We start from the raw sequence: 230,686 nt of genomic DNA on the forward strand, positions 1-230,686 counted from the left end.
GAGGTACCCACCTGCTCATAGGAGAGTTGCCGGAACAGCTCGCCATAACCGTCTACCTCCTTGTCAAAAATGGGGAGTAAGGCTTCCGGTGTACTGTCACGACCTGAAAAACCTGTACCGCCAGTCACCAGAACGACCTGAACATGATCCGAGGCGATCCAGCGGGATACGACTTCACGAATCTTGTAGATGTCGTCTTTGACAATGGCTTTGTCAGCCAGTTTATGACCGGTGGCGGTCAGATTATCCACCAACAGTTGGCCGGAGGTATCTGTTTCCTCTGTGCGGGTATCAGAAACAGTCAGAACCGCAATATTCAGGGGTACTAATTCAGTTGCTTGCTTATGAGCCATCATGTCTCCGTTAATACCGTTAATCATTTCTCAAGCTTTTCCCCGCTCATGGCTTTCAGGGCACGATGCCACTCATCGGGGGTGTTGGTGTTCTGGAAATACGCTGCCATTGGGGCAGGAAGCGGGACAGCCACACCCTGCAGACGATCAAACAGCCGTCCAAGTGAATAGTCTTGGTGATCCTGACTGCTCAGCGCACTATTGACGGCACTTCGTAGCTGGCTGTCGACAGGCAGGATAAGTGGCAGGGAAAAGGTTTCAAAGATAACCGCCCTGCCCAGCTCAGCTGCAGATAATACCAGCTTCCTGCAGGCTTCCGGTGGCAATAGAGGCATATCCACTGGTACCACTAAAAGGTTCACACCATCGGGTAGAGTGTCAATGGCCGCATGAACACCGCCAAGAGGTCCCCGGCCAGGTATTTTATCCACCAGCGCCCTGCTGCCAAACTGGTCACCACTGAGCAGTACTTTATCGATACCCGACTCATGCAGCAGATTTTGCATATGTTGAAACAGGGGAATGTTCTGCCAGAGCAGACGAGCCTTGTCCTGCCCCATCCGGGAAGACTGGCCACCCGCCAGCACCAGTCCGATAGTTTGGGTCATATTCAGGCACCCTGACCATAAAACGTTTTGCCAGATGAACGGGTTGAGGATTCTACCAGTCTGTCCTGTAGAGGTTAAGGCTAAAAAGTTGCATAGCCCAAACCGGTAACCAAAAATGACTGGTCGTTTAAATCTGCTCTTTACCGAACCGATTCCGTGCCGCTAATTAAATTGATGGATTCCATCCTGCAGACTCCCGGGAGCGAAAAAAGACTTTCCCGGTCAATCAGGGAAGCATCAGAGACTGACATGCCCAGCATAGAAGAACACATAAGCCATCATCTGGGGCTCATCGACCAGGCTACTCAGGAAGGGCGGGCCTGCCGTGTCGCTATGGGCAGGGATGGTCGGCCAGTTGTAGAGACCTCCCCAAAAGAGTTTCTGAAGCAAGGCTCCTGGAAACTGTTACACCGGAGAAACGCAGAGGCTGAAAGAACGCTCAGGGAAATGATCATCGACGTTATTCGCAAGCCTGAGACTAGCTTATCTCTGCGAAAACAGGTCTTTGAAGGCGCCAAAGCCGGTCGATACGTCTTTTTTTCGGAAAGGGAAGCCAAAGTAATAGAAGAAAACGAAGCACTGATGTTACGCCCTGACCAAAAAAAAGAACCCGTTACCAGCAAACCTCTGCCAAAAAGAAAAGTCAAACTGCAGGATGCCATGAACTTCAAAGGACGGATCAGAGAGGTGTCCGGCAACCCGAAGAGGCACCAGTTTCCCGATGCCATGAAAAGCAGTGGCCCTGCCAGAGAGGTTAAAAAAAGGACACCTCCGGAAATCCCTGCTATTCCCTTTACGCCACCGACCATTACTGTTACTCCACCCGCTGAAGAGGCCCAACAGCCGGGTGAATCAACACCGATAGACTTCGAAGCAACGCCTGTGCTTCAGCAGCCGTCAGAAACCACAGACTCTCCGCCCATCAACGGCGGCATCCCCTACATACCGACACCGGTGGAAGTGCCGGAAGACCCGCCTGAGGCCCCGGTTTCTCCAATATCAAGACCTATCACTCTGGTCCCAATGGATTCGCTTGAACGCCCGGTGATTTTTCCGAAAGTGCCCCGGCTTATGCTCGAAGAGGCTCGAAAAGAGCTGGAGACAAAGCTGCCTGCAATCAATCTTGCCGACGCAGATCAGTTTCTCTGGTTGTACTACACCTGTGTGTTTCTCGAAGAACACACATCCGACGACTCGGATGAATTAAAAGCGCAGCTGGAGCAAAGCTTTGCCGCTGCCGGTCTGTCTAATCAATACAGAAAACGGCAAACCGAACAAATGTGGCAGGCGGTTCGCATGCTGAAAGCCGACTTGTCGCCCGAAGCGTTCACTGAATGCACAGATGGAATCAGTCAAATCAGCAGCCCCATGCGTTTCAGCCTTACCCAACACCTGGTCAGGGATATCAATCAACTCGGTTTTCGAAAACTGCCCTACCCCAACGGCGATCCGGCTAAAAGAATCGATGCATTTCAGCTGGAGTTTCTCGAGCAGGTTAAAGATACCGACGAATTAATGGAAGAGCTGGGCTTTGAAATCGAAGATCCCGATGAAAGTGACCACCCCCTGGAAGCCAGGGCAAAGCTGGTGGATGTCAGGGCACAGTTAGAGAACGAATTATTAACCTACAGCACCGAGCATGAGTCCTTTGCTCAGTTGGTTGACCAGCTGGAAGAGGTTGATCCTGCTGCAATCAGAAAGAAAATCGAAGATGAAATAACACTCACCGGGGAAGAATTACAGGCCATTATCGCAGCCAAAAAGCAGAAACTGGAAATAGCGCAGCGGCTGGGAAAAAAGTGGGGAGACTCCCTGCTGCTGGACGGACGTAACTGGCCAGACAGCTATTCCAGGCAAACGTTATCGAAACTTTATGATCTTGCCAGTCTGGACTGCCCGGCCATTAACTCCAACCTTAATAGCTGGATTCTGGATAAACATCAGCAGGCGGAATACCACCCACAAGTTATCATTGATGGTTCCGGCATCCATGGACTGCTGGCGGCGTTGACACAGGTTGAAGCTGGCGCCAATGTTACCCTGTTATTGAACCCGGAACCCGTCTTTGCTGCCAACGAGACAGTCCGGCTCGACCCGCAATGGATGGAAGCATTACGCTTTCATCTCGGTGCACAGTTTGACCTGCTGTTTACAAGCCTGCCAGACCCTGAACAACATTCTCCACAAAACACTGACAGCAGCTCAGGTCTGCTGCACCCGGACGGTTTTGGAGAAATTTCAGCGGGCACCCTGCATCAGGCTCTCTGGAACCAGGTCCTTGAGATGGCCGGGCCTGATGCGTCGCCCCTTAAAATGGTCGCCAATGCCCGGGTCGTCGATATTGAAGCGCCTGATCAGCAAAATACAAAACATCTTGTTCATCTGGAACATCAGAGCGAGCAGAGCAGCCACAGGAACAAAGTCCCTGTGGACCTCCTGATCAATGCCCGGGCAGAGCCTGACGCGCCCAGCGCCGAATATCTGGCAACAAAAACCGTCGATGATAAAGCCCATAAGGCCGAGACTGACGGGCAAGCCAGGCCGCCAAAGCGTTTAGCCTGTCGGTGTGCATTTTCATTGCCCCTGGCTTCCGCTCTCAATGAACCTGCGCTAAGGAGCCCTTTCTACACGACGGTTACCGACTCGTCATTCAGCCAGTCTTTGGCCAAAAACATGCAGGAGAGACTGGGTCATATGGCGCCTGTCCTTCCTGGTATCAGAGAGAACATGCTCAACAGAATCCAGCTCAACCTGATCGAAAGGAAGGAAGATTTCGACAACAACAGCCAATATACAATCACTGGCGAATTGGAAAAGCTCTGCCTCTCACTTAAGAATGAACCGGTACCGTTGAAAATCTTTCACACTGAAAACCGGCACGTCATCCAGATTGACATGGAGCTACCTGCCCAACTGTGCCAGTTTCTTGAAATTGCCGATGCTTACCTGCAACACCATGACGCAACTACCCAAGAGGCAGCAGCCATTCGTCAGCAGATTATGGCGGCATGGTTTGAAACGGTGGTGGTGCATACAGAATTGCCTGAACGGGGCATCCAACCGGAACACCTGAGACTGGATTCCCTGTCTACTTTTGCACCGAAAAAGACAGCTCTTGATCCCGCCGTTGAGACCCTTGAGGCTGATAACAGCATGCTCACCATAACGGCCATTGGCCCTGCAGCCGTCAAAAACCCAATGTCTCCCGAAGCTAACCAGACCTCGGCCAGAGAACATATCTTCCAGTGTCAGGCGTTGACTGAAAAGCTGTCGGAGCACTACAGCCCGGAGGGTCATCTTAAGGACGCTGAAAACCTGCTGGAAGACGCAGAAGATATGGCACAAAAGTACTTATTACTGCAAAAATTCGTTTTTGAAGACGATTAATCCTGCAAGAACTTCATCCTTTATTAGACTTTAAGGTTCCTCTCCTACGAACACTAATAATTGAATGAGGTTGTATCATGTCCAGCCATCTGGAAAACACTACAGCATTGAAACAATGGACTGCAAGACTGGCTGTTCCCCTGTCGTTCTGTGCACTCCTTCTGGTGATCTCTTTGCCTCTTGAAGGTTTGACCGCTTATGGCCAGATTATGCTGGGCATTCTGGTTTTGGCGGTCATTCTCTGGGTAACAGAAGCTTTGGCTTACCCTATCAGCGCCCTGCTTATTGCTGCACTGGTTACCCTCCTGACAGGCATTGTCCCCAGCAGTGAAACCGGTGCAGTACTGGGTACCAGTAAAGCACTGGGACTGGCGATGAAAGGCTTTTCATCGCCCAGCATCATTGTTATAGCCGGAGCACTGATCATGGCTGCCGCAATGCAGTCCACAGAGCTGGACAAACGTATCGCCCTGACCATTCTGTCACGCATTCGCCCCAGCCCCGGCGCTATTATTGCCGGCTGCCTTCTGGTCGGCGTGGTGTTTTCGTTTATGATTCCTTCACCCACTGGACGTACGGCCGTTCAGGTTCCTATTCTGGCAGGGGTGATCGCAACACTGGGCCTGGACCCCAAAAGCCGTCTGGCAGCGGTATTGATTATGGGGGCCGCCCAGGTCAGCACAATATGGAACGTTGGTGTCATGACAGCCACCGGCCACAATGTGGCGGGCCTTGAGTTGATGCATGAACACACGGGCTTCACCATGACCTGGATTCAATGGTTGATCCATGCCGGTCCCTGGTCGGCCCTGATGACGGTAATCCTGTATTTTATTTTGAAAATGGAGGTCAAGGGACACGCTTTGAAAGACGACATCGGCCAATGCCTGGACACCTCTTCCGACCCCTGGACCTCCCAACAGAAAAAGCTGGCACTTTTTACCGTTCTCCTGATCAGCCTCTGGGTGACCGAGGGCACGTTTCACCACATTACTGTTCCAGCCACCATGTTATTGATGTCCGTTTGTCTGCTGCTGCCCGGAATTGGGGTCTTTGAAAGCTGGAAAGATATTGAGAAGCGCATTCCCTGGGGCGTCATCGTCATGTTTGGCGTCAGCATCAGTCTCGGTCAGCAACTGGTGAGTACAGGCGCTGCTGCCTGGCTGGCAGAACGCTGTTTTTCATCCATGGAAATTCACACCATGTCGTTGGCCCTGCTGGTGTTCGTCATGACATTGTTTACTGTGGTCATGCATTTGGGCTTTGCTTCGGCAATGAGCCTGACCGTAGCATTACTGCCGGTATTCCTGGCTTTTGCCGACACCCTGCCAGACAGCATGATACATAACGCCATGGGGCTGGTGCTCATACAACTGTTTGCCGTGAGCTTTGGTATGATTCTGCCGGTGAACTCACCCCAGAACATGGTGGCCTATTCAACAGGCACCTTCCAGGCAAAAACATTTGCCCGGATCGGTTTGCTGCTGACTCTGGCTAGTCTGTTGACCTTTGTACTCTTCTCAATGACCTGGTGGCAGTGGACCGGACTCTTGTCTCCGACCCATTAACCAAAACAGGATAGAGTGTGAAGCCACCTATATCTTAAGTCGAAGATTTGCGGTAAGTTTCACACTCTCATACCAGCCGATTTCCAGCCTATGTCTTCACCAGCCCAAGAACCTTTCTGGCGCACCAAAAGCCTGAAAGCCATGACCCGTAATGAATGGGAGTCTCTTTGTGACGGCTGCGGGCGCTGTTGTCTGAACAAACTCATTGATGACAACACCGGCGAGATTCATGCCGTCGCGGTTTCCTGTAAATTACTGGATCCCACAACGGGTCGATGTCAAAACTACAAACATCGCCGCAAGTTTGTGCCCGACTGTATTATGCTCACCCCCGGAACCATGCAGGAACATCTCCCATGGCTGCCCGACAGCTGTGCATATCGGTTATTGCATGAGGGCTATGATCTACCTGAATGGCACCCTTTGATTACGGGTGATCCGGACTCAGTTCACAAGGCTGGTTTTTCAGTAAAAGGAAAACCTGTCGCATCCGAAGAAGACGTGCCAGACCCTTCGGATTGGTTTGATTACATTATTCGCACCGGATGACAGATAACTCCTGACTATCAGGCTTTCCCCATAAAGGCACCCATAATCTCGCGAGCCTCGTCCGACTGAAGTCGTTCAGCAAAAAGAGCGCCTTCATCGGTCAGTCTTTTCTCGACATCACTGCGGTAGGACTGTTTAAGCAGTTTTTTGGTGTATCTCAGTGCTTCTTTTGGCTTGGCGGCCAACTCTTCAGCCCTGGCCAGGGCATGTTCAAAGATATGATCAGTATCAACCGCTTCGTTGGCTATACCGTAATCCCGGGCCGTTTCTGCATCAAAAAAGTCCCCCAGCATAAGCAGTTCTGCGGCGCGCTGATGACCCATCACCTGAGGCAGCAGAAGGCTGGAAGCCGCCTCCGGGACCAGGGCCAGGTTGACAAACGGTAATCTCAGCTTGGCGTTTTTAGCAATATAAACCAGGTCGCTGTGCAACAGCATCGTAACACCAACACCGACAGCGACACCGCTGACCGCTGCCACCAAGGGCTTTTCCAAAGCAACCAGTTGACGAAGGAACGTCATTACAGGGGAGTCGAGACCCAGACCCTGTTTCAGAAAGTCACCCAGATCATTGCCTGCCGTAAAGGCATCGGTGTATCCCTGAATCAGAACAACACGAACAGCATCATTCTTATCTGCATCGGCCAGTGCTTTAGCCATATCGGCATACATAGCACTGGTCAGGGCATTCTTTTTTTCCGGCCTGTTCATGGTCACAATCAAGACCGAACCATTTTGCTCAAGCACTACATTATTTTCAGACAAATTCATCACCTTTGAGAGTTGTTTTCTTATTTTCCTGAGTTCACTAATTTGAACACTAACCGCAGCCAGTCTCGGTAAATTGAGACCCGTATCTCGACCCAATTATTCTTTCCCAAGCTCCGCAAGGGAATGTATACCCCCTGAAAATCCGGGCTCTAAAATCTGTGGTAAGGTATGGGTTCCCACGCTTGGGTCCAGAGAGTTAAAAGCATGGGAGCCAGAGAAACTATAGACCAACGCCTCGACCCATCCTTAATAATGGTAAGGAAAACGAGAAAAGTCCCTGGATCTCTTTTCCAGAAAAGCATCACGTCCTTCCCTGGCTTCTTCCGTGCCATAGGCCAGCCGGGTCGCTTCGCCGGCAAACAGCTGCTGGCCAACCATACCATCATCAGTCATGTTTAAGCCAAATTTCATCATGCGAACAGCTGTTGGTGATTTCTCGCCGATCATGCCTGCCCATTGCAGAGCCACTTCTTCCAGCGTTGCGTGAGGCACTACTTTATTGACCATGCCCATTTCAAAGGCCTCCTGAGCGGAGTAATCCAATCCCAGGAAAAAGATTTCGCGGGCCCGTTTTTGTCCGACCATTTTGGCCAGATAGGCTGAGCCATACCCCGAATCAAAGCTGGCTACATCCAGATCAGTCTGTTTGAAAATGGCGTGTTCTGCCGAAGCCAGTGTCAGGTCGCAGACAACATGCAGACTGTGTCCACCTCCTGCGGCCCATCCGGGCACTACCGCCATCACCACCTTGGGCATAAACCGGATCAGTCGCTGCACTTCAAGAATGTGCAAACGCCCCAGACGGGCATGATCCAGCGCATCCTGAGGTATTCCCTCATACTTGTAGCCGTCTTTGCCACGCATACGCTGGTCGCCTCCGGAGCAGAAAGCCCAACCTCCATCTTTCGGGGATGGACCGTTGCCCGTCAGAATCACAACGCCTATATTGCTGGAGGTTCTCGCATGTTCGAGCGCCCGGAACAGTTCATCCACTGTCCGGGGTCGAAAAGCATTTCGACACTCGGGCCGGTTAAAAGCAATTCTCACGGTTCCCTGATGTCTGGCTCTGTGATAAGTAATGTCCTCAAATTCAAAGCCATCCACTTCCTGCCAATGTTCCGGATTAAAAATTTCAGAAACCATAGGACCTCCCGAGACACACAGGCCGTAGCGACAAAAGATTTTAGCGAACAATTGTCGTATAACAGCCAGGCAGTGCCATTAAATAATCCATAAAAAAGCCGTGATTCAGAAGCCTTGCGGATTGACTGAAGCATAGCCCTGTCTAAAAGTTATGAAAAACCTTTACCATGGGTTGGTGTCTGTCAATAAGGCAATATCCAGGAGAGTTTTTCATAAAAATCGGATATGATCTGCGAATATTTCACAATACATAAAAGCCTGACCCACTTAAGAGCCTCAGGATATAACAGAAAAAATACTCATGGAGTTATAACAATGGCCACGGTGCAAGAAATCTTTGATGAAATGCCCAACCGTTTTGATGCCATTGCCGCAGTAGGGCAAAAACTGATTTTTCAGTTTGATATTACGGACGGGGATAGCTATCACATTACCATCAATGACGGCACTTGTCGTGTGGTCAAGGGTGCCAGTAATGACCCCAGTGTCACCTTAATCACAGACACTGAATCTTTTGTCGGTATCATGACCGGTAAACTGGATGGCATGCAGGCCTTCATGGCTGGCAAGGTTCGCACTGAAGGCAATATGATGCTGGCTACCAGGCTCAACGACTTTTTTCGCAACGAATGACCTTCTCCGGAGTTAATGGCCTCTCGACCTGTTGGAAATCAGCAGGTCTTTCCCTCTCTATCGGCACTTCTGTTTGATTGGTATCATAGTACCCAATTTCGCATAAGTAGCTATTTTCAATTCCCTAGCAATCGTGAGTGCAGTTTATGAGTGATCAGTCTCTGGTTTCGGACTTTAAACAGGCCATGCAGGAACTGGCAGCCTCCGTCAACGTCATTACTTCACAACATGACGGATCAAGAAACGGTCTTACGGCCACAGCCGTATGCTCTTTATCCATGGAACCGGCTTCCATGCTGGCTTGTATCCATGAAGACGTACAGACACTGGCAGAAATCAGAGCCAGCGGTTATTTCTGTATAAATGTTCTGAGCGCAGACCAGCAAAATGTATCTGATGTATTTGCCGGCAGTTCAGGTGCCAGAGGCGAGCAGCGATTCCTGGAAGCAGGAGACTGGACAACGTCTCAATACGGAGCACCCATGCTGGATGAAGCTTTGGCCAGCGTCGTCTGTGAACTGCAGGAAATCAATAAGTCCGGTACCCATCATATTTGTATTGGCCATGTTCGCGAAGTTCGCCTGAACCGGGGCTCATTGCCACTGGTTTATGCCCGGCAACAATACGGCACTCTGACCGATCTGTCTGAAGCAGAAAGAGCTGCCTGAATATGAGAATTCTCACGATAGCAACGCCATCTATCCTGATAGAAATCCACCCACAAAAACATAAAAGTCCATGAGCCGTATTCAACATACTCTCGCAGCGATCGACAAGCTGCATGAACAAGACCCTGAAACCTTCGAAGGTAAAGCCAAAGAACTGATCTATGCAGAGAATATGTCTGCATGGCTCCATAAGTTAAGCCCGGATGCTTCTGAAGAATTGCAGATTGCTGTTCGCAGCCAGCATCTCTGCCGTTGGGAAATTCCGCGCTCAGAATTCCCGATGGATCGCCCCGGATACCTTAAATGGCGAACCGAACTGGGCAAGCTGCACGCCCGAAAAGCAATAGCGGTCATGCAGGAGAATGGTTACAGTGAAGAGAGTTGCAAGCAGACCGAAAGTATCATTCGCAAACTTGGTATCAAACGCAATGCCGAAGCACAGACCCTTGAAGACTGCGCCTGTCTGGTATTTATTGAAACCGACTTTCTGAACTTTGCCGGGAAGCACCCGGAAGATAAAGTTATTCGAATTGTCCAGAAGACCTGGGCCAAAATGTCAGAACAGGCTCACCGGGAAGCCCTTGCACTGGATCTGCCTGCTGAAGCAGTGAGCCTGATTCAGAAAGCTCTGACTTAGAAAGGATTTCAATGAGCATACGTCTTGGCAAGTTTATTCGGGAAGCCTTCTTCACGCTGCTAATCGGTGTTGCAGTCATGACGGCATACAACGTCTATCTACAAAAAGATATGCCTTCAGGCAAGGCTCCAGAGCTGCGTGCAATCCCCATAAACGGAGAAGCAGTCGACCTTTACACACTGTCTGAGGAAAAGCCCGTCCTGCTTTATTTCTGGGCCAGCTGGTGCCGGGTCTGTCACTGGGTCAGCCCTGCGGTGAGTGATTTGTCAGAAGAGTATCAGGTCGTTAGCGTGGCCCTGGCCTCGGGCAACAATGAGAGAGTAGCGCGATACCTTAATGCTAAAGATTTGCACTTTTCCGTCATTAATGATCCGCAGGGCTCTGTCAGCAGAGCCTGGAATGTCAGCGTGACGCCGTCTATTTTCATCATCAGAAACGGTGAAATCAAAACCATTACAACAGGCTACACCAGCAAGGCAGGATTGCTGGCAAGGTTGTGGATAAATCAATAGCTTATCTAAGCATTTGGTAATTACCTTTGATCCAAAATCACGGTTTCAGGATAATGGCTGTTTAGAATGACTCGTTTCTCAGCCATGAAATACCTACGATACCTGACAATAGGAACCTTGCTCCTCCTGATGTCGGGTTGTACCACGCAGAACAACTTATCGTCACCAGAAGTTTCTCTGCCAGCGGCCTTTTCTCAATCCGGCAATGAAGCCAGGTACAGCCTCTGGTGGCAAAGCTTCAATGACCCCCAGCTCAATACTCTAATTGAAAAAGCACTGACCGATAATTTCAGTCTGAAAGCGGCAACGGACAGGCTTCGTCAGGCTGAAGCCGCTGCCAGACAATCTGGAGCAGCGTCACTTCCCAATGTTGATGCGACCTTCGCAGGCAGCCGAACCCATCAGTCTTCCAATAATATGGAGCAATTTCAGATCGGATTGATGGCCAGTTATGAAATTGATCTCTGGTCACGCCTGACAGCCAATGAAGCCTCTGCAGAATTCGATTTTCTCGCCAGCCGAGAAGCACTGGCCATTGCAACAATAACATTGTCGTCTGAAGTAGCCCGTCACTGGTATGAATTGGTCACCCAGCAAACTCTGATCAAACTCTATCACCAGCAGATTGAAAATCTGACCCGTCAGCTGTCAGTGATTGAACTGCGATTCCGATACGGTCAGACACAGGCAGAAGACCTGCTGCAACAGCAACAGCTTCTGGAAAATCTTAAGGCTAAAAAACTCGCCGCCGGGCATCAGAAGCAACTGACTTCCCGACAGTTGGCGCTTCTGATTGGGACAAGCACTCTGCCCTCAATCGATATTCCGGAAACCCCGGAGCTGAAACCTCTTCCTGCTACCGGCTTGCCAGCTGACCTACTGAGTCGTCGCCCGGATCTGAAACAGGCCTGGTTTAATGTCGAGCGTCAAAACCAGCAATTAATAATGGCCGAAGCCAACCGGCTACCTCAGATCAATCTCACGGCCTCAGTGTTATCCACCAGCTCAAACTTCTCTTCTCTGATGAATGATTGGGCAGCCAATCTGGCGGCCGGACTGATAGGCCCACTCTTTGACGGCGGGATGCGTAAAGCTGAAGTCGATCGTCGACAAGCTGCTTTAAGCGAATCTCTGAACACTTACTCTCAAGCAGTTCTCGAAGCCTTTACGGAAGTAGAAACCACACTGACTCGCGAACAGTCCGTGCACCAGCACCTAGAGAGTATTGACAAACAATTGTCGTTAGCTTTGAAGGCAGAACAGTTCAAACTCACCCGATATCAGAATGGTGACAGCACTTTTCTTGAAGTGTTAACCGCACAAAACAGCAGACTGGATCTGGAACAACAGAAACTGATTAGCAAGGGCAATCTTCTGGCCGCGCGAATTCAACTTTACCGAGCTCTGGCAGCTGATCTGAACATAGAAAAGCTCGTCCGGCATGGAAGCATGGCAAGCACTGAACAAGACAAGGCTCTGCTCACACACTGATATGAAAATGAATCCCCCCATCCAACACCTGAAAAAACCTGCTGCTCCTCTATTGATCCTTGTTATCTCGGTTATTGCAGCATGGTTGCTGATGACGACCTCCCCCAAAGCCGGTCGTGCCGAACCCGGGAAAAAAGCTCAAATGGTGGAAACGGTTACCGTTGAACAACAAACCGTCAACATTCGTGTCAGGGGTCTGGGTACCGTTATCCCCAGTCAGCGGGTCACTCTTTATCCTGAGATCAGTGGCAGGGTCGACGGTATCCTTGATGGTCTGGTGCCCGGCTCCCGTGTCAGGAAAGGTGAGCTGCTTGTGGCTCTGGATCAGGATGAATATCAGATTCTTGTTCGGGAACAGGAAGCCGCTGTCGCTCAGGCATGGTCGGAATTGAAGCTGGAGCAGGGACAGCAGAATATCGCCCGGCAGGAGTACGAACTGACAGGCAATACGCTCTCTCCGGAAGAAGAAGCCCTGGTCCTTCGGCAACCTCAACTGGAAGCCGCCAAAGCAGCCTTAAGTCAGGCTCAGGCGAATCTGGATCAGGCAAAACTGAACCTTGGAAGAACACACATAACAGCTCCGTTTGATAGCCAGATCATCAGCAACACTATTCACCCCGGCAGTCAGGTTAACAACAGCACCGCTTTGATGGTGCTGATCTCTACTGACCGCTTCTGGATCGAAATGGAAGTGCCTGCCGGTCAATTGCAATGGCTGAATTTTGCCAACGAAGACCCTGCCGGTAGTGCGGTGAAAATCACCAGCCCGGATTGGGGTACGGAGTCCCGTCAGGGAACACTGATCTCCGTATCTCCGGAACTGAACGACGGTTCTCTGATGGCAAAAGTCATTATTGAGATTGAGGACCCGCTGGCTCAACGAGAAGAGAATAACGATAAACCTCCCGTCATGATTAATGACCTGCTCCGAGCAGAGATCCTGGGCAAAAAAGTGGACAATGCCTTTGTCGTGCCTGAAGCACTGATAAGAAACAGCCATCAGGTCTGGCTGTTAACCCGGGATAACAGTCTTGAGATTCGTACCCTCTCACCTGTATACCGTGATTCCGAAAAAGCGATCCTGCTTTCTGGTCTTGAAGATGGTGACCAACTGGTCAGCTCCTCGCTGATTGCCCCTGTCGATGGCCTGCCCTTGCGAAGAACTGAAAAGCCTTTTGATGCAGGTAAGCAGCCATGAACGAAAATAAAGGCGCTATCGCGTGGATGGCCCGTGACAAAATCACTCCGAATCTCCTGATGCTCTTTCTGATTATCGGCGGCCTGTTTGTCACCTGGGGCATCAAGAAAGAAATTATGCCGGAATTCAATGTTGATCGGATCGAGGTCGCTGTCAGTTATTCGGGAGCAACACCCGAAGAGATCGATCTGAGTATTGTACTGCCTGTTGAAAATGCCATCCGGGGCATTGAAGGCATTGATGAGATCAACTCAACTTCGGTTTCAGGCTCAGCCTCAATCACCATCAAAGTAATGGAAGGGTATGATGCCAACCAGATGCTTCAGGAAATTGATCAGGCAGTAAACCGGCTCACCACGCTGCCGGAAGAATCTGAAAAACCAAGGATATCCGTCAAGAGTCGTAAAAGAGAAGTCATGGAAATCATGATCTACGGTGATGTCGACAAGCGGATTTTGCGTACTCTGGCAGAAAACGTTCGCGACCGTTTACTGCAAGACCCCGGACTCACCCAGATTGAGCTGGATATGGAACCAGGGCATGAGATTCAGATCAGTATCGATCAAGATCAGCTTCAACGTTATGAATTGACTCTGGGAGAGGTCTCCGAAGCTATCAGTCAACAGGCATTCGATCAAACTTCCGGAGAAATTAACGCTATCGGGGGCGACATCAGTGTAAGGGTTCAGGAACGTCGTGAACAGGTTGACACTTTTCGTGATGTTCCGATCAAATCAATGACCAGTGGCAGCACCCTGAAACTGGGAGACATTGCCACACTCAGCCATGAATTCGACGATGACGGAATGGAAGCACGTTATAACGGTCAGCTGGCAGCCGGACTGACTGTTTACCGTGTAGGAGAACAAACGCCCATCGGTGTATCCGATACCGTAAGAAATATTCTGCCTGAGATAAGGGCGGAACTGCCTCCCGGAGTGAGCATCGATATCACCGATGATGACTCGGTAAACTTCAGAAACCAGATGAACCTGCTTTTGAAAAATGCATTCCTGGGGCTGCTACTGGTGCTGGTTCTTCTAAGCCTGTTTCTGGAGTACCGCCTGGCCTTCTGGGTCACCATGGGGATTCCGACATCCTTTCTTGGAGCAATGCTATTACTGCCCGGAATGGATGTTTCCATCAACATTATTTCCATGTTTGCCTTTATCATCGCCCTTGGAATTGTGGTGGATGATGCCATTATTGCCGGTGAAAACATCTATCATCGTCGTCAGGAAGGAATGAGTTTTTCCAGAGCAGCTATTCTTGGCGCCAGAGACGTCGCCGTACCACTGACGTTCAGTATCCTGACCAATATGGTAGCCTTTCTCCCGATTCTGACCCTGCCCGGAATGCTGGGTAAGCTACAGCAGGCCACTCCGCTGGTGGTCATCAGCGTATTCGCTATTTCATGGATCGAGGCCCTTTTTATTCTCCCTGCCCATCTGGGGCAAACGAAAGACAGGCCAAAAGGTAAAGCAGGTCAATGGCTGGACAGCGTTCAACAAAGTACAAACAAACGTCTAATGTCGTTTATAAACACAAGATACAAGCCAGCACTAAACAGCATTCTTAATCATAAATACCTGTCACTTTCCGTTGCCCTGGCTATTGTAGTGCTGGTTGGAGCATGGCAAGCCAGCGGCAGGCTGGGCTTTTATCTGATGCCCAGAACCGATGCCAGCTTTGTCAGGGTCATCGCGACCCTCCCATACGGTAGTCCAGACAGTAAAATCAGGGAAACTCTGGCAATCATTGAAGCTGGCGCTCAGAAGCTGGCCCGGGAAAATGGCGGCGATAAACTGGTTAGCGGCCTTACAACCATCATTGAGAACGAGGTGATCAGAGTTTCTCTGAACCTGACGGCTCCTGATGTACGTCCAATCAATACGGCTGAAGTTGCCAGACTCTGGAGGAGAGCCAATGGTGAAATGAACGGCCTGCTGAGTATCACTTACACAACGACGGGTCATGGACCGGGAGGTGATCCTGCCCTGACCGTTGAACTGAGCCACAGCGACACTGAAGTTCTTAGTCAGGCCAGTGAATTCCTCTCACGGCAACTGCAACAGTTTAGCGGAGTCACAGATATCTCCAGTAGTTTTGCCAGTGGTAATCCTCAGCTGGATATCCGTATCAGTCAGGAAGGCATGGCAATGGGACTCACTGCTGATGATATTTCAAAGCAGTTGCGCAATGCTCTCTTTGGAGTCACTGCTATAAAACAACAGGAAGGAAGAAACGAAGTTTCGGTAAAAGTCATGTTGAACGAAGCACTGAGACAGAGTGAAGCCGACCTTCTCAACATGATGATTCGTACTGACGACGGCAACTATATTCCTCTGACTCGTGTCGCAACCGTAGACCATAGCATTGCACCATCAACTGTCATCCGCAGGGATGGTAACAGAACCGTTGATATTACCGCAGAAGTGAACCCCAGAGGCTCTACACCTCAGATCATCAGCTCTTTGCAAAAAAATGTGTTTGACGAGCTTTTGGCAAAGTATCCGGGACTGCAAATCGACCTGGGAGGAGACCAGAAACGTGCGGCAAAAAGCATGAGCGCACTGCTGAAGTCGAGCCTGCTGGCCATGCTTCTGATCTACGCTCTGCTGGCTATACCTTTTCAGAGCTTTACCCAGCCGCTGCTGGTCATGGCAGCTATTCCCTTTGGACTGGTAGGTGCTTTCCTGGGTCATATGATACTGGGTTACACCCTGAGTATGATCAGTTTTATGGGCGTTATAGCACTCTGTGGTGTTGTAGTGAACGACAGCCTTATTCTACTCACTACTTACAACAAGCACAGAAAAGATGGTAAAGATTGGCGAGAAGCGATTAATAAGGCCGCAACCCGACGATTCCGCCCCATTATCCTGACGACACTGACCACTTTTGGCGGCTTAGCTCCGATGATTTTCGAAACATCCCGTGAAGCTCAAATGCTCATCCCCATGGCGATCTCCCTGGGCTTTGGTATTCTCTTTGCCACATTTATCACTCTGGCCATCATTCCCTGTCTGATTGGCGTTGGGCATGATATCAAAAGCCGGTTTAAGTGGGAGGCAGGGCAAGCTTATTGATGTGAACCGGAACAATGCCTTAGCAGCCTGTCGGACTTAAGCGTCCGTAGCGAGGATTGCAAGAAATTGAGGATAAAAATCTCTGTTTCTGAGGAGAATAGCGAGCTATTTGACGAAGAAACAGGGATTTTTAGACCAATTTATTGCAACCGCACGACTGCATGGATGCAGGAGCTAGAGCAACGCAGGAGCAGTTGCCGCGTAGGACAGTCTTAAGTCCGACAGGCTGCTTAGGTCTCTGAACCAAAAATCGCCATTTCTTGTGGCTTTCCTGGTCTATCCTTCCTCCCTGTAAACCAGAAGGCAAGGATAGGATGATTAAACATTCACGCTTTGCAACGCTGCTGTTGCTTTCGCTGACTGTCATCGGTCAGGCCGAGGCGTTGACAAGACGTTTTATTGTCGAGCTTCAACCTGACTCAGATTCTCCATACCAGAGCTTTTCTTTGAAGCCAGACCACCACCATACATTGTCAGGCAACCCATCCAATGTTGCTGACGCAAGCCACTTTGCAGGTTCAGACTCGCTCCCTGATGAAAAACGACACTATCCTTATGATTACGGGATAAAAACAACCATCATTGAGTCAATTTCGTGGCAATGGCTTTACGCCACGAAGCTGCTGATTGCTTATGAAATGATCCTGCACACCCAGGACAGTCCTCTATACTCCAACCCTTATTCATGGCCACCTATAGAAGCGTTTATCACTGTCGGCCTGCTTCTGAAAAGCTATTGGAACCCCGATTCACCCTTGTTTAACCCGATGGGACAACAAGAGGCAGCATTGATGTTGACACAGGAGGAGTATCCATTTGTGATCAACACCATGGCCTCTGGCTCAGGAGCTGACCAACAACATGACCAACAACATGACCAAAAACATGGCCAGCCAGCAGCATCATCCGACCAACAAGCTTCAGGGACAACCACCCGGCTTAGAGGCACTATTACCAGTCACCCGCCTTCTGACTCTGGCGACGGTAATGGAGACCCTGAACACCAGCAGCACACTTTCGGTTTAAATTGTTTGGCAGATAGCTGTAATGGCGTTTGTAAATTCCGACAATCAGGAGCAAGACCGAAACAATGGTCAAGGCTCAATGAAGATTCCGATCGACAGAGCGTCCCTTCCAGAAAAGTCAGGCTCTCCTCTTCGCTTACCCGGTTGCCACCCACCTCCCTCCCGGCAACGACAGCACAGGCGCTGCCGGTTTACCAAAACAGAGACAACACCGGGCAACAAACCTGTCACAGAATAGTGGTCGGGCCCAATGGCCGTCTGATGCTGTGCGGGACAATCTGCCAAAATGCTCAAATTCTGATGGATCACAAAAGAAGATTTCACCAAAATACCTGTTACGAAACAATGATCGGGCCGAACGGTCAGCTGCGGCGATGCGGATCGGTCTTCCAAGATGCCAGAACCATGATGCATCACAAAGCAAGGTGTCACCCCGGGCAAAGATTCTGTGACATAACAGTGGTCAGGCAGGATGGTCAGCAGAGGCCATGCGCAAAGCTCTTCCCCAATAGCCAGAGTCTGTCGGTTCACAAAAGCAGATGCCACCGACATACCTGCGAAGTAATAGTGGCCTGGCCTGATAATCAACGGAGGCCATGCGGGCGTCACTTTAGAAGCGCCCAAGACCTGATGACCCACAAAAGAACCCATCAAAGACTCGGGCCTGTAGCCTTAAAAAGGCTAAGAGCCATAAAGCAAGCTTTTTTTATCTTCAGGCAAAAATGACTAAAAAATACTTTCATAAAACAGAGCAATCATGATCTTTGGGAAGCTGTGTCTCAAACAAATTTTGGTATTTCTCACGCAAATGATTATTGCGTTTTGAAAAATGATCCATAACAGTATTGCCTTGGTTGTCTTTGATGTGCATTAGCTTAAAAAATGTTTCAAGACCAAGTTTTTGAATTAAAAGATCACCGATTTTGTTATTGATATATTTACAGGAAAAGAAATTGTGCAGCGGTGTGCAGCCGTTATTGTCTTTAAGCTCAAATAACTCAACCAGCAGGAGAGCATCTGCATTTGGTTGACATAGCCGATTCATAATATGCTCTTGTAATGTTTGTGAATCAATACAACCAGATAGTAATGTTGAATTGTCGGCTGCCAAGAATAGTAAATGTAAAGGAGTTGAGCCATCGTTTTTCATACGACCTTGCAAAAACAGGCTTAATTCATAGTTTTCATCCAGCCAATTGACGGTATTAATGATATCATTCAGTTCTGTATCTTCAGATTCAATAAGCCTGGGCTCAAACAGAATATGCAATAGATTTCCACCGGTCGCAGGATTTATTTGTTCAAGAAAGGCTTTGCCCGAATCACCCAGGGCATAAACTATGTTTTTCAGGATTTCTTTATAGACAAACAGATGTAAAACATTATAATGACCATCCTGTAAAGAGAAGAAAAACCCCTTTACTTTCTCCTCACTCATCATGCTTACTATTCCCTGGAATATCTGCATATTCAAACAGGCTAGCATTTCCCGCTGTTCACTGCTATCAGGATAGAACTTGAATTTCTCAGGACATTTCCATTTGCGGTAAGCTATGACGTATCGACTCAGGGCTGTGGTTATTGGGCATTGTTCACCTTGCTGTGGACTTGTAGCCCATTTGGAAAAAGTATCTTTATTGACTGCATTCTTCTGCAATGTAATCACGTGAAGAAGGTTTTCCGGCAAGGATTTTTTATTATAGAGAGTTTGTTCAAGTATATAGATTAAAGATTCTGTGCATTGGGATGGAGTTTTCTGACTGAAAAAATGTTCAATATCCGCCTCTGTTTTCCTAGAGATACTCACAAAAAAACATTTGGGATCGTTCGATAGATCGTGTTTTAATTTTGTATCACTTATTTGGCTGAAATAATATTCTGCATCAACAAAACGTTTGGCAGCTAAGGCATGATAGTACAATTCAGCAGCAAATGAATTTTGCAAGGCCTTGTTACTGGTGTTCATGATCCCGTATTTGAAGTAATCCCACTGCTCCCTGACATCAAGCATATGCTGCAACAGGGTTGCCTGATGTCTGGTTTTGTAAAGCAGCAGTTTAATTCTTAATTCTGGATCCGCAATCTGCTTCCAGAGAAATTCAGCCAATTTCATTTTACTCCTGTTCATGGCCTCTACAATTGGAGTTTGCTCTTGCTGCCGTGTGATGTCCTGATGATCAGTACCGTCGATTGTCTGATCCCAAATACGTCGATCACCAGCAATGATCAGAATCCGGTGGTAAGCGATCATATCCTGCAGCATGTACTCTATACCTTTTTCAATTTCTCTATGAGAATCATTAGAGTTGAGAAGCCACTGTTTAAAGAAGGAATGGCCTTCCAATGTGCAGATCGACAGCACCTTAAACCTCAGTGATTGATCGTGGATAGTCATGCAGAGAGAGGCAGCTTTATCAAGCTTGTTAAGCTCAAGGCACTTTTGTATCAGTGAATGGCCCGTTTCCGATTGCACGGTACAAAGCCTGGCTTTTTGAACATCATCCAATTCTTCAGTCAGTATCAATACCAATTCATCAGAATGGAGTCGTGTGCCTGTGCAGGCCCATAGCAAAGCAGACTCATTGGATTTACCGGTAAATTGGATAGCGTCAAAGCGTTCCTGCGGGTTCAGCTTACATAACAGTTGTTGAATACGGTGAAAGTATTTTTCAGTCCTTAGCTGGAGGGCTCCACCGGGCCTTGCTCTGTCATTGCACATGAACTGTAGTATGCTTTGATCAAGGTCGGGACTCCCCTTCAGGAGTTTTACAATCAATTCCCTGTTTTCATCAAAGACGGTGTCAAACAGATGGGTACTTTTATTATAGAGACAGGCAAATGCAAGGGGAGAAGCAAGGTCATTTATGGGTTGGGTGAGCATCTCCAAAAGGGTTTGTCTATCTATTTTCTCTTCCAGCTTCTTGAGTAATGGTTTATCCATAACACAGCATATCAGATGTAAAAACGTTTTGTTGTCATCGTATGGTTCTAACAGTGCATGCTGTAGTTCTTCCGAAGACAGTCGGTCAAATAAAACCTGGAAAAAAATATGGCCTGCCTTTTCGGTAACGACGGCCAATTCAATAAGTGAATTCGTAGGTTCAGATCTTACCCAGTTTTGAGAGGGTCGAGTAACAGTGAACAGACTTTGAATCTGAGCATCACTGAGAGCATTTACCTGGGCTTCGATCTCCTGATCTTTTTCTTGCTCCAGGGATTGATAAATACGCTCGAATTCAGCGCCCCATGGAATCATTTTGCAGGGTTTATCGGCATCTGAGTTGATAAAGGGTTCAAGTGTAGTGACCGATCGAGCATTAATGTTACTTTCAGGGGGGAATGCTGCAACCAGGGTTAAAGATGGCAGCTTGGAGGAGTGCGGATCATCTGGGTCCAAAACATCCAGTTGCCTTTTAAAGCTTTTAGATAAACTGCTCCCTTTGGGTTCAGTGTCTGAATTAACGGGTAGTGGGCTTGGGTTCGGGCGAATATTCATTAAAAATTTACCTCCTGATTGTTACACATACTTTAATCTGGAGATCGTAAACTTAAGTCTCCCTCAGTATCGCTGTGCAGCATGAAATTATAATTTTTCGGTTGATTGGTTCGTAATCTTTTACTTTGACTCTTGACAATAAGAAAGGTTCAATGACAAGAACAAAAAAATATCTCCATAAACGTTTGGGGAGTCACTTATCGTTCAACGGATTCTTGTTAGTCTGGCTATCATCAATGTCTTGAACTTTCATGCTAAAACCGAATCTAACTCTCAGAAACAATTTTGGGTATCCCTGCCAACCAAAGTTAAAATTATGGAGAAACGAGCCATGAATTTCATAAGAAGCCTTTCCTGTTTTGGTGGCTCACTGACATCAACTCCGGATCAAACTCGATCAGGTACATCATCTGGTACCACTCTGGGCAGGAACGTTATTCAAGGTAACAAGAACAAGCCTTTAATGTTGCTCGATCTGCCCCCGGACATACAATCCGAAATTTCTACTTATTTGAAGGATTATGACGTTGCCAAATTAACACGGACACATTCCTACATTAACAACACACTCAAAAATGATACAGCAATGGCAAAGGCATGGTATCGCCAGTTTCCTTCATCCCATCAGGCTCTGCTGAAGAGAATCGTCGCTGCAAAAGATAAAAATCAACTTGAGGCTTGGTTGGGGCGCTTTACAAAAGACAAGGCATTAATCAAGTCAGTCATGGATCGCCAGAAGAGTATTTGTTTTCCTGCTGTGTTTTTTTCCACTCTCACTAAACTGATGTCTGAATGTAAAACATTTAAATTAGAGAGAAGAGCCACCCTCCCCGATAGTGCTGGTGTGAAATCGGCCAGTTTCAGCCCCGATGGTCGCCATGTGATCACCTGCAGTAGAGATAACAGGGTGAAAGTTTATGGCCGTAAGGACGATGGCTCATTGGAAAAAAAAGTTACTATCACTCACGAAGACACCGTCAACTCAGCCACCTTCAGCCCCGATAGTCGCCATGTGTTGACCATAAGTGACGATAAAACTGTGAAAATCTGTGGTCAGAAGGACGATGGATCATGGGAAGAAAAAATCACTATTTCCCATGAAGAAAGGGTCAGGTCAGCCAGCTTCAGCCCTGATAGCCGACAGATGGTGACTGCCAGTGATGATTGCAAGGCGATCATTTATGGCCCCAAAGACGATGGCTCATGGGAAGAAAAAGTCATTATTCAACACGATGATAAAGTCTTGTCAGCCAGCTTCAGCCCCGATAGCCGCCACCTGGTGACCCGCAGTGACGATGAGGAGGCGAAAATCTATTACCAGAAGGATGATGGGTCATGGGTAGAAAAATTCACTGTTTCCCACGACAACTATATCTTCTCAGCCAACTTCAGTGCCGATGGCCGCTATTTGGTGACTGCTGGTATCGATGACAGGGTGAAAATCCATGGCCTGGTGGCCGATGGTTCCTGGGAAAAAAAAATCGCCATCCGTAATAAAGGCATCAAATCAGCAACACTGAGCGCAGACAATCGCCATTTGGTGATCAACTGTCACGATGGTAGGGCGATAATCTATGGCCATAAGGAGGATGGATCATGGGAACGAAAAGGCTTCATTGCCCATAAACATGTCAATTCAGTCACCTTCAGCCCCGATAGCCGACATTTGCTGACCTACTGTAAAAATGGTAAGGCGAAAATTTATGGCCAGAAGGACAATGGATCCTGGGAAAAAAAAGCCGTCATTCGCGATAAAGATACTTTCTTCTCAGCCAAATTCAGCGCCGATAGCCGCCATGTAATCACCTGCAGTGAAGATAACACGGTGAAACTCTATGGCCGAAAGGTCAATGGATCGTGGAAAGAAAAAACCACCATTTCCCATGTTGGTCTTGTCACATCAGCAAGCTTTAGCGTCAATGGCCGCCACCTGGTCACTGTCAGTATCAATGGAACGGCGAAGATTTATGGCCAGGGGAACTATGGATCATGGCAAGAAAAAGGCATCATTCACCGTCGTGATCCGATCGGGGCAGCCACCTTCAGCATCGATGGCCATGTGTTGACCGCAAGTGACAGCGTACAAATCACTGAATTACAGATGAATAGCTAAATGTTTGCGAACACTCATTAGCTCAGAGCCACATTATTTTGCTGCAACACATGTTAAATGACACGGCAAAAATCACTGAACTTCAGATGAATAAATGATTGTTTGCTGTCACTGGTAAATTGCTCTACAGGTGACGACCATTATCGATCTCGGTATAAAAATCCATGGCCTGGAAGCCGGTGGAGCATGGGAACAAAAAGCCATCTTTTCCGATATGCATATCCTTTTCCAGGAAGGCGTTTTTATTGAGGCTGTGTTTTTCACTATAACCAGCAAAATCTTTGTTCAGCGTGCCAATCACGTCCCCTTCCTGAGTTAATTTCAGTGTGAGGATATCCCCGGAGTGACTGTCTTCCTCGGTATTTGCGCCCTTGCCTGTGCCTGTTATCTAAATATAGTGTTATATTTAGTCTAAATAATGATTTAATTTGAATCTAAATAAGGTGATTTTATGTTGCAGAGAGTGCTTTGTGGGTTCACGACTTCTATTAGTAAGTTCAAAACCAATCCGGGCAATGCCATAGCGGAAGCCCAGGGAGAGGCAATCGCAGTGACCTCGAATAATGAGGTTCAGTTCTATGCTGTACCGGCTGAGCTGTTTGAGGAAATGACCGCATTTTGCGAGTATGCTCAACATGGCACTTCTGAGTTGAGGAGTGTTCCTGGTCGTTTTACTACAACCGATGAGATGGTTGAGCAGATGACTGAAAAGCTGAGAACCAGGTCAGATGATGACTTGGGGGAATTTGTTGAATGCGAAAACAAAACATAAAAGCCAGCGATAACCAACTGATTTGAAATCCTGGAAGATGATCAGAATCATCGAGGAAAGACAGAAAGAAGGGATGGGAAAGGACGTTTTAATCCCTCCGAGGCTCAATTCGATCGATTGAGTGAAAAAACAAAAAAAAGTACTAACTACCAATAAAAAGTAGGGTTGTAATGGCTAAGTTGGAAAAAATTGCTGAAGGGTTTCGCGAAAAATTTTGAGAGGGAAGAACGACATTTTACAGGCTAGAGATTAAGTACCTGGCCAGTTGGTTTCGCATATTCTGGCAAGTGGATTTTTTCATCCTTCAAGGCGCAACGACGGGCGCGTAGCCATAGCTACGCAACCAGAGTTGGAACGCAGAAGGGTGGAAAAAGCCGCCGCCCAGAATATGCGAAACCAACTGGTTAGGTACTTAATGACTGATTGTTTGCCATCAATCCTGTGATTAGAAGTTGTCCAGAGAGCATGAGAACAATGTGAACTTTCACACTAAAACCGACTCTAAGCTGCAGAATCAATTTTGAATCTCCTTGACAACCAGGGATAAAAAAATAACCACGAAAAACGAATTATGGATTGCATAAATAACCATTCCGGTATTGGTGATAAACTTCCATCAAGACCAGATCAATCTCCACCAGAGACGCCAAGTGGTAGCACTGCGGGTAGGAAAGTCACTGTACACGACAAGAATGAGTTTTCATTATTGCTGTATTTGCCCCCGGGAATACAGTCCAAAATTTTCACCTATTTGCGAGTTCATGATATTACCCAATTAACACGGGCAAATTCACGCATTAACAACAGGCTCAAAAATGATGCAGCAATGGCGAGGGCATGGTATCGCCGGTTTGCTTCATCACACCAGACTCTTTTAAAGACAATCGTCGCTAAAAAAGATAAAGATGAACTCCAGAAATGGTTGCAGCGCTTTACAAAGGATGAGGCATTAGTCAAGTCAGTCACGGATCGCCAAGAAAGTATTTATTTTCCTGCGCTGTTCTTTTTCACTCTCACTAAACTGATGTCTCAATGCAAAACATTTAAATCAGAGACAGCCATCCTCCCCGGTAATAACAAGTTGTGCACGTCTACTATCAGCCCCGATGGCCGCCACGTGGTGACCGCCATTGACAATAAAACGCTAAAAATCTATGGCCAGAAGGACGATGGATCATGGAAAGAAAAAAGCACTGTCTCCCATAATAACAATGTATTCACAGTCTCTTTCAGCCCCAATAGTTGCCATGTGGTGACCGCCAGTGTTGGTGGTGAGGTGAAAATTTATGGTCAGAATAACGATGGCTCATGGGTAGAAAAAGCCACTGTTTCCCATGACAAATTTGTTTTCTCAGCTATCTTCAGCACCGATGGTCGCCATCTGGTGACCGCCAGTAGTGATAACAAGGCAAAAATTTATAGCCACAAGGACGATGGATCATGGTCAGAAAAAGCCATTATTCGCTACGATGAGCCAGTCATATCAGCCACCTTCAGCAATGATAACTGCCATGTGGTGACCACCAGTTTATTCGGCCAGTGGAAAATCTATAGCCAGCAGAACGATGGATCATGGACAGAAAAAGCCGTTAACCACGATGATTCAGTCAGATCAACCACCTTCAGCGCCGATGGCTGCTATTTGGTGACGACCACTATCCATCACGGTGCAAAAATCCATGGCCTGGAGGCCAATGGAGCATGGAAACAAAAAGCCATCTTTTCCGATATGCATAGGGTCAACTCAGCCATACTCAGCGACGATAGTCGCCATTTGGTGACCTCCAGTTACGATGGCAGGGCGATAATCTACAGCAAGAAAGACGATGGATTATGGAGAAAAAAAGCCATTATTTACCATGATCATCGTGTCGATTCAGCCACCTTCAGCCCCGATAGCCGCCATATGGTGACCGCCAGTTGGGATTGCACGGCGAAAATCTACGGCCTGAAGGGCAATGAATCATGGGAAGAAAAAGCCATCATTTCCCATAACAATTTTGTCTACTCAGCCACCTTCAGCCCCGATAGTCGCCATGTGATTACCCGCAGTCAAGATAACACGGTGAAAATCTATGACCAGAGTATCAATGGTTCCTGGGAAGAAAAAGCTACCATTTCCCATCTCGGGAGAGTCACATCAGCCACCTTTAGCATCGATAGCCGCCTTGTGATCACCGGCAGTGACGATGGCACGACAAAAATTTTTGGCCAGCAGAGTGATGGAACCTGGGAAGAAAAAGCCACCATTTCCCTCAATATTCCCATCGGATCAGCCACCTACAGCATCGATGGCCATGTGTTGACCGTCCATGGCTTTAACACAGTGAAAATCACTGAGCTACAGATGAATGACTCTTGATTAAATCGGCAACGAGCGCAACACTCGCTGTTATGGACAAGGTTCAAGCTACCTTGTCAATGATAAATTCTGCATCAGGGTGCTCTTTGAGTAAGATACGCTTTTGCGTGTCAATGCTGGATTTTTGCTTTCCAGAACTCACTCTTGTATAGCATATCTTCCTCTGCTGGTTAATGAATATGCGGAAGTGACCACCACTGGTTTGCTTCACTTTTTCGTAGTGACCGCTTTCGATCTTGCGCCTTATAGTTTGGCTGGTTACGCCTTCAATCTTGGCTAGCTTTGTAGTTGAACCCCACAAGATAAATTCACCTTTTGACGATTTATCTTGTGTCTAGCAGCCTGTCGGACTTAAGACTGTCCTACTGCGGTTGCAATAAATTGGTCTAAAAATCTCTGTTTCTTGCAATCCTCGCTACGGACGCTTAAGTCCGACAGGCTGCTAGCGTAATTGATTTTGCGATTGTTGCAATTTTATTTGACTGTCACTCATTAGCCCAAACCCTCATATTCTTCTGCAACATCTGACCAATAAGCCAGATATATTCGATTCCATATGGCTGAGTACTTATTGATCATTTTTCCCAGATCAAAACCCTGCTTTTTTGTTAGTCAGGCTTACAACAATGTCTTGAACTCTCACAATAAAACCGACTCTAAATTGCACAGTCAATTTTAAATACCAACCCAATTTAAATAATAACTATGGGGAAACGAGCCATGAACTTCATAAAAAGCCTTTCCTGTTTTGGTGGCTCACTTTCATCAACAGCGGATCAGTCTCGATCAGAAAGAAGAAGTGGTACCACCATGAATAGGAACGTCTTTATACATAAAAGGAAAAAGCCTTCACCATTGCTCAGATTGCCCGAGGAACTTCAATCCAAAATCTGTACTTATTTGCAGGCTCATGATATTGCCAAATTAGCGCAGGTAAATTCACACATTAACATCACTATCAAAAATGCTGATTTAATAGCAAAGGCATGGTATCGCCAGTTTGCTTTATCACACCAGACGCTACTAAAGACACCCCTCACTTCAAAAGACAAAAATCAACTCGAGGGTTGGTTGAGGCGCTTTACAAAGGATGAGGCATTAATCAAATCAATCATGGATCGCCAAGAGAGCAAGTATTTTCCTGTTTTGTTCGTTTCCACTGTCACTAAACTGATGTCTGAATGTGAAACATTTAAATTAGAGACAAAAGCCACATTCCCCGCTTTTGGTAAATCGGACTTGTTTAAGTTCAGCCCCGATGGCCACCATGTCATAATCCCTATTGACAAAGGGAAAGTGAAAATCTACGGCAAGAAGGACGGTGGATCATGGGAAGAAAAAATCACTATCTCTCATGATGACTGGGTCAGGTCGGTCACTTTCAGCGCCAATAGCCGCCATGTGGTGACCACAAGTGACGATAAAACCGCAAAAATTTATGACCTGAGTACCGATGGATCATGGGTAGAAAAAGCCACTATTTCCCATGTTAAATCTATCTTTGAAGCCACCTTCAGCCCCGCTGACCGCTATATCGTGACTGCCAGTAAAGATGGCAAGGCGAAAATTTATGGCAAGCAGGACGATGGTTCATGGGTAGAAAAAGCCATCATTTCCCATGACGACTTTGAAAACTCAGCCGAATTCAGCGCCGATGGCCTCTATGTGGTGGCCATTGAACATCGCAGAGCAATAATCTATGGCAAGCAGGACGATGGGTCATGGGTAAAAAAAGCTATTATTTCCCATTACAAACCTGTCAGGTCAGCCAAATTCAGCGCCGATAGCCGCCATCTGGTGACCTGCAGTAACGATGGCACCGTAGCAATCTGTGGCAAGAAGGACGATGGATCATGGCGGATAGAAATCATCTTGACCGTCCATGAAGATAACACGGCAAAAATAACTGAACTTCGTATGAATGAATGACTGATTGTTTGCTGTCACTCATTAGCCCGGGTCCACATTTTTCTTCTGCAATTCCTGCCCGGCAGCTTATACCAATCGTGCTTTCCCGTGTTGAGCGTGGAGATTTGAGCCTTATGACAAGGCGACAATCGCCAACCCAAAGCTGACGGGCGCACAGTATGTGCGTCCCTGTTGAGCGTGTTGTTAGGTGGCATGGCTATTGGCGCGAGAGTAAGACTTGGAGCATTTCTTTGATAGCGGCAATATCAGAACCTTGCTGGTCAAAACGCTTATCTTGCTGGTCAAAACGCTTATCTTGCTGGTCAAATCTCTGGTGCATCTCACCACGGATTTGACCAAGGCCGTCAATTACGTCAGCCAGGGTGTTACGGATATTATTAATCTCTGTCGTCTGAGGTTTGGGTTTGGGTTTGGGTTTCACACTCATCGGTTACTCCTTGATAAAATGTCGAAGAAGATCAGCATAGCAGAGACTGGCACAAAGACACCTAACACAGGATTAAGGCTCAGATCTTCAGCGCACCAGGGAGTTAGAAAGTTCGATTAGTATTAAGCCCCTTTGAGTTATCAGAAGCCGAGACAGCTCCGGGCTCTGAGTCGCCTTTGACTCTCTCTGAGACTTCTCCTGCTTCTTCAACCGGGCAAAGAAAAGCTTTATAGGTGGCCCTCACCATATGTTTGAACAAATCATTGTCAGGCAAATTAACTGGATAAAGCCTACCTCCCTCATTATTCAGGTAACAGTTGATCACAGAAATAACGTGACTTTCCTGATCACTGGCATAAGCCATCACTTCGCCATCTTGATTCAGAAGAAAAACAAAGATCATATTGTCTTCTTTGATAAGAACAGCAAGGAAACAGCCTCCCTTAGGATTAGGAAGCGTCAGAACGTATTCATTCTTTTCCAAAGTCCGGATACTGTACCGTGGCCAAGTGTACGCTCTCATCCAGCCAAAAAAGATCAACCCTAACACGACATCCTGTCGAATGGCAGACTGTGCCTGAGTTAATAGCTGCCGAAATTTATCTATCCTGCTATCATCTGGATCGTCGGGGACGAACGTGTCCATGTTGCTTTCAAAATAACAGTCATTGAAGGATGTAGTTGTTGTGACTGGTTGCTCGCCGGCAGGTTCATCAACCACTGAAGTCTGCTGCTGGACAAGGCTAGAATCGTCCTGCTGATTAACCCGTTCACAATCAGACTGATTTCCCCCATCTGGAGCAGGTGCAATAACCACTTCATTAAAAAAGCCACTCGTGGAAGACTCTAACAAAGCCATTTTGCTTGTTGAAGGTCCATCAAAAGCAACAGCCTTTATCCTGGGACCCAGCTTCAGACTGGAAGCCGGTGGTAGCTCTTCACACTGGCAAGTATTCTCAGTGGATAAATACACCATTTTGGGCTTGGGGTCCTTACCTCTGGAACTTGGGGTATTAGCCGCCAGCCCTCTTTTTCTTATTCTTGCCTGGGCGATCTCCCTTTTTTCCCTGAACTGCCTGTGACATCGATAACATCGACAATCACAGTCATCGAGATGACGGTTACACTGCTTACACCTTTGACGACCCGATTCATCCGTTACTATTTTATCTTTCCCGTCGCCGTTACATCCATGACTGTAGAAGACTCCAGGCAACAAAAATACAAACAACAGCACACTCAAACCCGATCTAAGCATAAACCCTCCTGAACCAAACCGTTCAGGCAGACTAGTTAATTAATTCAGATTCGTCATCTTGAATGCCATTGCTTTTAGCCTTTCTGTAGCCGGAACTGTTCAATAAAGAACCCTGACCCGATTCCCCTCTGAATCACGCTCTGTAATATCTCTGTTGGTCGCTTTCCAGCATCCTCCCTCATAAGGGAATTTTGTTCCTTTCCACCATCACCAAACTGATGTCTGAATGTAAAACGTTTGAATCAGAGGCAAAAGTCACCCTCCCCCTTAGAGGCTGTCGCAAAAGCCCAACAACTCGTTCCCACGCTCTGCGTGGGAATGCATACCTCTCCTGAAAAGCGGACTCTGCAGCTCGAGATAAGTATGGATTCCCACGCTGGGACCCACAGGGCCTAAAAGCATGGGAACCAGAGTTTTGCGACAGCCTCCTTAATGCTGGGTTAGACTTCTGAGCCTTAAGACAGGGCGACAATCGCCAACGCAGGATTAAGTACCTAACCAGTTGGTTTCGCATATTCTGGACGGCGGCTTTTTCCATCCTTCTGCGTTCCAACTCTGCTTGCGTAGCTATGGCTACGCGCCCGTCGTTGCGCCTTGAAGGATGAAAAAATCCACTCACCAGAATATGCGAAACCAACTGGCCAGGTACTTAAGGCTCAAATTTTCAGCGCACCAGGGAGTTAGAAAGTTCGATGGGTATTAGCCCCGTTGAGTTATCAGAAGCCAAAACAACTCCAGGCTCTGAGTCGCCTTTGACTCCCTCTGAGACTTCTCCTGCTTTTTCATCAATGTAACGAAAAGCTTTAAAGGTGGCCCTCACCATATGTTTGAACAAATCATTGTCAGGCAAATCAACTGGATAAAGCTTACCTCTCTCCTTATTCAGATAGCAGTTGATCGCAAAAATAACGTGACTTTCTTCATTACTGGCATAGCCCATCACTTCGTCATCTTGATTCAGAAGAAAAACAAAGATCATACTGTCTTCTTTGATAAGAACAGCAAGGAAAAAGCCTCCCTGAGGATTAGGAAGCGTCAGAACGTATTCATTCTCTTCCAAAGTCCGGATATTGCGCCGGGGCCAAGTGTACTCTCTCATCCAGCCAAAAAGGATCAACCCTAACACGACATTCTGTCGAATGGCAGACTGTACCTGAGTTAATAGCTGCCGAAATTGATGTACCTTGCTATCTGGATCGTCGAAGACGAACGCTTCCATGCTGCTTTCCAAATAACAGTCATTGAAGGATGAAGTTGTTGTGTCTGGTTGCTCGTTGGCAGGTTCATCAACCAATGAAGTCTGCTGCTGGACAAGGCTAAAATCATACTGCTGATTAACCCATTCATAATCAAACTGATTTCTCCCATCTGGAGCAGGCGCAATAAGCACTTCATTGAAAAAGCCACTCGCGGACGACTCTAACAAAGCCATTTTGCTTGTTGAAGGTCCATCAAAAGCAACAGACTTTATCCTGGGACCCAGCTTCAGACTGGAAGCGGGTGGTAGCTCTTCACACTGGCAAGTATTCTCAGTGGATAAATACACCACTTTGGGCTTGGGGTCCTTACCTCTGGAACTTGGGGTATTAGCCGTCTGCCCTCTTTTTCTTATTCTTGCCTGGGCAATTTCCCTTTTTTCCCTGAACTGCCTGTGACATCGATAACATCGACAATCGCAGTCATCAAGATTACGGTCACACTGCTTACACCTTTGACGACCCGATTCATCCGTTACTATTTTATCTTTCCCGTGGCCGTTACATCCATGACTATAGAAGACTCCAGACAACAAAAATACAAACAACAGCACACTCAAACCCGCTCTGAGCATAAACCCTCCTGAACCAGACCGTTCAGGCAGACTAGTTAATTAACTGAGATTCGTCATGGTGAATTCCATTGCTTTTAGCCTTTCTGTAGCCGGAACTGTTCAATAAAGAACCCCGACCCGATTCCCTCTGAATCACGCTCTGCAACATCTTTGTTGGTCGCATTCCAGCGTCCTCCCTCATAAGGGAATTTTGTTCCTTTCCGCCATCACCAAACTGATGTTTGAATGTAAAACGTTTGAATTAGAGGCAAAAGTCACCCTCCCGCTTGATGCTGGGTTAGACTTCTGTAAATTCAGCCCCGATGACCACCATGTGATGGTCCCTGATGACAATATCTGGTTCGTACAAGCCAGATTTACGAGTTTCCAGTTAAACGCTATTTTTTTCGAAACATGAATCAATGAATTCTGAGGTCGTCTAATGAAGAATTATCTCTTTGTAATAATGCTCGGATATGCATGTGTTTTCTCGGACATTGTTCATTCCAATGACCACTCCGATCAGGAGTACTATAGCTATATTTGGGGTTCATATAACGCTGATGGTTTTGTGGCAAATATAATTGCATTGTACGGAACTGGACTTGTAGTTATTGCGATAACCCCAGTCATATGCGTAAGTGCTCTTGCGGGATGTTGTTTTTGCTCTGGTTCACTTCATGTCAGAGCGTTGAAAGGCGCTGCAATACCGGGAGCCCTCGCAGCATTGGTATATTCAGCCTTGGGGGCTGACGCGTGGTATAACTGGCGTATGGGTAATGTAGTCGGGGGGTCTGGGCCGTGAAATTCTATGGCAAGAAGGACGGTGGATTATGGTAAGAAAAAGCCACTATTTGCCATGATAAATACACCCTGGTTCCCATGCTTTCAGGCCCTGTGGGTCCCAGCGTGGGAACGAGTTGATACTGTGCAAATCACTCAACTAAAGATGAAAGACAAAAACCCGCTTGCTACTGATTGATCACTTTCACAGATCAAAGCCCCGTTTTCTTGTTGGTTACGATTAGATAATCTTGTGAACTTTCACACTAAGACCGAGTCCAAGCTGCAGAATCAATTTTGAATATCCTTGCCTGCCGGGGATAAATAATAGCAGCGGAAAAACAAACTATGGATTGCATAAATAGCAATGCTCGCACTGGTGGTCCACTTTCATCAACAACAGATGAATCTCGACCAGGAACGCCAAGTGGCACCTCTGCGAGTAGAGACGTCATTGAATGTGACAAGAATGAGTTTTCATTATTGCTCGATTTGCCCGAGAATATACAATCCAAAATTTTCACTTATTTGCAGGTTCGTGATATTACCCAGTTAACACGGGCTAATTCAAACATTAACAACAGGCTCAAAAATGATGATGCCATGGCAAGGGCATGGTATCGCCAGTTTGCTTCATCACACCAGGCTCTGCTGGAGACAATTGTCGCGACAAAAGATAAACAGGAACTCCAGAAATGGTTGCTGCGTTTTACAAAGGATGGGGCTTTAGTCAAGTCAATCATGGATCGCCAAACGAGTGTTTATTTTCCTGCTCTGTTCTTTTTCACTCTCAACAAACTGATGTCTGAATGTAAAACATTTAAATTAGAGACAAAAGCCAGCCTTCCCTGTCATGGCAGGACAAACTCCGCTACCTTCAGTGCCGATGGCCGTCATCTGCTGAGCGTCAGGAATGATAAAAAAACGGTGGATATTTATGGCCACAAGAACGATGGATCATGGGAAACAAAAGGCACTATCTCCCATTATATGAGTGTCGTATCGATCACCTTCAGTGCCAATAGCCACTATGCAGTCACCACTGGAATGGATGGCAAGGCGAAAATTTATGGCAAGAAGGACGAACGATCATGGGAAGAAAAAGCCACTGTTTCCCATGATCAGTGGGTCATATCAGCCACCTTCAGCACCGATAGCCGCCATGTGGCGACCTGTAGTAATGACGGCAGGGCGAAAATCTACGGCAGAAAGGACGAACGATCTTGGGAAGAGAAGGTCACTATTTGCCATGATAAATTCGTCAACTCAGCCACCTTCAGCGTCGATGGTCGCTATGTAGTGACCACCAGTGGAGATCACAGGGCGAAAATCTATGGCCAGAGGGACGATGGGTCATGGGTAGAAAAAGCCACTATTTTCCATGACAACCGAGTCTGCTCAGCCACCTTCAGCCCCGATGGTCGTTATCTGGTGACCACCAGTTTTGATGGCAAAGTGAAAATTTGCGGTCAGGAGGACGATGGGTCATGGCTGGAAAAAACCATTATTTCCTATGACGACTTTGTTGACTCAGCCCCCTTCAGCTCCACCTTCAGCTCCGATAGTCGCCATCTGGTGACCATCGCAGGTAGCAAGGCAAGTATTTATAGCCTGGAGGCCGATGGATCATGGGAAGAAAAAGTCACTATTTCCCATGATAAGTGGATCAACTCAGCCACCTTCAGCTCCGATAGCCGCCATATGGTAATCGCCAGTGATGATGGCAGAGCGATAATCTATGGCCAGAACCAAGAAGGATCATGGGAAGAAAAAGTCACCATTTCCCATAACCTGAGTGTCTGCTCAGCGACATTCAGCGCCGATGGCCGCCATGTGGTGACCGCCAGTTTAGATCGCAAAGCGAAAATCTATGGCCAGAAGGACGATGGATCATGGGAAGAAAAAGCCATCATTTCCCATGACGGTTTTGTCGACTCAGCCATATTCAGCCCCGATAGCCGCCATGTGATCACCCTCGGTCAGGATAACACGGTGAAAATCTATGGTCGGAAGATCGATGGATGCTGGGGAGAAAAAGCGACCATATCCCACCTTAGGAAAGTTAATTCAGCAACCTTTAGCATCGATGGCCACCATGTGATCACCGCCAGTGCCGATGGAACCGCGAGAATTTATGGTCGGCAGAGTGATGGTTCCTGGGAACAAAAAGCCATCATTTCCCATCATAGTGCGATCGTGTCAGCCAGCTTCAGCACCGGTGGCCATGTGTTGACCATTCATGGCGATAACACGCTGAAAATCACTGAACTGCAGATGAATAAATGACTGATTGCTGTCAACCCTGTGGTGAGAAGTTGTCGTATAATGCCAACAACTCGTTCCCACGCGAAGCGAGGCTGCCGCAAAACTCTGGTTCCTATGCTTTCAGGCCCTGTGGGTCCCTGCGTGGGAACTGAAGTCGTCATTCCCGCGAAGGCGGGAATCCAGCGCCAACGGTGGATCTCTGCCTTCTCGGGGATGACAAGGCCAGGGGGACACCGGGCAGTATGGTTCTGGTGGAGAGTCAGTGTGGATTCCCGCCTTCGCGGGAATGACGAGAATGAAGCCGGGAATGACGAGAATGAAGCCGACAATGACGGGAGTCAACGCGTTCCCACGCCGGAGAGAGTTTTGCGACACCCTCAGAGCGTGGGAACGAGTTGTTAAAGGCAGAACCCCCCTTTCTAATTGTTGATCATTTTCCCGAATCGAAGTCTTGTTTTCTTGTTAGTCAGGCTTACATCAATGCCTTGAACTTTCATACTAAATCCGACTCTAAGTAGCACAATCGATTTTAAATACCCCCACAAACCAAATTTAAATAATAACCATGGAGAAACGAGCCATGAATTTCATAAAAAGCCTTTCCTGTTTTTGTGGTTCACTTTCATCAACAGCGAACCCATCCCGATCAGAAAGAGCAAGTGGTACCGCTAAGGGTAGGAAGATCATCGTACGTAACAAGAAAAAGCCTTCACCATTGCTCAGTTTGCCCGAGGAAATGCAATCCGAAATTTTTACTTATTTGAAGGCCCACGATATTGCCAAATTGGCACAGGTAAATTCATACATTAACGACACTCTCAAAAATGATACTGCAATAGCAAGGGCGTGGTTTCGCCGGTTTCCTTCATCACACCAGACGCTATTAAAGACAATCGTCACTGAAAAAAATAAAAATCAACTCGAGGGTTGGTTGACGTGCTTTACCAAGGATAAGGCATTAATCAAGTCAGTCATGGATCGCCAACCGAGTATTTATTTTCCTGCTCTGTTCTTGTGCACTCTCACTAAACTGATGTCTCAATGTAAAAAATTTAACCTGGAAACCAAAGCCACCTTCTCTGGTAGCGATGCCGCCTTCAGCCCCGATGACCACCATATGATGATCGCCATTGACAATGAAACGTTGAAAATCTATCGCCAGGAGGACAATGGATCATGGACAGAAAAAGCCACTGTTTCCCATGATGACGGGGTCAAATCCGCCACCTTCAGCCCCGATGGTCGCTATGCAATAACCGCCAGTAAAGATGGCGCGGCGAAAATTTATGGCCAGCAGGCCGATGGATCATGGGTAGAAAAAGCCACTATTTCCCATGACGACTGTGTCAACTCAGCCACCTTCAGCGCCGATGGCCATGTGCTGACCATCCATGGCAACAATACTGTGCAAATCACTCAACTAAAGATGAAAGACAAAAACCCATTTTCTACTGATTGATCATTTCCCCGGATCAAAGCCCCGTTTTCCAAGTTGGTTACGATTAGATCAATCTTTTGAACTTTCACACTAAAACCGACTCTAAGCTGCACAATCAATTTTGAATATCCTTGCCTGCCGAGGATAAATAATTGCAGCGGAAAAACAAACTATGTATCGCATAAATAGCAATGCCTGTATGGGTGGTTCATCTTTATCAACAACAGATGAATCTCGACCAGGAACGCCAAGTGGTATCTCTGCGGGCAGAGACGTCATTGAATGTGACAAGAATGAGTTTTCATTATTGCTCCATTTGCCCCCGGGAATAGAATCCAGAATTTTTACCTATTTGCGGGCTCATGATATTACCCAGTTAACACGGGTAAATTTACACATTAACAACGAGCTCAAAAATGATGCTGCAATAGCAAGGGCATGGTATCGCCAGTTTGCCTCATCGCACCAGGCTCTGCTAAAGACAATCGTTACTACAAAAGATAAAGATGAACTCCAGAAATGGTTAAAGCGTTTCACAGAGGATGAGGCATTAATCAAGTCAATCATGGATCGCCAGGCAAGTATTCACTTTCCTGCTTTGTTCTTTTCCACTCTCACCAAACTGATGTCTGAATGTAAAACATTCAAATTAGAGACAAAAGCCAGCCTCCCCTGTAATGGTGGGACCGATTCCTCTACCCTCAGTGCCGATGGCTGCTACCTGGTGAACACCATGTATAAAACGGTGGAAATCTATGGCCGGGAGAGCGATGGATCCTGGGAAGCAAAAGGTACTATTAGCCACTGTGGCCAAGTCATGTCAGTCACCTTCAGTACCGATAGTCGTTATGTGCTGACTGCCACCGATGAGGGCGAGGCGAAAATCTATGGCAGGAAGGACGAACGATCATGGGAAGAAAAAGCCACTATTTCCCATGATGATTGGGTCACATCAGCTACCTTCAGTACCGATGGCCGCTGTGTGGTGACCGCCAGCGCAGATGGCAGGGCGAAAATTTATGGTCAGAGGGATGATGAGACATGGGCAGAAAAAGCCATCATTCGCCACGATTATTTAGTCACTACGGCCACCTTCAGCGCTGATGGTCGCTATGTGGTGACCGCCAGCATGGACAACAAAGCGAAAATCTATGGCATCAAGAATGATGGTTCGTGGGAAGAAAAGGCCATTATTACCCACGAAGACTCTGTTGAATCAGCCATCTTCAGTGCCGATGGTCGCTATGTGGTGACGACCAGTGAAGATCACAAGGTAAAAATCTATGGTCTGGAGGCCGATGGATCATGGGAAGAAAAAGCTATCATTACCCACAATGGAGAGGTCAACTCAGCCACATTCAGCTCCGATAGCCGCTATTTGGTGACCGCCGGAGATGATGGCAGGGCAGTAATCTATGGCCTGAATAAAGACGGATCATGGACAGAAAAAACCACCATTTCTCATGATGGTTGGGTCTACTCAGCCCTCTTCAGCCCCGATAGCCGCCAGGTGGTGACCTGCAGTGAAGATTCCACGGCGAAAATCTATGACTTGAAGGACGATGGATCATGGGAAGAAAAAGCCATCCTTCCCCATGAGGATAAGGTCTACTCAGCCACATTCAGCCCCGATAGCCGCTATGTGGTCACCCACGATGAAGATTACACGGCGAAAATCTATGGCCAGAAGCTCAATGGATCCTGGGAAGAAAAAACCACCATTTCCCATGATGGGAGTATTATGTCAACAACTTTTAGCGTCGATGGCCGCCACGTGATCACCGCCAGTGGAGATGGCACGGCGAGAATTTATGGCCAGACAAGCGATGGGGCATGGCAAGAAAAAGCCATCATTTCCCATAATGCCGGGATCCTGTCAGCCACCTTCAGCGCCGATAATCTGGTGTTGACCATCCATCCCGATGGAATGATGAAAATCACTGAACTGCAGATGAATAATCAACAGCTGTCACTCATTATCCCAGATCCACATTATTCTTCTGCAACTCCTGCCCAGCAGGATAGACCCCTGCTTCAAGTTGGATGTTGCCTCTTTTGATTCATGACGCTCAATAACTGAGAGCATTTAGCAAGAGGCTGTTATGGCTCACTATTCCAAAGAAATGAAAGAGCCCGTTATCCAGAAACGGGAAGATCAGCGTCAATAGGCAGACCGGACAATGCCTGCCAGCCAACTAACCGAAATTGAACAAATATCGTGAACTTTCACACTGAAACCCACTCTAAGCTGCAGAATCAATTTTAAATATCCTTGCCAACCAGGGATAAATAACAACCATGGAAAACGAACTATGGATTGCTCAAATAGCAGCTCCTGCAATATTACCCCACGCTCAACACCACCACGTCAGTCACCATCTGATACACCAAGTGCTACCACTATGGGCAAGAACGTCATTGTACGTCACAAGAATGAGTTTTCATTATTGCTCGATTTGCCAGAGAATATACAATCCAAAATTTTCACTTATTTGCAGGTTCGTGATATTGCCCTGTTAACACGGGCTAATTCAAACATTAACAACAGGCTCAAAAATGATGATGCCATGGCAAGGGCATGGTATCGCCAGTTTGCTTCATCACACCAGGCTCTGCTGGAGACAATTGTCGCGACAAAAGATAAACAGGAACTCCAGAAATGGTTGCTGCGTTTTACAAAGGATGGGGCTTTAGTCAAGTCAATCATGGATCGCCAAACGAGTGTTTATTTTCCTGCTCTGTTCTTTTTCACTCTCAACAAACTGATGTCTGAATGTAAAACATTTAAATTAGAGACAAAAGCCAGCCTTCCCTGTCATGGCAGGACAAACTCCGCTACCTTCAGTGCCGATGGCCGTCATCTGCTGAGCGTCAGGAATGATAAAAAAACGGTGGATATTTATGGCCACAAGAACGATGGATCATGGGAAACAAAAGGCACTATCTCCCATTATATGAGTGTCGTATCGATCACCTTCAGTGCCAATAGCCACTATGCAGTCACCACTGGAATGGATGGCAAGGCGAAAATTTATGGCAAGAAGGACGAACGATCATGGGAAGAAAAAGCCACTGTTTCCCATGATCAGTGGGTCATATCAGCCACCTTCAGCACCGATAGCCGCCATGTGGCGACCTGTAGTAATGACGGCAGGGCGAAAATCTACGGCAGAAAGGACGAACGATCTTGGGAAGAGAAGGTCACTATTTGCCATGATAAATTCGTCAACTCAGCCACCTTCAGCGTCGATGGTCGCTATGTAGTGACCACCAGTGGAGATCACAGGGCGAAAATCTATGGCCAGAGGGACGATGGGTCATGGGTAGAAAAAGCCACTATTTTCCATGACAACCGAGTCTGCTCAGCCACCTTCAGCCCCGATGGTCGTTATCTGGTGACCACCAGTTTTGATGGCAAAGTGAAAATTTGCGATCAGGAGGACGATGGGTCATGGCTGGAAAAAACCATTATTTCCTATGACGACTTTGTTGACTCAGCCCCCTTCAGCTCCACCTTCAGCTCCGATAGTCGCCATCTGGTGACCATCGCAGGTAGCAAGGCAAGTATTTATAGCCTGGAGGCCGATGGATCATGGGAAGAAAAAGTCACTATTTCCCACGATAAGTGGATCAACTCAGCCACCTTCAGCTCCGATAGCCGCCATATGGTAATCGCCAGTGATGATGGCAGAGCGATAATCTATGGCCAGAACCAAGAAGGATCATGGGAAGAAAAAGTCACCATTTCCCATAACCTGAGTGTCTGCTCAGCGACATTCAGCGCCGATGGCCGCCATGTGGTGACCGTCAGTTTAGATCGCAAAGCGAAAATTTATGGCCAGAAGGACGATGGATCATGGGAAGAAAAAGCCATCATTTCCCATGACGGTTTTGTCGACTCAGCCATATTCAGCCCCGATAGCCGCCATGTGATCACCCTCGGTCAGGATAACACGGTGAAAATCTATGGTCGGAAGATCGATGGATGCTGGGGAGAAAAAGCGACCATATCCCACCTTAGGAAAGTTAATTCAGCAACCTTTAGCATCGATGGCCACCATGTGATCACCGCCAGTGCCGATGGAACCGCGAGAATTTATGGTCGGCAGAGTGATGGTTCCTGGGAACAAAAAGCCATCATTTCCCATCATAGTGCGATCGTGTCAGCCAGCTTCAGCACCGGTGGCCATGTGTTGACCATTCATGGCGATAACACGCTGAAAATCACTGAACTGCAGATGAATAAATGACTGATTGCTGTCAACCCTGTGGTGAGAAGTTGTCGTATAATGCCAACAACTCGTTCCCACGCGAAGCGAGGCTGCCGCAAAACTCTGGTTCCTATGCTTTCAGGCCCTGTGGGTCCCTGCGTGGGAACTGAAGTCGTCATTCCCGCGAAGGCGGGAATCCAGCGCCAACGGTGGATCTCTGCCTTCTCGGGGATGACAAGGCCAGGGGGACACCGGGCAGTATGGTTCTGGTGGAGAGTCAGTGTGGATTCCCGCCTTCGCGGGAATGACGAGAATGAAGCCGGGAATGACGAGAATGAAGCCGACAATGACGGGAGTCAACGCGTTCCCACGCCGGAGAGAGTTTTGCGACACCCTCAGAGCGTGGGAACGAGTTGTTAAAGGCAGAACCCCCCTTTCTAATTGTTGATCATTTTCCCGAATCGAAGTCTTGTTTTCTTGTTAGTCAGGCTTACATCAATGCCTTGAACTTTCATACTAAATCCGACTCTAAGTAGCACAATCGATTTTAAATACCCCCACAAACCAAATTTAAATAATAACCATGGAGAAACGAGCCATGAATTTCATAAAAAGCCTTTCCTGTTTTTGTGGTTCACTTTCATCAACAGCGAACCCATCCCGATCAGAAAGAGCAAGTGGTACCGCTAAGGGTAGGAAGATCATCGTACGTAACAAGAAAAAGCCTTCACCATTGCTCAGTTTGCCCGAGGAAATGCAATCCGAAATTTTTACTTATTTGAAGGCCCACGATATTGCCAAATTGGCACAGGTAAATTCATACATTAACGACACTCTCAAAAATGATACTGCAATAGCAAGGGCGTGGTTTCGCCGGTTTCCTTCATCACACCAGACGCTATTAAAGACAATCGTCACTGAAAAAAATAAAAATCAACTCGAGGGTTGGTTGACGTGCTTTACCAAGGATAAGGCATTAATCAAGTCAGTCATGGATCGCCAACCGAGTATTTATTTTCCTGCTCTGTTCTTGTGCACTCTCACTAAACTGATGTCTCAATGTAAAAAATTTAACCTGGAAACCAAAGCCACCTTCTCTGGTAGCGATGCCGCCTTCAGCCCCGATGACCACCATATGATGATCGCCATTGACAATGAAACGTTGAAAATCTATCGCCAGGAGGACAATGGATCATGGACAGAAAAAGCCACTGTTTCCCATGATGACGGGGTCAAATCCGCCACCTTCAGCCCCGATGGTCGCTATGCAATAACCGCCAGTAAAGATGGCGCGGCGAAAATTTATGGCCAGCAGGCCGATGGATCATGGGTAGAAAAAGCCACTATTTCCCATGACGACTGTGTCAACTCAGCCACCTTCAGCGCCGATGGCCGCTGTGTCGTGACTGCCAGTAAAGATGGCAAGGCGAAAATTTACAGCAAACAGGACGATGGTTCATGGGTAGAAAAAGCCACTATTTCCCATGACGGCTGTGTCGACTCAGCCACCTTCAGCGCCGATAACCGCCATGTGGTGACCGCCAGCGTAGATGGCAAGGCAAAAATCTATGGCAAGCAGGACGATGGGTCATGGGTAGAAAAAGCCATCATTTCCCATGATAATCGTCTCAAGTCAGCCGACTTCAGCACCGATGGCCACTATGTGCTGACAGTCAGCACTGATCAGGAGCTGAAAATCCATCGCCTGAAGGCCGATGGATCATGGGAACAAATAACGATTATTCATATGAATAATGTCAATTCAGCCCTATTCAGCGACGATAACCGCCACTTGGTGATCTCCAGTGACGATGGTACGGCGACAATCTACGGCAAGAAGGACAATGGATCATGGAGAGTAAGAACCATCATTTCCCATGGTGATAGTGTCAGCTCAGCCACTTTCAGCCCCGATAGCCGCCATCTTGTAACCTGCAGTCGCGATGGCGAAGCGAAAATCTATAGCCAGAAGGCCATCAATGGATCATGGAAAAGAGAAGCCATCATTGCCAATATCGATAAGGCCTTCCCAGTTATATTCAGCCCCGATAGCCGCCATCTAATCATCTGCAGTAGAAATAATGACAGGATGAGAATCTATGGCCAGAAGGTCAATGGATCCTGGGAAGAAAAAGCCATCATTTCCCATAATCAGTATGTTAATTCATTCGGCTTTAGTGACGATGGCCGCCATGTGCTTACCTCCGGTTCTTATGGCAAGGCGAAAATTTATGGCCAGTTAAGCGACGGATCATGGAAAGAAAAAGCCACCATTTCTGATCAAAGTGGGATCGTATCAGCCACCATCAACGCCGATGGCCATGTGCTGACCATCCATGGCAACAATACTGTGCAAATCACTCAACTAAAGATGAAAGACAAAAACCCATTTTCTACTGATTGATCATTTCCCCGGATCAAAGCCCCGTTTTCCTGGTTGGTTACGATTAGATCAATCTTTTGAACTTTCACACTAAAACCGACTCTAAGCTGCACAATCAATTTTGAATATCCTTGCCTGCCGGGGATAAATAATAGCAGCGGAAAAACAAACTATGGATTGCATAAATAGCGATGCCCTTACTGGTGGTCCACTTTCATCAACAACAGATGAATCTCGACCAGGAACGCCAAGTGGTATCTCTGCGGGCAGAGACGTCATTGAATGTGACAAGAATGAGTTTTCATTATTGCTCCATTTGCCCCCGGGAATAGAATCCAGAATTTTTACCTATTTGCGGGCTCATGATATTACCCAGTTAACACGGGTAAATTTACACATTAACAACAGGCTCAAAAATGATGCTGCAATGGCAAGGGCGTGGTATCGCCAGTTTGCTTCATCGCACCAGGCTCTGCTAAAGACAATCGTTACTACAAAAGATAAAGATGAACTCCAGAAATGGTTAAAGCGTTTCACAGAAGATGAGGCATTAATCAAGTCAATCATGGATCGCCAGGCAAGTATTCACTTTCCTGCTTTGTTCTTTTCCACGCTCACCAAACTGATGTCTGAATGTAAAACATTTAAATTAGAGACAAAAGCCAGCCTCCCCTGTAATGGTGGGATCGATTCCTCTACCTTCAGTGCCGATGGCTGCTACCTGGCGAACAACAGGAATTATAAAACGGTGGAAATCTATGGCCGGGAGAGCAATGGATCCTGGGAGGCAAAAGGCACCATCTGCCACTATGATCGTGTCACATCGGTCACCTTCAGTGTTGACGACCGCTTTGTGGTGACCGCCAGCTTCGATGGCAAGGCGAAAATCTACGGCAGGAAGGATGAACAATCATGGGAAGAAAAAGCCACTATTTCCCATGATGAGTGCGTCACATCAGCCACCTTCAGCGCTGATAGTCGCAATGTAGTGACCGCCGGCGTGGACAACAAAGTGAAAATCTATGGCATCAAGAATGATGGTTCGTGGGAAGAAAAGGCCATTATTACCCACGAAGACTCTGTTGAATCAGCCAGCTTCAGTGCCGATGGTCGCTATGTGGTGACGACCAGTGACGATCGCAAGGTAAAAATCTACGGCCTGGAGGCCGATGGATCGTGGGAAGAAAAAGCTGTCATTACCCACAACAAAGAAGTCAACTCAGCCACATTCAGCTCCGATAGCCGCTATTTGGTGACCGCTGGTGATGATGGCAGGGCAGTAATCTATGGCCTGAATAAAGACGGATCATGGACAGAAAAAACCACCATTTCTCATGATGGTTGGGTCTACTCAGCCCTGTTCAGCCCCGATAACCGCCAGGTGGTGACCTGCAGTGAAGATTTCACGGCGAAAATCTATGACTTGAAGGACGATGGATCATGGGAAGAAAAAGCCATCCTTCCCCATGAGAATACAGTCTACTCAGCCACATTCAGCCCCGATAGCCGCTATGTGGTCGCCCACGATGAAGATTACACGGTGAAAATCTATGGCCAGAAGCTCAATGGATCCTGGGAAGAAAAAACCACCATTTCCCATGATGGGAATATTATGTCAACAACTTTTAGCATCGATGGCCGCCACTTGATCACCGCCAGTGCAGATGGCACGGCGAGAATTTATGGACAGACAAGCGATGGGTCATGGCAAGAAAAAGCCATCATTTCCCATAATGCCGGGATCCTGTCAGCCGCCTTCAGCGCCGATAATCTGGTGTTGACGATCCATCCCGATGGAATGGTGAAAATCACTGAACTAAAGATGAATGAATGAGTCTTTGCTGTCACTCATTAACCGAGATCTGCATTATTCTTCTGCAACACCTGCCCGACAGGATAGCCCCCTGCTTCAAGATAGATGTTGCCTCCTTTGATTCATGACTCTCAATAACTGAGAGCATTTAGCAAGAGGCTGTTATGGCTCACTATTCCAAAGAAATGAAAGAGCCCGTTATCCAGAAACGGGAAGATCAGCGTCAATATGCAGACCGGACAATGCCTGCCAGCCAACTAACCGAAATTGAACAAATATCGTGAACTTTCACACTGAAACCCACTCTAAGCTGCAGAATCAATTTTAAATATCCTTGCCAACCAGGGATAAATAACAACCATGGAAAACGAACTATGGATTGCTCAAATAGCAGCTCCTGCAATATTACCCCACGCTCAACACCACCACGTCAGTCACCATCTGATACACCAAGTGGTACCACTATGGGCAAGAACGTCATTGTACGTCACAAGAATGAGTTTTCATTATTGCTCGATTTACCCGAGAATCTACAATCCAAAATTTTCACTTATTTGCAGGTTCGTGATATTGCCCTGTTAACACGGGCAAATTCAAACATTAACAACAGGCTCAAAAATGATGATGCCATGGCAAGGGCATGGTATCGCCAGTTTGCTTCATCACACCAAACTCTGCTGGAGACAATTGTCGCAACAAAAGATAAAGAGGAACTCCAGAAATGGTTGCTGCGTTTTACAAAGGATGAGGCATTAGTCAAGTCAATCACGGATCGCCAACCAAGTGTTTATTTTCCTGCTCTGTTCTTTTTCACTCTCAACAAACTGATGTCTCAATGTAAAACATTTAAATTAGAGACAAAAGCCAGCCTCCCCTGTGATGGTAGGTCCAACTCCGCTGCCTTCAGTGCCGATGGCCGCCACCTGCTGAGCTTCAGGAATGATAAAACGATGGATATATATGGCCACAACAGCGATGGATCATGGGAAGCAAAAGGCTCTATCTCCCATTATGACCGTATCAGATTGGTCACCTTCAGTGACGATAGCTGCTATGTAGTTACCGCTGGAGTGGATGGCAAGGCGAAAATTTATGGCATTAAGGACGAACAATCATGGGAAGAAAAAGCCACTGTTTCCCATGATCAGTGGGTCATATCAGCTACCTTCAGCACCGATAGCCTCCATGTGGCGACCTGTAGTAAAGACGGCAAGGCGAAAATCTATGGCAAGAAAGACGATGGATCATGGGAAGAAAAAGCCATTATTTCCCATGATAAATGGGTCAGCTCAGTCACCTTCAGCGTCGACGGTCGCTATCTGGCGACCACCAGTGGAGATTACAGGGCGAAAATCTATGGCCAGAGGGACGATGGGTCATGGGCAGAAAAAGCCATCATTCCCCACGATTTTATAGTCCATTCGGCCACCTTCAGCGCCGATGGTTACTCTCTGGTGACCACCACCCTGAAAGGCAAAGCGATAATTTGCGGCAAGAATAACGATGGATCGTGGGTAGAAAAAGCCATTATTTCCCACGACAAGTTTGTGCACTCAGTCACCTTCAGCATCGATAGCCGCTGTCTGGTGACGACCGGTTACGATAGCAAGGTGAAAATCCATGGTCTGGAGGACGATGGATCATGGGAAGAAAAAGCCATCATTTCCCATGATAAAGAGGTCAAATCAGTTACCTTCAGCTCCGATAGCCGCAATTTGGTGACCGCCAGTGATGATGGCAGAGCGATAATCTATGGCCAGAACGAAGAAAGATCATGGGAAGAAAAAGTCACCATTTTCCATTACCTGGGTGTATGCTCAGCCACATTCAGCGCCGATAACCGCCATGTGGTGACCGCCAGTTTAGATGGCAAAGCGAAAATCTATGGCAAGAAAGACGATGGATCATGGGAAGAAAAAGCCATCATTTCCCATAACGAAAGTGTCGACTCAGCCACATTCAGCCCCGATAGCCGCCATGTGATCACCCTCAGTAATGATAACACCGTGAAAATCTATGGCAGGAAGATCGATGGGTGCTGGGGAGAAAAAGCTATCATATCCCACCTTATGAAAATTAAATCAGCAACCTTTAGCATCGATGGCCACCATGTGATCACCGCCAGTACCGATGGAACGGCGAAAATTTATGGTCGGCAGAGTGATGGATCCTGGGAAGAAAAAGCCATCATTTCCCATCATAGTGCGATCGTGTCAGCCAGATTTAGCACTGATGGCTACCTATTGACCACTCATGGCGATAAAACAGTGAAAATCACTGAACTGCAGATGAATGACTGATTGTTTGCTGTCAACCCTGTGGTGAGAAGTTGTCGCATAATGCCTACAACTCGTTCCTACGCGAAGCGTGGGTGTCGCAAAACTCTGGCATGAAAGTTCATAACATTGATGTCAGTGAAACTAACAGTTCAACAGGACTTTGATTCGGGACAATGTTTCGTCCCCTTGCTCCCACCAAAACCATTTGCCGATTAAACGTTAATTGAAGCCGGAAGAGTTTGAGAAGTATCAGTCATTCATCCATCCTTAGTTCAGTGATTTTCGCCGACTGATCTTCATGGATGGTTAACACATAGCCATCGACGCTGAAGGTGGCTGACACGATCCCTCTAGGATAGGAAATGGTGGCTTTTTTTTTCCATGACCCATCGCTTACCTGACCGTAAACAATAGCAAGATGAAAATCTAACGGCGCCAATAAACTAAAAAATGTATTTCTAAACTGGTGATAAATAGATTCCGACGCATTATCGTTATTGGCAGTGACCAAATGGCTGCCATCGGCGCTGAAGGATGCTGATCTAATATACATACCATTGGAAACGGTGGTTTTTTCTTCCCAGGACCCATTAAACTTGCGGCCATAGATTTTCACCTTCCTGTCTTCACCGTGGGTCATCACATGACGGCTGTCGGCGCTAAAGGTTGCTGATATGATTGGCATACGATGGGAAATGGTAGCTCTCTCTTCCCATGATCCATTATCGTTCAGGCCGTAGATTTTCGCCTTATTATCTGCACTGCGGGTGATCACACAGCGGTTATCGGGGCTGAAGGTGGTTGAGTAGACCCGATCATCATGAGAAATGGTGGCTTTTTCGTTCCATGATCCGTCTTCCTGACCATAGATTATCGCCCTGCCATCTTGACCGGAGGTTACCATATGACGGCTATCGGCGCTGAATGTGGCAGAGTAGAAACGATCCTCATTGGAAAAGATGGTTTTTTCTTCCCATGTCCCATCGTCCTCCAGGCCACAGATTTTCATCCTGTTACCTTCACAGCAGGTGATTATATGTCGGGTATCGGCGCTGAATTTGGCTGACCAGACTGAATTGTCATGGGAAATGATGGCTTTTACTATCCATGACCCATCGTTCATTTTGCCATAGATTTTCGCTGTGTGATCCAGACTGGTGGTCACCACATAGCGACTATCGTCGCTGAAGGTGGCTGATGTTAAAAAATCGTGGCTAATGATGGCTTTTTCTGCCCATGACTCATCGTCTTCCAGGCCATAGACTTTCGCCTTGCCATCGTGACTGGCGGTCACTAAATAGCGATCTTTGGCGCTGAAGGTGGCTGACATGACAGGTTTATCATGAGAAATGATGGCTTTTTCTTCCCATGATCGTTCGTCCTTCTTGCCATAGATTCTCGCCTTGCAATCTTCACTGGTGGTCACTACATAGTGGCCATCGTTACTGAGCATGAATGATGTGACACGACCATCATGGGTGATAGTACCTTTTGCTTGCCATGAACCATCGGTCTCCCGACCAAAGATTATCACCGTTTTACTATCACTGACGCTCACCAGATAGTGGCCATCGGCACTTAATGTAGCAGAGTTCATCCTGCCGTTATTGAGGAGGGAGGCTTTTGTCTCAAATATAAATGTTTTGCATTCAATCATCAGTTTAGTGAGAGTGAAAGAGAACAGAGCAGGAAAGTCAATACTCCCGTGACGATCCATGACTGACTTGACTAATGCCTTATCCATTGTAAACCGGCTCAACCAATTCCAGAATTGATCCTTATCTTTTTCAGTGACGATTGTTTTTATCAGAGCCTGGCGTGATGAAGCAAACCGGCGATACCATGCCCTTGCCATTGAATTATCATTTTTGAGCGTCTTGTTCATGTATGAATTTGCCCGTATTAAATTGGCAATATCACGGGTCTGCAAATGACTATAAATTTTGGATTGTATTTCAAAGGGCAAATTGAGCAATAATGAAAGCTTATTCTTGTCACGTACAATGACGTCCCTACCCATAGTGTTAGCAATGGGTGTCTCTGATTGAATCTCTGATTGAGAGTGATCGGGGGTTGGTGAGAGTGGCCCACCAAGGCAAGAATGGTTACTTATGCGGTCCATAGTTCGTTTCTTAAAAGTTGTTATTTCCGCTGGTTGCAGTGATATCCAAAATTGATTCTGCAGATTAGAGTCGTTTGTAACATGAAAGTTCATAACATTGATGTCAGTGAAACTAACAGGAAAACAGGACTTTGATTCGGGAAAATGATCAATAAGTAGAAGTCAGTTTTCTGATAAGTACCGCTCAGAGAACTTACCATCATTGCAGATTGCTTAACTCAACTTAAGTTATGCGCCTTGCCAACTGGCCGTGATTACAGGATCGATTTGATTTCGAGTATCCTGTGACAGCTGAGCGTTACCCGCAGGTGGGGCACTGAAACCAGCCATTGCAGTTACAAGGCTGTCAACCTTGTTTGCAAGAAGCACTGCATCATTGGTACGAATCTCATCCTACGCAAAGCGTGGGTGTCGCAAAACTCTGGTTCCCATACTTTTAGCCCCTCTGGGTCACAACGTAGGAACCCATACCCATCTCGCGCTGCAGAGTCTGCTTTTCAGAGGAGGTATGCATTCCCACGCAGAGCGAGGCTGTCGCAAAAGTGCTGTTGGCATCAATGGCCGAATTAACCAGCCCAAAACCACGGCCCCCCCCGGCAAAGGCATCTGTGCTCTGGTAATTCATTTTGCTTCCCTTCTGTTATTTGCCTACAGTGGTAGGTCAATGGAGGTATTTTTATGAATAGCTTATATAACACTGATTATCATCAATGGCTGAGTCAGCAAGTAACCCTGTTGAAAACTCAAAACTTTAATCAGTTGGATTTAGAAAACCTGATTGAGGATTTAGAGTTGAGCCTTAAGCAAGACCTTCGCGAGTTGGAGAACCGCCTGTCAACTTTGATAACTCATCTTCTTAAATGTAATTACCAGACCAGTGCACTAAGGGAGTCTACAGCGACAGATAGAGTCCTTAAAGGTTGGATGGAAACCATAGTTAGATCAAGAATTAAGATTAATAAACTGGTGAAAGAGAATCCTAGTTTAACGTCAAGGATCAAAGACTCCCTTAAACAAGCGTATGTTGATGGTAAAAAAGGAGCCATCAAAGAAATGAATATTTATGTCCATAAAAAACTCGACAACAATAGCTTTCCTGACGAATGCCCCTGGAGCTATGAGCAAATAATGACTGAAGACTGGTATCCACTCAACGGTGTCTGAGTGGTAGGGCAATGGAGGTGATTTATGGAAAACTTGTACGACACTGATTACCACCAATGGCTGAGCCAACAGCAGGATCTGCTTGCCAAATGACATTTTGACGGGCTTGACACAGAGAAATTGTTGGGGGAGCTAGAGCTGGGCAATGAACAACCCCGCCAGGGGGCGGGGTATCCTTGGTGCAAACTCAAAACATTGCAAGCTGATGATCTGAGTGAAGTTTGTCGTACTCATTTCCCTGATTCTTCACATAATTCGCTATCATCTGCTCATCACCATGCTTTCCGACAGTGCTTGCAAAGTACCCATCAGTCCAAAATTCGCCGCCCATAATGGTTTTGCAACACCCTCAAAGCGTAGGAACGAGTTGTTAGAGTTTTGCGACACCCTCGAAGCGAGTTGTTATTGTGAACTTTCTCAAGAAATCCGACTCAAAGCTACAGAATCAATTTTGAATATCCCTGCCAGTGAGGGATAAATAATAACTATGGAAAACGAGTTATGGATTGCCTAAAGAGTCATTCCAGTATTGGTGACGCACTTTCATCAACACCCGTTCAATCTCAATCAGGGACACCAAGTGGAATCAGCACGCGCAGGGACGTATTTGTTCGTGACAAGAATGAGCTTTCTTTATTGCTCGATTTACCCTTTGAAATACAATCCAAAATTTATACTTATTTGCAGACTCGTGATATTGCCCGTTTAACACAGGTGAATTCATGCATTTACAACACGCTCAAAAAAGATGCATCAATGATAAAGGCGTGGTATCGCCAGATTGCTCCATCACACCAGGCTCTGATAAAGACAATCGTTATGGCAAAAGATAAAAATCAACTCGAAGGTTGGTTAAGCCGTTTCACAGAGGATAAGGCATTAGTCAAGTCGATCATGGATCGCCAAACGAGTATTTATTTTCCTGCTCTGTTCTATTCCACTCTCACTAAACTGATGTCTCAATGTAAAACATTCGAATTAGAGACAAAAGCCAACCTCCCAGGTAATGGTAAGCTGAACTCAGCCAGCTTCAGCGCCGATGGCCGCTGTATGGCGATCGCCAGTGATAATGATACGCTGGAAATCTATGGCCGGGAGAGCGATGGATCCTGGACAGAAAAAGGCACTGTCCTCCATTATGGCAGTATCATTTCGTCCACCTTCAGCGCCAATGGCCGCTATGTAGTGACCGCCAGTAAGGATGGCGAGGCGAAAATCTATGGCAAGAAGGACGATGGATCATGGGAAGAAAAAGCCACTATTTCCCATAATAACTGGGTCAACTCAGCAACCTTCAGCAACGATAGTCGTTATGTAGTAACCGCCAGTGGCGATGGCAAGGCGAAAATTTACGGCCAGAGGGACGATGGGTCATGGGTAGAAAAAGCCATTATTTTCCATGATCAAGATGTCAAATCAGCCACCTTCAGCCCCGATAGCCGCCATGTGTTGACCCGCAGCAGTGATGGCGAAGCGAAAATCTATAGCCAGAGGGTCGATGGATCATGGGAAGAAAAAGCCATTATTTCCCACGACGACTGGGCCTTCTCAGCTGGCTTCTGCGCTGATAGTCGCCATGTGATCACCTGCGGCGAAAATAACAAGGTAAAAATCTTTAGCATCGAGGCCGACGGGTCATGGCAAGAAAAAGCCACTATTTCCCATGATTGCTGGGTCCTCTCAGCCGCTATCAGCGCCAGTGGCCGCTATGTGGTGACCACCCGTCGCGATCACTCTGTGAAAATCCATAGCCTGGAGGACGATGGATCATCGGAAGAAAAAGCCATCTTTTCCCATGAGAATCGTGTCAATTCAGCCTGCTTCAGCCCCGATAGCCGCCATGTGGTGAGCCACAGTTACGATGGCAAGGCGAAAATCTATGGCCAGAAAGACAATGGATCATGGGAAGTAAAAGCCATCATTTCCCATGATGACAGAGTCTGGTTAGCCACATTCAGCGCCGATAGTTGCTATCTAATCACCTGCGGTGAAGATAACAAGGCGAAAATCTATGGCCGGAAGGGCGATGGATCATGGCAAGAAAAAGCCATCATCTCTCATGACAAGGATATAAGATCAGCAACCTTTAGCGTCGATAGCCACCATGTGGTCACCGCCAGTATTGATAAAACGGCGAAAATTTATGGCCAGGTAAGCGATGGATCCTGGCAAGAAAAAGCCACCATTTCCCATCCTAGTAGTATCAGATCAGCTATCTTCAGCGCCGATGGCCTTGTGTTGACCATCCATGGCATTAACACAGCAAAAATCACTGAACTACGGATGGATGTATGACTGATTATTTGCTGTCAATCTTGTGGTTAGAAGTTGTCACATAATTACAACTCGTTCCTACACGAAGCGAGTTGTTATTGTGAACTTTCATACTAAAACCAACTCTAGCAGCCTGTCGGACTTAAGCGTCCGTAGCGAGGATTGCAAGAAATTGAGGATAAAAATCTCTGTTTCTGAGGAGAATAGCGAGCTATTTGACGAAGAAACAGAGATTTTTAGACCAATTTATTGCAACCGCACGACTGCATGGATGCAGGAGCTAGAGCAACGCAGGAGCAGTTGCCGTGTAGGACAGTCTTAAGTCCGACAGGCTGCTAGGAGCCTGACCGAGAATAGCGCCCGTAGCGAGGACGGCAGAAAATTGAGGATGAAAATTCGGTTTTGTGAGGAGAATAGCGAGCTATTTGACGAACAAAAGCGGATTTTCAGACCAATTTGCTGCCGCCGCAGTAGGGCAGTCTATTCTCGGTCAGGCTCCTAGGCTGCGGAATCAATTTTAAATATCCTTGCGGGATAAACAATAACAATGGAAAACGAGTTATGGATTGCATAAAGAGTAATTCTGGTATTAGTGATGCACTTGCAACAACACCCGTTCAATCTCAATCAGGGACACAAATTGGAATCAGCACGCGCAGGGAGGTATTTGTTCGTGACAAGAATGAGCTCTCATTATTGCTTGATTTACCCATTGAAATACAATCCAAAATTTATAGCTATTTGCAGACTCGTGATATTGCCCGTTTAACACAGGTGAATTCATGCATTTACAACACGCTTAAAAAAGATGCATCAATGATAAGGGCGTGGTATCGCCAGATTGCTTCATCACGCCAGGCCATTACGGGAATAATCCTCACTGCAAAAAATAAAGATCAACTCGAGAATTGGTTGAGCCGATTTACAAAGGATAAGGCATTAATCAAGTCAATCATGGATCGTCAGGCGTGTTTTTATTTTCCTGCTTTGTTCTTTTCCAATCTCACTAAACTGATGTGTCAATGTAAAGCATTTAAATTAGAGACTAAAGCCACCATCCCCTGCCATAGTTCAGAGGACTTAGCTTCCTTCAGCGCCGATGGACGCCACCTGGTGATCGCCTTTGACTCTGAAACCTGTAAAATCTATGGCCAGCAGAGCGATGAATCATGGGTAGCAAAAGGCACTATCTCCCATGATAGGCAAGTCAAATTTGTCACCTTCAGTGCCAATAGCCACTATGTAGTGACCGCTGGCATGGATGGCAAGGCGAAAATTTATGGCAAGAAGGACGAACAATCATGGGAAGAAAAAGCCACTATTTCCCACAGTTACTGGGTCCGCTCAGCCACCTTCAGCCCCGATAGCCGCCATGTGTTGACCTACAGTAACGACGGCAAAGCAAAAATCTACGGCAAGAAGGACGAACGATCATGGGAAGAAAAAGCCACTATTTCCCATGATAATTGGGTCGATTTTGCCACCTTCAGCAAAGATGGTCGCTATGTAGTAACCACCAGTTGGGATCACAGTGCAAAAATCTATGGCCAGAGTGACGATGGGTCATGGGCAGAAAAAGCCGTCATTCCACATGATGACATTTACTCAGCCACCTTTAGCCCCGATAGCCGCTATGTGGTGACTGAAGGCCTGGGCAGCAAAGCGAAAATCTATGATAAGAAGAACGATGGGTCATGGCTGGAAAAAGCCATTATTTCCCATTGTGTCTCAGTCACTTTCAGCTCCGATAGTTGCCATGTGGTGATCACCAGAAGAAATGGCAGTGCAAAAATCTGTAGACTGGATGCCGATGGATCATGGCAAGAAAAAGCCATCATTTCCCACAATGCAGAGGTCAATTCAGTCACATTCAGCCCCGATAGTCGCTGTTTAATAACCTCCAGTGACGATGGCAAGGCGATAATCTCTGGCCAGGATGAAGACGGATCATGGCAAGAAAAAGCCATCATTTCCGATTACCTGAGTGACTGCTCAGCCAAATTCAGCGCCGATAGCCACCATCTGGTGACCGCCAGTCTAGATTTCAAAGCGAAAATCTATGGTAAGAAGGACGATGGATCATGGGAAGAAAAAGCTATCATTTCCCATAACGAAAGTGTCTACTATGTCTCATTCAGCCCCGATTGCCGCCATGCCATCAGCTGCAGTGAAGATTTAACGGTAAAAATCCATGGCCTGGAGATCGATGGATCATGGAGAGAAAAAGCCAACATTTCCTATGATAGGGGCATTACAATAGCAACCTTTAGTGCCGATGGCCGCCATGTGGTCACTGTCAGTCTCGAAGGGACAGTGAACATTTATGGTCAGAACAGCGATGGATCATGGGAAGAAAAAGCCAGTATTTCCCATCCTGGTACTATCCGATCAGCCACCCTTAGCGCCGATGACCATTTGTTGACCATCCATGGCACGGACACGGCGAACATCACTGAACTAAGTATGAATGATTGCCGTTACTAGCCCAGCCATACCAATCGAACTTTCTAACTCCCTGTTGCGCTAAAGATTATTGTGAACTTTCCTACTAAAACCGACTCTAAGCTGCAGAATCAATTTTGAATATCCTCGCCAACCAGGGATAAATAACAACAATGGAATAACAAACAATGGATTGCATAAATAACAATTCCTGTATTGATGATCGACTTTCATCAAAACCAGATCAATCTCAAACAGAGCCGCCAAGTGCTACCTATGCAGGCAGGGAAGTCATTGAACGTGACAAGAATGAGTTTTCATTATTGCTCGATTTACCCGAGGATATACAATCCAGAATTTTTACTTATTTGCAGGCTCGTGATATTGCCCAGTTAACACAGGTAAATTCATCCATTAACAACAGGCTCAAAAATGATGATGCAATGCCAAGGGCATGGTATCGCCGGTTGGCTTCATCACACCAGACTCTTCTAAAGACAATTGTCGCTACAAAAGATAAAGATGAACTCCGGAAATGGTTGCAGCGTTTTACAAAGGATGAGGCATTAATCAAGTCAATCATGAACCGCCAGGCAAGTATTCACTTTCCTGCTTTGTTCTTTTCCACTCTCACTAAACGGATGTATCAATGTAAAGCATTTAAATTAGAGACTAAAGCCACCATCCCCTGTGAAAGTTCAAAGCACTATGCTGCCTTCAGCGCCGATGGACGCCACCTGGTGATCTCCCGTGTCCCCAAAACCTGTACAATCTATGGCCAGGAGAGCGATGGATCATGGGTAGCAAAAGGCACTATCTCCCATAATAACTATGTCAGATCAGTCACCTTCAGTGCCAATAGCCACTATGTAGTGACCGCTGGTATGGATGGCGAGGCGAAAATTTATGGCAAGAAAGACAATCGATCATGGGAAGAAAAAGCCACTATTTCCCATAATCGCTGGGTCCGCTCAGCCACCTTCAGCCCCGATAGCCGCCATGTGTTGACCTGCAGTAACGACGCCAAGGCGAAAATCTATGGCCTGACGGACGATGGTTCATGGGAAGTAGAAGCCATCATTTCCCATAACGAAGAGATCTACTTAGCCACCTTCAGCATCGATAGTCACTATGTAGTAACCGCCAGTGCAGACGGCAAGTCGAAGATCTATGGCAGGAAAGACGAACGATCATGGCAAGAAGAAGCCACTATTTCCCACGATGACTGGGCCAAATCAGCCAACTTCAGCACCGATGGCCGCTATGTGGTATCCGTCTGTGGAAATGACACTGCGAAAATTTATGGCAAGAAGGACGATGGATCATGGGAAGAAAAAGCCATTATTTCCCATTTTGTCTCAGCCATCTTCAGCTCCGATAATCGCCATTTGGTGACCACCAGAAGAAATGGCAGTGCAAAAATCCATAGACTTGATGCCGATGGATCATGGAAAGAAAAAGCCATCATTTCCCACAATGGAGAGGTCAACTCAGCCACATTCAGCCCCGATAGTCGCTATTTAATGACCACCAGTGACGATGGCAAGGCGATAATCTATGGCCAGGATAAAGACGGATCATGGAAAGAAAAGGCTACTATTTCCCATTACCTAAGTGTCTGTTCAGCCAAATTCAGCGCCGATAGCCGACATGTGATGACCGCCAGTTTAGATGGCATAGCGAAAATCTATGGCAAAAAGGACGATGGACCATGGGAAGAGAAAGCCAGCATTTCCCATAAAGAAAGTGTCTACTCTGCCACATTCAGCCCCGATAGCCGTCATCTCATCACCTGCAGTCCTGATTACACGGTGAAAATCCATGGCTTGGAGATTGATGGATCATGGAGAGAAAAAGCCATCATCTCCCATCGAAGGGTTATTACATTAGCAACCTTCACTGTCGATGGCCGCCATGTGGTCACTGTCAGTTACGTTGGAACAGTGAAAATTTTTGGCCAGAACAGCGATGGATCATGGAAAGAAAAAGCTACCATTTCCCATCTTGGTGTTATCCAATCAGCCACCCTCAGCACTGATGACCATTTGTTGACCATCCACAACGCAACGGCGAGCATCACTGAACTAAGTTTGAATGAATGATTGCTGTTACCAGCCCAGCCTCACATTATTATTCTGCAACACCTGCCAGGCATGATAGTTCGAACGCACCGGAAAACCGGCCACGACTTCAACAATTTCCTGGATCAAAGTCCTGTTTTAAGCACCTAACCAGTTACTTATTATTGGTTACGCTTACATCAATATTGTGAACTTTCCTACTAAAACCGACTCTAAGCTGCAGAATCAATTTTCAATATCCTTGCCAAACAGGGATAAATAACAACCATGGAAAAGGAACTATGCATTGCTCAAATAGCAGCTCCTGCAATATTACTCTACGCTCATCAACAGCAGAGCAATCTCAAACAGGGCCGCCAAGTGGTACCTATGCAGGCAGGGAAGTCATTGAACGTGACAAGAATGAGTTTTCATTATTGCTCGATTTACCCGAGGATATACAATCCAAAATTTTTACTTATTTGCAGGCTCGTGATATTGCCCATTTAGCACGGGCAAATTCATGCATTAACAACAGGCTCAAAAATGATGATGCCATGGCAAGGGCATGGTATCGCCAGTTGGCTTCATCAAACCAGACTTGTCTAAAGACAATCGTCGCTACAAAAGATAAAGATGAACTCCGGAAATGGTTGCAGCGTTTTACAAAAGATGAGGCATTAATCAAGTCCATCATGGATCGCCAGGCAAGTATTCACTTCCCTGCTTTGTTCTTTTCCACTCTCACTAAACTGATGTGTCAATGTAAAACATTTAAATTAGAGACTAAAGCCAGCATCCCCTGTAGCAGTTCAAAGGACTTAGCTGCCTTCAGCGCCGATGGCCGCCACCTGGTGATCGCCTGTGACTCCAAAATCTTTAAAATCTATGGTCGGGAGAGCGATGGAACATGGCAAGCAAAAGGCACTATCTGCCATGATTCCGCTGTCGAATCGATCACCTTTAGTGCCGATGACCGTTACGTAGTGACAACCAGTAGAAAGTGCAAGACGAAAATTTATGGTAAGAAGGACGAACGATCATGGGAAGAAGCGACTATTTCCCGAGACAACTCCTTATACTCAGCCAAGATCAGCGCCGATGGCTGCCATGTATTGAACCGAAGTACCAATAACAAGGTGAAAATCTATGGCCTGGAGGCCGGTGGTTCATGGGAAGAAAAAGCCACTCTCTGTCATAATGATTGGGTCCGGTCAGCCACCTTCAGCCCCGATAGCTGCCATGTGGTGACCTGCAGTGAAGATTGTAAGACGAAAATCTATGGTCTGGAGGCCGATGGATCATGGAAAGAAAAAGCCAGCAAATACCATGGGTATAGCATCAGATCAGCCACCTTCAGCCCCGATAGCCGACGTATGATGACCTGCACCTGTGATGGCAGGGTGAAAATCTATGGCCAGAAGGACGATGGATCGTGGAAAAGACAAGCCACCACTTCTAATGATGATCAGTTCAATTCAGCTACCTTCAGCCCCGATAGCCGCCATCTAATCACCTCCTGTTTCCCTGGCAAAGCGAAAATCTATAGCCAGAAGGACGATGTATCATGGAAACAAAAAAAGACCATTTCCCACTATTTGGAAATTAGATCAACAGCCTTTAGTGTCGATAGCCGCCATGTGATGACCTGCAGTTATGATAGAAAGGTGAAAATCAACGGCCTGAAGGACGATGGATCATGGCAAGAAAAAACGGCCATTTCCCACGGTTTGGGAATCAGATCAGCAGTCTTTAGCTTTGATGGCCGCCATGTGGTCACTGCCAGTGACGAAAAAACATCGGAAATTTATGGTCAGGTAAGTGATGGATCATGGCAAAAAAAAGCCACCATTTCCCATGGTTGCAGGATCAGGTCAGCCATCTTCAGCGCCGATGGCCATGTGTTGACCATCCATACCGATAACACGGCGAAAATCACGGAACTAAAGATGGATGGATGGGTGGATGAATGAATGAATATTTCGCGGATCAAAGCCCTGTTTTCTTATTGGTTACGCATACATCAATAGTGTGAACTTTCAGACTAAAACCAACTCTAAGCTGCAGAATCAATTTTGAATATCCTTGCCAACCAGGGATAAATAACAACCATGGAAAAGGAACTATGGATTGCTCAAATAGCAGCTTCTGCAATATTACTCCACGCCCATCAACACCAGGTCAATCTCCATCAGATACACCAAGAGGTACCATTACGGGCAAGAACGTTATTGTACGTGACAAGAATGAGTTTTCATTATTGCTCGATTTACCCGAGGATATACAATCCAAAATTTTTACTTATTTGCAGGCTCGTGATATTGCCCATTTAAGACGGGTAAATTCATCCATTAACAACAGGCTCGAAAATGATGATGCCATGGCAAGGGCGTGGTATCGCCAGTTGGCTCCATCACACCGGACTCGTCTAGAGACAATTGTCGCTACAAAAGATAAAGATGAACTCCAGAAATGGTTAAAGCGTTTTACAAAGGATGAAGCATTAATCAAGTCAATCATGGACCGCCAGGAAAGTATTCACTTTCCTGCTTTGTTCTTTTCCACTCTCACTAAACTGACGTGTCAATGTAAAACATTTAAATTAGAGACTAAAGCCAGCATCCCCTGTAACACTTTAGAGGACTTAGCTGCCTTCAGCGCCGATGGACGCCACCTGGTGATCGCCTGTGACTCCAGAACCTGTAAAATCTATGGCAAGGAGAGCGATGAATCGTGGGTAGCAAAAGGCACTATCTCCCATGACAGACAAGTCAGATTTGTCACCTTCAGTGCCAATAGCCGCTATGTAGTGACCGCTGGCATGGATGGCAAGGCGAAAATTTATGGCAAGAAGGACGAACGATCATGGGAAGAAAAAGCCACTATTTGCCACAGTCACTGGGTCCGCTCAGCCACCTTCAGCCCCGATAGCCGCCATGTGTTGACCTACAGTGACGACGGCAAAGCGAGAATCTATGGCAAGAAGGACGAACGTTCATGGGAAGAAAAAGCCACTATTTCCCATAATGATGAGGTCCATTTTGCCACCTTCAGCAAAGATGGTCGCTGTGTAGTAACCACCAGTTGCGATCACAGGGCAAAAATCTATGGCCAGAGTGACGATGGGTCATGGGCAGAGAAAGCCATCATTCCACATGATGACACTGTCTACACAGCCACCTTCAGCCCCGATAGCCACTATGTGATAACCACCAGCCTGGATAGCAAAGCGAAAATCTATGGCAAGAAGAACAACGGGGCATGGCTGGAAAAAGCCATTATTCCCCATTTTGTCTCAGTCCAATTCAGCTCCGATAGTCGCCATGTGGTGATCACCAGAAGAAATGGCAGTGCAAAAATCTATAGACTTGATGCTGATGGATCATGGCAAGAAAAAGCCATCATTTCCCACAATGCAGAGGTCAACTCAGTCAAATTCAGCCTCGATAATCGCTGTTTAATAACCTCCAGTGACGATGGCAAGGTGATAATCTCTGGCCAGGATAAAGACGGATCATGGCAAGAAAAAGCCAGCATCTCCGATTACCTGAGTGACTGCTCAGCCAAATTCAGCGCCGATAGCCGCCATCTGGTGATCGCCAGTTTAAATTACAAAGCGAAAATCTATGGCAAGAAGGACGATGGATCATGGGAAGAAAAAGCCATCATTTCCCATAGCAAAAGTGTCTACTTTGCCGAATTCAGCCCGGATTGCCGTCATGCCATCACCTGCAGTGAAGATTTAACGGTGAAAATCCATGGCCTGAAGATTGATGGATCATGGAGAGAAAAAGCCATCATCTCCCATGATAAGGGTATTAGCTTAGCAACCTTTAGTGCCGATGGCCGCTATGTGGTCACTGTCGGTTACGATGGAACAGTGAACATTTATGGTCAAAATAGCGATGGATCATGGGAAGAAAAAGCCACCAGTTCCCATCCTGGTTTTGTCGGATCAGCCATCCTCTGCACCGATGACCGTTTGTTGACCACCCATAGCGCGTGCACGGCGATAATCACTGAACTAGGAATGAATGAATACTCCCTGTTTCAGGCTATTATGTGTCGCCTCTTTTGATTCATGACTCTCAATAACTTATTGTGAACTTTCCTACTAAAACAGACTCTAAGCTGCAGACTCAATTTTGAATATCCTTGCTAACCAGGGATAAATATCAACCATGGAAAACGAACTATGCATTGCTCAAATAGCAGCTCCTGCAATATTACTCCACGCTCATCAACAACAGACCAACCTCCATCAGATACACCAAGTGGAACCAACGCAGGCAGGGAAGTCATTGCGCATGACAAGAAAGAGTTTTCATTATTGCTCGATTTACCCGAGGATATACAATCCAAAATTTTTACTTATTTGCAGGCTCGTGATATTGCCCATTTAAGACGGGTAAATTCATCCATTAACAACAGGCTCGAAAATGATGATGCAATGGCAAGGGCGTGGTATCGCCAGTTGGCTCCATCACACCGGACTCGTCTAGAGACAATTGTCGCTACAAAAGATAAAGATGAACTCCAGAAATGGTTAAAGCGTTTTACAAAGGATGAAGCATTAATCAATTCAATCATGGACCGCCAGGAAAGTATTCACTTTCCTGCTTTATTCTTTTCCACTCTCACTAAACTGATGTGTCAATGTAAAGCATTTCAATTAGAGACTAAAGCCACAATCCCCTGTAATACTTTAAAGGACTTAGCTTCCTTCAGCGCCGATGGACGCCACCTGGTGATCGCCTGTGACTCTAAAACCTGTAAAATCTATGATCAGGAGAGCAATGAATCATGGCTGCCAAAAGGCACTATCTCCCATGATGAGAAAGTCAGATCAGTCACCTTCAGCGCCAATAGCCGCTATATAGTGACCGCTGGCATGGATGGCAAGGCGAAAATTTATGGCAAGAAGGACGAACAATCATGGGAAGAAAAAGCCACTATTTCCCATGATCAGCGGGTCAAATCAGCCACCTTCAGCCCCGATAGCCGCCATGTGTTGACCTACAGTGACGACGGCAAAGCGAAAATCTATGGCAAGAAGGACGAACGTTCATGGGAAGAAAAAGCCACTATTTCCCATGATGATGAGGTCCATTTTGCCACCTTCAGCAAAGATGGTCGCTGTGTAGTAACCACCGGTCGCGATCACAGGGCAAAAATCTATGGCCAGAGTGACGATGGGTCATGGGCAGAGAAAGCCATCATTCCACATGATGACACTGTCTACACAGCCACCTTCAGCCCCGATAGCCACTATGTGATAACCACCAGCCTGGATAGCAAAGCGAAAATCTATGGCAAGAAGAACGACGGGTCATGGTTGGAAAAAGCCATTATTCCCCATTTTGTCTCAGTCCAATTCAGCTCCGATAGTAGCCATGTGTTGATCACCAGAAAAAATGGCAGTGCAAAAATCTATAGACTGGATGCCGATGGATCATGGGAAGAAAAAGCCATCATTCCCCACAATGGAAAGGTTAACTTAGACAAATTCAGCCCCGATAGTCGCTATTTAATGATCTTCACTGACAATGTCAAGGTGATAATCTCTGGCCAGGATAAAGACGGATCATGGAAAGAAAAAGCCGTCATTACCCATGACAATAGCATCTGGTCAGCCAAATTCAGCGCCGATAGCCGCCATGTGGTGACCGCCAGTTTAGATGGCAAAGCGAAAATCTATGGCGAGAAGGACGATGGATCATGGGAAGAAAAAGCCATCATTTCCCATAACATGGGTGTTTACTATGCCACATTCAGCCCCGATAGCCGTCATGTCATCACCTGCGGTATAGATAACACGGTGAAAATCCATGGCCTGACGATCAATGGATCATGGAAAGAAAAAGCCATCATCTCCAATGATGACGATATTAGATTAGCCACCTTTAGTCTCGATGGCCGCCATGTGGTCACTGCCAGTTTCGATAGAACAGTGAAAATTTATGGTCAGAACAGCGATGGATCATGGGGAGAAAAAGCCACCAGCTCCCATCCTGGTGGACTCGTATCAGCCACCTTCAGCATCAATGGCCATGTGTTGACCATCCATGGCGATAACACAGCGAAAATCACTGAACTACGGATTGATGACTGATTGTTTGCTGTCAATCCTGTGGTTAGAAGTTGTCGCATAATTACAACTCGTTCCTAAACGAAGCGTGTTGTTAAGTACCTGGCCAGTTGGTTTCGCATATTCTGGCGAGTGGATTTTTTCATCCTTCAAGGCGCAACGACGGGCGCGTAGCCATAGCTACGCAACCAGAGTTGGAACGCAGAAGGGTGGAAAAAGCCGCCGTCCAGAATATGCGAAACCAACTGGTTAGGTACTTATTGTGAACTTTCCTACTAAAACCGACTCTAAGCTGCAGAATCAATTTTGAATATCCGTGCCAACCAGGGATAAATAACAACCATGGAAAAGGAACTATGGATTGCTCAAATAGCAGCTCCTGCAATATTACTCCACGCCCATCAACACCTGTTCAATCATCATCAGATACACCAAGTGGTAACACTATGGGCAAGAACGTCATTGAACGTGACAAGCATGAGTTTTCATTATTGCTCTATTTACCCGAGGATATTCAATCCAAAATTTTTACTTATTTGCAGGCTCGTGATATTGCCCATTTAAGACGGGTAAATTCATCCATTAACAACAGGCTCGAAAATGATGATGCCATGGCAAGGGCATGGTATCGTCGGCTGCCTTCATCACACCAGACTCGTCTAAAGAGAATCGTCGCTACAAAAGATAAAGATGAACTCCAGAAATGGTTAAAGCGTTTTACAAAGGATGAAGCATTAATCAAGTCAATCATGGACCGCCAGGAAAGTATTCACTTTCCCGCTTTGTTCTTTTCCACTCTCACTAAACTGACGTGTCAATGTAAAACATTTAAATTAGAGACTAAAGCCAGCATCCCCTGTAACACTTTAGAGGACTTAGCTGCCTTCAGCGCCGATGGACGCCACCTGGTGATCGCCTGTGACTCCAGAACCTGTAAAATCTATGGCAAGGAGAGCGATGAATCGTGGGTAGCAAAAGGCACTATCTCCCATGACAGACAAGTCAGATTTGTCACCTTCAGTGCCAATAGCCGCTATGTAGTGACCGCTGGCATGGATGGCAAGGCGAAAATTTATGGCAAGAAGGACGAACGATCATGGGAAGAAAAAGCCACTATTTGCCACAGATACTGGGTCTGCTCAGCCACCTTCAGCCCCGATAGCTGCCATGTGTTGACCTACGGTAATAGCGACGGCAAAGCGAAAATCTATGGCAAGAAGGACGAACGATCATGGGAAGAAAAAGCCACTATTTCTCATGATGATGAGGTCCATTTTGCCACCTTCAGCAAAGATGGTCGCTATGTTCTGACCGCCAGTGAAGATCACAGGGCGAAAATCTATGGCCAAATGGACGATGGGTCATGGGCAGAAAAAGCCATCATTCAACATGATGGCATTCTCTGCACAGCCAAATTCAGCCCCGATAGCCGCCATGTGGTGACCACCAGCATGCGTGGAAAAGCGAAAATCTATGGTAAGAAGAACGACGGGTCATGGCTGGAAAGAGCCATTATTTCCCATTTTGACTTAGTCACCTTCAGCTCCGATAGTCGCCATATGGTGATGACCAGAAGCACCAGAAGAAATGACAGTGCAAAAATCTATAGCCTGGATGCCGATGGATCATGGGAGGAAACAGCCATCATTCCCCACACCGCAGAGGTCAACTCAGCCACATTCAGCCCCGATAGTTGCTGTTTAATAACCTCCAGTGACGATGGCGAGGCGATAATCTCTGGCCAGGATAAAGACGGATCATGGCAAGAGAAAGCCATCATTTCCGATTACCTGAGTGAATGCTCAGCCAAATTCAGCGCCGATAGCCGCCATCTGGTGATCGCCAGTTTAAATTACAAAGCGAAAATCTATGGCAAGAAGGACGATGGATCATGGGAAGAAGAAGCCATCATTTCCCATAGCAAAATTGTCTACTATGCCACATTCAGCCCCGATTGCCGTCATGCCATCACCTGCAGTGAAGATTTAACGGTGAAAATCCATGGCCTGAAGATCGATGGATCATGGCAAGAAAAAGCCATCATCTCCCATGATAAGGGTATTAGCTTAGCAACCTTTAGTGTTGATGGCCGCTATGTGGTCACTGTCGGTCGCGATGGAACAGTGAACATTTATGGTCAGAACAGCGATGGATCATGGGAAGAAAAAGCCACCAGTTCACATTCTGGTCATATCGAATCAGCCATCCTCAGCGCCGATGACCGTTTGTTGACCACCCATGACACGGACAAGGCGAGAATCACTGAACTAAATATGAATGAATGATTGATTGATTGCTGTTACTGGTCCAGCCGTACCAATCGAACTTTCTAACTCCCTGTTGCGCTAAAGATTATTGTGAACTTTCTTACTAAAACCGACTCTAAGCTGCAGAATCAATTATGAATATCCTTGCCAACCAGGGATAAATAACAACCATGGAAAAGGAACTATGGATTGCTCAAATAGCAGCTCCTGCAATATTACTCCACGCTCATCTGCACCGGGTCAATCACCATCAGATACACCAAGTGGAACCACTATGGGCAAGAACGTCATTGAACGTGACAAGCATGAGTTTTCATTATTGCTCGATTTACACGAGGATATACAATCCAAAATTTTTACTTATTTGCGGGCTCGTGATATTGCCCAGTTAACACGGGCAAATTCATCCATTAACAACAGGCTCAAAAATGATGATGCCATGGCAAGGGCGTGGTATCGCCAGTTGGCTTCATCACACCAGACTCGTCTAGAGACAATTGTCGCGACAAAAGATAAAGATGAACTCCAGAAATGGTTGCAGCGTTTCACAAAGGATGAAGCATTAATCAAGTCCATCATGGATCGCCAGGCAAGTATTCACTTCCCTGCTTTGTTCTTTTCCACTCTCACTAAACTGATGTGTCAATGTAAAGCATTTCAATTAGAGACTAAAGCCACCATCCCCTGTAATACTTTAAAGGACTTAGCTTCCTTCAGCGCCGATGGACGCCACCTGGTGATCGCCTTTGACTCCAGAACCTGTAAAATCTATGGTCAGGAGAGCGATGAATCATGGGTAGCAAAAGGCACTATCTCCCATGATGAGCAGGTCAGATCAGTCACCTTCAGTGCCAATAGCCGCTATGTAGTGACCGCTGGTATGGATGGCAAGGCGAAAATTTATGGCAAGAAGGACGAACAATCATGGGAAGAAAAAGCCACTATTTCCCATGATCTGAGGGTCAAGTCAGCCACCTTCAGCCCCGATAGCCGCCATGTGTTGACCTACAGTAACGACGGCAAAGCGAAAATCTATGGCAAGAAGGACGAACGATCATGGGAAGAAAAAGCTACTATTTCTCATGATGATGAGGTCAATTTTGCCACCTTCAGCAAAGATGGTCGCCATGTAGTAACTACCAGTCTGGATCAAAGGGCAAAAATCTATGGCCAGAGTGACGATGGGTCATGGGCAGAAAAAGCCATCATTCCACATGATGACAATGTCTACACAGCCACCTTCAGCCCCGATAGCCGTTATGTGGTGACCGCCAGTCTGGATAGGAAAGCGAAAATCTATGGCCAGACAGACGATGGGTCATGGCTGGAAAAGGCCATTGTTTCCCATTTTGCCTCAGTCACCTTCAGCTCCGATAGTGGCCATGTGGTGATCACCAGAGATAATGGCAGTGCAAAGATCTATAGACTGGATGCCGATGGATCATGGGAAGAAGAAGCCATCATTTCCCATAATGGAAAGGTCAAGTCAGTCAAATTCAGTCCCGATAGTCGCTGTTTAATGACCTCCAGTGACGATGACAAGGCGATAATCTCTGGCCAGGATAAAAACGGATCATGGAAAGAAAAAGCCACCATTTCCGATTACCTGAGTAACTGCTCAGCGGGTACATCAGCCTGGGAGTTTCTTAAATCAATTTCCGGTTACCTAAGAGAGTGCTCAGCCAAATTCAGCGCCGATAGCCGCCATCTGGTGACCGCCAATTTAGATCACAAAGCGAAAATCTATGGCGAGAAGGACGATGGATCATGGGAAGAAAAAGCCATCATTTCCCATAACAGAAATGTCTACTTTGCCAAATTCAGCCCCGATAGCCGTCATGTCATCACCTGCAGTAATGATCTCATGATGAAAATCTATGGCCTGAAGATCGATGGATCATGGAGAGTAAAAGCCATCATCTCCCATGATAGTTTTATTACATTAGCAACCTTTAGTGTCGATGGCCGCCATTTGGTCACTGTCAGTTTCGCTGGAACAGTGAAAATTTTTGGTCAGAACAGCGATGGATCATGGGAAGAAAAAGCCAGCATTTCCGATCCTGATATTATCCGATCAGCCACCCTCAGCGCCGATGACCATTTGTTGACCATCCATGGCATGGGCAAGGCGAGAATCACTGAACTAAGTATGAATGAATGATTGCTGTTACTGGCCCAGCCATACCAATCGAACTTTCTAACTCCCTATTGCGCTAAAGATTATTGTGAACTTTTCTACTAAAACCGACTCTAAGCTGCAGAATCAATTTTGAATATCCTTGCCAACCAGGGATAAACAATAACTATGGAAAACGAACAATGGATTGCATAAATAACAATTCCTGTATTGATGATCGACTTTCATCAAAACCAGATCAATCTCAAACAGGGCCGCCAAGTGGTACCTATGCAGGTAGAGAAGTCATTGAACGCGACAAGAAAGAGTTTTCATTATTGCTCGATTTACCCGAGGATATACAATCCAAAATTTTTACTTATTTGCAGGCTCGTGATATTGCCCATTTAAGACGGGTAAATTCATGCATTAACAACAGGCTCGAAAATGATGATGCAATGGCAAGGGCGTGGTATCGTCGGCTGGCTTCATCACAACAGACTCGTCTACAGAGAATCGTCACTACAAAAGATAAAGATGAACTCCGGAAATGGTTGCAGCGTTTTACAAAAGATGAGGCATTAATCAAGTCCATCATGGATCGCCAGGCAAGTATTCACTTCCCTGCTTTGTTCTTTTCCACTCTCACTAAACTGATGTGTCAATGTAAAGCATTTAAATTAGAGACTAAAGCCACCATCCCCTGTAATAGTTCACGGGACTTAGCTTCCTTCAGCGCGGATGGACGCCACCTGGTGATCGCCTGTGACTCCAGAACCTATAAAATCTATGACAAGCAGAGCGATGAATCATGGGTAGCAAAAAGCACTATCTCCCATGATAGGTTTGTCAGATCAGCCACCTTCAGTGCAGATAGCCGCCATGTGTTGACCTACAGTGACGACGGCAAAGCGAAAATCTATGGCAAGAAGGACGAACGATCATGGGAAGAAAAAGCCACTATTTCCCATGATAATTCGGTCAAGTTTGCCACTTTCAGCAAAGATGGTCGCTATGTAGTAACCACCGGTCTCGATTGCAGGGTAAAAATCTATGGCCAGAGTGACGATGGGTCATGGGCAGAAAAAGCCATCATTCCACATAATGAAGCTCTCTACCCAGCCACCTTCAGCCCCGATAGCCGCTGTGTAGTGACCGCCACTATGAATTGCAAAGCGAAAATCTATAGCAGGAAGAACGATGGTTCATGGCTGGAAAAGGCGATTATTTCCCATTTTGTCTCAGTCAAATTCAGCTCCGATAGTCGCCATGTGGTGATCGCCAGAAAAAATGGCAGTGCAAAAATCTATAAACTGAATGCCGATGGATCATGGCAAGAAAAAACCATCATTTCCCACAATGGAGAGATCATCTCAGCCGAATTCAGCCCCGATAGTCGCTGTTTAATGACCTCCAGTAACGATGGCAAGGCGATAATCTGTGGTCAGGATAAAGACGGATCATGGAAAGAAAAAGCCACTCTTTCCCATTACCTGGGTGTCTTCTCAGCCAAATTCAGCGCCGATAGCCGCCATCTGGTGACCGCCAGTTTAGATAGCAAAGCGAAAATCTATGGCAAGAAAGACGATGGATCATGGGAAGAAAAAGCCATCATTTCCCATAACATAGGTGTCTACTTTGCCACATTCAGCCCCGATAGCCGTCATGTCATCACCTGCGGTATAGATAACACGGTGAAAATCCGTGGCCTGACGATCAATGGATCATGGAAAGAAAAAGCCATCATCTCCCATGATAGAGGTATTAGCTTAGCAACCTTTAGTGTTGATGGCCGCTATGTGGTCACTGTCGATCGCGATGGAACAGTGAACATTTATGGTCAGAACAGCGATGGATCATGGGAAGAAAAAGCCACCAGTTCACATTCTGGTCGTATCGAATCAGCCATCCTCAGCGCCGATGACCGTTTGTTGACCACCCATGACACGGGCAAGGCGAGAATCACTGAACTAAGTATGAATGAATGATTGCTGTTACTGGCCCAGACCCACATTATACCAATCAAACTTTCTAACTCCCTGTTGCGCTAAAGATTATTGTGAACTTTCCCACTAAAACCGACTCTAAGCTGCAGACTCAATTTTGAATATCCTTGCCAACCAGGGATAAATAACAACCATGGAAAACGAACTATGGATTGCTCAATTAGCAGCTCCTGCAATATTACTCCACGCCCATCTGCACCAGGTCAATCACCATCAGATACTCCAAGTGGTACCGCTATGGGCAAGAACGTCATTGAACGCGACAAGAAAGAGTTTTCATTATTGCTCGATTTACCCGATGATATACAATCCAAAATTTTTACTTATTTGCAAGCTCGTGATATTGCCCATTTAAGACGGGTAAATTCATCCATTAACAACAGGCTCAAAAATGATGATGGAATGGCAATAGCGTGGTATCGCCAGTTGGCTTCATCATACCAGACTTGTCTAAAGACAATCGTCGCTACAAAAGATAAAGATGAACTCCAGAAATGGTTGCAGCGTTTTACAAAGGATGAGGCATTAATCGAGTCAATCATGGATCGCCAGGCAAGTATTCACTTTCCTGCTTTGTTCTTTTCCACTCTTAATAAACTAACGTGTCAATGTAAAACATTTAAATTAGAGTCTAAAACCACCATCCCCTACACTTCAAAGGACTTAGCTTCCTTCAGCGCCGATGGACGCCACCTGGTGATCGCCTGTGACTCCAAAACCTGTAAAATCTATGGCAAGGAGAGCGATGAATCATGGGTAGCAAAAGGCACTATCTCCCATGACAGGGAAGTCATATCAGTCACCTTCAGTGCCAATAGCCACTATGTAGTGACCGCTGGCATGGATGGCAAGGCGAAAATTTATGGCAAGAAAAACGAACAATCATGGGAAGAAAAAGCCACTATTTCCCATGATCAGTGGGTCAAATCAGCCACCTTCAGCCCTGATAGCCGCCATGTGTTGACCTACAGTGACGACGGCAAAGCGAAAATCTATGGCAAGAAGGACGAACGATCATGGGAAGAAAAAGCCACTATTTCCCATGACTATAGAGTCAGTTTTGCCACCTTCAGCAAAGATGGTCGCTATGTAGTAACCACCAGTTGGGATGAAATGGCAAAAATCTATGGCCAGAGTGACGATGGGTCATGGGCAGAAAAAGCCATCATTCCTCATGATGACAATGTCTGCACAGCCACCTTCAGCCCCGATAGCCGCTATGTGGTGACCGCCAGCCTGGACAGGAAAGCGAAAATCTATGGCCAGATAGACGATGGGTCATGGCTGGAAAAGGCCATTGTTTCCCATTTTGTCTCAGTTACCTTCAGCTCCGATAGTCGCCATATGGTGATCACCAGAGATAATGGCAGTGCAAGGATCTATAGACTGGATACCGACGGATCATGGGAAGAAGAAGCCATCATTTCCCATAATGGAAAGGTCAAGTCAGTCAAATTCAGTCCCGATAGTGGCTGTTTAATGACCTCCAGTGACGATAACAAGGCGATAATCTCTGGCCAGGATAAAAACGGATCATGGCAAGAAAAAGCCATCATTTCCGATTACCTGAGTCACTGCTCAACTGGTACAACAGCCTGGGAGTTTCTTGAATCAATTTCCGGTTACCTAAGGGAGTGCTCAGCCAAATTCAGCGCCGATAGCCGCCATCTGGTGACCGCCACTTTAGATGACAAAGCGAAAATCTATGGTAAGAGGGACGATGGATCATGGGAAGAAAAAGCCATCATTTCCCATAACAAAAATGTCTACTTTGCCAAATTCAGCCCCGATAGCCGTCATGTCATCACCTGCAGTAATGATCTCATGATGAAAATCTATGGCCTGAAGATCGATGGATCATGGGGAGAAAAAGCCATCATCTCCCATGATGAGCTTATTAGATTAGCAACCTTTAGTGTCGATGGCCGCCATGTAGTCACTGTCAGTTTCGCTGGGACAGTGAAAATTGTTGGTCAGAACAGCCATGGATCATGGGAAGAAAAAGCCAGCATTTCCCTTCCTGATGTTATCCGATCAGCCACCCTCAGTGCCGATGACCATTTGTTGGCCATCCATAGCAAGAACACGGCGAGCATCACTGAACTAAGTATGAATCCGCCTTTCACCACCCCTATCAGGAATACATGGACTCGTAAAAAATGCCCAAAATTTGAATGATCGTCCACTGCCTTTCCTTCAAGCCAATCACATGTTCCTCCTGATTATTGACCGTTAATACACTAAGCCCCTGGAAACAGAAAAATACCCACCTTGCTGTTGGGTTCTGGCAGGGCTTTTTTTTCTGGTCTGGAAATACACGACTTTGCTTTTTCAGTTCCTGCCTGATTCTTTGCTGGATAGCAGCATAGACCATCAGGCATAGAGTCATCACCATTAACAGGTCTTCAATACGTTCCGCTTTCTTCAGATAGAGCGAAGAGACCAGAAAGTCCGGGCTCTTCAGGAACCGAAAGCCGCCTTCAACTTTTTGTTGCGACTTATAAGTAGACAGCAGCTCAGAGGCATTCAAACTATTTTTATCCAGTTCATTGGTGCTTAGGATAAAACAACCCAATGAGGCTTCTCCATGCTCCCTTTTCTCGCAGGAAACAAAGCACTCAGCCTGCACAAAGTACTCGAAGTGATCAGGCTTGCTATCCGGCGATGGTCTTCCTTTGCCCGAATAGCAGGGTTTACGGATAACCTCTGGCTCTGTTTCGCTTTAGCAAAGTTTCGATTGTTTCTGCCACAAGGCAAAAGCCTTCAATGCATCGTCCCGGCACAAAAAGGCCTTTTTGCTCAGCTTCTCCAGATCACGGGCCTCTTTCAGTGACTGCTTTTGCATCTTTCGGGTCAATGTTTTCCGTTCACTAAGCCCGCGCTTTTTGTTGAGAAACAGGAACCATCGTTGCTGAACCCCTCCGTAGCAGGAAGGCACTTCAGCTGAGTAGTAATCTTCATAGCCTTCAACAGGCACCAGCGACATGGTTGGCGCTTTGCAGACCAGCTCCTTTGCCTCCTTGATGTTCAGGGGCACCCGGGAGATAAACAGCTGCTTTTGCTCATCAAGCAACTGAAGGGTTTCTGCAACATACATGGCAGCATCAGCAACCAGATAGCGGCTATTCAAAGCGGCCTTAAAACATGACAGATGATTTTTGATAATTTCCTGAAAACAGGTTTTGTCGTTTACATTACCGCTGGCAGGGGCCATAAACACAGGGATGCCCGCCTGATTTTCAGTCATTAACTGCAAGACTACCTGATTCAGGTCAGGCCGGTGGTCACGGCTGTAACCTTGGCAGATATGAATACAATTTAAGTCGTCTGGATTGTCATGACTGTTATAGACTCCATCCACATGAAAGCTGGTGCCATCCAGATTTAATGCCTTGCAAGGAAGTTTCAGATGATTGACGACCTTGACGGCCAGATTGAGATACAAGTCGCTAACACCAGCGTCGTACAAACTGTCGAGAGCCCGACCAAGTACCTTGTCGTTCAAGTGTTCAGCCTGAATACCTTCCCCGATAAGGCGGTCAATCGGCTTATCCTCAAAAAACTCAGGGAGCATGTACAGAGTTTGCCCCGTAAAGCCCAAGCCATTGATGATCATTGCAACTACAGCTTGTCCAATAGTGACATTACGAACATCGGAGTCATTTGTGATACGGGCATCAATGTATTCGGCTATCTTTAACTCCCGACACATAGCGGCAACCAAGCCAAGGTGGTTGAGGTTCTTAGACTGGTATTGAGCTTGAGGCATGTTGGTGCACCTGAATGTCTGTTTATTTCTTTGACAACAGATTTTAGGCAAATATCAATCGGGGTGGTGAAAGGCAGATTGAACGTGAGAAAATATGATTTCGTATGGTTGAGTACTTAATAGCTGTTATCTGCTAAGAGGAGTGTCGTCTATTATAAATGACGACTAAGTACATAATAAAGTTTAAAGTAACATGGGATGCTGTAGCGCTTAGTAAACCATAATCTTTAGTAAGTTGTCCTCTTCTGTATGAGTTTATCGTTGATATCACAGCTTGTGCCATTAATGGGTTCGGGTTGGTAAGATGTAAAAGTCCAAATGATGTGGATTTGATAATGTTACTTAAAATAAATATTTTTTCATCATGACTGTTGCTACTATTAGTTGCGAATTCTATAGAGTAATTGATTAGACGGAGCAAGAGGCCATTAAATATCACCTCTTCAATGGCAGCTCCTGTAATAGCCTCTTCGAATGTTATTTTTCCATTGTATGGGTCATGAATTAATGATAGAGGACGTAAAACGAAAATAGCCACAATTTGAACTTGTGTAAAATGTATTACACCTGATAATAAACCATAATAAAGTTGATTATTAACATCAAACTTCTTTAAAAGAGCGACTATTCTGTAGGATTCTTTATCTTTAATATTCACTGATTCTAATTCTGATTCTGAATTTGTGAGCGTCATATTTATGATTGTATGCAAAGAGTTAAACTCATCCTCTGTTTTTGGTAGAGGTGTATCTGAATTTATAAGAATGATCTTCTTGTTAGGTTCTTCATCTTCAATATTCACTGAATCTGAATCTGTGAGGGTCATGTTTATTACTGTTTGCAAAGAGTTAAATTGATCCTCTGTTTTTATGAGAGGAGCAGACTTTGCATGTTGAGTTACTAATGAAAAACATATTACGATTATTAAAGTATATTTTTTCACTGTACTTCCCCCCTAAAAAAACAAGCATGGTAGATGCTAAACGATTTCAGTCTGTTCCGAGACTTCGTCTATCGATAATTCTCGCCGTCAGTAGTTGGCTGAAGCAGGCTTTATGAAGTTCGATTAATGTGTTCAACTGTCTTAAAATTATCCGTGTTTAAAAGTAACCCTTTTCCATATCATTGCATTCAGGGTTTTGTATAACGCTACTGTCTTTAAAAGTGAGTTCATTGATACCAGGTGTTTCTCTGAGTGCCTTGTGTTTGCATTTTGTTCTCCTTAAGAATCGATTTGATCTTTTATTATTTGACTATGCTGTTGCCAAAAAGTTCTATGAATAGAAACGACTGTGTTAGGAATGCTAACTATTCGAGACCAGTACAAAATAAAAATACCAGCAGGGTGATAGAAGTGCTTACCGCTTCTCTCTGTTGAGACAACTGTTTAAGTATCGCATAAAATGTCATGCAAAGGGCATGGAACCAGGTTGTATTCAATACTGCTCCAAAGACTCAAAGAATGTGGATTCGTATAGCGATAGGTGGGATTCTTAGGGTAGACATTAAGCTCAAAAAAGATTCACTTCTAGCGGCAGAACTCACCTTGAACAGCCACAACAAAGCTTCGAAAAAATTATCAAGGCTGAACAAGATGAGTACTGCAAATAGTAGACTAGTTGAAAAAAACTGCTGACGTGTTTCGACCGGTCTGAACTCCTCAGTATGGCTGACTACTTACAAGGAAGCTGCTCAACTTCTGGGCAGATAATGCGAAACGTGAACACCCTGCACGAGATGGTTGTTCAGGGCGTACAAGATTAGGTCTTTGTGCTGTGGGTGGGGCTTAATGTCTACCCTAAGATAAGTACCTAACTAATCGAACTTTCTAACTCTCTATCGCGCTAAAGATTATTTTGAACTTTCCCACTAAAACCGACTCTAAGCTGCAGACTCAATTTTGAATATCCTTGCCAACCAGGGATAAATAACAACCATGGAAAACGAACTATGGATTGCTCAATTAGCAGCTCCTGCAGTATTACTCCACGCCCATCTGCACCAGGTCAATCACCGTCAGATACTCCAAGTGGTACCGCTATGGGCAAGAACGTCATTGAACGCGACAAGAAAGAGTTTTCATTATTGCTCGATTTACCCGATGATATACAATCCAAAATTTTTACTTATTTGCAGGCTCGTGATATTGCCCATTTAAGACGGGTAAATTCATCCATTAACAACAGGCTCAAAAATGATGATGGAATGGCAATAGCGTGGTATCGCCAGTTGGCTTCATCATACCAGACTTGTCTAAAGACAATCGTCGCTACAAAAGATAAAGATGAACTCCAGAAATGGTTGCAGCGTTTTACAAAGGATGAGGCATTAATCGAGTCAATCATGGATCGCCAGGCAAGTATTCACTTTCCTGCTTTGTTCTTTTCCACTCTTAATAAACTAACGTGTCAATGTAAAACATTTAAATTAGAGTCTAAAACCACCATCCCCTACACTTCAGAGGACTTAGCTTCCTTCAGCGCCGATGGACGCCACCTGGTGACCGCCTGTGACTCCAAAACCTGTAAAATCTATGGCAAGGAGAGCGATGAATCATGGGTAGCAAAAGGCACTATCTCCCATGACAGGGAAGTCATATCAGTCACCTTCAGTGCCAATAGCCGCTATGTAGTGACCGCTGGCATGGATGGCAAGGCGAAAATTTATGGCAAGAAAAACGAACAATCATGGGAAGAAAAAGCCACTATTTCCCACAGATACTGGGTCCGCTCAGCCACCTTCAGCCCCGATAGCTGCCATGTGTTGACCTACAGTAACGACGGCAAAGCGAAAATCTATGGCAAGAAGGACGAACGATCATGGGAAGAAAAAGCCACTATTTCCCATGATGGTAGAGTCAATTTTGCCACTTTCAGCAAAGATAGTCGCTATGTAGTAACCATCAGTTGGGATCACAGGGCAAAAATCTACGGCCAGAGTGACGATGGGTCTTGGGCAGAAAAAGCCATCATTCCCCATAATGACATTCTCTACACAGCCAGATTCAGCCCCGATAGCCGCTACGTGGTAAGCGCCAGCCTGGATAGCAAAGCGAAAATCTATGGCAGGAAGAACGATGGGTCATGGCTGGAAATAGCCATTATTCCCCATTTTGCCTCAGCCACCTTCAGCTCCGATAGCCGCCATGTGGTGATCACCAGAAAAAATGGCAGTACAAAAATCCATAGACTGGATGCCGATGGATCATGGGAAGAAACAGCCATCATTTCCCACAATGCAAAGGTCAAGACAGTCACATTCAGCCCCGATAGTCGCTGTTTAATAACCTCCAGTAAAGATAGCAAGGCGATAATCTCTGGCCAGAATAAAGACGGACCATGGCAAGAAAAAGCCACCATTTCCCATATAAAAAGCGGCTTCTTACCCAAATTCAGCGCCGATAACCGCCATCTGGTGATCGCCAGTTTGGATAACAAAGCGAAAATCTATGGCAAGAAGGACGATGGATCATGGGAAGAAAAGGCCATCATTTCCCATAGCGAAAGTGTCTACTATGCCGCATTCAGCCCCGATTGCCGTCATGTCATCACCTGCAGCGAAGATTTAACGGTGAAAATCCATGGCCTGGAGATCGATGGATCATGGAGAGAAAAAGCCATCATCTCCCATGATAGGGGTATCAAATTAGCAGCCTTTAGTGCCGATGGCCGCTATATGGTCACTGTCGGTTACGATGGAACAGTGAACATTTATGGTCATAACAGCGATGGATCATGGGAAGAAAAAGCCAGCATTTCCGATCCTGGTATTATCCTATCAGCCACCCTCAACGCCGATGACCGTTTGTTGTTCATCCATAGCGCGGGCAACTCAAGAGTCAATGAATACTCTCTGTTTCACACTAAATGTCGCCTCTTTTGATTCATGATTCTCAATAACTGAGAGCATTGGGTCATTAAGTAACGATTTGGTCTGTAATGCCTTAAATTCAGTTTTTGCAGATTGATAACCGGGGGCACCAGGAGCATAATAGAGTTCATCAAATAAGGGTGTGGTTCCAGTAGCCAGAGACCAACTTGCACCAGAAAAGCCATCATCTCGATTATCTTTAAGAGTATTGGTAACAGAAAATAGCACCTCACCCTCATAACTAACATGATAATAAGAATTAAATAGTTGAGAACGGCACGTCCCATCATTAATTTTTTGACTTTTTGAAATATTGCGAGGTTCAAGATATCCAAGTAATTGGATGACATTCTCAAGTACTTGGATATCCTGAGCAGTAGCTGTATTTCTCCTACACCTATCTTTATTAATTAGATATTCTTGTTTCAAATTATCTAAGTAATTTATGATTTTTTTCACAGTTTCCCGGGCTTTTTTGTTTGCTGCGTCTATTTCGGTGCTCTCCTGGCTAGACACTATTCTCTGTTCAAGTGATTTGCTGGTGCTGGCAACCGCTCCCAACCTCTGACTTGAGTGATCAGGATCACCTCCGTTGACGGCACGCCTCGATGAAGAATCAATTTTTCCAGATGCCGTTGTAGTTCTTCCGAAGCAGACAGCCTCTGATGATTCCTTCTCAGGCTTTGGTGAAAATAAAGCAACAATGCCGGAATTGTTATCTACATTATCCATTTTTAATATCTCTTTAGTTAGCTTCGTTCTCACCTAGGAGCCTGACCGAGAATAGCGCCCGTAGCGAGGACGGCAGAAAATTGAGGATGAAAATTCGGTTTTGTGAGGAGAATAGCGAGCTATTTGACGAACAAAAGCGGATTTTCAGACCAATTTGCTGCCGCCGCAGTAGGGCAGTCTATTCTCGGTCAGGCTCCTAGCAGCCTGTCGGACTTAAGCGTCCGTAGCGAGGATTGCAAGAAATTGAGGATAAAAATCTCTGTTTCTGAGGAGAATAGCGAGCTATTTGACGAAGAAACAGAGATTTTTAGACCAATTTATTGCAACCGCAGTAGGACAGTCTTAAGTCCGACAGGCTGCTAGCAAGAATATTTAAAATTGATTCAATAGTTTTGAGTCGGTTTTGGAAAGTAAGTTCATAACATTGAAGTCAGTGCGATTAACAAACCTGTGAACAAGACGGGAACATAGCAAGCTATGTGACCAGAGTTGCAACGCATCACGACTGCATGGATGCAGGAGCTAGAGCAACGCAGGAGCAGTTGCCGCGAGTGCCTGAACAAGAAGTCAGAAAATATGATTTCGTATGGTTGAGTACTTATGTGAACTTTCCTACTAAAACCAACTCTAACCTGCAGAATCAATTTTGAATACCCTTGCCAACCAGGGATAAATAACAACTATGGAAAACGAACAATGGATCACATAGATAAAAAATCCCTTGGAAGCACGCCAACCTCATCGACACTTGAACAACCTCCATCAGTTGCACCAATGGGTACCATTATGGGCAAGAACGTCATTGAACGTGACAAGAATGAGTTTTCATTATTGCTCGATCTACCTGAGGATATGCAATCCAAAATTTTTACTTATTTGCAGGCTCGTGATATTGCCCATTTAACACGGGCAAATTCATGCATTAACAACAGGCTCAAAAATGATGCTGCAATGGCAAGGGCGTGGTATCGCCGGTTTGCCTCATCACACCAGACTCTACTAAAAACTATCGTCACCACAAAAGATAAAGATGAACTCCAGAAATGGTTAAAGCGTTTTACAAAGGATGAAGCATTGGTGGAGTCAGTCATGGATCGCCAAGCCAGTATTCACTTTCCCGCTCTGTTCTTTTTCAGTCTCACTAATCTGATGTCTCAATGTAAAACATTTAAATTAGAGACAAAAGCCAGCCTCCTTAGTAATGGGATGAACTCAGCTGCCTTCAGCCCCGATGGCGACCATCTGGTGATAAGAGAAGGTGAGAAGAACACTTTGAGAATCTTCGGCCAGAAGGACGATGGATCATGGCAACGCAAAGGCAATATCTTCCATGATGACCATATCCGATCCTTCACCTTCAGCGCTGATAGCCGCTTCATGGTGACCGCCGGTAAAGATGGCGAGGCGAAAATCTATGGCAAGAAGGACGATGGATCATGGGAAGAAAAAGCGACTATTACCCATGATAACTGGGTCAACTCAGCCACCTTCAGTGCCGACAATCGCTACGTAGTGACCGCCAGTTTCGATCATAAGGCGAAAATTTATGGCCTGATTGACGATGGATCATGGGTAGAAAAAGCCATCATTCATCACGATTGTCACGTCGATTCGGCAACCTTCAGCGCCGATAGCCGCTATGTAGTGACTGCCAGTAAAGATGGCAAGGCGAAAATTTATGGCCGGGAGGACGATGGGTCATGGACAGAAAAAACCATTATTTCCCATGACGACCGAGTCCTCTCGGTTACCTTCAGCGCAAGTGGCCGCTATGTGTTCACCAACGGCAGAGATAAAAAGCTGAAAATCTATGGCCTGAAGGCCGATGGGTTATGGGAAGAAAAAGCCACTATTTTCCATGATTGCCACTTCCGCTCAGCAGCCATCAGCGCCAATGACCGCTATATATTGACTGCCAGTTGCGATCACAAGGTCAGAATCCATGACCTGACTGACAATGGATCATGGGAAGTAAAAGCAACTATTTCCCATGATTACCGGGTCAACTCAGCCACCTTCAGCCCGGATAGCCGTCATGTGTTGACTGGCAGTCACGATGGCAAGGCGAAAATCTATGGCCAGAAAGACAATGGATCATGGGAAGAAAAAACCATCATTTCTCATGAACACTGGATCGTATCAGCTAACTTCAGCGCTGATAGCCGCCATGTGATCACCCTCAGTGAAGATAACAAGGTGAAAATCTACGGCCTGAAGAACGATGGATCATGGCAAGAAAAAGCCATCATCTCCCATGGCAGGGATATCAGATCAGCAACCTTTAGCATCGATGGCCGCCATGTAGTCACTGCCAGTTTCGATCAAAAGGCGAAAGTTTATGGTCAGAACTGCGATGGATCATGGCAAGAAAAAGCCACCATTTCCCATCAAAGTACTGTCCAATCAGCCACCTTCAGCGCCGATGGACTTGTGTTAAGCATCGATTTCACGACTAACATCACTGAACTGAGTATGAATGATTGATGGTTTGCTATAAGTACCTAACCAGTTGGTTTCGCATATTCTGGACGGCGGCTTTTTCCACCCTTCTGCGTTCCAACTCTGGTTGCGTAGCTTCGGCTACGCGCCCGTCGTTGCGCCTTGAAGGATGAAAAAATCCACTCGCCAGAATATGCGAAACCAACTGGCCAGGTACTTACGATTAGATCAATTGTGTGAACTTTCCTGCTAAAACCGACTCTAAGCTGCAGAATCAATCTTGAATACCCTTGCCAATCAGGGATAAATAACAACTATGGAAAACACACAATGGATCGCATAGATAACAAATCCTTTAGAAGTGCGCCATCCTCATCAACACCTGAACAACCGCCATCAGTGACCCCAATGGGTACCATTATGGGCAAGGACGTCATTGTACGTGATGACAATGAGTTTTCATTATTGCTCGATTTACCCGAGCATATGCAATCCAAAATTTTTACTTATTTACAGGCTCGTGATATTGCCCATTTAACACAGACAAATTCATCCATTAACAACAGGCTCAAAAATGATGCCACAATGGCAAGGGCGTGGTATCGCCGGTTTGCTTCATCACATCAGGCTCTACTAAAGACAATCGTCACTGCAAAAGATAAAGATGAACTCCAGAAATGGTTGCAGCGCTTTACAAAGGATGAGGCATTAGTGAAGTCAATCATGGATCGCCAGGCGAGTATTCATTTTCCTGCTCTGTTCTTTTTCAGCCTCACTAATCTGATGTCTCAATGTAAAACATTTAAACTAGAGACAAAAGCCAGCCTCATCTGTAATGGTGGGTTAAAATCAGCTGTCATCAGCGCCGATGGCCGCCATGTATTGGCTCATACTGAAGACACATGGATGAAAATCTTCAGCCGAAAGGACGATGGGTCATGGCAACCAAAAGGCACTATCTCCTATGATGACTACGTCATATCGTCCACCTTCAGCGCCAATAGCCGCTACCTGTTGACCGTCAATGACGATTACAAGGCGATAATCTGTGGCAAGAATGACGATGGATTATGGGAAGAAAAAACGACTATTAACCATCATCGCTTTATCAACTCAGCCGTCTTCAGCGCCGACGATCGCTATGTAGTGACCGCCAGTTACGATAAGAAGGCGAAAATTTATGGCCAGAAGGACGATGGATCATGGGAAGAAAAAGCTATTATTCACCACGATTATTGGGTCAATTCGGCAACCTTTAACGCTGATAGCCGCTATCTAGTGACGGCCAGTGAAGATGGCAAGGCGAAAATCTATGGTCTGAGGGACGATGGGTCATGGGCAGAAGAAGTCATTATTTCTCACGATGACCAGGTCCACTCTGCTAACTTCAGCGCAAGTGGCCGCTACGTGTTCACCCGCTCCGGAGATAAAAAGGTGAAAATCTATGGCCTGGATGATGGGTCATGGAAAGAAAAAGCCACTATTTTCCATAATAGCTGGTTCTACTCAGCAGCCTTCAGCGCCAATGACGGCTTCATATTGACTGCCAGTAGCGATCACAAGGTGAGAATCCATGGCCTGACTGACAATGGATCATGGGAAGTAAAAGCCACTATTTCCCATGATAAATGGGTCAACTCAGCCACCTTCAGCCCGGATAGCCGCCATGTGTTGACTGGCAGTTTCGATGGCAAAGCGAAAATCTATAGCCAGAAAGACAATGATTCATGGGAAGAAGAAGCCATCATTTCTCATGAAAACCGGATCGTATCAGCTAACTTCAGCGCTGATAGCCGCCATGTGATCACCCGCAGTGAAGATCACAAGTTGAAAATCTACGGTCTGAAGTACGATGGAACATGGCAACAAAAAGCCATCATCTCCCATGGCAATAGTATTAGATCAGCCACTTTTAGCGTCGATGGCCGCCATGTGGTTACTGCCTGTTTCGATGGCAAGGCGAAAATTTATGGTCAGAACAGCGATGGATCATGGGTAGAAAAAGCCACCCTTTCCCATCAAGGTACTGTCCTAATATCCACTTTTAGCAACGATGGTCTGGTATTGACCATCGACCGAAAATCCACCCCCAGCGTCAATAATGCCCTGATGGTGATCTACGATCGTGCGGCGAATATCACTGAACTAAGTATGAATGAATGATGGTTCGCTGTTCCATTCAGCCGTGTACCGAAGGTGCATCAGCTGGAAGATTTCGTTGGCCATACCAAAATTTCTGATTAGCTTCGATCTTGCTTTGTGCGGCTAATGCCTGCTGATATCAGATGGCTAGGAGCCTGACCGAGAATAGCGCCCGTAGCGAGGACGGCAGAAAATTGAGGATGAAAATTCGGTTTTGTGAGGAGAATAGCGAGCTATTTGACGAACAAAAGCGGATTTTCAGACCAATTTGCTGCCGCCGCAGTAGGGCAGTCTATTCTCGGTCAGGCTCCTAGCAGCCTGTCGGACTTAAGACTGTCCTACTGCGGTTGCAATAAATTGGTCTAAAAATCTCTGTTTCTTCGTCAAATAGCTCGCTATTCTCCTCAGAAACAGAGATTTTCATCCTCAATTTCTTGCAATCCTCGCTACGGACGCTTAAGTCCAACAGGCTGCTAGAAAAACTCACATTTCAGTAGTCCCGACTTTTAAATCAAACTTCACATTGCATGTTCAGAGATAGATAGTGAACTTTAATACTAAAACCGAGTCAAAATCACAGAATCAATATTAAATATCCTTGCTATTCAAGGTTAAACACTATCTACGGAGAAAGAGAAACGAACAATGGATTGCATAAATAAAAATTCCTGTGATGTTACTCTACCCTCATCAGCATCAGGTCAACCTCCGTCAGATACATCAAGTGGTACCATTATGGGCAAGAACGTCATTGTACGTGACAAGAGTGAGTTTTCATTATTGCTCGATTTGCCCCCGGGAATACAATCCAGAATTTTCACCTATTTGCGCGCTCATGATATTACCCAATTAACACGGGCAAATTCACAAACTAACAACGGGCTCAAAAATGATGCTGCAATGGCAAAGGCATGGTATCGCCATTTTGCTTCATCACACCAGACTCTACTAAAGACAATTGTCGCTGCAAAAGATAAAGATGAACTCCAGAAATGGTTAAAGCGTTTTACAAAGGATGAGGCATTAGTGAAGTCAATCATGGATCACCAGGCGAGTATTCACTTTCCTGTCCTGCTCTATTTCACTCTCACAAAACTGATGACTCAATGTAAAACATTTGCATTAGAGACAAAAGCCACACTCCCCTGTGATGGCGAGACCGGCTCAGCTACCTTCAGTGCCGATGGTCGCCATCTGGTGAGCGTCAATTGTAAAACAGTGGAAATCTATGGCCAGAAGAGCGATGGATCATGGGAAGCAAAAGGCACTATCTGCCATGATAACCGTGTCTGTACGGTCACCTTCAGTGCCAATGGCCGCTATGTAGTGACCGCTGCTGACGATTTCAAGACGAAAATTTATGGCCAGAAGGACGAACAATCATGGGAAGAAAAAGCCACTATTTCCCATGATAACTGGATCAATTCAGCCACCTTCAGCGCCGATAGCCGCCATCTGGTGAGCTGGAGTAAAGACGGCAAGGCGAAAATCTATGGCAAGAATGACGAAGGATCATGGGAAAAAAAAGCCACTATTTACCATGATGAATGGGTCTGCTCAGCCACCTTCAGCGTCGATAGTTGCTATGTAGTGACCGCCGACGGAGACGGCAAGGCGAAAATCTATGGCAAGACAGACGAAGGATCATGGGAAGAAAAAGCCATTATTTCCCATAATAAATGGGTCAAATCAGCCACCTTCAGCACCGATGGCCGCTATGTGGTGACCGCCAGTGGAGATGGCACGGCGAAAATTTATGGCCAGGGGGAAGATGGCTTGTGGACAGAAAAAGCCGTCATTACCCACGATATGTTAGTAGCATCGGCCACCTTCAGCACCGATGGCCGCCATGTGGTGACCGCCAGTTTTGATGGCAATGCGAAAATCTATGGCAGGAATAACGATGGGTCGTGGATAGAGAAAGCTATTATTCCCCATGACGATTGTGTCAGGTCAGCCACCTTCAGCCCCGATGGTCGCTATGTGAGGACGATCAGTGACGATCACATTGTGACAATCTATGGCCTGGAGGACGATGGTTCATGGGAAGAAAAAGCCATCTTTTCCCATGATGAAGAGGTCAACTCAGCCACCTTCAGCCCCGATAGCCGCTATTTGGTGACCTCCAGTGACGATGGCATAGCGATAATTTACGGCAAGAAGGACGATGGAACATGGGAAGAAAAAGATGCTATTTGCCATGATGATTGGGTCTTCTCAGCCACCTTCAGCCCCGATAGCCAACATGTGATCACCGCCAGTAGAGATGGCACTGCGATAATTTATGGCCGACAGAGTGATGGGACCTGGGAACAAAAAGCCATCATTTCCCATCATAGTTCCATCGAATCAGCCACCTTCAGCACGGACGGCCATGTGTTGACCATCCATGGTGATGGAACGTTGAAAATCACTGAACTACAGATGAACGACTAATTGTTTGCTGTCACTCATTAGCCAAGATCCGCATTATTCTTCTGCAACACCAGCTCAGCACGATAACTTGAGCGCAAAAGGGTACCCGCAACGAATTCTACAAACCCTCTTTCCAGACCCCGCTGAGGATTAGATCAATAAGCGCTCAGCCATACGGAATCGAATATTTCTGGCTTATTGGGCAGGTGCTCTGCAAGGCGCAACGACGGGAACATAGCAAGCTATGTGACCAGAGTTGCAACGCATCACGACTGCATGGATGCAGGAGCTAGAGCAACGCAGGAGCAGTTGCCGCGTGTGCCTGAACAATAAGTCAGAAAATATGATTTCGTATGGTTGAGTACTTAGTGTGAACTTTCCTGCTAAAACCGACTCTAAGCTGCAGAATCAATTTTGAATGTCCTTGCCAATCAGGGATAAATAATGGAAAACAAACTATGGATTGCCTGAATAACAATTCCGGTAGAAGTACTCCACCCTCATCAAGACCAGGTCTACCACCATCAGATACACCAAGTGGTAACACTATGGGCAGGAACGTCTTTGTACGTGACAAGAATGAGTTTTCATTATTGCTCGATTTGCCCCCGGGAATACAATCCAAAATTTTCACCTGTTTGCGGGCTCATGACATTACCCAATTAACACGGGCAAATTCAGACATTAACAACAGACTCAAAAATGATGCTGCAATGGCAAGAGCATGGTATCGCCGGTTGGCTTCATCACACCAGACTCTATTAAAGACAATTGTCGCTGCAAAAGATAAAGATGAACTCCAGAAATGGTTAAAGCGTTTTACAAAAGATGAGGCATTAGTTAAGTCAATCATGGATCGCCAGGCGAGTATTTATTTTCCTGCTCTGTTTTTTTCCACTCTCACTAAACTGATGTGTCAATGTAAGACATTTAAATTAGAGACTAAAGCCAACATCCGCTGTAGTAGTCAACAGAACTCAGCTATCTTCAGTGACGATGGCCGCCACTTAGTGATCACCTGTGACTTTAAAACATGGAAAATCTATGGTCAGGAGAGCAATGGATCATGGGAAGCAAAAGGCACTATCTCCCATGATGACGATGTAAGATCTGCCACCTTCAGTGCCGATGGCCGCTATGTAGTGACCACCACTATATTTGGCAAGGCGAAAATTTATGGCAAGAAGAACGAACAATCATGGGAAGAAGAAACTATTTCCAACGACGATTCGTTACGCTTAGCCACCTTCAGCGCCGATGGTCACTATGCAGTGACCGCCAGTAAAGATGGCAAGGCAACAATTTATGGCCGGTTAACCGATGGGTCATGGGTAGAAAAAGCCATCATTCGCCACAATAATTTTTTAAGCTCAATCACCTTCAGCGCCGATGGCAGCCACGTGGTGACAGCCAGTTTTGATGGCAGAGCGAAAATCTATGGCAAGCAGAATGATGGGTCATGGGCAGAAAAAGCCATTATTTTCCATGATAACCGGGTCGACTCAGCCACCTTCAGCGCCGATGGCCGCCATGTGGTGACACGCAGTGCCGATAACAAGGTGAAAATCTATGGCCTGGAGGCCGATGGTTCATGGGAAGAAAAAGCCATCATTTATCATGATGATGGAGTCTGTTCAGCCAGCTTCAGCCCCAATAGCCGCTGTGTGGTCACCGCCAGTAAGGATGGCAGGGCGATCATCTTTGGCAAGAAGGACGATGGATCATGGGAAGAAAAAGCCACTATTAACCATGATGATTGTGTCTGGTCAGCCACCTTCAGCCCTGATAGCCGCTCTGTGGTCACCCGCAGTAAAGATGAAAAGGCGAAAATCTATGGTCTGAAAGACGATGGCTTATGGGAAGAAAAAACGACAATCCCCCATTATTTGTATATTTGTTCAGCAACCTTTACCTTCGATAGCCGCCATGTGATCACCCGCGGTGGAGATAGCAAAGTGAAAATCTATGGCCATCAGGACAATGGCTCCTGGGCAGAAAAAGCTATCATTACCCACGATGATGTCATATCAGCAAACTTGAGCGTCGATGGCCGCCATTTGGTCACTGCCGGTAGCGATAAAATGGCGAACATTTATGGCCAGGTAAGCGATGGACCATGGCAAAAAAAAGCCACCATTTATCATCGCAGAGGGATCAGACGAGCCATCTTTAGCGCCGAAGGTCATGTGTTGACCATCCATGGCAATAACATGGCGAAAATCAGTGAGCTATGGATGGATGAATGACTGATCATTTTCCCAAAACAAAGTCCTGTTTTCTTATTGGTAACGATTAGATCAATCCTGTGAACTTTCCTACTAAAACCGACTCTAAGCTGCAGAATCAATTGTGAATATCCTCGCCAATCAGGGATAAATAACAACGATGGAAAACAAATTATGGATTGCCTGAATAACAATTACGTTAGAATTACTCCACCCTCATCAAAACCAGGTCAACCACCATCAGATAGACCAGGTTGTACCACTATGGGCAGGAACGTCATTGCACGTGACAAGAATGAGTTTTCATTATTGCTCGATTTACCCGAGGATATACAATCCAAAATTTTTACTTATTTGCAGGCTCGTGATATTGCCCTGTTAACACGGGTAAATTCATCCATTAACAACAGGCTCAAAAATGATGATGCAATGGCAAGGGCATGTTATCGCCGGTTGGCTTCATCACACCAGGCTCGACTAAAGAAAATTGTCACTACAAAAGATAAAGATGAACTCCAGAAATGGTTGCAGCGTTTTACAAAGGATGAGGCATTAGTTAAGTCAATCATGGATCGCCAGGCGAGTATTTATTTTCCTGCTCTGTTTTTTTCCACTCTCACTAAACTGATGTGTCAATGTAAGGCATTTAAATTAGAGACTAAAGCGAGCATCCCCTGTAGCAGTCGAGAGAACTCAGCTACCTTCAGCGACGATGGACGCCACCTGGTGATCGCCTGTGACTTCGGAACATGGAAAATCTATGGCCAGGAGAGCGATGGATCATGGGAAGAAAAAGGCACTATCTTCCATGAATACTGTTTCAAATCGGTCACCTTCAGTGCCGATGGCCGCTATGTGGTGGCTGTCTACAGAGATGACAAGGCGATAATTTATGGCCAGAAGGACGAACGATCATGGGAAGAAGTGACTATTTCCCACGACGACTCGCTCTGCTCAGCCAGCTTCAGCACCGATGGCCGCTTTGTAGTGATCACCACTAAAAATAACAAGGCGAAAATTTGTGGCAAGAGGGACGATGGCTCATGGGTAAAAGAAGTCACTATTTCCCATGATAAATCGCTCCAATCAGCCACCTTCAGCACCGATGGCAGCCATGTTGTGACCGCCAGTTTTGATGGCAAGGCGAAAATCTATAGCAAGAAGAACGATGGTTCATGGATAGAAAAAGCCATTATTTCCCATGATAAATGGGTCCAATCCGCCGCCTTCAGCGACGATGATCGCCATGTGGTGACCCGCAGTATCGATCACAAGGTGAAAATCTATGGCCTCAAGGCCGATGGTTCGTGGGAAGAAAAAGCCATCATTTCCCATAATAAAGACATCAACTCAGCGACATTCAGCGCCGATAACCGCCACTTGGTGACCTCCAGTGACGATCGCAGAGCGATAATCTACGGCAAGAAGGACGATGGATCATGGGAAGAAAAAGCCACTATTTACCACGATGATTGGGTCTTCTCAGCCACCTTCAACTCCGATAGCCGCTCTGTGGTCACCCGCAGTGTAGACAGAGTGGCAAAAATCTATGGCCAGAAGGACGATGGATCGTGGGAAGAAAAAATGATCATCTCCCACTATTTGAAAATTATATCAGCAACCTTTAGCGTCGATGGCCGCCATGTGATCACCAGAGGTGAAGATAGCAAGGTAAAAATATATGGCCATAAGGACAATGGATCCTGGGAAGAAAAAGCCATTATTTCACATGCCTATGGTGATGTCATATTAGCAACCTTTAGCCTCGATGACCGCCATCTGGTCGCTGCCGGTAACCATAAAACGGTGAAAATTTGTGGCCTGGTAAGCGATGGATCATGGAAAATAAAAGCCGCCATTTCTCATCGCGAAGGGATCAGGACAGCCATCTTCAGCGCCGATGGCCATGTGTTGACCATCCATGACGATGACACGGCGAAAATCACTGAACTATCAATGAAGGACTGATCGTTTACTGTCACTCATTAGCCCAGACCTACATTATTCTTCAACAACGCTTTTTCCAGACCCCGCTGATGCTGCTTCCCAAACGCTTGGGGAGTCTCATGCAAGGTTCAGCAGGTAAATGTTTTTTGGTGGGTTACAGGTGCTGACCCAGAGTGCCATTCTGCATGTTCTGAAAGATAGAAACCCGCTTTCTGGTTATTGATCATTTTCCCGGATCAAAGCCCTGTTTTCTTGTTCGTTACGATTAGATCCATATTGTGAACTTTCCTACTAAAACCGACTCTAAGCTGCAGAATGAATTTTGAATATCCTTACCAATCAGGGATAAATAACAACGATGGAAAACGAACTATGGATTGCCTGAATAACAATTCCGGTAGAAGTATTCCACCCTCATCAAAACCAGGTCAACCACCATCAGATACACCAGGTTGTACCACTATGGGCAGGAACGTCATTGTACGTGACAAGAATGAGTTTTCATTATTGCTCGATTTGCCCCCGGGAGTTCAATCCAAAATTTTCACCTATTTGCGGGCTCATGACATTATTCAATTAACACGGGCAAATTCAGACATTAATAAGAGGCTCAAAAATGATGCTGCATTGGCAAGGGCGTGGTATCGCCGGTTGGCTTCATCACACCAGACTTTACTAAAGACAATTGTCGCTACAAAAGATAAAGATGAACTCCAGAAATGGTTGCAGCGTTTTACAAAGGATGAGGCATTAGTTAAGTCAATTATGGATCGCCAGGCGAGTATTTATTTTCCTGCTCTGTTCTTTTCCACTCTGACTAAACTGATGTCTCAATGTAAAACATTTAAATTAGAGACTAAAGCCAGCATCCTCTGCGATAGTTCAGAGCACTTAGCTGCCTTCAGCGGCGATGGCAGCAACTTGGTGATCGCCTGTGACTCTAAAACATGGAAAATCTATGGCCAGGAGAGCGATGGATCCTGGGAAGCAAAAGGCACTATCCCCAATAACTACTGTGTCAAATCGGTCACCTTCAGTGTCGATGGCCGCTATTTAGTGGCTACCAGTATAGGTGGCAGGGCGAAAATTTATGGCAAGAAGGACGACCGATCCTGGGAAGAAGCAACGATTCCCCATGACGACTCTGTCCACTCAGCCACCTTCAGTGCCGATAGTCACTATGCAGTGACCGCCAGTAGAGATGGCAAGGCAAAAATTTATGCTAAGGTGGCCGATGGGTCATGGGTAGAGAAAGCCATCATTCGCCACAATAATTTTTTACGCTCAGTCACCTTCAGCGCCGATGGCCGATATGTGGTGACCGCCAGTTTTGATGGCAAAGCGAAAATCTATGGCAGGAAGAACGATGGGTCATGGGCAGAAAAAGCCATTATTTCCCATGATAACGGGCTCAACTCAGGCACCTTCAGCGCCGATGGTCGCCATGTGATAATCCGCAGTGCAGATAACAAAGTGAAAATCTATGGCCTGGAGGCCGATGGTTCATGGGAAGAAAAAGCCATCATTTCTCATGATGATGGAGTCTGGTCAGCCACCTTCAGCCTCAATAGCCGCTGTGTGGTGACCGCCAGTATGGACGGCAGGGCGATCATCTTCGGCAAGAACTACGATGGCTCATGGGAAAAAAAAGCTATCATTACCCACGATGATTGGGTCTTCTCAGCCACCTTCAGCTCCGATAGCCGCTGTGTGGTCACCCACGGTATAGATAAAGTGGCGAAAATCTATGGCCAGAAGGACGATGGATCATGGGAAGAAAAAATGATCATTTCCCATAACCTTAAGATCCGCTCAGCCAAATTCAGCGCCGATAGCCGCCATGTGATCACCTGCAGTGAGGATCACACGGTGAAAGTCTATAGCCGGAAGGACAATGGATCCTGGGAGAAGAAAGCTACCATTTCCCATGATATTAGTGTCGGACCGGCAACCTTCAGCATCGGTGGCAACCATGTGGTCACCTGCAGTACCGAGGGTAAGGCGATAATTTACGGCCTGGGGAGCGATGGATTATGGAAAGAAAAAGCAGTCATTTGCGATAATACTGAGATCAAATCGGCCATCTTCAGCTTGGATGGTCATGTGTTGACTATACATGGAGGTAACAGGGCGAAAATCACAAAACTATGCATGATTGACCGATCGTTTACTGTTACTCATTAACCCAAACCCTCATTATACTTCTGCAACACCTCTTTCCAGACCCAGCTGATGCTACTTCCCAAACGCTTGGGGAATCTCATGTAAGGTTCAACGTTACGCTTGCATCAATCTCAAAAACTTTCGTGCTAGAGCTGACTCTAACTTACTGAATTAACGTTTGAATATCCCTGTCAACCGCAGGTAAATAACAGCTTGTCACAGGATAAGTCATAAAATTTGGTGAACTTTTCTCCCGGTTTTTTATCTAATCATTAACCAATCAACAAAAATGGAGTTTATTTTATGAAGATGAATGTTACGGATGTATGTCAAATCTGTTTCGGGACTTTTAATGAAAATGATCATGAAAATCTTCGATGTCATGATAAAGTATTTCTCTCGTGTCATGAGACTCATGCCTTTGGAAGAAAATGCATTGCTCAATGGTTTGACCAATCTAAGAAATGTCCTATTTGTAGATTTGAAGAGCCGTCATTTATTCTTGAGAATATGCCTCCTGCTCGTCCATTGCATGAACGGGTAATCAGAAAAATTTCTCAAATTGCTAATTATACTTTTATTAGTGCTGCTAGCTCTGCTCTTACTGCAGCAACCTTTATTGGTGCCTTCGGCGCTATTAGCCTCGGCACTGGTTTGGCTGGGACTGTTGCTGTTGACTCTGCTTTGGCTGCTGGTGTAAGTACAGCTATTGTAACTGGATCTGCTTTTGGAGCGGGAAATAGCTTGGCTGACTTACGACCTTTCGGGTTGGCAGGTGCGGCTATTGGCTTTGCCTGTTGTCCTGTAGCTTTTGGAAGTTATAGCTACCTTGCTGCTTCTCATTTTGCTGGTTTTACTGTTGGTGCACTCGTTGGCGGAACTTGGCCCTTAACTAATCTACACCCATAAAGAAACGCGAAGACTGGTCACACCCAACAAAGTCGTCATGACTTTTATAACCGCTGATGAAGTGGAGGTCAGGCTCCTGGAAGGACGAATTGACTGTCAGGCAGATTGATTAGTTAAAGTAGAATTGACCCTCGAAGTTGGTCAGTCCACTTAAAGCACTGGATGTGGAATTCTCGATGGGTGTCCAGATATTTGAACAGAGATGGAGTTTATTTTCGATGAATGTTGCGGATGTATGTCAAATCTGTTTCGAGTCTTTTAATGAAAATGATAATGAAGATCTTCGATGTGATGATAAAGTAGTTCTCCCGTGTCATGAGACTCATGTCTTTGGAAGAAAATGCATTGCTCAATGGTTTGACCGATCTAAGAAATGTCCTATTTGTAGGTCTGAAGTGCCGTCATTTATCCTTGAGAGTATGCCTCTTACTCGTTCATTGCGTGAACGGGTAATCAGAAAAGTTTCTCAAATTGCTACTGATGTTTTTATTTGTGCTGCTAGCTCTGCTATCACTTCGGCAATCTTTATTGGTGCCTCCGGCATTATTGACCTTGAGACTGGTGATGTTGAGTCTGCCCTGGCTGCTGGTGTAAGTACAGCCATTGCAACTGGATCTGTTTTTGGAGCGGCAAATAGCCTGGCTGACTTAAAACTTTTCGCGTTTACGGGTGCGGTTATTGGCGTTGCCGGTTGTCCTATAGCTTTTGCAATTTATGGCTACCTTTCTGCTTCTCATTTTGCTGGTTTTGCTACTGGTGCATACGTTTGCGGAGTTTGGTCCAGTATTAGTTCTCATCTGGATCCATAAGGCTCCTGGAATATTGATTTTCAATTCACGCAAACCCCTCACCAGGCTGAGCTTGTTGCAAAAGTAGCGAGAAAAGCACAGCACTTTTTCGACAGCCTTTTTACGTCGGAGGTATGTTCAGGTACAGGCTCAAAATCAGGGTCAGACTGGTCATGACATCCAACACAGTACTCGTGACTTTGGTACCCTCTGATGAAATCGAGGACTGGTTAAAAGGAGCAACAGCGGACGAATCGACTGTCAGGTCGGTCATAGCACCCAACATAGTTGTCATGACTTTTGTACCTGCTGATGAAGTGGATGTATTGTCAAAAGGAGAAACAGAGGACGAATTGACTGTCAGACTGGTCATGGCATCCAACAAAGTCGTCATGACACCTGCTGATGAAGTGGAGGCCTGCCCAGAAGGAGTAACAGAGGACGAATAGACTGTCGGGCAGGCTGATGAGTTAAAGTAGAATTGACCCTCGAAGTTGGCCATTCCAATTAAAGCAGTGGCTGTGGAATTCTCGATGGGTGTCGGGAAATACAGGCAGTCTGATGAGTTAAAGAAGAATTGACCCTCGTAGTTGGTCAGTCCACTTAAAGCACTGGTTGTGGAATTCTCGATGGGTGTCCAGGTATTCAATGCGATATTCACATGCTGGGAAAATGTAAGTGGGCCGGTAGTTGCATTGCCTGGATTCACGAAGCTTTCGCAATTATATGCCCAAACCAGTGGATCTGTGCTTTTAATGCTGTATTCATGCTGCTCTTGTCGCCAGAGTTTGACTGCCTGAAAGTGGTTGCAAGTGAGGGCTAGGTCAACGATTCCTTTGATATCTAAAGCTGTATTTTTTACCCGGATCTGATTGCCCACGAGTACATAAAAAGGAGGTTCTTCACTGGTATCCGAATGACCGACAAGAGAGAAACCAAATTTTTCTTTTTTATATCCCGGCGACACAGTTTCGAACAAAATTTCACCTGCATTGTCAATGTCGATCTCGTTTCCAGAGATATCGATACTGCTTCCCGGTCCAATATGTAACTCAGCCACCCACCCCATCTTGCCCTGGAATTTGTTCCCATAAACACCGATCGCCATGAACCGTTTATTGATGGCGGGAAGTTTAACAAATAGCCCTCCATTGGGAATACAGTCGCGGCGCCATGATTCGATGGTATCACCAGTCACCATGTTATTGGCAAAAATCAGGCTCGGACCCTGGTGCCTAAAATCGACAGATGCATCCAGAGGAAGTCTGCAATCAATTCTAACTCCGTTCTGGCAATTGAGATTGAATACGTTGTCTTCTACAAACAGTCTCCGGTTAATACAACGTACTGTAATAATGCCAATTGGATTGCGGCCATTAGGTGCAGTTGGCTGGAAAGTAATGTGTCTTATACGGCTGTCCATTGTTTCATCGAAACTAAAGTACTTAAGGGACCCGAACGTGATCATATATGAATCTGTATAACTTTCATCAGGCGAGATGACGATTTCGTAACCTTCATTTGGAGCCCCGATGATGTCCTGACCATCCTTCAAAACTATTTCACTGTCAATTAGATACACAACCGGAATTTTACCTGATGAGGGGGTAATAACGGATGGAGAAAGCGTTGCGCCAGAAGCAGTTTCGGAAGAGAGCAATATAACGGTGTTCTTTGGAACCTCATTTATAAACTTACCTAAATTCTCTGAAGAGTTGGTACTGAGAACGATACACTGTCGTCCGCTAACAAGGTCTTTATAATCGTTTAGCCGCTGATGAACCCCTGTCGTCTGACCTTTAAGAGAATCGCATGGTACCCTTAGAGGAGGGCTTGCAGGAGAATAGGTTGTAGGAACATCGGTTGTAGGAGCAGCAGTTGTAGGAACATCGGTTGCAGGAACAGCGGTTGTAGGAACAGCGGTTATAGGAACATCGGTTGTAGGAACAGCGGTTGTAGGAGCAGCGGTTATAGAAACAGCGGTTGTAGGAACATCGGTTATAGGAACAGCGGTTGTAGGAGCAGCGGTTGTAGGAACAGCGGTTGTAGGAACAGCGGTTGTAGGAACAGCGGTTGTAGGAACATCGGTTGAGGCAACAGCGGTTGAGGCAACAGCGGTTGAAGGAACATCGGTTGTAGGAGCACCGGTTGTAGGAACAGCGGTTATAGGAACAGCGGTTATAGGAACATCGGTTGTAGGAGCAGCGGTTGTAGGAACATCGGTTGTAGGAACAGCGGTTATAGGAACATCGGTTGAAGGAACATCGGTTGAAGGAACATCGGTTGTAGGAGCACCGGTTGTAGGAACAGCGGTTATAGGAACATCGGTTGTAGAAACAGCGGTTGTAGGAACAGCGGTTGTAGGAACAGCGGTTGCAGGAGCAGCGGTTGTAGGAACAGCGGTTGTAGGAACAGCGGTTGTAGGAACATCGGTTGTAGGAGCAGCGATTGTAGGAGTAGGAACATCGGTTGTAGGAACAGCGGTTGTAGCAACATCGGTTGAAGGAACAGCGGTTGTAGGAACATCGGTTGTAGGAGCACCGGTTGTAGGCAGACTGGTCATGACATCCAACACAGTGCTCGTGACTTTGGTACCCTCTGATGAAGTCGAGGACTGGTAAAAAGGAGTAACAGAGGACGAATTGACGGTCAGGTTGGTCATAACACCCAACATAGTTGTCATGACTTTTGTACCTGCTGATGAAGTGGAGGCATTGTTAAAAGGAGAAACAGAGGACGAATTGACTGTCAGACTGGTCATAGCATCCAACAAAGTCGTCATGACACCTGCAGATGAAGTGGAGCCCTGCCCAGAAGGAGTAACAGAGGACAAATCGACTGTCAGACTGGTCATGGCACCCAACAGAGTCGTCATGACTTTTGTATCTGCTGATGAAGTGGAGGCCTGCCCGGAAGGAGTAACAGGGGACAAATTGACTGTCAGGCAGACTGATGAGTTAAAGTAGAATTGACCCTCGAGGTTGGTGAGTCCACTTAAAGCACTGGCTGTGGAATTCTCGATGGGTGTCCAGATATTCACAATCTCGGAAAGTGTGGTTGGGCCGACAGTTGCCATGCTTGAATTCGTGAATCTTTCGCAATTACCCACCAATGATAATGGATCTGTGGTTTTAATGCTGTATTCATGCTGCTCTTGTCGCCAGAGTTTGACCGCTTGAAAGTGGTTGCAAGCGAGGGCCAGCTGAACGATTCCTTTGATATCTAAAGCTGTATTTTTTACCCTGATCTGATTGCCCACAAGATTATAAACAGGAGGTTCTTCATTGGTATCCGAATGACCGACAAGAGAGAAACCAAATTTTTCTTTTTTAAATACCGGCGACACAATTTCCCACAAAATCTCACCAGCATTGTCAATGTCAACCATGTTTCTAAAGATATCGATACTGCTTCCCGGTCCAATATGTAACTCAGCCACCCACCCCATATTGCCCTGGAATGTGTTCCCGTTAACAGCAATCCTTTTTGACTGGTTTTTGATGGCGGGAAGTTTAATAAATAGCCCTCCATCGGGAATATAGTCGCCGCCCCATGATTCGATGGTATCAGCAGTAACCCTGTTATTGGTGAACATCAGGGCCGGACCCTGGTGCAAATCATTAACAGATGCATTCAGAGGAAGTCTGCAATCAATTCTAACTCCGGTCTGGCAATTAAGATTGAATACGTTGTTTTCTACAATCAGTCTCCGGTTAATACAACGTGCTGTAATAATAGGACCAATTGGTTTGCGGCCATTAGGTGCAGTTGGCTGGAAAGTAATGTGTCTTATATGGCTGTCTTTTGTTTCATTGAAACTAAAGTAGTTAAAGGACCCAAACTTGATCATATATAAATCTGTATAAGTTGCATCAGGCGAGATGACGATTTCGTAACCTTCATTTGGAGCCCCGATAATGTCCTGACCATCCTTCAAAACTATTTCACTGTCAATTAGATACACAACCGGGATTTTACCTGATGAGGGGGTAATAACGGATGGAGAAAGCGTTGCGCCAGAAGCAGTTTCGGAAGAGAGCAATATAACGGTGTTCTTTGGAACCTCATTTAGCAACTTACTTAAATTCTCTGAAGAGTTGGTACTGAGAACAATGCACTGTCGTCCCCTAACAAGGTTTGAATATTGGTTTAGCCGTTGATAAACCCCTGTCGTCTGACCTTTAAGAGAATCGCATGGTACCCTTAGAGGAGGGCTTGCAGGAGAATAGGTTGTAGGAACATCGGTTGTAGGAACATCGGTTGTAGGAGCACCGGTTGTAGGAACAGCGGTTGTAGGAGCAGCGGTTGTAGGAACAGCGGTTATAGGAACATCGGTTGAAGGAACATCGGTTGTAGGAACATCGGTTGTAGGAACATCGGTTGTAGGAACATCGGTTGTAGGAACATCGGTTGTAGGAACATCGGTTGTAGGAACATCGGTTGTGGGAACAGCGGTTGAAGGAACATCGGTTGTAGGAACAGCGGTTATAGGAACATCGGTTGAAGGAACATCGGTTGTGGGAACAGCGGTTGAAGGAACAGCGGTTGAAGGAACATCGGTTGTAGGAACATCGGTTGAAGGAACATCGGTTGTAGGAACATCGGTTGTAGGAACATCGGTTGTAGGAGCAGCGGTTGTAGCAACAGCGGTTATAGGAACAGCGGTTGTAGGAGCAGCGGTTGTAGGAACAGCGGTTATAGGAACATCGGTTGAAGGAACAGCGGTTGAAGGAACATCGGTTGTAGGAACATCGGTTGTAGGAACATCGGTTGTAGGAACATCGGTTGAAGGAACATCGGTTGTAGGAACATCGGTTGTAGGAGCAGCGGTTGTAGCAACAGCGGTTATAGGAACAGCGGTTGTAGGAACATCGGTTGTAGGAGCATCGGTTGTAGGAGCATCGGTTGTAGGAGCATCGGTTGTAGGAGCATCGGTTGTAGGAACATCGGTTGTAGGAACAGCGGTTATAGGAACAGCGGTTGTAGATTGAGTGGTGATCTGAGCTTGCAGGCTAAGAGTCTTTAAGAGAAATAGAGGAGGGATTAAAAAAGCAAAACAGCGCTGAAAATCAATCATTTCCATGGTTCCTTATAAGACGTCTATAGGGAACCTAGTGTAGTGCATCATTGTGTTTTGAGATTAATCGAAATCGACGGTTCACACGAACCACATTATCCAATGAAACGGAAGAATACCCATCTTGGGGTTTTACGCTCATTCGATAACGTGTTGACCATCCGTGGCGATAGCACGTTGAAAATCACTGAACCAGGAAATGAATAAGTGATTATTTGCTGTCACTCATGAGCCCAGACCCACATTATTCTTCTGCAACACCTGCTCAGCACGATAGCTCGAACGCACCAGGGCACCGGCTACGACTTCAACAAAACCTCTTTCCAGGCCCCACTGACGATACTTCTCAAACTCTTGAGGGGTCACGTAACGCTCAATAGGTAAATGGTTTTTGGTAGGCTGAAGATACTGCCCCAGGGTCAGGATATCGCAATCAATGGCCCTGAGATCATCCATGGTCTCAATTATCTCTTCCTCGGTTTCACCCAGACCCAGCATCAGACTGGTTTTAGTGAGTACGTCTGGACGATATTTTTTGGAGTGGGCCAGAACATTGAGCGTCTGCTCGTAGCTGGCACGCGGGTCACGAACAGGATGTGTCAGTCGTTTAACGGTTTCAACATTTTGGGCAAAAACGGCAATACCACTGTCGACCACCGTTTCAACATCGACCAGAACACCGAGAAAATCCGGTGTCAGTGCTTCAACGTCGGTTTCAGGATTAACTTCCTTTACACGTTTTACGACGGCGGCATAGTGACCGGCACCGCCATCTTCCAGATCATCACGGTTAACAGAGGTCAGAACCAGGTATTTCAGGTTCATCAGTTTTACGCTGTTGGCCGTATGGTCTGGCTCATCTTTATCCAGCCAGCCTTTGGGGTTACCAGTATTCACCGCACAGAAGCGACAGGCACGGGTACAAACATCACCCATCAGCATGATAGTGGCGGTACCCGAACTCCAGCATTCATTAATGTTGGGGCACATGGCTTCTTCACAAACGGTACTCAGCTTGTGCTCATGAACCGTCCCTTTGACTTCTTTGAACTTACTGCCGTACCTGGGCTTGATTCTCAACCACTCCGGCTTGCGCATAAAAGGCTGAACCGCTTCATCGGAGCGATTGCTGGCCTTGATGCCATTCTTGATGGCGGTAATGCCTTTTTCATTGACGAATTTCTCGCCACTCTGAATAGTAACAGCCGGAATCTGGACGGTTGGAATCAGGTTGCTATCGGTCATAGAGTCCCAGTCATGTTGGTCGGTTGTACCGGTTTGTGAAGCCGTTCGTTCACTCACTCGAATTTGAAGAGAGATTGCTCAGGCCTCCTGAACCAGATCAAACTCTGTTGCTTCCTTTACTGTCTGAGCCTCATTATACCCAAGTTCCTCCATAAGGCACTCAAGTAAGCGATTGCTCACTTCATTCCATTGCACAGGATTTTGAAATTCCCTGAGCTGGGCGACCTGCAGATCCTTGTAACCGCAGGGGTTGATACGGGTAAAGGGTTCCAGATCCATATCCAGATTGAAACTCAGTCCATGATAACTTTTCATCTGTCTGAATCGCAGCCCCAGGGCGGCAATTTTTGCTCCATCAATGTAAACGCCGGGAGCGTCAGGTCTGGCACAGGATTCAATACCATAGCTTGACAGTACTTTGATGATGGCACTCTCAATAGCTGACACCACCTGCCTGGGACCACTGCCTGAGCGGCGAACATCCATCAGCAGGTAGACCACCAGCTGACCCGGACCGTGATAAGTGACCTGACCTCCACGGTCCACCTGGACCACAGGAATATCTCCGGGTGCCAGGACATGTTCAGGCTTGCCGGCCTGACCCTGAGTAAAGACAGGGTCGTGCTCGACAAACCAGAACTCATCATCCGTCTGCTCATCTCTGCGTTCGGTGAATGCTTTCATGGCCTCAAAAACAGGCTCATAAGGCTGCCTGCCCAAGTAGCGGATGTTCAGTTTCATCAAAGTACCATTTGCACCCGGCCGGTCGCTTTCAAATCTTCGAAGATCGCTTTCAGCTGAGATTCTCCGGTGGCCCGAATAGTCACCATAACCGAGGTGTATTTGCCAGTTCGACTCTCTTTCAGCCGGAAGTTGCCATCGTAATCCGGTGCATGCTGCTTGACGATAGCGCAGACAACCTTCTGAAAATCGACAGCGGCATTACCCACAATACGGATCTCGTAATCGCAGGGAAATTCAATTTTTGGCGCTTCTTGATCGGTCATTTTTTACACTGATGATAAATGAAATACCTTCAGATTCTGCGAGCCTGAAGGTATGGGCATTTCACTCACTGCTGCCACTGAATGTTCAGGACAGTCCTTTAAAGAACAGCACGATACTATCCCACAGACGTTTGAAGAAGCCACCACGCTCTATCGCAGTCTCTGCTCTGAGAGGGACTTCTTTGATAATTTCATCATCGATAGTCACTTTCAGTGTACCCAGCTGCTGGCCAGCTTCAACAGGGGCTTCAACAATTGGATCAATATTCAGAGTCGCTTTCAGCTTCTTACCCGTATGCCTGGGCACTGTGACAATCAGATCCTTGTCAATGGCGACGTCTACCTGATCTTGTGTGCCTTTCCAGACCTTCACAGTTTCAAGCGTTACGCCACCTTTTTTAACATCAACATTTTCGAAGAAACGGAAACCATAGGTCAGCAGTTTCTGTGCCTCCGCAGCACGCTGCTTCTCACCTCTGGCACCCAGAATAACAGTAATCAGACGACGCCCATCGCGCTTTGCGGTAGCTGCCAGACCAAAACCACTGGCCTCAATGTGCCCTGTTTTCAGACCATCAACATTAGGGTTAGTCCATAACAGACGGTTTCGGTTGGGCTGACGACGCAGTGGCTTACCGGTTTTTTTGTTGGTACCGTATTGATAATACTTCTGAGCATAAAGCTCGTAATACTCAGGGTAATCCTTGACGATATGGCGAGACAGTATCGCAAGATCCCTTGCAGAGGAATAGTGATCAGGCGCAGGCCAGCCCGATGCATTGACAAAATTGGAGTTAATCATCCCCAGTCGCTCGGCGGTACTGTTCATCAGCTCGGCAAAGGCGTCTTCACTGCCGGCAACATGTTCAGCGATGGCGACACTGGCGTCGTTACCGGAGACGATAATAATACCTTTCAACAGCTCCTGTACCGGAACCCGCTCACCCACCTCAATGAACATGGTTGAGCCGCCCATTTTCCAGGCTTTTTCGCTGATCAGCACTTCATCATCACGATGAATATTGCCTGACGCCAGCTCAACCTCGGCAATGTAAGCAGTCATCATTTTGGTCAGGCTGGCAGGGTGAACAGGGTCATCCGCATTCTCGGAGGCCAGAATCTCACCGCTGTCGGCATCCATCAATATAAAACTGTTGGCAGCAATCTTGGGTGCCGCAGGAATCAGGGCAGCGGCTTCAGCATAAACTGCGCCGGTTGCCAGAATAAATAGCATGGACACCCATCCGGCTAACCTTTTCAATCGCTCATGGTTGGCCCGGACAGGATTTAATCGTTTGATCATTATAGAAATTAGCTCTGAAATTCACTGTTGCTGGCCATTATAATGTTACCGACTAAGGAGTTTAAGAGAAGCATTGAAAATAGAATGTAATATGCTCATTGCCTGATCAGTGAAAGTCTGTCAGGCCACACTGGAATATCGGTCTGGCCGACTAAAAAGACTGACTCAAACTACTTCCCGGAAGCCTCAGTAACCTCTTCGTAAATCAGGTAAGGCACGTCAAAATCGCCTTCATCCAGCTTCTCAAGGAGTTCTTCAAGATGCTCAATCGTTTGCACCGGCCCAATCCTGACTCGGTAAAAAGGATCAGGCTCCTCTTCCCCTTTCACCACTCTGATATCACTGCCTATGGTCTCAGCCACCTGTCGACGCAATATCTGGGCATAGTGATAATTCTTCAGCGCAGCCAGTTGTACAAAGAGCAGTTGATTATTACCGCTCCCGCTAACCGCTTCATTGCCTTTGGCGGCAGCAAGAGACCTGACATCTATCCCCTCTACCAACACATCAGTCACTCCTTTCTTAGCGAACCCCAGCTTAACGGCAGCAGCATAAGAGAGGTCTATAATCCGATCGCCGTGGAATGGTCCGCGATCATTGACCCGAAGTACAACCGACTTGCCATTGTGACTGTTAGTGACCTTGACATAGGAAGGCAGGGGCAAAGTCTTGTGTGCCGCAGTCATACCGTAGAGATCGTAAACTTCACCGTTAGCCGTCTGCTTGCCATGAAACTTGGTGCCATACCATGAGGCCTTGCCCTTTTCCTGATAGCCTTTGGCACTCTTCATAGGGGTATAGGTCACATCATTGAGTTCATAGGGAGAATCCTTGAACTGACCATCATGGGTGACAGGAATCGCATCAGGAATCTGACTGACATCCCTTTTCTCAGTGGGAGGCCCGTCCTCAACGGTGACACAACCGTTCAAGAGGAAAAAGGTCAGTCCCACAAGGCTTCCTGCTATAGATCTTGCTCTGATTATCGATTTCATAGGATATGGTGCTTTAACGTTATTCTGCCTGAGATCGGGAGCCTGAAGGAATACCCGCGAGACAAAGAAGAAAACCGCTTTTATGACTCAGGCATAAAAACGGTACCTTCACTGATGAACCGGGAGGCTCAGACTATTCAGACTGCTTTCCTGCTAGTGTCTTCGCAGACTTTGACGCCGATGTTATATAGCCTGTTTTTACATCACTTGCCAGCTGATAAACGGCCATTGCATAAAGCTTGCTGCGGTTGTAAGTCGTAATGACATAAAAATTATGCATCCCCAGCCAGTACTCCGGCCCCTTATCACCTTCAAGCTTGATGGCAGCAGCCTTGGCGGTCTCTGGCAAAAGGGCTTCAGGATGCCAGCCAGAACCTTCCAGCTGCTTCAGGGTTTTTTGCGGTCTGACAGAATCAGACACAGCTTTCTCATATTTGGTTCCGGTAACCTTCGCTTTACTGACAATAGGCTTGCCAGCTTTCCAGCCATTTTCCCGGAGATAGTTAGCAACGCTGGCAATTGCATCTTCTTCATGCTTCCAGATGTTGGACTGACCATCACCGGTATAATCTACCGCATAAGCCCTGTAACTGGAGGGCATAAACTGAGGTATACCCATGGCTCCGGCATAAGAGCCGGTCAGATCTGAAGCATCCAGCTCCTGTTCACGGGTCAGAATCAGAAACTCCTTCAGCTGCTGTGTGAAAAACTTGCTTCGCGGAGGGTAATCAAAACTCAGGGTAGAAAGAGCATCAAGAACCTTAAACCCACCGGTCTGTCGACCATAGTATGTCTCTACTCCGATAATGGCGACTATAACATCTGCAGGCACACCATACTCTTTTTCAACTCTTGAGAGTGTTTTCTCGTGAGCCTCCCAGAAGTCCACGCCAAGGTCTACTCGCTCCGGGGTCATGAAAATTTTCCGGTAGTCTTTCCACTCCAGACGTTTCTCGGCAGGTCTGCTGATCAACTCAAGCACTCTTTCAGACTTGTTTGCCTTACCCAGAATGTCTTGCAGTTCCTTACGGGAAAACTGTTCGTTCTTCACCAGATCATCAATGAACGCCTTCACCTCCGGTTGAAGTGCATAGTCAGGCTGATTATCGACCACCTTTTCAGCACCGGCCGTTACCGATCCTGAAAGAAGACAGCCGCTGAATAATATGCCCGCCGTCATGAGTCGAAATGTCGGCAGTCCTAAAAATTCTTTTACCATTCTTAAGGCCATAAACCCTCCCTGCTACTACTCAAGTGAATGTCGTTAGCTGATATAACTTCATACGGGATAATGTCTACTCTACAGCAGTCATGAAGAGACAACTAGCATACCGGCGCAGTTTAAGTTAAATGTCGTTTTCTCAGTGCAGAAAAACCGATCTAAGGAACTCTCCCGTGAGATTGAAAGGATCTTAAGATATCGCTCCCTGCGGCAGGGACTCACCGGAGAGTCTTCCTGCCTGTCAGAGTCTGATAAGGGAGAAAGAGTTTTGTGAAGGACATTGACCTGACCGGCAATAGTCGTTGCCCGCAGGACGCCCTTAGACTGAAGTGGTCGCATGACGAACATTCCAGACCCTACAAAAAACGGGTCGATTCTCATTATAGCTCATGCAAACAGCATCTAACGTAAAACAGAGCCAGCAAGCCTGCATAATAATCTCCATGCTCATCACGGGAGTTAGAAAGCACAACTGGCATAACTTATGGAAAAAAGCTTTCTCTGTGATTATCGACTTTGCCCCAGAAACGTTTTATGAGTGTGTATCGACATCAACAGACCAAAGCCAGCCATCAGAGTAGCCAGCGAGGTCCCTCCCCGGCTGACCAGAGGCAGAGGTACCCCGACCACGGGGAGCAGGCCGCTCACCATACCAATATTAACGAAGATGTAGACAAAAAACGTCAGTGTAATACTACCTGCGAGCAGTCTGCCAAACAGAGTCTGAGCCTTGAGCGTTATAAACAGGCCTCGACCAATAATCAGTGCGTATAATGCCAGAAGAACCAGACACCCCATCAGGCCGAACTCTTCTGCCAGCACTGCAATAATAAAATCAGTATGACTTTCCGGCAGAAAATCCAGATGCGACTGAGTTCCCAAAAGCCAGCCCTTGCCGTATAGCCCACCCGATCCTATGGCAATTTTTGACTGGATAATATTCCAGCCCGCACCCCAGGGATCACTCTGGGGATTGAGAAAGGTTAATACCCGCTGCTTCTGATAATTGAGCATGACAAAGTGCCAGAAGCCCCAAACAGAAGGAACAGCCAGCATAATGGCAGAAAAAATCAGCCGTTTCCTCAACCCGGCCAGCAATAATATAAACAGACCTGAAGCACCAATCAGCAGGGAGGTCCCCAGGTCGGGCTGCCTGGCAATCAACACGACCGGAATACCAATCAGAATCAGTACCAGCGCAATATCTTTTAGAGAAGGTGGCAACTGTCGTTTCGAAAGATAACTCGCCACCACAATCGGCATAATCAGCTTGATGATTTCTGAGGGCTGAAACCGTATGAAAGGCAATTGAATCCAACGCTGTGCGCCCTTGGAATGAATGCCCAGAAACAGCACAGCGACCAAGAGAATGACACCGCCAACATATATCCATGGTGACAACCGCATCAGCAGTCGGGGTGAAACCTGGGCAATGATGATCATTCCAACAAAACCAATGAGCATATAGACGGCCTGTCGAATAACAATGCTCATATCCTGTCCACTGGCACTGTATAGAACGAACAGACCGGCTCCACAAACAATGACCACAAACCCTGTCAGCATAAAGTCGATATGCAGACGCTCTGACCAGTCCGGTGCCCTGTGAAAGCCCTGTCCTTCATTCAGCTGACGAACAAAATCCTGGCCGGTCATTGTGCGGTCCCCTTGTTTTCAGCACTGGTTTTCTCCTGTTCGGCCCTGGCGAGTTTGGGAAGGAGATAAAAGTCCATCACCTCCCGGGCTATGTTGGCAGCACCATTATTGTTCTCCAATACCACAGCCATCGCTATCTGGGGATCTTCAACAGGCGCAAAGGCCACAAAAAGACTATGGTCCCGCTCGAATTCCTTGAGTTTCTCAGCATCATATTCTTCACCCTGAGGAATACTGACCACTTGGGCAGTACCTGTTTTTCCTGCCATTCGATACTTCAGGCCACGACCAATTCGCCAGTAAGCCGTGCCCCGATTGTAACTGACCACTTTTTCCATAGCATTGATGACCAACCCCCAATGCTGGTCATCCAGCTCAATGTCGTCCCCCCATTCGGGGCTTTGCAATTCCGGAATGTCTTCTTTCACCAGACGAGGCTCAACATGTTTCCCCCGGTTGGCAATCAGGGTAACCAGTTCTGCTAATTGCATGGGAGTCGTCAGCATGTAGCCCTGGCCAATGATGGCAATCACAGTTTCCCCGGGATACCAGGGCTGACCATAAGCGCCTTGTTTCCACTCTGTTGAAGGCAGCAAACCTGCTCTTTCTTCATGAATGTCAATACCGCTACTGCGCCCCATCCCGAACTGGCTGAGAAAATCATGGAGACGGTCAATCCCCATTTTTTCAGCCACCTTGTAGAAAAAAGTATCGTTGGAACGCAGGATTGCCCGATTCAGATCAATCCAGCCGTCACCCTTTCGGTTCCAGTTACGGAAACGGTGCTCACTGCCCGGAAGTTGGAACCAACCTTTGTCATAGATTTTGTCATTCTTATCCACCACGTTATTGTCCAGCAGACCCAGAGCTACCAGAGGCTTGATCGTGGAAGCCGGCGGGTACTCACCCAATGTCGCACGATTATAGAGCGGCTTTTCGATGTCCGTATTCAGATCATTGAAAGTAGCGTAATCGATTCCGGTCACAAACAGATTGGGATCGAACGCCGGATTACTGACCATAGCCATGACACCACCAGTTTTGGGATCCAGAGCCACCACGGACCCCCTTCTTCCCTGCATTGCCTGAATAGCTGCATTTTGCAGATCGGTATCAATAAACAGCTGCAAATCTTTGCCAGGGATGGGATTAACCCGGTTCAGAACCCTGGTCACCCGACCACGGGCATTGACTTCAACTTCCTGGTAGCCCGGCTTACCTAAGAGTACAGGCTCATAAAAACGTTCCAGACCGATCTTACCGACAGTGTATGTGCCGTTATAAAGAGCCGGATCGAGGTTTTTTAACTCACGCTCGTTGATTCGCCCCACATAACCGACACTATGGGCGAAAGCGTCGCTTTCAGGGTATTCACGAACCAGTTCGGCATTAATCTCGACACCCGGCAGGCGAAACTGGTTTACAGCAATCAGCGCAACCTGCTCGTCGTTCAGCCGAAACTTGAGGGGGACCGATTCAAAAGGCCTGCGTCGTTTTATCTGCTGCAGGAAACGATTGCGCTCAGTCTCGGTAACAGTAATTAACCGGGCAATCTCGTCGAGCAGCTGATCAAGATCTTCTACGCGCTCCCGAACAATAGCCAGTGTCTGACTGGAGCGGTTGGTTGCCAGCAATCGGTTATTTCGGTCATAGATCAGTCCCCGAACCGGAGGCACTGTCTGCAAAAGAACACGGTTTTCTTCCGACTGGGTGGCCAGTTCATCGTATTGAACCACCTGCAGATAGAAAAGTCTGGAAATCAGCACCATGACTAAAAGGATCGTGAAGACCAGTGCTAACCAGACTCGAATGCTGACAATCCGTTGCTCTGCTTTGTGGTCCTTTAAGGTATTCACCGGCATCTGTATAACTGTCTATTTATGATAGGGGTGATTCTTGAGGATACTCCAGGCACGATAGACCTGTTCAGCAACAACGACCCTGACCAGGGGGTGAGGTAACGTCAATGGCGATAACGACCATCTGAGATCGGCCCGGGCCATCACACTGGGATGAAGCCCTTCTGGCCCTCCGACCATGAGGCTGACATTACGGCCAGAATGCATCCACCCTCCCATATTGTCTGCCAGTTTATCCGTCGACCAGGGCTTCCCTGTGATTTCCATGGTCACTATCAGGTCACCCTGGCCGACTGTACTCAGCATTTGTCCAGCTTCTTTTTCCTGCAGGCGACTGATGTCAGCCCCCTTGCCGCGCCGGTTCAACGGAATCTCAATCAGATCCAGTTTGAGGTCAGAACCCAGGCGACGACTGTATTCCCTGTAGCCCTCATCAACCCAGGGTGGCATTTTCGAGCCAACGGAGATCAGACGAACACGCATCAGGACTGCTCTGTAGCCCGCTGCTCCTCGCTGGCCTCCCAGAGGCGTTCAAGATCATAGAATGCACGGGTAGCTGGCATCATAACATGCACTACAACGTCACCCATGTCGACCAAAACCCATTCGGATTTCTCCTGACCTTCTGTACCCAGTGGACGAACACCATTTTGCTTGCACTTATCGATTACATTGTCTGCTACAGACTTCACATGACGGTTGGAAGTACCGCTGGCGATAATCATGTAATCGGTCACGCTGGTCAGCCCGGAAACATCAAGAGAGGTAATGTCGTTACCTTTCATTTCTTCAATAGCATCAATGACCAGTTGCTTCAGTTGTTCAGATTGCATATATCTCTTTAGAACTCGATAAAAAACCAAAAGCCTGACCATGAATTGTACAGGCTTTTGTCATAATTGTTTGCTGATTAAGTACCTAAGTACCTAACCAGTGATTATTATGTACCATAATTAACCGCCACCTTGAGTGATGGCAATTCGTTATTTCCGGATATGACCATCGCCTAATACTACATATTTCCGGGATGTCAGCCCCTCCAGCCCCACAGGACCACGGGCATGAATTTTGTCCGTTGAAATACCAATCTCAGCACCCAGCCCATACTCAAAGCCGTCCGCAAACCGGGTAGAGGCATTGATCATAACAGAGCTGGAGTCTACTTCTCTCAGGAAGTCCCGGCCCCGGGTATAACTCTCGGTGATGATCGCATCGGTATGATGAGAGCCATAGCGATTAATATGCTCGATAGCTTCATTCATATCAGCGACCAACTTAATGGATAGCACCGGTGCCAGATACTCTGTCTGCCAGTCTTCTTCGGTGGCGGCCAAAGCATCCGGAACCTCGTCACAAACCTCTGCACAGCCTCTGAGCTCAACCCCCAATTTCCGCAAGCGCTGAGCCAGTTCCGGCAGTATATCGACCGCAACAGCCCTGTTTATCAGCAGGGTCTCCATAGCATTGCATACACCATAGCGGTGGGTTTTGGCATTCACAGCAATGGCCAGTGCTTTCTCCCGATCTGCCAGATCATCAATATAAACATGGCAAATGCCATCCAGATGTTTGATAACAGGGACCCTGGCATCACGACTGATACGTTCGATCAGACCTTTGCCCCCCCTTGGAACGATGACATCTACATATTCGGGCATACTGATCAGAGTTCCCACTGCTTCACGGTCAGTGGTCTCTACCACCTGAACCGCTGCTTCTGGCAAGCCAGCCGATACCAGGCCCTTCTGAATGCATTGGGCAATCGCCTTGTTAGAAGCAATTGACTCACTGCCTCCACGCAGAATCACAGCATTACCGGATTTCAGACAGAGACTGGCAGCCTCAATGGTTACGTTGGGTCGAGACTCATAGATAATGCCTATAACCCCCAAAGGGACTCGCATTTTACCCACCTGAATACCACTGGGTACATATTTGAGGTCATCAATCGTACCCACTGGATCAGGCAACGAAGCCACCTGATTCAGGTTCTCGATCATGGTATCAATGCGGGCATCTGTCAGTTCCAGGCGATCCAGCAATGCTGCATCCAGCCCTCGCCCCCGCCCGTTTTCCAGGTCCACAGCGTTAGCTTCACGCAGTAGCGGTCGAGTTGCTTCCAGCTCAGTGGCGATCGCCAGCAGAGCTCTGTTTTTCAGGCCAGTATCCGCTTTGGCTACTTGTGCACTGGCTTCCCGGGCCTTTTTGCCCAGTTCATGCATGTACTCTGTTACCTGTTCAGTCACTGCGTGCTCCTTGTTCAGCCGGGCATTATAACCTGCCGACGGTTATACAGGAATGCTGCTATGCCTGCATAGTTCCTCTGGACAGCAAAGTACCTCTGGACAGCAAAGTACCCCTGGACAGCAAACTTTCTGAATTTTACCCAGCGTCGCCCGATAGCATAGCCTTTGCTGCTAAGTGCGATCGAAGCAGCTTTAATCCTGAATGCAAATTGATTGGAATCAGGATGCTACGTGATCCCATAGCCTGAGGTGTGGGAAAAGCAGAGTTGTGAAGCTCTCCCAACGAGTTGTCGCAGTGCAAATGTCTGCTATCTTGATGGCTTCAGACAGAGGGAGTATGAAGTATCAAAACTATTCTCATATTATTTGCACTATTTATACAGCCTGCTTTACCAGATACAGTCTTATGTGAACTGAGGGTCTTTCATCAAGTGAGGGAAAAACACTATATCCTTCGACATATTCAGAAAGAAACGGGTAAATATCTATGGACCCGGTCATATCCCGATGGCCGACACTATTGCATACCATCGTATGTTTCCCCCTTGATCGGAGGTTATATTTTTGTATGTTTCGATGATAACTGCATTTATTATGAAGTCCTCTCGCATAATTGCCCGACCGAAGGCTCATATTCTCCTCCTGCTCACCCATCATTTGGTTGCCATTTAAGAGATGGAGCGAGGGGAGTCAGGCAATCGGCATTGTAAACTCAAAAATAGTGCCGCCCTCAGGGTGACGATTGAACGTCAGTCGTCCACCATGTGATTGAATAATCGAGTGGCAAACGGTCAGACCGATCCCCATACCATCTGACTTGGTGGTGTAGAAAGGCGTGAACAGTTTTTCTTCTGCATCAGCAGCCAGTCCATAACCCCGGTCAATGACGGATACCTTGACGAACCGATCATCGATCTGCTCTGCCTTAACCCAGACACCTATGTCCCGGGTGTCCTGATCTCTCATGGCTTCCATACCATTGCGAATCAGGTTCAAAGCCACCTGCTGAATCTGCACCGGGTCCACTTTCACCTCAGGCAGGTTCTGAGCCACCTCAGTATGAATTTCCATACTGTTATTTCGAGCATCCACCTCAGCCAGCTTGACGGTATCGCTAATCAGCTTGATCGGATCGACACAACCCAGAACGTGATCAGGCTTTTTAACAAATGAGCGAATGCGGGCAATGATCTCACCGGCACGACGGGCCTGAATATTAATTTTGTCCATAGCCTCATAAAGCGAATCGTAAACATCGTCGTCTTTATGTTCCAGCCTGACCATCATGCGCTTGGCTACCTGAGCGTAGTTGGAAATTGCGGTCAGAGGCTGGTTCACTTCATGGGCAAAACCTGCGGCCATCTCTCCCATGATACTCAAACGGGAAACATGGGTCAGTTTTTCCTTCTGGGTCTCCAGTTCGTCCAGAGCCTTCTGCAACGCTGCCTGTCCACGCTTTTTGCTGCTGATGTCAGTAAAGACCACCACTGCACCGCTGGGCTGTCCCTCTTCCATAATGGGAGTGCATGAATAACTGACCGGGAATGATGAGCCCTCTTTATGCCAGAAGAGTGCATCGTCCACCCTTATGCTGACCCCTTTACTCAATGCCTCCTGAATAGGAGCCAGATGCAGACTGCGTGCTTCCTCTCCGGCTTCATCCAGCATCAGTTCAATCAGGCTACGACCGATGAGGGTGTCCATGGGCCAGCCCGTCATAATGGAAGCGGCTGCATTGGCAAAGGTGATTCGCCCCCTGCTGTCCAGCCCAAAGATACCTTCGTTCATGCTTTCCAGAATACGGGCCTTGTCAGCTTCAAGCTGTCGATTGCGGGCAGAAAGCGCCTGCTCCAGTCGATGTATCTTGAGCTGGGTTTCTACCCGGGCAATCACTTCTTCGGCCTGAAAAGGTTTGGAGATAAAGTCAACGGCACCCGTTTCCAAACCTCGAACCTTGTCCTTGGTGTCATCAAGGGCTGATAGAAAAATCACGGTAATATTGCTGGTAGCCGGATCTTCTTTCAGCTGACGGCACACTTCATAGCCGTCCATGCCTGGCATCATGATATCCAGCAAAACCAGCGCTGGCTTGGCCTTGTGAGCAATCCTCACAGCACTTTCACCGTTTTTCGCAATAAGAAGCTTGTAGCCTCGTCCACTGAGGGTCTGCAGCAGCACCTGCAAGTTGGTAGGGTTGTCATCCACCAGGAGAATGCGTTCTACATCATCAACCGTTTCCGGAGGAGTGTCTGCCACGTACATAGTTTTCGCCAATTCGTTAGTCACAGCTGGAAAAAGCATAGTCGAAGAAGTGCGCCATTCTGACAGAATTTGCCCTGCAGGGCATGGGATCTTTACATACTTAACGATGTGTTTTTTTGCGTTTTTACGGCGCTCAACCAGGAGACCGACAGAGAATAGCGCGTCCGGGCGACCCCCTAGGAGCCTAAGTTCGATAAGCCCCCGGGGCCTTGATAGGTATCAGTCCGTCAGCTTCTCCTGATAATCACATTTATTCACTTTATCTGCTGCAGGAATGAGTTCACCATCCTCGTCGAGATCAGCAGGCTTGCGTTTTCGATCTCTTCTGTTGTGATCCGACAGGTCTTGAGGTTTTTTGCGGACTATCACGGACGCTCGTTGCTGGCCATCCTCGATTACGCCTGGGTTAGGGTCTTGTTGCTTCTTGTGGGCACTTCTTTTGTGAGACCACAGGCTTTGAGCATTCTTATAGACTTTCCCGCATGGCTGCTGCTGACCATCAGCGCAGACCACAGTCACGTCACAGTTTTTCTGTCCGGTGTGGCATTTATTTTTGTGACTCGTCAGGGCTATCGCACTCTTAAAGACCTTCCTGCATGACTGCTGCTGGCCATCCTCCCCGGTCACGGTTGAGTCACAGATTTTTTCGCCGCTGTGGCATGTGCTTTTGTGTATCGACAGAGCTTTAGCATTCTTGCTGAGCTGCCCGCATAGCCGCTGCTGACCATCCTCTCCGACCAGGATCAATGCACAGATTCGCTGCTCGCTGTGGCATTTGCTTTTGTGATATATAAGGGCCCTGTGATTCTTGCAGAACGTCCCGCATGGCCGCAGCTGACCATCCTCCCCGAACACAATCAACTCACAGACTTGCCCGCTGTGGTAGTTTCTTTTATGGTCTGACAGAGCTCCGGCACTCTTACAGACCTTCCCGCATCGTCGCTGCCCGTCATCCTCCTCAAACATGATTATCTCACAAGTTTTTTGCCCGGAGTGTTTTCCTCTTTTATGGTTCACCAAGGCTCTGGCATTGTTGCAGAGCTTCCCGCATGGCCGCTGCCGACCATCCTCCCCGACCACGAGCACTTCACAGGTTTGTTGCCCGCTGTGGTAACTTCTTTTGTGCTTTGACACGGCTACAGCATTCTTGCAGTGATTGCTGCATGGCCGCAACTGACCCTCCTCCCCGACCACGACCACTTTACAGGCTCGTTTTCTGGAGTGTTCTTGTCTTTTGTGATACTTCAGTTTTTTTGTATTTGTGAAGAGCCTCCCACATGACCGCTGCTGGCCGTCCTCCGCAACCACAACCACATCACAGGTTCGTTCCCCGGAGTGTTCTTCTCTTTTGTGATATTCCAGGCAGTTAGTATTCATGAAGAGCTTCCCGCATGGCCGCTGCTGACCGTCCTCCCCGAATACGATCACTTCACAGTTTTTTTGCCCTTTGTGGTATTTACTTTTGTGATCCGACAGGGCGCCAGCATTCTTGCAAATCTTTCCGCATCGCCGCTGCTGGCCGTCCTCCCCGACTTCGATCTGATCACAGGTTTTTTGCCCGGTGTGGAATGTGCGTTTGTGATTCACCAGGGATCCAGCATTCTTGTAGACCATCCCGCATGGCCCCTGCTGGCCGTCCTCCCTCATTACGGTCAAGTCACAGACTTTTGGCCCGGTGTGGCATCGTCTTTTGTGACTCGACAGGCTTATGGCATTCTTAAAGACCTTACCACATGGCTGCTGCTCGCCGCCCTTCAGGACCACGGTCAACTCACAGATTTTTTGACCACTGTCGGCTTTAGCTTGTAGTGCGCCTGTCAGGGAAAGATGAGCTTGACTTTGATCCAACTGGGATGACTTAAAGGTGGTTTGCTGTGTTTCTGAAGAATTAAGCGTAAAGGCAAGTTCGTGTTCTCCAAGAAGACGCTGCAGATCAAGTGACCCATTAGTGGCCGTTAAATCATCGGCAATGGAAGACAAATACCCGAGCATTTGCACATCATCATCGAGTGACTCAGTAGCGTCAATGGCATTCTGGATTAAGTCTGCAAAATGACCATCAATGTCATCAAATTGTGGATCAGAATCGAATGGAAACTGAATGTCAGAAAAATCATTGAATGTTCTGAAAAGAGGGTTTTGACGGGACTCCATAGCTTTTGCAGGATCAAAATGCCCCATGCAACCTGAGCAGTGTCCGGTAGCCAAGTGAGGGCATGAGCTTTTCAGGGTATTCAGGGGCCATTCAGCAGGCTCACTGCTACCAGATAAGGGGTGCAATTGACAAAAGCCATAACAGGGATGGACGAAACAATTTAAACCCAAGGTGTGCAGGTGTTGCTGGTCGCCTCCGTTTCCGCCGTTATAGTCATTATTCAGAGGGCTGATAAAAGAGCTCATAAGTGGCAGAGTGGCTTTTGGGGCTGGCTGGCTGGATGATTCTGACGACTGATATTGCGGTGAGTTCTCTCCGGAGCCAAACGCTGCAGTGATGGTTGCAAACCGGTGATCACCCTCTGTCATTACAGATGTCACCTGTTGTTCAATCATGCCAAACAGTCGTGTATCGGGATTCCAATAGTTTTTTAAAAACCAGGCAACAGCGACAAGCACTTCTGAAGGAAGCGATAAATAAGGAGTGGTGATTCTGGTTGCCACTTTTGTGGTCACGCTCATTTCGTAAGCAATAAGCAGATTTGTAGCGTAAAGCCATTGCCACGAAATCGACTCAATGATGGTTTTTTCTATTCCACAACCAGGTGACCTATTTCGCTTTTTACAAGGCGGCAAATATGATTGTCCGTAGTCGTTTATATGGGCAATATCTGATGGGTTGCCCGACAACGTATGCCAGTCAGATTTTATAGAAAAGTTTTGTTTTGGGGAACCTGCATTCTGTTCAAGCTCGACAATAAAACGTCTTGTCAACGATCCGGCCTGACAGATGACAGACAACGACAGCAGCAGTAACAGCAGTGCCACAAAGAGTGAGTGTTTAATAATTCTATCCTTGCATTCCGGTTTACAGAGAGGAAGGATAGATCAAGAAAACAAGCCTGTTTTCTGTCAAAACGCTCAAAAATCATACTCCTGGCGGCAGAAGGTAAAACTGATAATGCCACTCGTTGGAGTACTCGTTCTATGACTGCTGTCAGCGATGGCGGTGAAGCCAGCGTTCGACCAATCTGGAAGGCAAATGACCTCTTGAAGAGACGTTCAAAGTCTCTTTCTTACCTGATCAACTTGTCAGGTCGCTGATAACCTGACCAAAAAGACGGCTGCCAGGACGTTGAAAGGTATTAGTCCGCCAGCTTCTCCTGGTAATCACACTTATTCACTTTATTTCCCGGAGGACTGAGTTCCTCGTCCAGATCAGCAGGCTTGCGTTTTCGATCTCTTCTTTTGTGATCCGACAGGGCTTTAGCGTTCTTGCAGACTTTCCTGCATGGCCGCTGCTGACTATCCGCCCCTAACACAGTCACTTCACAGGTTTGTTGCCCTCTGTGGTTTTTACTTTTGTGATTCGACAGGGCTTTAGCATTCTTGCAGACCTTCCCGCATGGTCGCTGCTGGCCATCCTCAGCAAACATGATCACTGTACAGGTTTGTTGCCCTCTGTGGTATTTACTTTTGTGATCCGACAGGGCTTTAGCACTCTTGACGAGCTTCCCGCATGACCGCTGCTGGCCATCCTCGCCGATCAGGATCACTCCACAGGTTCGTTGCCCGGAGTGTTCTCTACTTTTGTGATTCGATAAGGCTCCAGGACTCTTGAAGACCTTCTCGCATGGCCGCTGCTGGCCGTCCTCCCCGACCACTCTCAGGTAACAGGTTTTTTGACCGCGGTGGTATTTGCTTTTGTGATTCGACAGGGCTCTGGCACTCTTAAAGACCTTCTCGCATGGCCGCTGCTGGCCTTCCTCCCCGACCACGGTCAACTGACAGACTTTTTGCCCGGTGTGGCATTTGCTTTTGTGATTCGCCAGGGATCTGGCGTTCTTGTAGACTGTCCCACACGGTCGTTGCTGGCCGTTCTGCCCGACCACGGTCAACTCACAGGTTTTTTGACTAGTGTCGGTTTTAGCTTGTACTGCGCCTGTTCGGGAAAGATGAGGTTGGCGATCCAATTGGGATGATCTGGAGATGCTTTGCTCTGTCTCTGAAGGGTTAAGCGTAAAGGTAGGCTCGTCTTCTTTGAGAAGACGCTGTAGATCAAGTGACCCATTAACGACCGAAAAATCATCAGCAATAGAAAACAGATGCCCGGGCATTGGCACATCATCATTGAGTGACCGGTTAGCGTCAATGGTATTCTGGATCAAGTCTATAAGGTGACCATCAATGCCATCAGAGGGTAGCTCAGACTCGAACGGGAACTGAATGTCAGAAAGATCATGCAATGTATTGAAAAAAGGGTTTTGATGGGACTCCAAAGCATATGCAGGATCAAAATGCCTCATGCAACTTGAGCAGTGTCCGGTAGCCAGGTGAACGCATGAGCTTGCCAGAGTATTCAGGGGCCATTCAGCGGGCTCACTGCTCTCGGACAAGGGGAGCAATTGACAAAATCCATGACAAGGATGAATGAAACAATTTAAACCCAAAGTGTGCAGGTGTTGCTGATCGCCTCCGTTGCCACCGCTGTAGTCATTATTCAGGGGTCTAATAAAAGAGCTTATAGACGGCAGGGTGGCTTTTGAGGCTGGCTGGCCGGATGGTTCTGACGACTGATATTGCGGTGAGCTCTCTCCGGAGCCAAACACTGCAGTGATGGTTACAAACGGATGATCCCCCACTGTCATTATAGATGTCACTTGTTGTTCAATCTTGCTAAACAGCCGTGTATCGGGCTTGCAATAGTTTTTTAAAAACCAGGCAACAGCGACAAGTACTTCTAAAGGAAGCCATAAATAAGGAGTTGCGATCTTGGGTCCCACTTTTGTGGTCACGAACAGTTCGTAAGCAATCAGCAGATTCGAAGCGTAAAGCCACTGCCACGAAATTGACTCGATGATGGTCTTTTCTATTCCATAATCAGGTGATCTATGTCGTTTTTTATCAGGTAGAAAATCTGGTTGTTCATAGTCGTTTATGTGGGCAATATCTGATGGGTTGCCCAACAACGTATGCCCGCCAGGTTTTATAGAAAAGTTTTGTTTTGGTGAACCTCCATCCTGTTCAAGCTCGACAATAAAACGTCTTGTCAACGATCCTGCCGGACAGATGACAGACAACGACAGTAGCAGTAACAGCAATGCCGCAAAGAGTGAGTGTTTAATAATTCTATCTCTGCATTACGGTTTACAGAGAGGAAGAATAGATCAGGAAAATAAACCTGGTTTCTGCATAAACGCTCAGACATCATACTCCTGTGCCCATTGGAAATCTTACTCGGAATAGCGCGTCTAGGCGACCCCGTCTAGGCGACCCCGTCCAGGCGACCCCGTCCAGGCCGACCCCGCATAGGTGACGCTTAAAGCTGATAAGCTCCCGGGGCGCTGACAGGTATCAGTCCGTCAGCTTCCTCTGGTAATCACACTTATTCACTTTATCTACAGAAGGACTGAGATCATCGTCCTAGTCCAGATCAGCAGACTTGCGTTTTCGACCTCTCCTTTTGTAATCCGACAGACATCGTGGATAGTAGCAGACCGTCGCGTATGGTCGTTGCTGGCCAACAGTTACTTTAGGGTTTTGTTGCTCGCTCTGGTCGTTTCTTTTGTGATTCAACAGAGCTTTAGCATTCTTGCAGTCTCTCCCCCATGGCTGCTGCTAACCATCCGCCCCGACTACGATCACATTGCTGGTTCGTTGTCGGCTGTGGTATGTTTTTTTGTGATATATCAGGGCCTTAGCATTCTTGCAGAGCTTCCCGCATGGCCGCCTCTGACCATCCACCCCGAACACGATCACTTTACAGGTTTGTTGCCCGCTGTGGTATTTACTTTTGTGGTCCGAGAGGGCGTTAATACTCTTAAGGACCTTACCGCATGGTCGCTGCTGGCCACCCTTCGCAAACAAGATCACTTCACAGGTTTGTTGCCCGGTGTGTTGGCCTCTTCTATGAGTCACCAGGGCTTTAGCATTCTTGCAGAGCTTCCCGCATGGCCGTTGCTGACCATCCTCCCCGACCACCATCACTTTGCAGGCTTGTTGCCCGCTGTGGTATTTGCTTTTGTGATCCGACAGGGCAGCAGCGCTCTTGAAGACCCTTCCGCATGGCCGCTGCTGACCACCCTCCCCACCCACGATCACTGTACAGGTTCGTTGCCCGGAGTGTTCTCTTCTTTTGTGATTTGCCAGGATTATAGCATTCTTGCAGATTTTCCCGCATGGCCCCTGGCGACCATCCTTCCCGAACACAATCACTTCACAGGTTTGTTGCCCTCTGTGGTATTTACTTTTGTGATCTATCAGGGCTTTAGCATTCTTGCAAAGCTTTCCGCATGGCCGCTGCTGACTGCCCTCCCCGAAAACGATCTCTTCACAGGTTCGTTGCCCAGTGTGGTATTTACTTTTGTGATCCGTCAGGGCTTTAGCATTCTTGCAAAGCTTTCCGCATGGCCGCTGCTGGCCGCCCTCCCCAACTTCGGTCAGGTCACAGACTTTTTGCCCGGTGTGGTATGAGCTTTTGTGATTTGCCAGGGCTCCAGTACTCTTCAAGACCTTCCCGCATGGCCGCTGCTGGCCGTCCTCCCCGACCACAGTCAGGCTACAGATTCTTTGACTGGTGTGGTATTTGCGTTTGTGATCCGACAGAGCTCTGGCACTCTTAAAGCCCCTCCGGCATGGCCGCTGTTGGCCGTCCTTACCGACCACGACCACCTCACAGGTTTCTTGACCGCTGTCGGCTTTAGCTTCTGCTGTACCTGTCCGGAAAAGATGAAATGGTTTCTGATTCAATAGGGACGACTTAGAGGTGGTTTGTTGTGTTTCTGAAGGGCTAAGCGTAAAGGCAACCTCGTCTTCTTTGAGAAAACGCTGTAGATCGAGTGACTTATTAATGACCGCAAAATCATCAGCAATAGAAGACAAGTGCCCGACCATTGGCACATCACCATTGAGTGACCCGGTAGCGTCAATGGTATTCTGGATTAAGCCTGTAAGTTGACCATCAAATAGTGGATCAGAATCGAATGGGAGCTGAATGTCAGAAAGATCATTCAATGTTTTGAAAAGAGGGTTTTGACTGGAATCCCCAGCATATGCTTTATCAAAATGCCTCATGCAACTTGAACAGTATCCAATAGCGACGTGAACGCATGCGCTTTCCAGGGTATTACGGGGCCATTCAGCAGGCTCACTGCTACCGGATACGGTGTACAATTGACAAAAGCCATGACAGGGATAGACGAAACAATTTAAACCCAAAGTGTGCAGCTGTTGCTGATGGCCTCCGTTTCCCCCGTTATAGTCATTATTCAGGGGGCTAATAAAAGAGCTCATAAGCGACAGGGTGGCTTTTGAGGCTGGCTGACTGGATGATTCTGACGACTGGTATCCTGGTGAGTTCTCTGTGGAGCCAAACACTGCGGTGATGGTTGCAAACCGGTGATCCACCCGTGTCATCATAGATGTTGCCTGTTGTTCGATCGGGCCAGACAGCCGCATATCAGGCCTCCAATAGTTTTTTAAAAGCCAGGCAACCGCGACAAGCGCTTCCAAAGGCAGCCATAAATAAGGGTCGGTGTTCATGGGAGCCACTTTTGTGATAACGAACAGTTCGTAAGCAATCAGCAGATTCGAAGCATAAAGCCATTGCCAGGAAATCGACTCAATGATGGTCTTTTCTGTTCCATAACCAGATGAACTATGTCGTTTTTTATCAGGTGGCAAATCTGCTTCTGCATAGTCGTTTGTGTGGGTAATATCTGATGGGTTGGCCGACAACGTATGCCAGTCGGGTTTTATAGAAAAGTTTTGTTTTGGAGAGCCTGCATCTCGTTCAAACTCGACAATAAAGCGTCTTGTCAACGAACCGGCCTGACAGATAACAGACAACGACAGTAGCAGTGACAGCAGTGCTGCAAAGAGTGAGGGCTTAATAATTCTATCTCTGTATTCCTGTTTACAGAGAGCAAGCATAGATCAAGAAAATAAACCTGTTTTCTGCTGAAACGCTCAAAAAATCATACTCCTGTGCCCCCCGGGAGTCTGACTGGGAATAGTGCATCCAGGCAACCCCATCCAGGCGACCACAGAGGACGCTTAAGCCCGATAAGCTCCAGGGGCGTTCAGGTATCAATCCGTCAGCTTCCCCTGATAATCACGCTTACTCACTTTACCTCCCGGAGGACTGAGTTCAGCGTCCTCGCCCAAAGCAGGCTGGCGTTTTCGATCTCTTCTTTTGTGATACGACAGGGTTTGAGGTTTTTTGCAGGCGGACCCGGACGACCGTTGCTGGCCATCCTCGATTAAGGTCAGGTTACGGTTTTGTTTCTCTTTGTGGGCCTTTCTTTTGTGATGCCACATGACTCTGGCATTCTTGCAGAGTTTCCCGCATGGCTGCTGCTGACCATCCGCACCGACCACGATCACTTTACAGCTTCGTTGCCCGCTGTGGTATTTGCTTTTGTGCTCTGACAAGGCTAGAGCACTCTTATAGACCTTCCCGCATGATCGCTGCTGGCCATCCTCCCCGAATACCATCACTTTGCAGCTTTGTTGCCCGCTGTGGTATTTTCTTTTGTGATCCGACAGGGCTCCAGCGCTCTTGAAGACCTTCCCGCATGGTCGCTGCTGACCATCCTCAGCAAACATGATCACTTCACAGGTTTGTTGCCCTCTGTGGTATTTACTTTTGTGATCCGACAGGGCTTTAGCATTCTTGTAGAGCTTCCCGCATGGCCGCTGTTGACCATCCTCCCCGAACACGATCACTTTACAAGTTTGTTGCCCGGAGTGTTTTCCTCTTCTGTGGTTTGCCAGGACTATAGAATTCTTGCAGAGTTTCCCACATGGCTGCAGCTGACCATCCTCCCCGGCCACCATCACCTCACAGGTTTGTAGCACGGAGTGTTCTTCTCTTTTGTGATCTATCAGGGTTCTGGCATTCTCGAAGAGCTCACCGCACGGCCGCTGCTGGCCATCCTCTCCGAACACGATCACTTCGCAGGTTCGTTGCCCTCTGTGGTATTTATTTTTGTGATCCGACAGAGCTCTAAAACTCTTGGCGGGCTTCCCGCATGGCCGCTGCTGGCCATCCTCCCCGACCAGGATCACTTCACAGATTCGTTGCCCTGAGTGTTCTCCACTTTTTTTGTGATTCGATAAGGCTCCTGCGTTCTTGAAGATCTTCCCGCATGGCCGCTGCTGGCCGTCCTCCCCGACCACTTCCAGGTAACAGTTTTTTTGACCGCGGTGGTATTTGCTTTTGTGATTCGACAGGGCTCCGGCACTCTTAAAGACCTTCCTGCATGGCCGCTGCTGGCCGTCCTCCCCAACCAGGGTCAGCTCACAGACTTTTTGCCCGGTGTGGCATTTGCTTTTGTGATTCGCCAGGTATCTGGCATTCTTGTAGACCATGCCACACGGCCGTTGCAGGCCGTCCTGTCCGACCACGGTCAACTCACAGGTTTTTTGACTAGTGTCGGCTTTGGCTTGTACTGCACCTGTTCGGGAAAGATGAGGTTGGCGATCCAATTGGGACGACTTGGAGGTGGTTTGTTGTGTCTCTAAAGGGTTAAGCGTAAAGGCAACCTCGTCTTCTTTCAGAAGACGCTGTTGATCGAGCGACTTATTAATGACCGCAAAATCATCAGCAATAGAAGACAAGTGCCCGACCATTGGCACATCATCATTGAGTGACCCGGTAGCGTCAATGGTATTCTGGATTAAGCCTGTAAGGTGACCATCAAATAGTGGATCAGAATCGAATGGGAGCTGAATGTCAGAAAGATCATTCAATGTTTTGAAAAGAGGGTTTTGACGGGACTCCCCAGCATATGCTGGATCAAAATGCCTCATGCAACTTGAACAGTATCCAATAGCCACGTGAACGCATGCGCTTTCCAGGGTATTCCGGGGCCATTCAGCAGGCTCACTGCTACCGGATACGGTGTACAATCGACAAAAGCCATGACAGGGATGGACGAAACAATTTAAACCCAAAGTGTGCAGCTGTTGCTGATGGCCTCCGTTTCCCCCGTTATAGTCATTATTCAGGGGGCTAATAAAAGAGCTCATAAGCGACAGTGTGGCTTTTGGGGCTGGCTGACTGGATGATTCTGACGACTGGTATCCTGGTGAGTTCTCTGTGGAGCCAAACACTGCGGTGATGGTTGCAAACCGGTGATCCCCCCGTGTCAACATAGATGTCGCCTGTTGTTCAATGGGGCTAAACAGCTGTGTATCGGGCTTCCAATAGTTTTTTAAAAGCCAGCCAACAGCGAAGGGCACTTCCGAAGGCAGCCATAAATAAGGCTCGCCACTCATGGGGGTCACTTTTGTGGTAACAAACAGTTCGTAAGCAATCAGCAGATTCGAAGCGTAAAGCCATTGCCACGAAATCGACTCAAAGATGGTCTTTTCTATTCCATAACCAGATGAACTATGTCGTTTTTTATCAGGTGGCAAATCTGGTTCTGCATTGTCGGTTATGTTGGCAATATCTGATGGGGTGGCCGAAAACGTACGCCAGTCACGTGTTATAGAAAAGTTTTGTTTTGGGGAGTCAGCACCCCATTCAAGCTCGACAATAAAAAGTCTTGTCAATGATCCGGCCTGACAGATGACAGATATTGACAATAGCAGTAAGAGCAGTGCCGCAAAGGGTGAGTGCTTAATAATTCTATCTCTGCATTCCGGTTTACAGAAAGGAAGGATAGATCAAGAAAATAAACATGTTTTCTGCCAAAACGCTCAAAAATCATACTCCTGTGCCCCCTGGGAGTATGACTGGGAATAGCGCATCCAGGCGACCCCATCCAGGCGACCCCATCCAGGCGACCACAGAGGACGCTTAAGCCCGATAAGCTCCAGAGGCGTTCAGGTATCAGTCCGTCATCTTCCCCTGATAATCACGCTTATTCACTTTACCTCCCGGAGGACTGAGTTCATCGTCCTCACCCAAAGCAGGCTTGCGTTTTCGATCTCTTCTTTTGTTGTAGGAAAGGGTTTGAGGTTTTTTGCAGGCCGTCCCAGACGACAGCTGCTGGCCATCCTCCCCGAACACGATCACTTCACAGGTTCGTTGCCCGGAGTGTTCTCTTCTTTTGTGATATAACAGGCTGTTAGCATTCATGAAGGGTTTCCCGCATTGTCGCCGCTGACCATCCTCCCCGACCACGATCATTGCACAAGCTTTTTGCCCTCTGTGGTATTTACCTTTGTGATCCGCCAGGGCTTTAGCATTCTGGCAAAGCTTTCCACATGGCCGCTGCTGGCCGTCCTTCGCGACTTTGGTCAGATCACAGACTTTTTGCCCGGTGTGGCATTTGATTTTGTGATTCGCCAGGGCGCCAGCATTCTTGTTAACCATCCCGCACGGCCGCTGCTGGCCGTCCTCCCCGACAACGGTCAGGTCACAGGTTTTTTGCCCCGTGTGGTATCTGCTTTTGTGATTCTCCAGTGATCCAGCATTCTTGAAGACCATCCCGCATGGCCTCTGCTGGCCGTCCTTGCGGACTTCGATCAGATCACAGACTTTTTGCCCGGTGTGGCATTTGCTTTTGTGACTCCACAGGGCTCGAGCATTCTTATAGACCTTCTCGCATGGCCGCTGCTGGCCGTCCTCCCCGAACACGGTCAGGTCACAGGTTTTTTGCCCCGTGTGGTATCTGCTTTTGTGATTCTCCAGTGATCCAACATTCTTGAAGACCATCCCGCATGGCCGCTGCTCACCGTCTTTCCCGACCACGCTCAGACCGCAGACTTTTTGCCCTGTGTGGCACTTGCTTTTGTGATTCCCCAGAGCTCGAACACTCTTAAAGACCTTCCCGCATGGCCGCTGCTGGCCGTCCTTCCCTGACACGATCACTTCACAGGTTTTCTGGGCGCTGTCAGCTTTAGCTTGCGCTGCGTCTGTCCGGGAAAGATGAGGTAGGCTCTGATCCAATCGGGATGACTTAGAGGTGGTTTGTTGTGTTTCTGAATGTTTAAGCTTAAAGGCAGGCTCATCTTCTTTAGGAAGACGCTGTAGATCGAGTGACCTATTAATGATCGCAAAATCATCAGCACTGGAAGACAGATGCCCGGGCGCTGGCACATCATCATTGAGTAACCCGTTAGCGTCAATGGTATTCTGGACTAAGCCTGTAAGGTGATCATCAATGCCTTCAAATGTTGGCTCAAACTCGAACGGGAGGTGAATATCAGAAAGATCATGCAATGTATTGAAAAAAGGATTTTGACAGGACTCCTCAACATATGCAGGATCAAAATGCTTCATGCAACCTGGGCAGTGTCCAGTAGCCAGGTGGACGCATGAGCTTTTCAGGGTATTCAGGGGCCATTCAGCGGGCTTACCGAAGGATAAGGGTTGCAATTGACAAAAGCCATAACAGGGATGAATGAAACAATTTAAACCCAAAGTGTGCAGGTGTTGCTGATCGCCTCCGTTTCCGCCGCTATAGTCATCATTCAGAGGGTTAATAAAAGAGCTTATAAGCGTTAGGGTGGCTTTTGGGGCTTGCTGACTGGATGATTCTGACGACTGGTATTGTAGTGAGTTCTCTCCAGAGCCAAACACTGCGGTGATGGTTGCAAACCGGTACTCCCAACGTGTCAGCATAATAGATGCCGCCTGTTGTTCAATCGGGCTAAAAAGCCGTATATCGCGCCTCCAATAGTTTTTTAAAAGCCAGGCAACAGCGACAGACACTTCCAAAGACAGCCATAAATAAAGGGCGGCGCTCATGGGAGCCACCTTTGTGGTAACGAACAGTTCGTAAGCAATCAACAGATTCGAAGCGTAAAGCCATTGCCACGAAATCGACTCAATGATGGTCTTTTCTATGAGATAACCATATAAACTGTGTCGTTTTTTAACAGATGGCAAATCTGGTTCTGAATAGTCGTTTATGAGGGCAACATCTGGTGGGTTGCCCGACAACGTACGCCAGTCACGTTTTATAGAAAAGTTTTGTTTCGGCGAGTCTGCATCCCGTTCCAGCTCGACAATTAAGCGTCTTGTCAACGATCCGGCCTGACAGATGACAGACAACGACAGTAGCAGTGCCAACAGTGCCGCAAAGGGTGAGTGTTTAATAATTCTATCTCTGCATTCCGGTTTACAGAGAGGAAGGATAGATCAAGAAAATAAATATGTTTTCTGTCAAAAGCCTCAAAAATCCTGCTCCTATGCTTACTGGCAGTCTGACAAAAAATAGCGCATCCAGGCGACCCCGTCTAGGCGACCCCGTCCAGGCGACCCCGTCCAGGCGACCCCGTCCAGGCGACCCCGTCTAGGCGACCCCGTGCAGAGGACACTTAAGTCCGATAAGCTCCCGGAGCGTTGATAGATATCAGTCCGTCAGCTTCCCCTGGTAACCACAATTATTCACTTTATCTGCAGGAGGACTGAGTTCATCGTCCTCGCCCACAGGATGCTTGCGTTTTCGATCTCTTCTTTTGTGATTTGATAGAACTTGAGGTTTTTTGCAGACCGTCTGTCGACCATCCTCGATTACGGTTAGCTGGCAGTGTTGTTGCTTGCTGTGGACTTTTGTTTTGTGATTCGACAGGGCTTTAGCATTCTTGCAGACTTTCCTGCATGGTCGCTGCTGGCCATCCTTCCCTATCACGGTTGAGTCACAGGTTTGTTCCCCGGTGTGGCATATGCTTTTGTGTATCGACAGGGCATGAGCATTGATGCAGAGCTGCCCGCATGGTCGCTGCTGACCATCCTCGCTGAACACGTTCACCGTACAGGATTCTTGCCTGCTGTGGTGTTTAATTTTGTGATATCTCAGTGCTCTGGCATTCTTGCAGAGCCGCCCGCATGGCCGCTGCTGACCATCATCCCCGAGCAGGTTCACTTTACAGGCTTCTTGCCCGCTGTGGTAATTACTTTTGTGGTCTAACAGGGCTACGGTATTCTTACAGACCTTCCCGCATGGTCGCTGCTGACCATCCTCCCCGACCATAATCAAGACACAGGTTTTTTGCCCGGTGTGCCATGTGTTTTTGTGATTCGACAGGGTCTTAACATTCTTGCAGAGCTTCCCGCATGGCCGCTGTTGACCATCCTCCCCGACCACGGTCACTTTACAGATTTGTTGCCCTCTGTGGTATTCACTTTTATGGCTCGACAGGACTCCAGCATTCTTACAGACCTTCCCGCATGGTCGCTGCTGACCATCTTCCCCGACTACAGTCACTTCACAGGTTTGTTGCACGCTGTGGTATTTAGTTTTGTGATAAGTCAGTGCACTGGCATTCTTGCAGAGCCACCCGCATGGCCGCTGCTGACCACCCTCCACGAACACGATCACTTTACAGGTTTGTTGCCCGCTGTGGCATTTACTTTTGTGGCCCCAGAGGGCTTTAATGTTCTTAAGGACCTTACCGCATGGTCGCTGCTGGCCATCCTCCCCGACCACGCTCTGACCACAGACTTTTTGCCCGGTATGGTATTTGCTCTTGTGATTCGCCAGGGCTCCATCACTCTTAAAGAACTTCCCGCATGGCCGCTGCTGGCCGTCCTCCCCGACCACGGTCAACTCACAGGCTTTTTGAGCTCTTTCGGCTTTAGCCTTTACTGCGCCTGTCCGGGAAAGATGAGGTTGGCTTTGCGCCAATTGGGATGACTCAGCGGTGGTTTGTTGTATTTCTGAAGGGCTAAGCGTAAAGGCCTGCTCATCTTCTTTGAAAAGATGCTCTAGATCGAGTGACCCATTAATGACCGCAATATCATCGGCAATGGAAGACAGATGCCCGAGCATTGGCACATCATCATTGAGTGACCCGGGAGCGTCAATGGCATCATGGATTAAGTCTGTGAGGTTACCATCACTGCCACCAAATAGTGGATCAGAATCCAATAGGAGCTGAATGTCAGAAAGTTCATGCAATGTATTGATAAGAGGGTTTTGACGGAACTCCGCAGCATATTCAGGATCAAAATGCCTCATACAACTTGAGCAGTGTCCAGTAGTCTGGTGAACGCATGAGCTTTCCATGGTATTCAGGGGCCATTCAGCGGGCCTGCTGCTACCGGACAAGGGCTGCAATTGACAAAAGCCATGACAGGGATGAATAAAACAATTTAAACCCAGGGTGTGCTGGTGTTGCTGATTGCCTCCGTTTCCGCCGCTATAGTCATTATTCAGGGGTCCATTAAAAGAGCTTATAGGCGACAGGGTGGCTTTTGGGGCTGGCTGGCTGGATGATTCTGACGACTGGTATTGAGGTGAGTTCCCTGTAGAGCCAAACACTGCGGTGATGGTTGCAAACAGGTGATCCTCTCGTATCAACATAGATGTCGCCTGTTGCTCAATTTGGCTAAACAGCTGTGTATTGGGCTTCCAATAGATTTTTAAAAGCCAGGCAACAGCGAAAGGCACTTCCAAAGGCAGCCATAAATAAGGCTCGTCACTCATGAGGGTCACTTTTGTGATAACAAACAGTTCATAAGCAATCAGCAGATTCGAAGCGTAAAGCCATTGCCACGAAATCGACTCAATGACGGTCTTTTCTATTCCATAACCAGATGAACTATGTCGTTTTTTATCAGGTGACAAATCGGGTTCTGCATAGTCGTTTATGTGGACAATATCTGATGGGTTACCTGGCAACGTATGCCAGTCACGTTTTATAGAAAAGTTTTGTTCTGGGGAGCCTGCATCCCGTTCAAGCTCAACAACAAAACGTCTTGTCAACGATCCGGCCTGACAGATAACAGACAACGACAGTAGCAGTGACAGCAGTGTCGCAAAGGGTGAGTGTTTAATAATTCTATCCCTGCATTCCGGTTTACAGAGAGGAAGGATAGATCAGGAAAACAAACATGTTTTCTGACAAAACACTCAAACGCCTGTGCCCCTGGACAGCTATTCGTGCTTCAATAGCCTTTTAATCATTAAGCCTGTGATATTGGAATCCAAGTATGAAAGTACTGGTCATCGGTCAAACCGGTCAGGTCGGCCATGAAGTCTGCAAAAGACTGACAGAGAAAGGTATTCCCTGGCACGCGCCGGACAGAACGGAACTGGACTTATCCAGGCCCGATCAGATTCAGAGCTGTCTCAACCACCACCAGCCAGATCTGGTCATCAATGCTGCGGCCTATAACAATCCGGTCAAGGCCGAGAATGAGCCTTCCCGCTGTTTCAGTATCAACAGAGACGCCGTTGCAGAATTGGCAGACTGCTGCCAGCGTCAAGGCATTATTCTGTTTCAGCTGTCAAGTTACAGGGTATTTGACGGTACCAAGCAGGAACCTTATAACGAAAAAGATCCTACCAACCCCATCGGTGTTCTCGGTAACAGCAGGCTTCAGGCGGAGCAACAAATCCGTGAACGCTGTGAGCGGCATATCATTCTGCGTCTGTCGTGGATCATCAGTGCGCGTCGTCCCAACATGCTTAGAAGACTGGCGGAACAGATGCTGGTTAACAAGGAAGTCTATGTAACTCCGGACCAGCTGGGTTGCCCGACACCGGCTGACGATGCTGCCCGGATTATTATCGCCATGGTTCAACAACTCGATTGTGGCGCCCAGACCTGGGGCACTTACCACTACTCCACCACAGAGTCGGTTTCTGAAAGCAACTTCGCCGAAATTCTTATTGCTGAGGCTTCCCAGCATCGCGACCTGAGCGTCCGAAAGCTGATCATGGCCAACATCGAATCCAGGGAAGGCATCAAACCTCCCGCCAATGGCACCCTATCTTCCAATAAGGTGCTGAACACTTTTGGCGTACATGCCCGCCCATGGAGAAGTGCTGTGGCCCGTATTGTCCGTGAAGTATGTGAGCTGACATCTTATCCACCGTAAACGACGGGGGATTGAAAAATAGCACAAGAGGCTTGCCCTGCAAGCCGGGCTTGCTGGTTTCAAAGTTGTTAGGTCGTTAAAGGTAATCGGGCCTTTCATTCTTTTCCATTTTTTCATCATCGCCTTTACCTTATCATCAAACCCGACGTTTTCAGCATCAATATCTCTTAGCTGTTTTTCACTAAGAACACCGGTATTTTTGGCAAATTTTTGTCAATCAATGCCTGGCTTAGAACCAATACTCAGGAGTTCATCCTCTGCAACGGTAGAATCCAAAGTTAGATGTGCGGTGGCGTATGCAACGGCTTGGGTTGACGGAACAGTTTCGGGATCTGATAGCTCATTAGATAGTTCTCTGGGAACCATACCAAAGATCAAAAACATACTATGTATAAATTTGTCTTTTTTTTCTGGCTCAGCAGCTTCCAGAAGCTTAACAAGCTGTTCGTTGGCTTTAATGCTAAAGTTTTCTAAAAGCTCAAGTTGCTCACTGGGTACACCTTCAGCAAAACTGACATGCTCAGGAAACATATCTCTTAAACGCTGTCCGTGCATTGATCTTATAAGAACCATTGCAGTATACATAGCTTCAACATCTATAAAATCATCATTTTCATCGCTAGTAACTCTTAACCCCGTAAAATGAAGTGTTTCACTGGCATGTCTACCTAAATATTTCCTGTTATATCGAGTAATAAAAGAATATCGTCCAAAACTCGCACAGCCCCACATAATAATTCCTGATAAGTTCTCATAATCCATATCCGTATCCGGAAGACCAAAACCATACTTGGCATAAACATCTCTAGCTAATTTATTTAGCATTGCTATTGTTACAAACCTTGATGGGACTTTTTCATCGTTTAGCCACAAACTCGCTTCAGAAAATATTTCAAAGATAAAATTAATTAATTCTGATTTCTCTCTCTGATCTAATCCGGAATAAAAAACTTTGCCCGGGTCATCAGAAGCCAAAAGATTATTAGTCGTCAAGTAGTCCAGCAATTCGTTTCTGAATTGTTTCCAACTGGTTTCGTTCTCAAACACATCCCTGTGAATAGCAAGTGCTTTGACAATTCTTGTCACCTCTACATAATCTTCAATTCCCTGGGATTTTGCCAATTCACCGACTTCTGAAACAAGGTGGTAAAGACACATACTGCCATTTAAAAATTTAACCCATTTCGAATGAAATTTACTTAGCGCATTTTTATCTGATACAAAACTTTGCGTTAAAAGTCTATAAAGTTCCGGGAGCTTATAGTTATCATTAATGCGAAAACAATCATCTCTCTGCCTTCCATCTGAATCCAACGTTTTGAACCATTCAAATACGTGGATTGCTGAAGGATCAGCCTCTTCTGTGCCTGACACAGGTTCTTCACTGTCTTGTCCTGTTGCAGCAGACAGCTCTTCCGTCGATTCCTGCTCAGCGAAAATGTTTCCTGACCCAGGTACTTCCTTATCCTGCCCTGTTGCAGGGAGCTGTTCTTTAGTCGGTTCCTGCTCAAGTTCACTGGATTCACGATCCAGACATTCTTTGCATTTATCGAAGGCAAGTACAGGTTTATTACAAATCAGGCATAAACCATTGTCTGATGACCCACCTGACCCATCATCTCCATCACTCTCACTGCCACTGCGGCTGCCTCGATTTTGACGACCATACTCTCGTTGATACTGGGCGTAAGAGGGTGGTCCAACGTTGGCCGTTTGCTTTCCAGCCTGAGTGGTTCCTCCAGAATGGCCGATCCCTGTAGGGACGTAGCCCGGAAAAACGGACACGCTGAGTAATTGTTTGGGACTGAAAATGAACTCTTGCTGCGCATAACGACGGTAGTCTGCTGTTTGTAACGGTTGTGACAGGTTACTGTTCTGGTAATGATCAAATACGGCCTCCGGATTATCGGGATTTCTGGACAATGCCAGAAAAAGCCCTGAACTCCTTTCAAGATTTGCACCTCTTATTTTATCCCAAAGTTCCTGCGAAATAATGATTGCCTGCTCATTCCAACCCTGCTTTATTTTGAGCACAATCCGGGTATCCCAAATCTGTTTTTTTACGGTCTGGCCGTCAGTGCCCGGTATCAGGGTCATTCTGCTGACATGCTCACTGGTCCATTCAAAGGAGTAAAGAGGGCCCATCCCACTGCCCGGCCTTTTTTTGAATAAATCGTCTAAATCATCGTTGCCGCCAACACCGCCACCACCACCAGAGCTTGTATAGGGTTTGCTGTTATCGGCAGTATCAGCGGCTCCGGGTATACCACTGAAACGGCTGCTGACGTCAGAATGACCAGGCCCATTTTTTACAGCTTGTTTATTGCGGTAAAAAATATCGACAAATGATGTTTTTTTGTTAGCTGACGTATTAATGCCTGATGACGAAGGTAAAGCAGCGCTTTCTGAAAAAAGACCGCTGCATTGCGGTTCTATAACCCATCCATTCTCGTTATCTTCAATGGTCAAAACCAACGATTGATGACCAGCCGGTAAACGCCATCTGACCGAGTACTCATGCTGCCAGCGAACACTGTCAGGTGTCGATGGAACCCGTATCACGCTCCCATTTTGTATATCTGGCATACCCTGACCCGTTACAGGCTTTTTAATGACCGGCGGGGTGGGATAATTTCCTGTCGACAATACGGGGGGCGTCCTGAAACAAAAATTAAATTGATCGCCCGGTTGACTATCAAGGATGACATAAAGCTGATTGTTCGCCAATTCAGAAACTGTTTTAGCGTTCTCGTCAACCGCCTTGCGATCATAAGTAAGAAGGAGGGGCGGTTTGTTATCTCTAAACGATAGTTTATTAATCTCACCCGATGTGTCAGTGACTTTGGAGAAGCTTCCCCAATCCGACCAGCTCAACAGGCTGGTATAAAAAGCACAGTGACCAGAAAGCGGCAAAATGACAGACAAGATGAACAAAAAAAACAGGCGAACCATAGTCAGAGGCCCTGCATTTTTCATGATCGGATTTTCCTGAAGATTTGTGATTGATAAGGCATAAAAGTAGACCTTAAATTTGAAAATTTTTTATTTATTTCTGAAGCTCTGATGTGTGATGAGGCTAATCTGTATTTGCCTCGTGGAGAGGTGAATCCTGTTGAAAAGTCACTCTCAGGGCATTAACCTTGACGAGGGTACTCCCTTTTGCGCCGGGAAAGAGTTTGAACCTTATGAAGCTGTTTCTTCAAGAAACAAAAACTTTCATTTGATATTAAAACATTAATGGAAATCCCCGAGACAGATTAATGAGTTCCTATTTAATACGCTCAAGGAGTTCGAAATGCCACGCCCACTCTATCCAGCAACCCTGACAGCCAAACACCAGCTCAGTCAGAACTCCGTACAACTGGACTTCAGGTTAGAGGCCGGTTTTGACTATCAGCCCGGACAATTTGTGCAGTTGCACTTCTCCTTCCAGGGACAGGACTACAAAAGAAGTTACAGCATTGCCAATTCACCCGAGTCTTTCCAAAACTCTCAACAGCTTGAGATAGCCATTAGCTTTGTTAAAGGGGGGGTTGCCTCTTCTCTGTTCAGTGAAGCAGAAGCGGGTCTGGAACTGTCCATCGGCGGGCCTTTCGGTGTGCTCACCGTACCGAAACAACACGACGGACGCATCATACTGGCAGGTACCGGAACAGGTCTTGCACCTTACCGGGCCATGGTACCTGAACTGAAAAAACTGGCCAGTGAAGGTACTCGGATTCTTGTTTTGATGGGTGTAAGAGACAGGGCCGATATGATTTACGAGCAGGATTTTCGTGACCTTGCTGCTTTATCCGAATCCATAGAATACAGGGCCTGTTATAGCAGGGAAAAGTCACTGAACTCCTCCGCCAACGAATACCCTGGTTACCTTCAGAATCAGTTTCCACAACTGAATCTTTCACCCGAAAAAGACCTGGTTTACCTGTGTGGCAACCCTGCCATGATTGACGATGCTTCCGCAGAACTGAAAGAGCTGGGCTTTGGACCAAGGCAGGTCAAGCGGGAAAAGTATGTCTTTTCCAGTTAATCCTTCTTGCGACTGAAACCATAGGCGCCCATTGCAGTTTTTAGATAGCACCAATAAGTTAATACACACCCACTTAAAACCTGTGTATGATGAGTTACACCCCGTTGAAACGAAACGGTAATCGTCGAGATTCAATTGCGGGTGAAAAAAATATAAAAACAACAAAAAACAATATAAAAATAATAAAAAAGGTAACTCCATGTCGAAACGGCTACTCAAGCTGCTGGTTCTTCACCTGGCATTGTCTCTCCTCCCTCTCCATTCCTTCGCATCCATACAGCCACTGTTTCAGTTCGCTGCCGGATTGCTGAACAATGGACAGTTTCCAGAGTCTGATCGCTATACAACCGATGATGATATTGTCATTCTGACCAATGATGGCGTAGAACTGACCGCTAATATCTTTGTGCCCACCCAACTCACCGGGTCTGCACCCGCTGTCGTTTTTATTAACAGTTGGGGGATGAATGAGTACCAGTACCTGCAACAGGCTGCAGCTCTGGCTGAACGAGGATATGTTGTTCTTAGCTATTCTACCCGGGGCTTTGGTGAGTCTACCGGACAAATTGACACGGCTGGTCCTAAAGACATTGCCGACTACAGTCAGGTCATTGACTTTCTACTGAATAACTACCCTGTAAACCCCAATGCGGTTGGTACTGCGGGTATCTCTTATGGCTCAGGAATCAGCCTGATCGGAGCTGCTCAGGATGAACGGGTCAAAGCCGTTGCCGCCATGAGCAGCTGGGGAAGCTTGCTGGACGCACTCTACGGCAATCAAACCCCCAGACTGGCCTGGGGAGAATTACTGATTTTGTTATCTGACCTCCAAGGCAGTCCCGATCCGATCATTGCTGAAAACTGGAACATCATTAAAAACCAGAAGCTGGATCAGTTACCTGCCGTTATCGAGTGGGCAGATGAAAGGTCTCCGATCAGCTACGTCGAGCAACTGAATCAGAATAATACTGCCGTCTATTTTGCCAAAGCTTATGGCGATAACCTTTTCCAGGCAAACTCTCTGCTTGAGATGTACAGTCAGCTGAGTACCCCCAAATATATAGATCTGCTGACCGGAACCCATGCAACGGCAGAGCTGTTGCCTCCGCTGTTGGGCATTGGTGAAGACAGAATCTGGAACAATGTCTACCAATGGTTCGACATTCACCTGAAGGGTGAAAGTAACGAACTGAGTCAGGCCAGTCCGTTTCAGATGAAAGTAAAGTTCCAGGACCGGTATGAAGGGTTCGACGGTTTTCCAATAAAAGAAGCTGCAGAGCAGAAGTACTATCTTCATCCAAGGTCTGCATTTGATAACGGCGATTTGGAAACCTTTCCCTATGAACCACCGTTCTGGATGTCAAAAGACAACACTATCAACTCCTGGACGGGTAGTTTATTCAGTACCCAGATTCCTGTTCTTTCACAACTTCTGGAACAGCTTGAAGTCCCGGTCGTCACTAACATTTACGCCGCATCCGATTTCAGAGGCATTTATTTCAACACCGATAAGCTGCAGAACGTCATGAAAATAAGGGGTAATCCGACCGTTAACCTTGTCGTACAACCACACTATGACAAGGCACAACTGGTGGGCTATCTCTATGACATGGACAGTTTGGGTAATGCAAGATTGATCACCCACGGTGTATCAACCTTGCCTCAGGCCGAACCCGGACAAAAAATTGAAATGTCCTTCGAGCTGGTCACCACAGCTTACGATGTACCGGAAGGGCACCGGGTTGTGTTGGCTATAGATACTAAGGACCCTCAGTATAAGAGACCTACAAGCAACAATTACTTTATTGATTTCGAGTTCAGTCGCCAGAAGCAATCAACATTCACGATTCCAACCCTTCAGGCAAACTGAGCCTACACAGTTTCTTCTTCTGAACATCACCGCCCGGAACCATTCCGGGCGGTTTCTATCAGGATATTCGGGGCTTGGGGATTTTCTCGTTAAAGTAAACTCTCTCTGCAGTCACCGCCACACTGAACCAGATACTTCCTAACAGCAAACCTGCCAGAACATCTCCAAACCAGTGGGCTTCAAGCACAAGTCTCGAGAGTGCCACCATCAGGGCAATCATCATGGCACAACTGTAGGCACTGAACTTAACAACGCCTCTCTTGGCGGCCACCAGGTATAAGGTCACCAGCAGCCAGACAAAGGTAGCCTGAGTGGTATGCCCGGAAGGGAAAGAAAACTGATCCAGACCATCAAAGTCAGCTGGTCTGGGTTTATCAATCCCCCATTTCATCAACCAGAGAGTTGCCTCCATACCCGCCAGGCAAGTCGACATAATCAACAATTTTTTATAGCGCCTGCACCAGAGAAAGTAGACAGCAAACAACACCAGGGGTAACCAGAGAATAAGGGCACTTCCCAGCCAGGTCACCAGACCGGACAGGTACTCAACTATCGGTACAGAAATACTGGCAATAAACGAGTGCATTCTGGGATTGTGGTCATCAAACTGACCACTGACGTCCATCACTGTCAGAAGTAACAGGCTGATATGCGCTATCACAATGAAGCTGACCGGTAACAGCAGCATCAACTTTTTCCTGTAGAACCTGCGATCCAGAATCAGCCCCAGATAAGCAATCAACAACGAAACAACGGTCAAACCGGTTAAAAGATAGTAAAAGGATTGCGGCACATCCAGCTTCAGGGCAGCACCGGTCAGATAGCCCGGCATGGTGTAGGCTATCGCCCAGGGCGCCGTGGAGAGCAGGTTGATAATATAAAAACGCAGGGGAGGCATATCCATCATCCCGGCAACGGCTGGAATCACCGGACGGATAGGGCCTATAAAACGCCCCAGGGCAACACTGAAGCCACCGTACCGTTCAAAAAAGCGTTCGCCTTTTTCCAGCCAACCGGGATGCCTTGAAAATGGCCAGCAGTTGCGAATTCGACCATGTAAATGATAACCCACCTGAAAGCTGACACCATCTCCCAGGGCCGCGCCCACAAAAGCCCAGGCCAACATGGGTAAGGGTTCCATCAACCCACTGCCAGCCAGAGCCCCAAGAGCAAACAGCAGTGCAACACCAGGAATGAGAAAACCGATGGCCACCAGCGACTCCACAAAAGCAGCCAATGCTATAATCGGGCCCAGCCAGTACCCGTGATGTTGAAGCCATTCATGCACTGCAACAAAGCTATCTGATTCCACAAAAAGCCTCTTTCAGAGTCATCATTTTTGGCCAGAAGCCAGTGTTCTCCTGCAAAGCAAGAAGGCTTATAACCCTGGGTGAATTCATTGATGTAAAATACTCCTATCATACCTACGAGAAATGCCACGCAATACAATATTGAGAGCAGAGCCATGACACCGGAACGTTACAAGAAATTTAAACACCTTCTGGATCGACGCCAGCCCGACCTGACGGTAATCACCGATCAGGTTCATAAACCCCATAACCTTTCAGCTATTATCCGAACCTGCGATGCAGTAGGCATTCCCGATATTCATCTCAGCCAGCCAAAGATGGGCTATCGAAATTTCCGCGGCAGGACTGTTGGCAGCCACAAATATGTCAATGTTCATCATCACAGCAGTGTAGAGGAAGGTATATCACAACTGAAAGCCAGCGGCTTTAAAGTTTATGCTGCGCATTTTTCCAACACTGCAATCCCCTATTCAGAAGTTGATTACACTTCACCTGTAGCCGTAATGATGGGCGCTGAGAAAAAAGGGATCAGCACCGAGGCAGCAGAGCTTGCTGACCAGCACATTATTATTCCCATGCAAGGTATTGTGGCTTCTTTCAACGTCTCGGTAGCAGCAGCGGTCATCCTGGTTGAAGCTCAAAGACAGCGTCTGTTAAAGGGAATGTATGATAAACCAAGCCTGCCTCCCGAGATCTACCCCCCAACCCTGTTTCGCTGGGGATACCCCGAACTGGCTCGGTATTGTGACCAGCGGGGGCTGAAATACCCGCAAATGGATGACAACGGGCAGCTTATAGACCCATCTTCCTGGTATGCCCAGGTCCGGACTGATACCTGAGTCCTATGGCAGTTTCTGCTCATTGAAGCCAGTCCCTTGTCATGAGCTGACAATGCTTGCCAAACATACCGTAAATGTCTTAGTTTCAAACATTGAAACTCTTCATAAGCAGTCCTTGTACTCATTACTCACTCTTACTTTAAAAACAGAGGCTACATGATCCCCCGTATAGTATCCCGCATCAGGCAACTCAACCGCACTGCCTCTTTGCCCTTGAGAGGATTACTGGCTGCAGCTGCATTCATACCTTCACTGGCTATGGCAGCAGATAGCGCGGTTTTCCTGCAATATCATCATGTCAGTGACAAGACCCCGGCTATCACCAGTATTACGCCAGAGATGTTCAGACAACATCTGGATTACCTGGATAAGAATGACTTTAACGTAGCGCCCATAGAGGCCATCACCAAAGCCATACAAAATGGCGACTCGGTGCCTGATAAAACGGTAGTGATCACTTTCGATGATGCTTATAAGAACATCTACGAGAATGCTTTCCCAATGCTGAAAGAAAAGGGCTGGCCCTTTACCATTTTTGTCAGCACTCAGCCAGTAGACAGTGGCTTTGGCAACTTCCTGACCTGGCAGCAGATTCAGGAGATGACCCGCTCAGGCGCGACCATCGCCAACCACACCCTCAACCACCCTCATATGCCGGAAAAGCAACCCGGAGAATCCAATCAGGCCTGGCTCGAGCGTTCCAGAAAAGAGATCACCGAAACCGAACAACGCATCAGGAAAGAAACCGGTCAGAATGTGAAAATGCTGGCCTGGCCTTTCGGTGAGACAGCCCCGGAACTGAGAAAGATGATCAAAGAGATGGGCTATATTGGATTTGGACAGCAGTCTGGTGCCGTTGGCCCATTATCAGACTTTACCCGTCTGCCCCGCTTCCCTATGTCCGGAAGTTATTCCGATATGAGTGGTTTCAGAACCAAAGTTAACAGCAGACCCCTGCCAGTGATGCAGCAGGAACCCGATACCGCCATCATCGATCCAAAAAACCTGACACCCTCTTTAACCCTTACTCTGGCCGATGGCAGCTATCAGAAACAGCAACTCAATTGTTATGTCTCCGGACAGGGCAAAGTTGAAGTGAAATGGTTCGATAAAGAGAAAACCCGATTCACAACTCAGGCAAAATCGCCACTGCCAGTTGGTCGCAGTCGCTATAACTGCACGGCCCCTTCGATGGATGGACGTCATTATTACTGGTTTTCTCACCAATGGCTTCGCCTTACGGAAGATGGAAAAGCCATTGATTAGAGTCACCTGACCAGGGCTTGCTGTCTTTTGACAGAGAGTGATACAAACGCTTAATCCGTTTCAGCCACTCTGATTTAACTGAATGGCTGAAACAGGATTAAATGAATATTAAAGTGAGTCTCTTGGCAATAGCAGTCTTTGAGGTGTTTTTTCTAAAAACTCGTAATGTACTCTATATTTCATCATTCAAAGAAATGAATGACTAGTTTATATAGGATAGTGTGAGAAACTCTGAAACAAGTGTTTTTTGAAGCTTACACTGGCGAATAATCTCTTGAATTTCTTTTTGCTTACCACTAATTATTTCACATAAGATACTCATCACAATTCTTGAAATATCAGATGTCGAGCTTATACAAGAAACAATTAAAAGTCGCATATCCTGGGAAATTTTACATCCATTGAAAAGACATATTGCATCGTAAAGATCCAAATTTTTAATAAGCTCCAGCCACGACGGAGCTAATAGAATTGTACCTTCTGTGTCGTAAGTTGTTGAGTCAACAACCCCTCCCTCAATAAAAAACACAACTCCATCTTTCCTTTGACCTGCAATAGACCACTGTTCTCCTACCCATGATTTAATTTCACAATCATAAAGTACTACAGACTGAACAAGTTTTACTTCAAATTTATCAATTGGAGAATATGAAAGCAAACCAGGCAATGGTACCCCCTTTATAGTAAAACTTTGGTCATCGAGGCGAATTATATCTTCCTGCAAACAATTTTTTAACCCATTGACCCAGATTGTTTCTGAAACAAAAGAAAAATCAATATGGCTAACTTTATCGGCCACATCATTAGTTACCAGCACTATAGCTCTTTCCATACCCTCTACATCTTGAATTGCCTCAATAAGGTTTACTTCTTCTGGACAGCTTAAATAGTTTAAAATAATTAAAAGCGGCACGTCATATTTGAAAACATCTTTTAAGTTAATTGCTACAGCACCTTGCACGTTTAAAAGAAAAGTAGCTATTACCGCAACCAATATTTTTTCAATTAAGTTCATAGCATGACACTTATACAAATATCTTAATTTTAAGACTGCCCAGACTATAACATGTCATATTCTCAATAATATCTATATGAGGCCTTACATTGATCCTCATTCCACTGGTAATGGTTCAAGTAAATAATCTGTGCATTCCCGGTAGTATCAAAGCAGCTATTTTATTCAGCACCTAACTCTTCAAAAGTTTTCAAAAATTTCCATTTTGAGGCCACAGGTATAGCAGATTAGGTATGACACATCTCCTTATTTAAAAATTATTTACATTTCATTCGTAAAAGGAGTGGCACCCATGGAGAAGTGGCGAATAAGCAAAAAAAGCTGGAACCCATGATTGCCAACCTGTTGACGATTTTTGGAGGTCGCTCAGCCTGCGGTGCAGCAACTGAAATCAGCATTATGCTTTCCCAGAAATTTCAACTATACATACTGCAGAACCACCACTCGGTTGGACGACAATGATGAAGATCATAAGGTGTTTGTTGGTTTTAATAGCTACATGTTCCGTAGAGCTTCATGCTGACCTACTATCTGAAACGAAAAAAGTATTGGATTTTTTTGATCGGGGCATGGAGAAAACTCTTCCATCAAACTCAGAGGAGTTTGGAAAACATGAAGACTTAAAAAGTTCTTCAGGGCTTAGCATTACTCTTGATGAACTCAGGGCATGTTTTTCAGTGCTTCACTCTAAACTGGAAGTTTCTGCAACATCTGCCAAAGACGTGTTTGTGCAGAATCTTCAAAAATCAATGAGCCAAGTCTTCCATAAGCATATACCTCAGGAGTTTGCTACAAAGGCGGCAGAGTTCGGTACAACCACTCTGCATGGTGTAAGCTTGAGTGATTTCCTGCGTCCGTATGAATCAATGGGGGTAGGAGATTTGAAAGCCAGAACCAAATTTTTACTGGAACAAATATTAAGTACTTTTCTCAATAACCAAGGTTTTCATGACTTTTACAAGTCTATTGGAATCGACACCAATTTCTATGAAACCATAGTCTTGTTACAGTCTATTTCATCTGAAAAGTAATTTATCCACCTTAACAACAAACATAACAATTGATCAGGTTCGTTCCGAGGCGTCGCCCTGCGATGCGCAGCTGAAGCAGGCGATAGCCGTACAAAACAAGATCAAAACCACTCAGAAATTTTGGTGTAGATTCTCATTCCTTTGTGTAATGCAAAAAATCGACATTTAATACTCCTCCTTTTTAAAGTTTTGTGAATTAGACAAAAATGTAAGTTCATTGTTTAATGTTTTGTCATACAGATTCACATTCTTGTCATTAATACTAACGTCATCGCAAGGCACGGCTAAACCGGGTAGCCGGAGGTCTCTAACCTTCAACACACACCGCCTCAGCTAGGAGCCTGACCCATTAGAGAGGTATCTTGGGGAACATTATGAACATTAAGCCCTGGCTGCCCATCAGCCTCTTCTCTGCGGTCCTGCTGGCCGGATGCGACCTGTCCGGGCACAAAAGCTCTGAATTTCGTCCGGTTGAAATGACTCCGAGACTGGAAGCTGCGAAAAATAAGGCCCTGGTTCTGTGTTCCGGATGCCATGGCCCCGACGGCATAGGCACTGCTGACATTAATCCTAATCTGGCCTGTCAGAAGAAAGTCTATATGGTGAAGCAGCTGAATGATTATCGGAATGGACTGCGAGGCAACCATATCCCCATGGTCAATATCGCCAGGATGCTGACCGGGGAAGAGATAGACGCCATCAGTGAATGGTACTCACTGCAAAGGTGTCCCATTGATACTTTTTAGGGAGCCTCTGAGAGCCTGATGTTAGCCACACTGACCGAACCGTCAGTGACCTCTCTTTTCACCCCATGTCATACTGCCTGTCGTGAAAAAACCAACCCGCTCATGGATTATCAAGGAGGTATGCCATGGCTTACGGAACAGAAGCAACGCATTCAACGCCAGTGTTTCAGGATCATAAGATCATTAATGGGACGCATGATCAGCTGGCGATAGACACTGCTAATACTCTGGTTAGAGCTGGAGGTAGAGCTCTTGAGCAATTGGGCGCCAGAGCCAAAAGAACCTTTATGGGGCTGTCTGTGGACAGTATCAAAGTACCGACCTTTATAAAGGACAAGATCAAATCCATTGGAACGTCCAGAGCCTGGAAAAGCATCAAGCAGTATTGTGTACGCATCAATGAAGCCTGGGGAACCTTCGCCCGATGGGGAATGGGTGGTGCATTGGCGGGAGGCTTCCTCTTTGGATCAACGGTAGGTGCTGCTTTCAGCATGGGCCTGGGTGGTGCGGTCGGGCTTTATTACGCCACCAGCACCTGGTCAAACGTTGCCAGACAACAGGAACAGACCAACCAGGATGCCGCCAAACTGCAAAGGTATCAAGATCTGTATGGAGATATTAAACCTGATGAGCCTTATAAGCTGACAGCAGAAAATTTTCATAATTAAGTATCAATAAACTGCTTTTGGTATAGCGTGGCATTTTGCCAATGCCACGCTTTGTGCTTCAAGAGTGAGGTCTCAAAAGGCAATCATGAGGTTTTTCCCCATTGACTTTCAAAACCATAAATTCAATTACCCGATCTATAAGAACCCGCTTTACTTTGACCGAATTCAACCGATCTACACTGAAGATAGGAAAACACACAAGCTGAGGAAGTCCCATGAATGATGATACCGTCAAAAAACTGGCCCTGATGATTGCTGCTAACTGTACCCGCAACTCTGTTCTGGAGGAGGCTGAAAAAACCAGGGCTATCTCAGAAGAACAGATGACACAGTTTAATCATCAGATGTCCAACCGCATCTATACCTTTCTGACCTACCTTCTTAATAAACCGGCAGAAGAATACTCGATCATGATTGCAGAACTCTCAAAAAACTACCCTGAAGCCTGGGCGCTCCCCGATCTGGATCAGAGCCTGATTAATGCGGTAGCGAAATCTTCTTTGCCATCTTTACCACATTGAATCAAAAACTGATCTATGCTGAGGTGTTTTAACCGGGTCCATCAATGGTCATGAACTTCAGCTCCTATCAACGCTATAAGCTCCAGCTATCAGGGCTTTTACTGACGCTCTTCCTGACAGCCAAGACTCTGGCTGCTGATCCTGCATTAAGCCAGCAGCAACTTGATACACTGTCAGCACTGCTCTCTGAAACGGGCACTCCTCACAAGAAAGATTTTAACTCCATGGTCGAAGCAACTCAGCAGTGGCGGAGAAAACCCGGCCAGGAGCGCTGGGAAGTGGCAGACCTGAATTTTTCTGCCAAACAGAAAAAAAAGGTGAGGAAGTATCTGGCAGCCCTGGGCTTAATCAATCAACAGAAACCCAATAAGAAACAGTTTGATTACGCTCTGGTGCTAGGTGCAACAGCACCACGGATGAAAAGTCGTTTTCAGCATCTGGTCACACTCTGGAAGGAAGGCGTTCGCTTCGACCGGATCATTTTTTTATCCGGAGAGCGCCCCATTCACGACGACATCGACATGACAGAATTACTGGTTTCTGACGTGATTGGTAAAGAGGCTTCCAGGGATAAAAAACAAAAGGCACGCCCTGCAACAGAAAAAGAAGCCGCCAGGATGGTCTATATGTCCACTGAAATGCCTGATGACATGCAAAATATTCCTGTTGAACTCTTCTCATCGAGCCGAACCTGGCTGGTCGATCGATGGCAACGGGGCAACACAAGAGACAGTTTCAAAAGCTGGGTAAAGAGCAACCCCAAACCCGGCTCTGCCCTGATCGTATCAAACCAGCCGCATCTTCTTTATCAGCAAGAGGTCATCCGGCAGGAATTACCCCAAGGCTTCATCACCGAGGGAACGGCCCAGCAAGCAGATCCTGACAGTCAAATCATCATGATCCTCGATGCTTTGGCCCTCTGGCTTCACAACCTGCAGATCAGAATCGCTCAGAAAGCAGGCCAGGAGGCTGACAGGCAATAGTCTAAATCACTCTTCTGCCCGGCCGAAAAATTCTATTACGGCTTTAGTAAGTACCTGGCCAGTTGGTTTTGCATATTCTGGCGAGTGGATTTTTTCATCCTTCAAGGCGCAACGACGGGCGCGTAGCCATAGCTACGCAACCAGAGTTGGAACGCAGAAGGATGGAAAAAGCCGCCGTCCAGAATATGCGAAACCAACTGGTTAGGTACTTAATGTTTTAACACCTGCCTTTTCCCATTCTGACTGATTCCATGGAAGGACTCTATGCACCGACATGCCCCCGCCTCTGACAGCTCGATTCTGGACCACAGCACAGTCATTAACCCTCTGAAACTGTCGGGCTTAGCCACTTTAATGGACGAAGTCGGTATCTCTCACACAAACTCCCTCGACTCTCTGATCATTGCTTCTCAACAGTGGCGCAGACAACCCGGTCAGGAGCGCTGGGAGATGAAGGATCTGCCCCTGACACCGGACCAGCATCTGGCGGTTATGGGTCACCTTAAGGCGCTCAACTTCGTTCAGGAGTTACTCCCATCCTCTACAAACTATGAGTACTCCTTAGTCCTGGGGGCAACGGTTCCCGGAATGGAGCGAAGACTTGACCACCTCGCCAAACTCTGGCAGGAGGGTGTCCGGTTTAACAAAATTGTTTTTCTGGTAGGACAACGTCCACTGAAAGAGGGTATCGATAATATTGACAGTCTTGTTGCCAACAGTATTGGTGAACAGGCCCGGGGAAAGGGCGCCAGAACTGCCCGCCCCATCACAGAGACAGAAGGTGCCATGCAACTGTTTGCCACCATGAAACTTCCCGGGGAGATGAAAAAGCTGCCGACAGAGTTTGTTGACTCTCCCAGAGTCTGGAAACAGAATCACTGGCAGAGAGCCAACACGCGGGACACCCTGATTCAGTGGATGAAAGCAGCACCGACTCCCGGCAGAACACTGGTAATTTCTGACCAACCCCATGCCCACTATCAACTGGAAGTGGTGAAACAGGAGCTTCCTGACGCTTTCCAGCCTGAAGTAACCGCTCAGACTGCGGATGAAGGGACCCGGATAATACTTTATCTGGACGCACTGGCTCTCTGGCTTCACAACCTGCAGTCGCGAATTAACTAATTAACTAATTAACGTACGACTGCCCCCACCCGGGCATCAGTGTCTGCTCGATGTCCAGCTGGCTTAATATCCTGGCCACCACAAAATCCACCAGATCTTCCATAGTTTCAGGTTTGTTATAAAATCCGGGTGAGGCAGGCAAAATCACTGCCCCCATTCGGGTCAACTTGAGCATATTCTCAAGGTGAATCTCCGAATATGGTGCTTCTCTGGGCACCAGAACCAGCTTTCTGCGCTCTTTTAAAGCCACATCCGCAGCTCTCTCAATCAGATTATTACTGGCTCCATAGGTTATAGACGACAATGTGCCCGAACTGCAGGGACAGACGACCATCTTACTGGCAGCACCACTGCCAGAGGCAACGGGCGACATCCATTCTTCATGGCCCAATAGTTTGATCTGCCCGGCTCTGGCTTTGCAGTAATCAATCAAGACAGCCTCTGCTTCCCGGTCGCCGTCAGGCAGATGAAGAGACGTTTCCGTTTCAATCACCACTTTTGCGGCTCTTGAAATCATGCAAAAAATCTCTGCCCCCGAAGCGACAAGACACTGCATCAACCTGAGTCCATACTGGGCCCCGGAAGCCCCGGTAATAGCAAGAGTAATTCTCTCAGCCAATGTATTAACCTTTTTCTGACGCTGCCGCGTTATTAAGTTTCACCAGCAGACGCTGATGAATTCCCTCAAAGCCACCATTACTCATAATGACCAGATGATCACCCTTCTCAGAAGTTTCAATCAGGTAATCGATGATCTCTTCAGTAGACGACATTACACGGGTAGGAACGGGGCTTTTGTCAATAAACTCACCCTGTAACCACTCAATATTTGTGGGCTGAAACCAGATGACTTCAGACGCATTCCTGACACAACCCGACAAAGCATCACCATGAACGCCCATTTTCATGGTATTGGAGCGCGGCTCGATAACAGCCCGAATACGGTCATTCTGATGTCGGGCACGTAAGCCATTCAAAGTGGTTTCAATCGCCGTCGGATGATGGGCGAAGTCATCATACACTTTGATGCCACCTATATCAGCCAGCAATTCCATTCTGCGTTTGACCCCCTTGAAGAGGCTGAGTGCTTCACAAGCCAGAGCAGGCAACACCCCGACGTGCCGGGCAGCGGCTATAGCCGCCAGGCCGTTGGCAACGTTGTGATCACCCGTATGCGACCAGTTGACCTGGCCAACCACCTTGCCCTGATAGATGACATCAAAACCACTGCCATCCGTTGCAGTCAGGTGGGTCGTCCACTCAACTCCCAACTGCTCCTGTTCCGACCAGCACCCCATCGCCAGAACCTGGTTCAGGGCTTCGCAGTTCGCCGGAGATATAATTCGGCCATCACCCGGTATTGTTCTGACCAGATGGTGAAACTGCTTCTGGATAGCGGCAAGATTTTCGAAGATATCCGCGTGATCAAATTCAAGATTATTCAGTATGGCTGTACGGGGATGGTAGTGAACAAACTTAGAACGTTTATCGAAGAAGGCGGTATCGTACTCATCCGCTTCGACCACAAAAAACGGAGTCTTCCCCATTCTAGCCGAAATACCAAAGTTAGCCGGGATGCCACCAATCAGAAAACCCGGCGACATGCCTGCATATTCCAGAATCCACGCCAACATGCTGCCGGTTGTGGTTTTGCCATGAGTACCAGCGGCGGCCATCACCCATTTGTCTTTCAGAATGTGCTCGGCAAAAAACTGGGGACCCGAGGTATAAGCAAGTCCCTTGTTCAGGACGTGCTCTACAATCGGGTTCCCCCGGCTCATGGCATTCCCTATCACGACCAGATCAGGCTCATGGTCAAGATGTTCGATATGATAGCCCTGCATCAGCTGAATACCTTCAGCTTCCAGCTGTGTGCTCATGGGCGGATAGACATGTTCATCGGAACCACTGACCCTGATGCCAATATCCCTGGCCAGAAGGGCGAGGCTTCCCATAAATGTGCCGCAGATTCCCAGAATATGTATGCGCATACCATCCTTACTCATCGTCAGTCGCTGGCGGCTCTTCAAGGGCCGCAAACGGTTCTGAAAACATATGGCCAATGCGAAGTCGTTCTGGCCGTGGATTTAAGACTCTTTCCTTACCTTTTTACAGAAAAAATTCCGCTAAATAAACGGACAAACAGGCTTGTTTTAAGTATTATGCGGATCGAAACCCGCTAAACCATAGAACAACAGAAACATTCAAAGCCAAGATTACTATTCAGCGAGAGCCACTCAGGATGTCAATCAAACATGCATTTTATGCACAGTCAGGGGGCGTAACAGCAGTTATCAATGCCAGTGCCTGCGCCGTTATCGAGACCGCACGTCGCTATCCGGACCAAATTGGTAAGGTCTATGCGGGTTATAACGGTATTCTGGGAGCGCTCAGAGAAGAACTGATTGACACCAGTCAGGAATCCCATGAAACCATCGGAGCACTTCACCGAACCCCCGGAGGCGCATTTGGATCATGCCGTTACAAGCTCAAATCCTTCGAAGAGAGTGAAGCAGAATACCGCCGACTGATCGAAGTGTTTCAGACACACAATATCGGCTACTTCTTCTACAACGGCGGTAACGATTCCATGGATACGGCGCTGAAGGTGTCTCAGCTCAGTGAAAAAATGGGCTACCCTATCACCTGCATTGGCATTCCCAAAACCATCGATAATGATCTGGCGGTAACCGACAACTGCCCCGGGTTTGGTTCAGCCGCCAAATACCTTGCCGTTTCCACCAAAGAGGCCAGCCACGATATTGCCTCTATGTGCGATACCTCTACGAAGGTGTTTGTCATGGAAGTGATGGGCCGCCATGCCGGCTGGCTGGCAGCCGCCGCCGGACTGGCAGCCCGTCAGAATGGAGACCCTCCTCATATTATTGTGTTCCCGGAAACGCCGCTGAATAAAGAAAAGTTTCTGGCCAAGGTCAAGAAAACCGTGGATGAAGAAGGTTACTGTGTCATTGTCGCCTCTGAAGGCGCCAAATACGCCGATGGCAGTTTTGTATCTGCTTCAACCACGGTCATCGACTCTTTTGGTCATCAGCAGCTCGGTGGTGTGGCACCGGCACTGTGCACCATGATCAAGCGGGAGCACGGCTTCAAATACCACTATGCGGTGGCAGACTACCTGCAGCGTTCAGCCAGACATATTGCCTCCAGAGTGGATGTTGAACAGGCTTATGCCGTGGGTAAAGCAGCAGTTGAACTGGCGGTCACTGGCAAAAATGCCGTAATGCCCTGTATCACCCGTGAGTCCAATGCGCCCTATCGCTGGTCTATCGGTGAAGTGCAGTTGGAAGAAGTGGCCAACTTCGAAAAGAAAATGCCCATGGAGTTCATTGATGAGGAAGGCTTTGGCATTACTCCGGTCTGCCGGGAATACCTTGAGCCGCTGATTGAAGGTGAAGAATACCCGCCTTATCTCAATGGTCTGCCAAGATTCGCCAAGCTGAGAAAAGTGATGGTTGAGAAAAAACTCAACAACACTTTTGATAGCTGAATCGAACACGCCCGGACAGGAAATCATGCTATGTAGTGACCTCTTCCGGGCGTGCTTTATTAAAAAAACACTCTTACTTTCCTGATCTAAACTCAGTCTCGCAAGATTACTTGCAGAAACTTTAAATCAGGATGTAAGAATAAATGTTCAAACACTCACTCCTTGCGGCACTGCTGTTGTTGCTGTCGTCATCTGTCACCTGCCAGGCTCAATGGTTGACAGAGCGTTATATTGTCGAGCTGCAACAAAATGTGGATTCTTCTGAAAAAATCTTTTCTATCAAGCGGCATGACCGGCATACATTGCCGGATAACCCTTCAATCACTGGCAAAACAAACAGCTATGCATTATTAGACTCCCCGACAAATAACCTGGCATTCGGACCCGACGGTTACTGGCTAAAAAAGACCATTATTGAGTCGATTTCCTGGAATTTGCTTTTCGCTACTCATCTGCTGGTTGCCTTCGAACTGATCCTGACCACTCATGACACTTCTCCAGACGCCAAAACCTATTCTCAACTACCCCTTGCATTTATCGCTGTCGGCTCTCTTTTAAGCAGCTATTGGATCAGCGACTTACCGATGTTTAACCCGATAGGACAACCAGAGGCGAGTAAGGACCACCCGTTTGCAATCAACACTATGATGCTCAGCCCCGAAGATAATTCTCAACAAGGCCAGCTATCAACAGCATCCACCCAGCAAGCCTCAGGAACAACCATACGACTGAGAGGCACTATCACCAGCCACCCGCATTCTGACTCTGGCGAAGGTAACGGAGACCCTAAACAACAGCAACACACTTTCGATCTAAACTGTCACGCAGATAACTGTAATGGCGTTTGTAAATTCAGAAAATCAGAAGCAACAACGGAACAAGGCTCAGGGCTCGATGGGGAATTCGATCCACAAAGCTCTCCTTCAGAAGCCGTTGGGTTCTCACTTTCGCTTGCCCAGTCGCCGTCAACCTCCATAGCTGAGACTCCAGAAACACAGCCAATAAAAACAGAATCGAGGGAGTTATCATATTTGCGTCAGACCCAACACGCGACTCTTGCCCAAATAGCCACTGCAAGAGACCCGGAGGTTTTCCGAAACGGGTACATTTACCTACTCTGTGAAGAGGCAGTTTGTGGCGAACGCGTGAAAAGCCCGAATGGCACGCTGCAACCATGCGGGACGATCTGCGGGAGTCGTCAAGCCCTGGTGGATCACTTTGACAAGTTTCACAACGGCTGGGAAAAACAGCAGGGAGCCGGAACGGGTCTGAAGGACAATCTATCGAAGTTTTGGCAAAGGTTCTGTGCTGCGTTGAGTCGGAGCCAACCCACCCCTGAAGCCCCATCGGGTAACCAAAACAGACACGACCTGCTAGTCTGTGGCATTGAGGTTGAGGGCCCGGGGTGGCCGTGGTGCACGCGGATTTGCATGAATCCTCAGCGTCTGATGCAGCACAGAATGATGTATCATGGTCGTAGGCCTGCCAGTGTGAACCAGCATAACCCAGCCTCAGAAAAGCAAAAAGAAGTCAGTAGCGATTAAATCTGACGCTCGCCTTTTGCTCTCAACTCGTTCCCGCTTTGCCCTCGTTCTCACGCTTTCAGGCCCTGTGGGTCAAAGCGTGGGAATGCATAAGCCCCTTCAGTAAAAGACAATAATCGTTTTGATAGGTACACAAAGCCACCCATCCACCACCGAATGGCTCGTGATTACCCTCTTCGGCCTCGCCAAAGGATACCGCAGCGCTTCAAAGAATTTTCCTGGGCTACACTTGGCCTCGCAAGATTGATTGCAGAATATTTAAATCAGGATGCAAGAATAAATGATCAAACACCCACTCCCCGCAGTGCTGCTGTTGCTGCTATCATTACCGGTCACCTGCCAGGCTCAAATGCTGACAAAACGTTATATTGTCGAGCTGCGACAGAATACAGGTTCTCCAGACAAAAGCTTTCCTATCCAACAGCATTATCCACATACATTGCCTGACGACCCTACAATCATTGCCAAAACAAACGACTATGCAGAGTCAAATTACCCGGCAAATAACATACCATTTGGACCCGACGGTTACGGGCTAAAAACAACCATTATTGAGTCGATTTCGTGGCATGTGCTTTATGCTACCCGTCTGCTGGTTGCCTTTGAACTTACCCTGACGACCAAAGACGTCTATATAAATTCCAACACCTATTCATGGCTAGCGTTTATCGTTGTCGAATCACTTTTAAACAGCTATTGGAATCCCGATTCACCCATGTTTGGCACCATTGGACAACAAGAATTGAGTCAGGATTATCCGTTTGCGATCAACACCATGACGCCCAACCCCGGAGATAACCCACAACAAGGCCAGCCACCAGCATCATCCGGACAGCAGGCCACAGCAGTAACAACCACCCAACTGACAGGCTCTCCCACCAGCTCTCTGGATTCCGGCGCTGGCGATGGTAACGGAGACCCTGAACAACACCAGCATACTTACGGTTTAAATTGTTTCGTCGATTCCTGTAATGGTGTTTGTCGATTTCGACCACCATCCGATAGCAGTGAGCGAGCTGAAGCAGATGAGGAGTGTCCTATATGCTATGAAAAGTTTAGCAACACAATGATTACTCCCTGTTGTTCGCAGAAAATTGATAACCACTGTTTAAAAAGGACGTTTCAGAATGCTCCACGACGGTCAATGAAAACCTGCCCACTTTGCAGAGCAGACATGAATTTGTTAGCACAATCACCGGATTTTGCAGTAAGCGAAGAGGGACAGCAGGACCGACCAAATCCTTATAACGAACCCTGGGGTTTTCGTTTGGCCCCTTTCGTTTTCACCGGGAGAGCAGACAGTCTGACATGTGACAATGTCATAATCGGCCAGGATCGCCAGCCACGGCCATGCGGGAGGCACTGCAGGAATAGAAGAGCCTTGGCAGCACACGTAACACAGTACCACTCTGGGCAACAAACCTGTGAACTGACCGTGATCGGCGAGAATGGCCAGCAAAGGCCATGCAGCAGGATCTTCCGGAATGCCAGAACCCTGAGTTTTCACAAGATGATGCACCACCGACGGCAATGAACCTGTGACATGACCACGCCCCGGGGGCTCAGCAGCCAGCGATAGAGTTTTTTTAACAAATGGTCTTTATTAGAAAACACACCTGTTTTTCTGGTCTACACTTCTTCGCTTTAAATCAAAATGTAAGAAAAAAGTGATTGTAAAACCAATTTTTACGGCCCTGCTGTTACTCTTGTTATTATCTGTCACCTGCCGGGCTCAAGCATTAACAGAACGTTATATTGTCGAGCTTCAACAAAATACAGACTCTCCAGACAAAAGCTTTTCTATCCAACAGCACTACCCGCATACATTGCCGAAAAACCCTTCAATCATTACCAAAATAAACAACTATGAAGGATCAGATTCCCCGGCAAATAACATACCACCCGGACCCCGCAGATACGGACTACATACGGCCATCATTGAGTCGATTTCGTGGCATGTGCTCTACGCTACCCATGCACTGGTTGCCTACGATCTGACCCTGACGACCAAAGACGTCTATATAAATTCCAACACCTATTCATGGCTACCGTTTATCGTTGTCGGCTTGCTGTTAAGCAGCTATTGGAATCCCGATTCCCCCATGTTTAATCGGATTGGACAACATGAATTGAGTCAGGATTATCCGTTTGTAATCACCACCATGGCGCCCAGCCCCGGAGATAACCCACAACAAAGCCAGCTATCCGCATCATCCGGTCAGCAGGCATCAGGAACAACCACCCAATTAACAAGTTCTTTCACCAGCCCTCTGGATTCAGGTTATGGCGACGGTAACGGAGACCCTGAACAACATCAACATACTTACGGTTTGGATTGTTACGTCGATTCCTGTAATGGCGTTTGTCGATTCCGACCACCATCTGATAGCAGTGAGCTGGCTGAAACAGACGAGAATTGCCCTATATGCTACGAAAAGTTTAGCGATATAATTGTCACTCCCTGTTGTTCGCAGAAAATTGACACATACTGTTTGCGAAGGGTGTTTCTGGCCACTCCACGATGGACCACGAAAACCTGCCCATTTTGCAGAGCAGACATGGATTTTTTAGCACGATCGCCGGATTTAGCAGTAACTGAAGAAACACAGCAGGACTTGCCTGATTCTTATAACGAGCCCCGGGGTGTCCGTTCGGACCCTCTCGTTTTCATCAGGAGAACAGACGATCTAATATGTGACAGGCCAGTAGTCGGCGAGGATGGCCGGGTTCGGCAGTGCAGGAAAATCTGCAGGAATCCCATATCCCTGTCATACCACAAACGCCGCTATCACAACGAGCAACCAACCTGTTATGTGACCGTCACCTCCAAAGATGGCCAGTCAGGTCCATGTGGAAAAAAATTCAAAAATGTTCAAGCTCTGGCGCATCACAAAAGTAAATTCCACATAGTGCAAAAAACCTGCGTAATGACCGTGATCGGCAAGAATGGCCAACAAAGGCCATGCGGAAAGATCTGCAGAAATGCCAGTGCCCTGGCGGACCACGAAAGAAAAAGACACTGACGGCAATGAAGCTGTGACATAACCGTGGGACTGAGGAGGACCAGCAGCGTCCACGTTGACTCGTTCCCACACTCTCAGGCACTCCGGGCTCCCATCTTGGGAATTCATCGGCTCCTCCTAAAAGAGACTATTGAGGAGATGCACGAGCCAAATGGCTCGTGACTACCCTCTCATGGCTCGCCAACGGGTACTGCTGCAACGCAATCAATTTTCCTGGTCTACACTTGGTCTCGCAAAATTACTTGCAGAACATTTAAACCAGGATGTAAGAATAAATGACCAAACAGTCAATCTATGTACCACTGCTGTTACTGCTGTCTTTGTCTGCCACCTGCCATGCTCAACGATCGACACAACATTTTGTTGTCGAACTTGAACAGAATACAGATTTCCCTGAAACCCAGAGCTTCTCTATCACGCAGCATGACCTGCGCACATTGCCGAACAACCCTTCAAGCATTGCCAAAACAAACAACTTTATGGGGTCAGATTCCCAGTCACCCGGACCCGGCAGTGACGGGCTAAAAACAGGCATTAGTGAGTCGATTTCGTGGCATCTGCTCTACGCTACCCATTTGCTGGTTGCCTGCAAACTGACCCTGACTACCAAAGACGCCCATCTAAACTCCAACATTTATTCATGGCTACCGTTTATTGTTGCCGACTCGTTGTTAAACACCTATTGGAGCCCGGATTCACCCATGTTTGGTACGATCGGACAACAAGAATTGAGCCAGTATTATCCGTTTGTGATCAATACAATGATGCTTAGCCCCGAAGATAACCCACAACAAAGCCAGCCATCAGAATCATCCGGTCAGCAGGTCTCAGGAACAACCACCCAACTTACAGGTTCTTTCACCAGCTCACTGGACTCAGGCTCTGGCGAAGGTAACGGAAACCCTGAACAACACCAGCACACTTACGGTTTGGATTGTTACGTCGATTCCTGTAATGGCGTCTGTCGATTCCGACCACCATCCGATAGCCAAGAGCTGGCTGAAGCAGGTGAGAACTGCCCTATATGTTTTGATAAATTTAACAATGCAATGGTTACTCCCTGTTGTTCACAGAAAATTGACACACACTGTTTACGAAGGGTGTTTCTGAACGCTCCGCGACGGTCAATGAAAACCTGCCCACTTTGCAGAGCAGATATGAATTTATTAGCACAATCACCTGATTTTGCAGTAACCGAAGAGGCACAACAGAACTTACCAGGTACTCATAACGAGCCCCGGGATTTCCGTTCGTTGCCTTTCGTTTTCACAAGGAGAACAGACAATCTGACATGTCTCATACCCTTTGTCGACGAGGATGGCCTGCTGCGGTCATGCCAGAGAACCTGCTTAAATAGACGAGCCTTGGCAGAGCACAAACGCCGCTGCCACAGAGGGCGATGAGTCTGTGAGGTCTAAATCAGCGAATATGGCCAATAGCGTCGATGTGGAAAGGTCTTCAAGACTGCCAATCCCTGAGTTTTCACAAAATGAGAAGCCACAGACGACAATGAACCTGTGACGTGACCACAGCCCGGGGGCTCAGCAGCCAGCGATAGAGTTTTTTTAACAAATGGTCTTTATTAGAAAAAACACCTGTTTTTCTGGTCTACACTTCTTCGCTTTAAATCAAAATGTAAGAAAAAAGTGATTGTAAACCCAATTTTTACGGCCCTGCTGTTACTCTTGTTATTATCCGTCACCTGCCGGGCTCAAGCATTAACAGAACGTTATATTGTCGAGCTTCAACAAAATACAGATTCTCCAGACAAAAGCTTTTCTAACCAACAGCACTACCCGCGTACATTGCCGAAAAACCCTTCAATCATTACCAAAATAAACAACTATGAAGGATCAGATTCCCCGGCAAATAACATACCACCCGGACCCTGCGGATACGGACTACATACGGCCATCATTGAGTCGATTTCGTGGCATGTGCTCTACGCTACCCATGCACTGGTTGCCTACGATCTGACCCTGACGACCAAAGACGTCTATATAAATTCCAACACCTATTCATGGCTACCGTTTATCGTTGTCGGCTTGCTGTTAAGCAGCTATTGGAATCCCGATTCCCCCATGTTTAATCCGGTTGGACAACAAGAATTGAGTCAGGATTATCCGTTTGTGATCAATACAATGATGCTTAGCCCCGGAGATAACCAACAACAAGGCCAACTGTCAGAATCATCCACCCAGCAAGCCTCAGGGACAACGACACGGCTTAGAGGCATTATCAGCAGCCGCCAGCATTCTGACTCTGGTGGCGGTGACGGAGAACCTCAACAAAACCAGCATACTCTGGGTTTAAATTGTTTCGCGAATAACTGTAATGGCGTTTGTAAATTCCGACAATCTGGAGCAAGACCGAAAACAAGGTCAAGGCTCTACAGGAACTCAGAGCCACAGAGCTTACCTTCTGAAAAAGTCGGGTTCTCCTTTTCGCTAACCCAGACACTTTCACCATCCCCGGGAGCGTCTTCAGAAACACAACCAATAACAACACAAACGACGGAGTTATCCCGACTGGATCACAGCCGCAGGGAAAGCCCGCAGGAAGCCCGAGCCAGTATAACGCCCCCTCCCGTATCGAGGCTGTGGAAAAGATTCTGCGCTGCTTTGGGTCGGAACCAACCTGACTTTTCCCAAACGGGCACCGTAAAAGCTGCGTCGGGTAACCAGAAAAGATACAGGACCGAACCGGAAACCTGTGACTTGCCCGTAGATCAACGCCCGAGGCCATGCAGACGTCTTTGCAAGAATGCTCGTCAGCTGAGCAAGCAAACAAGAATAGTGCATCTTCGAATACCTGTTGGTGCAAACCGGGGACTTAGGCCTCCTGATGTAAATCAAAATCATCCAACCCCAAAAAGAGCAAGAGGATAAGTTTTGCAACACCCTCTTTCATGAGGGTAATATGTTTTGCTTGGCAGTCCGGAAACACCAAAGGACACAAGACTTCTAACTAAGTGACCGAAGTCATCCATCTAACCATCGAATGGCTCATGATCACACTCTCAGGGCCCAGCAATCGATACAGCTGCATTTTAATGAGTTTTTAGCAATTTTTTTTGTCAGAAAACACGCTTATTTTCTTGGTCTATACTTCTTCCCTTCAAACCAGGATGTAAGAATAAAGTGATTAAGAACCCTCTATTTGCGGCACTGCTGTTGCTGTCTGTCACCTGCCGGGCTCAGGTATTAACAGAACGTTATATTGTCGAGATTAAACAAAATACTGGCTCTCCAGACGGAAGTTTTTCTATCAAACAGCATGACCTGCACAAATTACCGCTCCCCCCTTCAACCACTACTAACATCAACGTTCATCCAGTCCGGGACTCTCAGGCAAATGACACAGCATTCGGGCTCAGCGTTTACGGGCTGAAAACGGTTATTATTGAGTCGATTTCGTGGCATTTGCTTTACACCACTCCTCTGCTGGTTGCTTACGAACTGTTCCTGACCACCCGTGACGCCCCTCAAAGCCCCAAAACTTATTCGCGACTACCTGTGGAAGCGTTTATCGCTGTCGGCTGGCTTTTAAACAGTTATTCGAACTTCGACTCACCGATGTTTAACACGATTGGACAACAGCAGGCGAGTCAGGATTACCCGTTCGTGATCAACACTATGATGCTCAGCCCGACAGATAACCAACAGCATGACCAGCGGTCAAAATCATCCAGCCAGCCAGCTTCAGGAACAAGCACCCGGCTTATGGGCACTTTCTCCAGTCACGAGCATTATGTCTCTAGCGGCCGCAAAAGAGACCCTGAACTGGACCAACACACTTTTGGTTTAAATTGTTTCGCAAATGACTGTAATGGCGTTTGTCAATTCCGACAAGCAGAAGCAAGACCGGGAAAAAGGTCAAGGCTCAATGAGGACTTCGATCGACAGTCCACCCCTTGCAATGAGTTAACGCCCCCCTTCCCGCCAGGAACTTCAGAAACACAACAAATAACAACAGATACTACAAAATCATCCCCATTGGGTCAGAGCCAACCTCATTTTTCCAAAACAGGCACAATACAAACCCTGTCAGAAGACGAAGGTCTAGCGGATGACGATCCCCTTTCGGATGACGGTCCACTTTCAGATGAAGAACCTCTGTCGGATGATGAACCCCTGTCGGATGACGACAGCGATTACTACATTGAGCCACCAACCTGTGAGGTAATGGTGCGCGGGAGCGACGGCCAGTGGGAGATATGCGGGAAGGTCTGCGAGCCTTTTGAATTCCTGTCGGAACACAAAGGAACTCACCGAAGACGCCAGCCTTTTGATATGGACGACTAAGGTAACCTCGGGCCTAATCTGCCCCTCTCTGTCGAGACTGTCGCAAAAGTACTGCGCTGATGCCGGTTAAAAAGGTAGCCCAGGCTTGCTCGCTTATCTTTTGCGACTTTCTTCAGCCTGGGAACCTATAGTCTATCTGAAGTTGTAGAGCGAGATTTTCTTAGGGGTATGCATTCCTACTCGGAATAAGTGAACGAGATGCTGGAGTTTTAGGATACCCTCTTTTTTCATAAGGTGGTCTAACCTTCTTCTCTATAGACAGGAATGCAAGTACAGAATCATTAACCAGTCACTCGTTACAGCACAGCTATTGCTGCTACTGTTGTCTGTAATCTGTCAGCCCGAACTGTGGACAGGATGTTTTACCGTTGAGCCTGAACAGAATGAAAACTTTCCAAACCACAGCTTTTCTATAAAGTGTGATCAGCCTGCAGTGCCTGGAAAGCGATCAGGCATTGCCAGTGCAGACACCTGTTCGGGATCAGCTTCACCGTCTAATGACAAGCGGCACAGACATGACGGTAACGAAGCAACAATGATCCTTATCGATTCGATTTCGTCGCAAAGATTTTATTCTACTAACCTGCTGGTTGCTTACGAACTGACCCTGGCCTCTGAGGACGCCGCTCTGAGTGCCAGCCCCTATTCATGGCTACCTTTAGACGTGGTTGTCGCTGTCGGCTGGCTTTTAAAAAGTTATTGGAGCCCCGGTTCACCCCTGTTAAACACGATGGAACAACAGGGGGCATCTATGTTGTCACAGGTAGATCACGCTTTTTCAGTCATTACTGTGATGTTTAACTCTGGACATAACCAACAAGAAGGCCAACCATCAGAATCATCCTGCCAACAAGCCCCTGAAGCCAACAACCGGCCTACTGGCTCTCTCGCCAAGCCACTGCATTCTGACTTTGGTGACGGTAGCCAGAGCCCTGGACAAAACCAGCATACTTTAAGCCTGAATTGTTTCGTTCATCCCTGTTATGGCGTTTGTAAACTCCGACAAGCATCCGAAAACGCAGAGGCTGCTGAATGGCTGCTGGACATCGAAGAAAATTTGACAAACTACACTGAAAAAACACCCAAACAAAGCTCATGCACTCATTTAGCCGATGGATACTGCTTTAGTTGCATGGATTATTTTGATCCTGTAGAACCGGGACAAACCATGCCTTTAAAAACATTTAATAATCTCGCTGACATCCAATTCCAATGCAACTCTGGTCAACTGTTTCAAACGTCTGGCTCTGATAGCAACCCAGACAATAGCTGCAATCCTATAGAATCAATGAATACAGTAGCACCTGAGAACACTCTATCCGGAATAACACATTGCCATCAAGCCCTCTCCTGTGACGTCAAAGTGGTCGGGGAAGATGGGATGCAGTCGTGCGGGAAGATTTTCAAGAATGTTCGAACCCTTTCAATTCACAAAAAGAGATACCACACCGGACAAAAACGCTGTAATACAACTGTCGTCAGTAAAGATGGCCTGCAGCAGCCATGCGGGAGGCTATTGAAGAATGTTCAAGCTCTGTCAACTCACAAACAGAGATACCATACCGGACAAAAAAACTGTAATAGAACTGTCGTCGGGAATGATGGCCATCAAAAGCCATGCGGGATAGCTTTCAAGAATGCTCAAGCCCTGGCAGATCACAAAAGAAAAGTACATACCGGACAACAAATCTGCAACTTAATCGTGGTCAGGGAGGATGGCCTGCAGCAGCCATGCGGAAGGGTCTGCAAGAGTTCCAGAGCCCTGTCGGATCACAGAAGCATGCACCACACCAGCCACAGAACATGTAGTGTCATTGTGTTCAGGGAAGATGGCCTTCAGCGGCCATGCGGAAAGATCTGCAGGAGTAAAAAATCTCTGTCAGATCACAAAAGAAGTGTCCATAGCGGGCAAAAAACCTGTGACGTGATAGAAGTCGGAGAAGATGAACGTTCGTCGCCATGCGGAAAAATTTGCAGGAGTACCATAACCCTGGAGCATCATAAAAGAAAACATCGAAAACGCCAGCCTGCCAGTGTGGTCCGGAACAAACCTGAGCCCTCAAAAAGTCACATTGAATAAGTAAAAATCTAATCTGTCTCCCGCCGTTACCGGGCTGTCACAAAACTCTGGTTCCCATGCTCAGGAGGGTGGTCTACTCTTCCTCTCTGTACACCAGAAAGCAAGGATAGAATTATTACACACTCACTCTTTGCGACACCTCTGCTACTTATGCTGATGTTGCCTGTCGTCTGCCAGGCCGAAGCGTTAACAAGACGTTTCATTTTTGAGCTTGCACAGGATGCAAGCTCTTCAAACGCGATTTTTTCTATACAGCGTGACCTGCCTGTATTACCGGTCAAAACGTTAGACATTGTCGACACAAATGACTACGCAGGGTCAGATTCACCATCGAATAAAAAACGACAGGGACTACTCTTTACGACACTGATGTTGGCGCTGTTGTTGTCTGTTACCTGTCAGGCAGATGCGTTGGCAAGACGTTTTGTTGTCAAACCCGGACAGGTTGCAGGCTTGCCAAATAAGAGCTTTTCTATAAATCCTGACCGACAGACATTGTCCGACAACCCGACAGAGATCGATCTTGAAAACGGCTATGCAGCCTCAGATTCTCCACCTGATGACAAACGACACAGAGCTGATGGTTACAGAGTAAAAACGCCCCTTATTGAGTTGATTTCGTGGCAATTGCCTGACCTCAGGCATCTTCTGGTTGCTTACGAACTGATCCTGACAATTAACACCACAACTCTCAGACCCAAACATTATTCCGGACTACCTGTCGAAGTGGGTGTCGCTCTCGGCTGGCTTTTCAAAAGCTATTGGAACCCCGATTCACTACTTTTTAATCCTATCAGACAACATTTTTTATCTATATTGAAACGGGGGGAAAACCTGTTCCAGATCATCACTGTGATGTATGGCTCTGGATATGACCCAGCAAAAAACCCGTCATCAGGATCATCCAGACAGCAAACCCTGAAAACCCATACCCACACTACAGGCACTTTCACTAGCCTCTTGAATCATGGGTATAGTGACGGTGACGAAGGCCCTGAACAAGACCAACATACATTGGGTTTAAATTGTTTCATCTACCCCTGCCATGGCGTTTGTAGATTCAGACCATCATTTGATAGCAGAGAGCCCGCTGAAAAGGCTTTGAATCCCGAAGAAAGATCGACAGACTACAAAGGAGAAACACCCAGACAAAGCTCATGCTCTCATTTAGCCAATGGATACTGTTTTAGTTGTCTGGATCACACTAATTCTCTAAACATTTCATGTTCACAACAAAACACATTTCCAGAAACAAGGGATTATTTCCCTGGCATTCAAAGCCAATACACTTGCAGCCAGCTATCAGAGCCAGTGACCCATGACATTGATAACAACTGTTCAAACGATGTCGCTATAGGCGAGGCCGACTTTACTTTGATCAGTGCAGTAGCCGACTTTAAAAATGTCGCTAACGAGCCACTCGGTGACGAAGTATCAATGCTCAGTAATTTGTCTTTCACCACTGATAATTTTGCGGTCATGAATGAGTCAGTCAGTTTTGAAAGTCGTCTCGAAGAAATCGGGATTTCCTTTACACAAACCCAGACGGGCACAGTACAAACTTCTTCAGTATCTGACAATGTCCAGATAGAAACGGCATATTCTCAAGAAACTCAGTCGGTTCAAAAAAGCAAATACCACAACGGGCTAGTCTGTGACTACAAAATAGCTGGAGAGGATGGCCAGCCGCGACTCTGCGGAAGAGTCTACAAGAATACCAAGGCCCTGACGTGTCACAGAAGCAAATACCACAGCGGGAAAAAATTCTGTGACATGATCGTGGTCGGGGAAGATGGCCAGCAAAGACCATGCTGGAAAGCCTTTATGAATGCTCAAGCTCTGTCGAATCACAAGAACAGAGAGCACACCGGACCACAAATCTGTGACGTGACTGTCGTCGGCGAGGATGGCCAGCTGCGGCCATGCGGGAAGGCCAGTAAGAATATTCATGCCCTGTCGAGTCACAAAAACGAATACCACAACGGCCAGCAACAAATCTGTGACATTATCGTGGTCGGGGAGGATGGCCAGCAGAGGCCATGCAGGAAAGCCTGCAAGAATGCTAAAGCCCTGTCGAGTCACAGGAACAGATACCACACCGGACCACAAATCTGTAAGGTGACTATCGTCGGGGAGGATGGCCAGCAGCGGCAATGCGGGAAGGCCTGCAAGAATATTCTTGCCCTGTTGACGCACAAAAGCGGATACCATACCGGCCAGCAAACCTGCGATGTATCCGTGTTCGGTGAAGATGGCCAGCGACAGCCATGCGGGAAGGTCTGCAATAGTGCTGTGGCCCTGACACGCCACAAAAACAAATGCCACACCAGGACAAGAACCTGTGACATGCCCGTGATCGGGGAAGATGGCCAACAAAGGCCATGCGGAAAGTTCTGTGTGAATAATCTTGTATTTGCGTATCACAAAACCGCATACCACTCCGGGCAGTCAACCTGTGAAGAAATCGTAATCGGGGAAGATAGACAGCAGCGGCCATGCGGGAAGGTCTTTAGCAATGTTAAATGCCTGTCATCTCACAAAATCAGATATCACGGCAGGGAACAAACCTGTGATGTGGTAGTCGTCTCAGAGGCTGGTCAGACGCAGCGCTGTGGGAAGGTCTGCCCCCATCCTATAGCCCTGCGGTATCACAAACAAAATCACGGCAAACAAAAAAGCTGTAACCTGACCGTGATCGGGAAAGATGGCCAGCAGCGGCCATGCGGGAAGGTCTGTAAGAATGCTAAATGTCTGTCATCTCACAAAAGCAGATACCACAAAGGGGAAAAAACCTGTGACGTGCCAGTCGTCTCAAAGGATGGCCAGGCGCAGCCGTGTGGGAGGGTCTGCATCAATAATCAAGCTCTGAAGAATCACAAAAGAAGAGACCACGGAGAGAAACAAACCTGTTACCTGACATTGGTCGGGGAAGATGGCCAGAAAAGGCCATGCGGTGTGGTCTGCAAGAATGCTTCATCCATGTATGAACACATGAGAAGGCATCGAAAACGCAAACATGTTGATGTGGACCAGAACAATGAACTCCGTCCCTGAACTGACAACCACCCTTTCATGAAGTGATCTATCATTCATTCTTTAAACCATCAGGCAAGGATAGAATTATTAAACATTCACTCTTTGCGGTAACGCTTCTACTGCTACTGTCATTATCTGTCTTCAGTCAGACCGAGCCTGGAACAGGACGTTTTATTGTCAGGATTGAACGGACAGCAGGTTATCAAAAACAAAACTTTTCTATAAAGCCTGACCGTCGCGCATTGTCGGGCACACCGTCAGACATTGCCGACACAATCAGCTTCGCAGGATCAGATTCGCTGCTTGATGACAAAGGAGACAGATTGGGTACTCACGGAGTAAAAACGCCCCATATCGAATCAATTTCCTGGCAACTGCTTTACGTCACGAATCTGCTGGCTTCTTTCGAGCCGATCCAGACCACCAAAGACGTCCTTCAAAGCCCTTATTCTCATCTATGTCTACCTGTAGAAATAGTTATCGCTGTCAGCTGGCTTTTAAAAGGCTGTTGGCCCCCTGATTCATCATTGTTTAACCCGATTGAACCACTGATCGAACAACAAGAAGCGAGTCAAAACCAGCCGTTTATGATCACCACTGTGATGATTGGCCCCGAACATCAGCAACAACAAAGTCAGCCATCAGATTCAACCCGCCAACAGTCTTCGGGTACGACCATTCCTTATAAAGGCTCTTTCACTCCTCCCATGAATTCTGGCTCTGGTGATGGTGAAGAAAATCCTCAACAACACTCACATACTTTCGGTTTCAATTGTTTCACCAATCCCTGTCATGGTATTTGTCTATTCCGACCATCATCCGATAATGGAGAACCCGATGAATGGCTAGTGAATTCCATAGCAAAATCATGCCCCCATTTGGCTGGTGGAAATTGCTTTAGTTGCATAGATCATTTTCATTCTCAAAACACCAAAGACTCCCGGGAAAGTTCGCATTTCGGAACACTGGATGATCTTTTTGACATTCAGCGTCATTACGACTTTGATCTGCTATTTGAGCTACCTACTCATGACACTGGCAGCCACTTTGCCAATAGCTGCAACCCTGAACAATCAGCAATTGCAGGGGACAATCATACAACGGCCCCTGACAGGCAAAAAATCTGCGACGCGATCGTGACTGGGAAAGATGGTCGGCAGCAGCCATGCCAGAAGGTCTGCAAGAATGCTCGAATTCTGTCATCTCACAAAGCCAGGGCGCACAATGGGCAAAGAACCTGCGAGGTAACAGTGTTCGGGAAAGATGGCCAGCCGCAGCCATGCGGGAAAGTCCTCAAAAATACTCAATCTCTTTCATCCCACAAAAACAGATACCACTCAGGGCAGAAGACCTGTGACGTATACGTGATCGGCGAGGATGGCCAGAAGCGGCCATGCGGGACGAACTGCAAGAACGCTCAAGTCCTGACGATTCACAAAAAACAACATCACACCGGACAACAAACCTGTAGCGTGTTGGTGGAGGGGATGAATAAGCAGCTGCAACAATGCGGGACGATCTGCTTGAATGCTCAGGCCCTGCAGATGCACAAAAGCAATCATCACTCCGAGCAAAAAACATGTAGGGTATTCATGGTTGGGGAGGACGGTCAGACGCGGTCATGCGGTAAGATCTTCAAGAATAATCGAGACCTGTGTAATCACAAAAAAAAAGATCACTCCAAGCAACAAACCTGTGACTTGACAGTGCAAGGGAAGAATGGCCAGCCGCAGCCATGCGGAAAAGTCTGTAAGAATGCCAAAGCCCTGACGGATCACAAAAGCAGAGGCCACAGCGGGCAACAAACCTGTGCCACAAAAGTGATCGGGAAAGATGGTCAAGCTCATCCATGTGGGAAGATCTGCAAGAATGCTCGTGTCCTCAGATATCACAAATTAAGCGCCCACACCAGCCAACAAACCTGTGAAGTAAAGGTAGTTGGGGAGAATGGTGAGCCGCAGCCATGCGGAAAAGTCTGCAAAAATGCCAAAGCTCTGACGGATCACAAAAGAAGACACCGTAAACGCAAACGTGCTGATGTCGATCAGGAGGATAAACTCGATCCCCGAACTGATACCCATATTTTCGTAAAATGATTTATCCTCTCTGTCTAATGAGTCGATTTCTCGGCAGTTGTTTTAAACCCTCTGTACTCTGGCTCTGGTGGCAGTAATGGAGGTCCTCAGGAACTCCTGCATGCAATGGGTTTATTGCTAATGTCCGGGAGTTTGCTCTCCAGCATAGATGATTTTGCAGACGTTAATCAGCTGCACGATTTAAATAGTCTTCTTGAAGAAATCTGGATTTCCATTACGCTTAACCATTCAGAAGCACAACCGAATCGTCACATTTGGGTCAGAGCCAACCTCATCTTTCTTGGGCTGACGCATTAAAGGTTTCGATAGGTGACAGTAATTGGAAAGGATGGCAGGCTGCGGCCATGGGGGACGATCGGTAAGAACCCTCGTGGTCCGGGGTGGTAGCTTTAATCCCTGGTCTGACCACCGCACCTTCATGAGGAAGACACAAAAAAATACTTATTTTCCTGACCTATCCTTCCTCTCTTTAAACCAGAAGACAAGGACGGAGTTATCAGACACTCACTCTCTGCGGCGCCGATTTTGCTGCTAATGTTGTCTGTCACTTCCCAGACCGAAATGTTGACAGACCGTTATAGTGTTGAACTTCAACAGCATGCAAGTTCTCCAAATCAGGGCTTTTCTATAAACTCTGTTACTAGTACACTGTCGTATTATATGTCAGACTTAGTCGATTTCAACGGCTATTCAACCTCAAGTTCGCCACCTGATGAAAAACGACACATATACACCACAAACCTGCTGGCTGCATGCAAACTGATCCTGACCATCAAAGAAGCTCCACAATACTCACCCTCTTATTCACGGTTTTCTGTAGAAGTGATTGTCGCTGTCGATTGGCTTTTAAAAAGCTATTGGAACTCCGACTCATCACTGTTTAAACCGATTGAGCACATGGCGTCTTTGACAATCATCACTGCAATGTTTGGCTCTGGACATAACACACCGCAATACCAGCCATCAGGATCATCTGGCCAGAGAGCCTCAAAGGCTGCTCGCCAGGACACAGATTATTCCACAAGTCTCTTATATTCTGGCTCTGGCAGCGGTAACGGCGGCCCTCAACAACACCTGCATACCATGGGTTTAAATTGTTACGTTTATCCTTGTCATGGTGTTTGTAGCTACCGACTCTCTGCTGATAGCAGAGAGTCAATTGAATGGCTGCCGAATTCTGATGTAAGTGCGACAGGCCACATGTGGGCAACTCCCCGACAGAGCTCATGTCCTCATATGCCCAGTGGCTACTGCCATCACTGTGTAAGCCATTTTAACCCTGTTAACGCTAAAGATTCCGCACAAAGATCGCTTATCGAACTATGGAATGATTTTTCTGACGTTCAACCCACCCTCTATTCTGGCCAACCATTTGAGTCTAATTCGCATGGCATTGGTTTCAACCCAGACGGGTCACTGAATAATGAAGTACCAATGCACAGGAATTTGCTCTCCAGCGTTGATAATTATGCGGCCATTGACAGACTTCCCGAGACAGATAGTTTTCTTGAAGAAGCCGGAATGTCCATTACGCTTAACCATTCGGCAACAGAACAAAAAAACACCGGATCACCCCAATTGAGTCAGAACCAACCTCACCTTTCTCAGACAGATGCATTACGAGTCCAGGTAGCAGAGAACGACTGCACTGGGCAGACAACTTGTGACGAGATCGTGTTCGAGGAGGATGGCCAGCAGCGACTATGCGGGAGGGCCTACAAGAATTACAAGTCTCTGGCATCTCACAAAAGCAGAATCCACACCGGGCAAAAAAACTGTTACATGGTTGTGGTCAATAAAGATGGCCAAACACAACCATGTGGGAAGGTCTTTAAGAATGCCGGCGCCCTGGCATGTCACAAAAACAGATACCACAACACGAAGCAAACCAGTATTGTTACTGTGATCGGGGAGGATGGCCAGCACCAGCTATGCGGCAAGCTCTACCCAACTGCCCACGCCATTTCGATTCACAAAAGAAGAGTCGAAAGGAAAAGAAATACCTGTAATGTGGCCCTGGTTTCAGAAGATGGCCTGCAGCGGCCGTGCGGGATGCTCTTCAAGAATGTTCAATCTCTGTCGGTTCACAAAAATAGATACCATACCGGGCAACAAGCCTGTGACGTGATCGTGGTCGGAGAGGGTGGCCTGCAGCGGCCATGCGGGATAGTCTGCAAAAATACTCTATCCCTGTCAGTTCACAAAAGTAGATACCACACCGGGCAAAAAACCTGTGACGTGACCATGATTGGAAAGAATGGCCTACAGCAACCGTGTGGGATGATCTTCAAGAATGCTCAATCTCTGTCGTCTCATAAAGGCAGAGCCCACAGTAAGCAAAAAAAAATTTGTGACGCGACCCTGGTCGGGGAAAATGGACTACAACGACAATGCGGGGTAGTCTGCAAAAATGCTCCATCTCTATCAGTACACAAAAGCAAATATCATCGCAGACAACAAACCTGTAACGAAATCGTGGTCGGGAAAAATGGCCAGCTGCGACCATACGGGAAATTATGCAAGAATGCTGGTGTCCTCCGGGATCACAAAAAAACACATCGAAAGCGCCAGTCTGTTGATGCGAATCAGGACAATGACTCCGATTCTCAAGAAGGCAAAGTAAACAAAGCAAAATGAATTAAATAACGATCTGATACTCATCCTCTCAAACACATTTATTTTCTTGATCTATCCTTCATCTCTGTGAACCATAATACAATGATAGAATTATTAAACACTCACTCTTTAAAACACTGCTGTTGTTACTTTCGCTATCTATCGTCTGTCAGGCAAAACCGTTGACAAGACGTACTGTTGTCGAGCTTGGACAAGATGCAGACTTTCCAAACCAGAGCTTTTCTATAAAGCTTAAGCTGAACACGTTGCCGGGTAGCCCTTCAGTCATTGCTGACAATAACAGCTATGAAAGACCAGATTCGCCGCCTGATAATAATCGACAAGAATCGTTCGGTTACGAAATAAAAACGGCCATCATTAACTTGAGTTCCTGGCAGTTGCTTTACGCTACTCACCTTCTGGTTGCGTTCGAACCGATCCTTACCACCAAAGACGCCCCTCCATGCGCCACCCCTTATTCATGGCTACTTGTAGAAGTGGTCATCACTGTCAACTGGCTTCTAAAGAACTATTGGAATCGCGACTTATTGCAGTTTAAGCCGATTAAACACCCAGCGACGTCTGCAGCCATCACTGCGATGTTTAGCCCAGGACACAATCCATCACAAACTCAACAATCAGAATCGTCCTGCCGGAAGCCCTCAAAGGCAGCTACCCACGCCAAAGGCTATTTCAATAGACTGCTATATTTTGGCTCTGCCGACGGTAACGGAGACCCAAAACAACAACTGCATACTATGGCTTTCAGTTGCTACGTCTATCCTTGTCATGGTGTTTGTAAATACAATCCATCTTACGCAACGACACTCGAACAAAGCTCATGCCCTCATCTGACCAGTGAATACTGCTATAGTTGCGTAAGTCATGTTAAACCTGTTAACGCTACAAATATCGAACAAGAATCGCTTTTCGAACTATGGAATGATCATTCTTACATTCAGCCCCTATTCGATTTTGACCAACTATCCGAGCCAAATCTGCATGACATTGATGTCAACCCGACCGAACCACCCGACCACGAATTACCAATGCCCGGGAGTCTGCTCTCCGGCATCGATAATTTCGCAAACAATAATCGGCCATTCTGTGTAAATAGTTTTCTCAAAGGTATAAGTATTCCCGTTAGGGTTAACCATTCAGAAACACAACAAAAAACCACCGAATCATCCCAATCGGATCAGAACCATCCTCATCTTTCTCAGACAGACGCAATCCAGTTGCAGCCAGCAATTAACGACCACACCAGGCAGATAGCTTGTAACGTGACCGTGGTTGAGGAGGGTAACCAGCCGCGACCATGCGGTGTAGTCTGCAAGAATGTCAAAGCTCTGAGATGTCACAAAAGCAAGTACCACACCGGGCAAAAAACCTGTGACATAACAGAGGTTGGGCAGGATGGCCTGAAGCGGCATTGCGGGACGGTCTGCAAGAATGCTCAATCCTTGTCGTCTCATAAAAGGAGAGCCCACAACCAGCAAAAACAAACCTGTGAAATGGGCGTGATTGGGGAGGATGGTCTGACACGGCCATGCGGGAGAGTCTGCAAAAATGCGCCGTCTCTGGCGGTTCACAAAAGCAGATACCATACCGGGCAACAAATTTGTGATGCAGCCGTGGTCGGGGGGGATGGCCAACAGTGGCCATGCGCGATGATCTGCAAGAATGCTCAAACCCTGTCGGATCACAAAAGAAGAGACCATAGCAGGCAAAAAGCCTGTGGCATAATAATGGTTGGGGACAATGGCCAGTGGAATATATGCGGCAAAATCTACAACAATCCTTATGCTCTGTCGGCTCACAAAAGAAAATATCACCCCAGGCAAAAAACCTGTTACGTGAAAGTATTCGGGCAGGATGGCCTGTCGCAGAGATGCGGGTTGGTCTGCAGCAGTGCTCTGGCCCTGTCATATCACAAAAAAACACATCGAAAACGCAGCACTTTTAATATCAGTGACGACAAGTAACTCAGCCCCTGATCTGACACTCCCCATTCCATAAAGTTGTGCCCCTTACAGCCTTAGTTTTTTAATAGAGTTTTTTAACATAAGGTCTTTGACAGATAAACACTCTTATTTTCTTGATCTATCCTTCCTCTCTGTAACCCGTAACACTAGGATAAAATTATTAAACACGCATCCCTTGTAACCCTGCACTTGCTGGTATTTTTCTTATCTGTCTTCTGTCAGGCTGAAACATTGACAAGACGTTTTATTGCCTTGCCTGAACAGGATACAGGTTTTCCAAATCAGAACTTTTCTATGAAAAATAACCGGCGTACTTTGTCAGGCAGCCCATCAGACATTGACGACACACCCAGCTACGCAGGATCTGATTCGCCGCAAGATCAAAAACGACACGAACCTGGCGGTTATAGAGTAAAAACGATAATCATTGAGTCGACTTCGTGGCAATGGTATTACGTCACTCATCTGCTGGTTGCTTTCGAACTGATCCAGACCAACAGAAACATCCCTCTAAGCTCTCACAGTTATTCATGGGTACCTGTAGAAGCGTTTTTCACGGTTGGTTGGCTTTTAAAAAGCTATTGGAACCACGGTTCACCGCTATTTAAACCAATTGAACAACAGGAGGCGACATCTGTGCTGACACAGGGGGATCAGTCGTTTGCGATCACCACCATGATGTCTGGCTCTGGACATCAACAACAAGGCCAGTCATCAGAATCATCTGTCCAGCAAGCTTCACATTTCTCCACCCTGCCTACAGACTATTTCACAGGTCTCATGTATTTTGACTCAAGCGGAGGCAGGGGGGGCTCTGGACTATACTCACACACCTTTGATCTAAATTGTTTCGTCCATCCATGTCGTGGCGTTTGTCACTTGCGATCATTACCCTTTCACCACTTATATTCTTTATACGGTTTTTTTGGTTTATCCGATTCATCTGACTCATCTGACTCATCTGACTCATCCGATTCATCTGACTCATCTGACTCATCTGACTCATCTGACTCATCTGACTCATCTGACTCATCTGACTCATCTGACTCATCTGACTCATCCGATTCATCTGACTTATCCGATAGCGAAGAGCTGAATTCCGAAGAAAGTTCGACAGGGCACGCAGAATATAATTGCAACTATATGGACGGGGTCGCATCACAGTCAGTAGATGCAGAGAAGAACGATAGAATTGGCCCTGCCGGGCAGGTCATCTGCAACCTGATAGTGGTTGGGGAGGACGGCCGACAGAAGCTATGCAGGAAAGTCTGTGAGAATACTCGATCCCTGTCGTCTCACAAAAGCATATACCACTCCGGGAATAAAATCTGTAACTTTACAGTGACCGGGAAGGATGGTCAGAAGCAGCCATGCGGGTCAGTCTTCAAGAATGCTAAATCTTTATCATCACACAAAAGCAGATATCACTCCGGACAGAAAATCTGTAAAGCGATCATTGTCGGGAAGGACAGTCAGAAGCGGCCATGCGGGGTTGTCCTAAAAAATGCTCAATCACTGTCTGTACACAAAAGCAGATACCACAGCGGCCAAAAAATCTGTAGGTTCACCGTGTTTGAGGCGAACAAGCAGCCGCGACCCTGTGGAAAACTCTGCAAGAATGCTAAGGCCCTCTGGGATCACAAAGGAAAATACCACTCCGGGCAAAAAACCTGTAACTCTAAATTGATCGGGGAGGATGGTCAGCAGAAACTGTGCCTGATGACCTTCAGAAATTCCAGAGTCCTGTTGGATCACAAAAACAGATACCACTCAGAGCAAAAAAGCTGTGACTTCACTGTGTTCGCAGAGGATGGCCAGCCACAGCCATGCGGGAAGATCTGCAAGAATACCAGAGTCCTGCTTGATCACAAAAGAAAAGAGCACACTGGACAAAAAACCTGCGACTTGACATGGGTCGGGGAGGATGGCCAGCCGCGTTCATGCGGGAAGCTATGCAAGAATGCTAAAGCCCTGTCGGATCACAAAAGCAAACAACACAGCAGGCAAAAAATCTGTGGCGTAACCATTTTCCCAGAGCACAGCCGACCTCGGGCATGCGGGAAGATCTGCAAGAGTTCTCAGGCCCTGTCAGCTCACAAAACCAGAGCCCACAGCGGGCAACGAACCTGTGACCGGACCGTGATCGGTGAAGATGCTCGTCCACGCCCGTGCGGAGAGGTCTGCAAGAGTTCCAGAGCCCTGTCAGATCACAAAAGAGACAAGCACACAGGGCAACAAACCTGTTACGCGACCGTGGTCGGAGAGGATGGTCGGCAGCGACCATGCGGGAAGGTATTCAAGAATGCTCGAACCCTTTCGAATCACAAAAGAATACACCGTAAACGCATGCCTGTTAATGTGAACCTGGACAATGACCTCATTCCTTGAACTGATAACCCCCCTCTTAGAGGGAAAGACAAAACAATAAACTTATTTCTTGATCTATCCTTCCTCTCTGTAAATCAGAAGACAGGGATAGAATTATTAAACACTCACTTTTTTTGGTACTGCTATTGCTGTCGTTGTCTGTCATCTGCCAGGCTAAGCCGTTAACAAGGTGCTTTGTTATCGAACTTGAACAGAATGCAGATTTTTCAAACCAGAACTTTTTTATAAAGCTTGACCGACGAACATTGTCAGACAACCCGTCTGACATTGCCGAGACTAATGGCTGTATAGAACCCGGTTCACCGCCTGATAAAAAACGACACAAACCTGACATTTACGGTATAAAGACGCCCCTGATTGAGTCGATTTCCTGGCAATGGCTATACGCTACGAATCTGCTGGTTGTTTATGAACTGATCCTGAACACCAAAGACACCTTTCAATGCCCAACCCTGTATTCATCGCTACCTCTGGAAGCGGCCATCACTGTCGGCTGGCTTTTAAAAAACTATTGGAACCTCGACTCACTGCGGTTTAACCCAATTGAACAACAAGAGGCGAATCAAAATCACCCGTTTGCCATTACCACTATGATGGCTGGCTCTAAACAGAATCAACCTCAATATCAGCCATCACAATTATCCGGTCAGCATACCCCAAAGGCCAGTACTCATATTACAGGCTATTTCACCAGCCTTCTGTATTCTGACTCTGGCAGTGGTAATGAAGACCCTCAACAATACCTGCACACTCTGGGTTTAAATTGTTTTATCTATCCCTGTAACGGTGTTTGTCGATTCCGACAATCTTCCGATCCGTCCAATAGCGTAAACGGGGTCGACTCAGAATCAATGGTTGCAGGCGCAGCCGATACAACTCCCCCCGTCAGAAAGACAACCTGCAATGTGATCCTGATCGGAAACGATGGCCAGTTGCGACAATGTGGGAAGTTTTTAAAGAATAAAAAATCACTTTGGACTCACAAAAAAAAATGCCATACCGGGCAAGAAACCTGTGACGTAACATTATCAGGAGAAGATGACCAGCCGCGCCCCTGTGGAATGGTCTGCAGTAATGCCAAAAAATTGGCATCTCACAAAAAGAGATTCCATAGTGGGCAACAAACCTGTAACTTGACCGTGCTCGGGGAGAATGACCAGCTGCAGCCTTGCGGGAGGGTCTTCAAGAATACACAAACACTCTTATCTCACAGAAGGAACATCCATTCCGGGCGACAAACTTGTGAAATAACCATGGTCGGGGAGGATGGCCAGCCACAGCCTTGCGGGAAAGTCTACAAGAATATTCAAGCCCTGTCGTATCATAAAAGAAGCATACACAGCGGGCAACACATCTGTAATGAAAAGGTTGTCGGGAAGGATGGCCAGCCATGGCCGTGCGGGGAGATCTGCAAGAGTGCTCAAGCCCTGTCGAATCACAAAGCCAGATCCCACACCGGGCAAAAAACCTGTAACGTGGCCGTGGTCGGGGTGAATGGCCAGCTACAGCCTTGCGGGAAGGTCTTCAAGAATGGACGATCACTGTCATGTCACAGAAGGTGCATCCACAGCGGGCAAAAAACCTGTGACTTGACCGTGCCCGGGGAAAATGACCGACCACAACCATGCGGGACGCCCTGCAAGAATGCTCAGGCCCTTCGGGATCACAAAAGAAAAGCTCACACCGGACAACAAACCTGTGACTTGACCGTGCTCGGGGAGAATGACCAGCTGCAGCCTTGCGGGAAGGTCTTCAAGAATACACAATCACTGTCATCTCACAGAAGATGCCACCATTCCGGGCGACAAACTTGTGGAATAACCATGGTCGGGGATGATGGCAAGCCACGGCCTTGCGGGAAAGTCTACAAGAATATTCAAGCCCTGTCGTATCACAAAAGAAGCATGCACAGCGGGCAACTCATCTGTAATAAAAGCGTTGTCGGGGAGGATCGCCAGCCATGGCCGTGCGGGAAGACCTGCAAGAGTGCTCAAGCTCTGTCGGATCACAAAGCCAGATACCACACCGGGCAAAAAACCTGTAATGAGGCCGTGATCGGGGTGGATGGCCAAACATGGTCGTGCGGGAAAATCTGCAAGAGCGTCAGAGCACTGTCGGATCACAAAAGAATACATCGAAAACGCAAGCCCGTTGCTAATTACCGGAACAATGACCCCACTCATTGAACTGCCCCCTCTTTGATGAGGAAATCAACACACTTATTTTCTTGATCTATCCTTCCTCTCTGTAAATCAGAAGACAGGGATAGAATTATTAAACGTTCACTCTTTTCGGTATTGCTGTTGCTGTTGCTGTTGTTGTCTGTCATCTGCCAAGCTAAGACGTTAACAAGGTGCTTTGTTATCGAGCTTGAGCAGAATTCAGATTTTTCAAACCAGAACTTTTGTATAAAACTTGACCGACGAGCATTGTCAGACAACCCGTCTGACATTGCCGTTACTAGTGGCTGTATAGAACCCGGTTCACCGCCTGATAAAAAACGACAAAAACCTGACATTTACGGTATAAAAACGGTCCTGATTGAGCCGATTTCCTGGCAATGGCTATACGCTATGAATCTGCTGGTTGCTTATGAACTGATCTTGATCACCAAAGACACCTTTCAATGCCCAACCCTTTATTCATTGCTACCTCTGGAAGCGGCCGTCACCGTCGGCTGGCTTTTAACAAGCTATAGGATCGGCTCATCGCTGTTTAACCCAATTGAACAACAAGAGGCGAATCAAAATCACCCGGTTGCGATCACCACTATCATGGCTGGCGCTGAACATAATCAACCTCAATTTCAGCCATCACAATCATCCAGTCAGCATACCCCACAGGCCAGTACTCATATTACAGGCTATTTCACCAGCCTTCTGTATTCTGACTCTGGCGGCGGTAATGAAGACCCTCGACAATATCAGCATACTCTGGGTTTAAATTGTTTTATCTATCCCTGTAACGGTGTTTGTCGATTGCGACAATCTTCCGATCCGTCCAATAGCGTAAACGGGGTCGCCTCAGACGAGGTCGCCTCAGACGAGGTCGCCTCAGACGGGGTCGCCTCAGACGGGGTCGCCTCAGACTCGATGGCTGCAGGGGCAGTCGATACGACTCCCCTGGTCGGACAAACAACCTGCAACATAATCCTGATCGGAGATGATGGCCAGCTGCGACAATGTGGAAAGTTATTAAAGAATAAAAAAGTACTTTGGTCTCACAGAAGCAAATACCATACTGGGCAAAAAACCTGTGACCTAACATTATTCGGTGAAGATGGCCAGCCGCGCCGCTGCGGGAAGGTCTACAAAAGTGCTCAAGCCTTTTCTGAACATAAAAGCAGAATCCACAGTGGAAAAAAAACCTGTGATGTGACAGAAGTGTCGAAGGATGGTCAGCATCGACCATGCGGTAAGGTCTGCAAAAATTCCACAGCCCTGTCGAATCACAAAAGAATAGCTCACTCGGGACAACAAACCTGTGATGCCAACCTGGTTGGGGAGGATGGCCAGCTATACCCATGCGGGAAGCTCTGCAAGAATGCTAAAACCCTGTCGAATCACAGAAACCAATATCACACCGGGCAAAAAACCTGTGACGTAAAAGTCGTCGGAGACGATGGTCAGCCTCAGCCATGTGGAATGGTCTGTCAGAATGCTAAAGTTCTGTCGGATCACAAAAACAACTTCCACACCAGTCAACAAAGTTGTGATGCGAGCGTGGTTGGGGACGACGGCCAGCAACGGCTCTGCGGGAGGGTCTACGGGAGTGTTCGATCTCTGTCGGTTCATAAAAGCAACAGCCACACCGGACAAAAAACCTGTGCCGTAACAGTAATTGGTGAGGATGGCCAGCCAGGGCCGTGCGGATTGGTCTGCAAGAATCTTAAAGCCCTGTCGAATCACAAAGCCAGATATCACAGCAAGGAAAAAACCTGCAAGGAGACCGTGTTCGGGTTAGATAGTCAACCGCGGCCGTGCGGGAAAGCCTGCAAGAATGTCAAAGCCCTGTCGGACCACAAAAGACAACACCGTAAACGCAAGCCTGTTAGAGTGAACCGGGACAATGACCTCAGTCCTTGAACTGATAACCGCCCCCTTAATGGGAAAGACAAACAAACACACTTATTTTCTTGATCTATCCTTCCTCTCTGTAAACCAGAAGACAGAGACAGAATTATTAAACACTCACTCTTTGCGGCACTTCTGTTACTGTCGTTGTCTGTCATCTGCCAGGCTAAACCGTTAACAAGGTGCTTTGTTATCGAGCTTGAACAGAATGCAGATGTTTCAAACCAGAACTTTTTTATAAAGATTGACCGAGGGACATTGTCAGGCAACCCGTCTGACATTACCGATACAAACGGCTTTAAAGAACCCGGTTCACCACCTGATAAAAAACGACACAAACTTTACATTTACGGTATGAAAACGACCCTGATTGAGTCGATTTCGTGGCAATGGCTACAGGCTACGATTATGCTGATTGCTCATGAACTGACCCTGACCACCAAAGACACCTTTCAATGCCCAACCCTTTGTTCATGGCTACCTCTGGAAGCGGTTATCGCTGTTGGCTGGCTTTTAAAAAACTATTGGAACCCCGATTCACCGCTGTTTAACTCAATTGAACAACAAGAGGAGAATCAAAATCACCCGTTTGCCATTGCCACTATGATGCCTGGCTCTGAACAGAACCAACCCCAATATCGGCCATCACAATCATTGGATCAGCATACCCCACAGGCGACTGCTCATATTACAGGCTATTTCACCAGCCTCCTGTATTCTGACTCTGGCAGCGGTAATGAAGACCCTGAACAACACCTGCACACTTTGGGTTTATATTGTTTTATCTATCCTTGTAACGGTGTTTGTCGATTTCGACAATCTTCTGATCCATCCAATAGCGTAAACGGGGTCGCCTCACACGGGGTCGCCTCAGACCCAATGGTTGCATGGGCAGCCGATACAACTCCCCCTGTCGGACAAGTAACCTGCAACGTGATCCTGATCGGAGATGATGGTCAGCCGCGCCAATGTGGGAAGGTGGTAAAGAATAAAAAAGTATTTTGGTCTCACAAATACAAATACCATACCGGGCGAAAAACCTGTGGTTTAACATTATTAGGAGAAGATGACCAGCCGCGCCGCTGTGGGAAAGTCTGCAAAAGTGCTCAAGCCTTGTCTGAACATAAAAGCAAAGTCCACAGTGGGAAAAAAACCTGTGACTTAATAGAAGTAGCGGAGGATGGCCAGCTGCGACCATGCGGCAAGATCTACAAAAGTGCACAACTCCTCTCGACTCACAAAACCAAATACCACACCGGGCAAAAAGCCTGTGACGTGGCAGTAGTCGGCGAGGATGACCAGGTGCGGCCATGCGGGGTGGTCTGCAGTAATGCCAAAAAATTGGCCTCTCACAAAAAGAGAGTCCATATCGTGCAACAGATTTGTAATGCGACAGTGGTCAGAAAGGATGGCCAGCCGCGACCATGTGGGAGAATCTGCAAAAATCCTAAAGCCATGTCGGAGCACAAAAGCAAATTCCACAGTGGGCAACGAACCTGTACTGCGACCGTTATCGGGGAAGATGGCCAGCAACGACCGTGTGGGGAGATCTGCAAGAGTGCGCGGAGCCTGTCGTATCACAGAAGCAAATACCACACCGGGCAAAAAACCTGTGACCTGACAATAATCAGTGAGGATGGCCAGCTAAGGCTATGCGGATTGGTTTGCAAGAATATTCAAACCCTCTGGACTCACAAAAGGTATGTCCATAACACACAGAAAACCTGTGATGCCATGGTGGTTGGGAAGGATGGCCAGCTGCAGCCTTGCGGAAAGATCTTCAAGAACGCAGATTCACTGCCATCTCATAAAAGCGCCTACCATTCCGGGCAACGAACCTGTGAAATAACCATGATCGGAGAGGATGGCCAGCCAAGGCCATGCGGGAAAGTCTGCAAGAATATTCCAGCCCTGTCGTATCACAAAAGAAGCGTGCACAGCGAACAACAAGTCTGTAATGAAACCGTGGTCGGCGAGGGCGGCCAACTGCGGCCATGCGGGAAGGTCTTCAAGAATGCAAATTCACTGTCATCTCACAGAAGCGCGATCCATAACGGGCAAAGAACCTGTGAAATAACCATGATCAGAGAGGATGGCCAGCCACGGCCATGCGGGAAAGTCTGCAAGAATATTCCAGCCCTGTCGTATCACAGAAGAAGCGTGCACAGCGAGCATCAAGCCTGTAATGAGACCGTGGTCGACGAGGGCAGCCAGCCGCGGCCCTGCGGGAAGACCTGCAAGAATGCTCAAGCCCTGTCGAATCACAAAAACCAATATCATACCGGGCAAAAAACCTGTGATGTAAGAGTCGTCGGGGAGGATGGCCAGCCACGGCCATGTGGAGTGTTCTGTCAGAATGCTAAAACTCTGTCGAATCACAAAGCCAGATACCACAGCGAGGAAAAAACCTGCAAGGAGACCGTGGTCGGGTTAGATGGTCAACTGCGGTCGTGCGGGCAGATCTGCAAGAGTGGCAGAGCCCTGTCGGACCACAAAAGAAAACACCGAAAACGCAAGGCTGTTAATGTGAACCGAGACAATGTCCTCACTCCCTGAACTGTGCCGCCTTTCATGAGGAAGCCACAAAAACACACTTATTTTCTTGATCTATCCTTCCTCTCTGTAAACCAGAAGACAGGGACAGAATTATTAAACACTCACTCTTTGCAGCACTTCTGTTACTATCGTTGTCTGTCATTTGCCTGGCTAAACCGTTAACAAGACGCTTTGTTATTGAACTTGAACAGAATGCAGATTTTTCAAACCAGAACTTTTTTATACAGCTTGACCGAATAACATTGTCAGGCAACCCGTCTGATATTGCCGATACAAACAGCTATGCGGAACCTGATTCAGCGCCTGATAAAAAACGACACAAACCTGACAATGACGGGATGAAAACCACCTTTCAATACCCAACCCTTTATTCATGGCTACCTCTGGAAGCGGCCATCACTGTCGGCTGGCTTTTAAAAAGCTACTGGAGCCTCGAATCACCGCTGTTTGACCCAATTGAACAACAAGAGGCGAATCAAGATTACCCGTTTGCCATTACCACTATGATGCCTGGCTCTGAACAGAGCCAACCTCAATATCAGCCATCACAATCATCGGGGCAGCATACCTCACAGGCCACTCATCCTATTACAGGCTATTACACCAGGCTTCTGCATTCTAACTCTGGCAGAAGAGATGAAGACCCTGAACCAGACCTGCATACTTTGGGTTTAAATTGTTTTATCTATCCCTGTAACGGTGTTTGTCGATTTCGACAATTTTCCGATCCATCCGATAACGTGAACGGGGTCGCCTCAGACGGGGTCGCCTCAGAGTCAATGGTCACAGGGGCAGCCTATACAACTCCCCCTGTCGGACAGGTAATCTGTAACGTGATCCTGATCGGAGATGATGGCCAGCTGCGACAATGTGGGAAAGCTTTAAAGAATAAAAAAATACTTAGGTCTCACAAAAGCAAATACCACACTGGGCAAAAAACCTGTGACGTGACATTATCAGGAGAAGATGACCAGCGACGCCCCTGTGGGAAGGTCTACAAAAGTGCTCAGGCTTTGTCTGAACATAAAAGCAAAGTCCACGCCAGAAAAAAAACCTGTGACTTAACAGAAGTAGGGGAGGATGGCCAGCCGCGAACATGCGGGAAGACCTACAACGGTGCACAAGCCCTCTCAATTCACCAAACCAAATACCACACCGGGCAAAAAACCTGTGAAGTAACCGTGGTCGGGAAAGATGGCCAGCCGCAGCCGTGCGGGAAGGTCTGCAGTAATGCAAAAAAATTGGCATCTCACAAAAAAAGAGTCCACAGCGGGGAACAAACCTGCAATACGACCGTGATCAGTGAGGATGGCCAGCCGCGAACATGTGGGAAAATCTGCAAGAGTCCTAAAGCCCTGTCAGAGCACAAAAGCAAGTTCCACAGTGGACAAAGAACCTGTAACGTGACAGAGACAGGAGAAGATGGCCAGTCACGACCCTGCGGAATGGTCTGCCCGAATGCTATAACCCTCTTGAGACACAAAAAAAGAACCCACGGTGGGCAACGAACCTGTGCTGCGACCGTTACAGGGGAAGATGGCGAGCAGCGACCGTGTGGGAAAATCTACAAGAGTGCGCAGAGCCTGTTAAATCACAAAGGCAAATGCCACACAGGGCAAAAAACCTGTGTCTTTAAAGTCGTCGGGGAGGATGGCCAGTTATGGCCATGTGGATTGGTCTGCAAGAATGCTCAAGCCCTTTGGACTCACAGAAGGTACGTCCACACCAGAGAGCAAACCTGTGATGCCAACGTAGTTGGGGAGGATGGCCAGCTGCACCGATGCGGAAGGGTCTGCAAGAGTGTGCAGAGCCTGTCGAATCACAAAAACGCATACCACACCGGGCAAAAAACCTGTAACGTAAAAGTCATCGGGGAAGACGGCCGGCCACGGCCATGTGGAATGGTTTGTCAGAATGCTAAAGTCCTGTCGAATCACAAAGGCAACTTCCACACCAGTCAACGAATTTGTGAAGCGAGCGTGTTTGGAGAGGACGGCAAGCAGCGGCGATGCGGGAAGGTCTTCAGAAGTGCTCAATCTCTGTCGGTTCATAAAAGCAACAACCACACCGGGCAAAAAACCTGCCACTTAACCGTGCTCGGGGAAGATGGACTGCCACAACCATGCGGGGCTATCTGTAAGACTGCTCAGGTCCTGTTGAAGCACAAAAAAATGGCTCACACTAGCCAACAAACCTGTGACCTGGCTATGCCGGGGAAGAATGGCCAGCTGCAGTCTTGTGGGAAGGTCTTCAAGAATGCACAATCACTGTCATCTCACAGAATCACCATCCATTCCGGGCGAAAAACCTGTGAAATAACCATGATCAGTGAGGATGGTCAGTCAAGGCTATGCGGGAAAGTCTGCAAGAATATTCAAGCCCTGTCGTATCACAGAAGAAGCGTGCACAGCAAGCAACAAGTCTGTAATGAAACCGCAGTCGCCGAGGACGGCCAGCCGCAGCACTGCGGGGAGGTCTGCAAAGATGTCAAAGCCCTGTCGGACCACAAAAGAAAACACCGTAAACGCAAGCCTGTTAATGTGAACCGGGACAATGACCTCGCTCCTTGAACTGATAACCGCCCTCTCAGTGAGAAAAGCAAAAAATACAGTTATTTCTTGATCTATCCTTCCTCTCTGTAAATCAGAAGACAGGGATAGAATCATTAAACACTCACTCTTTGCGGCACTGCTGTTACTGTCGTTGTCTGTCGTCTGCCAGGCTAAACCGTTAACGAGACGCTTTGTTATCGAGTTTGAACAGAATGCAGATTTTTCAAACCAGAACTTTTTTATAAAGCCTGACCGACAAATATTGTCAGACAACCCCTCTGACTTTGACAATACAAACGGCTATACAAAATCCGGTTCACCGCCTCATAACAAACGCCACAAAACTGACATATACGGGATCAAAACAACCCTGATTGAGTCTATTTCCCGGCAATGGCTAGACATTACCAATCTGCTGGTTGCTTATGAGCTGATCCTGACCACCAAAGACACCTTTCAATGCCCAACCCTTTATTCATGGCTACCTCTGGAAGCGGTTATCACTGTCGGCTGGCTTTTAAAAAACTATTGGAACCCCTTCTCACCGTTGTTTAATCCAATTGAACACCAGGAGGCGAATCAAAATCACCCGTTTGCAATCACCACTCTGATGCCCGGCTCTGAACAGAACCAACCTCAATATCAGCCAACACAATCATCGGGTCAGCATGCCCCACAGGCCACTACCTGTGTTACAGGCTATTACACTAGCCCTCTGCATCCCGACTCTGGCAGCGGTAATCAAGACCCTGAACAAGACCTGCATACTTTGAATTTAAATTGTTTTGTCCATCCCTGTAACGGTGTCTGTCGATTTCGACAATCTTCCGATCCATCCAATGAGGTAAATGAGGTCGCCTCAGAACCAATGGCTGCAGGGGCAGCCAATACAACTCCCCCGGTCGGACAAGCAACCTGTAACGTGATCCTGATCGCAGATGATGGCCAGCTGCGACAATGTGGAAAGGTCTTCAAGAATAAAAAAGTACTTTGGTCTCACAAAAGCAAATACCATACCGGGCAAAAAACCTGCGACATAACATTAGTCATCAAGAATGGCCAGCCGCGCCTCTGTGGGAAGGTCTGCGAGAACGCTCAAGCCCTGTCGAATCACAAAATCTCTTGCCACTCCGGGCAAAAAACCTGTGTCGTGATTGTGTTCGGGGAGGATGGTCAGTCAAGGCCATGCGGAATGGTCTTCATGAATGCCGCAGCCCTGTCGAGTCATAAAAGGAGCGTCCACTGCAGCTTAAAAACCTGCGATGCCAACCTGGTTGGTGAGGATGACCAGCTTTACCCATGTGGGAAGGTCTGCAAGAGTGCACAAGCCCTGTCGTGTCACAAATACAGATACCACAGCGGGCAAAAAACCTGTCGCGTAAGAGTCTTCGGGGAAGATGGTCAGCCAAGGCCATGCGGATTGCTCTGCAAGAATTCCGGAGCCCTGCTCAATCACAAAAACAGCGTTCATGCTGAGCATAAAACCTGTGATGCGGCGGTGATCGGCGAGGATGGTCAGCTAAAGCCTTGCGGGAAGGTCTTCAAGAATCCACAATCACTGTCATCTCACAGAAGGTGTATCCACAGCGGGCAAAAAACCTGTGACTTGACCGTATTTGGGGAGGATGAGCAACCACAACCATGCGGGACGCTCTGCAAGAATGCTCAGGCCCTTCGGGATCACAAAAGGCTCGTTCACACCAGACCACAAACCTGTTATGCCAACGTGGTTGGGGAAGATGGCCAGCTGTACCCATGCGGGAAGCTCTGCAAGAATACTCAAGCCCTGTCGACTCACAGAAACCAATACCACAGCGGGCAAAAAACTTGTAACGTGACAATCGTCGGGGAGGATGGACAGCTGCGGCCATGTGGAGTGGTCTGCAATAACGCCAAAAAATTGTCCTCTCATAAAAGCAGAGTCCACAGCGGGCAACAAATCTGTTATACGACCATGGTAGGAGAAGATGGCGAGCTGCGTTCATGCAGGAAGGTCTGCAAAAGCACTCAAGACCTGTACGTGCACAAAAGCACAGTTCACACCGGACAGAAAATCTGTAACCTGACACTAGTCGGGGAGGATCGACAGCCACGGCCATGCGGAGTGGTCTGCCAGAATGCCAGGGCCCTTTCGAATCACAAAAGAATACATCGAAAACGCAAGCCTGTTGATTGGGACCGGAACGGTGACCTCACTCCTTGAACTGCCCCCCTTTCATGAGGAAGCCACAAAAGCACACTTATTTTCTTGATCTATCCTTCCTCTCTGTAAATCAGAAGACAGGGATAGAATTATTAAACACTCACTCTTTGCGGCACTTCTGTTACTATCGTTGTCTGTCATCTGCCAAGCTAAACCCTTGACAAGATGCTTTGTTATCGAGCTTGAACAGAATGCAGATTTTTCAAACCAGAACTTTTTTATAAAGCTTGACCAAGGAACATTGTCAGGCAACCCGTCTGACATTTCCGGTACAAACGGCTATAAGGAACCCGATTTACCTCCGGATAAAATACGACATATACCTGACAATTACGGGATGAAAACCACCTTTCAATACCCAACCCCTTATTCATGGCTACCTCTGGAAGCAGTTCTCACTGTCAGCTGGCTTTTAAAAAACTATCGCAACACCTACTCACAGTTATTTAATCCCGGTAAACAACAAGAGGCGAATCCTGACCACCCGTTTGCCATCACCTCTCTGAGGCCCGGCTCTGAACAGGACCAAACGCAATATCAGCCAACACAATACCAGCCAACACAATCATCGGGTCAGCTTCCCCCGCAGGCTACTACTCATGTTACAGGCTATTTCACCAGCCTCCTGTATTCTGACTCTGGCAGCGGTAATGAAGACCCTGAACAACAACTGCATACTTTGAATTTAAATTGTTTTATCCATCCCTGTAACGGTGTCTGTCGATTTCGACAATCTTCAGATTCATCCAATAGCGGAACGCCTGTTTGTGAAAAAAGTTCAACAGACAACACTGGATCACCCCCCGTATCAGACTCATACCCTCATTGGGCCGATACAACGGCCCCTACCGGAGAGGCAACCTGCAGCGTGATCCAGGTCGGAGATGATGGTCAGGTGCGGCAATGCAGCAAGGTATTTCAGAATAAACACAAGCTGTCGCTTCACAAAGGCAAATACCATACCGGGCAAAAAACCTGTGTCGAAACATTATTCGGAAAAGATGGCCAGCTACGACCCTGTGGTAAGGTCTTCAAAAGCGGTCAAGCCTTGTCTGGACATAAAAGCAAAGTCCACAGTGGAAAAAAAACCTGTGATGTAACAAAAATCGGTGAGGATTGCCAGCCTGGGCCATGCGGATTGGTCTTCAAAAATTCCAGAGCCCTGTCAAGTCACAAAAGGTGCGCTCACACCAGGCAAAAAACCTGTGATGCCAACCTGATTGGGGAGTATGGCCTGCTGCATCCATGCGGGAAGGTCTGCAAGAATGCTCAAGCCCTGTCGAGTCACAAATACAAATACCACAGCGGGCAAAAAATCTGTAACCTGAGAGTCGTCGGGGAGTATGGCCAGCCACGGCCATGCGGGATGATTTGCCAGAATGCCGGAGTCCTGTCGACTCACAAAAGCAACTTCCACAAGGGGCAACGTAGTAGCTGTGATGTGAACGTGCCTGGGCAGGACGGCCAGCTGCGACCATGTGGGAAGGTCTTCAGGAATGTTCAATCTCTGTCGGCCCATAAAAGCAGCATCCACAGCGGGCAAAAAACCTGTCACTTGACCGTACCCGGGGAGGACGAGAAACCACAACCATGCGGGACGATCTGCAAGAATGCCCAGGCCCTGTCGGATCACAAAAGAAGAGCTCACACCGGACAACAAAGCTGTGACTTGCCCATGCTCTGTGAGGATGGCCAGCTGAGGCCGTGCGGGAAGAGCTACAAGAGTGCAAAAAGCCTCCTGGATCACAAACACAAGTATCACAGCGGGCAAAAAATCTGTATGGAAATCGTGATCGGGGTGGATGGACAGCCATGCCAGTGCGGGAAGGCCTGCAAGAATGCTAGAGCCCTGTCTGATCACAAAGCCCAATGCCACTCCGGGAAAAAAACCTGTAAGGAGGCCTTGGTCGGGATGGATGGCCAACTGCGGTCGTGCGGGAAGATCTGCAAGAGTCTCAAAGCCCTGACGGATCACAAAAGAATGCATCGAAAACGCAAACCTGCTAATGCGAATCAGGACAATGACCCCACTCCTTGAGCTGATAACCACCTCTGGTGTCAGAGACAAAAAAACACACTTATTTTCTTGATCTATCCTTCCTCTCTGTAAACCAGAAAGCAAGGATAGATTTATTAAACACTCACTTTTTGTGGCACTCTTTTTGCTGTCGCTGTCTGTCGTCTGCCTGGCTAAACCCTTGACAAGATGCTTTCTTATCGAGCTTGAACAGAATGCAGATTTTTCAAACCAGAATTTTTTTATACAGCTTGACCGACGAACATTGTCAGGCACCCCGTCTGACATTGCCGATACAAACGGTCATACGGAACCTGATTCACCACCTGATAAAAAACGACACAAACCATCCAATTACGGGATGAAAACCACCCTTATTGAGTCGATTTTCTGGCACTGCCTATACGCTACGAATCTGCTCGTTGCTTATGAACTGATCCTGCCTACCAAAAACATCTCTCTGTGCCCAACCCTTTATTCATGGTTACCTCTGGAAACGGTTATCACTGTCGGCTGGATTTTAAAAAATCACCCGTTTTCCATTACCACTATAATGAACGGTTCTGAACAGAACCAGCCTCAATATCAGCCATCACAATCATCGAGTCAGCATACCCCACAGGCCGCTACTCATATTACAAGCTATTACACCAGCCCTCTGTATTCTGACTCTGGCAGCGGTAATGAAGACCCTCAAGAACACCTGCATACTTTGGGTTTAAATTGTTTTATCTATCCCTGTAAAGGTGTTTGTCGATTTCGACAATCTTCCGACCCTTCCAATAGGGTAGACGGGGTCGCCTCAGACGGAGTCGCCTTAGACTCAATGGTTGCATGGGCAGCCGATACAACTCCCCCGGTCGGACAAGCAACCTGTAACGTGATCCTGATCGCAGATGATGGCCAGCTGCGACAATGTGGGAAGATCTTCAGGAATGCTGAATCTCTCTCGGTTCATAAAAGCAGCACCCACAATGAGCGAAAAACCTGTAAAATGGTCGTACTCTGGGAGGATGAACAGCCACAACCATGGGGGATTCACTGCAAGAGTGCTCAGGCCCCGCGAGATCACAAAAGAATAGCTCACACGAGACAAAAAACCTGTGACTTGACTGTGCTCGGGGGGAATAGCCAGCTGCAGCCTTGCGGGAAGGTCTTCAAGAATGCACGATCACTGTCATCTCACAGAAGCGGCACCCATACCGGGCAACAAGCCTGTGATATAAACGTGCTTGGGGAGGATGGCCAGCTGCATCCATGCGGGAAGGTCTGCAAGAATACTCATTCCCTGTCGAATCACAAAAGCCAATATCATACCGGGCAAAAAGCCTGTGACGTAAGAGTCGTCGGGGAGGATGGCCAGTCACGGCCATGCGGGACAGTCTGCAAGAATATTCCAGCCCTGTCGTATCACAAAGGCAAATACCACACCAGACAACAAAGCTGTGACTTGACCATACTCTGTGAGGATGGCCAGCCGCGGCCGTGCGGGATGACCTTCAAGAGTGCAAAAGCCCTCTTGGATCACAAAAGCAGATATCACAGCGGGCAACAAAACTGTCCCGTGACAGAAGTCGGGGAGAATGGACAGCCACGAACCTGCGGAATGATATGCAAGAATGCTAAAGCCCTATGGGATCACAAAAGCAGAGTACACTCCGGGCAAAAAAACTGTGAAGAAAATGTGGTCGGAAAGGATGGTAAGCCGCAACCATGCGGGAAGCTCTTCAAGCATGCTATGGCCCTCTCGAATCATAAAAGAAGCGCCCACACCGAACAAAAAGCCTGTGAATTTACAGTGATTGGAGATAATGGCCAGTCGCGGCCATGCGGAGTAGTCTGCAATAATGCCAAAGCTCTGTCGAATCACAAAGGCAATTACCATACCGGGAAAAAAACCTGTGGCATCACTGTGCTCGGAGAGGGTGGTCAGCTGCGAAGATGCGGGAAGGTCTTCAAAAATGTATCATCACTGTCGTCTCACAAAAGCAGCGTCCACACCGAGCAGCAAACTTGCGAAGCTACTGTGATTGGGAAGAATGGCCAGCCTCTGCCATGCGGGACAGTCTGCAAGAATGCCAAAGCCCTGTCGAATCACAAAAGCAATCATCACACCGGGCAACAAACCTGTGAATTCATCACAGTCGGGGAGGATAACCAGCAGCGGCCGTGCGGTAGGATCTTCCGCAGTATTGCATCTCTGTCGGCTCACAAAAGCAAATATCACACCAGACAAGAAACCTGTGACTTAAACGTGCTCGACAAAAATGGTCTGTTGCGACCATGCGAGAAGGGCTGCAAGAATACTCAAGCCCTGTCGAAGCACAAAAGAACACATCGAAAACGCAAGTCTCTTGATGCGGACCGGAACGATTACCTGACACTTTGAACTGAAACCGGCCCTTTCATTGGGAAAACACAAAAACATACTTACTTGCTTGCTTGATCTATCCTTGCTCTCTGTAGACTTGAATACAAGAATAGAATCATTAAATACTCACTCTTTGCAGCACTGTTGATACTGTCGCTGTCTGTCACCTGCCAGGCTAAACCTTTGACAAGACGTTATATTGTCGGGCTTGAACAGAATGCAAATTTTCCAAACCAGAACTTTTTTATAAAGCTTGACCGAAGGGTATTGCCAGGCAACACAACGGACATTGTCGACACAAACGGCTATGCAGAACCCTATTCACAGCTTGATGACAAACGACACAGACCTGACAGCTACAGGTTGAAAACGTTCTTCATTCAGTCAATTTCGTGGCAGTGGTTTTATGCTACGAATCTGCTGGTTGCTTATGGACTGTTTCTGACCACCAATGACATCCCTTTAAGCTCAAGCCCTTATTCATGGATACCTGAAGAAACAGTTATCGCTTTGGGTTGGCTTTTAAAAAGCGATTGGAATCCCTATTCATCCCTGTATAACCCGATTGAACCACAAGAAGCGAGTCAGCCCCCCCCGTTTGCAATTTCCGCTATGATGGCTGGCTCTGAACATGCTCCGCAACAAGGCCAACCATCAGAATCACCCGGCCAACAGCCCCCCGCTCATATTAAAGGCTATTTCTACAGCCTCCTTTATTCTGACTCTAACGACGGTAACGAAGACCCTGAACAACACTCGCATACTTTAGGTTTAAACTGTTATATCTATCCCTGTCATGGCATTTGTCAATTCCGACAATCTTCTAATCCATACAATAGCGGTGCGTTGGCTTTTGAAGAAAGTTCGACAGACCACACAGAGACAAACCCAGAACCAGACTCATGTCCCTATTCGGCAAATACACACTACTATCTTTATAAATTTGAAGACGGGGTCGCCTCAGACGGGGTCGCCTCAGACGGGGTTTTCCTTAACCTAATGGGAGCAGGATCAGCTGATCCAACTCACCTTGCAGGGCAAACAAAGTGCAATGAAATAGTATCAGGGGAGGATGGCCAGCAGCGACAATGCGGGAAAGTCTGCAAAAATGCCAGAGCTCTGTCATCTCACAGAAGCAAGTACCATAGCGGAAAAAAAGCCTGTGACTATACGGTAACCGGCGAGGATGGCCGACCTCAGCCATGCGGATTGCTCTGCCAGAATAACAGAGCCCTGTACAATCACAAAAACACCGATCATATCGGACAAAAAACCTGTGGTGTGACTGTGGTCGGGGAGGATGGCCAGCAGCGACCATGCGGGAAAGTCAGCAAGAATGCTCAAGCCCTGTCATCTCACAAAAGCGCATACCATACCGGGCAAAAAATCTGTAATTTGACCGTGCTCTGGAAAGATGGCCAGCTGCGACTATGCGGTCAGGTTTTCAAGACTTCACGATCACTGTCGTTTCACAAAAACAGCGCTCACAGCGAGAAAAAAATCTGCGAATTTACAGTGATTGGAGATAATGGCCAGCCGCGACCATGCGGAACTGTGTGCAAGAATGCTGAAGCCCACTGGAGTCACAAAAACAGTTACCACAGCGGGAAAAAAACCTGTGGCATGACTGTCCTCGGGGAGGATGGCCAGCAGCGGGCATGCGGGAGGGTCTTCAAAAATTTAGCATTACTGTCGTCTCACAAAAGAGGCACCCACACTGGGCAAAAAACCTGTGAACTGAACCTGATTGATCAGGATGGCCAGCCGCAACCATGTGGAAAAGTCTGCAATAGTGCCAAAGCCCTCTCATCTCACAAAAGCAACTGCCACTCACGGCAAAAAGCCTGTGAACTGACTTTGGTTGATCAGGATGGTCAGCAGAGAGCATGCGGAAAGGTCTTCAAAAATTTAGCATCACTGTCGTCTCACAAAAGCAATTACCACTCAGGCCAAAAAACCTGTGAACTGCCCCTGATTGATAAGGATGGCCAGCCGCAACCATGCGGAAAGGTCTGCAAAAATGCTCAAGCCTTCTCGGACCACAAAAAAACACATCGGAAACGCAAATCTGTTAATATGAATCTGAACGGCCTCCCTTGATCTGACTCCCGCCCTTTCATACGAAAGACACAAAAACACTCTTATTTTCTTGATCTATCCTTCCTCTCTGTAAGCCAGAAGACAGGGATAGAATTATTAAACACTCACTCTTTGCTGTACTGCTGTTACTGTCGTTGTCTGTCACCTGTCAGGCTAACCCCTTGACAAAATGCTTTGTTATCGAGCCTGAACAAAGTGCAGATTCTTCAAACCAGTATTTTTTTATAAAGCTTGACCGAAGAACTTTGTCAGACAGCCCGTCTGATATTGCCAACACAAACGGTTATACAGAACCCGATTCACCGCCTGATGAAAAACGACACAAACTTTACAATAACGAGATGAAAACGACCCTGATTGAGTCGATTTCCTGGCTACCTCTGGAAGCAGTTATCACTGTCGGCTGGCTTTTAAAAAATTATTGGAACCCGGGCTCACAGTTGTTTTATCCCATCAAACAACAAGAGGCGAGTCCTAATCACCCGTTTGCCATCACCACTCTGATGCCTGGCTCTGAACAGGACCAACCACAATTTCAGCCATCACAATCATCGGGTCAGCATACCCCACATGCGGCTAGTTATATTACAGGCTATTACACCAGCCTTCTGTATTCAGACTCTGGCAGCGGTAATGAAGACCCTGGACAATACCTGCATACTTTGGGTTTAAATTGTTTTATCTATCCATGCAACGGTGTTTGTCGATTTCGACAATCTTACGACCCATCCAATAGCGGAGCGCTGGTTTGTGAAAAAAGTTCGACAGACAACACTGGATCACCCCCTGTATCAGACTCATACCCCCATTTCGCTGATACACACTGCTTTGGTTGTACGTCTGTAGACGGTGTCGCGTCAAACTCTATGATTGCAGGGGCAGCCGACTCAAGGCTCCCTGCCGGACAGGCAACTTGTAGCGTGATCCAGGTCGGAGATGATGGTCAGGTGCGGCAATGCAAGAAAGTATTCAAGAATAAAAAATATCTGTTGTTTCACAGAAGCAGATACCATACCGGGCAAAAAGCCTGTGTCCTGACATCAGTCGGAGAGGATGGCCGGCCAAGACCCTGTGGGAAGGTCTGCAAAAATACTCAAGCCCTGTCGAGTCACAAACACAGATACCATAGCGGGCAAAAAACCTGCAACTTGATCGTAATCGGGGAAGATGGCCAGAAACGGCCGTGCGGGAAGGTCTTCAAGAATGCTGTCGATCTGTCAATTCATAAAATCAGCACTCACTACGGGCAAAAAACCTGTTATGAGCCCGTTGTCAGGGAGAATGGCCAGACACAGCCATGCGGAAGGGTCTGCCAGAATCCTAAAGCCTTGTCTAATCACAAAAGAAATTTCCACAGCAAGCAACAAACCTGTGATGCGATCGTTGTCGGGGAGGATGGCCAGCTGCGACCATGCGGAACGGTATGTCAGAGTGCTAAAGCTTTGTCGAATCACAAAAACAATTACCACACCGGGCAAAAAACCTGTGAAATAACCGTGGTCGGCAAGGATGGCCAGCTGCGGCCGTGCGGGAAGGTTTTAGGGAGTGCTCAATCTCTGTCTGCTCATAAAAGCAGCATCCACACCAGGCAACAAACCTGTGACCTATCAGTAATCGGTGCGGATAGCCAACCACGGCCATGCGGAACGGTCTGCCGGAATGCTAAAGCCTTGTTGAATCACAAAAGTAATTTCCACACCGGTCAACAAACCTGTGATATGACCGTTATCGAGGAGGATGGCCAGCTGCGGCCGTGCGGAACGATCTGCAAGAATGCTAAAGCCTTGTCGAATCACAAAAACAATCACCACACCGGGCAACAAACCTGTGAAGTAACCGTGATCAGGGAGGATGGCCAGCAGCGGCCATGCGGGAAGGTTTTTAGGAGTGCTCAATCTCTATCGTGTCATAAAAGCAGCATCCACAGAGGGCGACTAACCTGCGACCTATCAATAATTGGTGCGGATAGCCAACCACAGCCATGCGGAAAGGTCTGCCAGAATGCTAAAGCCTTGTCGAATCACAAAAGAAGAGACCACAGTGAGCCACAAACCTGCACTATGACAGTGGTTGGAAAGAATGGCCTGCAGCAGCCGTGCGGAAAGGCCTTCAGAAACGATCAATATCTGTCGGCTCATAAAAGCAGCGTCCACACTAGGCAACAAACCTGTGGCATAACCCTGGTCGGGGACGACGGTCTGCTGTGGCAATGCAGGAAGGTCTGCGAGAATGCTCATGCCCTCTCGGAGCACAAAAAAAGACATCGAAAACGCAAGCCTGTTTATGTGAACCAGCTCAATAACCTCACTCCTTGAGCTGATACCCGCACTTTAAGGGAGTGTCGCAAAACTCCAAAAACCCGCACCTTCGCTCTGCGTGGGAATACATAACTCTCCAGAAAAATTTTCTTGATCTATCATTTCCTCTTTAAACCAGAAGGCAGAGATATAATTATTAAACACTCACTCTTTCCAGCACTGCTGTTACTGTCTTTGTCTGTCGCCTGTCAGGCTGAACCCTTGACAATATGCTTTGTTATCGAGCCTGAACAGAATGCAGACTGTTCAAACCATAATTTTTTTATAAAGCTCGACCAACAAACCTTGTCAGATAAACCGCCTGACATTGCCGACACAAACGGCCACACGGAACCCTATTCATCACCTGACAAGATACGACGTAAGACTTACAACTACGGGGTAAAAAAGCCCCTCATTAAGTCGATTTCCTGGCATTGGCTATACGCTACGAATCTGCTGGTTACTTATAATTTGATCCTGACCACCAAAGACACCTCTCAATCCCCAACCCCTTATTCATTGCTGCCTCTGGAAGTGATTATCACTCTTGGCTGGCTTTTAAAAAACTATTGGAACCCCGACTCACTGCTGTTCAACCCAATTGAACAACAAGAGGCGAGTCAACATCACCCGTTTGCCATCACCACTATGATGGCTGGCTCTGAACAGGACCGACCACAATATCAGTCATCACAATCATCAGCGCAGCATCCCCCGCAAGTCAATACTCACTTTAAAGGCTATTACACCAGCCACCTGTATTCTGACTCTGGCGGCGGTAATGAAGACCCTGAACAGTACCTGCATACTTTGGGTTTAAATTGTTTTATCTATCCCTGTAACGGTGTTTGTCGATTTCGACAATCTTCCGATCCGTCTAATAGCGTAAACGGGGTTGCCTCAGACGGGGTCATCCTCAACTCAATAGCAGAAGTGGCAGCCGATAGCACCAGCCCCGCCGGGCAAATTACTTGCAACGTGATAGTGTTAGGGAAGGATGGCCTGCTGCAACAATGCGGAAGGGCCTTCAAGAATGCAAAAGTCCTGTCGGTTCATAAAAGCACATATCACACTGGACAAAAAACCTGTGACGCAACGGTAGTCGGGGAGGACTATCAGGAGCGGCTATGCGGGAGGGTCTACAAAAACACTAGAAGCCTTACATATCATAAATACAAATACCACTCCAGGCAAAAGCCTTGTGACGTAGTCGTGGTTGATGAGGATGGCCAGCGGCGACCATGTGGGACGATCTGCATAGGTTATTTTGCCCTGAAACAGCACAAATCACGAAAGCACGCTGCTCAAGAAACCTGTAACGTAACCGTGATCGGCGAAGATGGCCAACCGCAGTCATGCGGGAAGGTTTACAAGAATGCCCTATCCCTGTCATGTCACAAAAGCAACTTCCACTCAGGGCGACAATCCTGTAACGTGAACGTGGTCGGGGAAAATGGCAAACTACGTCCATGCGGAAAGGTTTGCAGGAATGCTCAAGCCTTGTCGTATCACAAGAGATCCTTCCACACCGTGCAACAAACCTGTCATGTAACCGTGGTCGGGAAAGGCGGCCACGCGCGAGAGTGCGGGAAAGTCTTAAATAATGCTCAGTCTCTTTCAGTTCATAAATATACATACCACACCGGGCAACAAACCTGTGATGTGACCGTGGTTGGTGGGGATGGCCAACAGCGGCCATGCAGGAAGGTCTACAAAAATGCTCAAGCCCTTTCGCATCACAAAAGCAGTGTCCACACTGGGCAACAAACCTGTGACGTGGTAATAGTCGGCAAGAATGGTCAGCAGCGGCCATGCGGGACGGTCTGTATGAATGCTCTAGCCCTGAGGTATCACAAAAAAAAAGTCCACTCAGGACAACAAATCTGTGATATGACAGTGGTCGCAGAGGATAGTCAGCAGAGACCATGCAGGAGGGTCTGCAAGAGTAATCAAGACCTGTCGAATCACAAGAGAAGACATCGAAAACGAAAGTCTGTTGATTCGGACCAGGGCGATGACCTCACTCCCTGAACTGACACCCGGCCTTTATGAGTAAGACACAAAAACACACTTATTTTCTTGATCTATCCTTTCTCTCTGTAATCCAGAAGGCAAGGATAGAATTATTAAACACTCAGTCTTTGCGGCACTTCTTCTGACGCTTTTATTACCTGTCGTTTATCAGGCCGAAGCATGTACAAGTCATTTTATTGTCGAGCCTGAACAAAATACAGGCTCTTCAAACGGGAATTTTTCTATAAATGGTGACCGCTACACATTGCCAAAAAAATCCTCAGAGATTGCCGACACAAATGGCCACGCAGAACACGAATTGCCAACGGATAAAAAACGACAGAGTTTTTATATTTACGGAGAAAAAATGCCTCTCACTGAGTTGATTTCGTGGGAATGCCTTTACACTGCGAATCTGCTGATTGCTAACGAACTGGCTCTAGCCACCAGAGACGCCCCTCTTCGCTCAAACCGCTATTCATGGATACCTTTGGAAGCGGTTACCACTGCCGGTTGGCTTCTAAAAAATTATTGGAATCGCTATTTACCTCTGTTTAACCCGATTGAACAACAAGAGGCGAGTCAAAATCGCCCGTTTGTAATCAACACTATGATGCCTGGTTCTGAGCAGGATCAACCTCAATATCAGCAATCAGAACCATCTGGCCAGCGTGCCCTGCAAGCCACCACTCACATTAGAGGCTATCACACCAGCCTCCTGTATTCAGATTCTGACGAAGGTAACGAAGACCCTGAAGGACAACTGCATACTTTGGGTTTAAATTGTTATATCTCTCCCTGTAATGGTGTTTGTCGATTCCGACAATGTTTAGATCCATCCAGTAGCGCAGGGTTGGTTTGTGAAGAAAGTTCAACAGGCTACGCAGAAGTAACATCCGGACAAAGCTCATGCCCCCAACTGGCCAGTAATGCCACCGGCCCTGCCCAGCAGGCAACTTGTAATGTGATAATGTTCGGGAAGGATGGCCAGCTCCGACAATGCGGGAAGGTTTACAAGAATAAAAAAATTCTTTTGTCTCACATAAGCGGATACCACACCGGGCAAAAAGCCTGTGACGCAATAGTGACTGGGGAGGATAACGAGCCGCAGCTATGCGGAGCGTCCTACCAGAATGCCAAAACTCTGTGGTATCACAAAAGCGTTGTCCACAGTGGGCAACAGACCTGTGTCGTAAACATAATCGGGGAAGATGGCCAACAGCGACCATGTGGAAAAATCTGTGAGAGTATTCGATCTCTGACGGTTCATAGAAGCAGATACCACACCGGGCAAAAAACCTGTTACGTAAACGTTATCTGTGAGGATGGCCAAGAGCGGCCATGCGCAAAGGTATGCATCAATAATGCTGCCCTGATGCACCACAAATCAAAAGATCACTGCACACAACAAACCTGCAGCATAACCGTGATCGGGGATGATGGCCAGCCGCAGCCGTGCGGAAAAGTATGCAAGAGTTATCGATCACTGTCATCTCACAAAAACTACTTCCACACCGGGCAAAAAAACTGTGACGTGATAGTGGTTGCTGAGAATGGCCAGCAGCGAGCATGCGGAAAAATCTGCAAGAATTCTCATGCCCTCTCGGAGCACAAAAGCAGCAACCACTGCGAGCGGAAAACCTGTAACGTGACCGTGGCTGGAGGGGATGGTCAGCAGTGGGCATGCGAGAAGGTCTGCAACAACGCCAGAGCCCTCCGGGAACACAAAAGAATATTCCACACCGGGCGACAAATCTGCGACATGCCAGTAATGGGAAAGGATGGTCGGTCGCGACCGTGTGGGAAGGCCTTCAAAAATGCCAAAGCCATAATGGATCACAAAGGAAGAATCCACACCGGGAAAAAAAACTGTGACTTAATAGTACTCAAAGAGGATGGTCAGCTGCAGCAATGCGGTAAGATCTGCAAGAATGCTCATGCTCTCTCGGAGCACAAAAGAAGACATCGAAAACGCAAGCCTCTTGATGTGGGCCAGCAAGATGACCTCAGTCCTTGAACTGACACCCGCTCTTTTATGAGTAAGGCACAAAAACACACTTACTTCCCTAGTCTATCCTTCCCCTTGGTAAATAAGAATGCAAGGATAGAATTATTAAACTCTCATGCTTTGCAGCACTGCTGTTGCTGATACTGTCATTATCTGTCTTCTGTCAGGCCGAGCCGTTGACAGAGCCTTTTATTGTCGGATCAAACGACCATACAGTGTCTGATTTGCCATTGGATGACAAACGACACAGAAATGACAATTACAGAATAAAAATAAACTTCATTGACTCGATTTCATGGCAATGGCTTTACGCCGCGAACCTTCTGGTTACTCTTCAACTGATCCTGTCTAGCAAAGACGCCTCTTTAAGCTCCAATCTTTATCCATGGCTATCTGTAGAAACGATTATCGTTGTTGGTTGGCTTTTAAAAAGCAATCGGTCCCCTGATTCAGCGTTGTTTATGCCTCTTGAACAACAAGCGAGATTTATGTTGACAGAGGTGGATCTCTCGTTTGCGATCAACACTATGATGCCTGGCTCAGAACCTAATCAAGCACAGGCCCAGCCCTCAGAATCATCCATCCAACAAGCCCCACAAATCACAACCTACCCTATAGGCTATTTCACCAGTCTACTGTATTCTGACTTTGATGACGGTAACGAAGCCCCTCAACAACACTCACATACTTTGGGTTTAAATTGTTTCGTCCATCCCTGTAATGATGTTTGTCAATTCCGAAAATCTTCAGATTCATCCGATAGCGGAGCGCTGGAATGTCGAGAAAGTTCGGCAGACCACACAGGCGCAACACTCGAACAAAGCTCAACCCCCCATCAAACTAATACACAATTTGATAGCTTCGACTCTACAGACGGAGTCGCCTTAGACGGGGTCGCCTTAGACGGGATCGCCCTGAACTCAAAGGTTACTCTTCTGGCCGATACAACTAATCCCCCGCAGCAAACAATCTGCAGAGAGTTATTAGTCGGAAAGGATGGCCAACTGCAGCAATGCGGGAAGGTCGCCAAGAATGAAAGAGCACTTTCATCTCACAAAAGCAGTTACCATACCGGGCAAAAAACCTGTGAGCTAACCGTGGCCGGGGAGAACGGACAACGGCGGCCATGCAAGATGACCTGCCAGAATGCTCAAGCCCTCTACGCTCACAAAAAAATCGTCCACAGCGGGCAAAAAACCTGTGACTTTACTGTGGTCAGGGAGGATGGCCGAAAGCGGGTATGTGCCATGGTTTGCAAGAATGCTCAATCTCTTTGGAATCACAAAAGCAAAAACCACGGCGGGGAACAAACCTGTAGAGCGACCCTGGTCACAGAGGATGGCCTGCAGCAACCATGCGGGAAGATCTACAAGAATTTTCAGGCTCTGTTTTATCACAGAAGAAAAGAGCACACCGGGATACAAACCTGTAACACAACCGTGGTTGGTGAGGATGGCCAGTCGCGGCCATGCGGTATGACCTGCAAGAATCTCGTAGCCATTGGGATTCACAGGAGCATCTTCCATTCCGGGCAACAAACCTGTGACGAGGCATTAGTCGGGAAGGATGGCCAGCAGAGGCCATGCGGGACGGTCTGTAAGAATGCTTCAATCCTCTCGGTTCACAAAAGCAAAGTTCACAGCGGGCAAAAAACCTGTGATGTGGCAGTGGTCGAGAAAGATGGTCAGCAGCGACCATGTGGGAGGGTTTGTAAGAGTGCCCATGCCCTGTGGGATCACAAAAGCAAAATCCACAGCGGGCAAAAAACCTGTGACGCAACGGTGGTCGTTGAGGATGGACAGCAACGACCATGCGGAAAGGTTTGCAAGAATGCCAGAACCCTGACGAATCACTATAGAAGAGACCACAGCGGGCCAAAAGCCTGTGAAGTGACAGTGATCGGGGAGGATGGTCAGCAGCGGCCGTGCGGGAAGGTCTGTGAAAATCTCCAAGCCCTGTCGAATCACAAAAGAATTCATCGAAAACGCAAGCCTTTTGATGTGAATTTAGACAATGACCTTAATCCTTGAATGGACAACTTCCTTTTCATGAGAAAGTTACAAAAACACACTTATTTTCTTGATCTATCCTTCCTCTCTGTGTAACAGGAGGCAAGGACAGAATGATTAAATACTCACTCTTTGTAGCACTGATGTTGCTGTCGTTGTCTGTCATCAGCCAGGCCAATCCATTGACGAGACGATTTATTGTCGAGCTTGAACACAATACAGATTCTCCAAACCAGAACTTTTCTGTAAAGCCTGACGGGCATATTTTGTCAGACAACCTGCCAGACATTGCCGGAAAAAACGACTATGCAGAGACCGTTCTGTCATCAGATGACAAACGACAAAGACCTGAAGAATACGGGGTAAAACGCTCCTTATTGGATCGATTTCACGGCAATGGCTTTACGCAACAAATCTCCTGGTTGCATACGAACTCATCCCGATCACAAGAAACACCCGTGAAAGCTCCCACCATTGTTCATGGGTACCTGTAGAAGCGGCTATCGCTGTCGGTCAGCTTTTAACAAACTATTGGAACTCGTATTCACTGCTGTTTAATCCGATTGAACCAAGAGAGGCGAGTGAAAACCACACGTTTGCAATCACCACTATGATGCATGATTCTATAGATGACCAACAATAAGGCCAGTCATCAGAATCATCCGGCCAGCAAGCCCCACAAGTAACTAACCATTGTGCAGGCTCTTTCAATCATTTCCTTTATTCTGACTCTGGTGAAGGGAACCAAAGCCCTCAACAACACTCACATACCCTGGGTTTGAATTGTTTCGTCCATCCCTGCAACGGCCTTTGTCAATTTCTACAACCTCCCGATTCATCCGATAGCAGAGCAATCAAATCAGTAGAAATCTCGAAAGACTGCACAGGAGCCACACCCAAACCGGGATCATGCCCCCATTTAGGCAATAGACGACTGTAGTTGTAACTCTGTAAGTGGGGTCGCCTCAAATCCGATGGCTGCAGGATCAGCCAATACAGCTCCCCCAGCCGGGCTGGCAATCTGCAACGTGATAGTGTTCAGGGAAGATGGCCAGCTAATGCAATGTGGGAAGATCTACAAGAGTAAAAAATCACTGTCCTCTCACAAAAGCAACCACCACACCGGGCAACAAATCTGTGACGTAACCCTGCTTAGAGAGGATGGCCTGTCTCACCAATGCGGGGCGATCCGCAAAAGCGCTAAAGCCATGTCGGATCACAAAAGCAAATACCACAGCGGACAGAGAACCTGTGAAGTAAAAATGGTCGGAGAGGATGGCATTCAGCGACTATGCGGGATGGTTTGCAAGAGTACTCAGAGCCTGTTGGATCACAAAAGAAGAAACCACAGCGGGCAAAAAACCTGTAGCGTGGTCATAAACGGGAAGGATGGCCAACAACGTCCATGCGGGCTGATCTGCAAGAATGCTTCAGTCCTTTGGAATCATAAAAGAAGAAACCACTCCGGGCAACAAACCTGTAGCCTGCTCGTGATCGGGGAAGATGGCCAGCAACAACCCTGTGGAAAGGTCTGCAAAAATGCCATGGAGCTGAGGAATCACAAAAGAACACATCGAAAACGCAAGCCTGTTGATGTGAATTGGGGCAGTGGCCTTAATCCTTGAACAGACACTCGCCTTTCCATGAGCAATATACAAAAACACACTTATTTTCTTGATCTATCCTTCCTCTCTGTACACCAGAAGGCAGAGATAGAATTATTAAACACTCTCTCTTTGCAGCGCTGCTCTTGCTGTCGTTGTCCGTCATTTGCCAGGCCAAGCCATTGGTAAGACGTTTTATTGTCGAGCTTGAACAGAATGCTGATTTTCCCAAACAGCACTTTGCTATAAAACACGACTTGCGTATATTGTCGGGCCCTCCGTCAGGCATTGTCGACGAACACGGCTATGCAGAGCCCGGGTTGCCATCCCATAACAAACGACATAAACCTGACAGTTACGGAGTGAAAACCACCTTCATTGACTCGATTTCGTGGCAATGGCTCTGCACCACTAACCTACTGATTGCTTATGAACTGATCCTGACCAGCAAAGACAGCTCTCTATGGCGAAACGCTTATTCATGGCTGCCATCAGAAGCGGCTATCACTGTCAGTTGGCTCTTAAAAAGCTATTGGAACCCCAATTCAACGCTGTTTAGCCCGATTGAACAAAAAAAGGCGATTCAGGATCATCCGTTTGCGATCACCACTGTGATGGCTGGCTCTGAACATGTCTCACAACAAACCACACCATCAGAATCATCCGGCCAGCCAGTCCGACAGACCATCACCTTCCCTAAAAGCTATTTCACTCAACTTCTTTATTATGATTCTGCCGACGGTAACGAAAACCCTCAACAGCACTCACATACTTTGGGTCTGAATTGTTTCGTCCATCCCTGTATTGACATTTGCCAATTCCGACAATCTTTGGATTCATCCAAAAGTTCAACAGACCACACAGGATCAACACCCGGACAGAGCTCATGCTCTCATTTGGCCAATGCACACTGTTATCGTTGCAACTTTAAAAATGGCGTCGCCTCAGACTCAGAGAATACAGGGGTAGCCCATACAACTGGCAATGCCGGGCAATTAATCTGCAACATGATAGTGTTCGGGAAGAATGAGCAACAGTCGTCATGCGGGAAGGTCTGCAAGAATGCTCGCGCCCTGGCGGTCCACAAAAGATCACTCCACTGCGGGCAACAAACCTGTAACCTGCCCCTGGTCGGGAAGGATGGCCAACTGCAGCTATGTGGAAAGGTTTACAAGGGTAAATACGCCTTGTCGGATCACAAAAGAAAAGCTCACACCGGGCAACGAACCTGTAACCTTACCGTGATCGGGGAGGATGGCCAGCGGCGGCCATGCGGAGTGCTCAGCAAGAATCTACAGGCCCTGATGTCACACAAAAGAAGATACCACTGCGGACAAAAAACCTGTGACGAGATTGTGACCGGGAAGGATGACCGGCAACGGCCATGCGAAAAGGTCTTCAAAAATGCTTTAGACTTGTTTAATCACAAAAACAGGGACCACGCCGGACAAGAAACCTGTAACGAGATCATGATCAGGAAAGATGGCCAGCAAGGGCCATGCGGGAAGCTCTTCAGGAGCGCTAAAGCTCTGTCATCCCACAAAAGAACCCATACCGGGCAAAAAACCTGCGAGATGACCGTAGCCGGGAAAGATGGTCAGCGATGGCAATGCGGAAAGGTCTGCAAGAATAAAAAAGTACTTTCAACTCACAAAAGCCAATACCATACCGGACAAAAAACCTGTGTCGTAACAGTAGTCAGGGAGGATGGCGAAAAGCAGCCATGCGGAACAGTCTGCGAGAATGCTTATGCCCTGATGAATCACAAAAAAATACTCCACTGCGAACAACAAACCTGCAACCAGACCGTGGCCGGAAAAAATGGCCAGCTGCGGCCATGCGGGAAAGTCCGCAAAAATGCCAAGGCCCTGTTGTATCACAAAAGAGTAGCTCACAGCGGGCAACAAATCTGTGACCTAACCTGGCTTGGGAAGGGCAACCAGCGAGAGCTATGTGGGAAGGTCTTCAAGAATTTACAATCACTGTCGTCTCACAAAAGCAGCGCCCACAGCGGTCAAAAAACCTGTGCCGTAAAAGTGCTCACAGAGGATGGCATTGAGCAACTATGCGGTTCGGTCTGCAGAAGTGCTCAAGCCCTTCTGGATCACAAAAGCAGAGTCCACAGCGGACAACAAACCTGTGACAGTATCGTGGTGGGAGAAGATGGCCAGCAGCAGGCATGCGGCAAGGTCTTCGGTAATAGTAACTCTCTGTCATCTCACAAAACCAGATACCACAGCGGGCAAAAAACCTGTAGCCTGGCCATTGCCGGGAATAATGGCCAGCAACGGCCATGCGGAATGGTCTGCAAAAATACTCAGGCCCTGTCGGACCATAAAAGAAGAGACCACACCGAGCAAAAAACCTGTAACCTGCCCGTGATCGGAGAAAATGGCCAACAGCGACTTTGTGGGAAGGTCTGCACAAGTGCCTCAGAGCTGTCGAGTCACAAAAGAATACATCGGAAACGCAAGCCTGTTGATGTGAAGTGAGGCAATAACGGGAGTGAAGCCGGGAACGACGGAAGTGTTCCCGATGCTCCCAGTAACGTGATTCTTGCCTCAAGACTGGTACTGACTGTCCTGTGAGGTTTGTGCTACGCGAGCTTATTGAAGATCTGGATTAGCATGTCTTCAATCTTGTCAAAACGACGGTCATGATCCTCTAAATAGTTTTCAATCTTGTCAAAACGCTGGTCAACCTTCTTAAAACGCTGGTCAACCTCCTTAAAACGTTGGTCAATCTTGTCAAATTTCCGATCATGTATTTTCAGGTGAATCTCTAATTGCTGATATGACCGAAGCATAAACGATAAGCTATCGCTCAAGCTTGCGGTCACTTTCTCCCATTTGTCTTGTTGTTCTTCCAGTACCGTGACTCTTGACTCAAGGCTCATACTGCCAGTCCCATGTGGTTTTTTGTTTGAAAATTGAGAATAGCAGACAATCCCCCTTCCTCAAGGAAGATACAAAAACACACTTATTTTCTTGATCTATCCTTCCTCTCTGTAGACCAGAAGGCAGAGATAGAATTATTAAACACTCTCTCTTTGCAACACTGCTGTTGCTGTCGTTGTCGGTCATTTGCCAGGCCAAGCCATTGGTAAGACGTTTTATTGTCGAGCTTGAACAGAATGCTGATTTTCCTGAACAGCACTTTTCGATAAAAAACGAATTGCATATATTGCCAGGCCCCCTGTCAGACATTGCCGACAAAAACGGTAGTATTGAACCCAGTTTGTCATCAGATAAAAAACGACAGAAAACTTGCAGTTACGGGCTGAAAACGCCCCTTATTGAATCGATTTCATGGCAATGGCTTTATGCCGCAAATCTGCTGGTTGTTTTTGAACTTATCCTGACCACCAAAGACGCCCCGACGGGGTTCAACCTTTATTCATCATTACCCCTGGAAGCGGTCGTAGCTGTCGGATGGCTTTTAAACAACTATCGGAACCCTGTGTCATCCTTATTCAATCCTTATGAACAACAGGAGGCGAGTATAAATGACCCGCTTTCGATCATCACTATGACGCCTGGTTCTGAACGCAACCCATCACAATATCAGACATCACAATATCAACCTTCACAAGCATCTGGCCAACAAGCTCCGAGAACCACCCCCTATCCCGAAGGGTCTTTTACCAGCCCCTGGCATTCTGGCTTCGGTGACGATAACGAGGACCCTCAATCACATCGACATACTTTGGGTTTAAATTGTTTCGTCTATCCCTGTAATGGTGTTTGTCGATTCCGACCATCATTCGATAATGCACATTCATTGAGTGCAGTGGCCGCCCGTACTGTAAAAACCCGACCACTGACGATGTTTTGGCATTTACCCGTCACCACCGATGATTTGCTCATAATCAATGGGTTACTCAATCTGGGTAGTCATGGTCTTGCCGAAAAAAACCCGTTTTCCATTTCGCTAATCCATTGCACTCCCCCGGCAGAAACTTTGGAAGCACAACAAACAACAGCATCAACCCAATGGAATCAAAACCTGATTCATCCTTCCCGGACAGCCCAGGCAGCAGCTGATAAGATTATATTCACGACATCAGACAATAAAGACTCTCAGACGGACGACATTGAATCGGCAGAGACTTCATCTTCGGGTTGTCTCCCTTACACAGGCGCTAACCATTGCCAACAAGGCCTTTTGGATCAAAAAAAAAGAGACCACTCCGGGCAACATATCTGTGTCGACAAACTGCTTGGGGAAGATGGTCAGCAACGACTATGTGGAAGAGTCTGCAGCAGTATCAAAGCCCTGTCAGATCACAAAAGAAGACACCACTCGGGGCCTCGAACCTGTTGCGAGACGGTGCTCGGCGAGGATGGCCAACCGCAACTCTGTGGAAAAGTCTGTAAAAGCATCAAAAACCTGTCAGATCACAAAAGAAGACATCACACCGGACAACAAACCTGTGCCCAGACAGTGCTCGGGAAGGATGGCCAACCGCAACTCTGTGGAAAGGTCTGCAACAATATTAAAGCCCTCTCAGATCACAAAAGAAGACACCACTCCGGGCAAAAAATCTGTGGCGAGACAGTGCTCGGGGAGGATGGCCAACCTTGTCAATGCGGAAAGGTCTGCAAAAGTAGTCAAATCCTGGCGGAACACAAAAGAATAAGTCACAGCGGGCAAAAAACCTGTGACGCAACCCTAATCGGGAAAGATGGCCAACTGCAGCCGTGCAGGCGGGTCTTCAAGAATGCTCATGCCCTTTCGGCTCATAGAAGCTTTATCCACAGCGGGCAAAGAACCTGTTCCGTAACCGTGGTCACAAAAAGTGGCCAGAAACGACCATGCCGGATGCTCTGCAAGAATGCTCAGAGCCTGGCAGATCACAAAAGAAGAAACCACACAAGGCAACAAACCTGTGACATGCTCGTGGTCGGGGAAGATGGCATGCAGCAGCCATGCGGGAAGCCCTGCAAGAGTGCCAAAGTCATGTCGGACCACAAAAGAAGAAAACACGGTGGGCAACAAACCTGTAACTTGACCCTGGTTGGGGAGGATGGAATGCAGAGGCCATGCAAGACAATCTGCAAGAATCCCGCTGCTCTGTCGACTCACAAAAGCAGTGTCCACAGCGGACAAAAAACCTGTGACTTGAACATGGTCGGGAAGGATGGTCGACAGCGATTGTGCAGGAAGATCTGCAAGAATGCTCAAGCTCTGCGGGATCACAAAAGAACACATCGAAAACGCAACCCTGTTAATGACAGCCGGGACGATGACTTCAGTCCTTGAACAGAGACCTGCCCTTTCATGAGAAAGACAAAAGAACACGCCTGTTTACTTGATCTATTCTTCCTCTCTGTATACCAGAAGGCAGGCACAGAATTATTAAACACTCAATCTTTGCAGCGCTGCTATTGCTGTTACTGTCATTGTTTGTCATCTGTCAGGCCAGATCGTTGACAAGACATTTTATTATCGAGCTTGAACAGAACACAGATTTTCCAAACCAGAACTTCTCTATAAAGCCTGTCCGGCAAACATCGTCGGGCAACCCGTCAGACATTGCCGACACATACGGCCATGCAGACCCTGTTTTGCCATCAGATGACAAACGACACAGACCTGACAGTTACGGGATGAAAATGCCACTCATTGAGTCGACTTCGTGGCAATGGCTCTACGCCACGAAGTTGCTGGCTGCTTACGAAATGATTCTGACTAGCAAAGACGCTCCTCAGTACTCCACTCCTTATTCATGGCTACCTGCAGGAGCAGTTGTCGCTGCTGCCTGGCTTTTAAAAAGCTATTGGAACTCTGATTCACTGCTGTTTAAGCCAATTAAACAAAAACAGGCGAGTCAAAATCACAGACTTGCGATCATCACTATGATGTCCGGTTCTGAACACAACCCATCACAATATCAGCGCTCACAATCATCCGGCCAACAAACCACAGAAGCCGCCAGCCAGCTCACAGGAGCTTATAATAATCCCCTGCATTCTGACTCTGGCGACGGTAACGAAGACTCTCAACCACATCGACATACTTTGGGGTTAAATTGTTTCGTCAATTCCTGTCATGGCACTTGTCGACTCCGACACTCATCCGATAGCAGAGAGTCCGCTGAATGGCCGCCAAAGCCGGAAGAAAGCCTACCTATAGACGAGGTAGCTTATATAAATGACTTTGCCGGGTCATTCAGAAATGATTTGACATACCCGGGGAGCATGCCCTGGAACACCAGTGATTTTGGCGACATTAATGCACTGTTCGACCCACAATATCTTCTCGAAGAAGAAGGGATTTTCGTTAAACTTAATCATTCAGAAGCACAACCAACAACCATTGAATCATACCCACTTGATCTGAACCAACATACTCTTTGCGAGACTCCTTTTATCGAGACAGCCACAGCACAAGTCACAACCAACAGCGAGCAAAAAGTCTGTGAAACAATAGTAATCAGAGAAGATGGTCAGCCGCAGCCCTGCGGGGCAGTCTGCAAGAATAGTTATGTCCTGTCGAACCACCGTAGAAGAATCCACAGCGGTCAAAAAGTCTGTCACGTCACTGTGATCGGCGAAGATGGTCAGCAACAGCCATGCGGGACAGTCTGCAAGAATGCCCAAGCCCTGACGGACCACAAAAGAAAAAGTCACACCGGGCAACAAAGCTGCCAGATAACTGTGGTCGGGGAAAATGGTCGGCAACAGCCATGCGGGAAGGTCTGCAGCAGCACCAGAGCGCTATCGGATCACAAAAGAAATGCCCACACCGAAAAAAAAACCTGCGACCAGCCAGTCTATATGGAGGATGGTCAGCCTCAGCTATGCGGAAAGGTCTGCAAGAGTGCCGTTATGCTGTCGGACCACAAAAGAAGAAAGCACACTGGGCAACAAACCTGTACCTTGACCGTAGTCGGAGAAGATGGTCAACAGCGGCCGTGCGGGAGGATCTTCAAGAATCTTGCGGTTCTGAGCAATCACAAAAGGGGCCTCCACTCCGGTCCAAAAACCTGTGAAGAGACCATTATCGGAGAGGATGGTCAGTCGCAGCCTTGCGGGAAAGGCTGCAAGAATCTTCAAGCCCTGACATCTCACAGAAGCAGATACCACAGCGGCCAACAAACCTGTACCGCAACTCTGGTCAGCGAAGATAATCAACTGCGACCATGCGGATTGGTCTTTAGCAGTGTCAGAACCTTGTCGGACCACAAAAAAAAAGTTCACAGCGGGCAAAAAACCTGTAGCCTGACCCTGGTCGGGGAGGATGGTATGCTGCGGTCGTGCGGAACAGTCTACAATAGCTATCAAGCCCTGTCATATCACAAAAGCAGTTACCACAATGGGCAACACACCTGTAGTGTGATCGCGTTCGATGGAGATGATCAGCTGCGGCAATGCGGTAAGACCTTCAATAGTTCTCGAAATCTGGCGCAACACAGAAGAAAAGTCCACAGCGAACAAAAAACCTGTGGCATGGCCATAATCAGAGACAATGGCCTGCACCGGACATGCGGCAAGACCTTCAATAATGCTCAAGCCCTGACGAATCACAAAAGAAAAATCCACAGCGGACAAAAAACCTGTCGCGTGACCGTAATCGGAGAAGATGGCCAGCAACGACCATGCGGGAAAACCTGCAGGAGTGTCCAAGACCTTTCGGATCACAGAAGAAGAGACCACACAGGGCAAAAAACCTGTGACCTGACCGTTGTCGGGGAAGATGGTCGGCAATGGCGATGCGGAAAGGTCTGCAAGAATGCGGTAGCCCTGATCGGTCACAGAAGAATAAACCACAGCGGAAAACAAACCTGTAACCTAACTGTTATCGGGGTGGATGGTCAGCAGCGGCGATGCGGGACAACCTGCAACAATGCTGCAATTCTTTCCTATCACAAAAGCAATCTCCACAGCGGGCCAAAAACCTGTGACGTAACCGTGATCAGGGAAGATGGTCAGCAGCGACAATGCGGAAAAATCTTCAAGAATGCCAGAGTCCTTTACAATCACAGAAGAACACATCGAAAACGCAAGGCCGTCGATGTTGAACCAGACGATGGTATCACTCCTTGAACGGACAACCGCCCTTCAATGAGCAAAACATAAAAACACACTTATTTTCTTGATCTATCCTTCCTCTCTTTAAACCAAAAGGCAGAGATAGAATTATTAAACATTCTCTCTTGGCAACACTGCTGTTGCTGTCGTTGTCTGTCATTTCCCAGGCCAAAACGTTGACAAGACACCTTATTGTCGAGCTTGAACAAAATGCAGATTTTCCAAACCTGAACTTTTCTATAAGCCCAGACTGGCCTGCATCGTCGAGCAAACCATCAGACATTGCCGACACAAACAGCTACCCTGAACACGATTTGCCATTGGATGACAAACGACATAGACCAGACAGTTACGAGGTAAAAACGACCCTCATTGAGTCAATTTCGTGGCAATGGCTTTATACGACAAATCTACTGGTTACTCACGAAGTGATCCTCACCACCAGAGACATACAACAAAGTTCAAGCCATTATTCATGGCTGCCATTTGAAGTGGTTATCGCTGTTGGTTGGCTTTTAAAAAACTATTGGAATCCGGATTCACTGCTGTTCAACCCGACAGAACAACAAGATGTGAGTCAAAATCATCCCTTTGCGATCACCACCATGATGACTGCCTCTGAACATAACCCACCACAATATCAGCCAACAGAATCACCCGTCCGGCAAGCTCCAGGAGCCAACAGCCAACTTTCAGGCTCTTTCATCAACCCCGTGCATTCTGACTCTGGAGACGGTAAAGAAGATCCTCAACCACATCGACATACTTTGGATTTAAATTGTTTCGTCTATCCGTGTCACGGCATTTGTAGATTCCGGTCATCATCCGATAATGCACATTCAATAAGTGCAGAGGCCAACTGTACTGAGTCTGCCCGGAAACTGAATGATGATCTGACAATGCCCGGGCATTCGCCTGTCAAGTCTGACGATTGGGTCATAATTAATTGGCTGATCAATCTGGGTAATCATGGCCTTGTCGAAGCACCCGGTAAGGTTGTATTAACGAGATCAAATCCTGAAACCTCTAAAACGGACGAAGTTAAATGGTCAGGGGCTTCACCTTCGGGCTACCTTCCTTTTGGTGGGGCTTGCCATTATGAAAAAGCCAGCTCGAATCAAGAAAGAGAAGACTGCACCGGGCAAATAACCTGTGACGAGACAGTGATCCTGGAAGATGGCCAGCAACGATTATGTTGGAAGCTCTGCAAGAATGCTCGGACTCTGGCGGATCACAAAAGCAGAAACCATACTGGTCAAAAAACCTGTGACGTGTCTGTGGTCGACAAGGATAACAAGCAGCGGAAATGCGGATTGATCTGCAAGAGTGTTCAAGGCCTCGCATATCACAAAAGGAGAGACCACACCGGACAAAAAACTTGTGATATGACCGTGATCGCGGAGGATGGACAGTTGCGGCCATGCGGGATGGTTTTGAAGAATGCTCCACTTCTGTCAGCTCACAAAAACGGATATCACACGAGACAAAAAGTCTGTGCCGAAACAGTGGTCTCGCAGGATGGCGAGCAGCGGCCATGCGGGAAGCTCTGCAAGAATACTAAAGCCCTGGCGGAACACAAAAGAAGAGAACACAGTGGAAAAAAAACCTGTTATATAACCGTGGTCGGGAAGGATGGTCAACAACGTCAATGCGGGAAAATCTGCAAAAATGCTGCCGCTATGTCGACTCACAAAAGCAGTATCCACAGCGGGCAAAAAACCTGTTACGAGACTCTGATCGGGAAAGGTGGCCAGCAGCGGCAATGTGGGAAAGTCTTTAGTAATGCCGGAGGCCTTTATGAACACAAAAGAGTACATCGAAAACGCAAGCCTGTTAATCTGGACCAGAACGATGATCTCAGCCCTTGAACTGAAATAATACCCGCTCTCAGATGTGGTGATCTATCCTTCCTCTGCGTAAACCAGAAAGCAAGTATTGATTATTAAACATTACCTCTTTGTAGCATTGCTGTTACTGTCATTGTCTGTCATCTGTCATGCAAAAACGTTGACACGACTTTTTATTGTCGAGTTTGAGCAGAATACAGACTTTCCAAACCAGAACTTTTTTGTAAAACCTGACCAGCTTACATTGTCGGGAAACCCATCAGACATTGCCGACAAAAACGGCTATGCGAAACCTCATTTCCCATCGGATAAAAAACGACACAGACCTTTCAGTTACGGGTTTAAAACATCCCTCATTGGGTCGATTTCGTGGCAATGGCTTTACGCCAAAAATCTGCTGGTTGCTTTCGAACTGATTCTGACTACCAGAGAGCCCCCTCTATCCTGTTTATGGGTACCTGTAGAAGCTGTTATCGCTGCCGGTTGGCTTTTAAAAAGCTATTGGAACCCCGAATCACCCATGTTTGAGCCGATTGAACGACAAGAGACGAGTCAAAGTGACCCGTTTATGATCACCACTATGATGCCTGGCCCTGGACAACATACAACACACTATCAGTCATCAGAATTATCTGGCCAGCAGGCAGCAAATGCTATCACCCAACGAACAGGCTCTTTCACCAGCCCGCTGCATTCTGGCTCTGCTGACGGTAACGAAGACCCTAAGCCAAACCGACATACTTTGGGTTTAAATTGTTTCGTCTATCCCTGTCATGGCATTTGTCGACTCCGACCATCGTCTGAAAATGCCTATCCACCGAGTGCAGAGGCCAGTTATACTGATCCTGCCCAGCCACTCAATCATTATGTGTCAATGCATGGGCATTTAACCGAAGACAGTGACGATTTGGTCATAATCAATGGGTTACTCAATCTGGGTAGTCATAGCCTTGTGGAAAAAACCGGGATTGCCTCTGCCCTTTCCCACTTCACAGCATCAAACCATAACACCTTTCAAACGGGCACAACTGAATGGACAGGGGCTTCACCTTCGGGCTGCCTTCCTTTCGGGGGGGCGACCCATTACCGACAAGTCAGGTCGACTAAGGAAAAAAGAAACCATACCGTGAAACGAACCTGTCTCGTGAGAGTACTCGGGGTGGATGGTCAGCAACGGCCATGCGGGATGGTCTGCAAAAATTCTCAGGCTCTGGCGAGTCACAAAAGAAGAAACCACACTGGAGAACAAATCTGTGATTTGATCGTGGACGGGAAGGATGGCCAGTCACTGCCATGCGGGACTGTCTGCAAGAATGCTCAAACTCTGTTGGGTCACAAAAGGAGAAACCACACCGGGCAACAAATCTGTGACGTAATCGAGATCGGAGAAGGTGGCCTCAAGCGGCCATGCGGGACACCCTGCAAGAGTACCAAAGCACTGTCGGATCACAAAAAAAGAGACCACACCGGGCAACAAACCTGTGTCGTGACCGTGGTCGGGGAGGATGGTCGTCAGCGGCCATGCGGAAAGATCTGCAAAAATGCTCAATCTTTATGCACCCACAAAAGTCAATACCACAGCGGGCAGCAGATCTGTGACTTCATCCTGGTCGGGGAAGATGGCCAGCAACGACTATGCGGGAAGGTCTGCAGGCACTCTCGAAACCTGACTGACCATAAAAAAAGGAACCACAGTCGGCAACAAACCTGTGAATTTAAAGTGCTTGGAAAAGATCGCCAGCTGCGGCCATGCGGGGTAATCTGCAAGAACGCTGCAGTTCTCTCGACTCATAAAAGCAGTATTCACAGCGGGCAAAGAATCTGTGGCCTGACCGTGTTCGGGGAGGATGGTCAGGAGCGGCTATGCGGGACAACCTGCAGGAATTCTGCGTCTCTCTGGAATCACAAAAGCACTATCCACGGCGGACAAAAAATCTGTAACCTGACCATGGTCGGAGAGGATGGTCAGCAGCGTCGATGCGGGAGAACCTACAAGAATGCCGGCGCTCTTTCGAGTCACAAAAGCATTGCCCACAGTGGGAAAAAAACCTGTAGCATGACCGTGGTCGGGCATGATGGTCATCAGCAACAATGCGCAAAAATCTTCAAAAATGCTAAAGCCCTGTCTAAGCACAAAAGATTGCATCGAAAACACAAGCCTCTTGAAGCCGACCAGGATTAACAGAAGCTCTTTGATAGAAAGGCACACTTATTTTCTTGATCTATCCTTCCTCACTGTATATCAGAATCCAAGGATAGAATTATTAAACACTTATTCTTTGCAACAACGCTGTTGATGCTTTCGTTTTCTGTCTTCTGTCAGACTGAACCGTTGAAAAGTGGATTTATTGTCGAGCTTGAACAGAATGAAAGTTTTCCAAAAAAGCGCTTTTCTATAATTCAGTCGATCTCGTGGCAGTGGATTTACACCACTAATCTGATGACTGCGTACGAACTGATCCTCACCACCAAAGAAGTGTCTCCAGACAGCAGCCCTCATTCATGGCCACCCGTCGAAGTGGTTTTCACTGTCGGTTGGCTTCTAAAAAGCTATTGGAAACCGGTCTCAGCGTTGTTTAACCCAATTGAACTACAAGCGCCATCTATCTTGCCACAGGAGGATCAGCCGTTTGCGATTATCATTACCCTGTTCGGCTCTGGACATGACCAACAACAGGTCCAGCCTTCAGAATCATCCGTTCAGCAAGCCCCAAAAGCTACCATCCAGAATACAGGCTATTTCACTCATCGCCCCTACTCTGACTCTGACGACGGTGACGGAAACCCACCACAGTATTCACACACTATGGGTTTAAATTGTTTCGTCCATCCCTGTCACGGTGTTTGTCGATTCCAACCATCATCCGAAAGCAGAGAAGCTGCTGAATGGCTGCTGAATTTAAAAGAAAGTTCGAAAGGCTGCACAAAAATGACATTCGGGCAAAGCCCGCGCCCTTATGGCATTAATGACAAAACGACAAATAACTGTAACCCGAAACAATCAGGGCATGCAGAAGCAGCACATGCGGACCCTGCCGACTCAGTCAATCATGATGTGCCAATGCACAGGCATTTACCTCTCACAGCTGAAGATTGGGTGATAGTCAATGGATTACTCAATCTTGGTTGTCACAGTTTTCGCGTAAAAACAGGAATTTCCTTTATGCGTGACCATTTCAACCCCCCAATGGAGACTTCAGAAACACAACAAACAACAGAGGGATCAACCCATTTCAGTCATAAGCCACTTCATTTTTCCCAGAAAGACACAGTGCAAGCCAAAAACAACATAAGGCAAAAAATCTGTAAAGCAACGGTGGTCGGGAAGAATGGCCAGCAGCGATTGTGCGGAAAGGTCTGCTGGAGTGCCGCAGCTTTATCGGTTCACAAAAGCACTTACCACAGTGGGGAAAAAATCTGCCTTAAGACCGTGATCGGAGAGGATGGTCAGCTACGACAATGCGGCAAGGTCTGCAAGCATAATAATGCCTTATCAGATCACAGGAGAAGAGACCACACCGGTCAAAAAACCTGTGAAGTCACCGTGATTGGGGAAGATGGCCAGCAGCAGCCATGTGGAAAAGTCTGCAAAAATGCTCAAGCCCTGACGGATCACAAAAGCGGGTACCACTCCGGACAAAGAACCTGCAACGCTACCATGGTTGGGGAGGATGGCCAGCCTAAGCTATGCGGGAAGATCCTCAAGAATACTATTGCCCTGATGCATCATAAAGAACACTTTCACAGCAGAAAAAAAACCTGTGACGTAACCGTGATCGGTGAGGATGGCCTGCTTCGGCCATGCGGAATGGTCCTCACTAATGCTCGATACCTGAAGAATCACAAAAAAAGGGTCCACACCGGACGACAAACCTGCGACGAACCCTTGATCGGAGAGGATGGTCAGCAGCGACCATGCGGAAAAGCCTGCAAGAATGTTGAAGCCTTGCGACTGCACAAAAGAAAACATCGAAAACGCAAGCCTGTTGATACGAATCTGGATTAACAAGAGCTCTTTAGCAGAAAAACAAACTTATTTTCTTGATCTATCCTTCCTCTTTGTAAACCAGAATCCAAGGATAGAATTATTAAATACTCACTCTTCTCGACACCGTTGTTTCTACTATCTATTTCCGTCGCCTGTCAGGCCGAGCCGTTGACAAGCCGTTTTATTGTCGAGTTTGAACAGAATGGAGGTTTTCCAGACCAGAGCTTTTCTATAACGCCTTACACCCCTTCAGATATTCCTGACACAAACAGCTACACAGGATCAGCTTCGCTGCCTGATGGAAAACGACACAGATCAGGCTTTTACGGGGTAAAGCCAAACCCCATTGAGTCTATTTCGTGGCAATGGGTTTACACCACTAACCTGCTGATTGCTTACGAATTGATCCTCACCACTAGAGGCACTCCTCTGAGAGCTAACCCCTATTCATGGCTACCTGTAGAAGCCGCTTTCGCTGTCGGTTTGCTTTTAAAAAACTACTGGAACCCCAACTCACCGTTATTTAACCCGATTGAGCAACAGACGGCATCTATGTTGAGACAGTGGGATCAGCCGTTTGCGAGTATGATTACAATGTTTGGCTCTGGACATAACCAACAACAAGGCCAGCCTTTAGAATCATCCAGCCAGCAAGCCTCACAGGCCGCCACTCAGCCTGAGCGCTATTTCATTAATCACCTGTATTCTGACTCTGGCGAAGGTAAAAGAAACCCTCAGCAAGACTCTCACACTTTAGGTCTGAATTGCTTCGTAAATTCCTGTCGTGGCATTTGTCAATTCCGACCATCAGCGAGCAGCAGAAGGCCTGCTGAATCACCACTGAATGTCGAAAAAAGCTCAACAGGTCCTACAGGAGCAATACCCGGACAAAGCTCATGTCCTCCTTTGATAATTAAACACGGTCTCAGTTGCACAGGCTACTATGATTCTGTAAACACTACAGACTCACAAAAAAAACCGCCTGTAAAAGTATTCAATGATCGCTTTTCCTTTCAATTCCAATGCACTCCTGGTGAAACCTTTCTGCCTCAGACGCATCAAGCTCAGCCCCATGACGTTAATGACAACCTGACAAACAGCTGCAACCATACCCTCTCGATGAATGCAGGGAAAGCACAGTCTAACTCTGGCCAGCCACTCCATGATAATGCGCCAAGGCATAAGTATTTGTCTGTCACTGATGATGATTTGGTTATAGTCAATGGTTTACTCAATCTGCGTGATCATAGTCTTCTCAAAAAAATCAGGAATTCCTATGTCCGCAAACCTTTCAGACTTCCAGCGGGGGCGTCAAAAACACAACAAATAACAGGATCACCCCAATTGGGTCATAACCCACTTCATCTTTCCCGGACAGGCAGAGAACAAGCCACAAACCTCAGCGGGCAGAAAATTTGTAACGCAACAGTGGTCACAAAGAATGGCCTGCAGCAACCATGCTGTAAGGTTTGCATGAATACTACTGCCCTTTCGATTCACAAAAGCAAATACCACACCGGGCAAAAAACCTGTATCGAGACCGTAATCGGAGTGGATGGTCAACTGCAGCCATGCGGAAGAGTCTGCAAGCATGCTAATGCTCTTTCAGATCACAAAAGAAGAGAGCACACTAAGCAAAGAACCTGCGGTGTGGTAGTGGCTGGAGAAGATGGCCAACCGCAGTTATGCGGGAAGGTCTTCAAAAATACTTATGCCCTGACGCATCACAAAAGAACTCTCCACAGCGGGCAAAAGACCTGTCCCGTGCCAGTGACTGGAGAAGATGGCCAGCCGCGACCATGCGGGAAAATCTTCAAGAACGCTGAATCTCTGTCATCTCATAAATGCAAATACCACACCGGGCAAAAGACCTGTGACGTGACTGTGCGCGGGAAGGATAACCAACAGCAGCCGTGCGGATCCGTTTTTAACAGTTTTCAAGCCCTGTTGGATCACAGAAGAAAGAACCACAGTAGCAAAAAAATCTGTGAGGAAACCATAATCGGGAGGGATGGCAAGCGACAGAAATGCTGGACGATCTGCCAGAATGCTAAAGCCTTCTCGGATCATAAAAGAAAACATCGAAAACGCAAACCTGTTGATGCGGATCAGAATTAATTTTCTATAAAGCGAAACCTGAGCGTATTGTCAGATATCTCCACAGTCATTACCGATACCAAAGACTATTCAGAACCCGATTTGCCATCGGATAAGAAACGACATAGACATCAAAGACATAGGGTAAAAACGATCAACATTAAGTCGATTTCCTGGCAATGGCTTTATGCGACGAATCTGCTGGTTGCTTATGAAGTGATCCTGATCACCAGAACACCCTCTCTGAGTGCAGACACTTATTCACAGATACCTGAAGAAGCAAACTTATCTTCATAACCTATCCTTCCTCTCTGTATAGCAGAGTACAAGGATAGAGTTATTAAACACTCACTTTTTGCAGCATCACTATTGCTGCTCGTTTCATTTCCTGTCGTCTGTCAGGCTGAAGAGTCAACAAGGTGCTTTGTTGTCGAGCTTGGGCAGAATGCAACTTTTCCAAACCGAAGCTTTTCTATAAAGTGTGCAAGACAGGCAGTGTCAGAAAAACCATCAAACGTTGTCGACACAAGCGACAATGCAGGATCAGATTTGCCGCCTAATGGCAAACGACAGAAACCTGGCAATTACGGAGTCAAAACAACTTTTCCTGAATCGATCTCGTGGCAATGGCTCCACACTGCCAAGCTGCTTGTTGCCTACGAACTGATCTTCACCACCAAGGGTCCCGCCCTCGGTGCCATGACTTCTTCATGGCTGCTCATAGAAGTGGTTGTTGCTGTTGCCTGGCTTCTAAAAAACTATTGGCGCCTCGATTCATCGATGTTTAACCTCATTGAACAACAGGCGAGTCAGAGACATTCGTGCGCCGCCATCACTGTGGTGTTTGGCTCTGGAGATGACCAACAACAATACCAGCCATCAGAATCTTCCTGCCAGAAAGCTCAAAAGACAACTACCCACTATAGAGGCTCTTCCGCTGCTGGCCACCTGAACAATGATAATGAAGACGGTGACGAAGGTCTTCAGCCAAACCTGCATACTTTGGGTTTAAATTGTTTCGTCTCTACCTGTCGCGGCATTTGTCGATTCAGATCATCATTCGATAGCAGAGAGTCAAATGAATGGCCGCTCAATTCCATAGAAAGTTGGATAAACCACAGAAGGGCAGCCCCCTTTCTGGGCGCGTGCCATCATTTGGCCAATGGACACTGTTTCAGTTGCTTAGGTCGATTTAATCCTGAAGACACTGAAGATTTTCAACAAAACTCATCTTTCGAAGATTTGAATGGTATCCTTGATACTCAACTCTTATGCAATTTTGGCCAACCGCTTCATTCACTGTCATACCAGCCACAGACTCGTGACATTGATGGCAACCCAATCAACAGCTGCAACTATGCAGATTGGGTCGACTCAGACGGGGTCGCCTCAGACGGGGTCGCCTCAGACGGGGTCGCATGCACAATAAGTTCAGAGGCAGCCGATGCAACTGAACCTGCCAGACAAGCAATCTGTAACCTGACAGTGATCGGAAAAAATGGTCAACAGCTGTCATGCGGGAAGGTTTACCGGAATGCTAAAGCCCTGATTAATCACAAAAAAAATACCCACACCGGGCGAAGAAACTGTTACCTGACGGTGGTTGGGAAGGATGGTCAGCAACAACCATGCGGGAGAGCCTTCAAAAATACTCAATCTCTGTGGTCTCACAAAAGCAGGGTCCACAACAGACAACAAACCTGTAAGGTGACCGTGGTCGGGAAGAATGGCAAGCCGCAACCGTGCGGAAAGGTCTGCAGTAATAATCGTGCCCTCAGGGATCACAAAAGAACTGCTCACACCGGTCAACAAACCTGTAACCTGGATGTCATCGGAAAGAATGGCCAGCGGCAGACATGTGGAAAAGTCTGCAAGAATGCTCAAGCCCTGGCGGTTCATAAAAGCTGCTACCACAGCGGGCAAAAAACCTGTCACCTGCTTGTAATCGGGAAGGATGGTCTGCAACGTCCATGTGGAAGTATCTGCAAGAATGCCAAAGCCCTGCAGATTCACAAATGCAAGTATCACACCGGGCAAAAAACCTGTAACTTGATCATAGTCGGGGAGAATGACCAACAGCGGTCATGTGGAACCATCTGCAAGGATTCTCAAGCCCTGTTTCATCACAAGAAAAGACATCACACAGGGCAACAAACCTGTCAAAAGACTGTGTTCGGGGAAGATGGCCAGCCGCAGCAATGTGGGAAAATCTGCAAGAATGCTCTGGCTCTGCTTAATCACAAAAACAAAGTCCACAGCGGGCAAAAAACCTGTAACGAAACAGTGTTTACAGAGAATGGTCAGCAGCAGCCATGCGGAGTGGTCTGCCCCAATACCAGAGCCATAGAGAATCACAAAAGGCAATACCACAGCATACAAAAAACCTGTAGCGAAACCTTGGTCGGGGAGGATGGTCAGCCGCGACCATGCGGAAAGATCTGCATGAATGACGTGGCCCTGACGAATCACAAAAGAAGAAAGCACACCGGGCAACAAACCTGTGACGTGACCGTTCCCGTACAGAATGGTCGGCTGCGGCCATGCGGGGCAATCTTCAAAAATGCCGGATCCCTGGCGTCTCACAAAAACAGCGTCCACTCCGCTCAAAAGACCTGTCGCTTGACATTGGTCACAGAGAATGGCCAGCCGCAGTCCTGCGGGAAGGTCTGCAAGACTGCTAAAGCCGTGTCGGTTCATAAAAGAACACACAGAAAACGCAAACCAACTGAAGGAGTACAGGACGATGCCCCGGCCCTCAAAAGGTAAAGATATCAATCTGAGATCAGCACTTTTATTCAGTTTTGCCATTAAGCCGTTGGTTTATTGCAGAAGATCTGCGATTGAAAAACATGCTTATTTCATGATCTATCCTTTCCCATCTGTAACCCGCAAAGCAAGGATAGAATTATTAAACATTCACCCTTTGCAGCACCGCTGTTCTTACTATTGTTGTTTTCTGTCGTCTGTAAAGCCGAACCTTTGAAAGGACGTTTTATTGTCGCGCTTGAGGAGAATACAGGTTCTCAAAATCAGATCTTTTCTGTAAAGCCTGACCAGCTCAGGTTACCGGGCCCGTCAGAGTTGATTTCGTGGCCAGGGCTTTATGCCACGAACCTTCTGATTGCTTATGAACTGATCCTGACCACCAGGGCCACCACTGCGGGTGAAACCCCTTATTCATCGCTACCTGCCGAAGGAGCTATCGCTGTCGGTTGGCATTTAAAAAACTATTGGAACCCGGACTCATGGCTGTTTAACCCGATTAAGCAACAAGAGATAAATCAGGATTACCCGTTTGTCATCACCACTATGATGCACGGCTCGGGACATGACCAGCAACAACGTCAGCCAACAGAATCATCCCGCCATCAAGCCCCAAAAGCCACCAACCGTCCTTCAGGCTATGTCACCAGACTACAGGATTCTGAATCTGGCGACGGTAACGGAGACCCAGAACAACACTCACATACTTTGGGCTTAAATTGTTTCGTCTATCCCTGTCATGGCGCCTGTAGATTACGATCATCATCCGATTCATCCGATAGCAAAACGTCGGATCGTGAGGCAGTCCACACGAGAGAAATGGCCGAACAAAGCTCATGCCCCCATTTGGTCAATAGACACTGCTATCGTTGCCGGTTAGTGATCGGGGCCCCTTCAGAGTCAGTGGGTGCTGGTACAGCCAATAAAACTCAGCTCAACGTGACAAACTGTAACGTTATAGAGATCGATGAAAATGGCCAGCTGCGCCAGTGTGGGAAGCTCTACAAGGATGTCCGAACACTGTCGACTCACAGAAGAAGATACCACACCGGACAACAGGCCTGTGAAACGACTGTGGTCGGGCAGAATGGCCAGCCGCAGCCATGCGGGGCAGTCTGCAAGAATGCTGGAGCCCTGATGGTTCACAAAAGCAGCGTCCACACTGGACAACAAACCTGTTACTTAACATTGGTCGGGGAGGATGGCAAGCTGCGCCAATGCGGAAAGCTCTGCAAGAATAGCGGAGCCCTGTCGACTCACAAAAGAAGACATCATAGCGGGCAACAAACCTGCGACATAACATTGGTTGGAGAGGATGGCCAGCAGCTCCCATGCGGAGTGGTCTGCCGCAATGCTCACATCCTGACGTTTCACAAAAGAAGATACCACTCCGGACAAAAAGTCTGCGATGTAAGAGTGGTCACAGGGGATGGCCAACAGCGGTCATGTGGGACGGTCTGCAAGAGTGCTCATGACCTCTCGATGCACAAAAGATGTACTCACACCGGTCAACAAGTCTGCGATGCAACTGTGGTCACAGAGGATGGCCAGCAGCAGCCATGCGAAAAGGTCTGCAAGAATGCTAAAACCTTGTCAGAGCACAAAAGCAATTACCACACCGGGCAGAAAACCTGTGACGTATACATTGAAGGGGAGGATGGCCAGCAGCAGCCATGCGGAAAGGTCTTCAAGAGCGCTCGAGCCCTCTCGTCGCACAAAAGCAGATTCCACACAAGTCAAAAAACGTGTGACGCGACAGTGGTCGGGGAGGGTGGTCAGCAGCAGCCATGCAAGAGGGTCTGCAAGAGCGCTCCAGCCCTGTCGGATCACAAAAGAAGACATCATAGCGGGCAACAAACCTGCGACATAACATTGGTTGGGGAGGATGGCCAGCATCGGACATGCAGGAAGGTCTGCAAGAATGCCAAGGCTATGGATAATCACAAAAGAATACACAGAAAACGCAAACCAGCTGCAGGAGAACAGGACGATGCCCCAGCCCTCAAAAGGTAAAGTGAATAAATAACAATCTGAGATCAGCACTTTTATTCAGTTTTGCCAGTAAATCTCTGGTTTATTGCAGAAGATCTTCAATTGCAAAAAATGCTCATTTCATGATCTATCCTTTCCCATCTGTAACCCGCAAAGCAAGGATAGAATGATTAAATATTCACCCTTTGCAGCACCGCTGTTCTTACTATTGTTGTTTGCTGCAGTGTGTATGGCCGAACCTTTGACAGGACGTTTTATTGTCGCGTTTGAGGAGAATACAGGTTCTCAAAAGCAGATCTTTTCTGTAAAGCCTGACCAGCTGAGGTTACCGGGCCCGTCAGAGTTGATTTCGTGGCCAGGGCTTTATGCCACGAACCTTCTGATTGTTTATGAACTGATCCTGACTGCCGGGGCCACCACTATAATGCACGGCTCGGGACATGAGCAGCAACAACGTCAGCCAACAGAATCATCCCGCCATCAAGTCCCAAAAACCACCACCCGTGCTACAGGCTTCGTCTCCAGTCTCCTGAATTCTGAATCTGCTGACGGTAACGGAGACCCACAACAACACACACATACTTTGGGCTTAAATTGTTTCGTCTATCCCTGTCATGGCGCCTGTAGATTAAGATCAGATAAAACCCGGCCCACCGGGCAAGTAATCTGTAACCTGATAGAAGTCGATGAAGATGGCCAGCTGCGCCAATGTGGGAAGTTCTACAAGAATGCCAAGGCCCTCTGGACTCACAAAAAAAGATACCACACCGAACAACAAAGCTGTGACGCGACTGTGACCGGGCAGAATGAGCAACCGCAGCCTTGCCGGGTGGTCTGCAAGAATGCTGGAGCCCTGGCGTCTCACAAAAGCAGCTTCCACACTGGACAAAAAACCTGTCAATTAACATCGGTCGGCACTGATGGCCAGCAGCTGCCATGCGAGAAAGTCTGCAAGACTGCTAAAGCCCTGACGGATCACAGAATAAGACACCACTCCGGGCAAAAAACCTGTAACCTGACGTTGGTCAGGAAGGATGGTCAGCAGCGGACATGCGGAATGGTCTGCAAGAGTAATAAAGCCTTCTCGGATCACAAAAGAAGATACCACACCGGACAACAAACCTGTGAAGTAACCGTGATTGGGCAGGATGGTCAGCCCCAGCCATGCAGGAAAGTCTGCAAGAATGCTATAGCCCTTTCGACTCACAAGAGAAGATACCACAGCAGGCAAAAAACCTGTGACTCAATGATGTTCCGGGAGGATGGCCAACAGCGGCCATGTGGAACCATCTGCAAAAATGCTCAGGCCCGGGTGCATCGCAGGGGCAGAGACCTCAACGGGCAACAAACCTGTCAAATGACTGTGATCGGGAAGGATGGCCAGCAGCGGACATGCGGAAAGGTCTGCAAAAACGCTCAAACCTTCTCAGAGCACAAAAGCAATTACCATACCGGACAAAAAACCTGTGACCTAACCGTGATTGGGGAGGATGGCCAGCAGCGGCCATGCGGGATAATCTGCAAGAATGCTAAATCCTTGTCGGATCACAAAAGAAGATGCCACACCGGGCAACAAACCTGTGACGCGACCCTGGTCGGTCAGGATGGCCAACCGCGATCGTGCGGAACGGTCTGCCAAAATGCCAGAGCCTTTTCGGATCACAAAAGAAGATACCACACCGAACAACAAAACTGTGACGCCACTGTGATCGGGCAGAATGGCCAGCCACAGCCTTGCGGGGCAGTCTGCAAGAATGCGGTAGCCCTAACAAGCCACAAAAGCAGCTTCCACACTGGACAACGAACCTGTCACTTAACATGGGTCGGGGAGAATGGCCAACAGCGGCCATGCGGATTGGTTTGCATTAATGCCAGAGCCCTGGCTAACCACAAAAGAACGCATCGTAAGCGCAAGTCTGTTTATGTGGATCAGGATGATGATCCTCAGCCCTCGAAAAAGTAAAGCAAGAAAGCAATGATCTCTAACAGAAACTATAAATCTTCCTTAACGCTCAAGCATTGTGGTTTCACAAAAAAAAAGACCACACCGGGGAACAAACCTGTAACTCGATGGTGGTCACGAAGGATGGCCAGCGGCGACGATGCGGGAAGGTCTACCGGAATCTTAAATCCCTGTCTGAGCACAAAAGTAGATATCATCGAAAACGCAAGCCTGTTGATCTGGAGCAGCACGATGACCACAGCCCTTCAAAAGGTAAAGTAAGTAACGATATTTAACAGGAGGCTTTTGACAGAAAAACACGCTTATTTTTTTGATCTATCCTTCCTCTCTGTAGACCGGAACTCAAGGATAGAATGATTAAACACTCACTTTTTGTGGCATCGCTGTTACTACTACATTCCCTGTCTGCCACCGCTCAAGCCGATCCGTTGACAAGACGCTTTATGGTCGAGTTTCAACAGGATTCAGGTTTTCCAAACCAAAGCTTTCCATTAAACAAAGACCAGAGATTATCGGGTAACCCGTCAGTCAATGCCGAAACAAGCCGCCATACAGGACAAGTTTTACCATCTTATTATAAACGACAAAAATATTATGAGGTAAAAGCAACCTTGATTGGGTCGATTTCCCGGCAGTTGCTTTACGCCACGAATCTACTGGTTGCCCTCGAAGTGATCCTGACCTCCAGAGATGCCCTTCTGAGCTCTGCCCCTTATTCGTGGCTACCAGTAGAAACGGTTGTCGCTTTCGGCTGGATTTTAAAAAGCTATTGGAACCCGGATTCATTGCTGCTTAATCTGATTCGACAACAAGAGATAAGTCAGGATCACCCGTTTGTGATTACCACTATGATGCCTGGCTCTGGAAATAACCAACAACAAGGTCAGCCTTCAGGATCATCGGGTCTGCAGGCCCCCGCAGCAGCCCCCAGCCATCCGATAGGCTATTTCACCAGCCTTCTGTATTCCGACTCTGGCGAAGATAACGAGAACCCTCAACAACAGCAACATACTCTTGGTTTAGATTGTTTCGTCCATCCCTGTTATGGCGTTTGTAAATTTCGATCGCCTGTTGAAGGCTTGACAAACCTTACAAAAGCAACACCCAAACAAAATTCATCTACCTATTTGGCCAATAGACACTACTATCTTTGCATCAGTCATTCTGATCCTGTAAAAGAAACATCGAATGATTCCCCTGACATTCGACTCCAATGTTTTTCTGGCGAACTATCTCAGGCACTTCACATTGATGGCAACCCGGCCAATAGCTGCAACCTTGAAGGAGTCGCCCCGGACTCAACGGGTGCAGGCACAACCGATATAAGGGCTCCAGCCGAACAAGCAACCTGCAACGCGGTAGTGGTCGCGGAAGATGACCATCTGCGGCAATTCGGGAAAGCCTTTCAAAGTACTCAAGCACTGTCGAATCAGAAAAGAAGAATCCATACAAGGCAAAAAAACTGTGAGGTGACTGCGGTCGGGGAGAGTGGCGAACAACAACCATGCGGGGTGGTTTGCAAAAACGACAAATCTCCGACGTCTCATAAAAGCAAATACCATTGTGGGCCAAAAACCTGTAACGTCGCTGTGGTTGGAAATGATGGTCAGCAGCGGCCATGCGGGAAAGTCTGCAGGAACCCTGTTTTCCTGTCGGATCACAAAGGCAGATGCCACACCGGACGAAAAACCTGTGATGAAATAGAGGTCACGGAAGATGGTCAGCAGCGGCCATGCGGGGCAGTTTGCCAGAATTTTAGAGCCCTTTCGACTCATAAATCCAGATACCACACCGGGGAAAAAACCTGTGGCGCAACAGTGATTGGGAAAGATGGCCGACAACAGCCATGCGGGAGAGTCTGCAAAAATGCTTTAGCCCTTTCGAGTCACAAAATAAGGAATCATAGCGGGCAAAAAACCTGTAACCTAACAGTGGTCGGAGAGAATGGTCAGCAACGGCCATGTGGGAAGATCTGCAATAGTGCTGGAACCCTGTCGGATCACAAAAAAAGAAACCACAGCCTACAAAGAACCTGTGACGTGAAGATTGTTGGAGAACATGGCCAGCCTCAGCCATGCGGGATGGTCTGCAAGAATTCTTATACCATCTGGGCTCACAAAAACAGAGTCCACGGTGGGAAGCAAACCTGCGACGTGATCATGGCTGAAAAAGACGCCCAGCAGAGGCCGTGCGGAAAGGTCTTTAAGAATAATCTGACCCTTTCTGATCACAAAAGAAAATATCATCTAAAACGCAAATCTGTCGATGTGGACCAGGATGATGACCTCAGTCCTCCAAATGGTAAAGTGAGTAAGTAACGATCTTTAACAGGACGGTAACCTCAGCCTTCCAGAAGCTAGAATTAATTAGCGATCTTAAAGAGAAGATTTTTGAAAGAAAAACACACTTATTATTTTGATCTATCCTTCTTTTCTGTAAACCAGAATGCAGGGATAGAATTATTAAACACTCAATCTTTGCGGGGCTGCTGTTGCTGCTCTCTGACGTCTGCCAGGCCGAACCGTTGACATTGGGTTTTATTGTCGAGCTTCAACAGGATACAAGTTTTTCAAACCAGAGCTTTTCGATAACAACACACCGGCGCACATTGCCGGGTGATCTGCCAGACATTGCAGATAAAACCAACCATTCAGAAAAGAAACTGCCACCTGAAGTCAAACGACACAAACCTTACAGTTACGGTATTAGAGCAGCAATTATTGAGTCGATATCCTGGCAGTTGCTCTACGCTGCGAACCTGCTGGCTGCCCGTGAACTGACCCTGACCACCAAAGGCATGCCTGTGGACGCCACCTCCCATTCATGGCTGCCGGTAGAAGCGGTTGTCGTTGTCGGTTGGCTTTTAAAAAGTTATTGGAACCCCGATTCACCGATGTTTAATCAGATTGAACAACAAGAGATGACATCTATGTTGGCACGGTGGGATCAGCCGATTGTGATCACCACTATGATGGAAGGCTCTGGAAACAACCAACCGCAGGGCCAGCTATCAGAGTCATCTGGCCAACAAGCCTCTCAAGCCACCAGTCAACCTGCAAGCTCTTTTTTCGACCCTCAATATTCTGGCTATGGCAACGGCTCCGGAGACCCTCAACAATACTTACACACTCTGGGTTTAGATTGTTTCGTCCATCCCTGTCATGGCGTTTGCGAATTTCGGCCATCTTATGAAAACGTGGACCCCGTTCAAAGGTCGCTGAATGTTGAAGAAAGTCTGGTAAACCATACAGGAGCAACACACTGGGAAAACTCATGCCCCCATTTGGCCAATAGTCACTGCTATCGTTGCATCAGACATTCTGATAATGCAAAAGAAACATCGAATGATCCTCCTGACATTCAACTCCAATGGGCTTTTGGCCAACTATTTCAACCAAATGGCATTGATAGCAATTTTGCATATAGCTGTAATCTGATAGTGGTCGGGCGTGGTGGCCAGTCGCGACTTTGCGGAAAAGTCTTCAGAAGTACACAAGCCTTGTTGGGACACGCAGGCAGAGTCCATTCCGGGAAAAAAATCTGTGACTTAACCCTAATCGGGGAGGATGGCCAAAAGCAACCGTGCGGGAAGGTCTTCAAGAATGCCAAAACCCTGTCGGAGCACAAAAGAGGCATTCACAGCAAGCAAATGACCTGTAACAAGACAGTAACCGGGGAGGATAACCAGCCACGGACATGCGGGAAAGTCTGTAAGAATACTAAAGCCCTGTCCAATCACAAAAGACAGGACCACTCCGGGCAACAAACCTGTAACGTTATGATGGTCGGGGAGGATGGGCAACAACGGCCATGTAGACAGATTTGCAAGAATAGCCGAGCCCTTTGCGATCACAAAAGAAGCACCCACACCGGGCAACAAACCTGCGACTTTATAATACTCAGAGAGGACAGCCAACCACGACTATGTGGAACGATCTGCAGGAGTGCCGAAAGCCTGTCGGAACACAAAAGAAATGAGCACACCGTGCAACAAACCTGTGACGTCGTAATGGTAACAGAGGATGGCCAGCGGCGGCCATGCGGGAAGGTCTACAAGAATAAACGGATCCTCTGGCATCACAAAAAATACTCCCACACCGGGCAACAAATCTGTGACTTCATGGTGGTCGGGGAGGATGGTCAAACACACCCATGCGGAAAAGTCTGCTGGAATGCTAAAATCCTGCACGACCACAAAAGAAACGCCCACAGGCAAAAAATCTGTGACCTTATGGTGGTCGGGCAGGACGGCCAACAGCGGCCATGCGCGACTCTCTTCGAGAATAAAAAAGCTTTGTTGTGCCACAAAAGAAACGTCCACAACGTGAAACAAAACTGTGACGTAACCGTGGTCGGAATGAATGGCCAACCCCGGCCATGCGGAAAGGTCTGCAAGAGTATTCAAGCCCTGTCATGTCACAAAAGCAGATACCATAGCGGACAACAAACCTGCAACGCTATATTGGTCGGCGAGGATGGCCAACAGCAGCCATGTGGAAAGGTTTACAAGAATGTCAGAGCTCTGTCTGAGCACAAAAGAATACATCGAAAACGCAAACCTGTTGATGCGGACCACAAAGACGGTCTCAGCCCTCCGTAAGGTAATGTGAATAAGTAACGACCTTTAGCAGAAGGTTTTTTGACAGAAAAACACGCTTGCTTTCTTGATCTATCCTTCCTCTCTGTATATTTAGAGGCAAGGATAAAATCATTAAATACTCACTCTTTGCAACACCCCTGCTGCTACTTTCGCTGACTGTCGCCTGACAGGCCGAAGCGTTGACCAGACGTTTTATTGTCGAGCTTCAACAGGATGCAGTTTTTTTCAAACCAGAGTTTTTCTATAAAAACAGACCAGCGTTCGTTGTCGTATAATCAGTCAGACATTGCCGACAAAAATGGCTTTATAACTATCAACAAGCTTATCATGCTGACCGGTCATATCCTGACATGTGGTCAGTAAATGGTTGTACTTGCAGCCCCAAAGTCATTTTTTTCACAAGTAGTCGAGTTCACATATTTGGCATGATGATTCACGGTATCATCTTAAAGCGGGTGAGTAGGGTTTAAGCTCTTCGTCATCAAAAAGTTTACACTGTGGTTTTGTATCTTCTGTCTTCACTGTCAGTGTGCACATCAGCTGATAGTACAAAGGCGCATCGTCATTAACCCGGTTGACTGCAAGTGTGAGATCAGCTCTCTGACCGATCAATTGATGAATGGCCTTCGCCAGATATCGTGGGCAGTAACCAACAATCTCGGGTGTCTCGCTGGTGCGAATAGCGATCGCCTGGTGATCTGCCGGGTTCTGAATATCCTGCATCAGTAGAAGCGGATCGCCGGATTGCAGGGTTTTGATACGGGCTCGGGCGGAGTCCGTAACGTAGCGTACGCCGTGAACAAAAAAGTCGAATTCAAAGGAGCCCGATGTATCCTGCTGCACTTCAGGAAAGACCTGCAAATTATCAGTACTTTTAGTACCACCGGTTTTGGCCAGGATAAGCAGTGGGCAATTTTGTCCCTCCAGGCCCAGCCAGGATAATAAAAGCTTATATTCAGGCCGACGTTCTGATAACAGGCGATTGGCAAACAGGGGGAACAACCGTTCAGACCGATAAACCTTGGTTAAATCCTCCATGCCGGTAAACGGTGTAAACCGTTCACTATAGCCAGCTCCCCGAGTGTATTGAAACTGGTAATGATCGCCATTCCGAGTCAACTTGCCCACCGGGTGCCACTCTCTTTTTAACGGGTCCTGCCAGGCTAAAAATACGCTGTTTAACGATGTGTGCATAGTAGACTCCTTCTATTTTCTAAAATCATTTGTTCAGCAAATTGAATGGCTATGGGGGTTGTTACCTCCTCTGGTATCCGCTGTAGTAGCTGACCTATTTCAGCCTCGGACAGCAAGCTGAGTTTTTTCAGCCAGAAGCCTGCAGCCCGGGGCTGCATTTCTTTGGCAATAATAAAAGCATCCATGGTTTTCAATGGTTTGTTGTCGGCTTTGGACCTATAGAGCGCACAACTGGCTTTCCTGACGTATGCCGCAACGGAAAACCCCCGGTCCTTTGTGGACAGGCGTTTCTGCCGGGTATCATCCCGCTCTGTGCAGCCAAGGCTGGAAGCGTGATCATAAGTTGGGCAAAGGTACTTTTTACCGCTGGCATCGTCCAGTAAAACCGCCCAGTTTTCATGGTGCCGATCCTGATTGCTGATCAGTGCATCCAGCATAAGGTAGCCGGTAAACACGCCAGCAGCATCCATAAACTCGGGGAATTTCTCCTTAAAGGGCGGAAGAATACCACTTTTTGCGGTTTCAAGAATACCCATTACCCGTGCCACCGTATGTTCTCTGACCCGGACAAACCGTTGTTGTTCATCGCCGGGATAGGTGTTATCAGTGGACATTAACAGCTGGTTACCCAAAGTCATCCGCCAACGGGTACGATCAGTAATAATGCTTGGGCTGGTGACACCAATATTGCCCTGAAAGCGGGCCATCTCATAGGTGGCGTGGAGAATACCCAACTGCACGCAAAGTTGCTCTGCCACCTTTTCCGACCAGTGCTCCCCGGTTAACGGGCGTGACTTTTTAAACAGCCATTTCTGTTTCTGCCAGGTATACCAGGATTTCTCCTTGGTGCCGAGATCCTCCGGCGAGTCCATCTCCTCCCTGATATCGATGATTTTATAGGGTGTTGTCATGCCGGGTTTCCTGGCTTTCTTGGGTTATTTAACGGTGACCTGGCCGTTCATTAGCATGGGAAGTAGCCACTCCGGGCACCAAACCTGCAAGGTTATAATACTCGGGAAGGACAGCCAACCACGACCATGCGGAATAGTCTGCAAGAATGTTCGAGCCCTGTTATGCCACAAAAGCAAATACCACACCGGGCAACAAACTTGTGATGTGACCCTGGTCCGGGAGGATGGACAGCCGCAGCAATGTGGAAAGGTTTGCAAGAATGCAATTACCCTGTCCAGGCACAAAAAAACACATCAAAAACGCAAGCCCGTTGATACAAACCAGAAAGACGGTCTCAGCCCTCCATAAGGTAATGTGAATAAGTAACGACCCTTGGCAGAAGGTTTTTGAAAGATAATCACGCTTGCTTTCTTGATCTATCCTTCCTCTCTGTACAACCGGAGGCAAGGATAAAATCATTAAATACTCACTCTCTGCGACAACTCTGCTGCTACTTTTTCTGGCTGTCGCCTGTCAGTCCGAAACCTTGACCAGACGTTATGTTGTTGAGCTTCAACAGAATACAGCTTTTTCAAACCAGAGTTTTTCTATAAAGCCAGACCAGCGTTCACTGTCGGATAAACCGTCAGATATTGACGGCAAAAACGGCTTTAAAAGACCAGATTTACCCTCTGATAATAAACGACAAAGATTTCTCAATTACGAAGTAAAAACAACCCTCATTGAATCGATTTCCTGGCAGTTGCTTTACGCCTCGAATTTGCTGCTTGCTTTCGAACTGATCATGACCAGCAAAGCCCCCCCTCTGGGTGCTACTTATTCATGGCTCCCCGCAGAAGGCATTGTCACTGTCGGCTGGCTTTTGAAAAGCTATTGGAACCCCGACTCACTGCTGTTTAAACCGATTGAACAATCAGAAATGAGGTTGTCACAAGGGAATCAGCCTTTTGCAATCACTACTATGATGCACGGCTCCGGCTATGACCAACAACAACAACCACAACAACAAAGCCAGCTATCAGAATCATCTGGCCAACAGGCCCCGCAAGCCACCAGCCAACAAACAGGCGCTTTCACCAGCCCTCTGTTTTCTGGCACCGGTGACGGCTACGGAGACCCTCAACAAGACACACATACTTTAGGTTTAGATTGTTTCGTATACCCCTGTTATGGCGTTTGTGAATTCCGACCATCTTTCGAAAACACAGAGCCAGATGAAAGCTGGCTGAATTTTGAAGAAAGTCTGGCAAGCTATACAGAAGTAACACCCGGACAAAACCCATGCCCCCATGACTGTCTCTGCTTTCGTTGCATATGGCATTTTGATCCTGAAAATGAAAGATCAAATGATCCCTTTGCCATTGAACTCAAATGCACTTCTGGCCAACTATTTCAGTTAGATGGCATTGATGACAACCCGGTCAATACAACCGCCCCTGCAGAGCAAGTCACCTGTGACCTGACAATAGTCGGTAAGGATGGCCAGCTACGGAATTGCGAGAAAGTCTACAGGAGTATCAAAACCCTTTTGAATCACAAAGGAAAAGTCCACTCCGGTAAAAAAACCTGTCTCGTGCCGGTAGTCGGGAAGGATGGCCGACTGCGACCATGCGGGGAGGTCTCGAAAAATGCCGGTGCCCTGTCGAATCACAAAAGAAGGGCCCACAGTGGGCAGCAAACCTGTGAAGTCATAATGGTCACAGAGGATGGTCAGGAACGGCCATGCGGAAAGGTCTGCATGAATGCCAGCGCCCTGTCGAATCACAAAAAATGCGCCCACACCGGACAAAGAACCTGTGATATGACCGTGGTCGGGGAGGATGGTCAGCCGCAGACATGTGGGAAACTCTGCAAGAGTGCTCAATCCCTCTCGTGTCATAAATTCAGTCACCACACCGGGCAAAAAACCTGTGACGTAATCCTGATCGGAAAGGATGGCCAGCAGCGACCTTGCGGAAAGGTATACAAGAATGTCAGTGCTCTAAGGTATCACAAAAAAAACACTCACACCGGGCAAAAAACCTGTGATGTGATCGTGGCCGACGAGGATGGCCAACAGCAGCCATGTGGAAAAGTTTACAAGAATGCCAAAACACTGGCTATTCACAAAAGAACACATCGCAAACGCAAGCCTGTTGATACCAACCAGAAAGACGGTCACAGCCCTCCATAAGGTAAGTAACGCCCCTTAGCAGAAGGTTTTTTAACAGAAAAACACGCCTGCTTTCTTGATCTATCCTTCCTCTCTGTATATCCGGAAGCAAGGATAAAATCATTAAATACTTACTCTTTGCGACAGCTCTGCTGCTACTTCTGCTGACTGTCGCCTGTCAGGCCGAAACCTTGACCAGACGCTATGTCGTCGAGCTTCAACAGGATGCAGCTTTTTCAAAGCAGAGTTTTTCCATAAATCAAGACCAACGTGCATTGTCGGATAACCCGTCAGATATTACCGATAAAAATGGCTTTAAAAGATCAGATTTACCCTCTGATTATAAACGACAAAGTTTTTTCAGTTACGAAGTAAAAGCAACCCTCATTGAGTCGATTTCCCGGCAGTTGCTTTACGCCACGAATTTGTTGCTTGTCTTCGAACTGATCATGACCAGCAAAGCCTCTTCTGTGGGTGCCCGTGCTTATTCATGGCCACCAATAGAAGGGATTGTCACTGTCGGCTGGCTTTTGGAAAGCTATTGGAACCCCGACCCGGCACTGTTTAAACCGATTGAACAATCAGAAATGAGGTTGACACAGGGGAATCAGCCTTTTGCAATCACCACTATGATGCACG

Annotated in this window: 140 protein-coding genes and 2 pseudogenes (2 of these 142 only partly in view); 97 read left to right on the forward strand and 45 right to left on the reverse strand. The window is 47.3% G+C overall.

Translation table 11 applies throughout. From position 1 onward, the window contains the following. A protein-coding gene (gene moaB / locus ACO6V5_RS13545) for a molybdenum cofactor biosynthesis protein B (protein WP_422137074.1) crosses the window boundary here: on the reverse strand, positions 1 to 353 show its 5' portion. The gene continues 172 nt to the left of window position 1, outside the view; 353 of the gene's 525 nt are visible here — the first part of the coding sequence; the start codon lies at positions 351 to 353; the stop codon falls past the left edge of the window. A gap of 23 nt (positions 354 to 376) precedes the next feature. Continuing rightward, the gene (gene mobA, locus ACO6V5_RS13550; protein WP_422410790.1) at positions 377 to 961 is read right to left on the reverse strand and encodes a molybdenum cofactor guanylyltransferase; all 585 of its coding nucleotides are present in this window, start codon (positions 959 to 961) and stop codon (positions 377 to 379) included. A 174-nt stretch (positions 962 to 1,135) separates the two neighbouring features. Here mobA and ACO6V5_RS13555 point away from each other — a divergent pair, with 174 nt between their 5' ends. The 3 genes from ACO6V5_RS13555 (at position 1,136) to ACO6V5_RS13565 (ending at position 6,465) form a co-directional block, all read left to right on the forward strand. Beyond that, the gene (locus tag ACO6V5_RS13555) at positions 1,136 to 4,348 is read left to right on the forward strand and encodes a hypothetical protein (RefSeq protein WP_422410792.1); all 3,213 of its coding nucleotides are present in this window, start codon (positions 1,136 to 1,138) and stop codon (positions 4,346 to 4,348) included. Positions 4,349 to 4,425: 77 nt separating this feature from the next. Next, on the forward strand, positions 4,426 to 5,916 hold the full coding sequence (locus ACO6V5_RS13560) for an SLC13 family permease (RefSeq protein WP_422132543.1): 1,491 nt from the start codon (positions 4,426 to 4,428) through the stop codon (positions 5,914 to 5,916). 90 nt (positions 5,917 to 6,006) lie between these two features. Beyond that, positions 6,007 to 6,465: a YcgN family cysteine cluster protein gene (locus tag ACO6V5_RS13565; RefSeq protein WP_422137227.1), complete on the forward strand. Its 459-nt coding sequence runs from the start codon at positions 6,007 to 6,009 to the stop codon at positions 6,463 to 6,465. 17 nt (positions 6,466 to 6,482) lie between these two features. Here ACO6V5_RS13565 and ACO6V5_RS13570 read toward each other — a convergent pair whose 3' ends face one another. Both ACO6V5_RS13570 and ACO6V5_RS13575 read right to left on the reverse strand, forming a co-directional pair. Further along, on the reverse strand, positions 6,483 to 7,229 hold the full coding sequence (locus ACO6V5_RS13570) for an enoyl-CoA hydratase-related protein (protein WP_422137226.1): 747 nt from the start codon (positions 7,227 to 7,229) through the stop codon (positions 6,483 to 6,485). A 252-nt stretch (positions 7,230 to 7,481) separates the two neighbouring features. After that, on the reverse strand, positions 7,482 to 8,378 hold the full coding sequence (locus ACO6V5_RS13575; RefSeq protein ID WP_422410795.1) for a 1,4-dihydroxy-2-naphthoyl-CoA synthase: 897 nt from the start codon (positions 8,376 to 8,378) through the stop codon (positions 7,482 to 7,484). Between the two features lie 225 nt (positions 8,379 to 8,603). On the opposite strand from ACO6V5_RS13575, the gene ACO6V5_RS13580 reads away from it, so the two are divergent. The 8 genes from ACO6V5_RS13580 to ACO6V5_RS13615 all read left to right on the forward strand — a co-directional run bounded on the left by ACO6V5_RS13580 (position 8,604) and on the right by ACO6V5_RS13615 (position 18,357). Continuing rightward, a complete protein-coding gene (locus tag ACO6V5_RS13580) occupies positions 8,604 to 9,011 on the forward strand; it encodes an SCP2 sterol-binding domain-containing protein (protein ID WP_422137224.1) in 408 nt (135 codons plus the stop codon). Between the two features lie 146 nt (positions 9,012 to 9,157). After that, positions 9,158 to 9,679 carry a flavin reductase family protein gene (locus ACO6V5_RS13585; protein ID WP_422132538.1) on the forward strand — a complete coding sequence of 174 codons (522 nt, stop codon included), beginning with the start codon at positions 9,158 to 9,160 and terminating at the stop codon, positions 9,677 to 9,679. Between the two features lie 70 nt (positions 9,680 to 9,749). After that, on the forward strand, positions 9,750 to 10,316 hold the full coding sequence (locus ACO6V5_RS13590) for a DUF4202 domain-containing protein (protein WP_422137222.1): 567 nt from the start codon (positions 9,750 to 9,752) through the stop codon (positions 10,314 to 10,316). A gap of 11 nt (positions 10,317 to 10,327) precedes the next feature. Beyond that, the gene (locus ACO6V5_RS13595; protein WP_422410798.1) at positions 10,328 to 10,828 is read left to right on the forward strand and encodes a protein disulfide oxidoreductase; all 501 of its coding nucleotides are present in this window, start codon (positions 10,328 to 10,330) and stop codon (positions 10,826 to 10,828) included. A gap of 66 nt (positions 10,829 to 10,894) precedes the next feature. Continuing rightward, the gene (locus tag ACO6V5_RS13600) at positions 10,895 to 12,319 is read left to right on the forward strand and encodes an efflux transporter outer membrane subunit (protein ID WP_422410800.1); all 1,425 of its coding nucleotides are present in this window, start codon (positions 10,895 to 10,897) and stop codon (positions 12,317 to 12,319) included. A 7-nt stretch (positions 12,320 to 12,326) separates the two neighbouring features. Beyond that, positions 12,327 to 13,517 carry an efflux RND transporter periplasmic adaptor subunit gene (locus ACO6V5_RS13605; RefSeq protein ID WP_422132534.1) on the forward strand — a complete coding sequence of 397 codons (1,191 nt, stop codon included), beginning with the start codon at positions 12,327 to 12,329 and terminating at the stop codon, positions 13,515 to 13,517. After that, positions 13,514 to 16,606, forward strand: a complete 3,093-nt coding sequence (locus tag ACO6V5_RS13610) for an efflux RND transporter permease subunit (protein ID WP_422410802.1) — start codon at positions 13,514 to 13,516, stop codon at positions 16,604 to 16,606. Before ACO6V5_RS13605 ends, ACO6V5_RS13610 begins: the two co-directional genes overlap by 4 nt. Positions 16,607 to 16,920: 314 nt before the next feature. Beyond that, entirely contained in the window at positions 16,921 to 18,357 is a 1,437-nt protein-coding gene (locus ACO6V5_RS13615) for a hypothetical protein (RefSeq protein ID WP_422410804.1), read from the forward strand. A 13-nt stretch (positions 18,358 to 18,370) separates the two neighbouring features. On the opposite strand, the gene ACO6V5_RS13620 is transcribed toward ACO6V5_RS13615, so the two are convergent. Continuing rightward, positions 18,371 to 21,127: a hypothetical protein gene (locus tag ACO6V5_RS13620; protein ID WP_422410806.1), complete on the reverse strand. Its 2,757-nt coding sequence runs from the start codon at positions 21,125 to 21,127 to the stop codon at positions 18,371 to 18,373. A gap of 331 nt (positions 21,128 to 21,458) precedes the next feature. Here ACO6V5_RS13620 and ACO6V5_RS13625 point away from each other — a divergent pair, with 331 nt between their 5' ends. After that, the gene (locus tag ACO6V5_RS13625; protein ID WP_422137215.1) at positions 21,459 to 23,240 is read left to right on the forward strand and encodes a WD40 repeat domain-containing protein; all 1,782 of its coding nucleotides are present in this window, start codon (positions 21,459 to 21,461) and stop codon (positions 23,238 to 23,240) included. A 124-nt stretch (positions 23,241 to 23,364) separates the two neighbouring features. Here ACO6V5_RS13625 and ACO6V5_RS13630 read toward each other — a convergent pair whose 3' ends face one another. Further along, positions 23,365 to 23,541, reverse strand: a complete 177-nt coding sequence (locus ACO6V5_RS13630; protein ID WP_422137214.1) for a hypothetical protein — start codon at positions 23,539 to 23,541, stop codon at positions 23,365 to 23,367. A gap of 150 nt (positions 23,542 to 23,691) precedes the next feature. Here ACO6V5_RS13630 and ACO6V5_RS13635 point away from each other — a divergent pair, with 150 nt between their 5' ends. Continuing rightward, positions 23,692 to 24,012, forward strand: coding sequence for a hypothetical protein (locus tag ACO6V5_RS13635; RefSeq protein ID WP_422132528.1), 321 nt, complete (start codon positions 23,692 to 23,694; stop codon positions 24,010 to 24,012). Between the two features lie 571 nt (positions 24,013 to 24,583). Further along, on the forward strand, positions 24,584 to 26,374 hold the full coding sequence (locus ACO6V5_RS13640) for a WD40 repeat domain-containing protein (RefSeq protein WP_422132527.1): 1,791 nt from the start codon (positions 24,584 to 24,586) through the stop codon (positions 26,372 to 26,374). 43 nt (positions 26,375 to 26,417) lie between these two features. On the opposite strand, the gene ACO6V5_RS13645 is transcribed toward ACO6V5_RS13640, so the two are convergent. After that, positions 26,418 to 26,675 (reverse strand): hypothetical protein, encoded by a 258-nt coding sequence (locus ACO6V5_RS13645; protein WP_422137212.1) that lies wholly within the window; start codon positions 26,673 to 26,675, stop codon positions 26,418 to 26,420. Between the two features lie 419 nt (positions 26,676 to 27,094). On the opposite strand from ACO6V5_RS13645, the gene ACO6V5_RS13650 reads away from it, so the two are divergent. Then, positions 27,095 to 28,303, forward strand: a complete 1,209-nt coding sequence (locus ACO6V5_RS13650) for an F-box/WD repeat-containing protein (RefSeq protein ID WP_422410809.1) — start codon at positions 27,095 to 27,097, stop codon at positions 28,301 to 28,303. Positions 28,304 to 28,499: 196 nt separating this feature from the next. On the opposite strand, the gene ACO6V5_RS13655 is transcribed toward ACO6V5_RS13650, so the two are convergent. The 3 genes from ACO6V5_RS13655 to ACO6V5_RS13665 form a co-directional block, all read right to left on the reverse strand. Next, positions 28,500 to 28,730, reverse strand: coding sequence for a hypothetical protein (locus ACO6V5_RS13655; RefSeq protein WP_422410811.1), 231 nt, complete (start codon positions 28,728 to 28,730; stop codon positions 28,500 to 28,502). Between the two features lie 103 nt (positions 28,731 to 28,833). Further along, the gene (locus tag ACO6V5_RS13660; protein WP_422410813.1) at positions 28,834 to 29,988 is read right to left on the reverse strand and encodes a hypothetical protein; all 1,155 of its coding nucleotides are present in this window, start codon (positions 29,986 to 29,988) and stop codon (positions 28,834 to 28,836) included. Positions 29,989 to 30,652: 664 nt separating this feature from the next. After that, positions 30,653 to 31,819: a hypothetical protein gene (locus tag ACO6V5_RS13665; protein ID WP_422132523.1), complete on the reverse strand. Its 1,167-nt coding sequence runs from the start codon at positions 31,817 to 31,819 to the stop codon at positions 30,653 to 30,655. A 1,110-nt stretch (positions 31,820 to 32,929) separates the two neighbouring features. Between ACO6V5_RS13665 and ACO6V5_RS13670 the strand changes: the two genes are divergently transcribed. Continuing rightward, a complete protein-coding gene (locus ACO6V5_RS13670) occupies positions 32,930 to 34,867 on the forward strand; it encodes a WD40 repeat domain-containing protein (RefSeq protein WP_422442223.1) in 1,938 nt (645 codons plus the stop codon). Between the two features lie 99 nt (positions 34,868 to 34,966). On the opposite strand, the gene ACO6V5_RS13675 is transcribed toward ACO6V5_RS13670, so the two are convergent. After that, positions 34,967 to 35,188, reverse strand: a complete 222-nt coding sequence (locus ACO6V5_RS13675; protein ID WP_422442215.1) for a hypothetical protein — start codon at positions 35,186 to 35,188, stop codon at positions 34,967 to 34,969. A 238-nt stretch (positions 35,189 to 35,426) separates the two neighbouring features. On the opposite strand from ACO6V5_RS13675, the gene ACO6V5_RS13680 reads away from it, so the two are divergent. From ACO6V5_RS13680 to ACO6V5_RS13690, 3 genes are all read left to right on the forward strand, one after another. Continuing rightward, a complete protein-coding gene (locus ACO6V5_RS13680; protein ID WP_422442220.1) occupies positions 35,427 to 36,305 on the forward strand; it encodes an F-box/WD repeat-containing protein in 879 nt (292 codons plus the stop codon). A gap of 151 nt (positions 36,306 to 36,456) precedes the next feature. Continuing rightward, positions 36,457 to 38,343 carry a WD40 repeat domain-containing protein gene (locus ACO6V5_RS13685; protein ID WP_422442218.1) on the forward strand — a complete coding sequence of 629 codons (1,887 nt, stop codon included), beginning with the start codon at positions 36,457 to 36,459 and terminating at the stop codon, positions 38,341 to 38,343. A gap of 253 nt (positions 38,344 to 38,596) precedes the next feature. After that, entirely contained in the window at positions 38,597 to 40,534 is a 1,938-nt protein-coding gene (locus tag ACO6V5_RS13690) for a WD40 repeat domain-containing protein (RefSeq protein ID WP_422442217.1), read from the forward strand. Between the two features lie 99 nt (positions 40,535 to 40,633). Here the strand turns inward: ACO6V5_RS13690 and ACO6V5_RS13695 are convergent, their stop codons facing one another. Beyond that, positions 40,634 to 40,855 carry a hypothetical protein gene (locus ACO6V5_RS13695; RefSeq protein ID WP_422442215.1) on the reverse strand — a complete coding sequence of 74 codons (222 nt, stop codon included), beginning with the start codon at positions 40,853 to 40,855 and terminating at the stop codon, positions 40,634 to 40,636. A gap of 238 nt (positions 40,856 to 41,093) precedes the next feature. Between ACO6V5_RS13695 and ACO6V5_RS13700 the strand changes: the two genes are divergently transcribed. From ACO6V5_RS13700 to ACO6V5_RS13710, 3 genes are all read left to right on the forward strand, one after another. After that, on the forward strand, positions 41,094 to 42,899 hold the full coding sequence (locus ACO6V5_RS13700) for an F-box/WD repeat-containing protein (RefSeq protein WP_422442214.1): 1,806 nt from the start codon (positions 41,094 to 41,096) through the stop codon (positions 42,897 to 42,899). A 151-nt stretch (positions 42,900 to 43,050) separates the two neighbouring features. After that, positions 43,051 to 44,712, forward strand: a complete 1,662-nt coding sequence (locus ACO6V5_RS13705; protein WP_422413446.1) for a WD40 repeat domain-containing protein — start codon at positions 43,051 to 43,053, stop codon at positions 44,710 to 44,712. Positions 44,713 to 45,065: 353 nt separating this feature from the next. After that, positions 45,066 to 46,991 (forward strand): WD40 repeat domain-containing protein, encoded by a 1,926-nt coding sequence (locus ACO6V5_RS13710; RefSeq protein WP_422413444.1) that lies wholly within the window; start codon positions 45,066 to 45,068, stop codon positions 46,989 to 46,991. 232 nt (positions 46,992 to 47,223) lie between these two features. On the opposite strand, the gene ACO6V5_RS13715 is transcribed toward ACO6V5_RS13710, so the two are convergent. Next, complete coding sequence (locus ACO6V5_RS13715) at positions 47,224 to 49,092, reverse strand: WD40 repeat domain-containing protein (RefSeq protein WP_422413442.1); 1,869 nt, start codon at positions 49,090 to 49,092, stop codon at positions 47,224 to 47,226. Positions 49,093 to 49,528: 436 nt separating this feature from the next. Beyond that, complete coding sequence (locus ACO6V5_RS13720) at positions 49,529 to 49,717, reverse strand: hypothetical protein (RefSeq protein WP_422413440.1); 189 nt, start codon at positions 49,715 to 49,717, stop codon at positions 49,529 to 49,531. Between the two features lie 53 nt (positions 49,718 to 49,770). On the opposite strand from ACO6V5_RS13720, the gene ACO6V5_RS13725 reads away from it, so the two are divergent. Then, complete coding sequence (locus tag ACO6V5_RS13725) at positions 49,771 to 50,256, forward strand: DUF29 domain-containing protein (RefSeq protein ID WP_422132512.1); 486 nt, start codon at positions 49,771 to 49,773, stop codon at positions 50,254 to 50,256. A gap of 187 nt (positions 50,257 to 50,443) precedes the next feature. On the opposite strand, the pseudogene ACO6V5_RS13730 reads toward ACO6V5_RS13725, so the two are convergent. Further along, positions 50,444 to 50,596 (reverse strand): annotated as a pseudogene (locus tag ACO6V5_RS13730) (transposase); the annotation flags it as partial. Positions 50,597 to 50,757: 161 nt separating this feature from the next. Here ACO6V5_RS13730 and ACO6V5_RS13735 point away from each other — a divergent pair. The 10 genes from ACO6V5_RS13735 to ACO6V5_RS13780 all read left to right on the forward strand — a co-directional run bounded on the left by ACO6V5_RS13735 (position 50,758) and on the right by ACO6V5_RS13780 (position 71,687). Continuing rightward, entirely contained in the window at positions 50,758 to 52,551 is a 1,794-nt protein-coding gene (locus ACO6V5_RS13735) for an F-box/WD repeat-containing protein (protein ID WP_422413438.1), read from the forward strand. A gap of 540 nt (positions 52,552 to 53,091) precedes the next feature. Beyond that, on the forward strand, positions 53,092 to 55,014 hold the full coding sequence (locus tag ACO6V5_RS13740) for a hypothetical protein (protein ID WP_422132510.1): 1,923 nt from the start codon (positions 53,092 to 53,094) through the stop codon (positions 55,012 to 55,014). Between the two features lie 146 nt (positions 55,015 to 55,160). Further along, complete coding sequence (locus ACO6V5_RS13745; RefSeq protein ID WP_422413776.1) at positions 55,161 to 57,074, forward strand: F-box/WD repeat-containing protein; 1,914 nt, start codon at positions 55,161 to 55,163, stop codon at positions 57,072 to 57,074. Positions 57,075 to 57,334: 260 nt separating this feature from the next. Further along, positions 57,335 to 59,005 carry an F-box/WD repeat-containing protein gene (locus ACO6V5_RS13750; protein ID WP_422132508.1) on the forward strand — a complete coding sequence of 557 codons (1,671 nt, stop codon included), beginning with the start codon at positions 57,335 to 57,337 and terminating at the stop codon, positions 59,003 to 59,005. A 152-nt stretch (positions 59,006 to 59,157) separates the two neighbouring features. Then, positions 59,158 to 61,110, forward strand: coding sequence for an F-box/WD repeat-containing protein (locus tag ACO6V5_RS13755; protein ID WP_422132507.1), 1,953 nt, complete (start codon positions 59,158 to 59,160; stop codon positions 61,108 to 61,110). 117 nt (positions 61,111 to 61,227) lie between these two features. Then, positions 61,228 to 63,144 carry an F-box/WD repeat-containing protein gene (locus ACO6V5_RS13760; protein ID WP_422132506.1) on the forward strand — a complete coding sequence of 639 codons (1,917 nt, stop codon included), beginning with the start codon at positions 61,228 to 61,230 and terminating at the stop codon, positions 63,142 to 63,144. A 332-nt stretch (positions 63,145 to 63,476) separates the two neighbouring features. Further along, complete coding sequence (locus ACO6V5_RS13765) at positions 63,477 to 65,405, forward strand: F-box/WD repeat-containing protein (protein WP_422442212.1); 1,929 nt, start codon at positions 63,477 to 63,479, stop codon at positions 65,403 to 65,405. A 166-nt stretch (positions 65,406 to 65,571) separates the two neighbouring features. Beyond that, positions 65,572 to 67,548, forward strand: coding sequence for a WD40 repeat domain-containing protein (locus tag ACO6V5_RS13770; RefSeq protein WP_422413838.1), 1,977 nt, complete (start codon positions 65,572 to 65,574; stop codon positions 67,546 to 67,548). 158 nt (positions 67,549 to 67,706) lie between these two features. Next, entirely contained in the window at positions 67,707 to 69,491 is a 1,785-nt protein-coding gene (locus ACO6V5_RS13775) for an F-box/WD repeat-containing protein (protein WP_422132503.1), read from the forward strand. A gap of 165 nt (positions 69,492 to 69,656) precedes the next feature. Then, the gene (locus tag ACO6V5_RS13780) at positions 69,657 to 71,687 is read left to right on the forward strand and encodes an F-box/WD repeat-containing protein (RefSeq protein WP_422442210.1); all 2,031 of its coding nucleotides are present in this window, start codon (positions 69,657 to 69,659) and stop codon (positions 71,685 to 71,687) included. Here ACO6V5_RS13780 and ACO6V5_RS13785 read toward each other — a convergent pair. Both ACO6V5_RS13785 and ACO6V5_RS13790 read right to left on the reverse strand, forming a co-directional pair. Continuing rightward, positions 71,644 to 73,278, reverse strand: a pseudogene (locus ACO6V5_RS13785) (IS1634 family transposase). The gene ACO6V5_RS13780 and the pseudogene ACO6V5_RS13785 overlap by 44 nt on opposite strands. Before the next feature lie 133 nt (positions 73,279 to 73,411). Then, positions 73,412 to 74,221, reverse strand: a complete 810-nt coding sequence (locus ACO6V5_RS13790) for a type II CAAX prenyl endopeptidase Rce1 family protein (RefSeq protein WP_422132500.1) — start codon at positions 74,219 to 74,221, stop codon at positions 73,412 to 73,414. A gap of 1,007 nt (positions 74,222 to 75,228) precedes the next feature. On the opposite strand from ACO6V5_RS13790, the gene ACO6V5_RS13795 reads away from it, so the two are divergent. After that, on the forward strand, positions 75,229 to 77,160 hold the full coding sequence (locus ACO6V5_RS13795; protein WP_422442208.1) for an F-box/WD repeat-containing protein: 1,932 nt from the start codon (positions 75,229 to 75,231) through the stop codon (positions 77,158 to 77,160). Here the strand turns inward: ACO6V5_RS13795 and ACO6V5_RS13800 are convergent. Further along, entirely contained in the window at positions 77,110 to 77,880 is a 771-nt protein-coding gene (locus ACO6V5_RS13800) for a hypothetical protein (RefSeq protein ID WP_422137185.1), read from the reverse strand. The genes ACO6V5_RS13795 and ACO6V5_RS13800 overlap by 51 nt on opposite strands. Before the next feature lie 696 nt (positions 77,881 to 78,576). On the opposite strand from ACO6V5_RS13800, the gene ACO6V5_RS13805 reads away from it, so the two are divergent. The 8 genes from ACO6V5_RS13805 to ACO6V5_RS13840 all read left to right on the forward strand — a co-directional run bounded on the left by ACO6V5_RS13805 (position 78,577) and on the right by ACO6V5_RS13840 (position 92,929). Further along, on the forward strand, positions 78,577 to 80,364 hold the full coding sequence (locus ACO6V5_RS13805; protein WP_422413948.1) for a WD40 repeat domain-containing protein: 1,788 nt from the start codon (positions 78,577 to 78,579) through the stop codon (positions 80,362 to 80,364). 285 nt (positions 80,365 to 80,649) lie between these two features. Next, positions 80,650 to 82,482, forward strand: a complete 1,833-nt coding sequence (locus ACO6V5_RS13810; protein WP_422413946.1) for an F-box/WD repeat-containing protein — start codon at positions 80,650 to 80,652, stop codon at positions 82,480 to 82,482. Positions 82,483 to 83,106: 624 nt separating this feature from the next. Beyond that, complete coding sequence (locus ACO6V5_RS13815) at positions 83,107 to 84,897, forward strand: WD40 repeat domain-containing protein (protein ID WP_422442206.1); 1,791 nt, start codon at positions 83,107 to 83,109, stop codon at positions 84,895 to 84,897. A gap of 437 nt (positions 84,898 to 85,334) precedes the next feature. Then, complete coding sequence (locus ACO6V5_RS13820; protein ID WP_422442205.1) at positions 85,335 to 87,122, forward strand: WD40 repeat domain-containing protein; 1,788 nt, start codon at positions 85,335 to 85,337, stop codon at positions 87,120 to 87,122. 153 nt (positions 87,123 to 87,275) lie between these two features. After that, on the forward strand, positions 87,276 to 89,069 hold the full coding sequence (locus ACO6V5_RS13825; protein ID WP_422411303.1) for an F-box/WD repeat-containing protein: 1,794 nt from the start codon (positions 87,276 to 87,278) through the stop codon (positions 89,067 to 89,069). A 351-nt stretch (positions 89,070 to 89,420) separates the two neighbouring features. Next, positions 89,421 to 91,232 (forward strand): WD40 repeat domain-containing protein, encoded by a 1,812-nt coding sequence (locus ACO6V5_RS13830; RefSeq protein ID WP_422132492.1) that lies wholly within the window; start codon positions 89,421 to 89,423, stop codon positions 91,230 to 91,232. A 282-nt stretch (positions 91,233 to 91,514) separates the two neighbouring features. Next, positions 91,515 to 92,120 (forward strand): RING finger domain-containing protein, encoded by a 606-nt coding sequence (locus ACO6V5_RS13835; RefSeq protein WP_422411306.1) that lies wholly within the window; start codon positions 91,515 to 91,517, stop codon positions 92,118 to 92,120. Positions 92,121 to 92,338: 218 nt separating this feature from the next. After that, positions 92,339 to 92,929: an RING finger domain-containing protein gene (locus ACO6V5_RS13840; RefSeq protein ID WP_422132490.1), complete on the forward strand. Its 591-nt coding sequence runs from the start codon at positions 92,339 to 92,341 to the stop codon at positions 92,927 to 92,929. Positions 92,930 to 97,089: 4,160 nt separating this feature from the next. Here the strand turns inward: ACO6V5_RS13840 and ACO6V5_RS13845 are convergent. From ACO6V5_RS13845 to ACO6V5_RS13935, 19 genes are all read right to left on the reverse strand, one after another. Further along, positions 97,090 to 97,896: a Cys-every-fifth RiPP peptide CefA gene (locus tag ACO6V5_RS13845; protein ID WP_422411329.1), complete on the reverse strand. Its 807-nt coding sequence runs from the start codon at positions 97,894 to 97,896 to the stop codon at positions 97,090 to 97,092. Positions 97,897 to 98,210: 314 nt separating this feature from the next. Beyond that, a complete protein-coding gene (gene lipA / locus ACO6V5_RS13850) occupies positions 98,211 to 99,230 on the reverse strand; it encodes a lipoyl synthase (RefSeq protein ID WP_422137073.1) in 1,020 nt (339 codons plus the stop codon). 78 nt (positions 99,231 to 99,308) lie between these two features. Beyond that, a complete protein-coding gene (lipB, locus tag ACO6V5_RS13855) occupies positions 99,309 to 99,971 on the reverse strand; it encodes a lipoyl(octanoyl) transferase LipB (RefSeq protein WP_422132488.1) in 663 nt (220 codons plus the stop codon). Continuing rightward, positions 99,971 to 100,237, reverse strand: coding sequence for an HP0495 family protein (locus ACO6V5_RS13860; RefSeq protein ID WP_422132487.1), 267 nt, complete (start codon positions 100,235 to 100,237; stop codon positions 99,971 to 99,973). The genes lipB and ACO6V5_RS13860 overlap by 1 nt, the downstream gene beginning before the upstream one ends. A gap of 85 nt (positions 100,238 to 100,322) precedes the next feature. Continuing rightward, positions 100,323 to 101,540, reverse strand: a complete 1,218-nt coding sequence (locus tag ACO6V5_RS13865) for a D-alanyl-D-alanine carboxypeptidase family protein (RefSeq protein WP_422411309.1) — start codon at positions 101,538 to 101,540, stop codon at positions 100,323 to 100,325. A 170-nt stretch (positions 101,541 to 101,710) separates the two neighbouring features. Further along, positions 101,711 to 102,493 (reverse strand): septal ring lytic transglycosylase RlpA family protein, encoded by a 783-nt coding sequence (locus tag ACO6V5_RS13870; RefSeq protein WP_422132485.1) that lies wholly within the window; start codon positions 102,491 to 102,493, stop codon positions 101,711 to 101,713. 175 nt (positions 102,494 to 102,668) lie between these two features. After that, positions 102,669 to 103,766, reverse strand: a complete 1,098-nt coding sequence (gene mltB, locus ACO6V5_RS13875; RefSeq protein ID WP_422411311.1) for a lytic murein transglycosylase B — start codon at positions 103,764 to 103,766, stop codon at positions 102,669 to 102,671. Positions 103,767 to 104,264: 498 nt separating this feature from the next. After that, the gene (rodA, locus tag ACO6V5_RS13880; RefSeq protein ID WP_422132483.1) at positions 104,265 to 105,413 is read right to left on the reverse strand and encodes a rod shape-determining protein RodA; all 1,149 of its coding nucleotides are present in this window, start codon (positions 105,411 to 105,413) and stop codon (positions 104,265 to 104,267) included. Next, entirely contained in the window at positions 105,410 to 107,275 is a 1,866-nt protein-coding gene (gene mrdA, locus ACO6V5_RS13885) for a penicillin-binding protein 2 (RefSeq protein ID WP_422411314.1), read from the reverse strand. Before mrdA ends, rodA begins: the two co-directional genes overlap by 4 nt. Before the next feature lie 12 nt (positions 107,276 to 107,287). Then, the gene (rlmH, locus tag ACO6V5_RS13890) at positions 107,288 to 107,755 is read right to left on the reverse strand and encodes a 23S rRNA (pseudouridine(1915)-N(3))-methyltransferase RlmH (RefSeq protein WP_422132481.1); all 468 of its coding nucleotides are present in this window, start codon (positions 107,753 to 107,755) and stop codon (positions 107,288 to 107,290) included. Further along, positions 107,755 to 108,105: a ribosome silencing factor gene (rsfS, locus tag ACO6V5_RS13895; protein WP_422137175.1), complete on the reverse strand. Its 351-nt coding sequence runs from the start codon at positions 108,103 to 108,105 to the stop codon at positions 107,755 to 107,757. The genes rlmH and rsfS overlap by 1 nt, the downstream gene beginning before the upstream one ends. A gap of 150 nt (positions 108,106 to 108,255) precedes the next feature. Then, on the reverse strand, positions 108,256 to 109,518 hold the full coding sequence (locus ACO6V5_RS13900; protein WP_422411317.1) for a glutamate-5-semialdehyde dehydrogenase: 1,263 nt from the start codon (positions 109,516 to 109,518) through the stop codon (positions 108,256 to 108,258). A gap of 690 nt (positions 109,519 to 110,208) precedes the next feature. Beyond that, positions 110,209 to 111,819, reverse strand: a complete 1,611-nt coding sequence (locus ACO6V5_RS13905; protein ID WP_422132478.1) for a response regulator — start codon at positions 111,817 to 111,819, stop codon at positions 110,209 to 110,211. A 180-nt stretch (positions 111,820 to 111,999) separates the two neighbouring features. Continuing rightward, positions 112,000 to 114,762, reverse strand: a complete 2,763-nt coding sequence (locus tag ACO6V5_RS13910) for a hypothetical protein (RefSeq protein WP_422411321.1) — start codon at positions 114,760 to 114,762, stop codon at positions 112,000 to 112,002. Positions 114,763 to 115,079: 317 nt separating this feature from the next. Continuing rightward, on the reverse strand, positions 115,080 to 116,987 hold the full coding sequence (locus ACO6V5_RS13915) for a hypothetical protein (RefSeq protein ID WP_422411323.1): 1,908 nt from the start codon (positions 116,985 to 116,987) through the stop codon (positions 115,080 to 115,082). A 565-nt stretch (positions 116,988 to 117,552) separates the two neighbouring features. Next, a complete protein-coding gene (locus ACO6V5_RS13920; protein ID WP_422411325.1) occupies positions 117,553 to 119,865 on the reverse strand; it encodes a hypothetical protein in 2,313 nt (770 codons plus the stop codon). A gap of 156 nt (positions 119,866 to 120,021) precedes the next feature. Next, the gene (locus ACO6V5_RS13925) at positions 120,022 to 122,493 is read right to left on the reverse strand and encodes a hypothetical protein (protein WP_422132474.1); all 2,472 of its coding nucleotides are present in this window, start codon (positions 122,491 to 122,493) and stop codon (positions 120,022 to 120,024) included. Positions 122,494 to 122,773: 280 nt separating this feature from the next. After that, entirely contained in the window at positions 122,774 to 124,915 is a 2,142-nt protein-coding gene (locus ACO6V5_RS13930) for a hypothetical protein (RefSeq protein WP_422492117.1), read from the reverse strand. Positions 124,916 to 125,243: 328 nt separating this feature from the next. After that, complete coding sequence (locus tag ACO6V5_RS13935; RefSeq protein ID WP_422492118.1) at positions 125,244 to 127,598, reverse strand: hypothetical protein; 2,355 nt, start codon at positions 127,596 to 127,598, stop codon at positions 125,244 to 125,246. A gap of 227 nt (positions 127,599 to 127,825) precedes the next feature. Here ACO6V5_RS13935 and ACO6V5_RS13940 point away from each other — a divergent pair, with 227 nt between their 5' ends. After that, positions 127,826 to 128,716: an SDR family oxidoreductase gene (locus ACO6V5_RS13940; RefSeq protein ID WP_422132471.1), complete on the forward strand. Its 891-nt coding sequence runs from the start codon at positions 127,826 to 127,828 to the stop codon at positions 128,714 to 128,716. A gap of 213 nt (positions 128,717 to 128,929) precedes the next feature. On the opposite strand, the gene ACO6V5_RS13945 is transcribed toward ACO6V5_RS13940, so the two are convergent. Continuing rightward, positions 128,930 to 131,692: a hypothetical protein gene (locus ACO6V5_RS13945; protein WP_422413177.1), complete on the reverse strand. Its 2,763-nt coding sequence runs from the start codon at positions 131,690 to 131,692 to the stop codon at positions 128,930 to 128,932. A gap of 319 nt (positions 131,693 to 132,011) precedes the next feature. Here ACO6V5_RS13945 and ACO6V5_RS13950 point away from each other — a divergent pair, with 319 nt between their 5' ends. Together ACO6V5_RS13950 and ACO6V5_RS13955 are read left to right on the forward strand one after the other, a co-directional pair. After that, the gene (locus ACO6V5_RS13950; RefSeq protein ID WP_422132469.1) at positions 132,012 to 132,746 is read left to right on the forward strand and encodes an FAD-binding oxidoreductase; all 735 of its coding nucleotides are present in this window, start codon (positions 132,012 to 132,014) and stop codon (positions 132,744 to 132,746) included. A gap of 199 nt (positions 132,747 to 132,945) precedes the next feature. Next, on the forward strand, positions 132,946 to 134,616 hold the full coding sequence (locus tag ACO6V5_RS13955) for an alpha/beta fold hydrolase (protein WP_422413179.1): 1,671 nt from the start codon (positions 132,946 to 132,948) through the stop codon (positions 134,614 to 134,616). A gap of 58 nt (positions 134,617 to 134,674) precedes the next feature. On the opposite strand, the gene ACO6V5_RS13960 is transcribed toward ACO6V5_RS13955, so the two are convergent. After that, positions 134,675 to 135,928: a bifunctional DedA family/phosphatase PAP2 family protein gene (locus ACO6V5_RS13960; RefSeq protein ID WP_422137166.1), complete on the reverse strand. Its 1,254-nt coding sequence runs from the start codon at positions 135,926 to 135,928 to the stop codon at positions 134,675 to 134,677. 153 nt (positions 135,929 to 136,081) lie between these two features. Between ACO6V5_RS13960 and trmH the strand changes: the two genes are divergently transcribed. Further along, entirely contained in the window at positions 136,082 to 136,765 is a 684-nt protein-coding gene (gene trmH / locus ACO6V5_RS13965; RefSeq protein WP_422132466.1) for a tRNA (guanosine(18)-2'-O)-methyltransferase TrmH, read from the forward strand. Between the two features lie 156 nt (positions 136,766 to 136,921). Beyond that, positions 136,922 to 138,031: a polysaccharide deacetylase family protein gene (locus ACO6V5_RS13970; protein ID WP_422132465.1), complete on the forward strand. Its 1,110-nt coding sequence runs from the start codon at positions 136,922 to 136,924 to the stop codon at positions 138,029 to 138,031. Positions 138,032 to 138,233: 202 nt separating this feature from the next. Here ACO6V5_RS13970 and ACO6V5_RS13975 read toward each other — a convergent pair whose 3' ends face one another. Next, positions 138,234 to 139,046 carry a hypothetical protein gene (locus tag ACO6V5_RS13975; RefSeq protein WP_422137165.1) on the reverse strand — a complete coding sequence of 271 codons (813 nt, stop codon included), beginning with the start codon at positions 139,044 to 139,046 and terminating at the stop codon, positions 138,234 to 138,236. Positions 139,047 to 139,504: 458 nt separating this feature from the next. On the opposite strand from ACO6V5_RS13975, the gene ACO6V5_RS13980 reads away from it, so the two are divergent. The 6 genes from ACO6V5_RS13980 to ACO6V5_RS14005 all read left to right on the forward strand — a co-directional run bounded on the left by ACO6V5_RS13980 (position 139,505) and on the right by ACO6V5_RS14005 (position 144,120). Next, positions 139,505 to 140,077 carry a hypothetical protein gene (locus tag ACO6V5_RS13980; protein WP_422442202.1) on the forward strand — a complete coding sequence of 191 codons (573 nt, stop codon included), beginning with the start codon at positions 139,505 to 139,507 and terminating at the stop codon, positions 140,075 to 140,077. A gap of 374 nt (positions 140,078 to 140,451) precedes the next feature. Further along, entirely contained in the window at positions 140,452 to 140,823 is a 372-nt protein-coding gene (locus ACO6V5_RS13985; RefSeq protein ID WP_422132462.1) for a c-type cytochrome, read from the forward strand. A 125-nt stretch (positions 140,824 to 140,948) separates the two neighbouring features. After that, positions 140,949 to 141,491, forward strand: coding sequence for a hypothetical protein (locus ACO6V5_RS13990; RefSeq protein ID WP_422132461.1), 543 nt, complete (start codon positions 140,949 to 140,951; stop codon positions 141,489 to 141,491). Positions 141,492 to 141,706: 215 nt separating this feature from the next. Further along, positions 141,707 to 142,012, forward strand: coding sequence for a hypothetical protein (locus ACO6V5_RS13995; RefSeq protein WP_422132460.1), 306 nt, complete (start codon positions 141,707 to 141,709; stop codon positions 142,010 to 142,012). Between the two features lie 50 nt (positions 142,013 to 142,062). After that, positions 142,063 to 142,995: a hypothetical protein gene (locus tag ACO6V5_RS14000; protein ID WP_422132459.1), complete on the forward strand. Its 933-nt coding sequence runs from the start codon at positions 142,063 to 142,065 to the stop codon at positions 142,993 to 142,995. Positions 142,996 to 143,259: 264 nt separating this feature from the next. Then, positions 143,260 to 144,120: a hypothetical protein gene (locus ACO6V5_RS14005; protein ID WP_422413372.1), complete on the forward strand. Its 861-nt coding sequence runs from the start codon at positions 143,260 to 143,262 to the stop codon at positions 144,118 to 144,120. Between the two features lie 4 nt (positions 144,121 to 144,124). Here ACO6V5_RS14005 and ACO6V5_RS14010 read toward each other — a convergent pair whose 3' ends face one another. After that, the gene (locus tag ACO6V5_RS14010; RefSeq protein WP_422137072.1) at positions 144,125 to 144,676 is read right to left on the reverse strand and encodes a flavin prenyltransferase UbiX; all 552 of its coding nucleotides are present in this window, start codon (positions 144,674 to 144,676) and stop codon (positions 144,125 to 144,127) included. A gap of 67 nt (positions 144,677 to 144,743) precedes the next feature. Further along, positions 144,744 to 146,111 carry a UDP-N-acetylmuramate:L-alanyl-gamma-D-glutamyl-meso-diaminopimelate ligase gene (gene mpl / locus ACO6V5_RS14015; protein ID WP_422132457.1) on the reverse strand — a complete coding sequence of 456 codons (1,368 nt, stop codon included), beginning with the start codon at positions 146,109 to 146,111 and terminating at the stop codon, positions 144,744 to 144,746. Between the two features lie 251 nt (positions 146,112 to 146,362). On the opposite strand from mpl, the gene ACO6V5_RS14020 reads away from it, so the two are divergent. The 28 genes from ACO6V5_RS14020 (at position 146,363) to ACO6V5_RS14155 (ending at position 200,998) form a co-directional block, all read left to right on the forward strand. Then, complete coding sequence (locus tag ACO6V5_RS14020; RefSeq protein ID WP_422132456.1) at positions 146,363 to 147,628, forward strand: 6-phosphofructokinase; 1,266 nt, start codon at positions 146,363 to 146,365, stop codon at positions 147,626 to 147,628. Positions 147,629 to 147,771: 143 nt separating this feature from the next. Next, positions 147,772 to 149,172: a hypothetical protein gene (locus ACO6V5_RS14025; protein WP_422132455.1), complete on the forward strand. Its 1,401-nt coding sequence runs from the start codon at positions 147,772 to 147,774 to the stop codon at positions 149,170 to 149,172. Positions 149,173 to 149,452: 280 nt separating this feature from the next. Further along, positions 149,453 to 150,706, forward strand: coding sequence for a hypothetical protein (locus ACO6V5_RS14030; protein ID WP_422409136.1), 1,254 nt, complete (start codon positions 149,453 to 149,455; stop codon positions 150,704 to 150,706). Positions 150,707 to 150,839: 133 nt separating this feature from the next. Beyond that, positions 150,840 to 152,195, forward strand: coding sequence for a hypothetical protein (locus ACO6V5_RS14035; protein WP_422409138.1), 1,356 nt, complete (start codon positions 150,840 to 150,842; stop codon positions 152,193 to 152,195). A gap of 275 nt (positions 152,196 to 152,470) precedes the next feature. Next, positions 152,471 to 153,598 (forward strand): hypothetical protein, encoded by a 1,128-nt coding sequence (locus ACO6V5_RS14040; protein ID WP_422137160.1) that lies wholly within the window; start codon positions 152,471 to 152,473, stop codon positions 153,596 to 153,598. Positions 153,599 to 153,841: 243 nt separating this feature from the next. After that, the gene (locus ACO6V5_RS14045; RefSeq protein WP_422409140.1) at positions 153,842 to 155,083 is read left to right on the forward strand and encodes a hypothetical protein; all 1,242 of its coding nucleotides are present in this window, start codon (positions 153,842 to 153,844) and stop codon (positions 155,081 to 155,083) included. Between the two features lie 252 nt (positions 155,084 to 155,335). Beyond that, positions 155,336 to 156,499 (forward strand): hypothetical protein, encoded by a 1,164-nt coding sequence (locus ACO6V5_RS14050; RefSeq protein WP_422409142.1) that lies wholly within the window; start codon positions 155,336 to 155,338, stop codon positions 156,497 to 156,499. Positions 156,500 to 156,821: 322 nt separating this feature from the next. Continuing rightward, positions 156,822 to 158,579, forward strand: coding sequence for a hypothetical protein (locus tag ACO6V5_RS14055; RefSeq protein WP_422409143.1), 1,758 nt, complete (start codon positions 156,822 to 156,824; stop codon positions 158,577 to 158,579). Positions 158,580 to 158,735: 156 nt separating this feature from the next. Next, on the forward strand, positions 158,736 to 161,633 hold the full coding sequence (locus ACO6V5_RS14060) for a hypothetical protein (RefSeq protein ID WP_422409145.1): 2,898 nt from the start codon (positions 158,736 to 158,738) through the stop codon (positions 161,631 to 161,633). A 23-nt stretch (positions 161,634 to 161,656) separates the two neighbouring features. Beyond that, on the forward strand, positions 161,657 to 163,711 hold the full coding sequence (locus ACO6V5_RS14065) for a hypothetical protein (protein ID WP_422409147.1): 2,055 nt from the start codon (positions 161,657 to 161,659) through the stop codon (positions 163,709 to 163,711). Positions 163,712 to 164,371: 660 nt separating this feature from the next. Continuing rightward, positions 164,372 to 166,348: a hypothetical protein gene (locus tag ACO6V5_RS14070; protein WP_422409149.1), complete on the forward strand. Its 1,977-nt coding sequence runs from the start codon at positions 164,372 to 164,374 to the stop codon at positions 166,346 to 166,348. Positions 166,349 to 166,509: 161 nt separating this feature from the next. Next, on the forward strand, positions 166,510 to 168,312 hold the full coding sequence (locus ACO6V5_RS14075; RefSeq protein ID WP_422132445.1) for a hypothetical protein: 1,803 nt from the start codon (positions 166,510 to 166,512) through the stop codon (positions 168,310 to 168,312). 231 nt (positions 168,313 to 168,543) lie between these two features. Beyond that, the gene (locus ACO6V5_RS14080; RefSeq protein WP_422409151.1) at positions 168,544 to 170,700 is read left to right on the forward strand and encodes a hypothetical protein; all 2,157 of its coding nucleotides are present in this window, start codon (positions 168,544 to 168,546) and stop codon (positions 170,698 to 170,700) included. 134 nt (positions 170,701 to 170,834) lie between these two features. Continuing rightward, complete coding sequence (locus tag ACO6V5_RS14085) at positions 170,835 to 172,886, forward strand: hypothetical protein (protein WP_422409153.1); 2,052 nt, start codon at positions 170,835 to 170,837, stop codon at positions 172,884 to 172,886. Between the two features lie 132 nt (positions 172,887 to 173,018). Beyond that, positions 173,019 to 174,785, forward strand: a complete 1,767-nt coding sequence (locus tag ACO6V5_RS14090; protein ID WP_422409155.1) for a hypothetical protein — start codon at positions 173,019 to 173,021, stop codon at positions 174,783 to 174,785. 135 nt (positions 174,786 to 174,920) lie between these two features. Continuing rightward, a complete protein-coding gene (locus tag ACO6V5_RS14095) occupies positions 174,921 to 177,329 on the forward strand; it encodes a hypothetical protein (protein WP_422409157.1) in 2,409 nt (802 codons plus the stop codon). A gap of 131 nt (positions 177,330 to 177,460) precedes the next feature. Next, positions 177,461 to 179,899, forward strand: a complete 2,439-nt coding sequence (locus tag ACO6V5_RS14100) for a hypothetical protein (protein ID WP_422409158.1) — start codon at positions 177,461 to 177,463, stop codon at positions 179,897 to 179,899. Positions 179,900 to 180,032: 133 nt separating this feature from the next. Further along, on the forward strand, positions 180,033 to 182,084 hold the full coding sequence (locus ACO6V5_RS14105; RefSeq protein ID WP_422140049.1) for a hypothetical protein: 2,052 nt from the start codon (positions 180,033 to 180,035) through the stop codon (positions 182,082 to 182,084). A gap of 157 nt (positions 182,085 to 182,241) precedes the next feature. Continuing rightward, positions 182,242 to 184,122: a hypothetical protein gene (locus ACO6V5_RS14110; protein ID WP_422140048.1), complete on the forward strand. Its 1,881-nt coding sequence runs from the start codon at positions 182,242 to 182,244 to the stop codon at positions 184,120 to 184,122. A 160-nt stretch (positions 184,123 to 184,282) separates the two neighbouring features. Then, positions 184,283 to 186,490, forward strand: coding sequence for a hypothetical protein (locus ACO6V5_RS14115; protein ID WP_422409161.1), 2,208 nt, complete (start codon positions 184,283 to 184,285; stop codon positions 186,488 to 186,490). A 165-nt stretch (positions 186,491 to 186,655) separates the two neighbouring features. After that, positions 186,656 to 188,572, forward strand: coding sequence for a hypothetical protein (locus ACO6V5_RS14120; protein WP_422409162.1), 1,917 nt, complete (start codon positions 186,656 to 186,658; stop codon positions 188,570 to 188,572). Positions 188,573 to 188,733: 161 nt separating this feature from the next. Then, positions 188,734 to 190,887 carry a hypothetical protein gene (locus ACO6V5_RS14125; protein WP_422409164.1) on the forward strand — a complete coding sequence of 718 codons (2,154 nt, stop codon included), beginning with the start codon at positions 188,734 to 188,736 and terminating at the stop codon, positions 190,885 to 190,887. A gap of 93 nt (positions 190,888 to 190,980) precedes the next feature. After that, positions 190,981 to 192,903 (forward strand): hypothetical protein, encoded by a 1,923-nt coding sequence (locus ACO6V5_RS14130; protein ID WP_422409166.1) that lies wholly within the window; start codon positions 190,981 to 190,983, stop codon positions 192,901 to 192,903. Between the two features lie 247 nt (positions 192,904 to 193,150). Next, positions 193,151 to 194,902, forward strand: a complete 1,752-nt coding sequence (locus tag ACO6V5_RS14135) for a hypothetical protein (RefSeq protein WP_422409168.1) — start codon at positions 193,151 to 193,153, stop codon at positions 194,900 to 194,902. A 125-nt stretch (positions 194,903 to 195,027) separates the two neighbouring features. After that, a complete protein-coding gene (locus tag ACO6V5_RS14140; RefSeq protein ID WP_422409170.1) occupies positions 195,028 to 196,923 on the forward strand; it encodes a hypothetical protein in 1,896 nt (631 codons plus the stop codon). Between the two features lie 92 nt (positions 196,924 to 197,015). Further along, complete coding sequence (locus tag ACO6V5_RS14145) at positions 197,016 to 197,396, forward strand: hypothetical protein (protein WP_422409172.1); 381 nt, start codon at positions 197,016 to 197,018, stop codon at positions 197,394 to 197,396. Positions 197,397 to 197,876: 480 nt separating this feature from the next. After that, the gene (locus tag ACO6V5_RS14150) at positions 197,877 to 198,527 is read left to right on the forward strand and encodes a hypothetical protein (RefSeq protein ID WP_422132430.1); all 651 of its coding nucleotides are present in this window, start codon (positions 197,877 to 197,879) and stop codon (positions 198,525 to 198,527) included. A 125-nt stretch (positions 198,528 to 198,652) separates the two neighbouring features. Then, positions 198,653 to 200,998, forward strand: a complete 2,346-nt coding sequence (locus tag ACO6V5_RS14155) for a hypothetical protein (RefSeq protein WP_422409174.1) — start codon at positions 198,653 to 198,655, stop codon at positions 200,996 to 200,998. Between the two features lie 104 nt (positions 200,999 to 201,102). Here ACO6V5_RS14155 and ACO6V5_RS14160 read toward each other — a convergent pair whose 3' ends face one another. Then, on the reverse strand, positions 201,103 to 201,402 hold the full coding sequence (locus ACO6V5_RS14160; protein ID WP_422409175.1) for a hypothetical protein: 300 nt from the start codon (positions 201,400 to 201,402) through the stop codon (positions 201,103 to 201,105). Positions 201,403 to 201,578: 176 nt separating this feature from the next. Here ACO6V5_RS14160 and ACO6V5_RS14165 point away from each other — a divergent pair, with 176 nt between their 5' ends. From ACO6V5_RS14165 to ACO6V5_RS14225, 13 genes are all read left to right on the forward strand, one after another. Continuing rightward, positions 201,579 to 203,768 carry a hypothetical protein gene (locus tag ACO6V5_RS14165; protein ID WP_422409177.1) on the forward strand — a complete coding sequence of 730 codons (2,190 nt, stop codon included), beginning with the start codon at positions 201,579 to 201,581 and terminating at the stop codon, positions 203,766 to 203,768. A 167-nt stretch (positions 203,769 to 203,935) separates the two neighbouring features. Beyond that, positions 203,936 to 206,554, forward strand: a complete 2,619-nt coding sequence (locus ACO6V5_RS14170) for a C2H2-type zinc finger protein (protein ID WP_422409179.1) — start codon at positions 203,936 to 203,938, stop codon at positions 206,552 to 206,554. Positions 206,555 to 206,664: 110 nt separating this feature from the next. Continuing rightward, positions 206,665 to 208,407, forward strand: a complete 1,743-nt coding sequence (locus ACO6V5_RS14175) for a hypothetical protein (protein ID WP_422132424.1) — start codon at positions 206,665 to 206,667, stop codon at positions 208,405 to 208,407. A gap of 67 nt (positions 208,408 to 208,474) precedes the next feature. After that, positions 208,475 to 210,568: a hypothetical protein gene (locus ACO6V5_RS14180; protein ID WP_422132423.1), complete on the forward strand. Its 2,094-nt coding sequence runs from the start codon at positions 208,475 to 208,477 to the stop codon at positions 210,566 to 210,568. Positions 210,569 to 210,718: 150 nt separating this feature from the next. After that, on the forward strand, positions 210,719 to 212,392 hold the full coding sequence (locus ACO6V5_RS14185; RefSeq protein WP_422132422.1) for a hypothetical protein: 1,674 nt from the start codon (positions 210,719 to 210,721) through the stop codon (positions 212,390 to 212,392). A gap of 150 nt (positions 212,393 to 212,542) precedes the next feature. Continuing rightward, entirely contained in the window at positions 212,543 to 214,492 is a 1,950-nt protein-coding gene (locus ACO6V5_RS14190) for a hypothetical protein (protein WP_422132421.1), read from the forward strand. 27 nt (positions 214,493 to 214,519) lie between these two features. Continuing rightward, on the forward strand, positions 214,520 to 214,768 hold the full coding sequence (locus ACO6V5_RS14195; protein WP_422132420.1) for a hypothetical protein: 249 nt from the start codon (positions 214,520 to 214,522) through the stop codon (positions 214,766 to 214,768). Between the two features lie 72 nt (positions 214,769 to 214,840). Then, positions 214,841 to 217,237, forward strand: coding sequence for a hypothetical protein (locus ACO6V5_RS14200; RefSeq protein ID WP_422409182.1), 2,397 nt, complete (start codon positions 214,841 to 214,843; stop codon positions 217,235 to 217,237). Between the two features lie 213 nt (positions 217,238 to 217,450). Further along, entirely contained in the window at positions 217,451 to 219,247 is a 1,797-nt protein-coding gene (locus tag ACO6V5_RS14205; RefSeq protein WP_422409184.1) for a hypothetical protein, read from the forward strand. Positions 219,248 to 219,392: 145 nt separating this feature from the next. Then, a complete protein-coding gene (locus ACO6V5_RS14210; RefSeq protein ID WP_422140031.1) occupies positions 219,393 to 221,189 on the forward strand; it encodes a hypothetical protein in 1,797 nt (598 codons plus the stop codon). 56 nt (positions 221,190 to 221,245) lie between these two features. Next, on the forward strand, positions 221,246 to 221,464 hold the full coding sequence (locus ACO6V5_RS14215; protein ID WP_422132416.1) for a hypothetical protein: 219 nt from the start codon (positions 221,246 to 221,248) through the stop codon (positions 221,462 to 221,464). Between the two features lie 78 nt (positions 221,465 to 221,542). Next, positions 221,543 to 223,507: a hypothetical protein gene (locus tag ACO6V5_RS14220; protein WP_422409186.1), complete on the forward strand. Its 1,965-nt coding sequence runs from the start codon at positions 221,543 to 221,545 to the stop codon at positions 223,505 to 223,507. Between the two features lie 173 nt (positions 223,508 to 223,680). Continuing rightward, positions 223,681 to 225,789, forward strand: a complete 2,109-nt coding sequence (locus tag ACO6V5_RS14225) for a hypothetical protein (protein WP_422409188.1) — start codon at positions 223,681 to 223,683, stop codon at positions 225,787 to 225,789. Between the two features lie 441 nt (positions 225,790 to 226,230). Here ACO6V5_RS14225 and ACO6V5_RS14230 read toward each other — a convergent pair whose 3' ends face one another. Then, positions 226,231 to 226,983 (reverse strand): HIRAN domain-containing protein, encoded by a 753-nt coding sequence (locus ACO6V5_RS14230; protein WP_422409190.1) that lies wholly within the window; start codon positions 226,981 to 226,983, stop codon positions 226,231 to 226,233. After that, complete coding sequence (locus ACO6V5_RS14235; protein ID WP_422409192.1) at positions 226,968 to 227,894, reverse strand: hypothetical protein; 927 nt, start codon at positions 227,892 to 227,894, stop codon at positions 226,968 to 226,970. Before ACO6V5_RS14235 ends, ACO6V5_RS14230 begins: the two co-directional genes overlap by 16 nt. On the opposite strand from ACO6V5_RS14235, the gene ACO6V5_RS14240 reads away from it, so the two are divergent. From ACO6V5_RS14240 to ACO6V5_RS14250, 3 genes are all read left to right on the forward strand, one after another. Next, entirely contained in the window at positions 227,893 to 228,243 is a 351-nt protein-coding gene (locus tag ACO6V5_RS14240) for a hypothetical protein (protein ID WP_422132411.1), read from the forward strand. The two genes, ACO6V5_RS14235 and ACO6V5_RS14240, sit on opposite strands and share 2 nt — an antisense overlap. 178 nt (positions 228,244 to 228,421) lie before the next feature. After that, the gene (locus tag ACO6V5_RS14245) at positions 228,422 to 230,068 is read left to right on the forward strand and encodes a hypothetical protein (RefSeq protein WP_422132410.1); all 1,647 of its coding nucleotides are present in this window, start codon (positions 228,422 to 228,424) and stop codon (positions 230,066 to 230,068) included. Between the two features lie 170 nt (positions 230,069 to 230,238). Further along, positions 230,239 to 230,686 carry the start of a hypothetical protein gene (locus ACO6V5_RS14250; protein ID WP_422409195.1) on the forward strand. It continues 1,655 nt past the right edge of the window, so only the first 448 of its 2,103 coding nucleotides appear in the window; the start codon lies at positions 230,239 to 230,241; its stop codon lies beyond the right edge, outside the window.

Origin of the sequence: Endozoicomonas sp. ALD068, from assembly GCF_049310145.1 — a bacterium.
Lineage (GTDB): Bacteria > Pseudomonadota > Gammaproteobacteria > Pseudomonadales > Endozoicomonadaceae > Endozoicomonas_A.

Coding starts and splice junctions, on each gene's coding strand:
- ACO6V5_RS13585 (WP_422132538.1), top strand. CDS start 9,158: ATGAGTGATCAGTCTCTGGTTTCGGACTTTAAACAGGCCATGCAGGAA.
- ACO6V5_RS13620 (WP_422410806.1), bottom strand. CDS start 21,127: ATGAATATTCGCCCGAACCCAAGCCCACTACCCGTTAATTCAGACACT.
- ACO6V5_RS13840 (WP_422132490.1), top strand. CDS start 92,339: ATGAATGTTGCGGATGTATGTCAAATCTGTTTCGAGTCTTTTAATGAA.
- ACO6V5_RS13940 (WP_422132471.1), top strand. CDS start 127,826: ATGAAAGTACTGGTCATCGGTCAAACCGGTCAGGTCGGCCATGAAGTC.
- ACO6V5_RS13655 (WP_422410811.1), bottom strand. CDS start 28,730: ATGAGTGTGAAACCCAAACCCAAACCCAAACCTCAGACGACAGAGATT.
- ACO6V5_RS13665 (WP_422132523.1), bottom strand. CDS start 31,819: ATGCTCAGAGCGGGTTTGAGTGTGCTGTTGTTTGTATTTTTGTTGTCT.
- ACO6V5_RS14040 (WP_422137160.1), top strand. CDS start 152,471: ATGACCAAACAGTCAATCTATGTACCACTGCTGTTACTGCTGTCTTTG.
- ACO6V5_RS13700 (WP_422442214.1), top strand. CDS start 41,094: ATGAATTTCATAAAAAGCCTTTCCTGTTTTTGTGGTTCACTTTCATCA.
- ACO6V5_RS13800 (WP_422137185.1), bottom strand. CDS start 77,880: ATGGATAATGTAGATAACAATTCCGGCATTGTTGCTTTATTTTCACCA.
- ACO6V5_RS13720 (WP_422413440.1), bottom strand. CDS start 49,717: ATGAATTACCAGAGCACAGATGCCTTTGCCGGGGGGGGCCGTGGTTTT.
- lipB (WP_422132488.1), bottom strand. CDS start 99,971: ATGAAACTGAACATCCGCTACTTGGGCAGGCAGCCTTATGAGCCTGTT.
- ACO6V5_RS13610 (WP_422410802.1), top strand. CDS start 13,514: ATGAACGAAAATAAAGGCGCTATCGCGTGGATGGCCCGTGACAAAATC.
- ACO6V5_RS13715 (WP_422413442.1), bottom strand. CDS start 49,092: ATGGACCGCATAAGTAACCATTCTTGCCTTGGTGGGCCACTCTCACCA.
- rlmH (WP_422132481.1), bottom strand. CDS start 107,755: ATGCGTGTTCGTCTGATCTCCGTTGGCTCGAAAATGCCACCCTGGGTT.
- ACO6V5_RS13685 (WP_422442218.1), top strand. CDS start 36,457: ATGTATCGCATAAATAGCAATGCCTGTATGGGTGGTTCATCTTTATCA.
- mobA (WP_422410790.1), bottom strand. CDS start 961: ATGACCCAAACTATCGGACTGGTGCTGGCGGGTGGCCAGTCTTCCCGG.
- ACO6V5_RS13760 (WP_422132506.1), top strand. CDS start 61,228: ATGCATTGCTCAAATAGCAGCTCCTGCAATATTACTCCACGCTCATCA.
- ACO6V5_RS14210 (WP_422140031.1), top strand. CDS start 219,393: ATGATTAAATATTCACCCTTTGCAGCACCGCTGTTCTTACTATTGTTG.
- ACO6V5_RS13555 (WP_422410792.1), top strand. CDS start 1,136: ATGGATTCCATCCTGCAGACTCCCGGGAGCGAAAAAAGACTTTCCCGG.
- ACO6V5_RS13985 (WP_422132462.1), top strand. CDS start 140,452: ATGAACATTAAGCCCTGGCTGCCCATCAGCCTCTTCTCTGCGGTCCTG.
- ACO6V5_RS13640 (WP_422132527.1), top strand. CDS start 24,584: ATGGATTGCATAAATAACCATTCCGGTATTGGTGATAAACTTCCATCA.
- ACO6V5_RS14005 (WP_422413372.1), top strand. CDS start 143,260: ATGCACCGACATGCCCCCGCCTCTGACAGCTCGATTCTGGACCACAGC.
- ACO6V5_RS14010 (WP_422137072.1), bottom strand. CDS start 144,676: ATGCAGTGTCTTGTCGCTTCGGGGGCAGAGATTTTTTGCATGATTTCA.
- ACO6V5_RS13990 (WP_422132461.1), top strand. CDS start 140,949: ATGGCTTACGGAACAGAAGCAACGCATTCAACGCCAGTGTTTCAGGAT.
- ACO6V5_RS13755 (WP_422132507.1), top strand. CDS start 59,158: ATGGATTGCTCAAATAGCAGCTTCTGCAATATTACTCCACGCCCATCA.
- trmH (WP_422132466.1), top strand. CDS start 136,082: ATGACACCGGAACGTTACAAGAAATTTAAACACCTTCTGGATCGACGC.
- ACO6V5_RS13810 (WP_422413946.1), top strand. CDS start 80,650: ATGGATCGCATAGATAACAAATCCTTTAGAAGTGCGCCATCCTCATCA.
- ACO6V5_RS13565 (WP_422137227.1), top strand. CDS start 6,007: ATGTCTTCACCAGCCCAAGAACCTTTCTGGCGCACCAAAAGCCTGAAA.
- lipA (WP_422137073.1), bottom strand. CDS start 99,230: ATGACCGATAGCAACCTGATTCCAACCGTCCAGATTCCGGCTGTTACT.
- ACO6V5_RS14025 (WP_422132455.1), top strand. CDS start 147,772: ATGTTCAAACACTCACTCCTTGCGGCACTGCTGTTGTTGCTGTCGTCA.
- ACO6V5_RS13660 (WP_422410813.1), bottom strand. CDS start 29,988: ATGCTTAGATCGGGTTTGAGTGTGCTGTTGTTTGTATTTTTGTTGCCT.
- ACO6V5_RS13650 (WP_422410809.1), top strand. CDS start 27,095: ATGAACTTCATAAAAAGCCTTTCCTGTTTTGGTGGCTCACTTTCATCA.
- ACO6V5_RS13670 (WP_422442223.1), top strand. CDS start 32,930: ATGGATTGCATAAATAGCAATGCTCGCACTGGTGGTCCACTTTCATCA.
- ACO6V5_RS13865 (WP_422411309.1), bottom strand. CDS start 101,540: ATGATCAAACGATTAAATCCTGTCCGGGCCAACCATGAGCGATTGAAA.
- ACO6V5_RS13795 (WP_422442208.1), top strand. CDS start 75,229: ATGGATTGCTCAATTAGCAGCTCCTGCAGTATTACTCCACGCCCATCT.
- rsfS (WP_422137175.1), bottom strand. CDS start 108,105: ATGCAATCTGAACAACTGAAGCAACTGGTCATTGATGCTATTGAAGAA.
- ACO6V5_RS13705 (WP_422413446.1), top strand. CDS start 43,051: ATGGATTGCATAAATAGCGATGCCCTTACTGGTGGTCCACTTTCATCA.
- ACO6V5_RS13775 (WP_422132503.1), top strand. CDS start 67,707: ATGGATTGCATAAATAACAATTCCTGTATTGATGATCGACTTTCATCA.
- ACO6V5_RS13830 (WP_422132492.1), top strand. CDS start 89,421: ATGGATTGCCTGAATAACAATTCCGGTAGAAGTATTCCACCCTCATCA.
- ACO6V5_RS13945 (WP_422413177.1), bottom strand. CDS start 131,692: ATGAAAAATGCAGGGCCTCTGACTATGGTTCGCCTGTTTTTTTTGTTC.
- ACO6V5_RS13825 (WP_422411303.1), top strand. CDS start 87,276: ATGGATTGCCTGAATAACAATTACGTTAGAATTACTCCACCCTCATCA.
- ACO6V5_RS13820 (WP_422442205.1), top strand. CDS start 85,335: ATGGATTGCCTGAATAACAATTCCGGTAGAAGTACTCCACCCTCATCA.
- ACO6V5_RS14060 (WP_422409145.1), top strand. CDS start 158,736: ATGTTGCCTGTCGTCTGCCAGGCCGAAGCGTTAACAAGACGTTTCATT.
- mltB (WP_422411311.1), bottom strand. CDS start 103,766: ATGGCCTTAAGAATGGTAAAAGAATTTTTAGGACTGCCGACATTTCGA.
- ACO6V5_RS13740 (WP_422132510.1), top strand. CDS start 53,092: ATGGATTGCATAAAGAGTAATTCTGGTATTAGTGATGCACTTGCAACA.
- ACO6V5_RS14150 (WP_422132430.1), top strand. CDS start 197,877: ATGGCTGCAGGATCAGCCAATACAGCTCCCCCAGCCGGGCTGGCAATC.
- ACO6V5_RS13690 (WP_422442217.1), top strand. CDS start 38,597: ATGGATTGCTCAAATAGCAGCTCCTGCAATATTACCCCACGCTCAACA.
- ACO6V5_RS13980 (WP_422442202.1), top strand. CDS start 139,505: ATGATGAAGATCATAAGGTGTTTGTTGGTTTTAATAGCTACATGTTCC.
- ACO6V5_RS13605 (WP_422132534.1), top strand. CDS start 12,327: ATGAATCCCCCCATCCAACACCTGAAAAAACCTGCTGCTCCTCTATTG.
- ACO6V5_RS14020 (WP_422132456.1), top strand. CDS start 146,363: ATGTCAATCAAACATGCATTTTATGCACAGTCAGGGGGCGTAACAGCA.
- ACO6V5_RS13950 (WP_422132469.1), top strand. CDS start 132,012: ATGCCACGCCCACTCTATCCAGCAACCCTGACAGCCAAACACCAGCTC.
- mpl (WP_422132457.1), bottom strand. CDS start 146,111: ATGCGCATACATATTCTGGGAATCTGCGGCACATTTATGGGAAGCCTC.
- ACO6V5_RS13725 (WP_422132512.1), top strand. CDS start 49,771: ATGAATAGCTTATATAACACTGATTATCATCAATGGCTGAGTCAGCAA.
- ACO6V5_RS13835 (WP_422411306.1), top strand. CDS start 91,515: ATGAAGATGAATGTTACGGATGTATGTCAAATCTGTTTCGGGACTTTT.
- rodA (WP_422132483.1), bottom strand. CDS start 105,413: ATGACCGGCCAGGATTTTGTTCGTCAGCTGAATGAAGGACAGGGCTTT.
- ACO6V5_RS14030 (WP_422409136.1), top strand. CDS start 149,453: ATGATCAAACACCCACTCCCCGCAGTGCTGCTGTTGCTGCTATCATTA.
- ACO6V5_RS13765 (WP_422442212.1), top strand. CDS start 63,477: ATGGATTGCTCAAATAGCAGCTCCTGCAATATTACTCCACGCCCATCA.
- ACO6V5_RS13780 (WP_422442210.1), top strand. CDS start 69,657: ATGGATTGCTCAATTAGCAGCTCCTGCAATATTACTCCACGCCCATCT.
- ACO6V5_RS14160 (WP_422409175.1), bottom strand. CDS start 201,402: ATGAGCCTTGAGTCAAGAGTCACGGTACTGGAAGAACAACAAGACAAA.
- ACO6V5_RS14220 (WP_422409186.1), top strand. CDS start 221,543: ATGATTAAACACTCACTTTTTGTGGCATCGCTGTTACTACTACATTCC.
- ACO6V5_RS13905 (WP_422132478.1), bottom strand. CDS start 111,819: ATGCTTTTTCCAGCTGTGACTAACGAATTGGCGAAAACTATGTACGTG.
- ACO6V5_RS13745 (WP_422413776.1), top strand. CDS start 55,161: ATGGATTGCATAAATAACAATTCCTGTATTGATGATCGACTTTCATCA.
- ACO6V5_RS13600 (WP_422410800.1), top strand. CDS start 10,895: ATGACTCGTTTCTCAGCCATGAAATACCTACGATACCTGACAATAGGA.
- ACO6V5_RS13815 (WP_422442206.1), top strand. CDS start 83,107: ATGGATTGCATAAATAAAAATTCCTGTGATGTTACTCTACCCTCATCA.
- ACO6V5_RS13625 (WP_422137215.1), top strand. CDS start 21,459: ATGAATTTCATAAGAAGCCTTTCCTGTTTTGGTGGCTCACTGACATCA.
- ACO6V5_RS13680 (WP_422442220.1), top strand. CDS start 35,427: ATGAATTTCATAAAAAGCCTTTCCTGTTTTTGTGGTTCACTTTCATCA.
- ACO6V5_RS14000 (WP_422132459.1), top strand. CDS start 142,063: ATGAACTTCAGCTCCTATCAACGCTATAAGCTCCAGCTATCAGGGCTT.
- ACO6V5_RS13975 (WP_422137165.1), bottom strand. CDS start 139,046: ATGAACTTAATTGAAAAAATATTGGTTGCGGTAATAGCTACTTTTCTT.
- ACO6V5_RS13710 (WP_422413444.1), top strand. CDS start 45,066: ATGGATTGCTCAAATAGCAGCTCCTGCAATATTACCCCACGCTCAACA.
- mrdA (WP_422411314.1), bottom strand. CDS start 107,275: ATGCCGGTGAATACCTTAAAGGACCACAAAGCAGAGCAACGGATTGTC.
- ACO6V5_RS13735 (WP_422413438.1), top strand. CDS start 50,758: ATGGATTGCCTAAAGAGTCATTCCAGTATTGGTGACGCACTTTCATCA.
- ACO6V5_RS14240 (WP_422132411.1), top strand. CDS start 227,893: ATGCCGGGTTTCCTGGCTTTCTTGGGTTATTTAACGGTGACCTGGCCG.
- ACO6V5_RS13580 (WP_422137224.1), top strand. CDS start 8,604: ATGATCTGCGAATATTTCACAATACATAAAAGCCTGACCCACTTAAGA.
- ACO6V5_RS13805 (WP_422413948.1), top strand. CDS start 78,577: ATGGATCACATAGATAAAAAATCCCTTGGAAGCACGCCAACCTCATCG.
- ACO6V5_RS14070 (WP_422409149.1), top strand. CDS start 164,372: ATGTCAGACTTAGTCGATTTCAACGGCTATTCAACCTCAAGTTCGCCA.
- ACO6V5_RS13770 (WP_422413838.1), top strand. CDS start 65,572: ATGGATTGCTCAAATAGCAGCTCCTGCAATATTACTCCACGCTCATCT.
- ACO6V5_RS13575 (WP_422410795.1), bottom strand. CDS start 8,378: ATGGTTTCTGAAATTTTTAATCCGGAACATTGGCAGGAAGTGGATGGC.
- ACO6V5_RS14235 (WP_422409192.1), bottom strand. CDS start 227,894: ATGACAACACCCTATAAAATCATCGATATCAGGGAGGAGATGGACTCG.
- ACO6V5_RS13560 (WP_422132543.1), top strand. CDS start 4,426: ATGTCCAGCCATCTGGAAAACACTACAGCATTGAAACAATGGACTGCA.
- ACO6V5_RS13860 (WP_422132487.1), bottom strand. CDS start 100,237: ATGACCGATCAAGAAGCGCCAAAAATTGAATTTCCCTGCGATTACGAG.
- ACO6V5_RS14145 (WP_422409172.1), top strand. CDS start 197,016: ATGATTAAATACTCACTCTTTGTAGCACTGATGTTGCTGTCGTTGTCT.
- ACO6V5_RS13920 (WP_422411325.1), bottom strand. CDS start 119,865: ATGCTTGCTCTCTGTAAACAGGAATACAGAGATAGAATTATTAAGCCC.
- ACO6V5_RS13615 (WP_422410804.1), top strand. CDS start 16,921: ATGATTAAACATTCACGCTTTGCAACGCTGCTGTTGCTTTCGCTGACT.
- ACO6V5_RS13955 (WP_422413179.1), top strand. CDS start 132,946: ATGTCGAAACGGCTACTCAAGCTGCTGGTTCTTCACCTGGCATTGTCT.
- ACO6V5_RS13635 (WP_422132528.1), top strand. CDS start 23,692: ATGTTGCAGAGAGTGCTTTGTGGGTTCACGACTTCTATTAGTAAGTTC.
- ACO6V5_RS13590 (WP_422137222.1), top strand. CDS start 9,750: ATGAGCCGTATTCAACATACTCTCGCAGCGATCGACAAGCTGCATGAA.
- ACO6V5_RS13750 (WP_422132508.1), top strand. CDS start 57,335: ATGCATTGCTCAAATAGCAGCTCCTGCAATATTACTCTACGCTCATCA.
- ACO6V5_RS13995 (WP_422132460.1), top strand. CDS start 141,707: ATGAATGATGATACCGTCAAAAAACTGGCCCTGATGATTGCTGCTAAC.
- ACO6V5_RS14230 (WP_422409190.1), bottom strand. CDS start 226,983: ATGCACACATCGTTAAACAGCGTATTTTTAGCCTGGCAGGACCCGTTA.
- ACO6V5_RS13595 (WP_422410798.1), top strand. CDS start 10,328: ATGAGCATACGTCTTGGCAAGTTTATTCGGGAAGCCTTCTTCACGCTG.
- ACO6V5_RS13970 (WP_422132465.1), top strand. CDS start 136,922: ATGATCCCCCGTATAGTATCCCGCATCAGGCAACTCAACCGCACTGCC.